This is a genomic window from Ornithobacterium rhinotracheale DSM 15997 (assembly GCF_000265465.1).
Taxonomy (GTDB): domain Bacteria; phylum Bacteroidota; class Bacteroidia; order Flavobacteriales; family Weeksellaceae; genus Ornithobacterium; species Ornithobacterium rhinotracheale.
Window position 1 is genome coordinate 547,620 of record NC_018016.1, and the last position, 230,686, is coordinate 778,305.

217 protein-coding genes and 2 tRNA genes (2 of these 219 only partly in view) are annotated in these 230,686 nt (G+C 38.0%); 120 read left to right on the forward strand and 99 right to left on the reverse strand.

The genetic code is table 11. The features are described from left to right. From ORNRH_RS02570 to ORNRH_RS02585, 4 genes are all read left to right on the forward strand, one after another. On the forward strand, window positions 1-986 hold the final stretch of the coding sequence (locus tag ORNRH_RS02570) for an aconitate hydratase (RefSeq protein ID WP_014790353.1). The gene continues 1,282 nt to the left of window position 1, outside the view; 986 of the gene's 2,268 nt are visible here — the last part of the coding sequence; its start codon lies beyond the left edge, outside the window; its stop codon occupies window positions 984-986. Between the two features lie 184 nt (window positions 987-1,170). Next, window positions 1,171-1,572: a hypothetical protein gene (locus ORNRH_RS02575; RefSeq protein ID WP_014790354.1), complete on the forward strand. Its 402-nt coding sequence runs from the start codon at window positions 1,171-1,173 to the stop codon at window positions 1,570-1,572. Window positions 1,573-1,575: 3 nt separating this feature from the next. After that, window positions 1,576-3,882: a TonB-dependent receptor gene (locus ORNRH_RS02580; RefSeq protein ID WP_014790355.1), complete on the forward strand. Its 2,307-nt coding sequence runs from the start codon at window positions 1,576-1,578 to the stop codon at window positions 3,880-3,882. Between the two features lie 37 nt (window positions 3,883-3,919). Continuing rightward, complete coding sequence (locus ORNRH_RS02585; protein WP_014790356.1) at window positions 3,920-4,831, forward strand: hypothetical protein; 912 nt, start codon at window positions 3,920-3,922, stop codon at window positions 4,829-4,831. 53 nt (window positions 4,832-4,884) lie between these two features. Here the strand turns inward: ORNRH_RS02585 and ORNRH_RS02590 are convergent, their stop codons facing one another. From ORNRH_RS02590 to ORNRH_RS02600, 3 genes are read right to left on the reverse strand one after another with little or no spacing between them, the layout of a single operon-like run. Beyond that, window positions 4,885-6,273, reverse strand: coding sequence for a pyridoxal phosphate-dependent decarboxylase family protein (locus ORNRH_RS02590; protein WP_014790357.1), 1,389 nt, complete (start codon window positions 6,271-6,273; stop codon window positions 4,885-4,887). Next, window positions 6,270-6,611: an MGMT family protein gene (locus ORNRH_RS02595; protein ID WP_014790358.1), complete on the reverse strand. Its 342-nt coding sequence runs from the start codon at window positions 6,609-6,611 to the stop codon at window positions 6,270-6,272. Before ORNRH_RS02595 ends, ORNRH_RS02590 begins: the two co-directional genes overlap by 4 nt. A 41-nt stretch (window positions 6,612-6,652) precedes the next feature. Beyond that, the gene (locus ORNRH_RS02600) at window positions 6,653-7,825 is read right to left on the reverse strand and encodes an exo-beta-N-acetylmuramidase NamZ family protein (protein ID WP_014790359.1); all 1,173 of its coding nucleotides are present in this window, start codon (window positions 7,823-7,825) and stop codon (window positions 6,653-6,655) included. A gap of 68 nt (window positions 7,826-7,893) precedes the next feature. Between ORNRH_RS02600 and ORNRH_RS02605 the strand changes: the two genes are divergently transcribed. The 4 genes from ORNRH_RS02605 to ORNRH_RS12060 all read left to right on the forward strand — a co-directional run bounded on the left by ORNRH_RS02605 (window position 7,894) and on the right by ORNRH_RS12060 (window position 13,287). After that, on the forward strand, window positions 7,894-9,132 hold the full coding sequence (locus ORNRH_RS02605; protein ID WP_014790360.1) for an ABC transporter permease: 1,239 nt from the start codon (window positions 7,894-7,896) through the stop codon (window positions 9,130-9,132). A gap of 387 nt (window positions 9,133-9,519) precedes the next feature. Then, the gene (gene mutS / locus ORNRH_RS02615) at window positions 9,520-12,111 is read left to right on the forward strand and encodes a DNA mismatch repair protein MutS (RefSeq protein ID WP_014790361.1); all 2,592 of its coding nucleotides are present in this window, start codon (window positions 9,520-9,522) and stop codon (window positions 12,109-12,111) included. Window positions 12,112-12,176: 65 nt separating this feature from the next. Then, window positions 12,177-13,112 carry a magnesium/cobalt transporter CorA gene (gene corA / locus ORNRH_RS02620; protein WP_014790362.1) on the forward strand — a complete coding sequence of 312 codons (936 nt, stop codon included), beginning with the start codon at window positions 12,177-12,179 and terminating at the stop codon, window positions 13,110-13,112. 1 nt (window position 13,113) lies between these two features. Then, window positions 13,114-13,287 carry a hypothetical protein gene (locus ORNRH_RS12060; RefSeq protein WP_014790363.1) on the forward strand — a complete coding sequence of 58 codons (174 nt, stop codon included), beginning with the start codon at window positions 13,114-13,116 and terminating at the stop codon, window positions 13,285-13,287. Here the strand turns inward: ORNRH_RS12060 and ORNRH_RS02625 are convergent. The 12 genes from ORNRH_RS02625 to ORNRH_RS02680 all read right to left on the reverse strand — a co-directional run bounded on the left by ORNRH_RS02625 (window position 13,270) and on the right by ORNRH_RS02680 (window position 25,673). Further along, window positions 13,270-13,839, reverse strand: a complete 570-nt coding sequence (locus ORNRH_RS02625) for a thermonuclease family protein (protein ID WP_014790364.1) — start codon at window positions 13,837-13,839, stop codon at window positions 13,270-13,272. The two genes, ORNRH_RS12060 and ORNRH_RS02625, sit on opposite strands and share 18 nt — an antisense overlap. A gap of 7 nt (window positions 13,840-13,846) precedes the next feature. Next, window positions 13,847-14,836, reverse strand: a complete 990-nt coding sequence (locus tag ORNRH_RS02630; protein WP_014790365.1) for a glycosyltransferase family 9 protein — start codon at window positions 14,834-14,836, stop codon at window positions 13,847-13,849. Between the two features lie 9 nt (window positions 14,837-14,845). Beyond that, on the reverse strand, window positions 14,846-15,268 hold the full coding sequence (locus tag ORNRH_RS02635; protein ID WP_014790366.1) for a SufE family protein: 423 nt from the start codon (window positions 15,266-15,268) through the stop codon (window positions 14,846-14,848). A gap of 107 nt (window positions 15,269-15,375) precedes the next feature. Beyond that, window positions 15,376-15,720, reverse strand: a complete 345-nt coding sequence (gene rplS / locus ORNRH_RS02640) for a 50S ribosomal protein L19 (protein WP_014790367.1) — start codon at window positions 15,718-15,720, stop codon at window positions 15,376-15,378. A gap of 94 nt (window positions 15,721-15,814) precedes the next feature. After that, the gene (locus ORNRH_RS02645) at window positions 15,815-16,030 is read right to left on the reverse strand and encodes a putative signal transducing protein (RefSeq protein ID WP_014790368.1); all 216 of its coding nucleotides are present in this window, start codon (window positions 16,028-16,030) and stop codon (window positions 15,815-15,817) included. 83 nt (window positions 16,031-16,113) lie between these two features. Beyond that, window positions 16,114-16,938 carry a polyphosphate kinase 2 gene (gene ppk2 / locus ORNRH_RS02650; protein ID WP_014790369.1) on the reverse strand — a complete coding sequence of 275 codons (825 nt, stop codon included), beginning with the start codon at window positions 16,936-16,938 and terminating at the stop codon, window positions 16,114-16,116. Between the two features lie 136 nt (window positions 16,939-17,074). Continuing rightward, window positions 17,075-20,470, reverse strand: coding sequence for a fibronectin type III domain-containing protein (locus ORNRH_RS02655; RefSeq protein WP_014790370.1), 3,396 nt, complete (start codon window positions 20,468-20,470; stop codon window positions 17,075-17,077). Window positions 20,471-20,744: 274 nt separating this feature from the next. Next, window positions 20,745-21,134 (reverse strand): HU family DNA-binding protein, encoded by a 390-nt coding sequence (locus tag ORNRH_RS02660; protein WP_014790371.1) that lies wholly within the window; start codon window positions 21,132-21,134, stop codon window positions 20,745-20,747. 38 nt (window positions 21,135-21,172) lie between these two features. Continuing rightward, on the reverse strand, window positions 21,173-21,493 hold the full coding sequence (locus ORNRH_RS02665) for a four helix bundle protein (protein WP_155814491.1): 321 nt from the start codon (window positions 21,491-21,493) through the stop codon (window positions 21,173-21,175). Then, a complete protein-coding gene (locus ORNRH_RS02670; protein WP_014790373.1) occupies window positions 21,483-22,694 on the reverse strand; it encodes an RNA-directed DNA polymerase in 1,212 nt (403 codons plus the stop codon). The genes ORNRH_RS02665 and ORNRH_RS02670 overlap by 11 nt, the downstream gene beginning before the upstream one ends. Before the next feature lie 18 nt (window positions 22,695-22,712). Then, window positions 22,713-23,258: a MutS N-terminal domain-containing protein gene (locus ORNRH_RS02675; RefSeq protein WP_014790374.1), complete on the reverse strand. Its 546-nt coding sequence runs from the start codon at window positions 23,256-23,258 to the stop codon at window positions 22,713-22,715. A gap of 738 nt (window positions 23,259-23,996) precedes the next feature. After that, the gene (locus ORNRH_RS02680; protein ID WP_014790375.1) at window positions 23,997-25,673 is read right to left on the reverse strand and encodes an FISUMP domain-containing protein; all 1,677 of its coding nucleotides are present in this window, start codon (window positions 25,671-25,673) and stop codon (window positions 23,997-23,999) included. A 1,438-nt stretch (window positions 25,674-27,111) separates the two neighbouring features. On the opposite strand from ORNRH_RS02680, the gene ORNRH_RS02685 reads away from it, so the two are divergent. From ORNRH_RS02685 to ORNRH_RS02715, 7 genes are all read left to right on the forward strand, one after another. Further along, window positions 27,112-29,277, forward strand: a complete 2,166-nt coding sequence (locus tag ORNRH_RS02685) for a TonB-dependent receptor (protein ID WP_014790377.1) — start codon at window positions 27,112-27,114, stop codon at window positions 29,275-29,277. 105 nt (window positions 29,278-29,382) lie between these two features. Then, on the forward strand, window positions 29,383-30,798 hold the full coding sequence (gene rlmD, locus ORNRH_RS02690; protein ID WP_014790378.1) for a 23S rRNA (uracil(1939)-C(5))-methyltransferase RlmD: 1,416 nt from the start codon (window positions 29,383-29,385) through the stop codon (window positions 30,796-30,798). Window positions 30,799-30,812: 14 nt separating this feature from the next. Beyond that, window positions 30,813-31,295, forward strand: coding sequence for a DUF6452 family protein (locus ORNRH_RS02695; RefSeq protein ID WP_014790379.1), 483 nt, complete (start codon window positions 30,813-30,815; stop codon window positions 31,293-31,295). Continuing rightward, the gene (locus tag ORNRH_RS02700; protein ID WP_014790380.1) at window positions 31,249-31,905 is read left to right on the forward strand and encodes a DUF6048 family protein; all 657 of its coding nucleotides are present in this window, start codon (window positions 31,249-31,251) and stop codon (window positions 31,903-31,905) included. Before ORNRH_RS02695 ends, ORNRH_RS02700 begins: the two co-directional genes overlap by 47 nt. A 20-nt stretch (window positions 31,906-31,925) precedes the next feature. Continuing rightward, entirely contained in the window at window positions 31,926-32,513 is a 588-nt protein-coding gene (gene coaE / locus ORNRH_RS02705; RefSeq protein ID WP_014790381.1) for a dephospho-CoA kinase, read from the forward strand. Window positions 32,514-32,550: 37 nt separating this feature from the next. Beyond that, window positions 32,551-34,101 (forward strand): sensor histidine kinase, encoded by a 1,551-nt coding sequence (locus tag ORNRH_RS02710; RefSeq protein ID WP_014790382.1) that lies wholly within the window; start codon window positions 32,551-32,553, stop codon window positions 34,099-34,101. Between the two features lie 6 nt (window positions 34,102-34,107). Next, window positions 34,108-34,812 (forward strand): response regulator transcription factor, encoded by a 705-nt coding sequence (locus ORNRH_RS02715; protein ID WP_014790383.1) that lies wholly within the window; start codon window positions 34,108-34,110, stop codon window positions 34,810-34,812. A gap of 71 nt (window positions 34,813-34,883) precedes the next feature. On the opposite strand, the gene ORNRH_RS02720 is transcribed toward ORNRH_RS02715, so the two are convergent. Further along, window positions 34,884-37,694: a hypothetical protein gene (locus ORNRH_RS02720; RefSeq protein ID WP_014790384.1), complete on the reverse strand. Its 2,811-nt coding sequence runs from the start codon at window positions 37,692-37,694 to the stop codon at window positions 34,884-34,886. 107 nt (window positions 37,695-37,801) lie between these two features. Here ORNRH_RS02720 and ORNRH_RS02725 point away from each other — a divergent pair, with 107 nt between their 5' ends. The 7 genes from ORNRH_RS02725 (at window position 37,802) to ORNRH_RS02755 (ending at window position 43,514) form a co-directional block, all read left to right on the forward strand. Further along, a complete protein-coding gene (locus tag ORNRH_RS02725) occupies window positions 37,802-38,200 on the forward strand; it encodes a copper resistance protein NlpE N-terminal domain-containing protein (protein WP_036601648.1) in 399 nt (132 codons plus the stop codon). A 130-nt stretch (window positions 38,201-38,330) separates the two neighbouring features. Continuing rightward, window positions 38,331-39,029, forward strand: coding sequence for a MotA/TolQ/ExbB proton channel family protein (locus ORNRH_RS02730; RefSeq protein WP_014790386.1), 699 nt, complete (start codon window positions 38,331-38,333; stop codon window positions 39,027-39,029). Then, window positions 39,029-39,424: an ExbD/TolR family protein gene (locus tag ORNRH_RS02735; protein WP_014790387.1), complete on the forward strand. Its 396-nt coding sequence runs from the start codon at window positions 39,029-39,031 to the stop codon at window positions 39,422-39,424. Before ORNRH_RS02730 ends, ORNRH_RS02735 begins: the two co-directional genes overlap by 1 nt. Then, complete coding sequence (locus tag ORNRH_RS02740) at window positions 39,417-40,238, forward strand: hypothetical protein (protein ID WP_014790388.1); 822 nt, start codon at window positions 39,417-39,419, stop codon at window positions 40,236-40,238. The genes ORNRH_RS02735 and ORNRH_RS02740 overlap by 8 nt, the downstream gene beginning before the upstream one ends. A 1-nt stretch (window position 40,239) precedes the next feature. Further along, complete coding sequence (locus tag ORNRH_RS02745) at window positions 40,240-41,484, forward strand: bifunctional folylpolyglutamate synthase/dihydrofolate synthase (RefSeq protein WP_014790389.1); 1,245 nt, start codon at window positions 40,240-40,242, stop codon at window positions 41,482-41,484. A 103-nt stretch (window positions 41,485-41,587) separates the two neighbouring features. Further along, window positions 41,588-42,763 carry a serine hydrolase domain-containing protein gene (locus ORNRH_RS02750; RefSeq protein WP_014790390.1) on the forward strand — a complete coding sequence of 392 codons (1,176 nt, stop codon included), beginning with the start codon at window positions 41,588-41,590 and terminating at the stop codon, window positions 42,761-42,763. 97 nt (window positions 42,764-42,860) lie between these two features. Beyond that, window positions 42,861-43,514 (forward strand): metal-dependent transcriptional regulator, encoded by a 654-nt coding sequence (locus ORNRH_RS02755; protein WP_014790391.1) that lies wholly within the window; start codon window positions 42,861-42,863, stop codon window positions 43,512-43,514. Between the two features lie 55 nt (window positions 43,515-43,569). Here ORNRH_RS02755 and ORNRH_RS02760 read toward each other — a convergent pair whose 3' ends face one another. From ORNRH_RS02760 to ORNRH_RS02785, 6 genes are all read right to left on the reverse strand, one after another. After that, on the reverse strand, window positions 43,570-44,064 hold the full coding sequence (locus ORNRH_RS02760; RefSeq protein WP_014790392.1) for a hypothetical protein: 495 nt from the start codon (window positions 44,062-44,064) through the stop codon (window positions 43,570-43,572). Between the two features lie 12 nt (window positions 44,065-44,076). Continuing rightward, window positions 44,077-44,487 carry a hypothetical protein gene (locus tag ORNRH_RS02765; RefSeq protein WP_014790393.1) on the reverse strand — a complete coding sequence of 137 codons (411 nt, stop codon included), beginning with the start codon at window positions 44,485-44,487 and terminating at the stop codon, window positions 44,077-44,079. A gap of 58 nt (window positions 44,488-44,545) precedes the next feature. Further along, a complete protein-coding gene (locus ORNRH_RS02770) occupies window positions 44,546-45,160 on the reverse strand; it encodes a thiamine diphosphokinase (RefSeq protein WP_014790394.1) in 615 nt (204 codons plus the stop codon). A gap of 151 nt (window positions 45,161-45,311) precedes the next feature. Beyond that, the gene (locus ORNRH_RS02775; protein ID WP_014790395.1) at window positions 45,312-47,480 is read right to left on the reverse strand and encodes a beta-N-acetylglucosaminidase; all 2,169 of its coding nucleotides are present in this window, start codon (window positions 47,478-47,480) and stop codon (window positions 45,312-45,314) included. Then, complete coding sequence (yihA, locus tag ORNRH_RS02780; RefSeq protein ID WP_014790396.1) at window positions 47,470-48,123, reverse strand: ribosome biogenesis GTP-binding protein YihA/YsxC; 654 nt, start codon at window positions 48,121-48,123, stop codon at window positions 47,470-47,472. Before yihA ends, ORNRH_RS02775 begins: the two co-directional genes overlap by 11 nt. Before the next feature lie 101 nt (window positions 48,124-48,224). Beyond that, on the reverse strand, window positions 48,225-48,992 hold the full coding sequence (locus ORNRH_RS02785) for an alpha/beta fold hydrolase (RefSeq protein WP_014790397.1): 768 nt from the start codon (window positions 48,990-48,992) through the stop codon (window positions 48,225-48,227). A gap of 327 nt (window positions 48,993-49,319) precedes the next feature. Between ORNRH_RS02785 and mraZ the strand changes: the two genes are divergently transcribed. The 15 genes from mraZ to ORNRH_RS02860 all read left to right on the forward strand — a co-directional run bounded on the left by mraZ (window position 49,320) and on the right by ORNRH_RS02860 (window position 65,856). Beyond that, window positions 49,320-49,784 carry a division/cell wall cluster transcriptional repressor MraZ gene (mraZ, locus tag ORNRH_RS02790; RefSeq protein WP_014790398.1) on the forward strand — a complete coding sequence of 155 codons (465 nt, stop codon included), beginning with the start codon at window positions 49,320-49,322 and terminating at the stop codon, window positions 49,782-49,784. Next, window positions 49,771-50,676 (forward strand): 16S rRNA (cytosine(1402)-N(4))-methyltransferase RsmH, encoded by a 906-nt coding sequence (gene rsmH, locus ORNRH_RS02795; protein ID WP_014790399.1) that lies wholly within the window; start codon window positions 49,771-49,773, stop codon window positions 50,674-50,676. Before mraZ ends, rsmH begins: the two co-directional genes overlap by 14 nt. Further along, window positions 50,669-50,986 (forward strand): FtsL-like putative cell division protein, encoded by a 318-nt coding sequence (locus ORNRH_RS02800; protein WP_014790400.1) that lies wholly within the window; start codon window positions 50,669-50,671, stop codon window positions 50,984-50,986. Before rsmH ends, ORNRH_RS02800 begins: the two co-directional genes overlap by 8 nt. After that, complete coding sequence (locus tag ORNRH_RS02805; protein ID WP_014790401.1) at window positions 50,987-52,963, forward strand: penicillin-binding protein; 1,977 nt, start codon at window positions 50,987-50,989, stop codon at window positions 52,961-52,963. Further along, window positions 52,960-54,420, forward strand: coding sequence for a UDP-N-acetylmuramoyl-L-alanyl-D-glutamate--2,6-diaminopimelate ligase (locus ORNRH_RS02810; protein WP_014790402.1), 1,461 nt, complete (start codon window positions 52,960-52,962; stop codon window positions 54,418-54,420). The genes ORNRH_RS02805 and ORNRH_RS02810 overlap by 4 nt, the downstream gene beginning before the upstream one ends. A gap of 9 nt (window positions 54,421-54,429) precedes the next feature. Continuing rightward, window positions 54,430-55,659, forward strand: coding sequence for a phospho-N-acetylmuramoyl-pentapeptide-transferase (mraY, locus tag ORNRH_RS02815; RefSeq protein WP_014790403.1), 1,230 nt, complete (start codon window positions 54,430-54,432; stop codon window positions 55,657-55,659). Between the two features lie 2 nt (window positions 55,660-55,661). After that, a complete protein-coding gene (gene murD, locus ORNRH_RS02820) occupies window positions 55,662-56,996 on the forward strand; it encodes a UDP-N-acetylmuramoyl-L-alanine--D-glutamate ligase (RefSeq protein ID WP_014790404.1) in 1,335 nt (444 codons plus the stop codon). After that, window positions 56,997-58,196 carry an FtsW/RodA/SpoVE family cell cycle protein gene (locus ORNRH_RS02825; RefSeq protein WP_014790405.1) on the forward strand — a complete coding sequence of 400 codons (1,200 nt, stop codon included), beginning with the start codon at window positions 56,997-56,999 and terminating at the stop codon, window positions 58,194-58,196. It abuts the gene before it with no gap. Then, complete coding sequence (gene murG, locus ORNRH_RS02830) at window positions 58,183-59,286, forward strand: undecaprenyldiphospho-muramoylpentapeptide beta-N-acetylglucosaminyltransferase (protein WP_014790406.1); 1,104 nt, start codon at window positions 58,183-58,185, stop codon at window positions 59,284-59,286. The genes ORNRH_RS02825 and murG overlap by 14 nt, the downstream gene beginning before the upstream one ends. After that, entirely contained in the window at window positions 59,287-60,624 is a 1,338-nt protein-coding gene (murC, locus tag ORNRH_RS02835) for a UDP-N-acetylmuramate--L-alanine ligase (RefSeq protein WP_014790407.1), read from the forward strand. It begins immediately after the preceding gene. Beyond that, window positions 60,614-61,336 (forward strand): cell division protein FtsQ/DivIB, encoded by a 723-nt coding sequence (locus tag ORNRH_RS02840; protein ID WP_014790408.1) that lies wholly within the window; start codon window positions 60,614-60,616, stop codon window positions 61,334-61,336. Before murC ends, ORNRH_RS02840 begins: the two co-directional genes overlap by 11 nt. A 3-nt stretch (window positions 61,337-61,339) precedes the next feature. Then, a complete protein-coding gene (gene ftsA / locus ORNRH_RS02845) occupies window positions 61,340-62,749 on the forward strand; it encodes a cell division protein FtsA (protein WP_014790409.1) in 1,410 nt (469 codons plus the stop codon). A 33-nt stretch (window positions 62,750-62,782) separates the two neighbouring features. After that, entirely contained in the window at window positions 62,783-64,477 is a 1,695-nt protein-coding gene (gene ftsZ, locus ORNRH_RS02850; RefSeq protein WP_014790410.1) for a cell division protein FtsZ, read from the forward strand. A 63-nt stretch (window positions 64,478-64,540) separates the two neighbouring features. After that, window positions 64,541-64,990 (forward strand): GatB/YqeY domain-containing protein, encoded by a 450-nt coding sequence (locus ORNRH_RS02855; RefSeq protein WP_014790411.1) that lies wholly within the window; start codon window positions 64,541-64,543, stop codon window positions 64,988-64,990. Between the two features lie 485 nt (window positions 64,991-65,475). After that, entirely contained in the window at window positions 65,476-65,856 is a 381-nt protein-coding gene (locus ORNRH_RS02860; RefSeq protein WP_014790412.1) for a septal ring lytic transglycosylase RlpA family protein, read from the forward strand. 82 nt (window positions 65,857-65,938) lie between these two features. On the opposite strand, the gene ORNRH_RS02865 is transcribed toward ORNRH_RS02860, so the two are convergent. Next, window positions 65,939-69,946, reverse strand: coding sequence for a glycoside hydrolase family 2 TIM barrel-domain containing protein (locus ORNRH_RS02865; RefSeq protein ID WP_014790413.1), 4,008 nt, complete (start codon window positions 69,944-69,946; stop codon window positions 65,939-65,941). Between the two features lie 251 nt (window positions 69,947-70,197). On the opposite strand from ORNRH_RS02865, the gene ORNRH_RS02870 reads away from it, so the two are divergent. Then, complete coding sequence (locus ORNRH_RS02870) at window positions 70,198-70,992, forward strand: hypothetical protein (protein WP_014790414.1); 795 nt, start codon at window positions 70,198-70,200, stop codon at window positions 70,990-70,992. 4 nt (window positions 70,993-70,996) lie between these two features. Further along, window positions 70,997-71,833 carry a peptidase associated/transthyretin-like domain-containing protein gene (locus ORNRH_RS02875; protein WP_014790415.1) on the forward strand — a complete coding sequence of 279 codons (837 nt, stop codon included), beginning with the start codon at window positions 70,997-70,999 and terminating at the stop codon, window positions 71,831-71,833. On the opposite strand, the gene ORNRH_RS02880 is transcribed toward ORNRH_RS02875, so the two are convergent. The 11 genes from ORNRH_RS02880 to ORNRH_RS02930 form a co-directional block, all read right to left on the reverse strand. After that, on the reverse strand, window positions 71,805-72,761 hold the full coding sequence (locus tag ORNRH_RS02880; RefSeq protein ID WP_014790416.1) for a PorP/SprF family type IX secretion system membrane protein: 957 nt from the start codon (window positions 72,759-72,761) through the stop codon (window positions 71,805-71,807). The two genes, ORNRH_RS02875 and ORNRH_RS02880, sit on opposite strands and share 29 nt — an antisense overlap. A gap of 59 nt (window positions 72,762-72,820) precedes the next feature. Next, on the reverse strand, window positions 72,821-73,522 hold the full coding sequence (locus tag ORNRH_RS02885; RefSeq protein ID WP_014790417.1) for a YjjG family noncanonical pyrimidine nucleotidase: 702 nt from the start codon (window positions 73,520-73,522) through the stop codon (window positions 72,821-72,823). Window positions 73,523-73,532: 10 nt separating this feature from the next. Beyond that, the gene (locus tag ORNRH_RS02890; RefSeq protein ID WP_014790418.1) at window positions 73,533-74,882 is read right to left on the reverse strand and encodes an HTTM domain-containing protein; all 1,350 of its coding nucleotides are present in this window, start codon (window positions 74,880-74,882) and stop codon (window positions 73,533-73,535) included. 38 nt (window positions 74,883-74,920) lie between these two features. Continuing rightward, window positions 74,921-75,715: a DUF2797 domain-containing protein gene (locus ORNRH_RS02895; protein WP_014790419.1), complete on the reverse strand. Its 795-nt coding sequence runs from the start codon at window positions 75,713-75,715 to the stop codon at window positions 74,921-74,923. A 70-nt stretch (window positions 75,716-75,785) separates the two neighbouring features. Next, a complete protein-coding gene (locus tag ORNRH_RS02900; protein WP_014790420.1) occupies window positions 75,786-75,968 on the reverse strand; it encodes a hypothetical protein in 183 nt (60 codons plus the stop codon). Window positions 75,969-76,442: 474 nt separating this feature from the next. Further along, the gene (locus ORNRH_RS02905; protein WP_014790421.1) at window positions 76,443-77,162 is read right to left on the reverse strand and encodes a DNA-binding domain-containing protein; all 720 of its coding nucleotides are present in this window, start codon (window positions 77,160-77,162) and stop codon (window positions 76,443-76,445) included. A gap of 73 nt (window positions 77,163-77,235) precedes the next feature. Further along, complete coding sequence (locus ORNRH_RS11510) at window positions 77,236-78,969, reverse strand: fibrobacter succinogenes major paralogous domain-containing protein (RefSeq protein ID WP_014790422.1); 1,734 nt, start codon at window positions 78,967-78,969, stop codon at window positions 77,236-77,238. Between the two features lie 34 nt (window positions 78,970-79,003). Further along, window positions 79,004-79,384, reverse strand: a complete 381-nt coding sequence (locus tag ORNRH_RS02915) for a hypothetical protein (protein ID WP_014790423.1) — start codon at window positions 79,382-79,384, stop codon at window positions 79,004-79,006. Window positions 79,385-79,408: 24 nt separating this feature from the next. Continuing rightward, window positions 79,409-80,071 carry a hypothetical protein gene (locus ORNRH_RS02920; RefSeq protein WP_014790424.1) on the reverse strand — a complete coding sequence of 221 codons (663 nt, stop codon included), beginning with the start codon at window positions 80,069-80,071 and terminating at the stop codon, window positions 79,409-79,411. A 706-nt stretch (window positions 80,072-80,777) separates the two neighbouring features. Then, window positions 80,778-81,803 (reverse strand): phosphotransferase enzyme family protein, encoded by a 1,026-nt coding sequence (locus tag ORNRH_RS02925; protein WP_014790425.1) that lies wholly within the window; start codon window positions 81,801-81,803, stop codon window positions 80,778-80,780. Window positions 81,804-81,809: 6 nt separating this feature from the next. Continuing rightward, a complete protein-coding gene (locus tag ORNRH_RS02930) occupies window positions 81,810-82,733 on the reverse strand; it encodes a nucleotidyltransferase family protein (RefSeq protein ID WP_014790426.1) in 924 nt (307 codons plus the stop codon). Between the two features lie 317 nt (window positions 82,734-83,050). Here ORNRH_RS02930 and nagB point away from each other — a divergent pair, with 317 nt between their 5' ends. The 4 genes from nagB to ORNRH_RS11515 all read left to right on the forward strand — a co-directional run bounded on the left by nagB (window position 83,051) and on the right by ORNRH_RS11515 (window position 90,171). Beyond that, on the forward strand, window positions 83,051-85,036 hold the full coding sequence (nagB, locus tag ORNRH_RS02935; RefSeq protein WP_014790428.1) for a glucosamine-6-phosphate deaminase: 1,986 nt from the start codon (window positions 83,051-83,053) through the stop codon (window positions 85,034-85,036). Window positions 85,037-85,353: 317 nt separating this feature from the next. Then, window positions 85,354-87,303, forward strand: a complete 1,950-nt coding sequence (gene gyrB, locus ORNRH_RS02940; protein ID WP_014790429.1) for a DNA topoisomerase (ATP-hydrolyzing) subunit B — start codon at window positions 85,354-85,356, stop codon at window positions 87,301-87,303. A 279-nt stretch (window positions 87,304-87,582) separates the two neighbouring features. Further along, a complete protein-coding gene (mnmA, locus tag ORNRH_RS02945; protein ID WP_014790430.1) occupies window positions 87,583-88,782 on the forward strand; it encodes a tRNA 2-thiouridine(34) synthase MnmA in 1,200 nt (399 codons plus the stop codon). A 15-nt stretch (window positions 88,783-88,797) separates the two neighbouring features. Next, window positions 88,798-90,171: an endonuclease gene (locus ORNRH_RS11515; protein ID WP_014790431.1), complete on the forward strand. Its 1,374-nt coding sequence runs from the start codon at window positions 88,798-88,800 to the stop codon at window positions 90,169-90,171. A 98-nt stretch (window positions 90,172-90,269) separates the two neighbouring features. Here the strand turns inward: ORNRH_RS11515 and ORNRH_RS02955 are convergent, their stop codons facing one another. After that, window positions 90,270-91,154, reverse strand: a complete 885-nt coding sequence (locus tag ORNRH_RS02955) for an IS982 family transposase (RefSeq protein ID WP_014790432.1) — start codon at window positions 91,152-91,154, stop codon at window positions 90,270-90,272. A 241-nt stretch (window positions 91,155-91,395) separates the two neighbouring features. Between ORNRH_RS02955 and ORNRH_RS02960 the strand changes: the two genes are divergently transcribed. Both ORNRH_RS02960 and sucC read left to right on the forward strand, forming a co-directional pair. Next, window positions 91,396-91,875: a hypothetical protein gene (locus tag ORNRH_RS02960; RefSeq protein ID WP_014790433.1), complete on the forward strand. Its 480-nt coding sequence runs from the start codon at window positions 91,396-91,398 to the stop codon at window positions 91,873-91,875. A gap of 136 nt (window positions 91,876-92,011) precedes the next feature. Then, on the forward strand, window positions 92,012-93,205 hold the full coding sequence (sucC, locus tag ORNRH_RS02965) for an ADP-forming succinate--CoA ligase subunit beta (protein ID WP_014790434.1): 1,194 nt from the start codon (window positions 92,012-92,014) through the stop codon (window positions 93,203-93,205). Window positions 93,206-93,332: 127 nt separating this feature from the next. Here sucC and ORNRH_RS02970 read toward each other — a convergent pair whose 3' ends face one another. From ORNRH_RS02970 to ORNRH_RS11520, 8 genes are all read right to left on the reverse strand, one after another. Beyond that, the gene (locus tag ORNRH_RS02970) at window positions 93,333-93,671 is read right to left on the reverse strand and encodes a DUF2853 family protein (protein WP_014790435.1); all 339 of its coding nucleotides are present in this window, start codon (window positions 93,669-93,671) and stop codon (window positions 93,333-93,335) included. Window positions 93,672-93,737: 66 nt separating this feature from the next. Then, the gene (gene alr, locus ORNRH_RS02975; RefSeq protein WP_014790436.1) at window positions 93,738-94,841 is read right to left on the reverse strand and encodes an alanine racemase; all 1,104 of its coding nucleotides are present in this window, start codon (window positions 94,839-94,841) and stop codon (window positions 93,738-93,740) included. A 16-nt stretch (window positions 94,842-94,857) separates the two neighbouring features. Beyond that, window positions 94,858-95,517, reverse strand: a complete 660-nt coding sequence (locus ORNRH_RS02980; RefSeq protein WP_014790437.1) for a hypothetical protein — start codon at window positions 95,515-95,517, stop codon at window positions 94,858-94,860. Between the two features lie 145 nt (window positions 95,518-95,662). Beyond that, entirely contained in the window at window positions 95,663-97,069 is a 1,407-nt protein-coding gene (gene aspA / locus ORNRH_RS02985) for an aspartate ammonia-lyase (protein WP_014790438.1), read from the reverse strand. Between the two features lie 389 nt (window positions 97,070-97,458). Further along, the gene (locus tag ORNRH_RS02990) at window positions 97,459-98,178 is read right to left on the reverse strand and encodes a DNA-binding domain-containing protein (protein WP_014790439.1); all 720 of its coding nucleotides are present in this window, start codon (window positions 98,176-98,178) and stop codon (window positions 97,459-97,461) included. Between the two features lie 171 nt (window positions 98,179-98,349). Beyond that, window positions 98,350-99,426 carry a DUF5977 domain-containing protein gene (locus ORNRH_RS02995; protein WP_014790440.1) on the reverse strand — a complete coding sequence of 359 codons (1,077 nt, stop codon included), beginning with the start codon at window positions 99,424-99,426 and terminating at the stop codon, window positions 98,350-98,352. Between the two features lie 11 nt (window positions 99,427-99,437). Then, complete coding sequence (locus ORNRH_RS03000; RefSeq protein ID WP_014790441.1) at window positions 99,438-101,078, reverse strand: hemagglutinin-like protein; 1,641 nt, start codon at window positions 101,076-101,078, stop codon at window positions 99,438-99,440. Between the two features lie 21 nt (window positions 101,079-101,099). Next, window positions 101,100-101,705, reverse strand: coding sequence for a hypothetical protein (locus ORNRH_RS11520; RefSeq protein WP_081484575.1), 606 nt, complete (start codon window positions 101,703-101,705; stop codon window positions 101,100-101,102). An 871-nt stretch (window positions 101,706-102,576) separates the two neighbouring features. On the opposite strand from ORNRH_RS11520, the gene ORNRH_RS03010 reads away from it, so the two are divergent. Next, the gene (locus tag ORNRH_RS03010) at window positions 102,577-103,806 is read left to right on the forward strand and encodes an OmpP1/FadL family transporter (RefSeq protein WP_014790444.1); all 1,230 of its coding nucleotides are present in this window, start codon (window positions 102,577-102,579) and stop codon (window positions 103,804-103,806) included. Between the two features lie 26 nt (window positions 103,807-103,832). Next, window positions 103,833-105,404, forward strand: coding sequence for an SGNH/GDSL hydrolase family protein (locus ORNRH_RS03015; protein ID WP_014790445.1), 1,572 nt, complete (start codon window positions 103,833-103,835; stop codon window positions 105,402-105,404). Window positions 105,405-105,496: 92 nt separating this feature from the next. Here ORNRH_RS03015 and deoC read toward each other — a convergent pair whose 3' ends face one another. Further along, window positions 105,497-106,240 carry a deoxyribose-phosphate aldolase gene (gene deoC, locus ORNRH_RS03020; protein WP_014790446.1) on the reverse strand — a complete coding sequence of 248 codons (744 nt, stop codon included), beginning with the start codon at window positions 106,238-106,240 and terminating at the stop codon, window positions 105,497-105,499. Window positions 106,241-106,266: 26 nt separating this feature from the next. Beyond that, window positions 106,267-107,232, reverse strand: coding sequence for an endonuclease/exonuclease/phosphatase family protein (locus tag ORNRH_RS03025; protein WP_014790447.1), 966 nt, complete (start codon window positions 107,230-107,232; stop codon window positions 106,267-106,269). Window positions 107,233-107,318: 86 nt separating this feature from the next. Here ORNRH_RS03025 and ORNRH_RS03030 point away from each other — a divergent pair, with 86 nt between their 5' ends. Together ORNRH_RS03030 and ORNRH_RS03035 are read left to right on the forward strand one after the other, a co-directional pair. Further along, entirely contained in the window at window positions 107,319-107,753 is a 435-nt protein-coding gene (locus tag ORNRH_RS03030) for an RrF2 family transcriptional regulator (protein ID WP_014790448.1), read from the forward strand. Continuing rightward, window positions 107,750-108,124, forward strand: coding sequence for a group III truncated hemoglobin (locus tag ORNRH_RS03035; RefSeq protein ID WP_014790449.1), 375 nt, complete (start codon window positions 107,750-107,752; stop codon window positions 108,122-108,124). The genes ORNRH_RS03030 and ORNRH_RS03035 overlap by 4 nt, the downstream gene beginning before the upstream one ends. A gap of 64 nt (window positions 108,125-108,188) precedes the next feature. On the opposite strand, the gene ORNRH_RS03040 is transcribed toward ORNRH_RS03035, so the two are convergent. The 7 genes from ORNRH_RS03040 to ORNRH_RS03070 form a co-directional block, all read right to left on the reverse strand. After that, a complete protein-coding gene (locus tag ORNRH_RS03040; protein ID WP_014790450.1) occupies window positions 108,189-108,671 on the reverse strand; it encodes an ExbD/TolR family protein in 483 nt (160 codons plus the stop codon). A gap of 15 nt (window positions 108,672-108,686) precedes the next feature. Further along, complete coding sequence (locus ORNRH_RS03045) at window positions 108,687-109,316, reverse strand: ExbD/TolR family protein (protein WP_014790451.1); 630 nt, start codon at window positions 109,314-109,316, stop codon at window positions 108,687-108,689. Between the two features lie 13 nt (window positions 109,317-109,329). Continuing rightward, the gene (locus ORNRH_RS03050) at window positions 109,330-109,776 is read right to left on the reverse strand and encodes a hypothetical protein (RefSeq protein WP_014790452.1); all 447 of its coding nucleotides are present in this window, start codon (window positions 109,774-109,776) and stop codon (window positions 109,330-109,332) included. Between the two features lie 25 nt (window positions 109,777-109,801). After that, on the reverse strand, window positions 109,802-110,557 hold the full coding sequence (locus ORNRH_RS03055; protein WP_014790453.1) for a MotA/TolQ/ExbB proton channel family protein: 756 nt from the start codon (window positions 110,555-110,557) through the stop codon (window positions 109,802-109,804). A gap of 45 nt (window positions 110,558-110,602) precedes the next feature. Continuing rightward, window positions 110,603-110,689: transfer RNA gene (locus ORNRH_RS03060), tRNA-Ser, on the reverse strand. Window positions 110,690-110,793: 104 nt separating this feature from the next. Beyond that, complete coding sequence (locus ORNRH_RS03065) at window positions 110,794-111,807, reverse strand: asparaginase (RefSeq protein WP_014790454.1); 1,014 nt, start codon at window positions 111,805-111,807, stop codon at window positions 110,794-110,796. A 152-nt stretch (window positions 111,808-111,959) separates the two neighbouring features. Beyond that, complete coding sequence (locus ORNRH_RS03070; RefSeq protein WP_014790455.1) at window positions 111,960-114,614, reverse strand: TonB-dependent receptor; 2,655 nt, start codon at window positions 114,612-114,614, stop codon at window positions 111,960-111,962. On the opposite strand from ORNRH_RS03070, the gene ORNRH_RS03075 reads away from it, so the two are divergent. Then, on the forward strand, window positions 114,613-114,807 hold the full coding sequence (locus ORNRH_RS03075; RefSeq protein ID WP_036601627.1) for a hypothetical protein: 195 nt from the start codon (window positions 114,613-114,615) through the stop codon (window positions 114,805-114,807). The two genes, ORNRH_RS03070 and ORNRH_RS03075, sit on opposite strands and share 2 nt — an antisense overlap. A 174-nt stretch (window positions 114,808-114,981) precedes the next feature. Continuing rightward, window positions 114,982-115,728, forward strand: a complete 747-nt coding sequence (locus ORNRH_RS03080; RefSeq protein WP_014790456.1) for a YebC/PmpR family DNA-binding transcriptional regulator — start codon at window positions 114,982-114,984, stop codon at window positions 115,726-115,728. 109 nt (window positions 115,729-115,837) lie between these two features. On the opposite strand, the gene ORNRH_RS03085 is transcribed toward ORNRH_RS03080, so the two are convergent. The 3 genes from ORNRH_RS03085 to hemH form a co-directional block, all read right to left on the reverse strand. Then, entirely contained in the window at window positions 115,838-116,770 is a 933-nt protein-coding gene (locus ORNRH_RS03085) for a DUF3078 domain-containing protein (protein WP_014790457.1), read from the reverse strand. A 93-nt stretch (window positions 116,771-116,863) separates the two neighbouring features. Then, window positions 116,864-117,808, reverse strand: a complete 945-nt coding sequence (locus ORNRH_RS03090) for a DUF3078 domain-containing protein (RefSeq protein WP_014790458.1) — start codon at window positions 117,806-117,808, stop codon at window positions 116,864-116,866. Between the two features lie 62 nt (window positions 117,809-117,870). Continuing rightward, window positions 117,871-118,881, reverse strand: coding sequence for a ferrochelatase (gene hemH / locus ORNRH_RS03095; RefSeq protein ID WP_014790459.1), 1,011 nt, complete (start codon window positions 118,879-118,881; stop codon window positions 117,871-117,873). A gap of 89 nt (window positions 118,882-118,970) precedes the next feature. On the opposite strand from hemH, the gene ruvB reads away from it, so the two are divergent. Continuing rightward, complete coding sequence (gene ruvB, locus ORNRH_RS03100; RefSeq protein ID WP_014790460.1) at window positions 118,971-119,996, forward strand: Holliday junction branch migration DNA helicase RuvB; 1,026 nt, start codon at window positions 118,971-118,973, stop codon at window positions 119,994-119,996. Window positions 119,997-120,608: 612 nt separating this feature from the next. Here ruvB and mdh read toward each other — a convergent pair. Beyond that, window positions 120,609-121,535, reverse strand: a complete 927-nt coding sequence (mdh, locus tag ORNRH_RS03110) for a malate dehydrogenase (protein WP_014790462.1) — start codon at window positions 121,533-121,535, stop codon at window positions 120,609-120,611. 14 nt (window positions 121,536-121,549) lie between these two features. Between mdh and ORNRH_RS03115 the strand changes: the two genes are divergently transcribed. The 4 genes from ORNRH_RS03115 (at window position 121,550) to polA (ending at window position 127,544) form a co-directional block, all read left to right on the forward strand. Beyond that, on the forward strand, window positions 121,550-123,016 hold the full coding sequence (locus ORNRH_RS03115; RefSeq protein ID WP_243925436.1) for an MATE family efflux transporter: 1,467 nt from the start codon (window positions 121,550-121,552) through the stop codon (window positions 123,014-123,016). 72 nt (window positions 123,017-123,088) lie between these two features. Next, a complete protein-coding gene (locus ORNRH_RS03120; protein WP_014790464.1) occupies window positions 123,089-123,841 on the forward strand; it encodes an enoyl-CoA hydratase/isomerase family protein in 753 nt (250 codons plus the stop codon). 6 nt (window positions 123,842-123,847) lie between these two features. Continuing rightward, window positions 123,848-124,618, forward strand: coding sequence for an enoyl-CoA hydratase/isomerase family protein (locus ORNRH_RS03125; RefSeq protein WP_014790465.1), 771 nt, complete (start codon window positions 123,848-123,850; stop codon window positions 124,616-124,618). 130 nt (window positions 124,619-124,748) lie between these two features. Beyond that, window positions 124,749-127,544 (forward strand): DNA polymerase I, encoded by a 2,796-nt coding sequence (gene polA / locus ORNRH_RS03130; protein ID WP_014790466.1) that lies wholly within the window; start codon window positions 124,749-124,751, stop codon window positions 127,542-127,544. A 25-nt stretch (window positions 127,545-127,569) separates the two neighbouring features. Here polA and ORNRH_RS03135 read toward each other — a convergent pair whose 3' ends face one another. Then, complete coding sequence (locus tag ORNRH_RS03135; RefSeq protein ID WP_014790467.1) at window positions 127,570-128,043, reverse strand: hypothetical protein; 474 nt, start codon at window positions 128,041-128,043, stop codon at window positions 127,570-127,572. 233 nt (window positions 128,044-128,276) lie between these two features. On the opposite strand from ORNRH_RS03135, the gene ORNRH_RS11850 reads away from it, so the two are divergent. The 3 genes from ORNRH_RS11850 to ORNRH_RS03145 all read left to right on the forward strand — a co-directional run bounded on the left by ORNRH_RS11850 (window position 128,277) and on the right by ORNRH_RS03145 (window position 129,950). Then, window positions 128,277-128,426 carry a DNA polymerase gene (locus ORNRH_RS11850; protein ID WP_081484550.1) on the forward strand — a complete coding sequence of 50 codons (150 nt, stop codon included), beginning with the start codon at window positions 128,277-128,279 and terminating at the stop codon, window positions 128,424-128,426. A gap of 93 nt (window positions 128,427-128,519) precedes the next feature. Next, window positions 128,520-129,017, forward strand: coding sequence for a hypothetical protein (locus ORNRH_RS03140; protein WP_014790468.1), 498 nt, complete (start codon window positions 128,520-128,522; stop codon window positions 129,015-129,017). A 216-nt stretch (window positions 129,018-129,233) separates the two neighbouring features. Continuing rightward, a complete protein-coding gene (locus tag ORNRH_RS03145; RefSeq protein WP_221403034.1) occupies window positions 129,234-129,950 on the forward strand; it encodes a tetratricopeptide repeat protein in 717 nt (238 codons plus the stop codon). Window positions 129,951-129,994: 44 nt separating this feature from the next. Here the strand turns inward: ORNRH_RS03145 and recJ are convergent, their stop codons facing one another. After that, window positions 129,995-131,695 (reverse strand): single-stranded-DNA-specific exonuclease RecJ, encoded by a 1,701-nt coding sequence (recJ, locus tag ORNRH_RS03150; protein ID WP_014790470.1) that lies wholly within the window; start codon window positions 131,693-131,695, stop codon window positions 129,995-129,997. A gap of 146 nt (window positions 131,696-131,841) precedes the next feature. Between recJ and ORNRH_RS03155 the strand changes: the two genes are divergently transcribed. Then, window positions 131,842-137,556: an alpha-2-macroglobulin family protein gene (locus ORNRH_RS03155; RefSeq protein WP_014790471.1), complete on the forward strand. Its 5,715-nt coding sequence runs from the start codon at window positions 131,842-131,844 to the stop codon at window positions 137,554-137,556. A gap of 168 nt (window positions 137,557-137,724) precedes the next feature. Here the strand turns inward: ORNRH_RS03155 and ORNRH_RS03160 are convergent. The 4 genes from ORNRH_RS03160 to ORNRH_RS03175 form a co-directional block, all read right to left on the reverse strand. Then, a tRNA-Ala gene (locus ORNRH_RS03160) sits at window positions 137,725-137,798 on the reverse strand. 10 nt (window positions 137,799-137,808) lie between these two features. After that, a complete protein-coding gene (gene hemL / locus ORNRH_RS03165; protein ID WP_014790472.1) occupies window positions 137,809-139,089 on the reverse strand; it encodes a glutamate-1-semialdehyde 2,1-aminomutase in 1,281 nt (426 codons plus the stop codon). A 10-nt stretch (window positions 139,090-139,099) separates the two neighbouring features. After that, window positions 139,100-140,185 carry a glucosaminidase domain-containing protein gene (locus ORNRH_RS03170; RefSeq protein ID WP_014790473.1) on the reverse strand — a complete coding sequence of 362 codons (1,086 nt, stop codon included), beginning with the start codon at window positions 140,183-140,185 and terminating at the stop codon, window positions 139,100-139,102. Window positions 140,186-140,198: 13 nt separating this feature from the next. Next, window positions 140,199-141,128 (reverse strand): 1-aminocyclopropane-1-carboxylate deaminase/D-cysteine desulfhydrase, encoded by a 930-nt coding sequence (locus ORNRH_RS03175; RefSeq protein ID WP_014790474.1) that lies wholly within the window; start codon window positions 141,126-141,128, stop codon window positions 140,199-140,201. 141 nt (window positions 141,129-141,269) lie between these two features. Here ORNRH_RS03175 and ORNRH_RS03180 point away from each other — a divergent pair, with 141 nt between their 5' ends. The 15 genes from ORNRH_RS03180 to ORNRH_RS03240 all read left to right on the forward strand — a co-directional run bounded on the left by ORNRH_RS03180 (window position 141,270) and on the right by ORNRH_RS03240 (window position 149,789). After that, entirely contained in the window at window positions 141,270-141,515 is a 246-nt protein-coding gene (locus ORNRH_RS03180; protein ID WP_014790218.1) for a hypothetical protein, read from the forward strand. Between the two features lie 58 nt (window positions 141,516-141,573). Next, window positions 141,574-142,737, forward strand: a complete 1,164-nt coding sequence (locus ORNRH_RS12065; protein WP_014790259.1) for a rolling circle replication-associated protein — start codon at window positions 141,574-141,576, stop codon at window positions 142,735-142,737. Between the two features lie 240 nt (window positions 142,738-142,977). Then, entirely contained in the window at window positions 142,978-143,628 is a 651-nt protein-coding gene (locus ORNRH_RS03190; protein ID WP_014790221.1) for a hypothetical protein, read from the forward strand. A gap of 7 nt (window positions 143,629-143,635) precedes the next feature. Further along, entirely contained in the window at window positions 143,636-144,403 is a 768-nt protein-coding gene (locus ORNRH_RS03195; protein WP_014790262.1) for a hypothetical protein, read from the forward strand. A gap of 20 nt (window positions 144,404-144,423) precedes the next feature. Beyond that, the gene (locus ORNRH_RS12270) at window positions 144,424-144,588 is read left to right on the forward strand and encodes a hypothetical protein (protein WP_014790223.1); all 165 of its coding nucleotides are present in this window, start codon (window positions 144,424-144,426) and stop codon (window positions 144,586-144,588) included. Window positions 144,589-144,611: 23 nt separating this feature from the next. Then, complete coding sequence (locus ORNRH_RS03200; RefSeq protein ID WP_014790224.1) at window positions 144,612-145,031, forward strand: hypothetical protein; 420 nt, start codon at window positions 144,612-144,614, stop codon at window positions 145,029-145,031. A gap of 3 nt (window positions 145,032-145,034) precedes the next feature. Then, window positions 145,035-145,238 carry a hypothetical protein gene (locus ORNRH_RS03205; RefSeq protein ID WP_014790225.1) on the forward strand — a complete coding sequence of 68 codons (204 nt, stop codon included), beginning with the start codon at window positions 145,035-145,037 and terminating at the stop codon, window positions 145,236-145,238. Window positions 145,239-145,353: 115 nt separating this feature from the next. Next, window positions 145,354-145,827, forward strand: a complete 474-nt coding sequence (locus ORNRH_RS03210) for a hypothetical protein (RefSeq protein WP_014790226.1) — start codon at window positions 145,354-145,356, stop codon at window positions 145,825-145,827. Beyond that, window positions 145,817-146,719: a hypothetical protein gene (locus tag ORNRH_RS11525; RefSeq protein WP_014790227.1), complete on the forward strand. Its 903-nt coding sequence runs from the start codon at window positions 145,817-145,819 to the stop codon at window positions 146,717-146,719. Before ORNRH_RS03210 ends, ORNRH_RS11525 begins: the two co-directional genes overlap by 11 nt. A gap of 3 nt (window positions 146,720-146,722) precedes the next feature. Further along, the gene (locus ORNRH_RS12395) at window positions 146,723-147,460 is read left to right on the forward strand and encodes a hypothetical protein (RefSeq protein WP_014790264.1); all 738 of its coding nucleotides are present in this window, start codon (window positions 146,723-146,725) and stop codon (window positions 147,458-147,460) included. A gap of 17 nt (window positions 147,461-147,477) precedes the next feature. Continuing rightward, the gene (locus tag ORNRH_RS12275; RefSeq protein ID WP_014790229.1) at window positions 147,478-147,651 is read left to right on the forward strand and encodes a hypothetical protein; all 174 of its coding nucleotides are present in this window, start codon (window positions 147,478-147,480) and stop codon (window positions 147,649-147,651) included. Continuing rightward, window positions 147,644-148,129, forward strand: a complete 486-nt coding sequence (locus ORNRH_RS03225; protein WP_014790475.1) for a hypothetical protein — start codon at window positions 147,644-147,646, stop codon at window positions 148,127-148,129. The genes ORNRH_RS12275 and ORNRH_RS03225 overlap by 8 nt, the downstream gene beginning before the upstream one ends. Continuing rightward, window positions 148,129-148,338 (forward strand): hypothetical protein, encoded by a 210-nt coding sequence (locus ORNRH_RS03230; protein ID WP_014790476.1) that lies wholly within the window; start codon window positions 148,129-148,131, stop codon window positions 148,336-148,338. The genes ORNRH_RS03225 and ORNRH_RS03230 overlap by 1 nt, the downstream gene beginning before the upstream one ends. A 138-nt stretch (window positions 148,339-148,476) precedes the next feature. Next, window positions 148,477-148,815 (forward strand): hypothetical protein, encoded by a 339-nt coding sequence (locus ORNRH_RS03235; protein WP_014790477.1) that lies wholly within the window; start codon window positions 148,477-148,479, stop codon window positions 148,813-148,815. Then, window positions 148,815-149,789, forward strand: coding sequence for an IS30 family transposase (locus tag ORNRH_RS03240; RefSeq protein ID WP_014790478.1), 975 nt, complete (start codon window positions 148,815-148,817; stop codon window positions 149,787-149,789). Before ORNRH_RS03235 ends, ORNRH_RS03240 begins: the two co-directional genes overlap by 1 nt. 134 nt (window positions 149,790-149,923) lie before the next feature. Here ORNRH_RS03240 and ORNRH_RS03245 read toward each other — a convergent pair whose 3' ends face one another. From ORNRH_RS03245 to ORNRH_RS03285, 9 genes are all read right to left on the reverse strand, one after another. Further along, entirely contained in the window at window positions 149,924-150,169 is a 246-nt protein-coding gene (locus ORNRH_RS03245; protein WP_014790479.1) for a hypothetical protein, read from the reverse strand. Window positions 150,170-150,391: 222 nt separating this feature from the next. Beyond that, on the reverse strand, window positions 150,392-150,928 hold the full coding sequence (locus ORNRH_RS03250) for an OmpH/Skp family outer membrane protein (protein WP_014790480.1): 537 nt from the start codon (window positions 150,926-150,928) through the stop codon (window positions 150,392-150,394). Window positions 150,929-150,946: 18 nt separating this feature from the next. Further along, on the reverse strand, window positions 150,947-151,546 hold the full coding sequence (locus ORNRH_RS03255) for an OmpH/Skp family outer membrane protein (RefSeq protein WP_014790481.1): 600 nt from the start codon (window positions 151,544-151,546) through the stop codon (window positions 150,947-150,949). 12 nt (window positions 151,547-151,558) lie between these two features. Then, window positions 151,559-154,126, reverse strand: a complete 2,568-nt coding sequence (bamA, locus tag ORNRH_RS03260) for an outer membrane protein assembly factor BamA (RefSeq protein ID WP_014790482.1) — start codon at window positions 154,124-154,126, stop codon at window positions 151,559-151,561. A 14-nt stretch (window positions 154,127-154,140) separates the two neighbouring features. Beyond that, window positions 154,141-154,887 carry an isoprenyl transferase gene (locus ORNRH_RS03265; protein ID WP_014790483.1) on the reverse strand — a complete coding sequence of 249 codons (747 nt, stop codon included), beginning with the start codon at window positions 154,885-154,887 and terminating at the stop codon, window positions 154,141-154,143. An 8-nt stretch (window positions 154,888-154,895) separates the two neighbouring features. Then, window positions 154,896-155,741, reverse strand: coding sequence for a type IX secretion system protein PorG (porG, locus tag ORNRH_RS03270; RefSeq protein WP_014790484.1), 846 nt, complete (start codon window positions 155,739-155,741; stop codon window positions 154,896-154,898). Window positions 155,742-155,878: 137 nt separating this feature from the next. Beyond that, on the reverse strand, window positions 155,879-156,775 hold the full coding sequence (locus ORNRH_RS03275; protein WP_014790485.1) for an NAD kinase: 897 nt from the start codon (window positions 156,773-156,775) through the stop codon (window positions 155,879-155,881). Further along, window positions 156,768-157,427: a CBS domain-containing protein gene (locus tag ORNRH_RS03280; RefSeq protein WP_014790486.1), complete on the reverse strand. Its 660-nt coding sequence runs from the start codon at window positions 157,425-157,427 to the stop codon at window positions 156,768-156,770. Before ORNRH_RS03280 ends, ORNRH_RS03275 begins: the two co-directional genes overlap by 8 nt. 83 nt (window positions 157,428-157,510) lie before the next feature. Next, complete coding sequence (locus ORNRH_RS03285; RefSeq protein ID WP_014790487.1) at window positions 157,511-157,858, reverse strand: MmcQ/YjbR family DNA-binding protein; 348 nt, start codon at window positions 157,856-157,858, stop codon at window positions 157,511-157,513. 149 nt (window positions 157,859-158,007) lie between these two features. Here ORNRH_RS03285 and purH point away from each other — a divergent pair, with 149 nt between their 5' ends. From purH to mtgA, 3 genes are all read left to right on the forward strand, one after another. Next, window positions 158,008-159,519 (forward strand): bifunctional phosphoribosylaminoimidazolecarboxamide formyltransferase/IMP cyclohydrolase, encoded by a 1,512-nt coding sequence (purH, locus tag ORNRH_RS03290; protein ID WP_014790488.1) that lies wholly within the window; start codon window positions 158,008-158,010, stop codon window positions 159,517-159,519. Between the two features lie 49 nt (window positions 159,520-159,568). Continuing rightward, on the forward strand, window positions 159,569-160,825 hold the full coding sequence (gene purD / locus ORNRH_RS03295; RefSeq protein ID WP_014790489.1) for a phosphoribosylamine--glycine ligase: 1,257 nt from the start codon (window positions 159,569-159,571) through the stop codon (window positions 160,823-160,825). A gap of 101 nt (window positions 160,826-160,926) precedes the next feature. Continuing rightward, window positions 160,927-161,592: a monofunctional biosynthetic peptidoglycan transglycosylase gene (mtgA, locus tag ORNRH_RS03300; protein ID WP_014790490.1), complete on the forward strand. Its 666-nt coding sequence runs from the start codon at window positions 160,927-160,929 to the stop codon at window positions 161,590-161,592. Window positions 161,593-161,768: 176 nt separating this feature from the next. Here the strand turns inward: mtgA and ORNRH_RS03305 are convergent, their stop codons facing one another. The 4 genes from ORNRH_RS03305 to pyrF form a co-directional block, all read right to left on the reverse strand. Beyond that, window positions 161,769-162,164, reverse strand: a complete 396-nt coding sequence (locus ORNRH_RS03305; RefSeq protein WP_014790491.1) for an HU family DNA-binding protein — start codon at window positions 162,162-162,164, stop codon at window positions 161,769-161,771. A gap of 13 nt (window positions 162,165-162,177) precedes the next feature. After that, window positions 162,178-163,914: a DUF5977 domain-containing protein gene (locus ORNRH_RS11530; RefSeq protein ID WP_014790492.1), complete on the reverse strand. Its 1,737-nt coding sequence runs from the start codon at window positions 163,912-163,914 to the stop codon at window positions 162,178-162,180. A 23-nt stretch (window positions 163,915-163,937) separates the two neighbouring features. Further along, window positions 163,938-164,582: a hypothetical protein gene (locus ORNRH_RS11535; RefSeq protein WP_014790493.1), complete on the reverse strand. Its 645-nt coding sequence runs from the start codon at window positions 164,580-164,582 to the stop codon at window positions 163,938-163,940. Window positions 164,583-165,320: 738 nt separating this feature from the next. After that, window positions 165,321-166,670 carry an orotidine-5'-phosphate decarboxylase gene (gene pyrF / locus ORNRH_RS03320; RefSeq protein WP_014790494.1) on the reverse strand — a complete coding sequence of 450 codons (1,350 nt, stop codon included), beginning with the start codon at window positions 166,668-166,670 and terminating at the stop codon, window positions 165,321-165,323. Between the two features lie 91 nt (window positions 166,671-166,761). On the opposite strand from pyrF, the gene ORNRH_RS03325 reads away from it, so the two are divergent. Next, window positions 166,762-167,688 carry a dihydroorotate oxidase gene (locus ORNRH_RS03325; RefSeq protein ID WP_014790495.1) on the forward strand — a complete coding sequence of 309 codons (927 nt, stop codon included), beginning with the start codon at window positions 166,762-166,764 and terminating at the stop codon, window positions 167,686-167,688. A gap of 262 nt (window positions 167,689-167,950) precedes the next feature. Here the strand turns inward: ORNRH_RS03325 and ORNRH_RS03330 are convergent, their stop codons facing one another. The 8 genes from ORNRH_RS03330 to ORNRH_RS03370 all read right to left on the reverse strand — a co-directional run bounded on the left by ORNRH_RS03330 (window position 167,951) and on the right by ORNRH_RS03370 (window position 175,723). Next, window positions 167,951-168,586 carry a hypothetical protein gene (locus ORNRH_RS03330; RefSeq protein WP_036601214.1) on the reverse strand — a complete coding sequence of 212 codons (636 nt, stop codon included), beginning with the start codon at window positions 168,584-168,586 and terminating at the stop codon, window positions 167,951-167,953. 202 nt (window positions 168,587-168,788) lie between these two features. Next, window positions 168,789-170,576 (reverse strand): 30S ribosomal protein S1, encoded by a 1,788-nt coding sequence (gene rpsA / locus ORNRH_RS03335; protein ID WP_014790497.1) that lies wholly within the window; start codon window positions 170,574-170,576, stop codon window positions 168,789-168,791. 243 nt (window positions 170,577-170,819) lie between these two features. Then, window positions 170,820-171,212: a DUF805 domain-containing protein gene (locus ORNRH_RS03340; protein WP_014790498.1), complete on the reverse strand. Its 393-nt coding sequence runs from the start codon at window positions 171,210-171,212 to the stop codon at window positions 170,820-170,822. 159 nt (window positions 171,213-171,371) lie between these two features. After that, the gene (locus tag ORNRH_RS03345) at window positions 171,372-171,755 is read right to left on the reverse strand and encodes an HU family DNA-binding protein (RefSeq protein WP_014790499.1); all 384 of its coding nucleotides are present in this window, start codon (window positions 171,753-171,755) and stop codon (window positions 171,372-171,374) included. A 276-nt stretch (window positions 171,756-172,031) separates the two neighbouring features. After that, complete coding sequence (radC, locus tag ORNRH_RS03355; protein ID WP_014790501.1) at window positions 172,032-172,745, reverse strand: RadC family protein; 714 nt, start codon at window positions 172,743-172,745, stop codon at window positions 172,032-172,034. Continuing rightward, window positions 172,714-173,352 (reverse strand): nicotinamide riboside transporter PnuC, encoded by a 639-nt coding sequence (pnuC, locus tag ORNRH_RS03360; protein ID WP_014790502.1) that lies wholly within the window; start codon window positions 173,350-173,352, stop codon window positions 172,714-172,716. The genes radC and pnuC overlap by 32 nt, the downstream gene beginning before the upstream one ends. Then, window positions 173,352-174,842, reverse strand: coding sequence for a GH3 auxin-responsive promoter family protein (locus ORNRH_RS03365; RefSeq protein ID WP_014790503.1), 1,491 nt, complete (start codon window positions 174,840-174,842; stop codon window positions 173,352-173,354). Before ORNRH_RS03365 ends, pnuC begins: the two co-directional genes overlap by 1 nt. Window positions 174,843-174,856: 14 nt before the next feature. Continuing rightward, window positions 174,857-175,723 (reverse strand): M23 family metallopeptidase, encoded by an 867-nt coding sequence (locus ORNRH_RS03370; RefSeq protein WP_014790504.1) that lies wholly within the window; start codon window positions 175,721-175,723, stop codon window positions 174,857-174,859. A gap of 436 nt (window positions 175,724-176,159) precedes the next feature. Between ORNRH_RS03370 and porW the strand changes: the two genes are divergently transcribed. Beyond that, on the forward strand, window positions 176,160-178,508 hold the full coding sequence (gene porW / locus ORNRH_RS03375) for a type IX secretion system periplasmic lipoprotein PorW/SprE (protein WP_014790505.1): 2,349 nt from the start codon (window positions 176,160-176,162) through the stop codon (window positions 178,506-178,508). 2 nt (window positions 178,509-178,510) lie between these two features. Here the strand turns inward: porW and ORNRH_RS03380 are convergent, their stop codons facing one another. From ORNRH_RS03380 to ORNRH_RS03400, 5 genes are all read right to left on the reverse strand, one after another. Further along, window positions 178,511-179,329, reverse strand: a complete 819-nt coding sequence (locus ORNRH_RS03380; protein WP_014790506.1) for a hypothetical protein — start codon at window positions 179,327-179,329, stop codon at window positions 178,511-178,513. Beyond that, entirely contained in the window at window positions 179,326-182,025 is a 2,700-nt protein-coding gene (locus ORNRH_RS03385; RefSeq protein WP_014790507.1) for a PD-(D/E)XK nuclease family protein, read from the reverse strand. Before ORNRH_RS03385 ends, ORNRH_RS03380 begins: the two co-directional genes overlap by 4 nt. Before the next feature lie 12 nt (window positions 182,026-182,037). Further along, window positions 182,038-183,105 carry a diphosphomevalonate decarboxylase gene (locus ORNRH_RS03390; protein WP_014790508.1) on the reverse strand — a complete coding sequence of 356 codons (1,068 nt, stop codon included), beginning with the start codon at window positions 183,103-183,105 and terminating at the stop codon, window positions 182,038-182,040. 142 nt (window positions 183,106-183,247) lie between these two features. Then, window positions 183,248-183,613 (reverse strand): T9SS type A sorting domain-containing protein, encoded by a 366-nt coding sequence (locus tag ORNRH_RS03395; protein ID WP_014790509.1) that lies wholly within the window; start codon window positions 183,611-183,613, stop codon window positions 183,248-183,250. Window positions 183,614-183,705: 92 nt separating this feature from the next. Further along, a complete protein-coding gene (locus tag ORNRH_RS03400) occupies window positions 183,706-184,536 on the reverse strand; it encodes a hypothetical protein (protein ID WP_014790510.1) in 831 nt (276 codons plus the stop codon). Window positions 184,537-184,663: 127 nt separating this feature from the next. Here ORNRH_RS03400 and ORNRH_RS03405 point away from each other — a divergent pair, with 127 nt between their 5' ends. The 15 genes from ORNRH_RS03405 (at window position 184,664) to ORNRH_RS03460 (ending at window position 193,105) form a co-directional block, all read left to right on the forward strand. After that, window positions 184,664-184,909 (forward strand): hypothetical protein, encoded by a 246-nt coding sequence (locus tag ORNRH_RS03405; RefSeq protein ID WP_014790218.1) that lies wholly within the window; start codon window positions 184,664-184,666, stop codon window positions 184,907-184,909. Window positions 184,910-184,967: 58 nt separating this feature from the next. Continuing rightward, on the forward strand, window positions 184,968-186,131 hold the full coding sequence (locus ORNRH_RS12280; RefSeq protein WP_014790511.1) for a rolling circle replication-associated protein: 1,164 nt from the start codon (window positions 184,968-184,970) through the stop codon (window positions 186,129-186,131). A gap of 240 nt (window positions 186,132-186,371) precedes the next feature. Further along, on the forward strand, window positions 186,372-186,992 hold the full coding sequence (locus ORNRH_RS03415; protein ID WP_014790261.1) for a hypothetical protein: 621 nt from the start codon (window positions 186,372-186,374) through the stop codon (window positions 186,990-186,992). 37 nt (window positions 186,993-187,029) lie between these two features. Then, window positions 187,030-187,797, forward strand: coding sequence for a hypothetical protein (locus ORNRH_RS03420; RefSeq protein WP_014790262.1), 768 nt, complete (start codon window positions 187,030-187,032; stop codon window positions 187,795-187,797). 20 nt (window positions 187,798-187,817) lie between these two features. Next, window positions 187,818-187,982, forward strand: a complete 165-nt coding sequence (locus ORNRH_RS12285) for a hypothetical protein (RefSeq protein WP_014790223.1) — start codon at window positions 187,818-187,820, stop codon at window positions 187,980-187,982. A gap of 23 nt (window positions 187,983-188,005) precedes the next feature. Then, window positions 188,006-188,425 carry a hypothetical protein gene (locus tag ORNRH_RS03425; RefSeq protein ID WP_014790512.1) on the forward strand — a complete coding sequence of 140 codons (420 nt, stop codon included), beginning with the start codon at window positions 188,006-188,008 and terminating at the stop codon, window positions 188,423-188,425. 2 nt (window positions 188,426-188,427) lie between these two features. Next, window positions 188,428-188,631, forward strand: coding sequence for a hypothetical protein (locus ORNRH_RS03430; RefSeq protein ID WP_014790513.1), 204 nt, complete (start codon window positions 188,428-188,430; stop codon window positions 188,629-188,631). Between the two features lie 115 nt (window positions 188,632-188,746). Further along, window positions 188,747-189,220 carry a hypothetical protein gene (locus ORNRH_RS03435; protein WP_014790226.1) on the forward strand — a complete coding sequence of 158 codons (474 nt, stop codon included), beginning with the start codon at window positions 188,747-188,749 and terminating at the stop codon, window positions 189,218-189,220. After that, entirely contained in the window at window positions 189,210-190,082 is an 873-nt protein-coding gene (locus ORNRH_RS11540; RefSeq protein WP_014790514.1) for a hypothetical protein, read from the forward strand. The genes ORNRH_RS03435 and ORNRH_RS11540 overlap by 11 nt, the downstream gene beginning before the upstream one ends. Continuing rightward, window positions 190,054-190,791, forward strand: a complete 738-nt coding sequence (locus tag ORNRH_RS12400; protein WP_014790264.1) for a hypothetical protein — start codon at window positions 190,054-190,056, stop codon at window positions 190,789-190,791. The genes ORNRH_RS11540 and ORNRH_RS12400 overlap by 29 nt, the downstream gene beginning before the upstream one ends. A 17-nt stretch (window positions 190,792-190,808) precedes the next feature. Next, window positions 190,809-190,961 (forward strand): hypothetical protein, encoded by a 153-nt coding sequence (locus ORNRH_RS12080; RefSeq protein ID WP_014790515.1) that lies wholly within the window; start codon window positions 190,809-190,811, stop codon window positions 190,959-190,961. Between the two features lie 12 nt (window positions 190,962-190,973). Beyond that, window positions 190,974-191,459: a hypothetical protein gene (locus ORNRH_RS03450; RefSeq protein ID WP_014790475.1), complete on the forward strand. Its 486-nt coding sequence runs from the start codon at window positions 190,974-190,976 to the stop codon at window positions 191,457-191,459. After that, window positions 191,459-191,668 (forward strand): hypothetical protein, encoded by a 210-nt coding sequence (locus ORNRH_RS11870; protein ID WP_014790516.1) that lies wholly within the window; start codon window positions 191,459-191,461, stop codon window positions 191,666-191,668. Before ORNRH_RS03450 ends, ORNRH_RS11870 begins: the two co-directional genes overlap by 1 nt. A 133-nt stretch (window positions 191,669-191,801) precedes the next feature. Next, window positions 191,802-192,131 (forward strand): hypothetical protein, encoded by a 330-nt coding sequence (locus ORNRH_RS03455; RefSeq protein ID WP_014790517.1) that lies wholly within the window; start codon window positions 191,802-191,804, stop codon window positions 192,129-192,131. Further along, window positions 192,131-193,105 carry an IS30 family transposase gene (locus ORNRH_RS03460; protein WP_014790518.1) on the forward strand — a complete coding sequence of 325 codons (975 nt, stop codon included), beginning with the start codon at window positions 192,131-192,133 and terminating at the stop codon, window positions 193,103-193,105. Before ORNRH_RS03455 ends, ORNRH_RS03460 begins: the two co-directional genes overlap by 1 nt. Before the next feature lie 63 nt (window positions 193,106-193,168). On the opposite strand, the gene ORNRH_RS03465 is transcribed toward ORNRH_RS03460, so the two are convergent. From ORNRH_RS03465 to ruvA, 6 genes are all read right to left on the reverse strand, one after another. Beyond that, the gene (locus ORNRH_RS03465; protein ID WP_014790519.1) at window positions 193,169-193,684 is read right to left on the reverse strand and encodes a hypothetical protein; all 516 of its coding nucleotides are present in this window, start codon (window positions 193,682-193,684) and stop codon (window positions 193,169-193,171) included. A 126-nt stretch (window positions 193,685-193,810) separates the two neighbouring features. Continuing rightward, a complete protein-coding gene (locus ORNRH_RS03470; protein ID WP_014790520.1) occupies window positions 193,811-194,635 on the reverse strand; it encodes a hypothetical protein in 825 nt (274 codons plus the stop codon). Window positions 194,636-194,865: 230 nt separating this feature from the next. Next, a complete protein-coding gene (locus ORNRH_RS03475) occupies window positions 194,866-195,267 on the reverse strand; it encodes a VanZ family protein (protein ID WP_081484551.1) in 402 nt (133 codons plus the stop codon). Beyond that, complete coding sequence (gene gcvH / locus ORNRH_RS03480; RefSeq protein WP_014790522.1) at window positions 195,236-195,610, reverse strand: glycine cleavage system protein GcvH; 375 nt, start codon at window positions 195,608-195,610, stop codon at window positions 195,236-195,238. The genes ORNRH_RS03475 and gcvH overlap by 32 nt, the downstream gene beginning before the upstream one ends. Window positions 195,611-195,627: 17 nt before the next feature. Continuing rightward, window positions 195,628-202,704 carry a T9SS outer membrane translocon Sov/SprA gene (sov, locus tag ORNRH_RS03485; protein WP_036601233.1) on the reverse strand — a complete coding sequence of 2,359 codons (7,077 nt, stop codon included), beginning with the start codon at window positions 202,702-202,704 and terminating at the stop codon, window positions 195,628-195,630. An 11-nt stretch (window positions 202,705-202,715) separates the two neighbouring features. Continuing rightward, window positions 202,716-203,300 carry a Holliday junction branch migration protein RuvA gene (gene ruvA / locus ORNRH_RS03490; protein ID WP_036601468.1) on the reverse strand — a complete coding sequence of 195 codons (585 nt, stop codon included), beginning with the start codon at window positions 203,298-203,300 and terminating at the stop codon, window positions 202,716-202,718. Between the two features lie 251 nt (window positions 203,301-203,551). Here ruvA and ORNRH_RS03495 point away from each other — a divergent pair, with 251 nt between their 5' ends. From ORNRH_RS03495 to ORNRH_RS03505, 3 genes are all read left to right on the forward strand, one after another. Continuing rightward, the gene (locus ORNRH_RS03495; protein ID WP_014790525.1) at window positions 203,552-204,190 is read left to right on the forward strand and encodes a peroxiredoxin; all 639 of its coding nucleotides are present in this window, start codon (window positions 203,552-203,554) and stop codon (window positions 204,188-204,190) included. Window positions 204,191-204,260: 70 nt separating this feature from the next. After that, window positions 204,261-204,572, forward strand: a complete 312-nt coding sequence (locus ORNRH_RS03500; RefSeq protein ID WP_014790526.1) for a thioredoxin family protein — start codon at window positions 204,261-204,263, stop codon at window positions 204,570-204,572. After that, on the forward strand, window positions 204,553-204,810 hold the full coding sequence (locus ORNRH_RS03505) for a DUF6952 family protein (protein WP_014790527.1): 258 nt from the start codon (window positions 204,553-204,555) through the stop codon (window positions 204,808-204,810). The genes ORNRH_RS03500 and ORNRH_RS03505 overlap by 20 nt, the downstream gene beginning before the upstream one ends. A gap of 99 nt (window positions 204,811-204,909) precedes the next feature. On the opposite strand, the gene ORNRH_RS03510 is transcribed toward ORNRH_RS03505, so the two are convergent. Further along, window positions 204,910-206,589 (reverse strand): glutamine--tRNA ligase/YqeY domain fusion protein, encoded by a 1,680-nt coding sequence (locus ORNRH_RS03510; protein ID WP_014790528.1) that lies wholly within the window; start codon window positions 206,587-206,589, stop codon window positions 204,910-204,912. A gap of 293 nt (window positions 206,590-206,882) precedes the next feature. On the opposite strand from ORNRH_RS03510, the gene ccoS reads away from it, so the two are divergent. From ccoS to ORNRH_RS03560, 10 genes are all read left to right on the forward strand, one after another. Further along, entirely contained in the window at window positions 206,883-207,047 is a 165-nt protein-coding gene (gene ccoS, locus ORNRH_RS03515) for a cbb3-type cytochrome oxidase assembly protein CcoS (protein WP_014790529.1), read from the forward strand. Further along, window positions 207,047-209,323, forward strand: coding sequence for a cytochrome-c oxidase, cbb3-type subunit I (ccoN, locus tag ORNRH_RS03520; protein ID WP_014790530.1), 2,277 nt, complete (start codon window positions 207,047-207,049; stop codon window positions 209,321-209,323). The genes ccoS and ccoN overlap by 1 nt, the downstream gene beginning before the upstream one ends. Next, window positions 209,323-209,514, forward strand: coding sequence for a hypothetical protein (locus ORNRH_RS03525; protein WP_014790531.1), 192 nt, complete (start codon window positions 209,323-209,325; stop codon window positions 209,512-209,514). Before ccoN ends, ORNRH_RS03525 begins: the two co-directional genes overlap by 1 nt. A gap of 4 nt (window positions 209,515-209,518) precedes the next feature. Then, window positions 209,519-210,466 (forward strand): cbb3-type cytochrome c oxidase N-terminal domain-containing protein, encoded by a 948-nt coding sequence (locus ORNRH_RS03530; protein WP_014790532.1) that lies wholly within the window; start codon window positions 209,519-209,521, stop codon window positions 210,464-210,466. 126 nt (window positions 210,467-210,592) lie between these two features. Then, window positions 210,593-212,047, forward strand: a complete 1,455-nt coding sequence (gene ccoG, locus ORNRH_RS03535; protein ID WP_014790533.1) for a cytochrome c oxidase accessory protein CcoG — start codon at window positions 210,593-210,595, stop codon at window positions 212,045-212,047. A gap of 9 nt (window positions 212,048-212,056) precedes the next feature. Then, window positions 212,057-212,503 carry a FixH family protein gene (locus ORNRH_RS03540; RefSeq protein WP_014790534.1) on the forward strand — a complete coding sequence of 149 codons (447 nt, stop codon included), beginning with the start codon at window positions 212,057-212,059 and terminating at the stop codon, window positions 212,501-212,503. Then, the gene (locus tag ORNRH_RS03545) at window positions 212,491-213,210 is read left to right on the forward strand and encodes a sulfite exporter TauE/SafE family protein (RefSeq protein ID WP_014790535.1); all 720 of its coding nucleotides are present in this window, start codon (window positions 212,491-212,493) and stop codon (window positions 213,208-213,210) included. The genes ORNRH_RS03540 and ORNRH_RS03545 overlap by 13 nt, the downstream gene beginning before the upstream one ends. Before the next feature lie 18 nt (window positions 213,211-213,228). Further along, window positions 213,229-213,930: a DNA alkylation repair protein gene (locus tag ORNRH_RS03550; protein WP_014790536.1), complete on the forward strand. Its 702-nt coding sequence runs from the start codon at window positions 213,229-213,231 to the stop codon at window positions 213,928-213,930. Between the two features lie 64 nt (window positions 213,931-213,994). Then, complete coding sequence (sucD, locus tag ORNRH_RS03555; protein WP_014790537.1) at window positions 213,995-214,864, forward strand: succinate--CoA ligase subunit alpha; 870 nt, start codon at window positions 213,995-213,997, stop codon at window positions 214,862-214,864. A 22-nt stretch (window positions 214,865-214,886) separates the two neighbouring features. Further along, window positions 214,887-215,495, forward strand: a complete 609-nt coding sequence (locus ORNRH_RS03560) for a porin family protein (protein WP_014790538.1) — start codon at window positions 214,887-214,889, stop codon at window positions 215,493-215,495. Between the two features lie 65 nt (window positions 215,496-215,560). On the opposite strand, the gene ORNRH_RS03565 is transcribed toward ORNRH_RS03560, so the two are convergent. Further along, window positions 215,561-216,151 (reverse strand): thymidine kinase, encoded by a 591-nt coding sequence (locus ORNRH_RS03565; protein WP_014790539.1) that lies wholly within the window; start codon window positions 216,149-216,151, stop codon window positions 215,561-215,563. A 155-nt stretch (window positions 216,152-216,306) separates the two neighbouring features. Between ORNRH_RS03565 and ORNRH_RS03570 the strand changes: the two genes are divergently transcribed. After that, entirely contained in the window at window positions 216,307-217,119 is an 813-nt protein-coding gene (locus tag ORNRH_RS03570) for a 3'(2'),5'-bisphosphate nucleotidase CysQ family protein (RefSeq protein WP_036601237.1), read from the forward strand. A gap of 73 nt (window positions 217,120-217,192) precedes the next feature. Here the strand turns inward: ORNRH_RS03570 and recA are convergent, their stop codons facing one another. Beyond that, window positions 217,193-218,194, reverse strand: coding sequence for a recombinase RecA (gene recA, locus ORNRH_RS03575; protein WP_014790541.1), 1,002 nt, complete (start codon window positions 218,192-218,194; stop codon window positions 217,193-217,195). Window positions 218,195-218,198: 4 nt separating this feature from the next. Further along, on the reverse strand, window positions 218,199-218,663 hold the full coding sequence (gene bcp, locus ORNRH_RS03580) for a thioredoxin-dependent thiol peroxidase (RefSeq protein ID WP_014790542.1): 465 nt from the start codon (window positions 218,661-218,663) through the stop codon (window positions 218,199-218,201). A 103-nt stretch (window positions 218,664-218,766) separates the two neighbouring features. Between bcp and ORNRH_RS12085 the strand changes: the two genes are divergently transcribed. The 9 genes from ORNRH_RS12085 to ORNRH_RS03620 all read left to right on the forward strand — a co-directional run bounded on the left by ORNRH_RS12085 (window position 218,767) and on the right by ORNRH_RS03620 (window position 228,492). Then, window positions 218,767-218,937, forward strand: a complete 171-nt coding sequence (locus tag ORNRH_RS12085) for a hypothetical protein (protein ID WP_014790543.1) — start codon at window positions 218,767-218,769, stop codon at window positions 218,935-218,937. Window positions 218,938-219,018: 81 nt separating this feature from the next. After that, window positions 219,019-221,163 (forward strand): S9 family peptidase, encoded by a 2,145-nt coding sequence (locus ORNRH_RS03585; protein ID WP_052040723.1) that lies wholly within the window; start codon window positions 219,019-219,021, stop codon window positions 221,161-221,163. A gap of 11 nt (window positions 221,164-221,174) precedes the next feature. Next, window positions 221,175-222,722, forward strand: coding sequence for a peptide MFS transporter (locus ORNRH_RS03590; protein WP_014790545.1), 1,548 nt, complete (start codon window positions 221,175-221,177; stop codon window positions 222,720-222,722). A 163-nt stretch (window positions 222,723-222,885) separates the two neighbouring features. Next, complete coding sequence (locus tag ORNRH_RS03595) at window positions 222,886-224,370, forward strand: MFS transporter (protein WP_014790546.1); 1,485 nt, start codon at window positions 222,886-222,888, stop codon at window positions 224,368-224,370. Between the two features lie 334 nt (window positions 224,371-224,704). After that, window positions 224,705-225,097 (forward strand): hypothetical protein, encoded by a 393-nt coding sequence (locus ORNRH_RS03600; RefSeq protein WP_014790547.1) that lies wholly within the window; start codon window positions 224,705-224,707, stop codon window positions 225,095-225,097. A gap of 13 nt (window positions 225,098-225,110) precedes the next feature. Beyond that, window positions 225,111-225,518: a hypothetical protein gene (locus tag ORNRH_RS03605; protein ID WP_014790548.1), complete on the forward strand. Its 408-nt coding sequence runs from the start codon at window positions 225,111-225,113 to the stop codon at window positions 225,516-225,518. 11 nt (window positions 225,519-225,529) lie between these two features. Continuing rightward, a complete protein-coding gene (locus ORNRH_RS03610; RefSeq protein ID WP_243939172.1) occupies window positions 225,530-225,907 on the forward strand; it encodes a hypothetical protein in 378 nt (125 codons plus the stop codon). Between the two features lie 149 nt (window positions 225,908-226,056). Beyond that, the gene (locus tag ORNRH_RS03615; RefSeq protein ID WP_014790550.1) at window positions 226,057-227,997 is read left to right on the forward strand and encodes a peptide MFS transporter; all 1,941 of its coding nucleotides are present in this window, start codon (window positions 226,057-226,059) and stop codon (window positions 227,995-227,997) included. 51 nt (window positions 227,998-228,048) lie between these two features. After that, window positions 228,049-228,492 carry a thioredoxin family protein gene (locus ORNRH_RS03620; protein ID WP_014790551.1) on the forward strand — a complete coding sequence of 148 codons (444 nt, stop codon included), beginning with the start codon at window positions 228,049-228,051 and terminating at the stop codon, window positions 228,490-228,492. Between the two features lie 73 nt (window positions 228,493-228,565). On the opposite strand, the gene fbp is transcribed toward ORNRH_RS03620, so the two are convergent. Beyond that, window positions 228,566-229,588: a class 1 fructose-bisphosphatase gene (fbp, locus tag ORNRH_RS03625; protein WP_014790552.1), complete on the reverse strand. Its 1,023-nt coding sequence runs from the start codon at window positions 229,586-229,588 to the stop codon at window positions 228,566-228,568. A gap of 116 nt (window positions 229,589-229,704) precedes the next feature. Between fbp and ORNRH_RS03630 the strand changes: the two genes are divergently transcribed. Together ORNRH_RS03630 and ORNRH_RS03635 are read left to right on the forward strand one after the other, a co-directional pair. After that, a complete protein-coding gene (locus tag ORNRH_RS03630; protein WP_014790553.1) occupies window positions 229,705-230,175 on the forward strand; it encodes a type II 3-dehydroquinate dehydratase in 471 nt (156 codons plus the stop codon). 17 nt (window positions 230,176-230,192) lie between these two features. After that, window positions 230,193-230,686, forward strand: the start of a protein-coding gene (locus ORNRH_RS03635; RefSeq protein WP_014790554.1) for an exonuclease SbcCD subunit D C-terminal domain-containing protein. The gene runs 727 nt beyond the window's last position; only the first 494 of its 1,221 coding nucleotides appear in the window; its start codon is at window positions 230,193-230,195; its stop codon lies beyond the right edge, outside the window.

Consider the following 230,686-nt stretch of genomic DNA (forward strand, 5'->3'; position numbering starts at 1 on the left):
GACAATGGGCACGATACAGCGATCCTAAAAACGCCCCTAAGAACTCAATTGTTCACTCGTTCAACAGAAACTTCTCTAAGCGTGCCGATGGAAACCCAAATACACACGCTTTCGTAGCTTCTCCAGAAATGGTAGCGGCTATTGCAATTTCTGGTCGTTTGGATTTTGACCCAACTACCGATACGCTTATCAACGAAAATGGCGAAGCGGTAAAATTAAATCCACCAACAGGAGACGAATTACCTACCAAAGGTTTTGCAGTAGAAGATGCAGGCTACCAAGCACCCGTAGAAGATGGTAGCGATGTAGAAGTGGTAGTGGATCCAAATTCTGAAAGATTACAACTTTTAACGCCATTTAAACCAATCGGCAAAAACATCACTGGAGCTAAACTTTTAATTAAAGCCTTCGGAAAATGTACTACCGACCACATCTCTATGGCGGGTCCATGGTTGAGATTCCGTGGACACCTTGACAATATTTCAAACAACTGCTTAATCGGTGCGGTAAACGCATTTAATAAAGAGACTAACTTTGTTAAAAACCAATTGACAGGCGAATACGGTCCCGTGCCAGATGTTCAGAGAGCGTATAAAGCAGCAGGCGTTCCGACTGTGGTAGTAGGCGACCAAAACTATGGCGAAGGTTCTTCTAGAGAGCACGCCGCCATGGAGCCAAGACACTTGGGCGTAGTTGCAGTAATCGTGAAATCTTTTGCAAGAATCCACGAAACCAACCTTAAAAAACAAGGTGCTCTTGCCTTGACATTCAACAATGAAGCAGATTATGATTTAATCTTAGAAGATGACACTTTCAACTTTATAGATTTAGACGAATTTGCACCAGACAAGCAATTGCATGTTGAGGTGGTACACAAAGATGGCTCTAAAGACATCATCACGCTGAACCATACCTACAACCAAAGCCAAATTGAATGGTTTAATGCAGGTTCTGCACTTAACTTAATCAAAGCACAAAACGCTTAATTTTATAATTAAACTTTGTTTTTAATCCAGAAAGTAGCCCGCCTATTTTCTGGATTTTTTTTATGCTTAAAAAAACATGATTAAAGAACCCTCCAACTCTTAAAAATGGTTAAACTCAGCAATTTTCTATCAAATTAAAAAGAAAAATGATTTTTTGAACATTTAATTTCATACATTTGCGAGCATGAAGAGTTTGGAAAATGTGTTTTTAGAGACGAATTTAGTGGATTTTGCCCACATGATTCAGAGCGACGAAGACTGCAAGCAATTCCTAGTAGAATACAAATGGAAAGAAGGTTTTGAGTGCCACAAATGCCACCACACGGCATTCCAAGAGCGCAAAGACCACTCCAGAACCTGCAACAAGTGCAGCTACACGGAATCGCCTACGGCTCACACGATTTTTCACAAAGTAAAATTCGGGCTAACGAAGTCTTTTTTTATTGCTTTTGAATACTTTAAATACAAAAATGTAGACACCACGAGTATCAGCAAAATTTACGACATTCGAAAGTCTACCGCCGCCCATTTCGTAAAAAAACTCGAAAAAGTACATTGCCTAAACCCAAATTGCACTTGCCATTAAATCATGAAAAATAAATTACATTTAACTACATACCTTTTGTTGATTTTTAGTTTTCTTTCAGCACAAAAACTGGAAGTGAAAATTTATGACCAAATCAATTTTCAGCAGATTTTTGATGCAAAACTCATCATCAACAATCAAATCATCACACCCGACCACGGCGTGTACAGCTACTCGCCCGCTCAAAAACTTTCGGTGAAGATCGAAAAAAACGGCTACGAAACTTACGAAGATACTTTTAGCCAAAAACTTCCCGAAAAATTATACATCATGCCTTTAGCCCAAAAACTAGAAAGCGTGATAGCACAGGGGAGAAACCAAAATTTAGAAATCACACAAGCTAGCTCTGATATTCACGAAGATAAAATCTTAAAAAACTCGGGAAAAGATTTAGGCAAAATCCTAGAAAATGTAGCGGGTGTGAGCATGCTCCAAACGGGGGGAACGATCTCTAAACCCATCATCAACGGGCTGCAAGGAACCCGCGTGGTGATTATGAACAACGGCTCTCGCCTAGAAAGCCAACAATGGGGAGCAGACCACGCACCTGAAATCGATCCTGGAATGGCGAAAAAAATCACCATTATTAAAGGAGCTGATGCTGTGAAATATGGTGCCGATGCCTTGGGCGGAATCATTCTGCTTTCGGCGGGAGACTTGCCTTATCATGGAGGTTTTTCAGGGAATTTGACTTCTGGCTACGAAAGCAATGGGAGAAAATATAGCGTTTCGGGAAAAGCAGAAGGAAGCCTAAAATCTTATCCGCATTTTGCATGGCGTGTACAAGGTGCTGCTAAAAATTCGGGAGACTTAAAAACTGCTGATTACTATTTAAACAATACAGGTTCAAGAGAATACGATTTTTCAACAACTTTAGGTTTAGATTACAACACCTACGGAGTGGAAGCGTTTTATAGTAAATTTAATACAGATTTGGGCATTTTCTACGCAGCGCACGCAGGGAATTTAGACGATTTTTATGGGGCTTATTCATTAGGCAAACCTGCTATAACTTATGATTTCAATCGCGAAATCGAGGCTCCCAAACAAGCCGTTTCGCATGATTTAGCCAAAATTAAAACTTACTTTAAATCAGAAAAATTGGGACAATTTGATTTGCAATATGCTTTTCAGTTTAATCATAGACAAGAATATAGCCGTCGCCGTGGAACACGCACCAGAATCCCTGCCGTGGATATGGAACTTAAAACGCACGCCATAGATTTCGGCTGGCATAAGGAATATGCCAATTACTGGAAATCTGCATTGGGCGCAAATTACATTTATCAAGAAAATTACAACAATCCAAGCACGCAAGCCGTGCCATTGATTCCTAATTTCGCGTCTGAAATATTTGGGATTTATGCAATTCAAAAATACGCTCAACGCAAATGGAGTGCGGAAATGGGAGCAAGATACGATTACAAAGACATGGACTCCAAAGGCTATGATTTGTATGGAAACTTCTATGGCGGACGCCGAAATTTTGGAAATTTCACTTATAGTTTTGGCTTAGCTTATCAGCCTACGCACTCATTCTACATTAAGTCTAATGTAGGCATGGCGTGGCGCGCCCCACAAGTGAATGAGCTATACAGCAACGGGCTACATCATGGTGCAGGAAACTTTGAGGTGGGGGATAAAAACTTAAACTCTGAGCGTGGACTGAAATGGGTGAATTCCGTGCATTTTCATACTAAAAAATTCAGTATTGAAACTGATTTTTATTGGCAAAATATTAAAAATTATATTTTTAATGTGCCTACGCAAGAAACCAAAACGCTTTTTTCTGGGATTTACCCTATTTATAAATACCAACAAACTGATGCGGTGTTTACGGGAATTGATGCTGACTTTTCTTACAAAATCATTCCGCAACTGAATTATCGCGCAACGGCTGCATTTATTTGGGCTAAAAATAAAACTACCGATACTTATTTGCCCAACATTCCGCCTACCAACATAAGCCAAGAGCTAGTGTGGCACAAGGATTTTGACAAAACATTAAAATCTTTATCATTTGGCATTCAGCATAGATTTACAGCAAAACAAAACCGCTATACTGCGGCAAACGAAATGCCTTTTGATGCATATTATGTGAATAAATTAGTTGAAATCACTCCGCCTGCTTATCATTTATTCCAAGCTTCGGCAAATGCAGATTTCAAAATTAGAGATAACAATTTTCAGGTTTATTTAGTCGCAGATAATTTGTTCAACAAATTGTATAAGGACTACAACAACCGCTTTAGATTTTTTGCCCACGACATGGGCAGAAATATTCAAGCAAGAATCGTTTATAAATTTTAAAAAAATAATTAATAACCAATCTAAAACAAAAAAGATTATGAAAAAAATCAAAAATGCTTTATTAGCAATTTTCGCAGCTACTGCACTATTTAGCTGTGTGAACGACGACAGTGCACCAACTCCAACTGATGTGACTAAAGACAAAGGGCATGATGAGTGGAGCAAAGTTGAAATCACCTTTAAAGAAGGGCACCTTCACGGGGCTAGTTTCCATGGCGACCCAGACTATCCCGAAACCATTAAATTCTTCAGAAGAGAGCAAAAAATATCATTTACACAAGATGATAAAGGCAATGTAGTACCAAGCACAGACAAACCAATTTTATTCTTGGCAGGAAACTCTTACGCCGTTCTTATCAATTATTACAACAAGTCGGGAGAGTTGATGAATTCAGAATTTGTTAAAGATGGTATGGATAAAATCCACCAACACTTCTTTTATGCTAAAGACATTAAACCTACTCACGGGAACAAAGAAATCAACGAAGATGAATTAATGACCTACACTTATAGAGATTCTGAATCATCTATTAACGAAGGAAGACCTGAGTTGAAAAAGAGAACATGGGACAGCAACAACCCAAATGCCAACGACCCAATTGGGCTAAAAGGATATTTTACAGTGCCTAAAGATCACCCTTATTATACTTTTGATTTAAAAATCTTATTAGCTCACTTTAAGGTTGAAAACAAACTGAATAAAAACAACAAAAACGAGCCATATGCTTACAATGACAAACCAGCTCCTGGCATCTACGATAGCGATTTATATGTTTCTATCCCTGTTGATATTTATTCAAGCATTAATTTCCAAGAAACGGAAGAATTAAAAGAAAATGTATTTTTCCCAGACGCCGCAAAAGCTTATGGCGTATCGGTAGAAGACATCAAAAAAGATTATGACTTAATTTTCGAATTAGATCCTGAAGGTGGAAACTTTTGGTTATAAAATTTAATCCAAAACATACTTATCAAAAAACCCGCATTCTGCGGGTTTTTTATTTATTCCACACTTTCCAAAATTAAATCTAAGTCCTTTTCTGTGGTATCTGGATTAATGAAACAAAAACGCGCCACGGTTTCAGAAGTTCCATCTTTTGTCCATTGCGTAGGCGTTACAAATGCAAAATCTTTCTGAATATTGGCATAAGTCCATCCCTTATAATCCTGCGTTTGCCAACCTTTTCTACGGAAAAGCACACAGCTTAAACCAGGTTCTCTCACAAGCTCCACATGAGGCAATTCATTGATTTTTTGTGCGGCAATTTGCGCTAATTCCAAGCCACGCTCAATCGACCTTTTGTACATATCGGTTCCGTGCATGGCAAGCGAGAACCACAAAGGAAGCCCCCTTGCTCTACGCGTGAGCGAAGTTTGATAATCTGTTGGGTTAAAGCCTTTAGCCCCAGGATCATCAAAAATTTCCAAATACGAACCATGCTGAGCGTGTGCGGCTTTTGCCAATTCAGGATTTTTGTAAATAATTGCCCCACAATCATACGGAGCAAAAAGCCATTTATGCGGATCGATGGTTACGCTATCGGCTCGCTCAATGCCTTTAAATAAATGCTTAGCCGAATCCGAAGCTAAGGCTCCGCCACCATACGCGGCATCCACATGCATCCAAAGTCCCTCTTTCTCGCACACCGCCGCTACTTCTTCCAAATTATCTACAATTCCTGCATTGGTAGTTCCGCCCGTGGCTACAACGGCAAAAAGCCTTTGTCGTTCTTCTGCCGACAACTCATCGATTGCTTTTTGGAGTGCAGCTCCTTCCATTCTTTCTTCGCTTTCTATGATTTTTACCTCGGCATCGGTCACTTTTGCCATGGCTTTCACCGATGAATGCGCCCCCGCCGAGGTTAAAATTAAACCTTGTAATTTCTTATTTTCAGGGTTTTTTGCACGCCAATTCTCTCTCGCCGTTACAATCGCGGAGAGGTTTGCCGCCGTTCCGCCAGAGGTAAACACGCCAAAAGCTCCTTTAGGCATACCCGTAAGCGATACCAGCCATTCCATAGCTTGATTTTCGGCAAAGATGGCTCCCGCCCCCTCAAGCCAATACGCCCCATGAATACATGATGCTGAAACGATTAAATCAAACATAATTGAAGCTCTTGATGGCGACGCCGCCACAAAGGCTAAATGCCTTGGGTGATCGACACTTGCGCAGGCGGGTGCCAAGTATTTTTTCCATTTGTCTAAAGCAACCTCTCCTCCTATTCCATCTTTAGTGATGGTCTCGCCCACTAGTTCTTTTAATTTCTCCTCGGATTTAAACTGCCCCAAATGTGGCTCCGTGTCTGTGATGCGCGCAATGGCGTATTTCATCACATCGAGTGTCATCTCAATCAAATCGATGTCGATGTCGTGAATGCTATTTTTTTTCATTTGTTTTCATTTATATTTTTAAAATCCCAACGGATTTCATTAAAGTTTACAATTTCATCGTTTTTTACTTGAATGCCTTCAGCTTCAAGTCTTTTTTGCATTAAATCTGGGTGTGCAAAATGAGCCTTGCCCGTTAATCTTCCGTTTCTATTAACTACGCGGTGGGCGGGAATTTCCTCACTCAGTCCGTGGCTAGCGTTCATAGCCCAGCCCACAACCCGAGCCGACTGTGGCGAACCGATTTGCTTGGCTATATCGCCGTATGTCGCAACACGCCCGCAAGGAATTTGCTTGACTAATTCATAAACTTTTTCAAAAAAATCTTTTTTATCTTCCATCAAGGGTACAACAAGTATTTAGCTCTAGTCTTTTTAAATTTCTATAATCCTTTTTGCCAAGTTTTCTTGATATTGGCTTCGTCCCAGCCCGCAATGATTTGTTTCCTAAGCGATGGTGTCCCCGCTAATTTATCAATCCAATAAGAACCTCCCATTGTGGTGAAAAATGGATTTTTGGTATTTTTCTTATATGCGTCTAAAAGGAATTTTAAGCTAATTTCATTCAACTTTTGATGATGGCTTAAATCCTCGCCATAGCAAGTTTTTCCATTAAATTTTGGATTTTTGGCTCCCTCATTGGGCTTGGGCACAAATTTAAAAGTCTCTCCTTTTAAATAAGGCGAGCCATATATTTGAAACTGCTTATCGGTGCCGCGCCCTGCACTCACATTGGCTCCTTCAAAAAAACAAAGACTTGGATACAAATTCACGGATTGAGCATTTGGCAAATTAGGCGAAGGTTTCACGGGCAAATCATAAGGCGTGTCGTGCGTATAGTTCTGCAACGGAACCACCATTAAATCCGCTTGGATTCCGTTTTTAAGCCATTTTTCTCCATTAATCATTTGGGCATATTCCCCAATCGTCATTCCATACACAATTGGCACCTCGTGCATGCCGACAAAGCTACGCAATGCTGGCTCTAGCATAGATCCGTCGATATAGTGCGCATTGGGGTTTGGTCTATCGAGCACGATGACTGGAATTCCTTTTTCTGCAGCGGCTTCCATCACATAATGCAAGGTGGAAATATAGGTATAAAAACGAACGCCCACATCTTGCAAATCAAATAAAATCACCTCTAAATCTTGTAACTGACTAGGTTTTGGTTTACGGTTATCGCCATACAATGAAATAATGGGCAAACCCGTTTTTTCATCTATTCCACTTTTCACTTTCTCACCGGCATCGGCTTTACCACGAAATCCGTGTTCGGGCGAAAATATCTTTTTTACATTAATTTTTTGGGCTAAAAGAAAATCTACCAAATGCTCGTCGCCATAATTGGGCAAAATCCCCGTTTGATTAGTCACCACCCCAACTTTCTTATTGACTAACAATGGCAAATACGCTTTGGTGTTTTCTGCGCCCACTCTAATTTGGGGCTTTTCAAAACATTTTGTTACTAAATGAGTATCCACCGATGGTTTTTCTTGCGCTTTGCAAAAAATTAGTAGTAAAAATAAACTGAAAAATGTATATTTGAACCGCATAATTTAAATTTTCGATTTCCCAAAGATAACAATCGCGGGATTTAATACCTAATAAAAATTACAACACATTGAAATTTAGCCAATATTTTGCTTATAAAATCGCTTGGGGTAAAACTTCGCAAGAAAGTCTCTCGCGCAATATTGTACGCATTGGGCAATTTGCGGTGGCTATCGGTATCATAGTTGCACTGATTACGCTTTCCACTGGCATTGGTGCCAAAAAGGAAATCAAACAAAAATTGGCAGATTTTGGCGGACATCTCACTATTACTCCCTACAACAGCAATCTTTCGATGGATTCGGACACCTTACATCTTAATCCTAATTATTATCCCAAATTCCCGTCAAAAAACATAGAACACATACAGAGCTACGCAGTGAAAAGCGGAATTATCCGTTCTAAAGAGAGTTTTGATGGTGTGCTCTTTAAAGGGGTAGACGCAAAATACGACACAGTAAGGTTTCAAAAATTTCTAAAAAAAGGACATTTTCCGAAATTCAATCCTAATAAAATCAGCGATGAAGTTGTTGTTTCGCAAGAAATTGCCAATAACTTTTATTTAAAAGTAGGGAGCACTTTTGTCATGGTTTTCATCAATGAAAAAAATCCTGAGGCAAAACCCATTTATCGAAAGTTTAAAGTGGCTGGCATCTACAGCACCGATATTGAGCAATTTGACAAATTGTATGTAATCGGGGATTTGAAGCAGGTGCAACGCATCAATCAATGGGCTCCCGATGTGGTGGGTGGCTATGAGCTTTTTGTGCCCGATGTAGACCAAGATTTAACTCCTATAAAAGAAGAAGTAAATAATTTAATTAATTATAATTTAATTGCACTCACCGCAACCGACCACTTCTCCGAAATTGAAGAGTGGATTAAAATCTTTGACACCAATATTTTCATCATTTTATTTATCATGCTTTTTGTCGTGGTAATCAATATGGTGATGGTGCTTTTAATCTTGATTTTAGAGCGTACACACTCGATTGGAGTTTTAAAAACTTTGGGTGCCAATAATTCACAAATCAGGCAGATTTTCATTGCCTACGCAGTCTTTATCATGCTCCCAGGGCTCATTGCAGGAAACAGCATTGCACTTTTACTTTTATGGATTCAAAGCGAATTTGGCATCGTGCAATTGCCACCCGAAAATTATTACATTTCGCAAGCCCCAGTATTCCTCTCTTGGCAGATGATACTTTTGGTAAATTTAGGCAGTATCCTCATCAGCATTTTAGCCTTGTGGCTACCAAGCCTTTTGATTAAACGCATTACGCCCACGCGTGCGCTAAAGGTGAAATAGGATTCAATTCTTTTGCTCCTAAAATCAAATGCCACCTCCTTATTTATAACACCCAAACAGGGCGGAATGTTAAAGATTAAGCCTAAAAAATTAAAAATTGAAGTCGGAATATTAAAGAATACGGTCGGAAAATTAAAAAAACAGGGCGGAATGTTAAAGATTAAGCCTAAAAAATTAAAAATCAAAGTCGGAATATTAAAGAACACGGTCGGAAAATTAAAAAACAGTTCGAAATGTCAAAGAATACAGTCAGAAAATTAATCATTAAAAGAAAAATATAGACATCACGTGCAAAAATGCAAAACGAGTCTATAAAAACTCCCTTAAGCCCCTTATAATTAAAAAATCAGCCTATGTTTTCTATAAAAAATAACTACTTTTGTATCTATGGCAAAGAAAGATACAAAAGAAACACCGCTCATGCAGCAATACAACAAAATCAAGGGGAAGTATCCCGATGCGATTTTGCTGTTTAGAATAGGCGATTTTTACGAAACTTTTGGCGAAGATGCAATAAAAACTGCAAAAACACTAGACATTGTACTCACTAAAAAGGCAAATGGACCTGATTCTCAAACAGAGCTTGCAGGATTCCCTTACCACTCCATAGATACCTATTTGCCAAAACTGGTGCGTGCGGGCTACCGTGTGGCAGTGTGCGACCAGCTGGAAGATCCATCGCAAGCCAAAAAAATTGTAAAACGCGGTGTAACCGAACTTGTAACCCCTGGTGTGGCATTGAACGACCAAGTTATAGGCTCATCTTCCAACAACTTTCTGCTTTCCATTCATCAAGAAAAAAACCTCTACGGAATGGCTTTGCTCGACATTTCCACGGGCGAATTTTTCCTGCAAGAGGGCGACGAACAAGCTGTTTTAAAACTGATTCAAAACTTTTCGCCAAGCGAAATCATTCATCAAAAAAGAAAAAAAATCGATTTTTTGCCACACACGATCAGTCGGTTTTATTTAGACGATTGGGCATTTCAACATGAATTTGCTTACGAAAAACTCACACGCCACTTTAGCACCCAATCGTTAAAAGGATTTGGCGTGGAAGATATGCCGCTTGCCATTACTGCCGCGGGGAGCGTGATGGCGTATCTTGACGAAACGCATCATTTTGATTTAAAACACATCAATAAACTTCAGCGTATTGCCAATGATAATTTCATGTGGCTAGACTCGTTTACCGTGCGAAATTTAGAAATATTCAATTCGCCTCACCCCGATTCGGTAACGCTTTTAGACATTCTAAACCATACGCTTACCCCTATGGGAACACGCATGCTACGCAGATGGCTTGCTCTCCCTTTAAGCAAGGTAGAACCTATTGTTTTAAGACAAAATACCGTAGATTATTTACTAAAGCACCCTGAAGTTTCGTTGCCTTTGGCAGAGGAACTTAAAAACATGCCCGACATTGAGCGACTTTGTGCAAAAATCGCAACGGGCAAAATCACGCCGAAACAATTAACACAGCTGACGGACGCATTGGCTTCGGTACAAAATATTGTCGAAATTCTGCAAGATTATGATCCTACGAAATTAAAGGCTACTACCTTTTCGTGGGACACTTTGCCACATCTTCATCAGCAACTTACGGAAGCTCTGACCGATGATCCGCCACATTTCATCAACAAAGGAAATGTGATTGCCGAAGGGGTGAGCCAAGAATTAGATGAATTAAGAAATATTTTGAGCCATGGAAAAGAATATCTCGAAAACATGAAAAACCGCGAGATTGAAAATACGGGTATTCCTAGCTTAAAAATCAATTTCAATAATGTCTTTGGCTACTTTATCGAGGTGAGAAACACGCACAAAGACAAAGTGCCAAGCGACTGGATTCGCAAACAAACGCTGGTAAATAGCGAGCGATACATTACCGAAGAGCTAAAACAATACGAAGAAAAAATTTTAGGTGCAGAAGAGAAGATTCTGCAAATTGAAACGCAATTGTTCCAAGAATTAATTGCTGCAATTATGCCTTTGATTCCAAAATTGCAAGAAAATGCCAATGCACTTGCAAGGCTTGATTGCTTGCTCAATTTTGCGCATTTGGCACAAAAAAATTATTATGTAAAGCCGAGCTTAAGCACAAATACCCATTTACATATCGATGAGGGACGCCACCCCGTGATTGAACAGCAATTGCCGCCCTCTTCGCCTTACATATCAAACTCGGTGTATTTGGACGACAAAGACCAACAAATCATGATGATTACAGGTCCCAATATGTCGGGTAAATCGGCTTTATTAAGGCAAGTTGCCTTGATTGTTCTGATGGCGCAAATTGGAAGCTATGTTCCTGCAAAGGCTGCAGACATCGGTATCGTAGACAGAATCTTTACTCGTGTGGGTGCTTCGGATAATCTCTCCATGGGCGAGAGTACTTTTATGGTGGAAATGAACGAAACGGCTCAAATTCTGAATAATTTAACCCCAAAAAGTTTGATTCTCCTAGACGAAATTGGGCGTGGAACGAGTACCTATGACGGGATTTCGATTGCGTGGTCTATTGCAGAGTTTTTACATCAAAGTAAATTTAAACCCAAAACACTTTTTGCTACACACTATCATGAATTAAACGAAATGGCAAAATCCTTTAAACGCATCAAAAACTATAATGTGAGCATCAAGGAAACCAAGGATACCATTTTGTTTTTAAGAAAACTGCAACCAGGCGGAAGCGAGCACAGTTTTGGAATTCATGTGGCAAAACTTGCGGGCATGCCACAAGCCGTGTTGAACCGAGCCAAAGAAGTCCTGAAACAGCTAGAAAATGCACATGCAGGGCAGGGAGAAAAAGTGAAAAACATTGCCGCTCAAGAGGGCGTTCAGTTGAGTTTTTTCCAATTAGACGATCCTATTTTGGTTTCAATCCGAGAGGAAATCGAAGGCACTGAAATCGATACTTTAACACCTGTCGAGGCTTTGATGAAATTGAATGAAATTAAAAAGAAATTGGGTAAATAATTAAAAACGATACCTATTTTTAAATTTTTGATTGTAAATTTGCCAAACCCAAAAAGCAAGAGCCTATGTTGAAGTTGTTTTCTAAAATAGATGGAAGAATTGTACAAAGTGCAGAGCTTAATGCAGAAGACAAAGAACATGTTTTTTGGGTGGACTTGATCGACCCGACAGAGGACGAAAAAAAGAAAATCGAGCAAGTATTTAATATCGAGCTCTTTACCGATCAAGAATCGGAGGAGATTGAGCTCAGTTCGCGATACATTGAAACCGAAGAAGAAATCGGTATCAATATGAACTTTACCAATAATAAACACGACGAGGAGTTTCTAGAACCCGTTTCTTTCATCTTGAAAGACAATGTTTTGTTCACAGAAAGAGATAACGAATATGTAACTTTCCGAGCCACTTCTCGCAAAGTGCGTATGCTCAAACCCCAAACAGGCGAACGAGCGTTTTTGATGATTTTGGACACCCGAATTGATTATTTGGCGGATTCCATTGAGTTGATTACTGAAAAAATTTCCAAACTCACCAAGAAATTGGTAAAAGAGGAAAAACTTGATAGCGATTTATTGAAAGAAATTACCAATCTACAAGAAAAAAGCATGGTAATTCGAGAAAACTCAATGGAGATGCAGCGTGTGCTTTCTTCCTTAAATAAATCACGAATTTTCCCGAACGATTTCTACGAAACCATCACGATTATGCTAAAAGACCTTAGCTCACTGCTTGAGCATGTGTCGTTTAACTTTCATCGTTTGGAGTTTTTGCAAGACACTTTTCAAGGTTTGGTAGATATGGAACAGAACCAAATCATGAAGGTTTTTACCATTATGACCGTGATTTTTGCGCCAGCTACTTTGATTGCTGGAATTTACGGAATGAACTTTGAATACATGCCCGAACTTGATGAAAAATATGCCTACCCTCTTGCCTTGTTAGGGATTTTAATTTCTATGGTGGCTCCTTTGGGCTATTTCAAAATGAAAAAATGGATTTAAAATGCGTATTTTAAGAGCTATCATCGTAACACTTGTAGCATTCAACTTGGTGTATATGCTATTTCATTGGGAGCCTACTTCAGACTTTCTAGGCTACAATATCCCGACTTGGGTGTATGTAATCGTGCAAGTGATTTTTATTTTTTTGGTCGTAAAATCAGCGAGAAAGCATTAATTTTTTTTTCTTTGCTGCTTCTCTTTGCATTTGTCTAAAAATCCATGGCGGGATAGGATTTGGGTCTATCCAAAGCCCTACTTTATTTTGTCTAGCTTCGATTTCTAATTGGGCATATTCTTGATTTTTAGAATATTTTTTAAAATGCCAAGCCAAACCTTTTTTCACTAAAAGTTTATTCACATTGGTACCATCTTCCATGATGATTTCAGCGATTAATCGCCCATATTTATCTTTTTCACCGCCCCAAACGAGATAAACATTTTTCCCAAAAATTAAATCAGAAATTGCTTTTTTAGCCACATTCCCAAAGGCTTGTTTCTTTTCTGGACAATCTATATGAGCTAAACGAACTTTTTGCTCTTGTCCGTCGATTAAAAGCTTTACGGTATCGCCATCCGAAATCCCAATCACCTTAAACGCAGTCCCTTGCGGAATGCTTTGTTTAATACTTACAGGCTTAGCTTTAGAAACGCTTGGAATATGGGAAGAATGCTCCTTGCAAGCTCCAAACACAAGAAAAAACGACAAGAATAAGATTTTAAACCACATAGAGATTTTAACCTGAAATTTTTTCAATTTTAACCAATAAATCTTCGGGGGTAATGGCATCAAAACACGCCCAATCGCCACGATAGCATTTTTTATCGCCAAACACAGAACACGGACGACAATTTAGCTCGTTGTCTTGTGCTACATTTTCGTTTTTTTGTCCGTAGCCCATAAATCCCGCATACGGATGCGTAGCACCCCACACCGAAACCACGGGCACGCCCACGAGTGACGCCATGTGCATATTGCTACTATCCATGCTGAGCATACAATCCAAACGACTGATGATCTCCAGCTCTTCTCTGAAAGTTAATTTCCCTGCAACAACCTCAATGTTGGGATCTTTGATCCCGTCAAGATCAGCCGCTTCCTGTTTGCTCCCGAAGATATAGACTTTTTTGCCACGCTCAGTCAGGAGTAAAACTAACTGCAAAATCTCGTTGAGCGGATAGCGTTTACCCCGATGCTTAGCAAAAGGAGCTATTCCTACCGCATTGCCCAGTTTAGGCTGTGGCGTGAATAAATGATTTCTTAATTCATGATTTAATTCTACCTTAAGCCCTAGATTTCTAAACACATCGGCGTAGCGTTCGGTCGTGTGTTTCAATGGTTTTAGGATTTTGTGGTATCGGCGGGTGAGCATTCGTTTTTGCGAACGCCCCTTATCGATTTTGCTTATTTTTACGCCTGCATTTTTTAGTAAAAAACTTAAAACAAAACTCCTCAATACGCCGTGCAAATCGGCAAAGGCATCAAATTTATCTTTTTTGATTCCTTGGTAAAATATATAAATCCCCGCAAGCCCTTTGTGTTTATTTTTTTTGTCAAAATCTACCAATCGCAATCTTGGATGCTCGGGATAAAAATCGTGCAGCATTTTAGGCGCAACCATAGTGATTTCTGCTTGTGGATTTTGTTCCAAAACTGCCAAAATCACGGGCACCGTCATGGCAACATCTCCCAAAGCTGATAAACGAAGGGCTAAAATTTTCTGCATAAATCTAAATTAAGCGTTTTTGGCATCAAAAGCGATGGCGTAAAACTTAATTTGTTTAATCATAGCCAAAAGCCCATTGGCGCGAGTAGGCGACAAAAACTCCTGCAAGCCTATTTTTGCGATAAAATCTTCGTTGCTCTTTAAGATTTCTTGTGGCGTATGCCCAGAATATACTTGCACCAAAAGTGCTGCAATTCCTTTAGGCAAAATAGCATCGCTATCGGCAGTGTACACCACATTTCCGTTTTCTAGATGAGCTCCCAACCATACACTAGACTGGCAACCTTTTACCAAATTTTCGGGCTGCTTGTCCTCTTCTGGAATCGGAGTGAGGGATTTGCCAAGGCTGATTAAATGATCGTAGCGATCTTGCCAATCCTCGAAAAAAGAAAAATCATCTATAATTTGCTGTTGAGCTTCTTGTATTGTCATAGCACAAAGTTACATTTTTTTTGAAAGGATTTAGTTTTTGGGCATAAAAAAATTCTGCAAACCATGGTTTGCAGAATTTTTTGCTTACACAAATAGATTCAAGTATCTTAAGCTTCTTTAATTCTAGCTTTTTTACCTCTAAGCCCTCTGAAATAGAAAATTCTAGCTCTTCTAACTTTACCTCTTTTGTTTACTTCGATTTTTTGAATCGCTGGCAAGTTGATTGGGTAAATTCTTTCTACACCTACTTCACCACTCATTTTTCTTACAGTGAAAGTTTCAGTAGCACCTGTACCTCTTCTTTGTAAAACTACGCCACGGAAAAACTGCACACGAGTTTTACCACCTTCGGTAATTTCTTGATAAACTGTAATGGTGTCTCCTGTAGAAAATTCAGGGAAATCTTTTTTTGCTACGTACTTGTCTTCTACGTATTTTACTAATTGATCCATTTGATAAAAATTAAATGTTTAGCATTAAACAACATACACGATTCTCGTCAGAGGTTATTTAATCGGTTGGCAAAATTACAAATTATTAGCATTCTTACAAATTTTTTTCTAAAATATGTTTTGCCTTGTCTAAATCTTTTGCGTTAATTTTCAATTGAATTTCTCCTGCTTCGTTCACTGTAAAACCTAGCGTGTACACTGAATTTTCGTTGAACAAATAGGCTTTAACTCCTTCGGACTCTAAACGCCCTTTTACAACCTCAGCCTCAAAAGCATTGGTAAAAGTTTCTAATGTAATTAATTCATCCATAATTTTATTGTTTTATTTTTCTTACCATCGCCCAAAACATATGAAATGCACACTAAGCGAAATAAGAAAATTCTATTTTTTGATTATTTTTTTACTCTTACAATATCTTTGTCGTTTTTAAGTTCAGACAAGGTTTTAAAACCTGGCACAGCGTTTAAAATATATTTAATTACTTCTAAACGAGCCGTGGACTTATCATCGGTTGTCACTACTACCCATGGTGATTTTTCGGTAGCTGTTTTCTCAATCATTTCTGAAATGTAATAGGAATAATCGTCCCATTTTTCTTGTGCTTGTTTATCTAAGTCGCCCAATTTCCAATTCTTCAACGGGTCGGTTTTGCGTTTTTCTAATCGCTTGGCTTGTTCTTTTTTTGAAATGTCTAAAAAGATTTTAATTAAATTGATTCCGTCTTCGATTAAAAGTTGCTCCAAGTTGGGCACTTGCAGCATGAAGGATTGATACTGTGCTGGCGTTGAGAATCCGAAAACGGGCTCTACCACGGCACGATTGTACCAGCTTCGATCAAAAAACACCATTTCGCCTGCCGATGGCAAATGTTGCAAATATCGCTGAAAATACCATTGCCCCGCTTCTTTAGGCGTAGGCTTGCTCAAGGCAACGATGTGGTAGTTTTTACCATTTAAAAACATGGTGGTGCGCGAAATAGCTCCGCCTTTTCCTGCAGCATCGCGCCCTTCGAATATGACTAAAAGGCGTTTCCCTTCGACTAAGATATGGCTTTGTAGGCGCACGAGCTCGTGCTGGAGAAGATTCATTTCTTGCTCATCTTTCAATTGCTTGAGGATTTTTTTTTCTTTGATGATTCCTTCTTTGATGAGCAATTCCATGACTTGCTTTTTGTCGCGGATTTCTTCTAAGTCTTTTAAATTAAATTCTGCTGCCATGCTATTTTTTTTTAGTTTCTAAGATATTAAATTTTTTGATACAAAAATTGAAAAACCCACACAATTATCATTTTTCATTTTAAAAAATGACTTTTGCATGGGTTTTTAAAATTCAATAATTTGAATTAATCTACTACTACTGAACTATGATTTTCTCGAAATAGTTTGGCGTTGTTAAAACATAAGTTCCTACTGCTAAACCTGAGAGATTGATTGAGTTGCCACGAACGAATGGATTGTTAATTTCTCGCACCAAGTTTCCTTGCATATCGTAGATTTTAATCCATTTGATTTGGGCTAAATTATCTCCTTTGGCAAACAACTGCTTATTGATTACTGGATTTGGATAAAATAATAGCTTACTTTGTGTTTTTCCTTCAAGTGTCTGCATTGTAATTGTCTCACTTTGTGCAATAAGATCTCCGTTGGCTTTTCGAGCAACGATTCTAACCTTGTAGGTGGTTAAAGGCTTTAATCCAGAAATGGTAATCTCGTTTGTCTTAGTTGCACCTTTCACTTCACCATCAATCAAAACATCGTAATAAGATACTCCTTTCATGTTGCTTGGCATATCCCAAGTAAGCGTAAAATTATCTGCGTTTACTACCACGAATTTCAATCCACTTAGCCCTTCAATCTCAGGCGGTGTTGGGTCGCTTGGTGGATTTGGAGACACTGGCGGTTCTGGATTTTGAGGAGGTTGTGGGGTATTAGGTCTTTCCTCTCCATTTTTCACGACAATCATCTCTTTGATAGTGCGCTCGTGCGAGCCATTAGGAGTAGTTATTTTTAATGTTACATCGTATTTTCCATTATATTTGAATATCACTTTTGGATTTCGCACATTTTTATTTGAAACATAAGACGGCTGAGGTTTAAAAGACCACTCCCATTTAGCATGATTTTGATCTACAATAGAGTAAGAATCAAATTGCACTTCCTGATTAGCATTGGCCAACTCTGCTCCCCCTAGGTTTAAGGCAATGGGCTGTGCTACTGGCTTAAAGTTTTGATTATACAACGGAGCCTCCCAAATTCCTTGGCTAGTGGCTGCTCTTAGCTTCCCTTCTTTAAAGAATGGTACCAAACGAGTCAAACGAGCAGCTGACGGAAATCCTGAAGAGTAATCCGTCCAATTACTCATGGTATTATCTTTATAATAAATCTTTGAAACTTTATCGGTCCCTAAGTAAACGCCTCCTTTTTCATCTCCTGTTATGATAACCCATCGAAATAGCTTATCTTTCATATTATCATCTAGCGGATTTATCCAATTTTCACCACCATCTTTGCTATAAAATACGGCTCCTTCTGTGCCTGATTGCACTGCCCATATTTTATTTTCATCATGGGGATCTACATCAATAAAAGAAGTTGGAGAACCAGTATATCCATACTGAAACCCTAAATTTTTAGGTATTGGGTTTAGCATTTCCCAATTTTCACCATTGTCTTTCGATTTGTAAATATGTCTATTTCCTGCGGCGTAAATGGTATTCGGATTAGAACGAGCAAAAACTATGTTCGAGAAATTTTCTTGCATCGCTTCTGTTCCATCTTCATTAAAATCGGTATTGAGCAATTCTTTAAAATTACCATCTTCTCCATCGTTAGTTGTTTCAACTATTTTATGTGTTGCACTCATCACTCCATAATAATTATTTCCAGGATGAAACAGTATTCTTTTTGCATAACGGGGGTCAAAGCCTAAAAAACCATTACTTTTCAAAGATTCGTATGGCACTGAGTTAAATGTCATATAATTAGGCTTTACTTTTCCACTTATTTCATCAGGCATTATAAACATACCTGCATCGGTAAAATATACTTTTTTAGGATTACTAAGCATTACATAACCTGTTGCTTGTTCTACTCCCCCAACTTTAACAGATATTTTTCCATGGCCATAACTTTTGTTGTTAATCATTACCGCATCGCCATTGTGCCATCTTCCGCCAGCCATCACATCTTCATTCCAGCCCTGCCCAAAGCCCCAAAAATCTGAGGCATATATTCCATTTACACGATTTTCTGCTTTATCTCTACTTTTAAAAAAGTCTGAAGAATATTTCACACCGCCGTCGTTGGATATCCACACTTGATTTCCTGCTATGGCAATGTCTTGCATATCTGGGTGGATTGAAAAATTACAATAACCACCAATTGCATTGGCAATATATCCTCCTTTCCCTCCTTCTGTAGAGCGATAAGCACTACATAATCCAAATATCACATGCTCTGGGTCTATATCCGACACACCTATCATCATATCAAAATAGCCTTGCCCTCCCTGTTTGGCATCAACTGATGGGCAAAATGTATTCTGTCTCTCTCTTATATTTTCTGTTCTCACTGTCTTGTCCTCCCAAGTTCTCCCTGCATCTTTACTTTGTAATATACGGGGCACCCCGTGAGACATGGAAGAATAATCAAAAACATTAACCAAAGCATATACATAATCTCCACCCTTTGGTGCATAGCTTATGGCTAAACGACCAAATTTTATTTGCTTATTGGCTACAATGGTTTCTCCCCTGTCAAAACTCAACCCACTGTCTATCGAGGTATAAAGTTTCCCTTCGTATTTTCCATTTTTCTGTGCTAATAAATAAACTTTATCTTTTTGATCGGGCTTAATCTCATGGTCGTAGCAAATCCCGTTAAATGTTTTTCTTAATTTTTTTGTAGCTTTATTGTAAACATAAAATCCCTCTTTGCTAGCAATGGTAATAATGTCTTTATTTACCTTGATACTATTTACTCTTTCTCCTATTCCATCTATTCTCTCGAATGACTCTCCTCCATTTTTAGTAACAAAAAGCCCTAAGTCTGACCCCACCCATACCTCGTTAGCATTCTCTTGATTTATGGTGATTGCAGTGATCATATATCCGAAATTGTAAACAGGATCACACGCCACCCATTTTTCACCCCCATTAGTCGTTTTAAAAACTACACCTGTTTCGGCTCCACAATATAAAATTTGTGGGTTCTTTTTATACACATCGATTCTAAAGACACTGGCATGGTAGTCATAGGATTTCATATAATCGAATCCGTTATTTCTTGCTGTTCTATCTGGACCTATATTCTTCCATACATTGGCAGATGCTACAGCAGAAGGCGTTGAGCGTCGCGATCTTCTTGAGGGAGCCTTAGGGGCATTAACTTGGTTTTGCCTATCTATTTTAGCCAAATATTCTTTTTTAGTAGACAAAACGATGTTACCTTTTGAGTCTACAAAGGGGGCATAGGCCTTTCTCCATCTACGGTAGAAGTTCACCGCTGGCTTTTTGTCTAGTGTTTTCTTCTTCGCGTCGGGGTCCGATGCAAGCCATTCTTGGTATTTCTTTTCCATTTCATAGAAATTCACCCCGCGAGGATTCTTTTGAATGTCTTGCAACCATGCAGGATCTTTCCCCGCAAAATACTCCGGCATGTACGGGTCGTACAATTCTTCGCTGCTCGGCACATTTTGCCCTAGCAGGTTTGTAGCTATCAATAACACGATAGCATATAAAAACTTATTCATGTATCTTTTATTTTACAGCAAAACTACAACTTTAATACTTTTTTTCAAACAAAAACAGTGCTTTGCATAGCGATAAAATGCTACACAAGCAGAATGAAACTAAAAGTTTTTTGCATGCTGCTCCATAAATTCTAAAAACCCCTCATAAATCCCTCCATTAGTACTTAACAAAAACATAGCTACTTTTTAGATAAAACGAGGCTACCTTTTGCCCAAAAGGTAGCCTCGTTTCTTAGTGCCGATGAACAGGCGGTTTGGCAAGGGGGGATTTTGATTATTTGGATTTTTTCTCAAAGCCTGCCGCCTTCATGCTATCTAGAATACGCTTGCCTGGGCGATAGTTTACGCCTACTTTTTTGATCAGCTCCGCATGAAAGTCTTTCTCTTTATCTGCCGAACCACTGCTCAAGGTAGGGTAAAGCGAACCTAATTTTTCAAGTCGCACAATTCTCCCATCTGCCAAGGCTTCTTGTATCACATTCTCTAGCGCGATGATAACGCCACGAATATCTGCCTCGCTGAGTGCCGAAAATTTCTCTATCTGCTTGGTTAAATCATCTATGCTCAGCTCTCCGGCGCTCTGCACCTGTGCATACCACTTCTTGGTTCCTCCGCCCTTTACCCCTGGCTGAGGCTTCTCTACTACTTTGTACTTAATGCTCATTTTTGTTTTTTTTGGTTTTTATGTTAAACTTTTATTTTCTATTCCTTTGCTATAAATTCATTACTTTTTAAAATTGCACTTATTTTTTTCAATTGCTTATTAGTCTCTACATAGTATGCGTAAGATATAAGCTCTAAGTCAAAACTTAATCTCAGCAGAACTCTATTAAGTTCTATCCATTTACACACCTCATCAGAACTTCCATGCTCTTCTTTCAATTGCCAGTCATAGATAGAATATAATAATTCCATTGCCTTTTCCTTTTGCTCTTTCCCCAAACTATGTTTGTAGGAAGATGGGTATTTTTCTGTTTTTTGATAACATTTCAATAAAAAATCATATACTTCTTTATAAATCAACAAGCGCATATTTATACTTAGGATTATACTCTTTGTTAAGAGATAACTTGCAACTACTCCCCTTATCCTCTAGGTTATAGTAATAATAGAGTGATTGGGGCAATTTCTCTACAAACTCTTGTTTAAGGCGATAGGTGTTATGCTCTGAAAGAACTCCTAAGTAAGAATTTATAGGATTTATAACCTGCCACACATAAACTTGCGCATTCTCCCAATCTTGACAAAATTTAGCTTGAAAATTCTTCACCTGTTTTTTGCATCTATTGGACAAATAAATCCTACCAGGCAGCAAATACCTACCTAAAAATTCCACGCCATATTTGTAATGTTTCAGTTTTATTTTTTGAGGATGCAAGCTTAGCCCTATCTTATGCAACTCACAAGCTACGCTATCTATTACTTGTTGCAAATAATCCTTACTCCTATGCATAAAGAGCATATCATCTACATAGCGCCCATAATATTTTATTTTCAGTTCAGACTTCACAAAATGATCTAGCTCATTCAAGTAAACATTAGAAAACAGCTGACTAGTGAGGGAGCCTATAGGCAAGCCACAATTAGGTGGCGCATGAAATAAACTTTTAGCACAAGGCACTTTTTTCCATTCTTGGGGCGAAGCACACAACCTTGGTCGTCTTGCCGCATCATGCATCACTACTTTCCGTATCAAATACTGCAGATACACACGCTCTGTATTCGTGATTTTCAAAGCCTCATAATCCAGCATTTGATTGATTTTCTCATGCAATATATTTCGGTTCATTTGCATAAAGTAGCCTCGTATATCCAATTTCAGCACATAGGCATCTTTTGTATAATTTTCGCTCACTCTTCTCATAAATTGAGCCGCCCTCTTGACACCAAAGGAGGTTCCTTTTTGTAGCCTACAGCTATAGCTATCATAAATAAATTTCTTATCTAAATATTGATAAATGTAGTTGTAGATTAAATGGTGTACTACTCTGTCCCTAAATTGTGGAGCAAATATTTCGCGCACCACAGGATGCGTGGTTACAAAAACATTCGGAGCACTAGGCTCATATGCATAATGCACTATCTCGTTATACAACTTATCTATTTCCTGCTCATACTGCCATTCAAAACACAGCTGGGAGCGTTTATTCCGCTTGTTTTTCCTTGCCGAAAAATAAGCCTTATAAAGCTTTTGATACAACGCATAAGTTTTAGGATAAATCATACTTTCTCCCCATTTTTCTCATCCTTCGCCTATTCTTTTCAATTTATTTTGCAAATCTATCACTAAATTAAAAGCCTGTACAGGTGTTGCATTATTCACATCAAACTGGCTTATTTGGGCAAGTAAGGATTCGCTTGCCTCGTTCGCACGCGGCTCCTCTATAAGCTGCATTAGCTGCTCTCTTCTTTGAGACATCTCTGCTTGCCTTTGCTTCTTCTCCCATGCTTTTACAATTTCTTCGCTCCATGTGGGGTATGGCATACTCTGTTGCCATAACAAATCCTGCAAACGCACTATGCGAGCCTCCATCACTTCCCTTGCTGGTGCACACCCTAGCCGTAGCTGTTTCACATACTTTACCAGCGCCCCATCCGGAAAACCTATACTATGCACATATTGGTTCATATTTTTATACCATCGAGTACTTACTTTCATTGGTTTTACATTAAGTATAAAATACATAGCATGCGCGTTGTAGCATTTCCAAAACATACCTTCTTTAAAAAACACCACAGCATTATCTCTATCTTCCTCTACAATCTTTAACTTTTGCGCTATATTCACTTGCTTTCCATTTTAGTAATTTAAAACTCTTACACTCCTCTTTCATAAGAAAACATAAGCCCTTTGTTTCAGTCTTCTGCAGGCTATCAAACCTTGAGGCAACGAACCGGCTGCCCGTAGGAACGGTTGATATTGTTCATGTTGCTATTGCTTGAGTTGAAGTTCAACTCCCATGCGTTATTGCTACCATTCTGCGTAGACGACCAATAGTTGCCGTTGCTACCTGTGTTGTTGAACTGCGAACCATTGGTGTTGTTGCGGTAGCCTGCAGCGGGAAGCCACAAGGCAAGCCGCTACAGGCGCGCAATCTACGCTTTATTAAAACTCATTTTTCACTAATACTTACGCTCGCAAGCATAGCGCCCACCCACTCTATGAGCCTGTACCTCTTTTGTGTTTATACAAAAGTAGGTAACGAGTTAGGATTGATTTTTATTTTAATACGAATAGGCTTTAAAACACCCACTCGTTATAGCGCTTGCACATTTCTCTGATTTTAATTCTCCAAATTCATTTAAAGAAACAAAACTTAAGCCTAGAGCCGATAGTGTACAAGTATCGGTATAACTTAAAACGCCCTCAACTAAATACAAAGAACTTATGCCACCTAAAGCCTAGCTATAACTAAAAGACCGAGAAAAACTTCTCCCTCTTAAGTGGGATTAGCCACAGCTAAACCTTAGATTTTTGTCTGCCGCCGTTTTGCCTACCGGCTTAACGGCGAGGACACCCCAAAATCTAATCCTTGAGGCAACGAACCGGCTGCCCGTAGGAACGGCTGATATTGATCATGTAGCTATCGCTTGAGTTGAAGTACAACTCCCATGCGCCATTGCTACCATTCTGCGAAGACGACCAATAGTAGCCGCCGCTACCTGTGCTGTTGAACTGCGAACCATTGGAGCTGTAGCGGTAGCCTGCAGCGGGAAGATTTAACTGACGCTCTTTCCACATATTTGAATTGCCTGAACCCACTTTGCTGAACAATTGTTCCCACTCGGACTTAGATGGAGTATGATACCCATTTGGACATGGATCATGATAAGTGGTTAAACTTGACGACATATCTCTACTCCAAGACAGATTTGAATGAACTACACGTCCTGAACCAGAACTAGTCCAATCTACTAACTCATGTCCATTTGCCTCTCTACCCCACTGGAACAACGAACCATATGCCTTATAATCAGTCTTACTTGTAGCCTGCTGGGTTGGATTAAAGTGTGGAGAATTAACATTAGCATAATCCGCTCCTAAATTGTTATTTAACCATGTTCTGCCATCTGGGCCTGTAATAGGAATATACACAAACTGGTGCTCTAATTTACCATTGGTTTTTACCCCAAACTTCTTATCTGGGATACCGCCTATTCCTTTTAATACTACAGTTGCTCTACTTCCGTTTATATCTACATTAAATGTGGCTATATCATACGAATCCCCAGGGGCTAACTGCCTTACCAAATACTCTTGGTCGCTACCGCTCACCGTAATCGTTGCCTCTAACTCACCAGTTACGCCAAAATTACCCGCAGGGATAGAAAGACTTAAATCGTTTACATCGCCACCTTGCCCTGGTGCGGTTCTTATGTTGTTAATGTTTACAGCATTATATGAGCCTTTCCCATTGGTATATGGGATTTTTATCGTTACTTTTTCTGCTCCGTTGTTTATTTTCCCTGGGACAACGGTATTGGTAGGCTGGTAATACAAAGATACCGTGTAATTGTCTTTGTTCGCAACACTTGCAGAACCTAAACCTACTTGCGTTTGCAGGTCGGCAGTTAAGCCTAAATGATTAAAATTTGCTACCAAAGCTCCCTCTTGGGGCGTACCTGTAAGCGTATAACTCAACGTGGTTTTACCACCCGCCTGCAAACTCACATTAGAGTTCTGCCCAGAAGAAACACTCACCCCTCCTTTATTGGAAATGCTCACGGCGCTAGAAAAATCTACATTACTAATGGGAGAAAATCCATTATTTTGCAACTCAAACTTCACCTTGTTGGCATCGGTAAAAGGTACTCCTGCCACATAAACGCCCTCAAAGCCTGCTGGCACTATCGCCACATTTTGGGACTGTGCACTCGTCGCATTCGGAATACAATCCCAATGGGCTCGACCACCTTTCAACCCAAAATACATCTCTAAACACTGCTTATCCGTGTTAAAAATCATCGTACCCACGGCAACATTCTCAAACTTAGAACGCTCCTCCGTACTAAAATTCGGGAACGAAACCCCTTGCGCTTGCTTTTGGGTCTCTGCATCTTTCAATAATGCCTCGTTCCGAGAAATGTCTAAACTCGCTACAGGATTTGAGGTATTAATACCCACACGCCCCTCTGCATCTTGCTGCGCAAGGGCTACACCGCCCGACAGCAACATTCCTAAAAGATAAAAACTTCGTTTCATACTCTTTTACTTTTTTAAAATTAAACTTTATGATTTATTACTTTTTATTTTTCTTTATATCACACGGGATTTTGTATAGTGTTTCCTTTTGCAGGGCTAATTCACCTCTCTCTTAGAGGGGATTTAACCCTGCCCATGCACTTGCTCATTAACGCTCCACTTGAACGAGTGAGAGTTGGAGTACGCTGTATGAGTGAAGGCAGGTTTAGGGAGAGCCTCCATAGCGAACTTGAAAGCCAAAGCTTTCAAATAGCGGAGGCGAACCCCGTGCCACAGGCAAACCGCTGCCTTCGCTCTTGACTCACATACTCCGCTTTTGCAGACTTCTTCTTTCAACCAACTTTTTTCCTTGATGAAAAAAGTTAAAAAAAATCAAGAGCAAGAGAAATGAGCTACTGCGTACCGTAGGACTCCGCGGGCTTGCCTCCCTTTCTCCCAAGGCTTGTCCCTCGGATGCGCTCCGCTCCGCCTACTGCCCATGCACTTGCTCGGTAACGCTCCGCTTTGTTTGAGCTGGAATGCTCGAAGCTTACGCGTGGTGGTGAGCGAAGGCAGGTTTAGGGAGAGCCTCCATAGCGAACTTGAAAGCCAAAGCTTTCAAATAGCGGAGGCGAACCCCGTGCCGCAGGCAAACCGCTGCCTTCGCTCTTGATCTTTTGCTTCTTTTCTATCAAGAGAAAAGAAGAAGAAAGAAAACACTAACACTATACAAAATCCCAAAGAACTTCTCATTTATATCGATTACAGCTGCAAAGCTGTATTTTCTTTTAATCAAAAAAGCCTTACTGCAGTATTAGGGAATACTACAGCAAGGCCAAAACTTAAAAACGATGTCGGCTATTCTCATAGCGAACTCTACATAACAACTTTCCTATCTGTTTAGCTAGAAAAATTAAGTATGAAAAAAAACTTTCTACTAGGAAGCTCGTTCCATGAGAATAAGTGAAAAAAAGTATTTTACAGTGTGGGGCACTGCAAAAACATCTCTTTATAAGAAAACAAAAAGATGTATATAAACATAAAGCCAATGCTCCTAAACGGAACTTTGGCTTTAGTCTCTTTATACAATATAGTATAGCTAGCAACAAGCTAGCAACAATATTTTTGGTTTTTAAATAAAGGAAAGAAGCATTTGCACAAGCAAATAGACAAACTATATTATAAGGTATATAATTGTGTGTGTGTGTGTGTGTGTGTGTGTGTGTGTGTGTGTTTACACTTTTTCTCGAACTAAGCAAGAAAAAGTTGTTAAACTTATCACAATTAATTATATATTGCACACACTGTTTCATAAGAGTGGGGCAAAGCTATAAAAAGTTTTAGGAACTGCAAGCTCTTAGGGTGTTAAAGTTTTTATTAAAAATTTCTATGAAATAATTTCGCTTATTATCTATTTGATTATACCTTTGCTCTGTTTTTCACAATTTCAAAAAAAAACATGAATAAGGCATTTATTTCGTTTACATTATTAGCGATGACTTATAGTGTAACAGCACAAGAACAACCTAGCAAGACTTATGCGCTAGATTCCGTGCTCATTCAAGGAAAAGAAAAAAGAAATCACCAAAGAAACGCTGTGATTTCTAATGCTCAAACCACAGAGGTATTGGGAGCTTATGAATTAGGCAGAAATATCCCGCAAGCCATTGAGCAAAGTTTGGGAATAATCCCTGGAGTACAGGTAGATAAAAGGACGCAATTTGGCGGACAGCGCGTGGTAGTTCGTGGCTATGGAAACGACCAAAAGTTCAACAACTGGGGTGTTAAATTCTACTTAAACGGAGTGCCTATGACTAATGCTGATGGTACTACGATTTTAGAAGATTTAGATTTCTCTACCGTTAATCAAGTAGATGTAATCAAAGGACCTGCTGGCACATTGTATGGTGGCGGTGTAGGAGGTGTTGTAAAATTCAATATGCTACCAGATGAGCAACATGGCGTAAAAATATCGCAAAACACCATGGGCGGTTCATTCAACACTTTCGGGAGCACTACTAGCGTAAATGCCGCTAATGACAATTATGCTATACGATTCAGCTATGGACACTTACAGAGTGATGGCTATCGCCCTAGAGGAAACACCAATAAAAACAACTACAGTTTCTTAGGCAACTTTAAGCTAAGCAATACTCAAAAAATGATGGTGTACGCATCGCACAACGATTCTTACCAAGGAGTAGATGGGCAAATTTCTTACGAAGACTATTACGCAGGAAAAGATCCAGGAAACGCAGCTTATACCAGAAGAAATGGGCACAACCATTTCATCAGCACACGAGCTATCGTTAATCACCAATGGCAAGTTACACCAAACATCAGCAGCAACACCTCTATTTTCTACCACACACTAGATACAGATCGTGCAGCAGCAGGTGCTTTTGAGGTTTCGGAACAACCATCATATGGTGCTAGAACTGAATGGACAGGTAAATTCTCATGGATTCCAGATTTCAAAACTGAATTTAATGTAGGTGCAGAATACTTAATTTCTCGCCCATTGGTATCAAACTACCGTTTTGATGGCAGTTCTCTAAGCACTCCACCTTTACAGACTAAACCACTTAGCAAAGGCTCTTACTTTAAGTACAATAATTACAACGCATCTTTCTTTATCTCAAACAGATGGAAATATGAGCCTTACGGCCTATCCCTTGTCGCTGGATTAAGTGGAAACAGCCTAGGATATGACAGAAAAGATTTGCTCTACTTCCCTGGCTTGCTTGCCAAACCTACCAAAGATGCTTCTATCGACAAAGATTTCTCTCTTGTAGTAACACCTCATGTTGCCCTACAAAAAGAATTCGGGAACAACCATGTATTGACTTTAAGTTATAGCGAGGGCTACAATGCTCCTACCGCTGCAACGGCTTACATCAAAGGCATTTCAAAAACAAACGACAACTTGAAACCTGAGTTTGCCAACATGTGGGATTTCTCGGCTCAAGGTACTTTTGCAAATCAATGGGATTACCAGATATCTTTATTTAACATAGACATCAAAGACAAATTGTCTAAACTTTCTGCCAAAGATGCGCAAAGCAACCCATATAGCTACTTTGCCAATACTGGCTTGCAAAACAACAAAGGGCTAGAGCTAAGCTTAGGCTACAATTACAGAGCTCCTTACAGCTTTATCCAAGCAATACGCCCTTATGCAAACCTTTCTGCATACAACTTTAAATACAAGGATTTCAAAACTTCAAAAGAAGATTTCAGCGGAAACAAAGTGGTGGGCGTTCCATCTACCAAATACTCTTTGGGTCTAGACTTTGATATCAAAGCTGGCTTCTATATGAGAAATAGCTTTAATTACATCAGCGATGTTTACACCGATTTCTCTAACACAGTAAATGTAAAAGGCTTTACTCAATACAATGCAAAACTAGGGTACAAGAAAAACATCAAAAACTGGGATTTAGATTTATTCCTTATCGGGAATAACTTAACCAATCAAATCAACTACACTTTCCTATTTGTAGGAAATGCCGTAGGAGACAACGATTTAGGCAATGGCTACCCTGTGGGCACTGTAACAGATGTAAACCCAGGACCATCTAAAGCTTATTTCATTGGAGGATTAAATATTGCTTATCATTTTTAATTTTCAAAGCATCAAAAATCATGAACAAGCCGAGTTTTTACTCGGCTTTTTTTATTTTGGAAAACAATAATTTAGTACAACAAAATTTTGGTATATCTTTGTATTATGGCAAAGAAAGAAAGAAAACCTTTAATCTTAGAAAATATTTATCTTGAAACAGCTGGTGCCAAGGGCGCAAGCATAGGAAAAGCACCCGATGGCAAAACAATTTTCGTGCGAAACGCCGTGCCTGGCGACACCGTAGATGTGCGCATTTTAAAGAAAAAACGCCGCTATATGGAAGGCACCGCTGTATTTGTTCAAGAATACTCCGAGTTTAGGACAGAGCCCGAGTGTGAGCACTTTGGCGTGTGCGGTGGGTGCAAATGGCAAAACATGAAATATGTGGCTCAGCTACATTATAAGGAAAAAGAAGTTTACGATCACCTTACCCGCATTGGTGGCATCGAAATAGACGGAGGGGCTCAGAAAATTTTAGGCTCAAAGGAAAAGTATTTTTATAGAAATAAATTAGAATTTTCTTTCTCCAATCAACGATGGATCACCGAAGACGAAATCGCTCAAAACAAAGAAATCACCGATAGAAATGCACTAGGATTTCACATCCCTGGTATGTGGAGCAAGATCCTTGATGTTAAAAAATGCTGGCTACAAAGAGACCCGTCCAATGCGATTCGCTTGGCGATTAAAGATTATGCCGAAAAACATAATTTAGCCTTTTTTGATCCCGTGAAACAAGAAGGCTTTTTACGCACGCTTATGATTCGCACCACCACAACGGGCGAAGTTATGGTATTAATTCAGTTTTTTGAAGAAAATAAATCCGAACGAGAAAATCTATTAAATCATATTTTAGAGCAATTCCCATCAATCACGAGTTTGCTCTACGCCATCAATCCAAAAGGCAATGATTCGGTATATGATTTAGACATTAAAACTTTTGCAGGACAAGATTTCATTACTGAAAAAATGGAAGATTTGCATTTTAAAATCGGTCCAAAAAGTTTTTACCAAACCAATCCTGAACAAGCCTACGAATTGTATAAAGTAGCACGCGACTTTGCTGGACTCACGGGCGAAGAGCTTGTTTATGACTTATATACAGGCACAGGAACCATTGCACAATTTGTATCTAAAAAAGCTAAAAAAGTAGTGGGCATAGAATCGGTGCCCGAAGCCATTGCTGCTGCCAAAGAAAATGCCGCTGCCAATGGAATTGAAAACTGCACCTTCTATTGTGGCGATATGAAAGATGTTTTTACCGATGAATTTGTAACACAAAACGGAACGCCAGACATCATCATCACCGACCCTCCACGAGATGGCATGCACCCTAAAGTAGTAGAAAACATTTTGCGCATTGCCCCTAAACGCGTGGTGTATGTGAGCTGTAACTCTGCCACCCAAGCGAGAGATTTAGCCTTGATGAAAGAGCAATATAAAGTCGTAAAAATTCAGCCAGTGGACATGTTCCCACAGACTTATCATGTGGAGAATGTTGTACTTTTAGAAAAAATTTAAATCTACCTTTAATCATGAAAAAATACATTTTAGGCATATTTTTAACGATGATTTCGGGGCTTATTTTCTGGGCGTGCGAAGAAGATGACATCTGCACCGAAAACAAAACGCCTGAATTAATCATTAAGCTAAAAAACACCACTCACCCTGGCGAAACCATGGATTCGCTTTATGTTTTAAGACAAGATTCCAAAGATGAGTTCACGCTGATTGCTAGCGGGAAAGGTAGGGATTCCATAAGTGTGCCTTTACCTCTAAAGCCTAGCACAGAAACCAATTTGATTTTCTCTAGAAGAAAAACAACCGATCAATTTCTTGATGTGCTGAAAATTAAATACAAATACAGCACAGAATATGTATCTAAAGCCTGCGGCTTTAAGGCGGTGTATTCTGATTTATCTGCTACCTCAAGCTCTCATAAATTTATCAAAAGTATAGAAATTCTACAACATGAAGTTACTGACCAAAACGCTGCTCACATTTTGCTTACTTATTAATATTTCGTCGGTTTTGGGACAGGAAAATAAGCCCCAAGAAAAGAAGGAACGAAAAAAAGTTTTTGTAGGAATAGACTTGGCACAACCTGCAATGCAATTTTTTACCGATAAAATGGGCTACGAAGCCACCGTGGTGGTGCCCGTTCACAAAAAATGGTATGCCGCGGCAGAAGCAGGTTACGAAAAATCGGACTTCGACGAAGTGGGCTGGAAAGGCAAAGCTAGCGGATTTTTTGCCAATGCAGGGGCCAACTGGATTGTGAGCCAAGACAATGAAAACCCAAACATGAATTTCTACATGGGCGGGCGCGTTGGTTTTTCGTTATTCAATCAAGAATTTAGCGAAGCTCCCGTGCAAGGCTATCGCGAAGCCCCCATCAGTATTTCAATCCCAAGCCATTCAGCAACAGCCGTTTGGTTTGAGCCACTTGTGGGTGCCAGCGTGCCAATCGGCAACTCCAATTTTTACATCAATGCCAATACGGGGATCAACATTTTGCTTTTCAAGAAAACCGACCAAAACATAGACCCTATCGCCATTCCTGGCTTTGGCAAAAACAACAACGGACTGAATTTGCGTGTAGTGTGGGCAATTGGCTATGCTTTCTAGCTTATAAAAAATATTAAAAAATGAAAATTATCGGTATCACGGGGGGAATTGGCTCTGGAAAATCTACCGCTGCAAAATTCATTGCAGAAGCGGGATTTCCCGTGTATAATTCAGACCAAAGAGCTAAAGATTTATACGAAGAATCTCCCGAAATCAAACAACAATTGATTGAATGGTACGGCGAAAATATTTATACTAAAAATTCGCTCAACCGAAAAAAATTAGCCGAAATCATATTTTCTAACGAAACAGAACTAAAACGCATAAACGCCCTGATGCACCCCGCGGTGGCAAAAGATTTTAAACAATGGAGAAATGCCCAAAAATCGGATTTTGTGTTTAAAGAAGCGGCAATTTTGTTTGAGTCTGGAGCTTATAAAGATTGTGATTTTGTTTTAACGATTTCGGCTCCGATTGAAAATCGCATTGAGCGAGCTACACAACGAGATCAAGCCGCAGCAGAAGCCATTCAGCAACGCATCGAAAAACAAATGACCGACGAGGATAGGGAAAAACTAGCCAATTACACCATTCACAACGATGGGAGTTTGGCAGATTTTAAACATAAAACGCTTGAATTTTTAAACAAATTGCCTAATATTGTGTAAAATATCACACCTTTCACCTTTTAATTAAAATATTGAAATGAAAAAAAAATTTTTTAAAATATTGATTGTTTTAATGACGATTTCCCTCGTGGGGCTCATCATTGTGCAATTATATTGGCTCAAAAAAGCTTTTGACGCCAAAGAAAGCGAGTTCGATAGCCGTGTGTATCGTGCCCTAGACGAAACAGCAATAGCTGTGCGCCAGCACGAGGTAGATCGCTACTACAAATACTTCAACACCACGCGCAAAACCATGCGCGACAGTGCTGGAAAACCAGAAGTGATTACCTCACAAATCGAGAGCGACTCTGCCAATGTGAAGTATGTCTACATCACTCGCTATATGATGGATAAGATTAAACTTCCTATTTCGGGCATACACAATGATTCTTTAAAAGTAACTCAGCTTTATTCATCTGAAAAAGCAATCAAAGTGAAGAAGGATTCGAGTTTAAAAGGATTTCAGCCTCTACCTATCGATCTTGAAAATGAGTTTAAAGACGCAACTTACACCATCGAACGCTTTGCCAAGCTATATTCTGGCAACACACCGATAAGCAAAAGAGTTGATTTTAAATTAATTGATTCTATTTTTTCTTTTTACCAAAAAAAATGGAATGTAAGCACCGAGTTTAAATTGGCAGTCCTAAATGCCGATTCCACCACCATTGCACTAAAAGAAAATGGATATATTCAAGAAAATGATAATTTCTTAACGCCACTTTTCTCCAACTCCAAAAACAAAGTGAGCTACTACCTATCGGTCTATTTACCACAAAAAAGAGGCACCATACTCTCGGCATATTCAGGCTTGGCAACACTCACCATTTTCTTTACCCTCACAATTCTGTGCGTGTATGTAGCATCTATCTATATTATGATAAAGCAAAGGCAAATTTCGCAAATGAAAACGGATTTTATGAACAATATGACACACGAGTTCAAAACGCCTATTGCCACAATTTCTGTTGCTGCCGATGCGCTGAAAAGCCCCGTAGTATCTAGCAATCCAGAGAAAATCAAGCATTATGCTAATTTAATAAAACAGGAGAATAAAAGAATGAACCAACAGGTGGAGAATGTACTGAGAATCTCTAAGTTAGAGCGTAGAGAGATATTACTAGACAAATCCCTTGTTGATATGAATGTACTGGTAAAAGATAGTGTGGATTCTATAAGACTTATCGTAGAAAACAGAAATGGCACAATTTTTGAAAAATATAATGTTAAATCTTGTGAACTTTCAGTTGATGCGTTCCACATGAGAAACATTATTTTGAATGTCTTAGACAATGCGAATAAATATTCTCCAGAGGCGCCCGAGATTTCTGTAACTACTTATATAGAAGACAATAAGTGGTATGTTATAAAAATAGAAGACAAGGGAATGGGCATGAATAAAAATGTAATTCACCGAATCTTTGAGAAGTTTTATAGAGCAGAAACGGGAAATGTTCATAATGTTAAAGGGCATGGTTTAGGATTGGCTTATGTTAAACACATTATGGATTTGCACAAAGGAATTATAGAAGTTGAAAGTCATAAAGGAAAAGGAACAACATTTTATTTAAAATTATCAATAAATTAATTCATTATGGCCGATAACAACATAAAACTATTGCTAGTTGAGGATGATCCTAGTTTTGGAACCGTACTCAAAGACTATCTCCAGATCAACGATTTTGATGTAAAACACGCAATCGACGGAGAGGAAGGTCTAAGACTTTTCAAAGAAGAAAAGTTCAATCTTGTGATTACTGATGTAATGATGCCTAGAAAAGATGGTTTCACTATGGCTAAAGAAATCAAAGATCTTAATCATGATATGCCTATCATTTTCCTAACTGCTAAAAACATGCGAGAAGATGTTTTGAAAGGTTACAAATTAGGGGCAGACGACTATGTTACAAAACCATTTGACTCTGAAGTGCTTTTGTATAAAATCAAAGCTATCGTTCAAAGAAATGGTATAAACGAAGAAAAATTTGAACAAGATGAGTTCAAGATTGGAAACTTTGAGTTCAATGCTAAATTAAGATACCTTAATGTTAATGGCATTGAATACAAGCTTTCTCCTAAGGAAAACGAGCTTTTGAGAGTGCTTTGTGTATTTGAAAATGATTTAATGCCTAGAGAAGTGGCACTAAACAGAATTTGGAACGAAGATAATTACTTCACTTCTAGAAGTATGGATGTTTATATCGCTAAACTTAGAAAGTACTTGAAAGATGATCCAGATGTGGAGATTGTAAACATTCACGGAGAAGGATTCCGCTTGGTTTCAGATAAAGAAGCGTAGAATTTCATTTTATTTAGATTTTAATTTTATTATAGAAAAAGACCTTTCCATACGGAAAGGTCTTTATTCATTTATAACTGAAGATTTCGCTCTCTCCAGTAGCTACGGATTCTGCCAAGATTGATGTTTAGTAAAAAGCGTATATGTTGATAATATCTAGGCATTGTAGGCTCAAAACCTAAGGACGACTGAATAGGGAAATAAAACTCCACAAAATCAGGGATAAGCCCTAAGCGAATGCCTGTATCATACACCAAATGTCCTCTTTTGTTTTTATTCTGATAGGTTCCTATATCGGCATATAAATCTATCATCTTCACTACGGGGTATTCCACATTTAGTGTAAACATAAATTTATTGGATTTTACGCCTAGTAGAGATTTAAATCCACCTTCTGCCAAGACAAATTGCTGGCTCAGGATGCCTTTGTTCTCCGAATGCCCTAAAAGGTTATAGGAATAGGTGTAATCCGTTATCCTATCTAGTCCGTAATCATAAAATGTAGTTGCCAAAAAATCATGATTAAAGAAAACACCAGAAAAGACTCTAACGCCCATTCTTCTATTTTTGTCGAGCTTCCAACGATGGTAAAACTCTGCATAGAATTTTGAAAACTTATTGGAATACTGAAAATTAACACGACCTCTAGATTCTGTAATTGTGTGATAGTTTCTATAAATCAGCTCTGTGTTTAACAACTGATAACGCTGCAAATCTTGCTCTACAAGTGTAGGATTGGCTGGTAATTGTCTTTGAATATCCTCGAATGTTATCTTAAAATTATAATCTCTGGTGCTGAGGACATCTTTTTTGAATTTAAAATTAACGCCTCCTCGGTATTTATAATATTCTAGTCCTTGCTTGAAATGCCCTAAGCCAGTTCCTGCAAAAAAATCGATTTCTCTGAAAACATTACTTCTGTACAACAAATACTTGTAGAGAAAATTTGTGCTCCCTACGATTTTCCCTGAGCCAAAGCTATACATCGGGGAAACCTTCATTTCAAAATCTTGCGGGAACACCGTCTCATTTGTAAACCTTGCTCCCAATTGTAGCTTATCATAATTATTCCAGCTGATGTTTGGCCACACAAAAATTTGCTGAAACTCGGGCACTTGAATATCTCCTATGGGGCTTAGCTTTAATTTAGTTTTCTTCCATTTTTCTTTTCTGTACACATTATTAGAAACCTCTGTTTCTGGGAAATAGTCCCCATGTTTCAGTGTGATTTTGTTATAGTCCCATTTGGGCAGATTTATATCAAATTTCTTTTTGTTTGATTTTACCCAAATTTCATACAAATCTATACTGTCTTTTGACATTACTACCTGCGTAGGTCCACCAAATCTATTTTTGTTTTTTATAACTACTTGCACACTATCTTTTCCATCTTTCACACTAGAAATTGCCATATCAAATCCGCCCGATTCTTTAATCATTTCATCAAAGAACCAACTCACATCTTTAGAGGCATGTGCTTTTAAATATTCTTCAAAATATTCCTTGGTCAGTAATTCTGACTTTTTATTTCGAATCATTTCTTTCACCAAGACATCAAACTCTCCTGCGGGCAAATATTCTGCGAGATAATCATAGGCAAGTCCTGTCTTGATGGAGCTCACTTGTTTTTGATTCACCGCTCGCAGTTGATCATAAGGCGTATCAATCGGCTGATCTATGTTTTGTTTCATAAAATACCTATGATACAAAGGATATCGATCTATGAACTTAAATTTAGAAGACTCAAACCAGTACAAGGGGTGCAATTTTAATAATGAGAGATCATCTGGGATTTTCCCTGTAATCGGTGTGTCTTTATGGTATTTCTTCAAATATTGAAGTGATAAATAGGTCTTTAAACCATTGGACACCCAATGATCTCCTCTCCTATCCACAGAAATACTGCGATCGCAATAAGCCGAAACAATGGGAGATAAACTTTTTAAATCTAAACGAATTGTATCTTCATAAATTTTATATTTCCCAAACAGAGGAATCTTCACATCATCTATAAAATTCTGATTTGTTTTTCTCAATAATTTACTAGAAATAAATAAAGGCTCATTTAATGGCGGGAAATAATTAGATAAGAATTTTATTTGCTTTGCCAAGACACCCTTCAACAGTGCAGAATCTTCTGCTGGAATTTTCTCTTGAAAAATCACTTTTTGGTCTCCAACCTCTATCTCCGTAATCTGATTGGGGTTAAGCAATGTTAATTCAAAAAAAGATCGATCATCGCCTTTGTACACACCATCAGACACTGCTTTTAAATCCGTATAAACATCTGATTTTGTATGATTTTCAATCTGAACGCCGTAATAAGTATTATTTGAACTTAATGATTCTAAATCTTTAAAATTCTGCCTCCTAAACTCCCCTCCTTCATAAAAACCTGGGTGCAACAAAAAATATTTAAAAATATAGCTATTATTCTTTTTATTGTAGCCATATCCTGTAAACCCATCTGCAGGCAGCTTGATTACATAATTTGCCTTGAATTTATATCGTTTTTCCTTATTTGGAGATAGCTTAAAATCTAATATTTCTGAACGAAATCTCCGAAAACTATCGATCTCTTTCCCTTGGTCATTAAAAATTTCTAGATCTCGTATTTCGCCCAAATTTTTATTATTAGCAAAGTACAATTTCTCATCACCCCCATCTAGTTTCACTCGGCTCATCACCGATTTTCTGCGATAGGCATTCACCCAAGCATAGAGATACACTTTCCCCACCTCATTGCCACGAACAGGCAAATCAAACGATTGCTCAACTTTCACTAAGTCTGAATTAGCCTGAAAAGTAAGTTTAACAAAAACACTATCTGTCTGCGCCATCAACTGCTGCTCTCCCACGCATAGGAAAACAACAAAAGACATAAAAAAGTTAATTAAACATTTCTTGTATGGCATTGGCATATAGTTTGATACTTCGTGAGTCCGTAATAATTTACGAATCTATGAAAAATTTTATGATAATCTGCTTAATGGGCTTTTTTTTATTAGCCACGGCTTGTAAAACCACTCATAAAGAAGTTATTGTAACAAAATCTGGCGAAATCATAGTAAGCCCCGAGGGGAGCATATTCGACATTAATCCAAATAGTTTTTTTGGAACCTACATTGGTTTAAGACCTTGTTCTTGCTGCGCTGAAGGCGTAAAATCTGTATTAACGCTAAAGGGAGACAGCTCTTACTTATTAAAGGAAGATCGAAAACATAAATCTAAAGTAACTAGCGGCTACTACTCCATCGAAAATAACATTATTACACTAGACGACAATTTAGCATTTCGCATCAACGGCAATCAGCTTTATTACCTTTCCCCTGAGAACTCAAATAAATCCAAAGACGCTCCCACTTTTATCTTAAACAAGATTAAATAATCATTCCGTAGCGTTTTGCTTCTTGATTTAAAGCATAAAATTCCTATACTTTGTGAAGATTATAACATTTTTTTTGTTCAAGGTATTCGGACATTCATTAATTTTGTGATTTATAAATAAAACAATAAGAATGGAACAGCAAGATTCGTTATCATTGGCACAAATCGTAGCAGATAGTGCATCGCAAACTACCAAAATTTCGCTATTAGAAATGATTCAGCAAGGAGGCTGGTTTGGTGGAATCATTATTTTGATCTTATTTCTTTTGCTACTTTTTACCGTTTACCTATTCTTTGAACGCTACTTAAGCATCAACAAACAATCAAAACAGGATTATTACTTTATCAATAATATCAGAGATTTTGTTTACGAAAGCAAAATCAACGCCGCCATCGAGCTTTGCAAGCGTACCAATACGCCAGAATCTCGCATGATTGAAAAAGGCTTATTACGCATTGGGCGACCTTTGAAAGAAATCAGCGAAGCGATTGAAAACACTGGAAAACTCGAAGTGTATAAACTAGAAAAAAATGTAAATTATCTCGCAACCATCGCAGGAGCAGCACCAATGCTCGGATTCTTGGGAACCGTTGTGGGAATGATTATGTCCTTTGCCGAAATCGCAAATACTGCAGGACAAGTAGATGCCAAATTGCTTTCTAGCGGAATTTATGCTGCCATGCTCACCACCGCAGCTGGACTTGTTGTGGGGATTTCTGCTTACATCGCTTATAACTTCTTGGTTATGAAGGTAGACAAAAGCGTTCACCAAATGGAATCTACTGTTACAGAATTTTTAGAAGTAATCAATAAACCCGTGGTTAAGTAATGGACATCAGAGGAAGAAATAAAATAAGCCCAGATTTCAGTATGTCGTCTATGACGGATATTGTTTTCCTATTGCTTATTTTCTTTATGCTTACATCTACCATGGTTTCCACCAATGTGCTAAACCTCCAATTGCCCAAAGCAGACGGAGCCCCAGCCAATGAGAAACAATTGATTGTGAGTATAAACAACGAGGGACAGTATTTTATAGATAAAACGCCGATTGCTAAAGAACAATTAGAGCCACAACTTAAAGTAATATTTAAGGATAATCAAGAGCCAGCTTTCATTCTTCAAGCCGAAGAAAAAGCCTATACCAAGGACATTGTTTATGTAATGGATGTCGCCAACCGCAACCATTATAAAATGGTACTAGCCACCGAGCCAAATGAGTAGAAAAGAAATCAACGCTAAAAAAGAGAGTATCATCATCACAGCAGTGGTGGGCATTTTGTGTGCATTGCTTTTATTTTTAAGTTTTGAATTTAAAAAAGAAAGCGACCAAAAAACGCTCATGATCGAAATAGCCATGGTAGAAGACACCAACTATGGCAACACCGATCTGGGGCAAGGCACAGAAGAACCTGCTCCCGCAGCAGAATCACAAGTTCCTACGCCAGAACCCGAGCCTGCCCAAAGCGAGCCAACACCGCCTGCCCCCACGCCTACGCCAACTAAGAATGTAACGGCTCCACAAAAAACAGCTCCCGTAAAGTCTAAAACACAAACTACTCAAGAAAAACTACCCGTTGCGAGCAATAAAACAAGTAAAACGGAAAATAAATCTTCTTCTGCTCAAGGAAAAACAAATAATCAAAATTCATCGGCTCAACCACAAGGCGACAGCCAAGGAAAATCTGCCTTGGAAAATATTTTGGGCGGAAAGGGAAAAAATAAATCAAACGGACAAGGCAATAGTGGCTCAGCAGGCAATTATGGCGATCCCAAAGGAACAACCGACCACGGAAAAAACATTGGCGAAAACTGGAAAACTCGCGTTCCCGAGAATCAATCGCATAATTGCGACTCGTCTGGAAGCGTGATTGTAGACATTGTAGTAAATGCCAATGGGAGCATAAAACGAGCTACTCCACGCCCCGCTAAAAGCCAATGTCTAGCCGACACGGCTAAAAAATTGGTTCTGAAATATGTAACCGCATTCCCTGGCGAAGACGGAAGACGAGGAACTTATCTTGTAAACCTTAAATAAAATGACTTACGAGCAAGCCTCTCATTGGCTACTAAACGATTTGGTTTTCTTTCAGCAACAAGGTAGCAAGGCATACAAACCTGGACTTGAAAGAATTACAGAACTTTGTGCACATCTAGGCAATCCACAAAATCAGTTTAAAAGTATCCATATCGCAGGCACCAATGGCAAAGGTAGCACGGCACATATGCTCAGCTCGGTTTTGCAGGCACACGGCTTAAAAGTAGGTCTGCACACTTCACCTCATTTATTAAACTTTGGCGAACGGAATAAAATCAATGGAGAAAATACCAAAAAAACATTTATCACCGATTTTGTTTCCGAAAACAAAGACTTTATAAAAGAACTAGGTTGTTCGTTTTTTGAAGTAGCGGTAGCCATGGGCTTTAGTTATTTTGCCAAAGAACAAGTAGATGTAGCGATAATCGAAACGGGACTGGGCGGAAGATTAGATGCCACCAATATCATTCAGCCAGAATTTTCAATCATCACCAATATCGCACTTGAGCACACTGCGATTTTAGGAGACACTTTGGCTAAAATTGCGTTTGAAAAAGCAGGCATCATCAAGCCTAAAACACCTATCATCATCGGGGAATATTTACCCGAAACCAAACCTGTTTTTGAGCAAAAAGCACAAGAATTAAATGCTCCTATTATTTGGGCTCAGAATTTACCAAAAAATGATTTTTCTACGGATTTATTAGGAAAATATCAGGCTAAAAACTTACAAACACTAAGTGCTACACTGCCACTCATTCATGAAAAGATTGTTGCCTTAAATCATGAAAAAACGAAATTTGCCTTAAATCATGTGGCAGAAATCAGTCATTTTATGGGGCGTTGGCAGCAATTACTCGACAAGCCTCTTTGCATTACAGACACGGCTCACAACCCTGCGGGATTTGAAGAAATTGCAAATCAAATCGAAAAAATTAAAGCCCAAAAAAAATACATAATTTTAGGTTTTGTGGCAGATAAAGATGTTTCGCAAATTTTAAAATTATTACCTAAAAATTCGAATTTTGAATATTTTTTCACGCAGGCAAATGTGGAGAGAAAAATGCCTATTGAAATACTGAAAAATCTGATTTCCGATGATTTTAAAGCATCTTTTTTTGAAAGCACTGAATTGGCTTTAAAACATGCTTTAAAAATAGCTCAAAATGATGATTTTATTTTCATTGGAGGGAGCAATTTTATCGTGAGCGAGGCTTTGGCTTTTTTTCAAAAATGGGCTAAATAATTTTCTTTGATATAAATCACAGTAAGATTTATTTAACTTTTCTTTACCGCTACTTAACAAAACAAATCTGTTACTTTGGAAAGTTAAGAACTTGACACGCACTATGAACAGATTAAAACATGCCTTTTCAGCATTAAGCTTGCTTCTATTTTTGGGCGGACAAACTTTTGTTTCTGCCAAATTGAAGTTTCCTTTCAAGGTAAAAATTAATTACACTGCCCCAATCGAAAAATTGGAATTTCACGATACGATTGCGGGCGTTTACTCTCAACTTCACAACGAAATCAAAAATATAAATATCGGTGCCACTAATCCAGCTTTTAATGGAACGGTGCTCGTTGCGCACAAAGGAAAATTAATTTTTGAGGAGTCTTATGGCGTTTCGAACCGAGCCATCGGGCTGAAAAATACGCCTAAAACCCCCACCCAAATCGCATCTATCACCAAAACATTTACAGGAACTTCTGTTTTGTGGCTGGAGCAAAGAGGTTTTTTAGACATCAAAGACCCTGTGCAAAAATACATTTGGGAATTTCCTTATGCAGACATCACCATTGAGCATTTGCTTTCGCACCGCTCTGGCTTGCCAGAATATTTGAAATTCTCGCCCCGCTACTGGAACTCTAGCGAACCGATGTACAACGAGTCTTTGCTATCTATGTTTAGCACCCGAAAGTTTGGACTAAAATTCGCACCAGGCACAAGTTTCGACTACTGCAATTCAAACTTTGCCATGCTGGCTCTTTTGATTGAACGCATTACCAAAATGCCTTACAAAGAATTTGTGAATCAATATATTTTTGAACCCTTGAATATGCAAAATTCCTTTGTGTACGACCCAATGGACACTTATAATTTCTCTTTTGCAAAAAGCTACAAAGCTAATTTTTCTGATTTCAACAATACATTCCAAGATGGCGTGTATGGCGACAAAGGAATTTTCACTACGGTAGAAGATTTATATCGCTGGGATCGTGCTTTGTACAAAAACGATTTCATCAACGAAAAGTTTAAGCAAGATGCCTTCACTCCCACCAGAGACTGGTCTGTGGCGAAAAACTATGGTTTGGGCTGGAGAATTAAATGCTACCCAAATGGCGAAAAATATGTGTACCACACAGGCTGGTGGCATGGATACCAAGGAATTTTTGCACGCTACATCAAAGATGATTTCACCATTATTATCCTTTCAAACCGATATATTTCGGGAATTTCTAAAAATTCTGAAGAGATTTACAAAGTGGCTCAACAATATTTAGGGCTCACAGAATTAAGCTAAAACTTTGCGAGATTACTAAATAAATAGTATTTTCGTGGCATACCTGAAAAACTACCATATCCATTTTTGGGTATGGTAGTCTTATTTTTAATGTTATATGAATTCGCGTACCGAGGAAAATTATTTAAAAACTTTACTTTATCTTTCAAACAAAGATTCGGCGATATCTACCAACGATATCAGCAAGCTTTTGCAAATCAAAATGCCTACCGTAACGGGCATGATGAAAAAGTTTGCCGAAAAAGGCTGGGTAAATTACCAAAGTTATAAGCCGATTTACCTCACCGAAGAAGGAAGAAAACAAGCCGCACTTGTGGTGCGCAAACACCGATTGACCGAGATGTTCCTAGTTAAAGTCATGGGATTTGCATGGGACGAGGTACACGAAATTGCAGAACAAGTAGAGCACATTAAATCCAAAGCTTTTTTTGACAAAATGGATGAAATTCTAGAACATCCAAGCATCGACCCACATGGGGCACCGATTCCTAACAAAAATGGGGAAATTCCCAAAATTGATGCTAAAGCTCTAGCTACTTGCAACGAAGGCGAATCGGTGCAAGTGCAATCGGTGTGGGATTCATCGGAAGAATTTTTGAGATATTTGGACGAAATCGGGGTTCATTTAGGTAAAAAACTTCAAATAGAAAAGAAACATAATTTCGACCAAAGCATGGTGGTTTTAATTGATAAAAAACCGCATAGCTTTAGCAAAGCCGTTACCGAAATGATTTTTGTTACCGAGAAATAAAAAAAGAGAAACTTTTAAAAAAGTTTCTCTTTTAGTTTTTAGTTAATTTCTAAAATTAAGCCGCTGGCTTTTCACCACCTTCTTTTTCTTTCTTTTCTGGATTAGAAACCGTTACTTTCACTTCAATAAACTTAGGCTTGGCATCTGCCCCTTCGCCTTTCACTCCAGAATAAAATTTAAACTGATAAACTCCTGGAACTTTTGGAATCACTTTAAACTCTTTGGTCGCACTCGCTCCTTCTGCATTAGAGCATTTCGGATCTTCAGACTCCACAATAGGTGCAACTTCCATAATCCCTGCATATTCACTCTCTTTTGCTGGATCTTGAAGCACGATTGGTGCATTGAATTTTAAGAAATGAGCACAGTTTGAATTTAATTGAAATGTTACATTAAACACTATTTCTTGCCCCACTTCGCCAGTTTTAGGTGCCTTTACATTGGTAACAAAAGCAAGCCCTTGGTATTTTTGCGGTTCGTCATCGTTGTTTAAACATGATGTCAGCCCTAAACTTAAGACTGAAAGCATCGCTAATAATAATTTTTTCATAATCTTTATTTTTTATTCAGTTAGTTCAATTTCTTTAGTTAAATATTGTATTTCCCCTGCTTTATTTACGCCTTTGGGAATTTTAATAAGATAATTCCCAACACGATTTTGGCTCCAGCCTATATTTTGTGTTATGGTTGAGGTATTTCCATCACACTTTTTGCCGTTATTCTTTACCACGGGCAAGATATAAAACACCCCGTCTTTCATTTCCGTATTTGTGTGGTAATACTCTTCGCACCCTGGGTGATACGAAACTTTAAAACTTATATTGATATTTCGATTAATCTTCCCAATGGGCGAAACGCTAAGCTCTGTTGCATAAGCATTTCTGAAGCTTTCAACCACCTTGCTATCATCGTCGTTGCTTAAGCATGCGGTGAAAGCAAAAATCGCCATTAATACTAAAATAACTTTTCTCATACTTCTGAATTTAAATTAATTACGCCTATACAATATTAATGATTTTAATTCATAAAATTTATTTTTTTAGATATTTTGACACAAAAATTATCATTTCGCCTTTTTTAAAACTAATTTCCACCTCATCATCTTGAGCATGATTTCGTGTTCCTACTCTGCCCAAAATATCCAAATCCATTCCGCCTAGCGGGTAAAACAAGCCTTTGGATTCCACCGACTCGGCATGCGGAAAGGGATATAATGAGATCATTCTATTTTTCACAGCATTCAACTTTAAAACTTTAGGCGAAAAAAAGAATACGGAATAATCATCATGAAAACTGATTCGCATTTTATCTTTGAAATGGCTCGCTGTGGTCAAATTTCCCAAAAAATGGTCGTGCTCCAGCCCCGTAGCTCCAAAGACATCGATGCTTGTAAAGCCTCTAATTTCCAATTCTTGCAGACATTTATCAAAATCGGTAAAATCTTGATCGGGGCGGTGCAAAACCTCAACTTCTGGAAGTTCGACATTTGAAATAGAATCAAAATCCCCGACCACAACATCTGGCTTTAGTCCGATTTTTAGGGCTTTTTCATAGGCTCCGTCGGTGCAATATATGGCATCGTATTTCCCTACATTGATTGGTTCTTTAGGCGGCGCTCCATTGATGAGCAAAAGGGCTTTCTTCATTTAATTAAATTTTTAATCAAAATCATATTTCTCTGTAAATATAGCATTTAATCAAACAAATTATGCAAATCGCTTAAAATAAAAACTTAAAAATCCGTATTTCTTATTTCATGAAATACGGATTTTTGATGACTTTTTTGGTGAGCAAATATTATTTTACCACGAGTTCAAATCGCTTAAAATACATTTCTTGTTCTTGGTTCGAGGTATTGATGAATCGTATAAATTTAGCTTTTTTGTTCGGTCTAGAAATCCAAGTAGTGTCTTTAAAATTCCCGTTGATTGGAGTCCATTCAAGTCCGTTTTCTGAATATTGAACTTGACCCCAATCAAAGTTTTTAACACCAAAATTAAGCACAATTTGCTCCACTTTTAGTGGCTCGTGTAATTTCACACCGATGTAGCCTTGTGGCTTGATTTTCACCACTTCGAGCGATGGCGAATAATTCAGCGTTCGATTGTTTAATACCAATGGTTGATTTTTCAGCTGCTCAATATTGGTGTCTGGCTGGTGCGGATTGTAATTCACTTGCACGGCTAAATTAGCATTGTATTTTTGATTATACTTTTTAGCCAAACTCACCATTGCATTGTCCAACATTGGCTGAATGACCAAACTTCCTGTTTTCACGCCTGGCTGATATGGGTTTTGGTTTTCGGCATGATCAATGTAGAACATCGCAGTTTTATCGGTCTGTGCACTGTAATAATTTCTCAAAAATGCCTGAGCATCATCAGCTTGCAAAGCTTGTTGCATGGCTAAAATGTTTAATCCCATTTGCCCCTGCAAACTGAATTGAGATAGCCATGGCTTGATTTCATCTATCAAATACGGATTATCTTGACTTGCCATAAGCGTGCCTGCAGAAAGAATCATTTTATCAAAAAAGGCTTTTGCCTCTTGGTAAGTTTCTGTGCTTAAATTATTTTGATCAATTTCTTTAATGATTTTTTGAGCCAATTTTTTGTAATTCCAAGATTCATCTCGGCGGTAGCCGTGTCCGTTTCTTCCCAAATCTGCGTTGTTTTCTGCAAAGAATTTGTAGGCTTCAAAATCGGTCGGAAATACATTTTTTATCCCTCGCTCCCACGCTTTTATGGAATCATATTTTGGTACATTCCAAGCGTAATCTGCTACGCTATAAATCGCCACTTTTGATGCCTCGGCACGCTCCATAGGATTGGTTACCATGCCAGAAAGCATGCTTTCCACTCGGGTATCTAGCCCATAAGCTGGACCGAGCAATAAGTGATCGCGTACATAATCTGAAACGGGAAAATTCCACCAGAAAAATGCTTTTCTTTCGATATTTTTGTTAATCCACTCAAGCGAACTTTGTGTTACATCGCCAATCACACGATCGCCCGTCCACATAATATGGATATCTTTGTTCAGGTTTTTACCCAAAGTGGGTAAATATCCACCTTTTATATTAGACCAACTTTTGTTGTACTCGGTAGGGCACATAATCAGCGGACGCACATCTTTTTTGGTTTTAATGAAATGATCATCTATATAATTCAATAGCTCCGCTTGCTTGTCGGCTTTAGTTCCTTCGCCCGAAATATCATCGAAGAAAACAGCAAATGCTCGCACACCGAGTGCATACATGGCTTCAAATTTCTTGATTAAATTATCCCTATCTTCCGCATTCCATCTGATGTCTTTCCCTGGGTGAATAGCCCAATAAAAATCCACTTCGTTTTGATGTGCCTGTTCTACTAAATCTTTGATTTTCTGCGCTTCTTCGGGTGGATATGGCTTTCTCCAATTCGGCGAACTATGGTAGGCATCATCTTTGGGACCATATATATAGGTGTTCATTTTGTTTTCGCCATAAAAAGTAAGCTGTCGCATTCTGTCTTCAAAGCTCCAAGGGTTTCCGTAAAATCCTTCTACCACGCCACGAAACTCAACATTGGGATAATCTATAATTTCCCCCAATGGTAGTGTGGGATTTTGTGCCAATTGTCTAAAAGTCTGCAAACCGTAATAAACACCACGCCAGTCTCTTGCCTCGATAGTGACTTTATTTTTATCAATTTTTAAATAATACGCCTCTGCTTTGTTAGGCAGATTTTTAATTTTTGATTTTTTATTCAGTTCAATTTTAAATCCATTTTTATCATACGGAATGGGCTCACTTTCTATAAAATAAATTATACTCTGTGGAGCACTTTTCACCACTTTGTAAGAAAAACTTTGTGGCGTAGCAATTGTTTTTCCGCTGAAATCTTCTTTTTGTGGTGTGGGCTGAATCTGCTGCGCAATGCTTAAACTAAAAACTAAAATTAATAAATTAAAGAGCTTAAATTTCATTTTCTGATGGTTTTTCGTTGTTTACAATTTGGGCAAAATCTATTTTATTTAATTGCTGATTAAACAAATCTATATTATTCAACAATTCTTCTTTTCCCACTTTTGAGGTAGCAGATGTTTTATAAAAAGGTGGCAAAGTCTGCCAAGTATTCAGCATTTTTTTTTGGTATTTCATTAAATTTTTAGCCAATGCTGAACTGCTTAATTTATCGATTTTAGTAAGCACAATGCTGAACGGAATTCCTTTTTTGCTTAAAAATTCCATGAATTCCAAATCGATTTTCATCGGGTCGTGTCTTGCGTCTACCAGCACATATAAATTGATGAGATTTTTTCGGTTTAGAATATATCCCGTGATCAATTCGCTGAATTTTTTACGCGTTTTTTTGGACACTTGCGCATAGCCATATCCTGGCAAATCCACCAAATACCATTCTCCATTGATTAAAAAATGATTAACTAACTGTGTTTTCCCTGGCGTGCCCGAAGTTTTTGCCAATTTCTTATTGTCTGCCAGCATGTTGATGAGCGAGGATTTCCCCACATTGGAACGACCGATAAAGGCATATTCTGGTCTGTCGGGTGCAGGGCATTTTCGCCAGTCCGAATTACTTTCTACAAATTTAGCCGATGTGATTTTCATTTTTTAATGGATTTAATTTTGTTATATAAAAAATCCCCTAAGGCTACTTTCTAAAAAAAAGGAGTGCTTAAGGAATTTTTATTTATTATTTTAATTATTGATTAATCTTTTACCGTTTCGCTAAGCCATTTATACAAAATCTCGTTGAATTCCTCTGGGCGTTCCATCATCGGAGCATGCCCACATTTATCAATCCAAAAAAGCTTTGCATTCGGCAATCCTTCCTCGAATTGCACAGCCACATCTGGCGGTGTTACATTATCCTGTTTTCCCCAAATAAGGCAAACGGGCATTTGTATCTTGTGCAAAACATCTTTCATATTATGTTTAATCGCACTACGCGCGATGTAAAGAGTCTTGATTACTTTAGAATTATCATTCACCACTTTGTACACACTATCTACCACTTCTTTGGTCGCAATGCTTGGATCATAAAAAACCTCTTCTGCTTTCTTCTGAACATATTCATAACTTCCTCTTTTAGGGAAAGTTTCGCCAAAAGATTTCTCATACAGTCCGCTACTTCCCGTAAGCACAAGGGAGTGAACTAGCTCTGGATGCTCCAGCGAAACCACAAGCCCCACATGCCCTCCGAGCGAATTTCCAATAAGTGTAACGGGTTTTTGAATTACATCTTGCACAAAGCGTGTTACATATTTAGCGATGCTAGATACATTGGTACTAAGAACAGGAAGCGAGTAAATAGGCAATTCTGGCATATAAACCTTGTAGCCTTTTTCTACAAAAAACTTAGTAAGTGCCTCAAAATTAGAAAGCCCCCCCATCAATCCATGCAACAACACAAGCGGGTGCCCTTCTCCTTCCTCTATGTAATTATATTTCTTTTTCTTTTTAATATTGAATAGCATAAGCTTTAAAATTCATCTATCGTAACAAATATAAGGCTTTATATGCAATTAATCGCACATAATCTAAATTATGTCGCTATTTTTTTTCTTTTTAACCAAAATTTTAAGGACATATCATCAAACAAAAAGAGCTTTCTTCAAGTATATTCGAGGATTACTTTTTAGGTACAATTATTTTTAATTTAAATTTCACTAAATATTAACAATCAAAAATATAGCTCCCAAAACAAGCCAAAACAAAAGTTTTCAACAAAAGTGGGATTTTGTGGTAAAAAGTGGTAGACTTTGGAAGAAAGTTCTTATTTTTGGAAAAAATTTATTTAGGTAATGACAAGTCTAATCGGTTCATATGAATGTAAGGTAGATGCCAAGGGGCGTCTAGCCCTTCCTATGGACCTGCGCAAACAGCTAGAAGATGTCCTAGAAAAGGGATTTATCTTAAAGCGTTCTGTGTTCAAACCTTGTCTTGAGCTTCACCCCATAGATGAATGGAACCGCGTGATGGAAAAAATGGGTAAACTTAATCCTTTTGTGAAAAAAAACAGTGATTTCATTCGCCGATTCACCGCTGGAGCCAAACCCGTGGAGCTCGACAGCAATGGCAGATTGCAGATTGCCAAAGACTTAGTGAATTACGCAAAGATTGAAAAGAATGTAGTACTCTCCTCTTACATCTACATTATCGAGATTTGGAACAAAGATTTGTATGAAGCTGAAATCAACAATGAGGAAGTAGATTTTGGCGCATTAGCAGAAGAAGTAATGGGCAGCCTAGGAGATGAATTACCATAAACCTGTACTTTTTGATGAGTGCATAGACGCACTAGTTCAAACGCCTGGAGGTGTGTATGTAGACTGCACCTTTGGGGGCGGAGGACACTCGCGCGGAATTTTGAAAAAATTAAACGAAAACGGAAAGCTTTTCGCCTTCGACCAAGATTTAGATGCGGCTAAAAACCAAATACAAGATTCTCGTTTTCAATTGATTTTATCTAATTTTAGATTTATTAAAAATCAATTAAAGTTTTACGGAATCACACAAGTAGATGGCGTTTTGGCAGATTTAGGCGTTTCATCGCACCAGTTTGACACCGCAACGCGTGGTTTCTCTACCCGATTCGAAGGTAGACTGGATATGCGCATGAACCAAAACCAATCTAAATCGGCTTGGGAAGTAGTAAACCAATATCCAGAAAAGGATTTAGGCATTATTTTAAAGAATTATGGCGAAATCAAGCAAGGATTCAAATGGGCAAATATTATCGCCACCGCGAGAAAAAACGCACCTATCAATACCACGCAAGAGTTAAAAGAAGTGCTTTCAGCCGTAATCCCAAAACACAAGGAAAATAAGCTTTTAGCTCAATTATTCCAAGCTTTAAGAATTGAGGTGAACGACGAACTGAAGGCACTAGAGGATATGCTTATGCAAATGGCAGACATCATTAAGCCAGATGGCAGATTAGTCGTGATTTCTTATCACTCTCTTGAGGATAGATTGGTAAAAAATTACATCAAAAAAGGAATGTTCCAAGGAGAACCAGAGAGGGATCTCTACGGAAACTGGTACGCTCCATTCAGACCACTGCAATCTAAAGTGATCTTGGCTAGCGAAGAAGAAGTTGAAGAAAACCCACGCGCAAGAAGTGCTAAATTAAGAATAGGAATCAGAAATCATGGCTAAGAAGAAAAAGAAGGTTCAGGACTATGTAAAAGGTAAGTTCCTAGTAGATGAGGGCTCCATTAACAATTGGAAATTCATGGGTTTTTTGGCATTGCTAGCAATGATAAGCATTATTAGCTCCCAATACGCCGACAAGCAGGTGGTGAAGATTAAAAAATTAGAGACCAAGGTTTCTAACTTGAAATCAGAATATGCATTTGTACACAAGCAACTTATGCAACACCAAATGAGAAGCCATGTAGCAGACATGGTTGCAAAAGATAGCATAAAGAATTCTACAGTTCAACCCTATAGAATGATTGAAAAATAAATGACTAACAACAAGGACAAATATTTAAAACTAAGAGGCTATGCAGTAGCTGTGGTGTTTATTCTTGTAGTGATTGGGATTTACATTAAACTCTTCAATCTACAAGTAGACCCTAATGAGCGCAAGAAATTCGAGGAATTTGCAGAAAAAACAAATTTCCGCGAAGCTGTGATTCCTGCACAAAGAGGGAACCTATACGCTGCAGACGGAAGCCTTTTAGCTACCTCTGTAAAAATATACGATATTGCCATCGACGGAAAAGCCATGCGCCAAGACTTAATCGACAAACACTTAAACGGATTAAGCGACTCCTTGCATGCGCTTTTTGGCAAGCCAGCTAACTATTACGCTCAATTAATTCTAAAAGCAAAAGCACAGAACAAACAATATGTGAAAATTGCAAGAGGAATTAATTTTCAACAACTTAAAAGATTAAAAACCTTTCCTATCTTTGAAAAAGGACAAATCAAAGGTGGGCTTATTGTTGATGAGCGACTTGTGAGAGAGCGATCTGTAAAAGACATAGGCTCAAGAACACTTGGCTATGTGAAAGACAGTGTCAAAGTGGGACTTGAAGGAGCCTACAACGAGCTGCTTGCAGGAAAAGATGGAAGAAGACTAGAACAAAGAATGGGGGGCGGAAACTGGAAGCCAATTGATGTAAGCACCGAAGTGAATGCAGAAGAAGGCTATGATGTGGTGACCACCATTGATATTCCTTTGCAAAATGTGGCTTACAATGCACTCTACGACCAACTTTCTCAATACGAGGCAGAATACGGCTGCATTGTAATCATGGAGGTGAAAACGGGAGAAATCAAAGCCATTGCGAATTTAACTCGCTTACAAGACGGAAACTATGCCGATATTCAAAATTTTGCCGTAGGAGAAGCCAGCGAACCAGGCTCCACCATCAAGACCATTTCGCTACTCGCTGCACTTAAAGAAGGCGTTGTAGACACTGCCACAACTGTAGAAACTGGTGGCGGAAGAGCTAAATTATACGGTCGTGTAATCAGCGATTCGCACGGATATGGCACCATCAATGTTCGCCAAGTTTTAGAAAAATCTTCTAACATTGGTACCGCCAAAATCATCACAGGTGCCTACCAAGACAAGCCCGAAAAGTTCATGAACATCATTACTAGAGAATGGAAAATGGGCGAACCGCTTGGCGTAGATATTCCTGGAGAAGCTAAACCTTTCTTCCCAGATCCGAACAAAAAATCTTGGAGCAAGCAATCGCTATCCTCTGTATCATTTGGCTACGAAAGCAAAATCACGCCATTGCAAATCCTTACTTTCTATAATGGAATTGCCAACAACGGGGTGATGCTAAAACCTTTATTTGTAAAAGAAATTCGCAAAAAAGGAGCTTTAATCAAAAAATTTGAGCCCACTGTGCGCGTGCCAAAAATGGCGCAAGATTCCACAATCAGAAAAATGCAAAACATGCTCGCCTCGGTAATGAAACGCGGAACAGGACGCTCTTTCAATAACCAAGAATATCCTACAGCAGGCAAAACAGGAACCGCTCGTGTGGAATATTGGATTAAGAATCAACCAATTCAATATCGTGCCTCTTTCTGTGGCTATTTCCCTGCCGATAATCCAAGATATTCCTGCTATGTGATGGCTCACAAGCCCTCTCGCAACAAGGGATTCTATGGAGGAACTGTTGCAGGACCTATTTTTAAAGCCATTGCAGACTATGTTTATGTAAATACGCCAAAAACTTATTTTGCCGAAAACAGAAAAGCTCAACCCGATAAACAAAATGCACACGGCTTTGAATTAAAAAACAATAAAATTCCAAATTTAAAAGGGAAATTAGCCTACGAGGTAATCCCAGCACTTGAAAATGCGGGATTAAAGGTAAGCTACACTGGAATGGGAAAGATTGTAAATCAATCCTTACCAGAAGGAACAACAATCAAAAAAGGAACACACATACAATTAGCACTTAGCCACTTATGAGATTAGAACAACTCACATATCAGCTACCGATTTTAGCCAGCTTTGGAGAGATGGCTAAAGAAGTTCGTGGCATTCAGTTTGACTCTAGAAAAGTAGAGCAAGACGATGTTTTTGTCGCTATCGTGGGGAGCTTATCAGACGGACACAAATTCATCGACAGCGCGATCGAAAAAGGGGCAAAAACCATAATTTGCCAAAATTTACCCGAAGACTTAAAACCAGAAATCACTTATATTCAAGTTAAAAACACTTCGATTAGTTTAGGGAAATTGGCAGCTAATTTCTATGACAATCCTTCCGAAAAAATTAAATTAGTAGGCATTACAGGTACTAATGGAAAAACCACCACATCAAGCCTACTTTACTCTTTGGGAGAATTGCTTGGCTACCCGTGTGCTTTGATTTCTACCATAGAAATCAAAATCCACAAAAATAGCATTCCGAGCGAACGCACAACGCCAGATATTTTAAAAATCAATGAGATTTTGGCACAAGCGGTAGAAGAAGGTTGCGAATACGCCTTTATGGAAGTGAGCTCTCACGGCATTGATCAACACAGGATTGAGGGGCTAAAGTTCAGCGGAGCGGGCTTTACCAACATTACACACGATCATTTAGACTATCATAAAACTTTTAAAAATTATCTAGAGGTAAAAAAACGCTTTTTTGATGATTTGCCAAAATCTGCTTTTGCCATCACCAATCTCGATGACAAAAACGGAGAAATCATGCTCCAAAACACCAAGTCTAAAAAGCTTGGCTACGCACTCAAAACAGAAGCTCCATACAAAGCTAAAGTAATTGAAAACCAACTTACGGGAATGCTCCTCACTTTTAACAACAGAGAAGTCTGGACATCGCTCGTTGGAAACTTCAATGCATATAATCTGTTGCTAGTTTATGCAATTGCCGTAGAGCTTGGCTGGAATAAAGATGAAGTTTTAGTAGGCATAAGCCAACTTAAAAATGTAAACGGAAGATTCCAAACATTTCAATCAAAAGGCAATATTACCATTATCGTAGATTACGCCCACACGCCAGACGCTCTGGAAAATGTAATCAGCACGATTCAGAAAATTCGTACCAAAAACGAAAATTTGATTTGCGTGGCTGGCTGCGGTGGAGATCGCGACAAAAGCAAACGACCTGAAATGGGCGATGCCGTGTCTGAATTGGCAGATTTAGCCATTTTAACCTCGGACAACCCACGAAGCGAAGACCCTGAGGTGATTTTAGCCGAAATGGAAGCGGGCGTTCAGCCACAGAACTTTAGAAAATATTTAAAAATCACGGACAGAAAAGAGGCTATAAAAACGGCGATTAACATGGCTGAAAGTGGAGACATTGTTCTAATCGCAGGCAAAGGGCACGAAACCTATCAAGAAATTAAAGGGGTAAAACATCCTTTTGACGATGTTTTAATTGCAAAAGAATTCACTGAAATTTTAAATAAATAGAAGAAAATAATGCTTTATTACTTTTTTGAATATATAAACCAATATTTCGATGTGCCAGGCATCAATATGATACGCTCTACGACATTCCGTATGGCGATGTCTGTGCTCACTTCGTTGTTTATCGCACTATTTTTTGGTAAAAAAATCATTAATTATTTGCGCATAAAGCAACTGGGCGAAACGGTGAGAGATTTAGGACTAGTAGGACAAAAAGAAAAAGAAGGTACACCAACGATGGGAGGCGTTATCATCATTCTAGCCACACTAATTCCAGCTCTGCTCTTCACTAAGCTGAACAACATCTACATCATTATTCTCATCACATCTCTTTTATGGATGGGAACGATTGGTTTTTTAGACGACTACATCAAAGTTTTCAGAAAGAACAAAGCAGGCTTAGCGGGAAAATTTAAAGTACTTGGGCAAGTAGGGCTTGGGCTCATCGTAGGCTCCATGCTATACTTTAGCCCAAATGTTACTGTGCGCCAGCAAATCCACACCCCTCAAACCAATACCAGACAACTCTCTGCAGATGAACTTTTTGGAGAGCCACAAAGATCAAACCTAACCAATATACCTTTCTTTAAGGACAATGAATTAAATTACGATTCTCTCCTATTTTGGATGGATAAAGAAGATGCCACCAAATATGGCTGGCTCATCTTTATCCCTGTCGTAATTTTCATCATTACAGCCGTATCCAACGGCTCCAACCTTACAGACGGAATCGACGGGCTCGCCGCAGGAAGCTCAGTCATCATAGTCGGTGCATTGGCACTTTTTGCATGGGTATCGGGAAACTTTATCTTTGCCGACTACCTAAACATTTTGTACATACCACGAGTGGAGGAAGTCATGGTATTCTGCGGGGGCTTCATCGGGGCATTGATAGGATTTTTGTGGTACAACACCTACCCTGCTCAGGTGTTTATGGGAGACACAGGGAGTTTAACCATCGGGGGGCTTATCGCCGTGATCGCAGTCATTGTGCGCAAAGAGCTTTTACTACCTGTCTTATGCGGAATCTTCCTAGCAGAAAGCCTTTCTGTATTGTTGCAAGTAAGCTATTTTAAATACACCAAAAAGCGATTTGGCGAAGGAAAAAGAATTTTCCTTATGTCGCCATTGCACCACCATTTTCAAAAGCTGGCTTACCATGAAAGTAAAATTGTAAACCGATTTTTAATCATCGGTTTTATTCTCGCTGTGATTTCAATTATAACCCTAAAAATTAGATAGCGATGAAAGAAAAATTAATTATACTCGGAGGGGGCGAAAGCGGTGTAGGCGCAGCCCTTTTAGGCAAAGCCAAAGGCTATGATGTTTTCTTGTCTGATGCGGGAAACATTAAACCTAAATTCCAAGAGAAATTAAAAAACGCTGAAATAGAATTTGAAAGCGGAGCTCACAGCGAAGACAAAATTCTTCAAGCTGATTTAATCATCAAAAGCCCTGGTATTCCGCAAAAAGCAGCTTTAATTCAAAAACTGAGAAAGCAAAATGTGAAAATTATCTCAGAAATTGAATTTGCCTCATGGTTCACTCAAAAACCAATCATCGCAATCACGGGAAGCAATGGAAAAACCACCACCACCTCACTGATTGCACACATGCTACGCAAAGCGGGCAAAAAAGTGGGCCTGGGCGGAAACATAGGCTACAGCTTTGCCGAATTGGTTTTAAACGATGAAGAGCATGAGCTTTATGTTTTAGAATTAAGTAGCTTTCAATTAGATGATATAGATAATTTTAAACCACATGTTGCGATTTTATTAAACATCACGCCAGACCATTTAGACCAATATGATTACGACATCGATAAATATGGGGAGGCTAAGTTAAGAATCGCTAAAAATCAAACAGAAGAGGATTTCTTCATCTATAATGTAGACGATCCTAAAACTGTAGAATTACTAAAAAAACATACCATAAAAGCAAAAATGCTGGGATATTCGCTCAAAGATGAGCACCAACCAGCTTATGCAAACGAAGAAAATTTAATACTAACATATCCGGAAACATTTAGAATGAAATTAGAAGAATTAGCATTATTAGGAGAACACAATGTATCCAATTCCTTGGCAAGTGCATTAAACGGAAACATCTTGAAACTTAGAAAAAAAATCATTCAAGAGAGTTTAACTGATTTTGATGCAGTGGAGCACCGCCTAGAGCCTGTATTGAGCGTGCGTGGCATTGAATTCATAAACGATTCAAAGGCGACGAACATCAACGCGACTTTCTACGCATTGCAGAGCATGAAGAAACCAACCGTTTGGATTGTAGGTGGCAAAGACAAAGGAAACGACTATTCTGAGCTGATTCCGTTAGTAAAAAAGAAAGTAAAAGCCATTGTATGTTTAGGGGTAGACAATAGCAAAATCGTGGAATGCTACCGCGACATTGTCCCAAACATTACTGAAACTAAATCTATGGAAGATGCCGTGAAGGCTGCCTACGAATATGGCGAAAACGGAGATACTGTTTTATTATCTCCTGCGTGCGCTAGTTTCGATCTATTTGAAAATTACGAACAAAGAGGTAAATTATTTAAAGCTGAGGTAAAAAAACTGTAAATGAAATTTCTAAAAAACATATTTTTAGGAGATAAATACCTGATTGCCTTTATCATGGTACTGGTTTTAGGCTCGCTCCTCACTGGACTTTCGGCAAGTTCAAACATTGAGTATGCCGCAAAGACAGGTACTATTTGGGGGCAATTTGGGCGACAATTTTCATTTATGATCATTGGGCTAGTCATGATGTTTGGCATGCAATTAGTCAATTACAAAATTCTATTTGGCATTTCCCGCATTGCTATCGTGCTGATTATCCCTTTGTTGTTTTTAACGATATCTCAAGGCACCGTGATTGATGGTGCTGGAGCTTCCCGATGGCTAAAAGTACCTGGAATTGGTGTTTCCATCCAGACCTCAACTTTTGCAAGTTTGATATTGATGGTGTACATTTCTGGATATTTAAATAATGTAAGAAATCAAAAAATCACTTTAAAAAACTCTGGGATTCCTCTATTTTTAGCGATTTTAATCATTGGCTTAATTTTCCCTGCCAATGGTTCTACCGCAATCATGCTATTTGCCATGGTTGTTACAATTCTATTTATTGGAGGTTTCCCGATCAAGTATTTAGCTATTTTAGGTAGCACAGTCGTATTATTGGGTTTCTTATTTGTTTTTGTTGCATTAAATTACGGAGACGCCATTCCCAATAGCCGTGTTCATACTTGGAAAAATCGTATCGAACGATTTACAAACCCTTCGGAAAACAGCCTTGAATCTTGGCAAGAAACCAATGCCAAAACCGCTATCGTAGAAGGTGGCATCACAGGAAAAGGCCCAGGCAAAAGTGCCATAAAACACACGCTACCACAAGCTTCGTCCGACTTTATTTTTGCTATCATTGTAGAAGAATACGGATTGCTTGGAGGTTCCGCTGCAATCTTTTTCTATCTCTTAATTCTTTGGCGAATTGTCGTCATCGCCACCAAGGTTCAAAACTTTTTTGGCACATTGCTAGTATTTGCCCTAGGATTACCCATCATATTCCAAGCTATTATAAATATTGGAGTTGCGGTGGGACTTTTCCCAACAACGGGACAGCCCTTACCTATGATTAGCTTTGGAGGAACCTCCCTTTGGGCTACTTGTATCTCCTTTGGAATCATCTTGAGCGTGAGCCGACATATTCCAAAAACGGGAGACAATCCACTTGATATACCAGAAAACTTAAAAGAGATGCCTTATGAAACGCTATAAATTCATACTAAGTGGTGGTGGAACAGGTGGACATATTTATCCCGCCATAGCTATTGCCGACGAAATCAAGCGACGACTTCCCGAGGCAGAGATTCTCTTTGTAGGAGCTAAAGGCAAAATGGAAATGGAAAAAGTGCCTAAAGCAGGCTATCCCATTGAAGGCTTATGGATTTCCGGATTCCAAAGAAGCAATTTATTGGCTAATTTATCTTTTCCATTTAAATTAATGAGCAGCTGGTTTAATGCCCGAAAAATCATCAAAAACTTTAAACCAGACGCTACAATCGGCACAGGTGGTTTTGCCTCTGGTCCTATTATGTGGGTAGCAGAACAAAACAAGATTCCCGTGCTAGTGCAGGAGCAAAACTCCTACCCTGGCATCACCAACAAAATTTTAAAAGACAAAGCCTTTGCCTTTTGCACAGCCTATACTGGAATGGAAAATTATTTCCCAAAAGAGCGTGTGCACTTTACGGGAAATCCAATTCGTGGAAATTTATTTGAAAATTTACCCGAAAAAACAGAAGCTAAAAAAGCTTTTGGGCTAAATCCTGAAAAACCCGTGATTTTATCAGTAGGCGGTTCTTTGGGAGCTCAGACGCTAAACAATGCTTGGAAAGAAAGTTTAAACACCTTATCAGAAAACAGAATTCAGCTGATTTGGCAAACAGGCAAACCTTCTTTTGATGAGTTAAAAAAATTAGCCCCAAACAATGAAAACGGAATCCACATTACCGATTTCATTTACAATATGCAACAAGCCTATGCTGCGGCAGATATCATTGTTTCGCGTGCGGGAGCCATGGCAATTTCTGAGCTTTGCTTAATCGGGAAGCCTACTATTTTAGTACCCTACCCGTTTGCAGCAGAAGATCACCAAACCAAAAATGCACAAAACTTGGTCGATCACCAAGCTGCCATAATGATTGAAGACAAAACCGCCACCGAATCTTTAGTAAAAACCACTATTGATTTGGCTAAAGACACCGAAAAACAACAAACTCTAGGCGAAAACATTGCTAAACTCGCCAAACCAAAGGCAACACAAGAGATTGTAGATATTTTGTTTAACCATCTAAAAATCGATTAATTGAATATTAAAGATTTTACATATTATTACTTTGTAGGCATCGGAGGAATCGGAATGAGTGCCCTTGCGAGATATTTCAATCTGGCAGGCAAAAAGGTATTGGGTTACGACAAAACGCCTACCCCACTCACTCATGCGCTTGAAAAAGAAGGCATCAAAGTGAGCTACGAAGACGCTTTAAATGAAGATTTCAAGCATCTCACCGCAGAAAATTGTTTGGTGATTTTTACACCTGCCATCAAAAATCTGCAAATTCTAGATTTTTTCAAAGAAAATAATTTCAATATCCTAAAACGCTCCAAGGTTTTGGGACTGCTAACTCGGCAAACCAATTGCCTTGCTATTGCGGGCACACACGGAAAAACTACCACTTCGTGCCTCTTAGGGCATTTAATGCATGTGGCAGGAAAACCTTGCACCGCATTTCTGGGCGGAATTGCTGAAAATTATCAATCCAATATAATTTTAGGTGGCACCGAAATCACCGTGGTAGAAGCCGACGAATTCGATCGCTCATTTCTTCAATTATCACCAAACTATGCCGCCATCACTTCGATGGATGCCGATCATTTAGACATTTATGGCGAAAAAGAAGAACTAGAAAAAAGCTTTTTAGAATTTGCCGCCTTGGTAGAAAATAAAGTTTTTGCGAAAAAAGGATTAAATGTACCCAACAGTCAATCCTACGGTGTAGAAACCGAAGCAGACTACTCGGCTCAAAACATCAGAATCGAAGAAAATCATTATTTATTTGATTTATATACACCAAGCCAAACCATCAAAGACATCGTGATGCCGTTGCCTGGCAGACACAACATCGAAAATGCTGTCGCAGCCATTGCCATTGCTCTTGAAAATGGCGTCTCAGAAAACGACATCAAAAAGGGCTTAGCGAGTTTCAAAGGTGTAAAGAGAAGATTCACCAGACACACTTGCCCGAACGGAAAAGTGATAATTGATGATTATGCTCACCACCCAACGGAATTGAAAGCGATTATTTCTGCTACGCAAAATTTTTATCCCGATAAAAAGATTTTAGGCGTGTTCCAACCACACTTATTTAGTAGAACTAAGGACTTCGGCAATGAGTTTGCACAATCGCTTAACGCATTGGACGAATTGATTTTACTAGACATTTACCCAGCCAGAGAAGAGCCAATTGAAGGCATCACCTCTGAATGGTTGGCTGAAAAAATGGACAAAAAACCAGAAATTTCATCATTGTCTAATGCAATTAAAACCATCAAAAATCGTAATTTTGATGTACTTTTGCTCATGGGCGCAGGAGATATTGCCAATTTATACGAACCGTTAAAAGAATTGTACAATGAAGCGTAAATGGATTTTACTTAAAATACTTTTAGGATTAGTTGTGCTAGTCTCGCTATTGTCTTTTTCCGACCACTTGTACAAAACAAGAGAGTTGCAGAAAATAGATGATAAAATCGACTATTCTGATGGTATTTATTTCATCAATGGTAAAGTCGTAGAAAATACGCTCAAGAGCACCCATCCCGATTACCCCAAAATGCAAGCTCAGCGCATTTCGGTCAAAGCGATGGAGGATCGGCTAAATGCCAATCCATATGTAAAAAGTGCACAAGTATATTTGGAAAACAACGGAGTTTTGCACACAGAAATTGAGCAAGAAATCCCCGTTGCAAGGGTAAAAACTGGCAACAAGGAGTATTACATTACCAAGGATGCAACACAAATCCCTTTATGTAAAGACTTCTCTGCCAAAGTTCTAATGATAAATGGAAAAATTTTGCCCGAAGAATATAAAAAAATTGTAAATTTAACGCATCTAATCAATGATGATAAGTTGTTGAAAAACCATATCATAGGAATGGAAAAGCAATCGGAAAATTCCTTTATTTTGTTAGTTGATGATGGGAGCTATGTTTTAGACCTTGGGCAGCTAGAAAACTTAGACCGAAAACTAAGAAATTTTAAGGTTTTTCATCAAGAATTCATTGAAAACAATGCAGAAATGCCTTACAAAAAATTGAGTTTAAAATATAGTAATCAAGTGGTAGCAAGTAAATAAAAAATGGAGAACAACAATCAAATAGCAGTAGGTTTAGACATAGGTACAACCAAGATTGTAGCTATGGTGGGTCGTAAAAACGAGTTCGGTAAATTAGAAATCTTAGGAATCGGACGCGCAAAGAGCCTTGGAGTACACCGCGGCGTTGTTACCAACATCACTAATACTGTAAACTCCATCACAGAGGCAGTAAAAAAAGCGGAAGAAGATTCTGGATACAAGATCACAGAAGTTACCGTGGGTATTGCTGGGCAGCACATTAGAAGTTTGCAACACAGTGATTACATCACAAGAGATAACTTTGAGGAAGTAATTGATGACGACGACATCAATCGTTTAATCAATCAAGTGCACAAACTTGTTATGCTCCCTGGCGAAGAAATTATTCATGTTCTCCCGCAAGAATTTAAGGTAGATAGCGAAGGAGGCATTACAGAACCTACAGGCATGTACGGTAGTCGTCTTGAGGCTACTTTCCATGTAGTAGTGGGGCAAGTTGCCTCTATCAAAAATATTGCACGATGTGTGAAAAGTGCTGGACTTATCTTAAAAGGGATAACTCTAGAGCCTTTAGCATCGTCTTTAGCTTCTTTAAGCGAAGAGGAAAAAGAAGCAGGTGTAGCATTGGTAGACATCGGTGGGGGAACCACAGATATTGCTGTTTTTAAAAACAATATCATTCGCCATACAGCCGTGATTCCATTTGGTGGAAATGTGATTACAGAAGACATCAAAACGGGCTGTTCTATTATTGAAAAACATGCAGAGAAATTAAAAGTTTTATTTGGCTCTGCTATGCCAGAGGAAAACAAAGCGACTGAAGTGGTGGCTATTCCTGGACTTAGAGGTGGACCGGCTAAGGAAATTTCATTGAAAAACTTAAGCCAAATCATTCACGCTAGAGTTCTTGAAATTCTAGACCATGTACATTCTGAATTAAGACATTACGGATGCGAAGAACAGAGAAAAAAACTCATCGCAGGAATTGTTCTCACAGGTGGTGGTGCGGAGCTAAAGCACATAAGACAACTGGCTGAATATGTTACGGCAATGGATTGTCGCATAGGATATAGCAATGAGCATATAGCAAGTGGACAAGCTCAAATCATTTCTAAACCTGAATACGCAACTGCGGTAGGTCTAGTTATTGAGGGCTTAAATAAATTAGAAAAATCTAAAATTTTCGAAGAAGAAATCTTTGCACCAGAAGAGGAAATTGAGATAGAAGAAGAACCTAAGCAAAGTGAAAAAGTAATCTCAAACACAGCTCCAATAGAGGAGAAAAAAGTTAATGAAAAAGAGGAGAAGAATGAAAAGCCTAAAAAACAAAATAAAAAAAGAATTTTAGGCATCAACAATCTACTTGAGAATTGGGGCGACAAATTCATTAAAATGATTAATGATACAGAATAATTTTTAACACAGAAAAATAGAAAATAAGTAAACATGGACTTTAACGATATATCTTTTGAAATGCCAAAAAACAGGTCAGCAGCCATCAAAGTGATAGGTGTAGGTGGAGGCGGAAGCAATGCCGTGAACTACATGGCAGAACAAGGAATTACTGGAGTAGATTTCATCATCGCCAATACCGATGCTCAAGCTTTGAATAAAAGTGGAATTCCTGTAAAAGTTCAATTAGGACAAAACATTACTGAAGGTTTAGGTGCTGGTGCTAACCCTGAAGTAGGAGAAAAAGCTGCCCTTGAAAGTTTAGAGGACATCAAAAACATCCTAGACACCAATACCAAAATGGTCTTTATCACCGCAGGAATGGGTGGAGGAACAGGAACAGGTGCTGCCCCAATCATCGCTAAACAAGCCAAGGACATGGGAATCCTTACCGTGGGAATTTGCACTGCTCCGTTTTCATTCGAGGGAAGAAAAAGACTAGAGCAAGCAAAAGCGGGTATTGAACGCTTTAGAAACAGTGTAGATTCTCTTATAATCATCAACAACGATAAACTAAGAGAACTCTATGGCAATTTAGGCTTTAAAACAGGTTTTGCCAAAGCAGACGAAGTTTTAGCTACCGCAGCAAAAGGTATTGCAGAAGTTATCACGCACGAGTACACCATCAACATCGACTTGCGTGATGCCAAAACTGTACTAGAAAATAGCGGAACTGCCATCATGGGTTCTGGAAAAGCTAGCGGATCTGAAAAAGCCAAAAAAGCGATTGAAATGGCACTAGATTCTCCGTTGCTAAACGATAATAAAATTACAGGGGCTAAAAATGTACTATTATTAATCGTTTCTGGAGATGATGAAGTAACCATGGATGAAATCGGAATCATCAACGATTACATTCAGGAAGAAGCAGGTTACGACGCCAACATCATCATGGGTATGGGAGAAGACCCAGAACTAGGCGAAAACATAAGTGTTACCATTGTAGCCACTGGTTTCCCAAAAGACCAACAAGCTATCAATGAGAAAAAGAAAGAGCCTATCGTTCATCATTTAGAAGATAAAGAAACGGAGGAAAAAACCATTAATATCACCGCTTCTAAAAAAGAGTTTTCTTCACCAAAAACAGAAGAAAGCCCTAGACAATTTACCCTTCTTGAAAACGAAGAAGAGCAAGAAACAAATTTGAACGACGAAGCTTCTGAAGATTATTTTTTCACCTCTTCAACTGAAAACGAAAAACCGAAAGATCTACCACAAAACAATGGTCCTAAAGTTATCATAGACGAAGAAAATGGAGAAACTCGCACAATCTTTAATCTAAACGAGCAATGGGATAATGAGGAAGATCCAAGCATCAATTCGCACGGAGCTCCGCAAAATAGCGTAAGCACTCAGCCCAAAAGACAGGAAACCCAAGTTGAAGTAAAAGAAAGACCTACTTTTACCCAAAAAGTGGACAATTCTTCTAACAACACAATAAACATAAACGATGAAAAAGCTTCTCAACAAATTCTAGAGAGAAGAGAAAGATTAAAGAAATTCAACTATCGTTTCCAAAATAGCTTGCAAGAAACTGAGGAGTTTGAAAGAATCCCTGCCTACAAAAGACAAGGCATCGAACTTTCTGAATACAGACACTCAAAACCAAGCAACTATATTATAGATGAAGATGTGGATCAACAAATTAAATTAAGACCAAATAACTTCTTACACGATAATGTAGACTAATCTGTTTAGCCCAAAATTGTTTGGGCTAAACAATTAATTTTTAATTATAAAACTTTAAACAAAATGGCATTAGAAAAACAAATCATGGAGGAAATGAAAGCCGCCATGAAAAGCAAAGATAAAACCGCACTCGAAGCATTAAGAGCAATTAAATCTGCTATTTTATTAGCCAAAACAGATGGTTCTGGCTCAGAATTAAGCGAAGGAGACGAAATCGCTATTCTACAAAAGCAAATCAAAATGCGCAAAGACGCTGCCACTCAATTCGCGGAGCAAGGTAGAAACGAAATGGCGGAAAATGAATTAGCTCAAGCTAGTGTAATTGAAAAATTCTTACCAGAACAGCTTTCTGCCGAAGAGCTAGAGGCAGAAATCGCCAAAATCGTAGAAGAAACAGGTGCTACCGAAATGAAAGATATGGGCAAAGTAATGAAACTTGCCAATGAAAGATTAGCTGGAAAAGCTGATAGCAAAGCTATTGCTGATGCGGTGAAAAATAAATTAGGAAAATAAATTTCTTAATCATAGTTTTTTTAGACCTTGCATATTATGCAAGGTTTTTTTTATGCTAAAAATTTGATTTTAAGCATATTTTCAGATATGAATGAAAGAATAAATACTGCGAAAACTAGCTTTCTAAGCTTAAATTAAAAAACACCACTCAATCTTTATTTAATATTGAAAAACCATCAAAAAACAATTTTTCATCGCTTGATTTTGCCAAAACGGATTCCAGCAACAACAATCAAGCAACTAAATATCAAACACTTAAACAAACCAAAAGGAAATAAATACGCTAACGAAATTCTTAATATTTTGATAATTTAAATATTTTCTATTTTTTTAACAAAGACTTAGTCTTTAGCGGGATTTTCGCTGATAATCACTGTTTCGAGCCACAAAATCAATCTAAAAGCTAATTATTTAGAATCAATCTAAGGTTTTAAAAAAAGTTCACCATACATTTGCGCCAGAAATAATAGAAAAAATAGAAAATCATGAAACGAAGATTTATTTTTACACTATTAGTTTTTATGAGTTTGCAGTTCTCTTTTGCTAAAAGCACTCACAATGGCGATGGCAACGGAGATGACAAAAAGGAAGTGAAAGTTTCTTGGTACGGAAAAGAATTTCATGGTAAGAAAACTGCAAGCGGTGAAAAGTATAACATGAATGCCCTAACAGCGGCTCATAAAACTTTACCTTTTGGAACTAAAGTGAAGATTACAAATGTAAGAACAAACAAATCTGTAATTGTAAGAATTAACGACAGAGGTCCTTTTGTAAAAGGAAGAAAATTTGATTTAAGCAAAGCTGCCTTCCACCAAATCGCAGCTAAAGACAGAGGCGTTATTACTGTAAATTACGAAATTTTATAATCTTGTAATCATTAAAAAAATCAGCGGCGATTCTCAAAGAGAATCGCCGCTGTTGCATTTACTACTATTTTATTTTTGCTATTTAGTTTCCAAGTACGCTAAACTCTGCTCCACTGGCAAAATCTTGTCCGTTCTGCTCATTGAGTGCTGTAAATCTCAAATAGCGTGCTTTGACTGGTTTTTCAAACAAAACTTTCTTCTCTTTGCTTGACTTGTCAAAGCTTCCTTTAGAAACTTCTTTCCAGTTTTGCGCATCATCGCTCACAGAGACACTAAAATCTTTGATATTACCATTTGTGCCGTTTTGGCGTGGCAAATAAGTAAATCCTTTGATTTCTTGTGGTGCTCCCAAATCAAAATCAATCCAGTGTGGGTACTGTGCCACAGTCACGGAATACATAGTATGCCAAATGGTATTGGTGTCGCCATCTAACATATTTTCGGCTTCGCCCCCACCCGATTCTTGGCTACTTACATTCAACACTTTTACATTAAGCTTTTCAATTTTAGGGAATTTCGCACTCACTTTTGAATTTTTATTGCCTTGGTACCAAGCCGCTACCGCACCACCGTCTCTAAACTCAAATGGCTCTTGATAGTTTTGTGCCTTTTTACCATCTATGCTATAAAGAATCTTTTGCTCCTTAGCCGCAGAAACAATACTTAATTTTCCTTGCGCATCACGAGTAATGGAAATCGGCATTTCGCCCGCTGGTGCTACATCTGCTATTTGAGATAAATCTTTGCCCGCAGGACGAATGATGAATCCCATGCTATAAGGTTTAGCATACACTCGGTCTTTTGCCAAAGGAGCTCCTTGCCCGCAACTGTTTCCTCCAAGTCCCGTTACCATGGCATCGATTCTTAGATAAATTCTTTTGCTCTCTGGCAATTCATGCGGATGCGGCGCCATAATTAAATCCATTGCCGAATACTCAAGTGCAGAGCAAGACATAGGCTTATTTGGAATAAATACCGCTCCTTGTCCTTGATTATCTGTCAATGCCAGCCATCTCACATCTTCATGATTGCCCATATCTTGTGGCTTAGGGAAATTCACAAATTCATCTTTTACTTTGTTTTTGTAAATTTCAACAAAGGCTCCAGCCATACGGTCGTTGTAGTTGTCTTGCGGACCTCTACCATAATAAGTGAAATCATCGAATTTTTTAGGCAACTCCATTACATAGCCCAATCGTGGCAAAATCACATTTGGATTGTTTGAGCTAATGTTTGATTGTAGCTCAATAGAACCATCTTTATAAACCGTATAAATCTGATTGGTTACAAATTTAAAATCTGAATCATCGAATTTTCTATCCGTTAATTCCTCTACTTTATTATGTCCAGAACTTGTTCCGCCTAAAATTTTTGCAGCATTAGGTGCTTGCGATTCTATGGTGAAATATAATGTATAAGTGCCATCGGCATTTTTCACTACATTGACAGCTGTGGCTTTGTGCTTTAAATTATGCAATCCTAGCTCAAACCATTTTTGGTAGCCCCAGTTATCATTGTTTACAAAAGCACGTAGCGCATCTAGTTTTGGACCTTCGCCTGGCTCAATGATGGTTTGGTTATTATATTTTAAGCTATATAAAGCTCCTGTTTTTAAATTAAATTCTGCGGTAAAGTCATCGCCTTTTATAATTTGCAAGTCGCCTTTTCTGCTTGCCTCTAGAGCTTTTCCTTGAGCCACTTGCGCTATACTTGGTTTTTCCGCAGGTTTCTGCAATAAAATTTGCTCATCTGCTTGCACATAGCCTTTTTTAGCCCAAGGCTTATCTTTATTTAATTTAAATTCTATTTTTAAGAAATATTCCGCATTTTTATTCAGTGAACTTAAATCTACTGGAATGCCCACAGTTTTTCGTGCTCTGGCTGGTACATTTCCAAGGTTAAGCGTTCCGTTTTTCACCTCTACTCCGTTTTGGTATAATGACCAAACTACATCGTAGTCCGACAAATCTCTGAAATAATTTTTATTAAAGATTTCTAATTGATTGCCTTTTTGGGTTACCGCAATGTTTTGATATACTTTTTTCACTTCAAAATATTGTGGTTTCGGTGTTAAATCTGCGAAAACGATTCCGTTCATTACAAACTGACCGTCGTTTGGCTTGTCGCCAAAATCACCGCCATAAGCCATATAGGCTTTACCTGTTTTAGGGTCGTAGTTACGCATTGCTTGGTCTACCCAATCCCAAATTGCACCTCCACAAATGAAGTTTGAGGATTCTATTGCATTCCAATAATCTACCAAGTTTCCACATGCGTTCCCCATTGAGTGTGCATATTCCGAAATGTGGAACGGATATTTGATATTGTATTTTCCGCTCGCAGCACCATACGTCCAAGCAATAGATGGATACTGATTGGAACCTATGTCCACGACATCGTTGTTTCGCTCATACTGAACAGGGCGAGATTGATCAAATGCTTTTAGTGCTTTGTAGGCATATTCAAAGTTTTTACCAGGTCCTGCCTCGTTTCCTAACGACCAAATTACAATCGAAGGATTGTTTACATTGGCATGCGCCATTTCCATCACGCGCCCCACATGCGCCTTTTTCCACTCAATTGGGTGAGACAGCGATGGTTTTCCGTAATAATACTCATGAGATTCTATATTGGCTTCATCTTCGAGATAAATTCCGTATTTGTTGCACAGATAATACCAATAAGGATCGTCTGGATAGTGAGAATTACGCACATGATTGATGTTTGCACGCTTCATCATTTTCACTTCGTTTTCCATTTGCTCGTGCGTGATGGCGTGCCCCAACTCCGGATTGGTCTCGTGGCGGTTTACGCCTTTGAATTTTACAGTTTTGCCATTTACATAAAAATAGCGACCTGCCAAACCAAATTCATCGTCTGCAGCCGCAGTTTCTTTGATTTCCACTTTTCTAAATCCTACATAAGTAGAAACCATGTCTACCACTTTTCCTTTTCGGTCTTTTAGCTCAGCCAAAAGTGTGTAGCGATACGGAAACTCTGCCGACCATTTATTGGGATTATCTAATTTTAAAGTCGCCGTGCTTATTTCAGTTTGATTTGATTTTAATTTTTGAAGCTTAGATTCCACTAAAATATTAGGCAATGGCTCATTCTCGTCTGAATACAATTTATTTTCAAAAATCTTATATTCTATGGAATAGCCTTTGGCTGTTTTTCTATCTAAATTTCGGATTTCTGTTGTAATACTTAAAGTTCCATTTTGATAATTAGCATCTAAATCTGGTATTATATTCAAATCACGAATTTGCACTTTGGGGGTAGAACGCAAAGCCACAGTTCTGAAAATTCCTGGCAAACGGAACATGTCTTGCGCCTCCAAGAAAGAACCATCTGAATTACGATACACTTCTACCGCCACGACATTGTTCCCTTTTTTCACATAAGGCGTGATGTCAAACGACGCGGTGTTTCTTGAGTTTTTAGAAAAACCTATGTATTTTCCGTTAATCCAAAGGTAGAAGAAAGAATCTACCCCATCGAAATCTATATAAATCTCTCGCCCGTCCCAATCTTTTGGAATCGTGAAATCACGGCGATACGAGCCCACTTCGTTTCTATACACATAAGTCGTCCAATCCTTTGGCGGCGTGCGCATCACTCCACCACGCCAATCGTCTACTTCCACTTTGTGTTGGAAAATCACTGGCTGATTCACATAAATCGGTACGCCATACTTGAGCGAACCGTCTTTTTGCACGCCCACCATGTTCCAGTTAGACGGCACTTTGATATTGTCCCAATTCGCCACATTGTAATCTGGCTTATAGAAATCTACTGGACGCTCGCTTGGCGTTTTTACCCAATGGAATTTCCAATCTCCATTCAGGGATTCCCAGTATTTTGAATTTTGCGGTAAAACTTTTCGTGCATTTTCCTCATTTGCAAACGAGAAAAAATACGCTCGCGGTTGCTCCTTATTCAAAGCGAGTTCCTCAACCGACTCCCACTCCTTGCCCGTAGGCGCAGCCTTGTCGCCATACGCAAAGCCTGCCAAGTCTACTCGCTGCCCAAAGACAAAACTTTGCGCAAGTACCCCCAGCATTAGTCCCATTTTTTTGTTCCAGTCCATATAATTATTGTTTTAATTTAAAATTGAGGTATAAAGGTAAAAAATTAATGTTAAATCATAAATATGATTTTTAGGGCTTTTTGGGTAAATCAGCCTTTTACACTTCGTTTTTAGACAAAAATTCAAGCAAAATCTTAATAAATTATTGTTAAACAAGTTAGATTTCTTAAAGGATTATCGTTTCTTTACATCATTAAATGCATGCGAAATCAAGCATTTTAAAAAATCATTTAAAATCCGATTTTTCATCTATGAGAATCAAACTTTTACTCATTTTTATTTTAAGTTTTTGCTTTTATGCCACAAAGCTGGAAGCGCAAAACTTGTCGGGAAGAGCGGTAATCGATGGCTCCCATACCGAGGCTAGCGAAATTTTAATTGAAAATAAAACACAAAACATTCGAGTAAAAACAAATGATTCTGGAGATTTCAGCATTCCTGCCAAGGCAGAAGATTTGATTGTTTTTAGTGGCTCATTTGTAGAAACTAGGCAATTTTTTGTAACGCAAACGGCTTTAGACAATCCAAATTTCACCATTCATTTAAATATAGAAAACATTAAATTAGATGATTTAAATGTGAATAAAAAACTCTCGGGTGATATGCAAAAAGATTTGGCGACCGTGCGAAAAGATGAACGGAAAAAGGAATTGTACAAAAATCTGGGGTTTGATGTGTCTATCTTTGATTTGCACCCCGAAGAGAAAAAAGAACAAATTTCTACGGGGCTTAATTTAAATCTAGGGGCTCTCTACAAAAACTTGTCGGGCTATTACCGAAAAATGAAAAATCGGCAAGATTATGATTCTTACATCGAACGCATCAACTATGTGCGGGATTTTATGGGAGAATCGTTTTTTACCAAAATTTTAAAACTCCCCGCAGAAGAAATTGAACGATTTTTGATTTTTGTAAAAAACCGAAAGCCAAAGGAATTCAATGAGTTTTATCAATCCAAAAGCATGCTTGGCTTTTCTAATCTTTTGGAAAATGAAGTAACTTTGTATCTCGACCGCATCAAAAACCGTGATGCGCAAAATAAATAATTGAATGCAGAAAAACATTAAAAATATATTTTTCAAATCATTTCTGGCATGGGCTTTCTCTCTTGCGGGAGTAGCTGTTTCTGCCCAAAATTTATCGGGCAATGTGGTGATTGACTTCTCGAACACAACTGCCGATGGGATTAAGATTTTAAACCAAACCAAAAAGCTATACACCACTACCGATATGACGGGGCATTTCACAATCTCGGCATCGGTAAAAGACACGATAATCTTCAGCGGTTCGTTTCTCGAGACACGCAAATTTATCGTTACACAAACGGCACTTAGCAATCCCAATTTCACGATTCACCTCAATACAGAAAATATCAAATTGGCAGATTTGGTGGTGCGTCCAAAGCTTACGGGCTTTATCGAAAAAGATATAGCTACGGTGCCCAACGATAAGCGTAAAGAAAATTTATACAAAAGTCTCGGAATCGACATCAGAGTGCTAGACATAAAATATGTGGAAAAGAAAACTCCTATTTTACAAAGCATAACATCGGTAGATGTTATTTCCATTTTAAAACACCTCAACGGCTACTACCGAAAACTTGAAAGCCTACAAACTTACGAGAAATACATCAAAAAAATCAACGAGGTGCGGGAGTTCATAGGCGATGATTTTTTCATTAATTATTTAAAACTACCCAAAGACGAAATTCAGCAATTTGTAATCTTCACGCAGTACCGAAATCAGGCAGCCTACGAGCAAGCCTATCGCACCAAAAGTTATTTGGCACTCTCTTCTTTATTCCAGAAAGAATTGCCCGACTACCTTAAAAGAGTGAAAGAACGAGACGAACAAAATCCTAATAACGCGGGGAATCAAAAGGATTAGCAAAATCAAATCCTAAGCTAAATAAGTGCCCTGCTCCTACTTCTTTGTAAATTTCGGAAAGCCCCCATTTGTAGGAGTAGCCAATGCGCAGGCGTCCAAGCTCCAGTTGCAATTGTGGCGATAAAGACAAAGCTTGCGAGCCAGATCTATCACTCGACATGCGATAGCTCACGCCTACACCCAAAGCATTTTCGCCCATGTAGAATTTAGATTTTAATATTAAATCTATTTGTCTTTCCGATTGACCGTTTAGGGCTAGATTAAACGAAGGATCAAGAGCTATGCCCTCTGCCACAAGAAAACGATATCCCCCGCCTAAATAGTACCAAGCTGGAAGTGGTTCAATATTATTTACCACAAATTGATTATTACCTAAAGGGATATCAAGTACAGAAACCGCCCCATGAAAACCTTTATAATAAAACGAAGTACCGATATTTAAATAACTTAGAAAATGTGAGGTATCTTGCAAAAGTGGATCGTTCCAAGTTTCTGGGTTTAATTTATCTTTATCAAAACTTTGAGAAAAACCCGTATAAGAAATCCCAAAGCTGAAGACTTCTGGCAAATCATACTCGCCTAAATAGTCATCTCCAATCGGAATATGATATGCCGCAGCAAGATTCACGCCCGTCATTTTACTAGCCCCATTGCTGTCGTGAAAACCATAAATCCCCGCAGATAACCTATCAAAAACACCTGCATGTGCACTCAATGTCTGGGTAGACGGTACATTATCCATTCCGCTCCATTGCGAATAGTGCGTAGCACGTACTTTAATGATTTCAGGATTTGCCCCCGCAAAAGAGGGATTGATCAAGAAATCATCGCTCAAGATATAGTGCTCATAAAAAGGCAAACTCTCTTGTGCTTTGATACTTAATAATGGAAAACAAAGGAATAATATATGGAAATAAATCTTTTTCATACATACGAAAATTAAAGCCCTCGCAAGATAAGCATTTTATTTTTGACCTCAAGACCTTTTTACAATATCTCTTTTAGGGCTAAAAGTGAATAAATCGTAGGCACCTCAGGCAACGAATTATTTTCCCGAAGTGGATTGAAATACACACATTTTATCCCATAATTGAGACTGCCTAAAATGTCCGCTTCCCAATCATCTCCCACCAAGAGTGAATTTTCTTTCAGTGCTCCCGCTTTTTCTAGGGCTAAATCAAACAAAATGGGCGATGGTTTTCTCACGCCAATCTCATCGGCACAAGTCAAACTTTCAAAATGTCCATTGAGTGCAGAACGCTCTACTTTGCCTTGCGAAACTTCGATAAAGCCATTGGTAATCACATGCAATTTGTATTTAGGTTTTAAATATTTTAAAATCTCTTCTGCACCTGGCACTACGCCATTTTTCTCAAGCATGAGCGATAAGTATTGCTCATCAAACACCGATGAAAGCTCCTCGTCCTTAATCCCAAAATGTGCAAAAGGCTCTGTAAATCTGCGTGCTCGTAATTCATCTTTGGTGATTTCGGCACGGCTGAGCTGCAGCCACAAGGCTTCGTTTTGGATATAAAACGCTTGGTGCCAAGTCTCGAAATCTACGCCATATTTTTCCTGCACTTTGTAGTGGCTAAACATTTCTTTCAGCGTGATTTCTGAGTTTCCGCGATGATCCCAAAGCGTGTTGTCTAAATCAAAAAATAGATGTTGTATTGTATCAAATTTCATAATTGTTTTCTTAGTGATAATATTCTTTTGGAGAAGGCAAAATAAAGGATTGATGCCCAAAATAGCTCCATTTGGTGTGCGCTAAATCCACATTTGGATTGATGAACGGATGGCAAGGTCCGCCGTTTACGCTCACGCAAGAATTTTTAGCATAAATCTTGACACCTTCTATTCCCTTGGCTTGATACCTCCTCTTAAGCTCTTGGGCATATTGCCAAATAAAATCGGGCTTGGTTTGCACACCATTAATCTGGTGCGGACGCAAAAATTCATACAAATCTTCTTGCACGATTTCGCCATTAGGCAAATGAGTTTCAAAGTTAATTTCGCCCGTTTTGGTACGCAGCATCATACGCCACGCCATACGGTGCCCCTCCTCTGTCCAAAGCACATCATCGGGAATAAGCCAGTGGCGCAAAGGTAAATAAATCTGCAACAAGGTGAGCCCCACAAAAGCATATACCACAATCGGCTTTGGTGGATTTTTCTCAAGTAAATCATCTGAAATCATAGCTCTAGATTTAAATGGAAAAATCTCTTTTTTCAAGGTTTCGGTATCAAAGAAGAAAAGCGACATGGCTAAGGCTAAATATGGGAAAATGCCCACATGCAGCGTAATTGAATTAAAAATGTGAAAAAACAACGCAATTAAAAAGGCTAATTTTCTGGTAGGCTTAAACATTAAAAGTGGCACAAATAGGAAATCAAACGCAATACCGCCATAGGCTAAAAGTGGGGGTAAATCGGGATTTCGTAGAAATTTAGCCATAAATTTAAAATGCTCTGTGTGCAAAAACCACTGTGCCGACTGCTCCAAACGCAATGGCAAATAATGATTGTCTAGCCAGCCAGGATAGAGCTTTGCTACCGCAGCAAAAAAGTATAAAATCACTAATTGTATCTGGAAAATTAGAATAGTCCAACGGGGCGTAGAGTTCGACGAGATTTTAGCATTTACATTAGCGTCTACCGAATAGTAGTGATGTGCTGGCACGATCGCCATGAAAAAACTAATCCAGACCAAAAAATAATAATGATTGTTGTAATTGGATTTTTGCATAAAATAAGTGAGTGTCCAGAGCAAAAAAAGCAACATAGACGACACACGATAAAAGGCTCCAATCATTACCATAAAGCCCAAAAAGCCCATGAATCCATAGATAAAGTACATCGGCTCCCCGAGCAAAAAATGTGTCCATTCAAATCCTATAAAATTGAATGTATAATCCACATTTACAAAGGTTTTCCCAACCCAGCCCGTGGCAATAGCTCCCCAGCATTCAATCATCATCAAAAAACCAAAAAGGATTCTGAAGAAAACGAGCTTGGTGTTATCCACCCTTTCAAACAAATAATTCATAACCTGCTTTGATTATTTGGGCTGTAATTTAAGATTATTTATTGAATATTAAGCGATATCACATAACCTTCTTGTGCTCGAATGTTTAAAACTTGCTGATCTTCAAAAATCAAATATTGCCCTTTGATGCCTGCCAACACGCCAGAGATTTCTGGCGATTTCTGAAAATTGGTCGATTTTATTTTACTTAATTGAAAATCCAATGGATACTGAAATTCGTAAATTTCGTCTTGGGGATAATAAAATGGGGCTAAATCTTCGGGCAAATAAGTTTGCACGCGATGTTTTTCGGCGATTAAATCAATTTCGGGATTTTCGTTTTTGAGCATGCGTTGCCAGTGTGTCTTATCAGACATGTAGTTTTTGAGCAACACCTCAATTTGTCCCGCCTCGTAACGATTGTTGGTTTCGGCAAAAATCACGGTTTGGCTCGCCCCTTGGTCTATCCAGCGGGTAGGAATTTGCACTTTGCGCGTTACACCCACTTTCAGTCCGCCCGAAAGTGCCAAATACACCACATGTGGCTGAAGTTCAAACTTTTTCTCCCACTCCAAATCGCGCTGCTCCACGCCCAAATGCGCCGTGGACAATTCTGGTTTTAAAATATTGGGGTTGGCTTCGGGCACAGTGAAAAAACAATTTTTACAGAATCCCATGCGGAAGATGGGCTTATCCATTCCGCAGCCTCTGCATTCGTTTGAGATATGGGTGAAATCCAATTTCTTCCCAATCATTTGATTCATATCAATGAAATCTTGCCCCAGATTGAGATAATAGCGAATGGGCTGGGCGTTTTCTACCAGCATTTTTTTGAGCGCTCCCGTAAAATTCATTTTTTTAATGTTTTTTTGTCGAAAGAGCAAAAATACAGGCTTTGTGCTGGAATCTGAAATTTAAATAGATTTATTTTTGATTAAGCTTAACTTTTGCCCAATCAAATATAAAAATAGCGATAACAAATACTACAGAATATTTTAAAGCGTAAATAAGAACATCTACCAAGTCTTTTCTAAACATAGCAATAGCATAATTAATAATCGCCAAAACGATGAAATATTGTAGGAATATTTTTAAATACTTATTCATGTGATATTATAAATTTTTAATCAGCTTGCCAAATGTAGTTAAAAACACATCAAATAACAAATGTTTTCCATCGCCCTCTTTATCGCACGACAAAGAACGCATTTGCTTAGGCTCAAAGCCACCATTCACTGTACGACAAAGGCTGGCGTATGCTAGTCTAAATTTTTTAGCCCTCTAACAGACGACTTCTCGTCGTCTTATCAGACGCCACACACGCACTCGGTAAGACAACGCTATGGCGTCTTATAAGACGCACCATTGTTAGTAATTCGGCGGCGCTCCACTGGTTCAAAATCATGAGCTAAAGCATGCTTAATCCAACAGACACCCCGTCCTTAGGCTAACAGAGTATCCGTTCTTACGCTGACAGAGCGCTTGTCTCTATGCTAACAGAATGTCTTGCCTTATAAAGCAAAAGGGTTCTGCTCGTGCGAGCAGAACCCTCCATATTGTAAAATAAGCCTTTTTTAACCTTTAGGCAATAACAATAGGTATGTTCAAAGCCTCTGTACGTGGCTCTTTGAGCATGGTATTTCCTTTGCTAAACTGTGTGGTTACGCGCAACTCATAATTGCCATTGGCTAAATCTGCTGGGACTAATATCAATAACCTTGATGGCTCATTAAGCACCACATTCTCGGCAGGGAGCTTGGTCTCTTTTTGATTGTCTAGGTTTTTAAAGGTTACTCCATTCTTAGGGTCTTCGCCTGCAATCTTGAGGTATGTGCCTTTGATTTCGGCGTTTTTCCCTTTGGTGAGTGTCCCGTCGGTTTTGCCAGTTACCTTGTCGGTAATGCTGAATAAGCTCATCGGGCTGGCTTGCTCGCCCAAGATTTCTACCTTGGTATCTTCGCTGGCTTTTCTAAGCTCTAAGCCTTGGTTTACATTCACATACACCGAATGCTTTTCTTTATCAAAAGATTTATCATAGAACACACCCTTTATGGCAGGGCGCATATACACTAGTCCTGTGTTTACGCTGTATCCATTCAATACCAATTCCGAGGCTTTGCGGTTAAAGCGTGTAATGATGTCTACAGCGGTCTCGGTTTGGATTTCCATACCCTCTTTTTGTAGGGCTTCTATCACTTCTTTGAGCCCAAGGCTCCCGTTCATCAGTGGCACCGCAATAAAATCTGCTTTATCGTCTTTGGTTAAAAGATTAGGACGAAGCCATGCTTTTAAGTTATTCATAATTTTTATTCTTTTTGATTTATTGGTTAAAAAAGAGCCGCTTAACACGGCTCTTGTAAGAAAAATAAATTTACTAGTCTTTTATACAGCGTACAGGTAACCCCCAACTCTTATTAAAAGATGTATCAGGACTCCAGCCATCCGTATCCACAACTTTAGCTGTGGTTGCATTACTAGAAGTAGATGTCCAAAATTCATCATCAGAACCCGAGTTAAGCGAAAATGTTTCAGAAAAACCAGACAAAACAACATGACCATATGCTAATGGATAAAGAGGCGCATTTCTATATTCTAAAGGACCTTCCGCAACCCACTCACTTATAGTTGGCACATGATATCCTGCAGGACACGGATTGTTTGCTGTTTGTTTTTGCCATAAATTCAATGCACTATAACTATGCGTATCCGTTCTCCAAGGACCTCCACTATAAACCATTCTTGGAGAAGAACCAGACCAGTCTACCAACTCTGCTCCATCAGGCTCTCTTTGCCACTGGAACAGCGATCCTGCAGCATTTTTATCAGTCCTTCCAGCCATATGCTTTTCTGGAGCAAATACTTTGGATCCTACCTTCGCATATTCTGCTCCTAAATTATTATTCAGCCATATTCTACCTGTCTTCGGAGAAATAATTGGAACATATACAAATTGGTGCTCTAATTTATTATGTGTTTTAACATTATACATTTTATCTGTAACTCCTCCAGTGGCAATTACATTTAATTTCTGAGTCTGAGTTCCTAGCTTAAAAGTAAAGCTCGCTATCGTTTTAAAGACATTAGGGTCGAGTTTTGTTACATTAAATGCATTATCTGCTCCTCTTACCTCTATTTCACCCGTAACTGTTCCTGAAGAAGAAAATGTTCCTCCTATGATCTTTAATCTAATATCATTTACATCTCCACCTTCACCTCTTACATTGCTCGCCACGAGATCTACCACATCATAAGTACCTCTACCTCCTGTATAAGGTATACTAACGGTTATTTTTCTTATAACCCCCTGATAATTGCTTATCTTCAAAGATGGCACATAGATATCTTGTGTCGCACTAATAGTAGCTGTACCAGAGCCTCCTCCATTAATGCCTCCTGCTATAACTCCAGGACCAGGATTTGATTGGGTTCCTCCGCCTGTACTAGGATCTGTGCCAGCACTTGGCGGCTGTACCCCTCCACCTGGAGGCGTTACACCTGTGCCTGGAGATACTGGGGTACCTCCGCCTGGGTTGGTGGTAGCTACTCCAGATACGGTATCCCAACCTGTACCATTATACACCTCTACTTGTTTAGTAGTCGTGTTATAAATAAGGCTTCCTTCTTCTACTCCTTTTAGCTTGTCTCTTTCTGTTGTGGTGTATTTTGGCAAAGTGCCTAAAGTAGTATTACCTGCCACAGCTTCAGCCCCTAAACGCACCCACTGCCCATTAGCCACACTACCTACGGGGAAACTCTGTCCTGGATTTTTAAAATAGTAGAAACCAGGCGTTACATCTACTTGTTTTCCTCCTTTGCTAGTATCTCCCAAGGTTTTACCTGCACCTGAGTTATACACTACCATTCCATCAAAATAGCTAGAGAAAGTGGATGGATTTACTACCCCCACATTAAACTCCCATTTAGTCAAATCCGCACTAGGAAAATATAAACCTTTTGCTATGCTATTTCCCACAGCATTGTAGCCCGAAGCATCTAAAAAAGGATTTTGACCATTTATTGATGGGACTATATTCCCCTGTGTATTGATTTGGGCAAAGGCTCCTGTACCCGATAGGAGCATACCTAAAAATAATAATTGTTTTTTCATTTTACTTTCTATTTTAAATCTTTATAATTAATAATTACCAACTACCACTGATGATATACCATTTCCCTCTATATGCCATCAAAATATGTCCTTTCCCAGCATATAATTCACTGGTACCTTCTGGCTTATTAGCTTCGGCATAGGGGCGTTTTACAGTTAAAGGATCGCTCTTAATATATGGGAAACTATTATTCACTGCTATAATTCTACCATCTGCATAATTTGAAGCTGGTGGTAGCTCTATCGGTTCGCCTCCTGTTTGCACCAAAGCAAAGGTATTGGGCTTAGTCCATTCTGCTACCGTGATATGCTCTACCACACGGATGTTCCCCGTTAAATTGTCTAACGTTTTATTTTGCTGTGCATATGTAAATACTCCTATAAACAGCATACTCAATAATAATAACTTTTTCATCTTTTATCTTATGTTTTTTAGAGATTAGTAACTTCCTCCTATCACATACCAGTTAGTACCATCAGACATCAAGATATGTCCTTTACCTGCAAATAAAGTTGATACTGTTTTTGGACTATTTTTTCCTCCATAATTTAACTGCGTTCCAGCCTGATTATTTACAGAAATAATTCTATTCGTATAACCAGAAGGATCTGGCAAATCTATAGTTTCTGTTGTAGTTTGTATTAAGGCAAATGTATTTGACTTTGCCCACTCTGTTGGAGTAATATGTCTTACCTCTCTAATATTTCCTGTAATATTATCTAAGGTTACCTCTGGTGCTGCAGAAGAGCTTCCTCCTCCTGAAGAAGCATCTCCATCTTGAGTTCCACCACTAGCAGCACCACCTGCCTCTAGCTGTTTCAGCGTAGTAGTTTTAATAGGCAAACCTAGAATATTCCCATCTTTGTCTATTACTAATAATTGAGTGCCTTGCACTTTAGGCAATACTGCTTCTCTGGTTTTGCGTAGCCTTGCATTACCTGCTACATCTAGATTTGCGGTAGGCTCATCGGTATTAATCCCCACCGCGTTTTCTTTTAGAGACTCGCTTGGCGTTGCGGTCTCCACCACTGCTTGTCCGAATACTTGGGTACTCAAGCCTAACAAGGCGAATACTCCTAAGCTTAACATTGTCTTTTTCATAAAATTTAATTTTAAAAAGTTTCTATTCTGTTTATATTTGTCTCCGTTATTAATTTTTTATTCCCCTTGTTTTCATAAAAAAAGCCTTACCGTGGAGTTAGGGGATTTCCACAGCAAGGCCAAAACTTAAAAACGATTGTCGGCTATTCTCATAGCGAACATTACTAAATAACTCCTCTAGCCTCTCGGCTAAAAAAATTAAGTATGAAAAAAAACTTTCTACTAGGAAGCCCGTTCCATGAGAGTGTATGAAAAGAAGTATTTTACAGTGTGGGGCACTGCAAAAACATCTCTCTATTAGGGAATAAAAAGATGTACATAACAAAAATGCCAAAGCTCCTAAACGGAACTTTGGCTTTATTTTATGGATACAATATAGTGTAGCTAGCCATAAGCTAGCAACACTGTTTTTTATCTTTAAAATGAATGGGAAACTACTTGCAAATGCAAATCGTAGAAAGTAAACTATACACGCACAATTATACTGTGTGTGTTTACACTTTTTCTCGAGATAAACAAGAAAAAGATGTTAAACTTATCACAATTCATTATATGTAGCACACACTGTTTCATAGAATTGCCGCAAAGCTATAAAATGTTTTAAAAACTACAAGCCTTTGGCATGTTAAAGTTTTTCATTTCAACTAAAAAAGAGAGCAGCACATGGCTACTCTCTCTTAGTTATAAAAATCTTCAGCTTAAAAATTTAAACGACATGTGCTGCGTCTAAAATTCCTTTTAATAGATTTATTTGACTCATAGCTCTATCTAAATTGTGGTTCCTCCTCTTTACAGCAAAATAAACATCACCGTTTAAGAAATCGGTCAAGAATCTCACCGCTTGGATGTAAACCACTGTTGCTCCCGCCAAGTCAAAGTTTTCTAATTCCTGTGGTGTCAACTTATCTTTTAAGTTTTCCAAGAATCCTTTTTTAATGGCTTCGTAGTTCTCTTTTGAGAAGTTGTTTGGCGTTGGGTCGTCTTCGTCGCGCGTGTTGGTGTACGAGCGAACCATGTCTCCAAAGTCGTACAAAATAGTACCTGGCATAAGCGTATCTAGATCGATTACCGCCACAGGTTTGTTTTTGTCGTCTGCACTCAAAAGAATGTTACTAATTTTTGGATCGGCATGAATCAAGCGTTTAGGGAACCCGTCTTGCGAAGTGATTTCCAACCATTTTTTAGGAATTTCTTTCAACTCTTCTACAATGGTAATTGCCTCAAGTGCTAGCTCTTTTCTGTTTGGCGTTGCATTGTTAAGCGATTGCTCATAATCTTGCATTCTTTTGGCAAAATTGATGAATCCTGGAATTGGCTCTTTTAAACCTTCCACATCCAAATCGCAAACATAAGAATGAAACTCTCCAATAAATTTTGCTACCTCATAAGCCTGCTCTGGGCTCTCCACCGTTTCGATACACTGCGTATTTTCGATAAAAGGAATCACACGCCACACACCGTTTTCGCCCTCTACTAAATAGTCTCCACGCACCGTTTTCTTAGGTCTCAAGATAGCATGCGGGTAGTTTTTAGCTTCTAGGTGATCGGCTAGTTTTAGCATATTTTCCACGATTACCTCGGGCTGCTCAAATATATTGGTATTAAATTTTTGAAGTACATAGGCACCGTTTTCATCTCGCAAAACATAAGTGGTATTGATGTGCCCCATCTCATTTTTTTGCAATCCGAAATCTGCGTCTTTACCAAAAAACTTTTTTACTATTTCCTCCATGATTTTTTATTTTTTCCAGAGTGGACTATTATATTTTCCGTCTTGGGTCTTTTGTTTCAAATCATCTACTACCAGCTGTTTGTCTTCTGGATAAGTCATCCCAAACCAGTCTTCTTTACTTTGCTCTACCCAAACATTTAGTTCTCCTTTCTGGATTTGGTTATCTATATATAAAGGTATAAAGTATTCTTGTTTTTCTTTATTTTCAATTTTGCTTAAGAAATCTTCGAAGCCTTCTTGCAAGCTTGGGAAAATAGTATGATCAAGGATCCAGAAGTTCATAGACACTTTAGATTTTGGTTGTAAATCTACTTTTTCTGGCTGATCTGCTTCGTTCACGATTTCACCATTGTCTTTTTTGATGATTTTTAGGATTTCGGTTACTTTTTTAAGTTTACCATCTTCCACTTCACACACTCCACGAGATACAGTACCGTTGTCGCTCAAAGTTTTCTCAAGCTCAAATGCTACCATTCCGTAGTTTTTAGCATCGATTTTTCCAGCTTTTACTAATTCGTGCGCCAATTCAAAAGTATTCGCTCCGTAATAGTCGTCTGCGTTCATCACAACAAATGGCTGTTTCACCACATCTTTAGCCATAAGCACTGCGTGTGCAGTTCCCCAAGGTTTTTGGCGCAAAGGCACTAAATCAGCATATTTTTCTGGCACCGCCTTAGGCATTGCTTGAAGCACAAAATCTACTTTGATTCCACGCTCGTCTAGCGGTTTTCTTAAATGTTCTTTGATTTCCTCTGGCATTTGATCATTTACGATGAACACCACATGATTCACTCCATTATTAATTGCATCGTATAAGCCAAACTCCATAAGGCATTCACCGTTGTCGCCTACGGGATCTACTTGCTTTTGTCCTTTATAGCGGCTTCCTAGTCCACCGGCTAACACCATTAAAGTCATTGTATCACTCATAATTCTTAAATTTATTTTTTCTATTTATATATTTTCCTTTCTTATTTCACCCATAAAAGCATACTAGCTACTTTTTAGCTAACTCTTCAAAGTTAATGATTTTCTACTTTATCTGAAGAGATTTTTTCATTTTCTTCCCACTTTTATTTCTTAAGTCATCATTTCCCTCAGAAACATTAACTAAATATCGGTTTTTTCTAAGGATTAAACAAATGATAATTTTCATAATTGTTTTTTCCACATTTCGCATCAAAAATTATGTATAAAAAGATTTTTCGCCGTACTTTTATGCTTTCTATTTAAACACATCCATTGTTATGAAAAACATATTAGAAGAAAATCCATCACTTAAGAAAAACAAAGTACTTTTAAAACAAGCAAAAGACGCTTTAGAACTTTCTCAATTCACAAGAGAAGAAAGAATTCCAGTAGAAATTTTCAACACCGCTCTCGAAGGCTCAAAAGTGGCAGCTAGAGAAATCGCCGATTTAATTAAAGAAAAACAAGCCGCTGGCCAAAAATGCGTACTTGGTTTAGCAACTGGCAGTAGCCCTATTGCAACTTATGACGAGCTCATCAGAATGCACAAAGAAGAAGGACTTAGCTTCAAAAATGTGATTACTTTCAACCTTGATGAGTATTACCCAATGCAGGCTGATGCGCCTCAATCTTATCATCGTTTCATGCATGAGCATTTGTTTGACCATGTAGACATCGACCCAGCTAACATTCATATTCCAGACGGAAGCGTTCCTGTGGAAAAATTAGCAGAAAGCTGCCAAGCATACGAAAGAGCTATCGACGAAGCTGGCGGAATCGATTTACAACTTTTAGGCATTGGTAGAACTGGGCACATCGGATTCAACGAGCCAGGTTCTCACATGAATACATTCACTCGTTTAGTTTCACTTGATGAGCTAACTATCAGAGATGCAGCCAAAGATTTTGGAGGAATCAACAATGTTCCTAAAGGAGCTATCACTATGGGAGTTGGTTCTATCTTTAAAGCTAGAAAAATCATTCTTTTAGCTTGGGGAGATAAAAAAGCAAGCATCGTGAAAAAAGCTGTGGAAGGTAAAGTGGTAGACGAAGTTCCTGCTAGCTACCTGCAAAGACACGAAAATACTAAATATATCGTAGATTTTGATGCAGCAGGAGACCTTACAAGAGTAAAAACTCCTTGGAAAGTGGGTACTTGCAACTGGACTCCAAGCTTGGTAAAACGCGCCGTAGTTCAATTATGCATCGCTACTGAAAAACCAATTTTAAAGCTTACTAATAAAGATTATACAGACCATAACTTAAACGAACTTATCGTAACTTATGGTTCTGCATACAATGTAAACCTTCAAGTATTTAACGACTTACAAAACACCATCACTGGTTGGCCAGGTGGAAAGCCAAACGCTGACGAGACTAAACGCCCTGAGCGTAAAGACCCTGCGCAAAAACGCGTGATCGTATTTAGCCCACACCCAGATGATGACGTGATTTCTATGGGAGGAACTTTGAGAAGATTGGTAGAGCAAGGGCACGATGTGCATGTAGCTTACCAAGTTTCTGGAAACATTGCCGTGGCTGATTATGAATTGCTCCGTCCAATGCTGTTGATGAAAAACTACCTAGAAGAAAACGGAGACACTTCATCTCAAACTTACAAAAACTTAACTCAATATTTGAGCGAGCTAGATGACGCTGAAAACTTCAAAGCCATCACACCTCAAATCTTAAATTTAAAAGGATTATTAAGAGAAGAAGAAGCTAAATCTGCTTGCCGCCATGTCGGTGTGAAAGAAGAGAATGCTCATTTCTTACGCCTACCTTTCTACGAAACTGGAAAAGTGAAAAAGAACGACCTTAGCCAAAAAGATGTGGACATCGTAAAAGAATTTTTACGCTCAATCAAGCCACACCAAATCTTTGCTGCGGGCGACTTAATGGATCCTCACGGAACACACAAAGTATGTCTAGAAGCTATTTTCTTAGCCCTTGATGAAATCAAAGAAGACGGCGACGAATGGCTAAAAGACTGCTGGGTATGGATGTACCGTGGCGCATGGCAAGAATGGCCAATCAACGAGATTGAAATGGCTGTACCAATGTCTCCAAGCGAATTAAGACAAAAACGAAATGCCATTTTGAGACACCAATCTCAAATGGAAGCAGCTCCATTTATGGGGACAGACTCTCGTCTATTCTGGCAACGTGCCGAAGATAGAAACCGTGAAACTGCAGATCTTTACAATAAATTGGGCTTAGCAGAATACGAAGCAATGGAAGGTTTTGTAAGATACATTCCATAAGCAAACATGGTTTTTTATGTTAATATTAATGAAGGGAAGGTTTTTCGGAGCCTTCCTTTTTTTTTATTTTTAATGGATTAAAAAATCGATTTTAAGGCATTTTTTAATCAAAAGTCTTTTAGCTTTAATCATAAAAATTTGGTGAAAAGAAAATTTAGCCAAAAATCATTTTCTCCACAGATTTAATTATATTTTTAATGGAAATAAATCCTGCCTTTAATAAAACTTTATCAAAGCAAGTCCTTGAATTTTATAGGCTAAAACGATATTTTTTCGTATCTTTGTTAATTCAGAATAGAAATACAGAAAATTAAACAATGAACGAAAATCAAAAACAATATACCGCCGATAGTATTCAGTCGCTAGAAGGTATGGAGCATGTGCGTTTACGCCCCTCTATGTACATTGGAGATGTGGGAAAACGCGGATTGCACCACTTGGTGTATGAGGTGGTAGACAACTCTATAGATGAAGCACTGGCTGGCTATTGTAGTATGATTGATGTGATTATTCACGAAGGCGAATCCATCACCGTAAAAGATAACGGGCGTGGTATCCCAGTAGATTTTCACAAAAAAGAAGGTAAATCTGCCCTAGAGGTTGTAATGACCAAAATCGGTGCAGGTGGAAAATTCGATAAAGATTCATATAAAGTTTCTGGTGGATTGCACGGTGTGGGTGTTTCGTGTGTAAACGCGCTTTCTAATAAACTTACAGCCACCGTATACAGAAACGGAAAAATATACCAACAAGAATATGCACGAGGCAAAGCCTTGGGCGATGTGCAAGAAATCGGAGAAACCGACAGAACAGGAACTACCGTTACTTTCTCTCCAGATGACTCCATCTTCAACCACACAGAATATAGTTTTGAAACGCTTGCTGCCCGTCTAAGAGAGCTTTCTTTCTTAAACAAGGGAATCAGCATTACGCTTACCGATGAGCGTGTAAAAGATGAAAATGGAAATTATCTTTCAGAAGTATTCCATTCAGAAGGTGGGCTAAAGGAATTTGTGGAGTTCATTGATGAAAACCGCGAACCTTTGATGCAGAAAGTAATCTTCATGGAAGGCGAAATCGATGATATCCCTGTAGAAGTGGCGATGCGCTACAACACTTCGTTCAACGAAAATTTACATTCTTATGTAAACAACATCAACACCCACGAAGGAGGTACACACCTTACAGGATTCCGTCGTGCATTGACTCGTACGCTTAAAAAATATGCCGACGAGAAAATGTCTGCCAAAGAAAAAGATAAAATCTCGATTACAGGAGACGACTTTAGAGAAGGGCTCACTGCCGTGGTTTCTGTAAAAGTAATGGAGCCTCAATTTGAGGGGCAAACTAAGACTAAATTAGGAAACTCTGAAGTAAGCGGTGCGGTGGATAAAATCGTGAGCGAAATGCTTACCAATTATCTAGAAGAAAACCCATCTGAGGCACAAATCATCGTGGACAAAGTCGTATTAGCAGCCAAAGCGCGCCAAGCGGCTAAAAAAGCAAGAGAAATGGTGCAACGCAAGAGCCCAATGGGCGGTAGCGGCTTGCCAGGAAAACTTGCCGATTGTTCTTCTAAAGATCCTTACGAATCAGAAATATTCCTTGTGGAGGGGGACTCTGCGGGCGGAACGGCTAAACAAGGGCGTGATCGCCATTTCCAAGCGATTTTGCCATTGAGAGGTAAAATCCTGAATGTGGAAAAAGCCATGCAACACAAAGTGTTTGAGAACGAAGAAATCAAAAATATTTTTACTGCTCTAGGCGTTACCATAGGCACCGAAGAAGATGCCAAGGCACTAAATACCGAGAAATTGCGTTATCACAAAATTGTGATTATGACCGATGCCGATGTCGATGGTAGCCACATTGCCACTTTGATTCTTACTTTCTTCTTCCGCTATATGAAGGAGCTTATCGAGAACGGAAACATCTATATCGCTACGCCACCACTTTATTTATTAAAGAAAGGAAAACAAGAAATTTACGCTTGGGGCGACAAGGAACGCGAAGAAATTCAACGCCAAATGTCTCCAGATGGAACAGGTCGAGGTATCAGCGTTCAGCGATACAAAGGTTTGGGTGAGATGAATGCCGAACAACTTTGGGACACTACCATGAATCCAGAGAACAGAAAGCTTCGTCAAGTAAACATCGAAAACGCGTCTGAAGCAGACAGAATCTTCTCTATGCTTATGGGCGACGATGTACCACCACGCCGTGAATTTATCGAGAAAAATGCAGTTTACGCAAATATTGATGCGTAATCATTTTAATTTATTTAATTACACCAAAGGCAGAAAAATTGATTTTCTGCCTTTTTTATTGTTTAAAACTATATGATTTAAGCTAAAACATGCCAAAATCCATATTTTTAGCTTTTACAAAATTGAAGGTTAGCGATGCTTAGGCACATGTTAAAAATCTGCTCCAAGATACCTCAATTCATCACTAAATATTACGCACAATAATCTTCTTCGTTAAATAAATGTTTTCTTATTCCAAACGCACTTTTTTCTCAAAAAAAGAATTGTAACTTTGTAGCAATGCAAAATTCAGAAATAAAAGTAGTAATTGGGCTTTCGGGCGGAGTAGACAGCAGCGTGGCGGCGTATTTACTAAAAGAACAAGGCTACCAAGTGATTGGGCTTTTTATGCGCAATTGGAACGACGCATCGGTTACGCTCGAAGACGAATGCCCTTGGGTGGAAGATAGCGCAGATGCGCTGTTGATTGCGGAAAAATTGGGCATTCCGTTTCAAACCATAGATTTAAGCGAAACTTACAAAGAACGCATTGTAGATTATATGTTCCGCGAGTATGAGCAAGGGCGCACGCCCAATCCCGACGTGCTCTGCAACCGCGAAATCAAATTTGATATTTTCCTTGAAACTGCCTTAAAACTTGGTGCTGATTATGTGGCAACGGGACATTATTGTCAAAAATCTTCCGAAATCATAGACGGCAAAGAAGTTTATAAACTTTTGGCAGGTGCCGACAAAAACAAAGACCAGTCATATTTTCTGTGCCAGCTCAATCAATATCAATTATCAAAGGCGATGTTCCCTATCGGGCATTTAGAAAAACCCGACGTGCGCAGAATCGCACGCGAACAAGAACTTGTGACAGCGGATAAAAAGGATTCGCAAGGTTTGTGCTTTATCGGAAAAGTGCGATTGCCTGAGTTTTTGCAACAACAATTAAAACCCAAAAAAGGGCAAATTGTGGAAATCCCAGCCGATTACCCAGGCTATCACGAAGAAAAACCTAATTTCGAATCTAAAGAAGAGGAATTAAAGTGGCTTTCGCGAAAGTTTAAATACACGATGTTCGACGGGATTTTGGTTGGCGAGCACGACGGAGCACACTATTTCACCATTGGGCAGCGCAGAGGAATTGGCGTGGGTGGCAAAAAAGAACCACTTTTTGTCATAGATACCGATGTGGAACAAAACACATTGTTTGTGGGCGAAGGGAATAATCATCCTGGGCTTTACAAGCAAGCCTTGTTTGTACCAAAAGAAGATGTACACTGGATTCGTGAAGATTTAGCCTTAAAACCAAACGAAACCATGCAAGTTGAAGCAAGGATTCGTTATCGCCAAAAATTAATCAAAGCCGAATTATTCTGTTTTGAAAGTGGCATTTATGTATTATTTGAAAAAGCGCCATCTGCCATCACACCAGGGCAATTTGTGGCATGGTATCGTGAGGATGAACTTTTGGGCTCAGGTGTAATTCAATAAAAATATTTAAACAAAATGAAGACAATGAAATATAGAAACTTTTTACTTTTATTCTTAGTAAGCATCTGCACTTGGGCGCAAGTGCCAGATTATTATAAAAGTTTAGATTTAACCAAAACAGGCGAAGCTTTTAAAAAAGAGCTAAGCCAACTAATTACCCAAACACATAAACGAACATTAAATTATAGCGAAGTAAACGGGGTGCTAAAAGTGAGCGATCGCGATCCTCAAAATCCGAATAATGTTTTGCTAATTTATGGAAGCGAAAACAACAACGGAAAACATGCTAGAAACAGAAATAAAAACAATACTGGTGGAGGAAAAGATCAGTGGAACAAAGAGCATGTTTATGCAAGAGCCTTGGGTAATCCTAATTTAGGGAGTGAAGGACCAGGCGCAGATGCTCATCATTTACGACCTGCCGACCCGCCACTCAATAGCGACCGTGGCAGTTTACCATTTGACGACGGTCGTGGAGCCAAAGCCTACAAAACCAATCGTGGCGGCTGGTTCCCTGGCGACGAATGGAAAGGCGATGTGGCGCGTATGATGATGTATATGGCAGTGCGTTACGGCGAGCGATGCAATCCAAAACGCGTGGGAATGGCTCCTTATACCTTTTCAAAAGATTTCCCAGACATTTTCCTAAAATGGAATATTGAAGATCCCGTTTCTGATTTTGAAAAACAACGAAACGAAGCTATCGCAAAGGTGCAAGGGAATAGAAATCCATTTATCGATAATCCAAATTTGGCTACACGCATTTGGGGAGGTCCTGCGGCTCAAGACAATTGGGGGAATGGCATACAAACGCCTGTTTCTCCCGCTCCAAACCAGCCAGAAGACACAAATGACAGAGGTATTCAAAATTTGCGTGCAAGTAATGTAAACCCTACCAATCTTACATTGACTTGGGATTTACCAGAAAACTACCGAAGTGTGGCTTATTATGATGTATTTGCAAACGATACTTTTAAACAAAAGGCTTTTACCAACACAGCTTTAATTACCAAACTTCAGCCAGAAACTTCATACACTTTCAAAGTTGTAGCCAAAAAATCTAATGGCGAAACTACGGGAGAAAGCCAAACATTTGATTTCACCACACCCGCGGGATTCCCAGACATTACAAACTCGACAAAAACCAACAAAGATCTCGTGTTCTACCCGAACCCTGTAACCGATAGCAAATTGAATGTTGATGGTAAAAACTTGCAAAATATAAAATGGATAAAAATCTATGATTTGCAAGGAAGATTACAGAAAAATATCGTCAATCCATTTATACACGAAAGAGGAGGAGGATATACGATAGATATTTCAAACTTGACAAAAGGTATTTATATACTTAAAACACCTTCTCATCAAGAAAAAATATTAGTCCTTTAAAAATGTGAAAGCTGCGTTCAATGAACGCAGCTTTTTTCATATTAGAAAATTCATCCCCTTCATTGTTTCAATTAAATATTCAAATAACCCGTAGTGCATTATCGAATGAGGTTAATTTTTAAATTGTTAATGTTACTATGAAAGACAAATTTATTGAGATATTGAATAGTAGTCAAGGAGGTAATTTTTGCCAATATTCTTGTTTTGAATCCTTCAAAAGATTTGGCATAATTACGCCGTATCATAAATTGGTCACACAACTGCGAGAATAAAGTTTCTATACGTTTTCTACACTTTCTGAATGGATAGAACTGAGTTTTGTAATCTTTTTGATTTTTTCTTTTAGGGGTTTCTAACTGGATTTTCACCTCATTGAACAAGTCAAGCTGAACCGTTTGAGAAAGATAGCCCCTGTCTCCAAGTAACACGCAATCAGAAATTTGAAGTTTTATGTCTTTCAAATAATGAATGTCGTGAACGGAGGCGGGAGATAAGTCAAAACTTTGGAACACACCAGCAATAGAACAGATCGCATGTAGCTTGTAACCATAAAAGTGTAGATTTTGAGAAGCACAAAAACCTTTATTTGGCATTGAAAAGCTATTTTCTTTACAGATTTTGCTTCTGGAAGAGCGGGATAATTTACACACTTCTAAAGGCATGCTGTCCACCAAGAAATAGTTTTCAAAATCATTGAACTTTTTCACCATTTTGCACCTAATTTCTTCAAGAAAAGGGAAGAGTTTTCGTTTTCTTCTGTTGTAAACACTCCTTTCAATTTTAGATTCAATAGCCCAACCTTTTATCTCTCTAAAAAGCTGGTACTCAGAATCGATAGATTTAAATTCTGCTAAAATAATTAAGCTTATCAGCTCTATATCAGATAATTTTGGTTTCACTGGTTTAAAATAAAAATTTTCAGTTCCTGAAATTTCTATTAGTTTATTCAAAATAAAATTGTAACTTGCCTCTAGGTTGCTCATAATTGTATTTGATGGGTAACCAATGCAATTTACTTTTCTTTAGGCTCATGGGCAACCTTTTTTATAATGCACTACGGGTTCAAATAAAAATTTTTTAAACCTATTTGTATCTCCGTCTATTATTTATTATTATTTTTGTCAATATTTCACAACTTAAACAACTCAATATTAACGAAAAAGAACAAGCATTTTCACATATCAATCAATCTGATTTTAATAAAACAACATAAAATCACAACACATGAAAAAGTTTATTTTTGGGCTACTGCTCCTAGTAGCTGGAACCGCAATCAACCAAGCACATGCAGCCAGAATTAAGGTAGGAAATGTAGAAAAAATCAAAAAAGTTGCAGACCTCCCCAACACCGATGAATACCAAGGCGATTATGGAGACCATATTGATGTCGGGGCTAAATATACAGTATTCACTGTGATGGAGCTACCTGTTTGGCCTACGGAATCGCCTCAGCTTGTTGGGTTAAGCACTTCCAAGGATTTATATTACGACATTCCCCAAGAAACCATGAAGGAGGTTTTGAAAGAGAACAACTTACCGAGCCATGACGAACTCCTTTCCAAAGTGAGCTTCTGGGACAAGTATTTAGGAATGGTAGTCATTGTAGGGATTGTCGTGGCTTATTTTGTCTACCAAACTCTCACCTCAAAGGAAAGTGACAAAGACGAAGTACTAGATGATGGAACCGAGGAAAACAAAAACTAAAATAGCGCGAGCGATAAAATTGTATTTCTTTTTTCAGAATTAAAAAAATCAATCGCTCTTTTTGAATTTTCAAAAATACTTAATAGAAAATAATCTATATTTTTTATATTTGTAGAAATCAAAAAAATAAAACATAATGAATCTTCACGAATATCAAGGCAAAGAACTTTTAGGTAGATACGGAGTGAAAACCCAAAGAGGGATTGTAGCGTCTACTCCAGAAGAAGCAGTGAAAATGGCAGAACGCCTTACTGATTCTACAGGAACTCAGTGGTATGTAATCAAAGCACAAGTACACGCTGGAGGACGCGGAAAGGCAGGCGGTGTAAAATTGGCTAAATCCCTAGAAGATGTAAAAGAAATTTCTTCTAAAATTTTGGGAATGCGCATCGTAACGCCCCAAACATCTGCCGAAGGTAAATTGGTAAACCAAGTATTAATTGCCGAAGATGTTTATTACCCAGGCGAAAACCCTACTGCAGAATACTACATGTCTGTATTGCTTAACCGCGCAACAGGAAAAAATATGATTATGTACTCTCCAGAAGGAGGTATGGACATCGAAGAAGTTGCCGAAAAAATGCCTGATAAAATCTTTAAAGAAATCATCGACCCAGCAGTGGGATTGCGCCCATTCCAAGCCAATCGTATTGCCTTTAATTTAGGACTAGAGGGAGATGCTTTCAAAGATATGGTGAAATTTGTTTACGCGCTGTACGAGGCTTACATTCAATCTGATGCCTCCATGTTTGAGATTAATCCAGTTTTAAAAACTTCAGACAATCAAATTTTGGCAGTAGATTGCAAAGTTTCTATCGACAACAATGCACTTTTCAGACACAAAGACATCGCAGAAATGCGCGACATTCGTGAGGAAGATCCTACCGAAGTAGAAGCTGGAGAAGCTGGCTTAAACTTCGTGAAACTCGACGGAAATGTGGGCTGTATGGTAAACGGAGCTGGACTTGCCATGGCAACGATGGATATTATTAAACTTTCTGGCGGAAACCCTGCCAACTTCCTTGATGTGGGTGGTACTGCCGATGCCGAGCGTGTAGAAAAAGCATTCCGCATTATTTTAAAAGATGAGAATGTTCGTGCAATTTTGGTAAATATTTTCGGTGGAATCGTGAGATGTGATCGCGTAGCGCAAGGTATCATCGAAGCTTATAAAAATCTAGGAGACACCATCACTGTGCCAATCATCGTAAGATTGCAAGGAACCAATGCCGAGGAAGCTAAGAAAATGATTGATGAAAGCGGATTAAAAGTTTATTCTGCCATCACATTGCAAGAGGTAGCCGACAAGGTGAGAGAAGTTATTGATTAATAATTCAATCAAGCAAAATATAAAATCCGTATGATTTTCCTTTCATACGGATTTTTTTATGCAAAAAAAGCAACTACCCGATGATTGGTAGCTGCTCCTCTCTTAAATATTATAAAAATTGAAAAAACTATTCGTACACGCTCAATTTACCAAAGTGTTCGGCTAAAAGATAATAGAAAATCGCACGGTACTTTCTCGGATTAGATTTCCCCATTTTCTCTGCCACTTCTTTGATTGCCCCATCTAAATCATCTGCCTCAGAGAGTCCTAATTTTTTAATTAAGAAATTCTGTTTCACTCGCTCCACTTCGCTTTTATCTGAAGTGGAAACAAAGGCAGAATCTGCATTGTAAATAGATGGACCTAGCCCCTTCACCACCTTGGTGAATAATGCTTGATTGCACGCAATGTTTTTCTCTTTCATCACGCCCAACATTTCAGTTACTTTTTCATCAAATTTGCTCATAATTCTAATTTTTTGACAGGCTAAATTTAGCAATTAATAACTGAAAATCAAAATTTTAACTATTTTTTACTTCAAATATACGCGTTCCACGCGTGGCGCAACCGAGGTGATGATTTCGTAAGGAATCGTTCCTGCCGCCTCTGCCACTTCATAAATGCTAGGATTTTCGCCAAAAACCACGACTTCATCGCCTTCTTTGCAATCAATATGGGTAACATCTACCATAAACATGTCCATACAAATCGTTCCCGTGATCGGTGCCTTTTGCCCATGAATACACACAAAACCTTTCTGGCTAAAGCTACGATGTACACCATCGGCATATCCGAGCGAAACTACGGCAATTTTCATATCGTTTACTGCTTTAAACCTTCTGCCATAGCTTATGGTTTCGCCTGCTTTAATTTCGCGAATTTGAGAGATAAACGATTTTAAACTCACTGCGATTTCGAGGTTCTCGCGCTCTGCTTCTGTGGCAGCCACCCCATACATTCCGATCCCCAGACGCTCCATATCCAGCTGAAATTTGGGAAAGCGAAAAATCGCCGCAGAATTGGCAATATGGCGCAATGGGCGATAGCCTAAGTTAAAGGCAATTCGCTCATAATATTCGTCAAAGCGATTGTACTGCTCGGTAGTAAATTCTTCGCCGTCGGGCTCATCGCTCACCGCAAAATGTGAAAAAACAGAAGCTACCTTAACATACGGATTGTCGGCAAGTTGCGCGATCAATTCATGCAAATCGCTTTCGCCAAAGCCCAAACGATTCATTCCTGTATTAAGCTTTAAATGTATAGGATAGGCTTGCTGAATTTCTTTATCAATTAATTTCTGGGTAAAAAGATTTAAGATTCTAAAGTTAAAAATCGACGGCTCTGCGTTTAAATCAATCACTTGTTCGCAAGCGATTTCATCGGTATTGAGCACCATAATGGGCTTATCGATCCCCGCTTTGCGCAAGTCGGCAACTTCTTTGGCAAAGGCTACTGCCAAGTAATCTGCTTGGTCGTTTAGTGCTTTAGAAATCTCCACCGCCCCGAGCCCATAAGCATTGGCTTTCACCATGGCAATTAGCTTTGTTTCGGGGTTCATTTTCTGCTTGGCATAGTCCACATTGCTTTTAATCGCTGCAAGGTCTATCTCCAAAATGGCATGTCTGCTATAAAGCATTTATAGTAAATTTTGATTAAAGGTCTTTGTTATAAATACTTAAAATTCGTTTTTTTAGATATTCTGAGGGCTTTTTAAGTGGCTCAGAATACAAATAATAATCGGTAGTATTATTGTTTAAATTGATTTCTTGGTACGCTGGAATATTCTCTTCTGAGTTTTCAAGCAACACCACGGTAGAATCATTTTTAAAATAAGCCGCCTCTACCCAATAGGCTGGGCCATAGAACACGATTCTTTGCACTTTTTTCTCTGGAATGTTTACCAAAACCACCTCTTGATCTGCATTGATTTGCAATTTCTTATCTTTATCCATTCCCCACTTGTAGCTATCGATGTCGATGTATTGTGTAGAATCTGAATTGTAAATTAGATAATCTTTGTACAAGGGATCAAAATTCTTGTCCCACACGGGAACAACGCTGCTATTGCCTCTAATGATTTCAAAAGTGCCATCTTTTTTAAAATTCTCGGTAGAGAAATCACTCTGCAATCTCTTGTAGTAGTCTACCCAAGCATTAAATTCATTGGGCTTATTGGTTACTATTTCCTCGGTTGGTTTTTCTACTTTTGTTTCTGGAGTATCTGGCAAGTCGCTCGGTTTCGAATCTTTCTTCAAATCACAGCTCCAGAAAAATAAAATTGCTAAAAATGCGTATATTCTTGTATATTTCATATCTAATTTTGCTACGAATTTATAAAGAATTTTACTAAAAAATGGTTTTCTTTTATATTTTTAAAACCATTGCCAATTTATTTAACAAAAAAAGCCCTTTTTCGTAATAAAAAAGAGCTTTTAAATGATGTTTAAAGTCCTGTTTTTACTTCACAAAATCGTGAGAGGCAAGCATTTTTTCTGGGTCTAAAATGGCATCTAATTTCTCTTTGGACAACAAACCGTGCTCAAGCACTAAATCATATACAGACTTGCCTGTTTCTAGAGCTTCTTTAGCGATTTTGGTGCTGTTTTTATACCCAATATAAGGGTTCAATGCGGTTACGATTCCGATGCTGTTCATCACCATGTTTTTACAAACTTCGCGATTGGCTGTGATGCCTTCCACACATTTGGTGCGCAAGGTGGTAATTGCTCTTTGCAAAAATTCAATGGATTCGATGATAGATTCGCACAATACAGGCTCCATTACATTCAATTGCAATTGCCCTGCCTCGGCAGCGAAAGTTACCGTTAAATCATTTCCAAATACTTTAAAACATACTTGGTTTACGACCTCTGGAATCACAGGATTTACTTTCCCTGGCATGATGGAAGAACCTGGCTGCATTTTAGGCAAATTGATTTCGTTCAATCCCGCTCTAGGCCCAGAGGATAACAAACGCAAATCGTTACAGATTTTTGAGAGTTTTACGGCTAATCTCTTCAAGGCTGAAGAATAGATTACATAAGAACCTGTGTCTGGTGTTGCCTCTACCAAGTTGGGCGCAGAAACAAACGGATCCCCTGTGAGTTTAGCCAAATTAGCCGCACATAGCTTAGCATATCTCGGCGGAGCGTTCAATCCTGTACCGATGGCTGTTCCTCCCATATTGATTTCTAAAAATAAACTAGCGTTATTATCCAATCTCGCAATTTCTTCCTCCAAGTTGGCAGCAAAGGCTTCGAACTCTTGCCCCAAAGTCATAGGCACGGCATCTTGCAATTGCGTACGCCCCATTTTAATGACATCTTCGAATTCTTTTCCTTTGTTTCTAAAAGCTTGTACCAGCTCTTGGATATGGGTTACCAGAATTTTATTCATATTAATCACCGCCAATTTCACCGTGGTAGGGTACACATCGTTGGTAGATTGCGAAAGGTTCAAATGATCGTTTGGATAACAGTGCTGATAATCCCCTTTTTCGTAGCCCATGATTTCGAGCGCACGGTTGGCTATCACCTCATTAGCATTCATATTCACAGAAGTTCCCGCTCCCCCTTGAATCATATCTACAGGGAACTGGTCATGAAATTGCCCATCGATGATCTCCTCGCAGGCTTGTGTAATGGCTTTTAATAATTTCTCATCTAGAAGCCCAAGCTCGTAATTGGTTTGTGCTGCGGCTAACTTAACATAAGCAATCGCCTTCACAAATTCGGAATAATCCCCCATTTTCTTACCAGTGATAAAGAAATTATCAACCGCACGCTGGGTTTGCACACCATAATAAGCATCTTTGGGAACCTGCTTGTCTCCTAGCAAATCAGATTCTATTCTAAATTCTTGCATAGATTGTTTGTATTTTTAATATTGAGGTAAAGGTACAAATTTCTTTATCTGATTTAAAAATATTTTCACGCATAAATTCTCATGGAACTATAAATATTCTTTTCGCCCTATTTTACCAAAATGATTATTCCTCTATTTCCTCCTCCTTTTGTTTTATCCCTGAATTTAAAGTAAAGAATTAAGACTTAAACTAAATGCTTGTCCTTAGGCTAACAGAGTGTCTGTTCTTAGGCTAACAGGGTGCTTGTCCTTAGGCTGACAGAGTGCCTGTCCTTAGGCTAACAGGGTGCCTGTCCTTAGGCTAACGAACACCCCTGCCTTATAAAGCAAAAGGGTTCTGCTCGTGCGAGCAGAACCCTCCATATTGTAAAATAAGCCTTTTTTGACCTTTAGGCAATAACGATAGGTATGTTCAAAGATTCTGTACGAGGCTCTTTGAGCAATGCCGAACCCGTAGAGCTTTGCGTGGTTACACGTAACTCATAATTGCCATTGGCTAAATCCGCAGGCACCAAAATCAGCAAACGAGAAGGCTCGTTAAGTACCACATTCTCGGCAGGGAGCTTGGTTTCCTTTTGATTGTCTAGGTTTTTAAAGGTTACTCCATTCTTAGGGTCTTCGCCGGCAATTTTGAGGTATGTGCCTTTGATTTCGGCGTTTTTCCCTTTAGTGAGGGTACCGTCGCTCTTGCCTGTTGCCTTGTCGGTAATGCTAAATAGGCTCATCGGGCTGGCTTGCTCGCCGAGTATTTCCACCTTGGTATCTTCGCTGGCTTTTCTTAATTCTAAGCCTTGGTTTACATTCACATACACCGAATGCTTTTCTTTATCAAAAGATTTATCATAGAACACACCCTTTATGGCAGGGCGCATATACACTAGTCCTGTGTTTACGCTGTATCCATTCAATACCAATTCCGAGGCTTTACGGTTAAAGCGTGTAATGATGTCTATGGCAGTTTCGGTTTGGATTTCCATACCCTCTTTTTGTAGAGCTTCTACCACCTCTTTGAGCCCTAGGCTCCCGTTCATCAACGGAACGGCAACAAAATCGGCTTTATCCTCCTTGGTTAAAAGATTAGGACGAAGCCATGCTTTTAAATTGTTCATATTTGTGTTATTTTTTATGGGTTAAACTTTATTGATATATTCTTCTTAAATAAATTCCCCTCTCTCTGAAAGGGGAATTTTCATTACTTCATAAAAATATGATATGATCCATCGTCTACCTCATCTATCTTAATATATTTAAAGAAGATTTTATATAAAATATCCTTTCCATTAATATTTCCTTCTATGTGTACAACTTTCAACCCTAAAGGTATGACCTTCTTTATCTCTACATAGAAATCCCCAGTCTCTTCGTATACCAGTACATCTATTATCAACCTCACTTTGACTTAAATACCAATACACTTCTCCAGTAAATGTATATGTTTTATCTTCCCATGATGGTTTAATAAAATCTGAACATTTATAAACGACAGTTTCTATCCAAGGATTTTCTATACATGCACCAAAGAGATTTGCTTCAGCTTGTGCTTCTTTTCCCCAAACAAAATCAAGCGCAGCTATTTCTGCCGCTTCTATTGCCTTTAAATCGGCGTCATCCTGACTAATCCTGCTAGTAGCTGTTTTTGTAGCTGTATATGTAACTAAATAATCTCCTCCATATTTCCCTACCCCACAATTATTTCTTTTATAACTCTTGCGTGCGGTATGACTTTTTGTAGAAGTATAGATACGACCACCTCCACCGCCTCCGCCACTACTTGGTGGATTTGGGTTGTAGTAATTACAAGAACCGTTGCTATTGGCATAGGCTTGTCCGTAATCATTTACAAGTCTTTGAGCCTCGGCATAAGCTGCGTTTCCTGCTTTTTGGTCGGCGTCATACTGGCTTATGGTACTAGTAGCGGTTTCTGTTGCCTCCCTACGATAAGTTACACTTGTCCCATAATAATTGCTACCACAATTGTTTCTGGTAAAACTACGGCTATAGCTTCTCGTCTGCGTAGAGGTGTAGGTATTAGCGTTACATTTTCCATTCGTATTGGCATACGCCTGTCCTCCTTCATTTACTAATTTTTTTGCTTCCTCCAGTGCCTTAGCTTTCGCTTTTTGGTCAGCATCTGCTTGGCTCACTGTACTTGTAGCCGTTGCGGTAGCTTCTCTTTGGTAAATTACAGCGGTACCTGTGTAGCCACTAGCACAGTTGTTTCTGGTAAAGTTCTTGCTAAAAGATTGCCTTTGAGAGGATGTATAGGTTTTTGGAGCTTCTAACGCCTGCAATACCACCTGTGCGTTTATAGCTATGCCACTAAAAAATAAAATTAAAAATACTAAAACTCGCTTCATTGTTTTATTTTTTAATTAACTGCATCTCCAGTAATCGTAGCAGTGCTTGCAGTATCTTTAATGACACCTATGGCAGAATATTTAGCTCTTGTTTTCTTACCTCTTGCAGTTTCCAATTCCACGCCACTACCAGCTATGGTAACTTGCCCTGTGCCTTTTTGCACCACCACACAACTAAAGCCTGCAGGCAAAGAAGATGGTACCGTAACGGTAGCAGCATTAGTACTATTTACATAGACATAGCCACCATTATCCGTAGCTCCAAGTGTAATATCTCCTGTAACCGTTCTGATTGGGGATTTTGTAGAGATAACATTCGAATTGCTAATTTCTATACCTGTACCAGCTGTATAAGTTTTCCCTACACCGTTATCAGAGCCTATTTTCAATACCCCATTTGCATCTGCTACTACCACGCGCTCGCCACTTCCTTTTAGGCTAGAAGAAAGAATGCTACCATTTACTTGTAGTTTCGCATCGTTGTCATTAGTCTCAAAGTTACTAATATTAACTCCTACTTGCCCATTTCTAAGCACTGTAAAAGCATCGGATTTTGTATCTCTGATTCCGTTTCCTAAAACCATTAAACGATTCTTATCACTTTTAGCAAAAGAATTTGGTTTTGGATTTGTTTCATCTGTATTAAGATACCCCATCGCAACAGTCGCCCAAGAAGAGGCAGTCGTTTTATTCCCCATCGCAGTGGAAGAATACCCACTAGCAGTCGTTTGATTTCCCATCGCTGTAGAATAATTCTCGCTAGCGGTCGTTTGATACCCCATCGCTGTAGAGGTTCCCCCACTAGCGGTCGTTTGATACCCCATCGCTGTAGAAGCAGTACTACTAGCGGTAGCTTCAACCCCCATCGCAGTGGAAGAATCTCCACTAGCTGTAGTTTTTACCCCCATCGCAGTAGAAGAATTTCCAGAGGCTTTGGTCTTATACCCTATTGCAGCAGAATTTGCGCCAGAGGCTATCGACTCAGATCCAAATACCACAGAAGAATTTCCAGAGGCTTTGGTACGCCAACCCGCAGCTAAAGAATAATCACCAGTAGCTCCATAGTTGTTTGGGGACTGATGCTCTCTTGCAGAGGTAAATGTAACGGCATCCAAACCTGTATCTCCAAAGGCTTGGTCTTGCCCTCTTCTCACCAAAGCCCAACCCGTTTTCCCATTTTCTGTAATTTGTTCTAAGCCTGAGCTAGAGAAAGTATTACCTGAAAGCTTTAACCCCGCTCCAGCTTGATAAATACCTCCAACAGCTCCAGCTCCCATAGCTTTCCATGTCCCTCCATTGAGATTGGTACTTTTGTTTTCGTAGTAATAAAAGCCTGGTTTTACTTGTACATTCCCTATCCCAGAAGTACCCGTTGCGGTGTTATACACCAACATCCCATCTAAACGGTTGGGGTAGGCAGAAATAATACCATTGGGCACCGCTACCATCGTTTTAAGCTGGGTTAAGTCTGTTCTCGGAAACACCAAACCTTTTCCTATATTCGTTGATTTATTCCACGCAACTGAGGAGGATGCATCTAGAAAAGGGGTTTGACTTGAAATTGTATTTTGAGAAATATCTTTATTTGTTCTTATTTGAGCATAGGTGCTTAGGCTAAGCCCTACCGCTCCTAATAGTATATATTTTTTCATTTTGTTGTTATTTTTATATGATTAAAACCCTGATGAGTTAAGCCATTTTTTACCGGTAGAGATATAACACGATGTAATTCCCTCTTGTAATGTTTGGTACTGACCTATAAAATGAGCATGGTCTGCAAGATCTGGGCTTGTATCTGGAGAGTACAAACAAACGGTTTGTCCTTTATTCGCCTCATTTGGTGTTGGGAAATTTACCTTGGTAGCTCTCTCTATATAAATAAAATAATCTGTAGGAAGTACAGTTACTGTCAATTCAGAAGCTGTTCTAACATTTCTAGTAAAAGTACTTGTACCCTCTATCTTTCTCCATACTTTATCTTTAAAGAAATAAAACCCTTTTTCATTTACTAGAAAAGTAGTGCCTGTAAGACTTCCGTTGGATATATCGTCTACATAAATAAGTGTAGATTCTGTAACATCAGAACCCATATCTGCGGCTCTTTGGCGGCTCACTCTTGGTATTAAAATCCCCTCTTTGGTTTTCGTGCTTTCATTTTCCTTCGAAACACTAATTTCCAATGTTGCTTTGGGATCCCCCTCATTGATCCCTACTCTTCCTTTCTCTTGAGCAAATACAGCTAATGGTAATAAGCTCATTAATAATAAAGTCTTTTTCATAAAATTTAATTTTAAAAAGTTTCTATTCTGTTTATATATTTGCATCTGTTATTATTTTTTTATTCCCCTTATTTTCATAAAAAAAAGCCTTACCGTGGAGTTAGGGGATTTCCACAGCAAGGCCAAAACTTAAAAACGATTGTCGGCTATTCTCATAGCGAACTCTACATAACAACTTTCCTATCTGTTTAGATAGAAAAATTAAGTATGAAAAAAAACATTCTACTAGGAAGCTCGTTCCATGAGAGTGTATGAAAAGAAGTATTTTACAGTGTGGGGCACTGCAAAAACATTTATTTTTAGATAAACATAAAGCCAATGCTCCCAAACGGAACTTTGGCTTTAGTCTCTTTATACAATATAGTATAGCTAGCAACAAGCTAGCAACAATATTTTTGGTTTTTAAATAAAGGAAAGAAGCATTTGCACAAGCAAACAGACAAACTATATTATAAGGTATATAATTGTGTGTGTGTGTGTGTGTGTGTGTGTGTGTGTTTACACTTTTTCTCGAGCTAAACAAGAAAAAGATGTTAAACTTATCACAATTAATTATATATTGTACACACTGTTTCATAAGAGTGGGGCAAAGCTATAAAAAGTTTTAGAAACTGCAAGCATGCTTTGTGTTAAAATATTCAACTAGGGAGCTACCGCCCTTTGGGCTCAACCCAAAACTAATCTTAAGCCTTCTAGAAAAAACAATACTTGCCGCCCACGGAGTTACACTCAAGGCACGCATCCCCCTCGCTTAAACATAAAAAATGCTAGCCCCTATAATAAACACAATTAACTTTTTTCAAAAATAATCAAATTAAGACAAGATAAGATATATAATTGTCATATATTTGTTGCCCTAAACAACATATAGATGATTAAAAAAGTATTTTTATCGTTTGTGCTCATGGCAAGCACAGGCATTTTATGGGCAGGCGGATACCGAGTTTCGCTGCAAGGTGTAAGACAAGCCGCCATGGGGGCACAAGGTGTAGCACTTTCTCACGATGCGAGTGTGGCATTTTTCAACCCCGCAGCATTGGCTTTTGTAGATGATAAATTAAGTATTGCTGTGGGAGGTTTCGGAATTGGGATTACCGCAAAATACCAAAATCGCGAAACGCTCTATAAAGCCGAAACCGACAATCCGCTGGGGACACCACTTTATCTTGCTGCAAGCTATAAGCCTACGGAAAAACTAGCCTTAGGCGTGAGCGTAACCACTCCGTTTGGGAGCACCGTAGACTGGGGAGACAAATGGGCTGGACGCTACATCATTGATAGAATTGCCCTCAAATCGTTTTTTATTCAGCCCACGGCAGCGTATAAAGTAACCGATTGGCTCTCTGTGGGGGCTGGTGCCATCATCGCTCGAGGCAATGTAAACATTAAGCGTGCAATATCTCTAGGCAACCAAGATGCGGGGCTAGAAATCGACAAAAAAGGAGCTCACGGAACAGGGTTTAATGTAGGGGTTTATGCTAGACCAAATGATAAATTAAATATAGGAATTGCTTACCGATCAGAAGTGAAGATGAAAGCGGACAAAGGTGATGCTGTTTTCAAAAATTTACCAAGTATCGTAAAGGGCAAAATGCCTTTTTCGGCTAAATATTTTGATGCTCAATTACCTCTACCAGCAGAACTTTTAATTGGGGCGAACTATAAAGTAACACCAAAATTGCTCGTAGGGGCAGAAATTGGGGCTGTAAAATGGAACGCCTACGAAACATTAAATATTAAACTTTATAACAACGAAGAGGAATACAACAATACTTCTAACAAAAATTACAAAAACACATTAAATTATAGTATCGGGGCTGAATATTTAATCAATCCAAAAGCTGCCTTACGCTTAGGGTATAAATTCGACAAATCGCCTTCGCCAGCTGATTCGTTTAACCCAGAGACCCCAACCATTAATTATCACGCATTTACAACTGGATTTGGATATGAATTCGAGAGATTTCGTGTAGATGCCATGGCGGAATATTTACTAGGAAACGAAAGAAGCTTCCACAATACACAATATAACTTTGGGGGCGACATCAACACTGGTGGCTATGTGTTTGGTCTAGGTTTATCATACAGACTTGATAAATAATTGATTTAATTTTTAAATAATATCTAATGAAAATAAATTACAAAAATATACTTTTAAGTGCTAGCGTTCTCTTTTTTGCAGCATGTAGCGATTTTGATTACAATGTAGAAAACCCAAACCTCACGAAGGGAGAGGCTGATTTCTCTAAATATGTAGCTTTAGGAAATTCTCTCACTTCTGGTTATTCAGACGGAGCCTTATATCGCTCGGCACAAGAGAATTCATACCCCGCAATCATTGCCAAACAAATGAAATATGTAGGCGGTGGCGAGTTCTCTCAACCTTTGATGAAAGACAACATTGGTGGTTTTTCGGATTTGTTTGAAGCAAGTAAACACACCGCATTTTACGGAAAATTAGAATTAAAAATCGTAGACGGTGCACCTACGCCAGTGCCTTCTGTGCCTAAGTTTAGTTTAGCTCAAACCTTCGTAAAAGGGAATTTTAATAATTTGGGCGTGCCAGGGGCTAAATCTTATCATTTATTAGCTCAAGGTTACGGAAATATTGCTAATCTGAAGGAGAGTAAAGCCAATCCATATTTTGTGCGATTTGCTAGCCAACCAAATGCCAGCGTGCTGAGCGATGCTTTGGCACAAAAACCTACATTCTTTACCTTATGGATCGGGAACAACGATGTTTTAGGCTATGCCATGAATGGCGCAGCAAGCACAGATCGAAAAGGGAACCCTGATGTAACAACATATAATTCAAATGATTTGTCTGATGCTAACTTGGTGGCAGGCTCTATTCAAAAATTAGTAAAAGCACTTACAGATTCAGGCGCAAAAGGTGCTGTAGCGAATTTGCCTTATGTCGAAGACATTCCGTATTTTACAACCGTGCCGGCTGAGCCTTTAAGCCCTTTAAACAAAAGTTACGCTACACAAATTGAAAATTTGAATAAATTTTATGCTAGCCTAAATAAAGTTTTTGATGCCCTAGGAGCAAGCGATAGAAAAATCACATTTAATGCCGATAAAGCAAGCGGTGCTGTGATTGTAGATAAAAGTTTGCCAGATTTAAGTCAAAAAATCTTAGCAACCTTACTAAAATTAGAATTCCCAAACGAAAAAGCTAAACTTTTAGCACAAACCTTTGGTCAAGTGCGCCAATCTAAAGCAGGAGATTTATTGCCACTTACAGCGAGTAGAACACTTGGGAAATTAAATAGTGAAAGACTTGCTACTTTGACAAAATTAGGATTACCAAAGGAAAACGCCGCTCAACTTTCTATGAACGGACTTACTTATCCATTGCAAGATGCCGATGTTTTAACCAAAAATGAAGTTTCAACAATTCACGAAAGAGTAAACGAAATCAATCAAGGCATACAAGCAGTGGCAAAACAATTCAACATTGCATATGTGGACATGAATGCCGAAATGCAAAAACTCACTAAAGGCTTTAAATTCAACGGGGTAGACTACAACGCAAGTTTTGTGACTGGTGGAGCTTTTTCGCTTGATGGAGTGCATTTAAACAGCCGAGGATATGCCCATACAGCTAATACATTTATTCGTGCCATCAATCAGCAATATAAGGCAAGCATTCCGTTGGTAGATATCAACGCTTTCCCTGGCACACAATTACCTTAATAAATACCATCATTTTACTGATTTTCATTTTTATAAAGACCACGGGGGCAACATAGTTGCCCCCGTGGTTGTTTTATTAATTTAATACTTGATTAATACCCCGCATCGGCTGATTCTCCGTCGCAAATTTTCTTGGCAGATGATGTGCCAATACGCGTAACGCCCATGGCAATCATTTCGCGGGCTTCTTGCGCACTACGCACTCCTCCCGCTGCTTTCACAGGCAATTTGCCCGCGTGCTCGGTCATGATTTTTATATTTTCTGGCGTGGCTCCGTTTGGTTTTCCGCCTTCGGTTGGATAGAATCCTGTGGAAGATTTCACAAATACGAATTGCTCTTTTCCGCTAAAGTTTCCCTCTACCACTTCACGAATTAAATCCGTAATTTGAGCGATTTGCTCATCGGTAAGCGCGGCAGCTTCGATTATCCATTTGGCAGTGCGATTATTTTTTAGCACAACTTCTGTGCATTCTTTGATTTCGTTTTTCACTAAATCTAAATCTCCTTTTTTAAAGGCTTCGTAATTAACTACAAAGTCTAAATCATCGGCACCATCTTCGATGGCTTGTTCCGCTTCCTTTAATTTATATTCGGTAGAGTAAGTCCCTTCATGAAAACCAATCACCGTCCCTACTTTAGTGTCTGCATTGCGCTCTGCTAAAAACTTTTTGGCAAAGCTTACATATTCTGGGCGAATCATTACTGCATAAAAACCTTCTTTAATGGCTTCTTCGCATAATTCAATTACCTTTTGCTTAGTCTGCTCTTCACTCAACCCCGATTGTTCTGGAGTTTTCAAATAAGTGGAGTCCATGTAATGTTTTAGTGCTTTCATATCTTTATTTTTTTTAATTAACTGATTTAATTTCGTTTTAATATAGCATAAATGGGGAAATGGTCGCTGTAGCCTCCTAGGTATTTTCGCCCAACATAAGTCCTAAATGGTATTCCGCGGTATTTTCGCTTCCACTCCTGCAAGAAATAGGGATTAAAGACATCGGCGTCTACTAAATTTAGCCCATCATATTCGTTCATAAAAGCTTTGGAAAACAGCATTTGGTCATAGAAAATCCAATCTCCGCGATGTGTAGTTGTGTATTTTTTCTCAGCCATGAGCAATTCCATTGGATTGAAAAATTGCAAATTGCCCTGATTCATATAATTTGGCGTAGCCTTAAAGAATTTATGCAAAGTGTCGGCGTCTGGATTGGTATTAAAATCGCCTAAAATCACAATATGTGGATTTTCCTCATTTTCTATAATATAATCAATTCGGCTTTTAATCAATTCGGCGATGGCATGCCTTTTAGACTCGTTGATCTTCTTATGACGCTGAGAGGGCAAATGCACAACGAATATATGCATAAAGGTCTCGTGCAATTTCCCATTGACATACAAGACATCTCTGGTATAGTCTACCCGCCCCCATTTATCTACAAACTTGGGCGGACGAATGGGCTCTGCATGATTTAATAAAAATTCTTCTGTATTATAAATCAATGCAACATCTACTCCTCGCTCATCCAGCGAATCAAAATGCACATAACGATACGGCGTTTTCTTGAGATGAGAAACATTTAGTAAATCGCGCAAAACGGTTTTGTTCTCCACCTCGGCAAGCCCTACGATAGAGGGCGGATAGCCTATTCTTCTTTTTCCTATTTCTGAAATGGCTTTGGCTATTTTCCCAATTTTATTTCGGTATCGTTCCATCGTCCAATGTTTTTTTCCTTCTGGCGTAAAATCATCGTCAAAAGTTTTAGGATCATCAAAAGTATCGAAAAGGTTTTCGACATTGTAAAATGCGATGGAATGAAATGCTTGCATACCTCAAAGATAACAATAATTAAATTTATTCTTAGAATTTATTTTTAACATAGTATCTTTTACTATATTTGGTAAAAATTTAATGTATGTTTTCCAAGACCTGCGAGTATGGCATAAGGGCGACCATTTTTATAGCGACTCAATCGCTGGACAACAAAAGGGTACGCCTAAAGGAGATTGCTAAGGAAATAAACACACCAGAGGCTTTTACGGCTAAAATCCTTCAAGATTTAGCCAAGCATGATTTAATTAGTTCTATAAAAGGGCCCTATGGCGGATTTGAAATTTCAATAGAACAATTAAAGGAAATTAAATTAAGCCAAATTGTAGATGCAATAGATGGCGATAAAATCTATAATGGTTGCGGTTTAGGCTTTAAAGAATGTAATAAAAATAATCCTTGCCCTATTCATGACAAGTTTAAAAAAGTGCGCCAAAAACTAAAAAAAATGCTAGAAACTACAACTTTGTATGAATTGGCAATAAAAGTGGAAAACGGAAACGCTATTTTAAAATTATGAACAAACCAGATCTAGATACAATTGAGCTTGTGAGGCTAATGGTAGATAAATTCTACACAAAAGTGAGAAAAGATGAGTTGCTGGCTCCTATATTTGAAGAAAGAATAGGCGACCACTGGAAAGAACATTTGGAGAAAATGTACAAATTCTGGCAAACTATTTTGCACGATGAGCATACTTATTACGGAAGTCCATTCCCGCCACATGCCAATATGCCTGTGGAACAAAAACACTTTGATCGTTGGCTCGAATTGTTTAACCAAAACTTAAATGAACTGTTTGAAGGTCCTCTAAAAGAAGAAGCCTCTTGGCGAGCCCAAAAGATGGCTCAAATGTTTATGTATAAAATTGAGTATTTAAGAAATCAATAAATTCAAAAAGGCATCATTTAAAAATGATGCCTTTTTATTATCAATAAATTAATTAAAAAACTATTTAATTCACAGTAGGGTCTCCTTTCACCCCAGCATAACTCACATTAAATGCCTGAGAATAAGAGAGCTGTTCTTTTATTGCTTGCACAAAACCTACTTTTGCATTTTTATCAATAGTAAGTTGTGTCATCAATCCATAATCCAAAAGATCTTGCCCGTTCTTTTTGCTAGACTCATCACCTACCCATCCTCTAATATCTGTAAGCTGAGCTGGTTTATCATTCAATAGCAAAAGGAACTCTTGCGGATACTTGCTTTTGTTTTTAGGCTGTCCTAAATAAAGATAAGCAACCATATCTTTCTTCAAAATCTTGTTTAGAGCAGTAGCCTTAGGCATCTCTATCTTGATGTACTCGTCATAATTAGATTGTCTAATGGAGGTAGCAATCATAAAGAAGAAAAGCAACATAAAGATAATATCTGGCAAGGCCGCTGTCGATGGCTGAGGGATTTCTTTATTACTATTATCCTTGAATTTACTCATATCTATGTTTTATTTTTATTGAGAAGCGTCAGATGGTTTTGGTTCAGCAATAATCTTTGGATACTTGCTGTTTGCATCTTTGATAATAGCATTATCTCCTTCGTCATCTCCCTTGGTAGGATTAGGAATCAATGTTTCCCAATCTCTGTTATAAGCACGCTTAACATAAGCAGCTTTTAGATCCTCATACGCAGCTTCTATTTCACCTTGCAGTGCCATATAGTCTTTCCAAGAGGTACCTTTATCAAATTTCACAGAGACGATGGCTAAAGATGGGTGAGCAGATAGATCTGGTCTTCTCTCTCCTTGACAGTAATTACAAGGCTGACCGTCTTTATCTACACCGCCACCATTATCAACATGTCTTCTAACCAATTCTTTAACTTCCTTAAGATTAATTTGTCTTACCTCTGTAGGGTTTTCTTTGTAAAGAATCTGTCCGTATGCGTTTGCTACGAATTCTATTGCGTTTCTTTGCTCTACCTTGATTGTCTGGTCTTTTGTATCCTTAGACATATCAGGAAGCTGTCTCTGAATCCCTTCTGATTTCTCCATAGATGAAGCAATCAAGAAGAATGTCAAGAGCAAGAAAGCAATGTCCGCCATAGAGCTCGCATTAATTTCTGGTAATTTTTTCTTTGCCATAAGTTTTAAATTCTTATGATTTTAATAATCCTTTCACTGTATCATAAACCATATATGCCACAGCTGCAAAAAGCAATACCATGATAGATACGATTCCAGTTCCGATCAGTTTTGATCCTGCTCCGCCAGGATAAACTTCTCCATTTCCATAAATCACCTCATCGCTACTAGAGAAGATGAAACCGATGATCAAGGAAATCAACACCGCTCCTGCTACATACAAGAACTCCTTGGTATGAGAAGGGTGTTTAATGATATCTACTACTTTGTAGAAGAAGAATAACACTACTGACAGAACAAAGATTATAACCGTTACCCAAATGATAAAATTCACTGGGGCTTTGTCTGGGTTCCAATCATTTTCTGATGCCATAGCTCCTGGTGAGAAGATCACATATGCGCCACTAATCACCGCCAAAGCTGAAAAGACATACAGTAATATATTTGATAATGATTTCATAATTGATTAAGATTTGGGGGTTAAATTATTTTCTGTAACGAACTAACATATCCATGATAGAAATTGAGGCATCTTCCATTTTGTTTACGATGCTATCTATCTTAGCTGTTAAGTAGTTATAGAAAATCTGTAACACGATAGCTACCACCAAACCTGCTAAGGTTGTTAATAACGCTACCTGGATGTTACCCGCCATGTCTTGTGCTTGTACTGAACCACTTTTTGCGATATCTTGGAACGCCATTACCATCCCTACTACCGTACCCATGAATCCAAGCATCGGAGCAATCGCGATAAATAATCCAATCCAAGAAAGGTTTCTTTCTAATTTTCCTACCTCTACTCCTCCGTATCCTACAACAGAGCGTTCTACATCATCGAAAGGCTGCCCATCACCTACTCTTAATAAAGCTTGGTATGCGATAGAAGCAACTGGACCTTTTCTGTCTCTTGCTACATCTTTAGCACTTTCAATTCCTCCTGAGTTCAATGCATCTTCAATTTCAGATAATAATTTTGTAGTATTTACATCAGCTGCGTTTAAGTATAACATTCTTTCGATAGAGAAAGCTAAACCTAAGATCAAACAGATTAATGGTAAAGTCATCCAGAAAGGACCTCCCATTACGAAGAATTCCTTCAATACATAAATTGGACTTTGGCTTTCCTCAGCAGGCGCTGCATCTGCTGCTTGAGCTGCCTGTGCAAATACTGCCGCGTTTGCTTGCATTGATGTTAAAGCAATTCCGGCCATAGCTAAAAGTGAAAATCGTTTTTTCATATGCTAAAATTTAATTAAATATTTATTCTTTTTTATTTTTCACTGCGGAGAAGAAGGGATTCGAACCCTCGATTCACTTTCGCGAAAACACGCTTTCCAGGCGTGCGCCTTAAACCACTCGGCCACCTCTCCATTCATATTTTTAAGGCGTTTTTGATCGATTCTCGTCTCTCAACGCTTATTTTCATTCAGCCAAATTAAAAATTTTTTTTCAGTATTAAAAATTTTTTAGGCATCTATTTTATTTCTCCACAAATATTTTTTTCAAATTCAAACTTAAACAACTGTCTATCAATACCATCACTCAACAATGACATTGATTTGGTTATTGCAGCCTCTGTTGTGATATCTTTGCCACTCACGGCTCCAAGCTCTAGTAATGCGTTACTTGCTGTATATTTTCCTAAATGAACTTCGCCCGAAAAACATTGGCTCAACACGATTAAATTTAGCCCTTCGTCTATTCTTTTAGCCAAAATATGGTTAAATTTTTTATCGTTAAAAACATTGCCACTCCCAAACGCTTCTAGCACCAAGGCCTTCAAATTGAGATTTCCTATGCAATCGTACAAATATTGATGATTCATTCCTGGAAATATCTTCAATAAGCCAACTTCGGGAGAGAATCCATCATTCACGCTGTATTTTTCGGTAGGAGAAAGTAGCAATTGCTCATTTAGCTCCATTTCTACGCCAGATTCTCCTAAATTGGGAAAGTTAGGCGATGCAAAGGCGTCGAAATGATTAGCACTTTTTTTAGTCGTGCGATTGGCTCTGTATAATTTGTATTCAAAATAGATGCAGACTTCTTTAATGATAGGTTTATCCTCTTTTTGCAAGGCTGCGTAGTGAATTGAGCTGATTAAATTCTCTTTGGCATCGGTTCTTAAATCTCCTATCGGCAATTGTGAGCCCGTAAAAATAATGGGTTTTTCTAGTCCTCGAAATGCAAAACTCAATGCCGAGGCTGTGTAAGCCATCGTGTCTGTGCCATGCAAAACAACAAAACCGTCGTATTTTTTATAATTTTCATCAATAAGATGAATTAAGCTTTGCCAATGAGAGATAGACATATCGGAGGAGTCTATGGGTTCTCCTAGGCTTATGGTGTCTAACTCTGCTTCGATCAATTTAATTTCAGGGATACGCTCTAAGAGGTTAGAAAAATTGAACGGACGGAGACTTTTGGTTTGATAATCTCGCACCATTCCTATGGTTCCTCCCGTGTATATTAAAAGTATTTTTGCCAAATTCTATGTTTTTATAAGTTCAAATATACATATAAAATGTATAGAATTATAAATTTTTATTGATTTGGCAAGTGATTCCGTTGCTTACAAAATAGAAAAATCCCATCTACTTAAACAGTAGACGGGATTTCAAATTTGCTTTTTTCTATTGATTAAAATTTGTAAGCTACGCTAAAGTTCCATGTGCGACCGTACCCGAAGTAGCCTCTATTGGCTGTATTGATTCCTTTGTAAACTTCTTCTGGCTTAGTCTTATCTGTTACAGGAATTGCATCTCTCAACTCAGAAATATAAGTAGTATCAAACAAGTTGTTTACATTTAATCTGAATTGAAGTTTTTGCTTAGTTGTAATTGGTTGCTCGTAAGAAACACCTAAGTCAAACAAATTGTAAGATGGCAATTTGATGTTATCTTTTGTTACTACATCAGCATACAAGTCGCTGTTGTATTTCCAATCTAGATCAAATCTCAAACGCTTTGTAGCCTTTAGCACAGCCCCCAATCCTGCTTGGAATTGTGGAGAGTCTCCGACTTTACCTCCATCAATTTTGATTTCTTGTTCGCTTTTAAGTTTTAAATCTTGGTCATATGTTTTTCTAAGTGTGTTTCCTTTGTACACCCAGTTACCATATGATACAAATCCTTTAAAGCTCAATGGTCTTGAAACTTTTGCCAAGAAATCCAACTCCACCCCTTGGTGCAATTGCCCCGCTACTAAATCATTTACGAAGTCTGATTGTTGTGTTTTTCTATCAGTAAGGATTCTTGTAGTTACTTTATCTTTCCAGTGCGTTCTATATAAGTTTAAGTTTAAGCTAAATGGTGCACTGCTGTATGAGTATCCAGCTTCTAACCCAAAGATTTTCTCATTATTAGTAAGCGGATTCACTTCGTTTCCAAAGTTTAGATAAATGTTGTCGTGATATGGCTGGCGAGAGTAGTATCCCACATTTGCATACAAGTTGTTTTTTGGGTTAAGTTTAAAGTTGAAACCTGTTTTAACATTATACCCGTTATTGACTACTTTTTCAGATTTTTGCTTGTCTTTTGCATACTGGTAGCGATCTTCTCTCTTATGGCTTTGTTTTGAAATAGCTCCTTGGAAGTAAGCCGATAAAAAGTTTGAGCTATATTCTAACTGACCGAATAATCCTCCGTATCTTATAGTTTCATTGTAATCCCATGCCAATCTTTGATCTTCTGGGGCAAAGTCTGTAAGTGCTTTCCATGGCGTATGCGGGTATTCTTTTGTAATTAAGTTTGCTCCTGCCACTCTTTTTGGATCTGAATCTTTATAACCTTTTAATCCGAAGAAATCTGTAATTTGTCTAAAGTGTGTTCCTGTGTAAGATCTTAAATCAAATCCTAAATTCAAAGTCCAATGGTCGCTAAGTTTATTTTCGAAATTAGAAACCATTCCATACCATTGGTGATTGTTTACGCTAGCTCTTATTAAGTAACCTTTTTTATAACCACCAATTCCATTAGGCACATTAAAGTTTGCTCTATACGCTTTATTTAAATCTAATTGTCCGTCTGGCGTTAAGTCAGCCCCATTGATGGATCCAGTTGAGCCCCCACGCCCCCAAGATGCGTATAATACGGTAGATAAAGAGGCGTTTTCTGTCATTTTCCAATCCCAGTTTAAGTTAGCAATTGGCTTATGGTAGTAGTTTGTTCTAGTAGAATATGGGGTTCCTTTGTTTTCTGCTAAGTTTGCATTCAAATCTCTATTTAAGTACCCCCAGTTGCTGTTGTATCTTTTTCCATACTTTAAGAAAGTAGCAATGGTATTTGATGCCGCTTGATCGTGCCATTGAGGGGCTCCTGTAATCAAGAAGTTTAAGTTATGCTTCTCGTTAGGCTGCCAACCAAATGACAAGAAGTAAGTTTGCCCGCGTCCTGCAGTTTGGTCGTTGTAGCCATTTCCTTGCCAGTAGGTGAACAATGCACTCACCCCAAAGTTTTTCACCATACCAGTGCTGTATCCCACGGTAGATTTAGCAAATCCGTTGTTACCAGCAGTAAATCTAAGCAAACCACCTGGACGCATATCGGTAGCTCTGGTTACAATGTTTACAGTTCCCCCTACCGATGAAATTGCTAATTTAGAAGAACCTAGACCACGCTGAATTTGAATTGCATTGGCAATATCGCTCATACCAGCCCAGTTGCTCCAATAGACTTTACCATCTTCCATTCCGTTGATTGGTTGCCCGTTCAATAAGTAAGCGGTATTGTCTTGTTTAAATCCACGAACATTAATTCTAGAATCACCATATCCGCTTGCTTGTCCAGCAATTTGCACAGATGGTGTATTTTTCATCAATTCTGGGAAATCACCATTTCCAGCTTTTTGCTCAATATCTGCCTTGGTAATATTAGATACGGCAACTGGCGTTTGTCTATCTTTTACCAAATCGATGATACCAGAACCCACGATTACCACTTCGTCTAGCCCTACGCTCTCGCCTCCTAGCTGAACATTCAAATGCTTAACTTTTCCGCTAGCAAAACGAACGCCTTTGATTACCTTTTCTGGAAACATTGCATCGTCTACAATCACGGTGTAAGTTCCTGTAGAGAGCATATTTGGAGCCGAAAACTGACCTTGCTCATTGGTTTCTGTAACATACACGGTACCATTGGCATCGTATACGACTTTCACCACGGCACCCGCTACTGGGTAATTGTTTGAGTCGGTAACTTCTCCTTTTAATTGTGCATTTCCTTGCTGAGCAAAAGCCTCTGCCGAGCACATGATCGTAAAAGCAACAATCGCTTTTGTACTAAAATTAAATTTCATGTCTTGTCATTTAGTTTTTGCAAATTTGAACGGAATATTAATTTCTAATGTAAAATTAAAGTTATCATTTGGTGACAATTCTCACTTTTATCAAAAGAAACAAGCCTACCGAAAACCTCCACTTTTGGTTTACAACATTTTAGGAGGGCAAAAATTAAAAATTCCATTTTTTAATGATTTTTCGCTGGACTAAATTTAGAATTATTAAAAATAACAAAACACGCCTTTAAACCTCATACCACAAGATTCAAATCAAACTAAATTTCAGCGTTTTAAAAATATTTTATAGCATAAAAATGTAAAGTTGCTTTATGAATCGTAGAGAATATTTATTTTTGTAAAAAAATTATAGTAATTAAGATTTTATATGGGACGCGCATTTGAATATAGAAAAGCAGCCAAATTCGCTCGTTGGGACCGAATGGCAAAACAGTTTTCAAGAATAGGAAAAGAAATCGCAATGGCGGTGAAAGATGGAGGTCCAGATCCAGACACAAACCACGCACTACGCCGTGCGATCCAGAACGCCAAGGGGGTGAACATGCCTAAGGAAAATGTGGAAAGAGCCATCAAAAAAGCGAGCGGTGCAGATGCCGAGGTGTATGATGAAATCACATTTGAAGGATATGCCCCTCACGGAATTGGGATTTTTGTGGAGTGCACTACCAACAACAATAATAGAACGGTAGCCAATGTGCGTGCAATATTTAATAAAGTAGGCGGAAACTTAGGCAAAAACGGCGAATTGGCTTTTATGTTTGATAGAAAAGGGGTTTTCACTATCGAGAAAAGCGAAATTAAAATAGACCTAGAGGAACTTGAGCTTGAATTAATCGATGCGGGTGCAGATGAGTTTGAGCAAGATGGCGATGTACTTTTCATCTACTCTGAGTTTGAAAACTTCGGGAAACTTTCTCATAAATTAGACGAAATGGGCATTGAGGTGAAAAACGCAGAAGTGAAACGAATTGCGAATACTACCAAATCGCTCGGCTTGGAAGAAACCAAAGAGATTCTTGACATTATCGATCGTTTTGAGCAAGATGATGATGTGCAGAATGTTTACTCTACTTTAAAAATTTCGCCAGAAATGCAAGAAAGCCTAGAGGAATAAAATAGTTGAAAAATATATTTTTCGCACTTTTTAATCCGTTCAGTCGAGGTTTTTAGAAACCTCGACTGAACGGATTTCTCTTTATGTACATTTTTTCTTCAGCCTTTAATTATAAATCAAATTTAAAACCTACCCCAAAATGCTCTCTCAACTGGAACCCGCTGTGCACATCGTCATCATAAACGGCTTGCACCATCAAGTTGGTAGTAAGCAATTTATTGATTTTAAAATTTACATTCATTCGGTAATCCATGTCGATGTTGGTGGGATTGTCTAAATAATCGGAATATAGCGAAAGCCTATTTTCCATTTCTACATTTTTTAGCACTTTGTATTTAGAGTAGATGGAGGCGTATAATCCTAATCTGAGATTGAGATTCTCTCCCGCTTCTACCCCAAAGATTTCATGCTCTTGATTGTTTACAAATCCTTTGTTTCTGCTTTTATATTCATACACTTCTCCGCTCACATAAGTTGCCTTCAAAGAAGCGGGTGCTAGGTTGAGCACTAAATTGTCGTTTTTTCGCCACATGACACCAGGTCCTGTGTTGATGTAAAGCGGAGCCAAGAAACCTGATAGACGATAATTATTGTCTGGGTCTCTTGCATAATCGTACGAATTGGTGAGCTGGGTTTGCAGATTCAAAAAATAGGAATACGAGAAATTATTACTTACTTTTTTCCCCAAGATGGAGTTAAAAAGAATTTGATCCGAGGATTTTCTAAAATCTTGCTCATAGTTTTTATTTAGCCCATAGAGGACATCGAAACTTGATTCCCAGACCATTTGCTGATTCTGAAACTTGAGTCGCTGAGAAATTTTCCCGAAGATTTCTAGTTTTCCTAAGTTTCCGCCCACCCAATTTTCATAATGGTGTTGCCCAAAATTTACCTGAAGGTTCCCAGAGCGAGTCCATCTACGCTCTTCGATTTTTTTTAGATTAAATTCTATTTTTTTTATTTCACGAGCCACATCTTTCACCTGTGCCATAATGAGGACGGGAACCACCAAAAGTATGAATGATATTCTGACTCTGAACATTTCTAAATAAAAACAAGCTTTCTCTCACAAAAGTAATGAATAAAAAAAAGGCTAAACTCAAGGTTTAGCCTTTTAACAATTTTTTAATTGGTTCTAGAAATTAAGATTAAATCCTAATCCAAACACTTCTCTCACTTGGAATCCTTTGAATGCGTTGTCATCATAAATCGTTTGCAAAGTAAGGTTTGTGCTCAAATACTTATTAATCTTCATCACAAGATTCATTGTGTAATCTAAATCTATGTTTTGAGGATTGTCTAGGTAGTTTGCATAAAATGCTAGAATGTTTTCCATGCTCACATTTTCCATCAGCTTCACTTTATAGTAGCCAGAAGCATACAAACCGAGCTCGTATCTTGTGCTCTCTCCTGCCTCGACACCAAAGGTTTTCACATCTTTAGACGAATTGTATTTTTTGCCGTCCCAAGTGTAAACCTCTCCAGACAACACGGTGAGTTTAGAAGTAAGTGGTGCAAAGTTTAATTTAAAGTTATCACTTCTTTTATACATCAACCCCGGACCAAAGGTTAAATATGCTGGTTTCATAAAGCCAGAAGTAGGATAATCCTCATAAGTTTTACCCCCTGTGAGTTGAGAATTTTTCACGCTGTAATCATACCCATCTGTAAACTGAGTTTTGAAGTTGGCAAAGAATGAATAACTCCAATACCCAAAAGCTCTTCTACCTACCAGTGAATTGATTTCTAACCTATCATCGGTTTTTCTAAATTCTTGCCCTTGATTTTTGGACAAACCATAAGCCAAAATAAATTTATTATCCCATGTCCATGGACCGTTTTTGTAATTAACGTCGTAGTTAATGCTAGCATTACCAGCTACGTTATTGGTTCCTCCAGCAACCCAATTAGAAAACGCCGACTGATTGAATAAAAAAGAGAATGTACCTCCTTTTTTCCAGCCATCGATCGTATCATTGTGCTGAATAGCGGTTTTGTTTAACTCGCTGTTTACTTTGTCTAGCTGAGCCATCGCCATGCTAGAAAGTAAAATCCCTGATAATAATAGTAACTTTCTCATACGAAGATTTTTATATGATATAACAAAGTTATTCCTTTCACAGAATACTACAACAATTTATTTTAAAATTTAACAAATTTATCGCACCATTTAAGCAACAAATCTACAAACACCTGACTATCGTTCAGGCACGGAATGTAGTGAAACTCCTCGCCCCCAGCTTCCAAAAATTCTTCTTTTCCCTCCATGGCAATTTCCTCTAGAGTTTCTAAACAATCGGAAACAAAGGCTGGCGCCACAACAGCAATTTTCTTCACGCCTTTGGCAGGAAATCCTTCCAAAGTGGCATCGGTGTAAGGCTGCAACCACGGATCGTTGCCCAATCTTGATTGAAACGACTGCATTACTTGTTTTTTGTCTAAACCTAACGCCTCGCGTGTAAGTTCAGTTGTTTTATAACATTGGTGGCGGTAGCAAGTTGCATGCGAGGGATTATCTTCTTTAAAGCAACATTTCCCGATTTGGCAAGTATTTGTTTTATCGGTTTTATGGATATGCCTTTCTGGGATTCCGTGGTATGAAAACAATAATTTATCAAACTCCGCAGGCAATTCTCCTTTGATACTTTCAGCCAATGCCGAAATATAATCTGCATCGTTATAAAATGGCTCTTGAAAAGTGAGCTTCATTTCTGGAAAATATTTCCTTTGCACTTCCTCTGTTTTTTCCACCACCGTTTCTGTGGTGCTCATGGCATATTGCGGATACAACGGTATCACAAACACCTCATCGCAGCCCTGTGCCTTTAATTCCTCCAAGCCTTTTTTGATAGATGGATTCCCGTAACGCATTCCAATGGCTATGGGATAATCTGCTTTTTCCTGCATTTTTTGCTGCAAACGCTCGGTGAGCACAATGAGCGGAGAACCTTCTTTCCACCAGATTTTGCGATAGGCTTCTGCCGATTTTTTAGGTCTAAATGGCAAAATAAATAGATGCAGAATGATGTTTCTTACAAACCAAACATCTATCACCTTTGGGTCTGATAAAAATTCGCGTAAATATCTCCTAACATCCGAAGTTTTTGTAGAGTCTGGCGACCCTAAATTTATAAGTAATACTCCTTTCTTCATCGGTGCAAAAATAATGGCAATTACGCTTTAAACCTAATTTTATAATTAAACTTTTAGTTTCTCGGCTTAAAAATAAGTACATTTGCCCTATGTCTTATTTAAATCCAGAAGAGGAGTATTTCCCAAAAGAAGAGCTACAACAAGAGGAGTTTGTGCGTCCGCAAAGTTTCGGTGATTTTGCAGGGCAAGCACATATTTTAGACAATTTAGAAATCTTTGTCAAAGCGGCTAAAATGCGTCGCGAATCGCTCGACCATGTGCTTCTTCATGGACCTCCAGGTTTGGGAAAAACTACACTTGCACATATCATTGCCAATGAGCTTGGCGTAAACATCAAAGTCACCTCAGGACCTGTATTGGACAAGCCTGGGGATTTGGCAGGATTGCTCACCAATCTCGAGGAAAACGATGTTTTGTTTATCGATGAAATCCATCGTATGTCGCCCATCATCGAAGAATATTTATATTCCGCCATGGAAGACTACAAAATCGATATTTTGATAGAATCTGGACCTAATGCTCGCTCTGTGGAAATTGGGCTAAACCCTTTTACTTTGATTGGCGCCACCACACGCTCGGGATTGCTCACGGCTCCACTTCGTGCGCGTTTTGGGATCAATTGCCGATTTGAATACTATAATGTAGAACTCTTGAGCTCCATCGTGGAAAGAAGTGCTCGCATTCTCGACACACCGATTGACGAAGATGCCGCCATTGAAATCGCGGGCAGAAGCCGCGGCACGCCTCGTATCGCGAATGCCTTGCTTAGAAGAACAAGGGATTTTGCCCAAATTAAAGGCAATGGTAGAATTGATAAAAAAATGGCGCAATTCAGTTTATCGGCTTTGAAAGTGGATCAAAACGGCTTAGACGAAATGGACAACCGAATTTTGACGACTATTATCGAGAAATTCAAAGGAGGCCCTGTGGGGCTCACCACCATCGCGACTGCCGTGGCAGAAAACGCAGGCACGATAGAAGAAGTGTATGAGCCTTTTTTAATCCAAGAAGGATACTTGATGCGCACTCCTCGCGGTCGAGAAGTTACGCAGAAGGCTTACGACCATTTGGGGCTCACCCGCCATGGCAAAGGCACTCAAACTGAGCTTTTTTAGCCCCGTTAAATTAATAAAACAACATTTAATTTATTAAGCTATGCTTGTAAAAAATCCATTTCACTTTATAAAGCACTGGTATTATACTGTTTGGGTAGATGCGATTGTGTTCTGCAAAAAGAAACATAACGACATTTATATTTTTCCTTTTTTAGGGCTATTTTTATGCGTATTTATGAACTGCTTATCGTTAAGCTTTATTCTATTAATTATACTCAATATCAATATAGCTCCTTATACGATAGGGATAGGAGATTTACACCTAACCCAAATTAAACAGATTAATAAATTAATCCTGTTTGCTATTCCATTTTCTATTTTCTATTCAATTAATTATCTTATTATTTTCAGAATCAACAACTTAAATAAGTTGATTAAAAAATACCCCCATTACAATGGTAAAGCATTTTTCATATACACCATTTTTTCTTCTATATCAATTTTGCTAATTATTGGGCTCATATATTTTGAAGTGATTTAGATGAATAGTAAATGGAGAATCAACAACAATTCACCAATTTAGGTAAAAACTAAAACCTCAAAAAAAAAGAAAATCCGCTTTTCAATGAAAAGCGGATTTTTAATTATGTAAAAACTAATTGATTAAATAAATTAAGCGTCTAATGCTTTATTAACTTCTCTTACTTGCGCAACAGCAGCATCAAATTTAGCTCTTTCTTCTTCGTTTAGTTCAACCTCAACGATTTTTTCAACTCCGTTTTTACCAATGATTGCAGGCACACCAAAGCTGATGTCGTTTAAGCCATACTCTCCTTCTAATAACAATGAACAAGGGAACATTTTCTTAGAATCTTGAGCGATAGCTCTCACCAATTCAGAAACTGCAGCACCTGGCGCATACCAAGCAGAAGTTCCTAAAAGTTTAGTAAGTGTAGCTCCTCCCACTCTTGTTTCTTGCTCTACGCTGCCTAATTGCTCTTTGCTCAAGAAAGTAGAAACTGGCACTCCGTTTCTTGTAGCCAAACGAGTAAGTGGCAACATACCAGTATCACTGTGAGCACCGATCACCATACCATCTACATCAGAGATTGGGCAATCTAAAGCCTCTGCCAATCTGTATTTGAAACGAGCACTATCTAGTGCACCACCCATACCGATTACGCGGTTTTTAGGCAATCCAGTTGCTTTGTGCACAAGGTAAGCCATAGTATCCATTGGGTTTGAAACCACGATTACAATCACATTTGGAGAGTATTTTACTAATTGTTCTACTACTGATTTTACAATATTAGCATTTGTTCCGATTAATTCTTCGCGAGTCATTCCAGGTTTACGAGGAATACCAGAAGTAATCACGGCAACATCACTGCCTGCTGTCTTAGAATAATCGTTGGTAGAACCCACGATTTTAGTATCAAACAAATTCAAAGAAGCTGTTTGCATTAAATCCATGGCTTTCCCTTCGGCATAGCCTTCTTTAATGTCAACCAACACTACTTCTGATGCGAAATTTTTAATAGCAATGTACTCAGCACAACTTGCACCTACAGCACCTGCTCCTACTACGGTAACTTTCATATTATTCTTTATTTATGATTAATAAATTTGAGTGTAAAGGTACGGCATTTCATTTTAAATTAAAATTAAAAACAGCGATAATCTTCATTGATTTTTCTCATCTTCAAATTCTTGTAGGATTGAAATATTTTTATTTAAAGCCTTACCTTTGCCCAATGCCAGCGCAAAAAGTAAGTTTCAAAGAAATCAACCGATTAGCCTTTCCCGCCATCTTTGCAGGAATCATAGAACCACTTATTTCGCTCACCGATACCGCCGTGGCAGGTCGGCTTCCTATGCACACCGCCGAAGCCTTGGGAGCCATTGGGCTTGTGGGGTCTTTCCTCTCGGCACTCACATGGATTTTTGTGCAAACTTCGAGTGCACTTTCGGCATTGGTATCACACGCCGTAGGGCAAAATCGCTTGAAACATTTAATTTCGCTCAATTCGCAAGTTTTTTGGATTAATCTAGGCATCACATTGCTACTTTCGGCGGGGAGTTTCCTTTTAGCCCCTTGGATTTTAAAACTTTATGGCGCCAAAGATTTATTACTCGAAATGGCAATTCCCTATCTTAAAATCAGAGTTTGGGGTTTTCCGTTTACGCTTTTAACGCTTACTATTTTTGGCATATTCCGCGGGTTGCAAAACACCACTTGGGCAATGCGCATAAGCCTAGTGGGCGGTCTCACCAACATTGGGCTGGATTTATTTTTTGTCTATGGGCTAAATGCCGGCGTGCGCGGGATCGCCTTTGCCAGTGTAATTGCGCAAGGCTTAATGTTTATTTTAGCCTTCATTCAATTATGGCGAAAAACACCGTTTAAGACTTTGCAAGTGCGCAAAAGGCATCCGCTACTATTTCGCACACTTCGCATGAGTGTGGATTTGTTTTTACGCACATTTTCGCTAAATGTAGCTTTATTTTTAGCGTTCAGAATGGCGAGTTTGCTCGGGCATGGCGAGAACAACCAATATGTGGCAGCACATACATTACTGATTCAGGTTTGGCTTTTTTCTTCGTATTTTCTCGACGGCTATGCCAATGCAGGGCGTGCCATTGCAGGAAAATTATTTGGTGCCAAGGATTTAAAAAAACTGAATTTGCTCGTTTTTGATGTACTAAAAATTATGCTTTTCATAGGAATTTTGCTCGGCATCGCCTACTATGTTTTGCAACGCCCCATTGCCGAAATGCTCACGCACGATGAGCTGGTGCAGCGAACTTTTTACACCGCATTCTTTTTGGTAGCACTTATGCAACCGATCAACTCCGTGGCTTTTATGATGGACGGCATTTACAAAGGCTTGGGCGAAACCCGTATTTTGCGCAATGTCTTTATGCTCGCAGTTTTAGTCGGATTTATTCCGCCTTTAATTCTATTTTATTACTTAGGTTTTGGCTTAGTAGGAATTTGGCTTGCATTCTTAATTTGGATGATTTTCAGAGCAGGTGGTTTGAGCCTTCATTACTATAAGCATTATTGGAAACAGGCTTAATTAATCCTAAATTTTTGATTTTTCAATTTTTAATCCGTAACTTTAAAGTCTAAATAACTTAATTTAGATTTTATGGAAGCATATGTAAAAACCGAGATAAAAAACAAAATCGCTTATATTGAGTTTTTTCACCCAAAGAGCAATTCTTTTCCCACTTCACAACTTAACGAATTAGAAAAACATATTGAAGACGCAGGCAAAAACAACGATGCAAAACTCATCGTTTTGCAGAGTCGTGGCACAAGTGTATTCTGTGCAGGTGCTTCGTTTGAAGAATTGCTTAAAATCGATAATTTTGAACAAGGAAAAAAGTTTTTTTCGGGATTTGCGCGTGTAATTCTCGCCATGAAACAATGTCCTAAATTCATCATCGGAGCCATTCAGGGCAAAGTCGTGGGCGGAGGCGTAGGGCTTGCAGCGGCTTGCGATTACAACATTGCAACAGCCCAATCACAAGTGCGATTGAGCGAACTTTCCATCGGGATTGGTCCCTTTGTAGTGGAGCCTGCCGTGCGCAGAAAAATAGGACTGAATGCACTTTCGGAACTTACACTAAACCCAAAAGAATGGAAAAGTGCACTCTGGTGCAAGGAAAAAGGCTTGTATCATAAAGTTTATAATTCAAACGAAGAATTCGTAAACGGGTTGAACGAATTTACCGAACAACTGAGCCAATACAGCCCTGAAGCTATGGCAGAAATCAAAAAAGTATTCTGGCAAAATACCGAAAACTGGGATACCGAACTTTTTGCCAAAGCAGCCATTAGCGGGCAATTGGTGCTCTCGGATTTCACGAAATCAACCCTTAGCAAATACAAAAAATAATCGATCATGGAACTTAAAAATTTAATCCTAGAAAGAGAAGGCAAAATCGCAATTGTTTATATCAATCGTCCGCATTTGCTCAATGCGCTAGACGCTGCTACTATTGAAGAATTTGGGCATTTGATCTACGATTTAGAAAACGACGACAGTGTGCGTGCCATCATCATCACGGGCGAGGGCGACGAATCTTTTGCTTCTGGGGCAGATATTAAGGAGTTTAAAAGCTTTAACAAACCTAAAGGCGAAAACCTTTCTCGTCGCGGACAAGAAGTGCTTTTCAATCGATTGGCGCGTTTGAGCAAGCCCACCATTGCCGCCATTAATGGGCACGCCTTAGGTGGCAGATTTGATTTAGCACTAGCTTGCCATATCCGTATCGCATCGGAAAAAGCAAATATGGGCTTTCCAGAAGTGTCTTTGGGCTTAATTCCCGCCTACGGCGGAACGCAACGCCTACCGATTTTAATCGGAAAAGCAAGAGCTTTGGAATTTATCCTCACGGGCAAACAATTTCCTGTGCAAAAAGCCAAAGAATGGGGATTGATTTATGATGTTGTTCCGCACGAAAAATTAATGGAAAGTGCCATTGAATTAGCTCAAACTTTCTGCAACAATTCGGCTACAGCTACGGCAGCAGCGATTAAGGCAATCAACGCAGCATTTACGCCTTATGGGCAAGAAGCCGAAATTAAATTATTTGGAAGCCTTTTTGAAACCAAAGATTTTGAAGAAGGCACTTCCGCCTTTTTAGAAAAGAGAAAACCTAATTTTGAATAAATTTTCGATTAGTTTTATTTGGGGAAAAGTCGTGTAAAATATTTACACGACTTTTTTATTACGCCTCCAGACCAAAGCTAAAACTTAAAAAATACTTATCTTTACCTTTTTTAAAACCAAAACACAGATTATGTCTACACTTCAAGATAAAAGATTATTTTTACTCGACGCTTATGCTTTAATTTTCAGAGGATACTATGCCTTTATTAAAAATCCAAGAATCAATTCCAAAGGGCTAAATACTTCTGCCATTATGGGATTTATGAATTCGCTTTTGGAAGTGGTGAAAAAAGAAAAACCTACGCACCTTGCCGTAGTGTTTGATGTCGGGAAACAAAATACTTTAAGACATGAATATTTCCCTGACTATAAAGCTACGCGCGACGAAACACCCGAGGGAATTAAGGTTGCCGTGCCATACATTCAGGAGATTTTGCGTGCAATGAAAATCCCCGTGCTCTACGCAGAGGGCTATGAGGCAGACGATGTAATTGGGACTTTGGCTAAAAAAGCGGAAAAAGATGGATTTACCACTTTTATGATGACGCCCGATAAGGATTTTGCCCAATTGGTGAGCGAGCATATCAAGATGTATAAACCTGCTTCGCGAGGCGGGGGCATTCAGATTTGGGGCGTGAAAGAAGTGCAAGAAAATTTTGGGGTAAAAGATCCCAAACAAATCATTGATTATCTAGGCATGATGGGCGACAGCGCCGACAACATTCCTGGAATCCCTGGCATTGGTCCCAAAACGGCACAAAAATTCATTGAGAAATATGGATCAATGGAAGGACTTTATGAGCACATCAACGATCTGAAAGGGAAACAAAAAATAAATGTTGAAGAAAACAAGGAACAAGCCTTTTTGTCTAAAAAATTAGCCACCATCTTGACCGACGCCCCTGTGGAGTTTGATGAAGAATCTTTGATTGTGGAACAACCTGATTTTGAAAAAATTAAAGAAATCTTTACGGATTTAGAATTTAAACGACTTACCGAAAATTTATTCCGTGCGTATGGCTTAGATTCTCCTGCCGAGGCAGAAGCTACCGTCACTGCGCCTACTCTTTTCGACCAATTGGAAGAAGAACCAAGCGAAGAAAATTCAGCGTTTAAAACCATCGAAAACCAAGAACATTTTTACCAATTGGTGGATACCACCATGGGATTAAAGATTTTGGTGAGCAAACTTTTACAACAAAAACAAATCTGCCTAGATTGCGAAACCACAGGACTTAAAGCTCTTGAAGCAAATCTAGTGGGAATGGCGTTTAGCTACGAGGCTGGCAAAGGCTATTATGTAAGCTTTAATCAAGACGAAAAAGAAACACAAGAGAAGATTGAGCTTTTGCGCCCCGTACTGGAAAATCCTGAGATTTTAAAAATCGGTCAGAATTTAAAATATGACATCAAAGTCTTGTTTAAATACAACATTCAGCTGGCGGCTCCGCTCTACGATACCATGGTGGCGCATTACCTCATCAATCCCGACATGCGACACAACATGGATATTCTCGCAGAAACTTATTTGAATTATAAGCCCGTGAGCATTGAATCGCTCATCGGAAAAAAAGGGAAAAATCAAAAAAGTTTTGACCAAGTCCCATTGAACGAGCAAACGGAATATGCCGTAGAAGACACCGATGTAACTTTGCAACTCAAAGAAGTTTTTAAGCCTAAAATCGAAAAAATAAAGGCTGAAAAGTTATTTAACGAAGTAGAGATGCCACTGGTGAAAGTGCTTGCCGACATGGAAAAAGAGGGCATTGCACTAGATGTGCCTGCTTTGGCAGAAATTTCAAAGGAGCTAGATAGCGACATGACCGAGCTAGAGAAACAGATTTTTGAATACGCAGGCGAGGAATTTAACCTAAATTCTCCGAAACAATTGGGCGAAATTCTTTTTGAAAAAATGGAATTGGTCAAAAAACCAAAAAAAACCAAAACAGGGCAATATTCTACCTCAGAAGATGTTTTGTCTAAACTTTCTGACAAGCACCCTATCATTGAGCAAATTTTGGAATACCGCCAATTGCAAAAATTAAAATCCACTTATGTAGACAGTTTGCCACAAGAAGTGAGCCCTATCACAGGGCGTGTGCATACCAGTTTTGCACAAACGGTGGCAGCTACGGGGCGTTTGGCGTCCAATAATCCAAATTTGCAGAATATCCCGATCCGCACGCCACGCGGGCAGGAAGTGCGCAAGGCTTTTATTGCTAAAGATGAGCAGCATGTGCTGATTGCAGCCGATTATTCTCAAATTGAATTAAGACTGATTGCAGGACTGAGCCAAGACCCAACGATGATGGCGTCGTTTAACAATGGCGAAGATATTCACGCAGCAACGGCGTCTAAGGTGTTTGGCGTTCCGCTAAATGAAGTAACACGCGAACAACGAAGCCACGCCAAAACGGTGAATTTTGGGATTATTTATGGCGTTTCTGCCTTTGGGCTGAGCGAACAAACGAGTCTTTCTCGTGGCGAATCCAAAGATTTGATTGATGCGTATTTTGAAACTTATCCGCAATTGCAAAAATACATTCAAGACCAAATTGCACTGGCAAGGAAACAAGGTTATGTAGAAACGATTTTGGGCAGACGCCGCTACTTGCGCGACATTAATTCTAATAATTATGTAGTGAAAAGCCACGCCGAGCGAAACGCCGTGAACGCGCCCGTGCAAGGTAGTGCGGCAGACATCATTAAACTAGGGATGGTGAAAATTCATCAACGATTAAAAGAGGAGAATTTCCAAACCAAAATGCTCCTGCAAGTGCACGACGAATTGGTATTTGAAGCACCAAAATCAGAAGTGGAACAAGTTTCTGCCCTCATCAAAGACACCATGGAACACGCCATAGCATTCAATGTGCCACTCGTGGTAGAATGTGGCGTAGGCAAAAACTGGCTGGAGGCGCATTAAAATTTAACAATAATAAAAGAGGCATTTAAGCCTCTTTTTTATTCTTAATCATTTTATTTATAAAATAAGATGTTATAATAACAAATGTGATAAGCAAATTAATATAAATCTGACTAAATCCATTCAGTCGCTCACCAAAAACTAAATAGCTAAAGAAAATGTAACTGCAAAAAGCAACTCCAAAGATTAGAAAAAATGCTAACACATATTGTATACCGAGCGGTATATTTACAACCTTCACCTTTGATTCGTAATTTTTTGTTTTTTTTCTTTGAATCATTTTATTTACGAAATAAGGTGTTACAATAACAAATGCAATGAGCAAGTTTGCATAAACTTGATTAAAACCGCTTAATTCTTCTTTAAATATCAAGTAGCTAAAAAAAACTGAACCACAAAAAGCCAACCCAAAAACCAGAAAGAACGCAGATATATACTGCAAACCAAAAGGTAAGTTGGCAAAATCTGTATAACCTTTTACATCAATGTTATTTTTCATATTCTTTTTTTTAATGTTTCACCCTCTGAATATAAGATAAAACACAAAAATAAAAACAAAATTAACAAAACAAAACCATTAATTAATATTTTATAACTAAAATAGTAAAACTAAAAATAAATTTTAACGAATTAAATTCAATAAAAAGTAAAGAAATAAATTATCGTTTCTATAATCATTTGATTGATGCATATTTTGAGATTTATCCGCAATTGCAAAAATAGAACAGGCAAGTGCACGACGAATTGGTATTTGAAGCACCAAAATCAGAGGTAGAACAAGTTTCTGCCCTCATCAAAGACACCATGGAACACGCCATAGCATTCAATGTGCCACTCGTGGTGGAATGTGGCGTAGGCAAAAACTGGCTGGAGGCGCATTAGTTTTAAAGCCCTCATTCACAGCTTGTATTTATATAAAAACTTTAGTACATTTGTTAATACCAAAAAAATAATATAAATCCTAAAGAAACATTTATGAGTAAAAATGATTTAATCAGTGTAGAATTTTCCACCGAAGATTTAAAGAAAATTGACGATGCACTCAAAACCATTGGCGAGGTTTTGAAAGGCAAAACCCGAAACCTTACGCCCGAAGAACGCAAACAATTTGGGCGCATTGCCGAGCAAAATAAACTTTTTGTAGAGAAATCTAAAAGCCTTATGGAGCAGTTTCCGCAGTATATACCCGTGTTTATGGACAAGGCGGAGTTTGACAAAGATTTTGCCGCACGCAAAGCCATAGAAAACCGCCTGCAACTGCTTGATAGCTTGACCGAGCAACTCTCAGACACTAAAATCTTGCTCGATAACGACAACTACACCGCAGCACTCACATTCTACCGAAACATTCGCTACCTAAGCAAAGAAGATGTGCCAGGCACCACGAGCATTGCCAAAGATTTAGGGCAATTTTTCCCTCGTTCACGCAAAAAAAACACTACTGAAACAGAAAATACAGCTAGCGAAAGCTAATTTTTGCCCGTTGAACTCAAGTTTTTAAGTAAGGAAGAGAAGTTTTTAATTAAATCAGAGAAAATTTTAGGCTCAAAAGCCAAATTTTTCGATTGAACGCCTAAAAATTTCGATAGTTCAGCCAAATTTTTCGATATTAAGGCTAAAAATTTCGATACCATGAGCAAAAACTTCTCTTCTTTAATGAAATTTATTAATAACTCAATTAAAAATAATATGAAAAGATTTATTTTTTTACTTATTTTATTTATTTCTTGCACCAATAATAAGCAAGGAACAGAAACTCGTACAGAACAATTGGAGGGCGAGAAATACGAAGAAGTTCTAGATGCCGAGCAAGGAGATGCCGACGCTCAACATAATTTAAGCGAGATGAACGACAACGAAGAAGGCACAGAACAAGATAGACAAAAAGCCTTCGAGTGGGTTCAAAAAATTGCCGAACAAGGAGATGCCAGCGCTCAATTTAATTTAGGCGTAATGTACATAAAAGGAGATGGCACACAACAAGATTACCAAAAAGCTAAAGAGTGGCTTCAAAAAGCCGCTGAACAAGGAGATGCCGATGCACAATATAACTTAGGATTAATGTACAACAAAGGGACAGGCACACAACAAGATTACGAAAAAGCTATTGAGTGGTATCAAAAAGCGGCCGAGCAAGGACATGCCAAAGCGCAATTTAATTTAGGCTATATGTACGACAACGGAGAGGGCGTAAAACAAGATTACCACAAAGCCTTTGAGTGGTATCAAAAAGCTGCCGAGCAAGGATTTGCCAAAGCGCAATATAATTTAGGCTCAATGTACTACAACGGAAAGGGCGTAAGACAAGATTACCAAAAAGCCAAAGAGTATTTTGGTAAGGCTTGCGACAATGGGCTTCAGCTAGGCTGCGATAAATTCAAAGAATTAAAAGAGAAGGGGTATTAAAACAGAAAAATCCTGAGTTTAGAACACTCAGGATTTTTTAATTTTTAGCCAAACCTTACATCTTTAATTCGGATTTGCAGGTGTGCTTTGCCTTGCCATACATTTTCTTCGATGACATAGACCATGTCAAAACTTTCAGTTTTCATTCGTTTTAAATGATGCCCCATACCAAAGCCAATCGCGGTGAAATGTTTGCGCACTTCGGGATGATATACCGTGAGCTTAATATGCTCATTACCACGCCCCATATAGCGTTCATCGCCCGCTGAGCGCACGCCCCTTGTCAGGAAATGTGGCATTAAATTTTCTGGGCCAAAGGGTTCCATTTGCTTTAAGATGCGCGCAAACTTAGGAGTGATTTCTTTAAAACTAAGTTCCGTATCAATTTCTATGGTCGGGATTTGTTGGGTTTTGTGAATATTTCTACTCACAATTTGCTCAAATCTTCGTTTAAAATTCGGCAAATTCACTTCCTTCATCGTAAGCCCTGCGGCGTACATGTGGCCGCCAAAACGCTCGAGCAAATCGCCACATTCCACCAAGGCTTCGTATACATCAAACCCCTTTACCGAGCGCACAGAAGCCACCAGCATTCCGTTGTCTCCTTGTGTAAAAACCACCGTCGGGCGATAATACACTTCGGTAAGGCGCGAAGCCACAATCCCGATGACACCTTTGTGCCAATTTGGGTCGTAGACCACAGTGGTAAATTTAGTTTCGTCTTCTTCTGCCAATTGATTGAGCGCTTCATCGGTAATCAGCGAGTCGAGCTCCTTGCGCTCTTTATTTAAATCATTGATTTCGCTCACATAGCGGCGTGCGGTGATTTCGTTTTCGGTAATGAGTAGTTTTACCGCATCGGTCGCTTGCTTGATTCTTCCCGCCGCATTGATTTTCGGCGCAATGGCAAACACGATTTTGCTCACATTGACCAGGCCCACTGATTCTTTAGGAATCAACATTTTTAAGCCTAAACGTGGCGAAGTGTTTAAAACCTTAAGCCCAAAATGTGCCAAAATCCGATTTTCTCCCGTTATCGGCACTATATCGGCTGCTATGCTCACCGCTACCAAATCCAAATAACTGAACAACTCTTTGTCTGAAACTTTCAAAGGTTTAGCCAAAGCTTGAATAAGTTTAAAGCCTACGCCACAACCACTTAACCCATCGTAAGGATACTGGCAATCTTCGCGTTTGGGATCGAGCACCGCCACGGCATCGGGCAATTTATCGCCAGGAAAGTGGTGATCGCAAATGATGAAATCGATGCCTTTTTCTTTGGCATACGCCACCATTTCGTTAGCTTTAATCCCACAATCGAGCGAGATAATCAGCTGAATATCGTTATCGGCTGCATAGTCCATGCCTTCTTTGGACACGCCGTAACCTTCTTTATAGCGATCTGGAATGTAATAAGTTACATTATCAGTTTGATTTTTTAAAAAAGTGTACATCAACGCCACCGAAGTCGTCCCGTCGACATCGTAGTCGCCATACACCATGATTTTTTCTTGATTATTGAGCGCAGAAAGGATGCGTTCTACGGCTCTGTCCATGTCTTTCATGAGGAAAGGATCGTGCAAATGAGAGAGTTGCGGACGAAAGAAATCCTTAGCCTCATCGTAAGTGGTGATGCCCCGCTGAACCAAAATACGGGATAGGGACTCCGAAATTTTTAGGGAATCCTGCAAAGCTTTTACATTCTCTGCGAGTGGTTTGGGCTTGAGTAACCAGCGTGAAGACATATTTCACAAAGTTAACATTTTTCTTTTTAATTTCATAGAGCTAAATTTCTTATTTGTAAACAATTTTAAATGCAGCTTATTTTTTAACAAAAAAAGAATTTGTATATCTCTAAAAATGAGTATCTTTAAACTCAAAATACTGTAATATGAAAAAGTGGCTTTTCTTAACATTACTCATCTTTATTTCATGGAACCTTAATGCCCAAAATAAAAACTTGATGCAAGATTGGAATCAGATTGAAAAAAAAGTGGAAAATGGTGATTACAAATCGCTCGTTCCAGCCCTAGAGGCAATTTACCAAAAAGCAGAAAAAAACAACGACCTCCCGAGCAAAATCAAGGCTTTGCTAATCAAAGCTAATGTCGAAACTTCGGTGAGCGACAAGGTAGATAACAAGCTGGATATTGTAAATCTTTTTAAATCTGAAATTCAAAAAAGCAAAGGCACCGAACGCGCTATTTGGCAGGCGTATTTAGCCAAGCTTTACAATACTTACTATATCCCTTCTATGAGTAAAAACTTCTCTACCTCACAACGCAGCGAGGATTTCAGAGAATGGACGCAGCAGCAAAAAATCGAAGCCATCAAAGAATTATTGAACGAAGCCACTGCTAATCCTGCCCTTCTAGACCAGCCACTTAAAGATTATAAACTCCTCGTGGAAGGCGACTTGCAAAAAAATATTTTAATCAAAACATTGTATGATTTGGTGCTTTATGAAGCTTATGAAATCATGGATAATTTTTCGCAAGAATCCGAAGCTGCCAATCAATATTTAATTAAATTGAGGGACTACCAAAAACAACAAAAAAGTCCAAATTGGCTGTATTATGAAATTGCAATCCTAAAGGAGCAATGGAACGATGAACAGGTTAGCAAAGAAAAATATTTAGCAGAATTAAAAGAGCTCTACACTCAAAATAGCAATAACCCATGGAGCGGCATGGCACTGCTACAATGGGTGGAACAAAACGAAGAAGCAAGCCCTGCGATTTATGAGCTAGTAATTGCCAAAATCGAGCAATTTAAGGATTTTGCCTACACGCCTTATCTAGAAATTTTAGCCCAAAAATTGGTAGCACCCGAAATTCAAATAAAAAGCCTTACTAGCTGGTCGCCAAACACTAATTCACCCATTGAAATCAGCCACAAAAATACCGGAAATAAGATTTATTACCGATTGTATGAGCGCACTTTGAACAAAAGATTACGCTACAGACTTGGAGAATATTCCTCTGTGGAAATTGAGGGTTTTAAAAATTTTAAAATCGCAGCAAAAGGGGAAATAACACTTAAAAAATTTGATGATTTAAAAACGCACAAAACCGTATTTCCGTTAGCTTTCCCAAAAGGAAATTATTACTTGCTCTTCTCCTCTCGCCCCGATTTTAATGAAAAATCTGCTTTGTCTGGTTCCGAGATCACTGTAAGAGATTGGAACAACGACAAGCTTCTTCTTACGGATAAAAACACCAATGCACCGCTTAAAAAAGCTAAAGCAACTATTCTGGTTTATGACCAAGAATTGGGAAAAATAATCAAAAAAACACCCGTGGTGACAGATGAAAACGGAGTGATTCCTTTTTCTCTCACCTCTCGCAGATATTACCTTGAATATTATTTAGAAAAAGATGGTGTTTTTGTAAATTTTTATCCTGAAGCAAAAAAAACAAAAGAAGATAACTTTGAGCATACCAGTGCTAAAATCTTAACCGATAGAAATTTGTATCGCCCTGGACAAGAAGTTTTTGTAAAAGCCATTGTTTACGACGATGTAAATATGCGTCCAAAAACAAATCTTAACTACACTATATTGCTCAAAAATGCTAAATACGAGACTATTGCAAGCAAAGAAATAAAAACTAATAGCTTTGGTTCTTCAACCACATCTTTTATTCTCCCTACCAATGACATGCCTGGCAACTACCAATTGATGATTAAAGATTTAGGACAAACAGGAATCAGAGTAGAAGAGTACAAACGCCCAAATTTTGAAGTAAAACTCAATCCATACGAAGGGCAAGCTACATTGAACCAAACAGTGAATATTACAGGAAATGTAATGTCTTATGCAGGAGCCAATATCCCGAACGCTACGGTAGAATACAATGTGCGCCGCATAGAACTTGAGCCTTATCGTTTCTTTTTTTCAAATAGAAAAGAGGTGCAAATCAAAAGTGGAAAAACCGCAACCAATGCGCAAGGAAATTTTGAAATTAGCTTTGACGCCACAAGCAATGCTCCTGCTAGCCAAGCTAAATATTTCTCATACGATGTACGCGTAAAAGTAACCGACCCTTCGGGCGAAACGCATAGTGCCAACAAACGATATTCTTTCTCAAATGTGCCTTTCTACATCACAACAGAAACCCAAGGAAGCAAATTAAGTTCTAACTTTAAAGAAATTGACATTAAAACATTTAATGTAAATAATCAGCCTGTTTCTGAAAAAGTAAAAGTCGAGTTATTTGCCTACGAACCAAATGATAGAATTTTAATTCCGTTTAAAAACAATAGCGATTACGAAATTTTATCAAAATCCGAATTTATAAAAGAATTGCCGCATGTTGCATACATGGGCGACTCGCTTAAAGTGAAAAATTTAGTTTTTGCGGAAGAATACACAACACAAGAAAATACTAAATTTCAATTGCCACAACAATTGGCAGCGGGGCACTACAAACTTATCATTTCTCAAAATGCAAATGGTGCCGAAATAAAAACGGAACGCAATATAGTAGTCCTTGACGACCAAAGTTTAAAAATCAATGAAAATGCGTTTTTTGTAATGCAATTTGATCAAAGCAAACAGTTCAATCCTGGCGAAAAAGCCATTGTATATTTCGGCGGAGCTGCCAAAGGAGGACATGTGAAAATTGAGATTTATGGCAAGAACAATACGCTAATCAAAAGAGAATTTGTACCAGTGTATGGCAAACTTATTCGCTACGAAATTCCAATCAAAGAGGAATATCGTGGCAATATTTCCTTGAGCCTTTCGTATGAAAAATTCAACTATACCCAAAGCGAAAATTTCACCATTTTAGTTCCTTTTAATAATAAAAAATTAGAAATCACAACCGAAACCTTCCGCTCGCTACTAGAGCCAGGAAAAGGCGAAAAATGGAAGTTTAAAGTGCTTAGAAAAAATGGAAAAACGGCAGAATCCGAAGTTTTGGCAACTATGTACGACGCTTCGCTCAATGCTATTTATAGAAAAAACAACATCAACTTTTTCCCATATCGTTCAAACTATAATTATCACACGGCATACAATAATATTTTAAAATTCTTTAGTACAATTCCAGAGACTGAAGACATTAAATTTAAAGAATACAATTTCCCATTATCGTTAAATCTTTTTGGTTTAAATTTAAGCTCCACAAATTATGACATAGTGGTAGGCTTTGGCAGACAAAAACGAGCAGCTTTTACGGGATCGCTTGAAGGTGTTGCAAAGGCTGTAGATTTATCTGCCCTAAAATCAGCCTTAAAAGAAGAAAGAGTAGTTATAGGGAATAACCCAAGAAATTTTAAAGACAACGAGCCAAAAGAAAATCTATCTATCCGAAAAAATTTAAACGAAACCGCCTTTTTCTACCCTGATTTAAAAACCGATGCCAATGGGGATTTCTGGGTAGAATTTACAGCTCCAGAGAGCTTAACGACTTGGAATTTCCAAGCTTTGGCGCAAACCAAGGATTTCAGCTTTGGCTATTTAAACGAATCGGTAAAAACACAAAAGGAATTAATGGTAACCCCAAACATGCCAAGATTCTTGCGTGTGGGCGACGAAATTTATCTAAAAACCAGAGTAGATAATCTGAGCGATCAAGCCATCGAGGCTCAGGTGAGTTTAAATTTAATCAACCCGAATAACAACCAATCGCTAGACAAAAACTTTAAGCTTAAAAACAAATCTCAATCGGTAAATATCCCAGCCCATGGCACCCAAGTCGTAACTTGGAAAATCGAAATTCCGAGCAATTTGGATGTTGTGCTATTCCGCGTGTTTGCCAAAGGCAAAAAACACCAAGACGGCGTAGAAAATATGTTGCCGATTTTGAGCAACCAAGTTTTGGTGACCGAGACTATGCCCGTTTATGTAAACAAAGGACAAAGCAAGCGTTTTGTGATGCCAAACATCGAAGAAAATTCAAAAACGAGAAATAATATTTCTATGAAATTTGAATTTACTAAAAATCCAAGCTGGTTTGCGGTGCTCGCCTTGCCTTATCTGGACAATCCTGATTTTAAAACCACAGATAATATCTTAAACGGCTTTATCTCCAATGCCATGAGCTACCAAATCATGAAAGACAATCCTAAGTTTGAAAACTACTGGAAATCCTATCGTGAGCAAAACAAATTTGAATCACCATTGAATCAAAACAGCGAGTACAAAAATTTAGCCTTGCAAGCCACCCCATGGACAGTGGAGGCAAAAGATGAGAAAGAAAGAATGTATCAATTATCTAATTATTTCAATAAAAATCAAGCTGAATTAAACATCAATCGTTATCTTTCTCAATTAGGCGAAATGCAACTGAGAAATGGTGCTTTCCCTTGGTTTAAAGATGGGCTACCTAATCTTTACGAATCGGTGTATGTTTTGCAGAATTTAGGCGAATTTCTAAACGACCACCCAGAGTATAAAAATTCTACCAAAAGAATTATTGGCAATTTAATTTCCTATCTAGACAGCAAAATCATCGCCGACTGGCAAGAGGTTAAAAATCCATTTGAAAAACAATTTTTAATCGATCGTGTTACGAGATTCTTATACGGCAGATCTTTCTTTGTAAAAGATTATCCGCTGAATGCCAAATTAAGAAAAATCAATGATTTTGTACTGAAGGAATCATTTAATCATTTAAACAATTACACCATTCGAGGCAAAGGTGTTTTGGCTTTAACCCTAAACAATTACAACCGCAAAGCCGAAGCACAAAAAGTGATGCACTTCATCAAAGAACGCGCTACCATTTCCGAAGAAATGGGCATGTATTGGAACGAGAAATTTAGCTCATGGTTCTATTCAGACATCGAACGTCAAGCCCTTTTAATCAGAGCTTTTGAAAAAGTGAGCAACGACCAAGAAAGTGTAGATTTAATGAAAATTTGGCTCCTTAAAAACAAAGAAACCAACCAATGGGACAATAACAAAAACACCGCTGCTGCCGTGAATGCCTTGCTTAATGTAGGTGGAAACTTAATGAACGAAAGCACGGAAGTAACAATCAAAATTGGTGGCAAAAATTGGCAACCCACCAAAGGAGACGAAATCGGTGGCGTGTACAACGAGACTTGGCAACCTAATCAAATAAAACCAAGTTTAGGCGAAATCGAATTGAAAAAAGAAACGCCAGGCACCGCTTGGGGAGCACTCTACTATCAATATTTAGAAAATATGGATAAAGTGAAAAGCACCGAAACGGGCTTAAGCGTGAAAAAAGAAATGTACAAACGCTCTAACATGAACGATCATGAAAAACTAATCCCAATCAACGAAAAAACACCGCTTAATATTGGCGATATCGTTTTGGTAAGATTAAAAATACAAGCCGATCGCGACATGGAGTTTGTTCACTTAAAAGATATGCGTGCCGCAGGCTTAGAGCCTGTTCAGCAAATCTCTGGCTACCGTTGGGTTTCTGGCTTGGCTTATTACCAAAGCACCAAAGACATCGCAACACATTTCTTTATTGATCGTTTAGGCAAAGGTTTCCACATTATTGAGTATGAATTGCTCGTGAATAACGCAGGCGATTTCTCCAACGGATATTCGGAAATTCAAAGTTTCTATGCGCCAGGTTTCCTTTCAAGAACTGCGGGCGAGAGAATCCAAGTTGAAGATTAAAGAATAAAAAAGCGCAAAAATCAAAAATCCCTCAAAAATACATTTGAGGGATTTTCTTTATAAACCTAACCTATATAAAAAATTTCTAATTTAAATAAAGCTCTCTCCTAGCGAGATTAACTAAAATAAAAAAGCCACTTCGCTACTTACCGTGAAGTGGCTTTTGAGTGGAGAATATCGGAGTCGAACCGATGACCTCTTGCATGCCATGCAAGCGCTCTAGCCAGCTGAGCTAATCCCCCAACTTTTGCCTTATAGTTCAAATGACTGAACGGCTGAAAGAATCCTATCGATTTCTTTATCGCCAATCGCCATTCCTATGAACCATGTCTCAAAAGAGCTAGGAGGCAAATATACACCTTTTTTCAACATATAATGGAAAAATTTATTGAAATTCTCATTATGTGCAGTTTTAGCTGTTTCAAAATTTACAATTTCCTCTTCAGAGAAGAAAAGTGTCATCATCGATCCCACTAAATTAATGCTGTGTGCTATGCCTTTTTCGATTAAAATCTTATTGATTCCTTCGGCAATTTTAAGGCTTGTTTCTTCTAATTCGTCGTATTTTTCTGGCGATTTAATCAAAAGTTCAAGCGTTGTCAATCCGCCTCGCATAGCGAGTGGATTCCCCGAGAGAGTTCCCGCCTGATACACAGGACCTAGCGGTGCTAAATAATCCATAATTTCTTTGCGCCCCGCAAAGGCACCTACTGGCAAGCCCCCTCCGATTACTTTACCATAAGTTACGATATCTGCATCGATGTTAAACAATTTTTGCGCACCACCAAAATCCAAGCGGAACCCTGTCATCACCTCATCAAAAATCAAAAGTGCACCGTTTTGAGTACACACTTTTCTCAATTCTTCAAGGAAAAAGTCGCGTGGTGGCACACAACCCATATTTCCTGCTACGGGTTCTATGATCACGGCAGCGATTTGCCCTTCATTTTCACTGAAAATATTTTTTACGCTCTCGATATCGTTGTACGTGGCAAGCAGAGTATCTCTAGCCGTACCTTGTGTAACGCCTGGGCTATTAGGTTTACCAAAAGTAGCTAGACCACTTCCTGCCTCGATCAAGAAACTATCTGAATGCCCGTGGTAGCAGCCTTCAAACTTGATGATTTTCTCGCGATTGGTATAACCTCTTGCCAAGCGTATCGCACTCATACAAGCCTCGGTTCCTGAGTTTACAAAACGGATTTTATCTAAATTTGGCACATTATTCACCACCAAATCAGCGATTTCTGTTTCTAATTCTGTCGGTGTGCCAAAAGAAGTTCCTTTTTCGGTTTGCTCAATGATGGCTTGCGTTACAGCTGGATGGGCATGCCCCAAAATCATCGGTCCCCAAGAGTTGATTAAATCTACATAGTCGTTACCATCTACATCATACAAATACGCTCCTTTGGCTCTTTCCACAAATACGGGAGTTCCGCCCACGGATTTAAAAGCTCTCGCAGGCGAATTTACTCCACCTGGCAATACTTCTTGTGCTTCTTTGAACAATGCACTACTTCGTTGATATCTCATTTCTTTTTTTTTAATTTCTTGGTTTCTTGCTTCTAAGATATAAAATTTCTCCCACTTGTGGCTCTTCGCCTGGTTTCATTCTGTTTTTGCGATAAAGGCTATTTAATTTAATGCCCATTTTTTGAGAGATTAAATACATATTATCGCCTCGTTGTACACGGTAAGTCTTTTGCATACCTCGATTTCTTTTGTTGCAAAGGAATAGATTTTGCCCTGCCTTTAATTTATTAGGAGCCGAGAGATCGTTGTATTTAAGCAATTTTCTTTCGCTAATGTTGTAGGCTCTCGCCACTTGGAAGATGGTTTCACCTGGATTCACCACGATGTATTCTCTGCGATTGGCGTGGCGTTTAATTCTATTTTTGGTTAATTTAGCCTTCGGTGCAGGTGTCGCCTTTCTTTCAGATAATTGTTGCACTTTTTGTTTCTCACGCTGAACATTTTGGCTTGGCGGCACGGCGACTACTTGTGGAGTCTTTTCTGGTGCAGGCGTTGCAGCCACATAAGTTTCGCTCACATTGTAGCCTAAAATGTCTTTTTTATTCACATTTCCGTATAACGAAACAAGTTTTGTGTAAACTTCATCGGCATTGGGATTTAATTTATCAAATGCATCTAAATTTAATTTTTCGATTTTTGAAATTAGCATTTGTGCATAGCGAGGATTGGTCGCGTAGCCTGCCTTTCTAAGTCCATATGCCCAAGCACGGTAATCGGTGAGTGGCAATTCAAATAGTTTTTTGTAATAAGGACGCTCTGCTAAAAATTTGGAGTGATCGCGATAGCTATCCTCTACTTTGTTATATTTTCTAAAGCATTCGCCACGCGCATCGTCGTCGTGGTAAATTCTTCCGCCTGTCCAATTCTCTTTACACTTAATCCCAAAGTGGTTGAACGCTTGCTCTGCCAATCTAGATTGCCCACCCGCGGTTTCAATAATTCCTTGTGCCAAGGTGATACTTGCAGGGATTTGATATCTATTCATTTCTTGCACTGCAAGAAGTGCATATTTTTTCACATACTCCACATCGCGGTCTTGTGCAAAGCTTGTAGTCGCAAACGCCACTAATGCAAAGGCTAAAAAAAGTTTTTTCATATATTATTTAGGTTTAAAAGTCTATATTGTATTTGTTTTTAAATCTTTCATTAAAACCTTTTATCCCCTGAAGCCCACCTGTATGCACGGCTAAAATTTTAGACTCGGGCTGGAAATAACCTTTTTCTACAAGATCCAAAATCCCGAACAACATTTTGCCCGTATAGAGTGGCTCTAGCTGGACTTTCTGGTTTTCTTTGAAATCGTTGACAAAACTAATTAAATCTCGATTAAATTTACCAAATCCACCGAAGTGAAATGCGTTAATAATTTCATAATTTGTTTTATCTGTATATTTTTTCACGGTTTCGAGCAAAAATTCGCAATCCATAAGTGCAGGAAAACCAAGCACTTTCTGGTGCGGATTGCTTGATTTTAAAATCCCCGTAAATGTTCCTGCCGTTCCCATGGCACAAGCGATATAATCAAAATCTTGTGTACCCGCATGCAAAATCTCCTCGCAGCCCTTGATGGCAAAATCATTGGTTCCGCCCTCGGGCACCAAATAAAAATCCCCAAATAAATCGTGCAAATCATCGATGAAATAATCTTGGCTTTTTCTGCGATAATCTTTGCGCGTTACAAAATGCAATTTCATGCCCATTTGCTCAGCTTCTTTGAGCGTGGCGTTTCTCGGCTTGTTTTTCAGCTCATCTCCACGGATAACGCCAATGGTCTTAAACCCAAACGCCTTGCCTGCCGCTGCCGTAGCATGGATATGATTAGAGTAAGCCCCACCAAAAGTCAATAAAGTTTGATGCCCCTGCGCATGTGCCTCGATTAAGTTATATTTTAATTTTCTGAACTTATTGCCTTGAATGAGCGGATGATTTAAATCCTCTCTCAACAAATGCAAGGACACTTGGCGGTTCTGCAAAATTTCGTGCTGAATCTCCACAATGGGCGCCGCGGGAATTTGAATTACTAAAGGATTTTTGCTCATAAGGACACTCGATTTAAAAGAAATTGTAATCCCACAAAGGTAATTAATTTAATTAAGCATTTAAAAAACATCGAGTTAAGATTTCTTAAGGCACATTCAAAACACAAATGCAACGCTTAAATAATTTAAAACTAAAAGCGTATGCAAAGAGAAGAAATCAGACCTTTTTTGGTAGTACAGAAGTTTGTACCCATTCCCGTAAATCATTTAGAACCTAAGCAGTACATATATGAATATGGTATTGTAGTACAGGTGTTGAAACAAGAAAATAATATTGAGGTATTATTTTCTGGTCGTTCGTGGATAACTTTTAAACCTAAGGATATTTTATATCATCGTGTGGCTGTGAAAAAAGAAGAAACCGATTTTTTTATAGAAAGCCGATAGGCTTTTGAGTGGGCTCGTCTCAAGTATCGGTAAAATCTAACGGCAAAAATCCCTGTAAATGCGACAATATCAAGAGGTTAATAATTATTATTTGTGTGAAAAGGTTCAGCTTAGACCTACTAGCCTATTGCATTATAGTTATGTGATGGACTTACGAAATTACGAAGTAGGCTATGCTCCTACTTTACGCCAAAATCTAAACAAGGAAAAAACAGAATTAGATGAGTTAAACGCACTAGATGATATTTCAGAGTTTGGTTCAATTGTTAAATATGCTGAAAAGTGTGTTGAGTTGTATAAGGAGAAACAACAAGAAGTGTATAATGAGAAAGGGCATGTTTTAAAGGATTTAGGAACGCTCTCGGATACTCAAGTAAGGAATATAAAGAAGTATGCTATTTTATTTGCTGACGCAACGAAATCAAACAAGGACAAATATTTATCTTTTGTAACCTTGACCTTGCCCAGTGCCCAAAAGCACCATGATAGAGTGTTGCGTAAAATACTTGCTAAGTATCTTGACCATTTAAAAAAGGTCTATGGTTTAAAAAATTATCTCTGGAAAGCGGAGACGCAGAAGAATGGAAATATTCATTTTCATGTTTTGATTGATACGCAAATCCCTCGTGAGGATATTCAGCGCATATGGAACCAGTATATAAATAAATATGGTTATGTTGATAGATATTCTGAAAAGATGAACCGCTTAACGGCTAAAGAATATATGGCTAAGTATTCAAAAAATTATAAATCAGAAAAAGACTGCATACTAGCTTACCAGCGTAATAAAAAAATGGGTTGGAGCAATCCCCCAAGTACTAAAATTGAAACGCCAAAGAGTAAACGAAATATAGTTGCGTATGTGGTGAAATATCTATTAAAGCAAGAAGAAAATAAACGCCCAGTAATTGGTGCGGTGTGGGGCGCATCAAATAAGGTAAAAAAACTCAATTATTTAAATTTTGAAGTTAGCAGTTATTTAGAGGAGTTAAACCACTTGCGGGGAAAATTGGAGTATGTGCCTACTGCTATTCAATTTGTAGAGTTGTATAAAGGTAAAGTATATCAGATGATCCGCAAGGGATATAAAAAATTAAACGAGCATTTAAAAATTTATAATAAAGCCATAAGACAGTTATTAGATACCGATTTGAGTATAAATTTAGACCAGTTAATCCAATTAATTTATGAAAAACAATACACAGAACTTGCAAATAATTAGTGCTAAGGAGCTAGCTAATTATTTAGGCGTAAGCTATTCCACTGCACGCATGATAAAAAAAGATATTTTAAGCCACTATAAAAAGAAATATCTAACGCTAAAGCTCGTAAAAAAATATTTTGATGATTAGTGTCAAAAATTGGTATAAATCGCTTAAAAGTGGTAAAAATCGCTAGATTTTAAAAAGTGCTTTTGCATGCTTAATATCTTTGTTTCAGAAATTTAAAATAAGATATAAAAATGAGAGTAACATTAGCAAAAGCAACCGAGGTGCTGGAAGTTAAGGAAAGTGCAGCGGGTTTGATTTTAAAAGGTAATTCAAGTACCGATTTCGGACAGGTGCAAATTGAGTCTTACCTAGTAGATGAAACCTTTACTAAAAAGGTTTTGGTGCCAAAGATGAGCGTTAAGCTATTTACAGAATTGTTGGGCGTTCATTTTGTTAAATTGCAAACAACAATTGGTAGCGACAAAGTAGCGGTAATTCCTTTTTCTAAATCTGGAAGTTTGCCATTAGGTGACAAAACTTACATTGAGTTCCATGTATCGGGTGGACAAGCACAGAATGTAACTGCAGAAACATTTGAGGCTATTGGAAGTGCAGAGCCTATTTATGTGCAACAAGTGAAGCTTGACCAAAATATATCTGTAAAGGATGTTGATGTATTAGCATTTGATTATTTGGTAGCTGAAAAGACACCAAATGAATTGCAAGTTATCAATGCACAGGGCAAAACAAGGATTTCGCAACTACAACTTGATTATGCAAAAAATGCAAGGATTGATGAGTTATCGAAATTACCTGCATTGGATTTAACAGGCTTATACACCTTAGCAGTGTATAAAAATGTAGGAGAAGAATTTACATTCTATTTGTTAGACGCAAAATAATATTGAAATGATTGGAGCAGTAACAGCGGTAAGTAGTTTAATTGGAAGTGTGGGGGGCGGTAACGCCTCCGGCTCCTCTCTTGGTCAATTTGGAGGAAAGATAGTAGGCGGTGTATTAAGTAAGATAACTGGGGGGTTAGATAGCGTTTTGGCAAACGGCTTTGATTTGCATTGTTGGGGCTCGAGCTGGTCGCCTAGTAGAGCGATGAAAGAAGGAACCACAATCGTTGAATGGATTATTGAACAATCTGGGTTTACTAAGGTAGCCAGTGCTGACAATTTTAATAAGGCGTTACTTTATTTAAAAGTTTGTGCAAGTGGTTTTCCATGGGGAAAAGATTGTACGCGTAAAGGTACCGAGGCACTAGCTGCAATGATAACAGAGGCATATGGTAGAATGCTGAAAGAGTATCAGACAAGATTTACTTATGTTGGTGATAAGGAATATCCAAAAGGAACTGATGTAAACTTAAATTTCCCATTCCGTGACACTTCAAGAGGGGATGCCGTGAGTAAGGAAGTTTTGCGCGTGCCATTCTTTAGAGAAAAAACAGATGCTGAAAGACAAGCAGATAGCCAAGCAGGTTCATCGGATTACAGACCTAGTAAGGATCAAACACTTAAAACAGGAATGCCTACAGAAGGTGCGTATCCTGCGGTAACAGACGGGGAGGTATATGGAAAAGCTACTGGACATGTTGGGCGAAATGACAATAACATTTTGTATTTATTACTAGGAGGGGCATTGATTTATTTATTAACAAAGAAAAAATAACATTTAAAAACAAAATAAAGATGAAAGAATTAATAACAAAAGTTGATAGTTTTTTACTAAAGCCATTAAGTGGTAATGGTGCAGGGACAAGTATTGCGACCTTTTTGGTTTTAGGATTGGGAGCAGTGATTTTATCCGTGTACATGGGCTGGATTAAAATCAAAGGAAAAAGAAGAGGCTGGTAATTATTAACTAAAAAAGTATAGAAATGGCGTATAATAATGGATATAGTAATGGTTGGGGTGGAAATCCCAACCCTAATTTTAACCGAGGTTATGACCGAGGTTATAATAATCAGAGACAACCTAAAAAACATTCTGGGGCTAAAGCTGGACAATCCAAGAATGGAAGGTTTTATGTTACGGCTTGGAATTATTCAAAGCAAAGAGGTATGATAACTGTTAAAGCATTTGAAAACTCTAAGAGTGTGCGTTCAGAGTCTCCAAACACTGGAAATAGATTTATAACTATGATGTTTGAGGCTTTCTATAAAAAGACTGGCGCAAAGGTTTTAGAAATAGCAAGTTTCAATGTGAATACTGGAAAAGTGTATTTGCAAAAGCTGGGAATGGTAATTTCAACTAAAGCACCTAATGGTGGATATTTCGGACAAATTAAAACTAGATAAGTTATGTTTAAACAATTGAAAGGATTATTTAAATCATTGCCGTTGTTATTGAAGTATGTACAATGTGCAAAAATATGTTTGCATCATGCGCACGAGGCAAAAAAAGAGATAGATACACTCTTTGATGATGTGGAGGGTAACGAGCCAGAGTACTTGAATGAAGAAGAACTTGCGGGTGTTCCTACGGATAAGGAACATATGTGGTAAAATATTGAGAGATGACAAGTAAATTAATTACAAGTGTTTTAATTGCAGTGGTTTACATTGGAATGATTATGTTATCAGATGTGTTGAAGGACCACATTAAAGATAGTTTTAAAGGATGAAGTTTTTAAGTGATTTGATGAAGAATAGTAAGCTATTGGCGTTATCGCTGATAGCTTTTATAATATTTTTGTTAGTTCGTAGATTTAATAGAGTTGTAACTGTTGTTAAACAAAAAATGGAGGATGCAAAGCCTTTGGTTTTAAAGGAAAAAACTACAGAACAGTTTGTGAAGACAAATTTTAGATTTTGGTCTGAAATGTTTAAAATGTTTTTTTCGGTTGGATCCTTTGACCCTTATTATGTTACACATGGTGTAAGAACGTTTAAAACTCCATTGGAATATGGGATAGAGTTGGGGAAAAGTATTGTTCCAATTAAGACAAAACCAAAGTTAAACAATCAACCTAAGAGCTCCGCACCAAGTCCAAAGTTAAATAATCAACCTAAGATACCCGCACCAAAACCAAAGCTTCACCCAGAGTGGCAAAAGGTTTTGGATAAATTTAATAAATCGTTATATGGGCAATAAGAGAAGAAATAAAAGAAGAGATAAAAAAATGACATATTTAAAAGCAATTGCCCTGCTAGCTGGAAGTTGGTGGGCTTATAAAATATCAAAACCAAAGTCTAAAGTTGAGTTTGGAGAATTGGAACTAGTGGGCGTTGATATTCCAAATACAGAGAGTGAGACTAAAAGTGTTTTATCTATGCTTTTAGTACCTAATGGATTGAGATTTGCCAAAGGATATAATTCATATGCTGATTGGGGTTATACTTTGTTTGATATATTAATAAATCAAATTAAAAGTGGTGATTTGTTGATAAATCAAGCATCTTATATAATGGCTACAGCATATCATGAAATGGGTCAATTTAGTTTATTGCGTGAGCGTTATAATGATAAAATTTCTGTTTTGAAGAAAACGCTTAAAGGGGATAAATTAAGGGAGTTTAACGAGTTTTTGAAGATTGCAGATACATTTGGTGTTAGTGCTGAAAAGGCTGTGTACATGGAGTGGAAGTATGGCGTACAATCTTGGTGTTATAATCCAGCTAGTAGAAGAAAGAATTTAAGTAATAAATATAAAGGTGATGGAGCTCGTTTTTTTGGTCGTGGATATTGCCAGTGGACTGGTAGGCATTTATATACTAAGTTTAAAGAGTTTTCTGGTGTAGATGTTTTGTCAAATCCAGATTTAATAGTAAATGATAAGCGTTTAAATGCTTTAATGACCATAAAAATGATGATGGCTGATAAACCTAATAATTTAACGGGTGTTTCTTTAAAGCTTTATTGTAATGAAAATAAAACAGATTATTACAATGCAAGAAGGGTTGTTAATTCTACAGATAGAGCAAAAGATATAGCCTCTTATGCTCAAAAGTTTGAAAATGTTTTTAATTCTTATTTAAAAAAATAGGTTATGACACAGCGAGAAAAAAGAAAAATTAAGTTTTGGTTATTCATCTTTTTAATAATCTATCTATTATTTAGATTGACCAAAAAGACGAGTATAAAGGAGAAAGTAAGCACAGGAGATAATTCCTTGTTGCCACTGGATACAAATAAATTCAAGGAACCTGTGAGTTTGCCCAAAGTAGAAAAACCAAAGTTTGATAAGGTTTTTGCAAAAGGCGGTTCTGCAGTGAGAAATGAAAAAGCATTTAGTCAAAAAGTTGATGATATGATGCAATCAGAAAAACAGAAGGGAAAAATACCAGTAAAAAGTGATGTGGTTAAAAAACTGCAGGAGGAGCAGGCAAATGATTTTTGTTCTGAATGTGAGGAAGAAAAGAGAAGGGAGCAGGAAGAAAGAAAGCGTAAAGAACAAGAAGAAATTAGAAAGAAGTTGCTTGAGAAGAAAAATAATTGCAACCAAATAAGTGAAGTTCCTGTAAAATTTCATTATGATTGTGAGGAGCCCGAGAAAGTTAAAATAACTGGCATGGGTGGACTTGCTCTATTTAGAATGCCATCAACTGGGCATTGCAGGGTATTAAATTTATATGGTGAAACTACACGTGTAATTCAGAGTTATAATGATGGGGAAAAAGAATATCTTGTTGAGCATGGGCATTATATAGATTTGTTGGGATATGTAAAGGCGCAGGTTTCAAATATTCAGCTTGATAGTAATGGGGGTTTTGAACAATTGAGTTAAACAAAAAATAAAGAGATATGACAAATTTTGTAGATAGGACAAAGATTTATAGTATATTAGGATTTACGGGGGCGGTTTCGTTTGATGAGCTAAAACCGCTTCTAGCAAGTTTATTGGCTATTGTGCTTGATTTTGCGTATAGCTTTGCAAAAAAGAAAATTAAAGATTTAAAAGATAAAAAAGATGAGTGATTGTGTGATAGTTATTGATAATAGAAAGTTTAGGAGTGAGCTTTTGTGTCGAGAGGTTTCTACAATTGATTTATCGGATAATTGTTATTATCAAGTAGGTCCATATTTTTATACCGCTAATGCATTTAAGCGTTATTTGATTGACAAGTCTCATTATGTTATTTATAAAAGGTTGATACCATTGGACGGAGAACCTGTGAAAGATTTACCAAATTTTATAGATGGATATGATTCAAATTCAGCGATTTTGTTAAGTTATAATGTTGGAACTTTTTATGATGGTTTTGTTGTAACGAAGAATAAAAACGGATATCACTTTAGAAATAGTACTAGTAAATTTGTTGGAGTTTATTTAGATGTACCAGATCCGTACAGTAATGAAGTATGCCAATTAGAATCTGGACAGGAATTTGATTATAAAGGATCAGGACCATTTGTTTTATATAATGGAGATGAAGAAATAAGGGGCATTGAATAATGAGCCATAAGAACGATTATAGCTGTATAGTTTTCGGAGCCTTTGGAGTGTTCAAAATGCAATATGTGCATGACCTTTATAAATTCTCTAAATGGCTTGATAACTCCAAATTTTCAGATTGGAGATACTTTAATGTGTATGATAGAAGAACTGGAGAATATCTAAGGAGATTTTATCACGAAAACTATATACCAAGGTTTTTAGATTAATTTGTTTGTTTTGATAATAATGAGAGAGACTGCACCTTTGTTGGTGTGGTTTCTTTTTTTTTATCTTTTTGCTTTGCAATATTTGGCATTTCTTTTGATATTTGCAAAGTGTTGTTAAATCACTAAAAAAATCAAGTCATGAAAAAAATATTACTATCATTTGGACTATGTTTAGCCGTAACCGCTGGATATGCACAAAGCAAGGAGGCAAAAAAAGAAATTAGAAAATATTATACTGAAAAACAGATTAAGTACATTGAAAAAGAGTTGAAAAATCTTTTAGGAAATGATGATTATACTGGTAACAGGTTTCAGCTTTTTGATGATTTTTATTATAAATATGAGTTTCCAAAAGGAGAAAAGCAAAAAAGAGCTTATTTTGAGTATTTTTTGATGCCATATTCTGAAGAAACATTAGCATATAAAGGTTATGCACATTATTTATTTAGTTTGTTGGACCCTCAAAATATAGACTAATGGCACGGAGATTTAAGCATTTGGACTTGCACGATAGGGCGATGATAGAGGCTTATTTAAAAGCTGGCTGGTCTATCTCGAAAATAGCTCGTGAACTGAAAAGGGATAAATCTACTATAAGCAGGGAGGTAAAGAGGAACCGAACGAAAAAAGGAAAATATAAAGCAAAGACAGCACAGACGCTCTATTCTGAAAAGAAAGAGCGTTTTTTGCGTTATAGAAGGTTCACAAAAGAAATTGAGAAAAGAGTAAGACAATTTTTGTATAAAAGATATTCACCGCTCCAAATAGTCGGTTATTGTAAAAGCCTGGGACTGGAAATGGTATCAGTTGAGAGGATTTACCAATATATAAGAGAGGATAAGCGAAAGGGAGGTTATTTGTATAAGTATTGCCGTCACGCTTTGAAAAAGAGAAAGGCGCAAGTGTCAAAATCTGTTGGGAAGATAAAAAACCGTACAAGTATAGATGAGAGACCTCAAGTTGTGAATGATAGAAAAGAGTTCGGACACTGGGAGGGTGATTTGATAGAGGGCAAAAATCATAAGGGTTATTTGCTGACACTTACGGAAAGAGTATCAAGGTTTTTATTTGTGAGGTATATACCAAATAAAACGGCTGATGTGGTCGCTAGTGCTATTATTGATGTGTTACTTCCATACAAGAAAGTTGTAAAATCAATAACCGTGGATAATGGGCTAGAGTTTGCAAGTCATGAGATAGTGGCAAAGAAACTGCAAGCAAAGATTTATTTTACAAATCCATATTCTAGTTGGCAAAAGGGACAAATTGAGCATATGAATAAATTAATAAGACAATATGTAAAAAAAGGTTCAGCAGTCACAAAAAGTACCGCTAATAATCTGAAATCGGTGCAAAAAGAGATAAACGATAGACCGTTTAAAGTGTTAAAGTTTTGCAAGCCTCGTGATGTTTTTTATACATTTGTGGAAAATGTTGCATTTAGTGCTTGAATCTAGCCATCATTCCGTTTATCAAGAATAGAATTTTCTAAATTCTAAAAATAAAAAGCCACGAGCTTTGGGGAAAACTCATGGCTTACACTACAAAAAATTTAAAGTTATGAAAACTGACTTTGTATTAAAAATTAAGCATTAGCTTCTGGTGCCCACTCGTTGCAAAGCATACCTTTGGCAGCATGCAATTGATTAGGACAAGAAGGCTTATTAAATTTAATACATGTAGCACAATCAATTTCATCTTTTAAACTCACTCGCATATCAAAGCTATCGCAAGTGTGTATTTCTTTCACCTTTGTTTCGTGGATTTTGCAAGTTGAATCTTGGCTTAAGTTCTTACAATTAACACATCCGTTGACTAATCTTATTGACATAATGGTATATTTTTTAAATTGATACAGCAAAAGTATTTAAAAACTTAAATTGAAACAATATAAATAATTATATTTCAACAAGTTAGATTTAGAATGATTAAATATAAATTTAATTTTTGCTTTATTTAAACTGATTAAAATTATAATTTATTCATTTTCAAATGAATTAAAAAAGCCTTGAGAAAAATCTCAAGGCTTCATTTATTTTGCTTTATTACTTAATTAAAGTCCTAATTGCTTTTTAACTTGCGGTGTTAAATCTTTTCCTCCACCGAAGTAAACAATGGTTCCTGATTGTCCTGCAGTAGCCAAATCGATGATGTATCCTACATTATCTTTCTTTCCTACTTCTTCGATCGCGATTTGAACCTTTTTGTATACTGGGGCTAATAAGTCTGATTCCATTTTGGCTACACCTTTAGCAGCGTTTTGTTGGTATTCTTGCAAAGCTTTAGATTTGGTTTGCAATTCTTGCTCTAGTGGAGCCAATGCTTTCATTTTTTCAGCATCGCTTTTACCTTTCAATGCTTCCATTTCCTTTTGCCCTTTCTCTACCAATGCTTGGATCTCTTTTTGCTGTCTTTGGATTTCAGCTTGGTGTCTATCTGCTTCTTTTTTAATCTTTGCTTGCGCATCTTGGAATGCTGGCAATGCTTCTAAAATTTCTTGTGAATTAACATGTGCTACGCTTTGTGCGTTTGCAAATCCGAATCCTAAGCATAGGAAAGATAGTAGTGCAATAAATGTAAACTTTTTCATACTAACTGTTTTTTTGTTCTATTTCTTTAAATTAATTTTTTCGTTTATACTATTATTATTTTTCTCTTTGTTATAGTTATTTTGTCGTTGTCCTTTGCTAGATTTCAAATCTGGTGCCAAAGTTTTCAAGACCTCTTCACTTATATCAAATTTGGGATCTGAATAAATCATAATCAAATCTCCATTTGCCTTGTCAAATACAAAGCTATAATTACGCCTCTTGGCAACTTTATTCACAGCGTTGTAAACTTGATCTTGAATGGGCTTTACCAATTTTTTTCGTGTATTTATCATATCCCCATCAGGACCATATCGCTTAATTTGCAACTTTTTGATTTCTTCTTTTTTTTCCTGAATTTTATCTTCCTTTTCTTTTATCTTCTCCTTTGTCAATAAAATGCGTTCCGTTTCTAGCTCTTGTTGCATTTGCTCTAGGACAGATTGTAGATTCCCTATCTCCTTTGCCCAATTATTCGCTTGTGTTTCTAATTGTTTTTGAGCATTACCATACGCGGGCAAATTGCTCAAAACATAATCAGTATCTACATAGCCGAAACGCTGAGCAAATGTAAAAACACTGAAAAAAATTAGCAAGAAAAAAAACTTAATTTTTAACATATTTTTGATTTTTTATAGTTGCTGACCAAAAATGAAGTGTGTCTGCCACCCTGATGGTGCTCCAAATTTTCCTGCATTATTATATTTATCAAATCCATAACCGAAATCAAATCCAAGCATTCCAAAGGCTGACATAAATACACGAATACCTACTCCTGCTGAACGCTTTAACTCAAATGGTCTGAAATCTTTGTGATCTGCCCAAGTGTTTCCTGCTTCTAAGAATCCAAGACCAAAGATTTTAGCTTGTTGATTCATCGTGATTGGATAACGCATCTCTAGCAAGAATTTATCGTAAATGACTCCTCCTCCAAGTGGTGTGATATCATCTACCCCACCACCACTAGGTGAAAAATCTTTATATCCTCTTAAAGTTACTATTTCACGACCATCAAAGCGGTTAGACTGCAACCCTGTTCCTCCCATGTAGAATCTTTCGAAAGGAGAAACTCCTAGCTCACGATTATAAGCTCCTAAATAGCCAAACTCTGCACCCGTTCTCAATACAAGTTTACCGATTAATTGTTTGTAAACATTTCCACTGAATTGAACTTTGTAGTATTCTAACCATTTATACAAACCATCGAAATCGTCTTCTTTTTTCAACTTTTCGTAGTCTTTATTTTTATTGAATAAAGAATACGGCGGAGTTAATTTTAAACTGATACTGAAATCTGAGCCTTCTTGCGGGAAAATTGGATCTGGACCTGCAGAAAGTCTGCTCAATCCAATGTTATAAGCAATTGTGTTTGATATTCCATTGCTATAATTTTTAGTTCCTAGATTAAATCCAAAATTTTTATAATCATAACGCTGATATGAAACAGATTGGCTTAATCTAAAATAATCGTCTGGCCAAGTGAGCAATTTATTCAATCCCACAGAAGCTCCCCACATTGTTAAACGAGAATCTCCTTCGCTACCACTTCTACCATACAATTGACTATAATTAGAATTATAAATTGACATAGAAAGTGCTGTTGGGCGACTTCCGCCAATCCACGGCTCTGTGAACGATAAACTAAAGTTTGAATAATAGCTACCTGCTTGTGCTCTCAATGATAGCTGCTGCCCATCTCCCAGAGGAACTGGATGCCATGCTTTTTTGTTAAATAAATTTTTGATTGAGAAGTTTCCAAAAGTAAGCCCCACGGTACCAATAAATCTTCCGCCACCATATCCACCTTGCAATTCTATTTGGCTACTTGATTTTGGTGCCAATTCCCAATTTATATCTACGGTGTTTGTTTCTTGATGATCCTTGATATCTGGCTTGATTTGTTGTGGATCAAAAAAGCCTAAAGCTCCCAGCTTCATCATTGTTCTACGGATATCTGTTTTGCTAAACAACTCTCCAGGAACTGTGGCTAATTCTCGCACGATGACATGGTCATGCGTTTGTGTATTTCCTGTAAAGGTTACTCGATCCCATGTCGCTTGCTCTCCCTCTACAATTCTGATTTCTAGGTTAATCGTGTCATTTACCACCGATTTCTCAATAGGCACCACACGAGCAAATAAATATCCATTGTCTTGATAAAGAGTCAAAATATTATCATCTTTTTGTGGATCATTCAATCTTTTTTCAATTCCTACGGCATCGTATGGATCTCCTTTTTTATAAGAGAAAATTCTTTTCAAAGTTTCTGTAGGATATACAGAGTTCCCCACAAAAGTTACATTACCTAAGTAGTAACGAGGTCCTTCCTCTACTCCTATCTTAATTAAATAATTTTTAGGATTAATTCTATTTACAGAATCGTAAGTAACTTTAATGTCTCTAAATCCTTCACTTTTATACAAATCCTTCAAGGTCTTTAAATCCTCTTGGAATTTTTCTGGTATATATTTAGATCCTTTAAAGAATCTTAGGATATTTCTACGGAAAAAGTATTTTCGCACCGTATTTTTAAGCCCTTTTCTTCTAAGCTTTGGTGCTTTGATTTCTTTATTCCCTTCAAATAAAATGTTTTGTACTTTTACACGCTCTCCTCTTGAAACTTTTACCAATAAGTTTTTAGAAAATCTAGCATTTGGCACATCGGTTTCTATAAACTCCACTTGCGCATCTGGATATCCCTTTTCGGTATAAAAATTTCGGATATTTAAACGCGCTTGATTCAATAAATCTTGTGTGATTTTTTTCCCTTTGGTAAGTTTATTATTCTTTACAAAATCTTTTTGTTTTCCTTTTTTCACGCCCTCAAAAGAAACATCGTTGATGGTAGGTAGGGCTGTTAAATTAAATCTTAAAAAGATAGAATCGCCCTTTACTTTATCGGCAAAAAGCTCAACATCAGAAAACAGATTTTGGTTCCATAATCTCTTGAGCGAGTTATTGATAATTGGACCAGGGATTTCGATTTCGTCGCCTATATTTAATCCAATAAATCTCAAAATTTGTTTACTGGTATAGGGCACTCCGCCTGTAATTTCCAAACCGCCTAATTTATATGTTTTTAGGCTGTTTAGATTTAGCTCATCGCTACTTTTCGGCTGCTTCACAATACCCGTAGAATCTACTTGTGCGTGCGCAGTCATTAATATAAATCCAAGGCTTATTAAAAATATTTTCTTCATATAAAATTCAATCGTTACTTAATTTGTTCTCCCGTTTTCCCGAATCGTCTTTGTCTATTTTGATAGTTGATGATCGCTTCGTAGAAATCTTCTTTTCTAAAATCTGGCCACAAAACTTCGGTAAAATACAATTCTGCATAGGCTATTTGCCAAAGCAAGAAATTGCTAATTCTGCATTCGCCACTGGTTCTGATGACCAAATCCACATCGGGAATATCTGGCGAATATAAGTAATTTTTAAAAGTTTCGTGATTTATTTGGTCTATGCTTAACTTATTTTCTTGCACCGCCTTTGCTATTTTTTGCGTAGCTTCTACAATTTCATCGCGTCCGCCATAGCTCAATGCTAGTGTAAGGGTAGCTTTTGTATTGTTCTTGGTTTCTTCTTCTACCAGCAACAGCTCTTTTCTTGCTTTTTCTGGAACGCGCGATAAATCGCCTATCGTGCGCAAGCGTATATTGTTCTCTTGAAAGCTTTTGAGCTCCTTGGTTAGTGTTTTAAACAATAAATTCATTAAGAAACTCACCTCTTCTTTGGGTCTGTTCCAATTTTCGCTTGAGAAAGCGTACAAAGTAAGATACGGAACGCCCAAATCCTCGCAGGCTTTGATGGTTTGGCGCACGGCTTTCACCGCGCTTTGATGCCCAAAGGTGCGCATCATTCCTTTTTTCTGTGCCCAGCGACCATTGCCATCCATGATTACGGCAACATGCTGCGGAACATTATCGAGATTTATATTTTGAAGCAAACTTTTACTCATTTTCATTTTTAATCACAGAAACATGCAGGGCGTCCAAAGGTATATGTCAAAGTAAACCCTGTAAATACATACCAATCGTTTTTGGCATCGCCTAATTGTCTTTTTTCTATAATTTCTTTGGTTTTTCTTTCTAAATCGGCGTTTAATTGCTCTTGCGTGAGCACGCCATTTGCATAGGTTAAGCCCTCTTCTCTAAAAGTTTCCACATCAGACTCTTCTACCCAAGCCAAATCTAAATTATCTACAAATGTAGGACGGAACCCTACCTCAAATCCTAAAATCCAATTCCAGTCGAATTTCACTTTATACCCCACGCCAAATGGAACGCTCATACTCAATTGCTGTCCATTCTTTTTCTTTACAATCGTCTCATAGCCCTTTCTATTTGCTGGATTCTCAAAGTTTTGAAAGTAAATATCATATTTAGGTCTTGGGTGCAAAAAACCTGCTACTCCCGCAAAGATATAAGGCGATTGTGCTGAACGCTGCTCATAATTGATGGGAAAGAAATTGTATTCAAACACCGCTGATAGCTCAAGCAAGCTATTGGTGTAGCTGGCTCCTCGATAGCGACGATAATTTTCTACCGCCAAGAGATCCGAATCCATAAAAGACGCATAAGTAAGCCCTAATCTTATGGATTGTTGTGGATTTAAATTCCTACGATAAAGCACACCAAAAGTAGCTGGAATTTTAAAACTCCCATTTACTTTTTTGGGCAATGGATTAATGTAATCTGTGCGACCAATATCTGAAATGGCATTGGTTCCTCCTAGAAAAACTCCCACTTCATGTCTCTGCCCAAAGGCAATACTGGTTGAAATTAATAGGAATGCTATAACTATTTTTTTCATAGAGTACAGATTCATTTATACTTATCTCATTCACTCTTAGACAAGCTTTCGAGATTACATTTATATTCTTTAACGCACAAATATAATGATTTATGCTTGCAAGTCACCCCTATTAACAAATTTTATTAAACAAATGTTTAGGCATTGCGATTATCTACGCCCCAAAATAATTTTTGGCGTAAAGTTTCTAAGTAGCTATTATGTTTTAATTCTACTATTTTCACGACAAAACTCGCACGCTTCACCATGATTTCTGTCGTAGTTTTAAGCGAAACCAATCGGGAATCTAAGGATAAAGAATAATGCGAAACACGACTTTTCACTTTTAGCTTTAAATGTTCTTTATCAGGAATCACAATTGGGCGTACATTCAAGTTGTGAGGTGCAATCGGCGTAATGACAAAATTGCTATTTTCGGGCGAAATTATGGGACCATTGCAACTTAAAGAATAGCCTGTAGACCCCGTGGGCGTAGCAATGATTAAGCCATCTGCCCAAAAAGAATTTAGCAACTCGCCGTTAATATAAGCGTCCACCGAAATCATACTCGTGGTTTCTTTTCGCATCACACTCAGCTCGTTAAGTGCAAAAGGGCACTCCAGCGTGCCATCGTCTGAGCGATGCACTTCCAAAAGCGAACGCTCGCTGATGTTGTAATCTTGGGCAAAAATCGCCTCCAAATTCGGAATTAAATCGTTCTTATGAATACTTGCCAAATAGCCCAATCTACCCGTATTCACGCCCACGATGGGCACCTGCGAATCGCGCACAAAGGTTACGGCAGAAAGTATAGTCCCATCACCCCCGAAGGTGAAAAAATAATCTAAATCCTGCCACAATTCATCGTGAGCAGAAAAGACCTCCACTCCATCTAAATTGACATTTTCGATATTTTTTAAAACCTCGTAAAACTCTTTTTCTATTTGAAATAAAATCCCTTTTTGGCGTATTTTTTCTAAAAACACAGGAATCAAATCTCCCAAATAGGTAGTTGTGGTACGCTTGCCGTAAAGGGCTATTTTAAAATTAGACATTCAAAAATCGGATTAATTGATTATATCGCTCCATCATCTCATCGGTTCGTTCGCTTCGCTCTGATTCATAGCTCACCACATAGCCATATCGCTCATAAGCTGCCACGACATCAGACAATCGTTCCGATTTGATTTTCAAACAAATTTCTACACTTTCCTCGTCCATATACACCACAAAAGCACCATATAATTTAGCATTATTCACTTCTGTGATTTGCGTGATTTCGCTTAGGCTAAAGTCTTGCGTAGGCATTCTTAAATTCACCCAAGCACCTTCCTCGCTAAAGAATGTCATTTCGCACACAGCATTGAAGATGTCTTCTCGCAAGATATACCCCACAAACCGACCATTTTCGGGCGAAATCACTGGGATATAATTCACACCAAAACTCTGAAATGCCTTTGCGGCGTCCATCAAATTAGTATTGGGCACCACAAAAAAGTTTTGAAAATCTAAACGCAATTCTTGCACCTGTGCAGACGGGGAAAGTTCCTCCACATCTTCCATGCACACATTGCCCTGCCACACACCATGCGACACAACGGCACGGTGGCTCGGCACCATGTCCATAGGCACATCGAGTGCTTGCGCTAGCGTATCCTCTAAGGCTAGGGGTGGCAAGTCATTTAAAATATAAGGTGCAATGGTCATGTAATTTCTTTCCTTTTTTTTAAGTTGGGGCCAAATTACTACTTTTTGCCTCACCAAACAAAAATAGGAAGTATAAGAAATTTCTAAATCAAGTTTTTTCTAATTTTTAAAGGGAGCTTAGCCTTAACTAAATCATAAGATTGCTGCACCCAATCAGCTAAATCTCGGGGCGATATTTCTTCAAAATTCACCGAAATCCAATGTTTTTTGTTCATGTGATAGGCGGGCATCACGGTAGCAAATTCTTCTTTTAACTTTAAAACATCGCTGGGTTCGGCTTTTAGGTTAATCCACCTTCTGCCTGGGGTTAAAAAGAGAAGTGCAAACATTTTTCCACCAATTTTAAACACCAAAAAATTCTCGCCAAAGGGCATAGACTCCTCGGCAAAAGGCAATTTTAAGCATAAATCCCTCACTTGATCGATGTGCATGATTGGCTAATTTTCAAACAAATATAGTTTTAAAATTTATTAAAATATATTTTTGTGAGTAATTTGTTTAAAATACTTAAAGTCTAATGCCTTTAGCCTTTTACATTTAACTATAAATGATATATATTTGCTGAAAGTAAATAAACAAAATGCAAAAAACAGCACTCCTCAGCGTATCAAACAAAGCAGGCATCACTGCCTTTGCGCAATTTTTAGAATCCCAAAACTACCAACTTCTTTCTACGGGTGGCACCTACAAGCACCTTAAAGAAGCGGGCATTAATGTAAAAGAAGTTTCACAAATTACGGAATTTCCTGAAATTTTAAACGGACGCGTAAAAACCTTGCACCCGCACATTCATGGCGGAATTTTGGCGCGTAGAAACGACCCACAACATATGCAAACGCTTGCCGATATGGGCATCAGCACGATTGATATGGTTGTCGTGAATTTGTATTCCTTCTTTGAAAATGCCGATAAGGACTTATCTATGGAAGAATTGGTGGAATTTATCGATATAGGCGGACCAACAATGCTTCGTGCCGCAGCTAAATCTTTCTTTGATGTAACGGTGATCACCGATAACAACGATTATGCTTTAGTCCAAAAAGAAATCGAAAATCAAGGAGAGACTAGCTTAGAAACTCGCAAAAATTTAGCAGGAAAAGTATTTAATCTCACCTCGGCATATGATGCAGCTATTGCTCAAAAATTGCTGAACGACCCATTTCCACCCTATTATAGTATTTCTTTCCAAAAAGAGTTTGACTTGCGCTATGGCGAAAACCCGCACCAAGCGGCAGCTTACTACACTTCGACTTTTGCCAATGGTGCATTGAAAAACTTTACGCAACACCAAGGCAAAGAGCTTTCGTTTAACAACATCCGCGATTTGGATTTGGCGTGGAAAGTAGTTTGCGAGTTCGACCAAACGGCTTGTTGTGCGGTGAAACATAGCACTCCTTGTGGCGTGGCTTTAGATGATGATATTTTGCAAGCGTACCAAAAAGCACACGACTGCGACCCGATTTCGATTTTTGGTGGCATTGTAACTTTTAATAAAAAAGTAACAAAAGCAGTGGCAGAAAAATGTAACGAGATTTTCCTTGAAATCGTTGCTGCACCGAGCTTTGAGCCAGAGGCTTTGGAAGTTTTTGCTAAAAAGAAAAATTTGCGCGTGATTGAAATTAAAAATCCATTAAGCGATAAAATGCAACTCGTGCAAGTAGATGGCGGATTGCTCGTGCAAGAAATCGACAAATCGTTTAGCAATGATTTTAAAGTAGTAACCGAAAAACAACCTACCGAAAAGCAACTTTCTGATTTGGAATTTGCCATGAAAGTAGTGAAACATGTAAAGAGCAATGCCATCGTGGTTGCCACAAACGGACAAGCTCTAGGCGTGGGCACAGGCGAGACTAATCGTATTTGGGCAGCACAGCAGGCGATTCAGCGTGCAAAGGAAAAAACACAAGAAAATCTAGTTTTGGCTTCCGATGCCTTTTTCCCATTCAGAGATGTGGTAGATTATGCAGCACAAGAAGGCATTACAGCCTTGATTCACCCAGGAGGAAGCATGCGCGACCAAGAGAGCATAGACGCGGCTAATGAACACGGAATCCCGATGATCATCAGCGGTATGAGACATTTCTTACATTAAATCAAAAAATCTAAACAATAATTATCAATAATTCTAAAACACAATAAGTATGAATGCAAATGATTACAAAAAAATACTCATCGTAGGAAACGGCGCAAGAGAACACGCCATCGGGTGGAAAATTAAACAAGACCACCCTTCTTGCGAGCTTTTCTTTGCGCCAGGAAACGCTGGAACCGAACAAATTGGAAAAAACATCGTAGCTGAATCTAATTATGGCTTAATGCTTTTTGCTCAACAAAATGATATAGACTTAACGATTGTAGGTCCAGAAGCAGAATTGGTAGAAGGTATTGTAGACTTGTTTGAATCCAATCAATTAAGAATTTTTGGTCCAGATAAGCGTGCGGCTAAATTGGAAGGCAGCAAGGCTTTTGCCAAAGATTTTATGGAGAAATACGGCGTGCGCACGGCTTTTGCCAAAAGTTTCAACAATTTTGTAGACGCTAGAGATTATGTAAAAGAGCTCACACAATTCCCTATCGTGATCAAAGCCAGTGGCTTGGCAGCAGGAAAAGGTGTGATCATCGTGCACGACAACTTTGAAGCCGAAACTACTTTGCGCAAAATCATGGAAGACAAAACCTTTGGCGAAGCAGGCAACGAGGTCGTAATCGAGGAATACTTAAAAGGTGTGGAAGTTTCTGTGCTTTCTATCTTTAACCATAAAGAAATTAAAACTTTCTTGCCTGTAAAAGACCACAAGAAAATCGGAAAAGGCGAAACAGGACTCAACACGGGCGGAATGGGCGTAGTGGCTCCTAACCCGCATTTTACCGATGAGCACATGAAGGAGTTTGAGAAAAACATTTTGCTCCCAACACAAAAAGGGCTCTTGGCAGAAAAAATGCATTTTGCAGGCATTATTTTCTTTGGGCTTATGATTACCGAGCATGGTATTTATCTATTGGAATACAACATGCGATTTGGCGACCCAGAAACCGAAGCACTTTTGCCTTTGATGGAGAATGATTTAGTAGCCCTCATCGATTCCGCAATACACCAGCAAGACATTGAACTTAAATGGAAAAACGAACATGCTTGCTGTGTAGTAATGGCGAGCGGTGGCTACCCAGGCACTTACGAAACTGGTTTTGAAATCCGAGGATTGAACAAAGTTGATGTTCCCGTATTTATTGCAGGAGCCAGAGAAGAAAGTGGAAAAATCTACACCACAGGCGGGCGCGTGCTCAATGTGGTGGGAACTGGCGCTACGCTAGAAGAAGCCAGAAAAGTGGCTTACGAAAATATCCATAAAATCAATTTTGATTATGAATATTATCGCGAAGACATCGGGAAGATATAATCTCGCTGATTTTTAACCAAAACATATTTAAAAACGCTTTTGTTACTTTTATAAACAAAGGCGTTTTTCTATTTTTGTGCCACTATAACATGATTTAACCCATGAAAAAAATACTAAAAATACTCATTTTTCTACTGCTCATTCCTTGGGTTTATGCCCTGATTTTAATCTTTATAAATCCACCTATCACCATTACACAGCTGAGCAATTTATCTTATGGTTTCTCCAGAACACAGCTCGCTTATGATGAAATTCCGGCTAGTGCTAAATGGGCTGTAATTGCAGCAGAAGACCAGAATTTTGCCATTCATAATGGCTTTGATTTTAAAGAAATTAAAACCGCCTACGAGAAAAACAAAGCGGGCAAGAAATTGCGTGGCGGGAGCACCCTTTCGCAACAAACTGCCAAAAATGTATTTTTGTGGCAAGGGCGCACTTGGATTAGAAAAGGATTGGAAACCTACTGCACCTTTATCATCGAAACGCTGTGGAGCAAGGAGCGTATTTTGCAAGTTTACCTCAACAATGCCGAAATGGGCAAAGGCGTTTATGGCATAGAGGCAGCGGCGCAATATTATTTTAAGAAAAACGCCTCACAGCTCACGCCTACCGAGACGGCACGCATCATTGCCTGCCTGCCCAATCCCAAAAAATACAATGTAAACCCGCCAAGTGCCTACATCTCAAAACGCGGACAATGGATTCTGCGCCAAGTGCGAAACTTGAAAGGCGATAGGGCTCTGAGCGAGATTGTGAACACGCCCTAACGCCTGCCTCAACTCTTTGCACACAGTTTACCAACTCTCTGCGAAGAGTTCACAAACTCTTCGCACACACTTCCCCAAGTCTTTGCAAAGAGTTGGGAGATACTTAGGCACAAAAAAAAGGAACCTCATGAATAGAGGTTCCCTCTTCCTTAAAAAGGAATAAATAATAATGTTTTTTAAGCTTTAGGCTTGGCTACTTTTTCAAAGCCTGCTGCCTTCATGCTATCTAGGATACGCTTGCCTGGGCGGTAGTTTACGCCTACCTTTTTGATTAAGCCCGAATGAAAATCTTTCTCTGTATCTGCCGCTCCACTGCTTAAAGTGGCATAGAGCGAGCCAAGCTTATCTAAACGAACGATTTTGCCCGCTGCCAAGGCGTCTTGAATTACATTCTCTAGCGCAATGATAACGCCACGAATATCTGCCTCGCTGAGTGCCGAAAACTTCTCGATTTGCTTAACGAGCTGGTCTATATCCATTTCTCCATCGCTTGCCACCACGGCATAGTATTTTTGTGGCTCCCCTGGCTTGCTTGGGTTTCTACGCTGAATTACATTGTATTTTATGCTCATAATTACTCTATTTTTAATAGCCTCCCGATGGATATAAAGTTACGCTACAATTAGGGTCTCCATAAGCAAATCTATACCCCTCTCTTTCATATTCCCTTCTCATTCTTCTTGCTCCATCTCTCAAGGCATCCGCTCTATTACTGCTATACCCCTCCTGAAGAAATGTGTCTGCACTTGAAGAAGAATATGAAGAGCTATAAGAATCGTGCAACATAGTCCAAGCTCCATCTTGAGCTACAACATTTGCATGACATGTAACACCTATAGTATAATAAAATCTCCTAGGAGGTTGTGTTCCACCACCACCTCCAGAGCTACTACTTTTTTTACATTGTCCATTTTGGTTAGCATGATTTTGTCCGCCATCACTTACTAACTTCTTAGCTTCTGCTAAGGCTTTTTCTCTTGCTTTCTTTTCAGCATCTGCTTGGCTAATTCCACTCACTGCTGTAGCTGTCGCTTCTTTTTTATAGTTTACCGAGGTTCCATAATAGCCACTACTACAATTGTTTCTTGTAAAGTTTTTATTAAAAGATTGAGTTTGTGTTGAGGTGTACCCTCCGAAACCTTTTACTTCTACAGTAAAGGTAGAACTCCCCATGCTTACGGGGAAGGTGGCGATAGTATACGATTGCCCTGCCGGCATTTGTTTTACTTGATACACTCCATCTCCTCCCACTTCTATGCTTGCCGTTAAATTACCACTACCGCTAAAAGAGCCTTCTGCTATTTTTAGTGTTAAATCATTTATATCCCCTCCTTGTCCTTTTGCAGAAGCTTTTGTTACACTTACAGCATCATAAGCTCCTTTTCCATTGGTATAAGGTATTTCTATGGCCAAACGATGGCTGTTATTATCTATTACTCCTTGAACACTTGCCCCTGCAGAATTAATAGAAACTACATTCGCTGTAATGCTTGGATTGGTAAAAGTAGCCGTTCCTTTTACAACGGTCATACTTTGTTCCGCATGCAAACCTGCAATATCAAATACAGCTTTCAATTCACCTGCTTTCGGAGTCCCCACAAATGTCCATGACAAAGTTCTTTCCTCTCCACCATTCAAAGACACCGATGTGTTTTGTCCTTTAGCTATTCCTAGAGTACTTCCTCCGCTATTTTTCGCATTACTCACAGTTACTGCCTTTGATAAATCTACTTGATTTATTCTAAACAGACTTTTATTCACCAATTTAAACTTAACTTTATTTGAAGAGGTCGTGGCTTCTCCACCCACATAAACCCCATCAAACCCTGCTGACTCAACAGTTAGTCTAGCATCAGGATTACTTGGAGCCCCCCCACCCCCTGGATTGCCTCCTGTACCTGGAGCAGCATTGGCAACTGTTGATATGGGAAGCCAACTCCCTTCTGCTACACTTTGGTTTTGTACACCTTTCGGATTATAAAAATAATAAAAACCTGGCACTACATTCACTTGCTTTCCTCCCTTTTGAGGGTCTGAAATCGTCTGCCCTGTTCCTTTATTAAAAACCAACAGCCCATTAAAATAAGTAGAAAAATTACCAGGATTCACATTATCCAGTTTAAACTCCCAAGTCGTTAAATCTGTTTCTGGAAAATAAATCCCTTTACCTACATTATTTTCAAAATCAGTATATCCTGAGGCATCTAAAAAAGGATTTTCACCCCAAATGGACTCTTCTGGCTTTTGAATCACTTTTATCTGTGCTTGAAGGCTCAATATCCCAAGCACTATAAGACTAAAAAAGTATACTTTTAATTTCATCTCTATTCTATTTTTTGAAATTATTAATAGCCTCCACCTATCATATACCAAGCTTCTCCATTGGACATGATCATCATTCCATGTCCTGGCATTAGGGTTGTCGCATTTTCGGGAACATTACTTCCTTTAAATCCTATTTTAGTTCCTGATTGATTATTAATTGATATTACTCTTCCCTCAAATGGCTTGGGCTCTGGAAGCTCCGCAAATTGTTTACCTGTCTGAACTAAACAAAAAGTATTTGGCTCATCCCATTCCGCTTTTGTAATGTGCTCTACAATTCTTATGTTTCCTGTAAGCGCTGTAAATGGCGTTTTGCCAGTTGCTCCCCCTGGTGTGCTTGGTCCAGTGCCACCTCCTGCTGCAGGAGTATCTTTCACTAAATCTGCTAAGGTAGTCGCACTAATTGGTAAGCGCAACAAGTTTCCATCTTTGTCTACTACCAAAATCTCGGTGGCTTTCACTTTAGATTCTGGCAATACGGCTGCTCTCGCTTTCCTTACACGCGCCCCCCCGTTAACATCCAGAGTTGCGGTAGGCTCATCTGTATTTATCCCTACTGCATCTTTACTCAAAGGACCTTCCGTAGCTGTTTCTACTTGCCCAAATACTTGAGTACTCAAGCCCATCAAGGCGAATACTCCTAAGCTTAACATTGTCTTTTTCATAAAATTTAATTTTAAAAAGTTTCTATTCTGTTTATATTTGTCTCTGTTATTATTTTTTTATTCCCCTTGCTTTCATAAAAAAAGCCTTACCGTGGAGTTAGGGGATTTCCACAGCAAGGCCAAAACTTAAAAACGATTGTCGGCTATTCTCATAGCGAACATCACATAACAACTTTCCTAGCTGTTTAGCTAGAAAAATTAAGTATGAAAAAAAACATTCTACTAGGAAGCTCGTTCCATGAGAGTGTATGAAAAGAAGTATTTTACAGTGTAGGGCACTGCAAAAACATCTCTTTATAGGGAGATAAAAAGATGTACATAACAAAAAAGCCAAAGCTCCTAAACGGAACTTTGGCTTTAGTCTTTTTATACAATATAGTATAGCCAGCAACAAGCTAGCACCACTGTTTTTTATCTTTAAAATGAATGGTAAACTACTTGCAAATACAAATAGTTGAAAGTAAACTATACACGCACAATTATACTGTGTGTGTGTGTGTGTGTGTGTGTGTGTGTGTGTGTGTGTGTGTTTACACTTTTTCTCGAGCTAGGCAAAAAAAAGTTGTTAAACTTATCATAATTCATTATATATTGTACACACTGTTTCATAGAATTGAGGCAAAGCTATAAAAAGTTTTAGGAACTGCAAGCATGTTTTGTGTTAAAATACACCATTCCCCTCTAAAGCTTATACAAAAGAACACCGCCCTAAAGGCGGTGTTCTTTTCATTTTAAAACTTATTTCAAACTTGCTTCGTAAGCCGCCCAGCCTTGCTGTCTGTATTCTTCGGCTACTTTTTCTGGTTCTGTGGCTTTGTAGATTCCGCGTCCCACAATCATAAAATCGGTATGGTAATCACGGAACACTTTTTCTGGCGTGTTATATTGCTGCCCTTTGTTATCGCCTTTTACGCTTAAATTCACTCCAGGTGTGAGCAATAATAAATCGTTTGGCACTTGGCGTTGTGCCACTACGGCAAAGACTTGTGCAGATTTTTGCGAAACATTCAAGGCTTTAGAGATATAATAATTATCTGTCAAGGTACCAGCAGACGACATTTCTACAATAGAAGCCACGCCCGTAGTACCGAAAACTTCCAAACTTTTTTCGCCCGCAATCACATGCGCCGTTACCATATCTGCCCAATCTGCAATGCGATAAATCCCTTGTCTAAACTGCAAATCTTGAGTATTCCCGATGTCGGCAAATTTTCTATCTTCAAAAATTACAAAATCTTTTTCTCGGGCTAATTTTTTAATTTCCTCTACAAACTCTCTTGTGAAATTCGTGATAATATCGGTGTGGAGTTTTAAAGCCACGATTTTATCCCCGATTTTTTCAGCTAGGTTTAAAAGCTCCTCGGTGGTAGTAACATCGGCAGAAGCAATCAAATTTGATTTTTTTCTAAGTGCAATATCAATCAACTTTTTCCCCACTGGGTGGCTGATTTCTTTATCCTCATAGCGCACACGCTTCTTGACTGGAGCCTCTGGCGGATTGTTCAAAAATTCTTTGATACTTGCCACTTGCTCATCGCTCAAGCGGTGATATTTGTGCAAAATATCTATTACTTCGTTGATGGTGAAAAGTGTTTGTACACGGTAGCCTTTTTCAGCTAAAAGTTTTTTACCGCCTTGTTCACGATCTAGCACCACGACAATATCAGTAACCTTTAGCCCTTCTTTTTCTACCTCCTCTATGGTTTCAATCAAACTTTTACCACTAGTGATCACATCTTCTACCAAAAGACAATTTTGCCCTTGATTAAACACCCCTTCGAGCATGCGTTTAGTCCCGTAGCCCTTGTTTTCTTTTCGTTTAATAATAAGCGGAATCCCACTTTCCAAACTCATGGTAGTCGCCATAGGAAGTGCCGCATAAGGCACCCCGCAGATGAGCTCCAGCGAGCGATCGTCTACCAATTGCAAAAGATTGTTTGATAATGTTTTTAACAACTGTGGGCTCGATGCAAGCGGGCGCAGATCTACATAAAAAGGCGATTCGATACCGCTTTTCAGTGTAAAACTCCCAAATTTAATGATGCCTAATTCGTAGGCTCTAAGTAAAAAATCCTCTTTTGTGTTCATAGTAAAATTTGCCTTGATTTTTTTGTACTATTGATTTGAGCAAAGTTAAAGGATTTTGTAATTTTACACCCGATTTTTAAAGTAATTTTTAATGGATTTATCGACACACTTTGCACAACATCAATTTTCTAATTGTTTAATGAATGCCTCGGGTGCCAAATGTATGGAACTCGACGAGCTGGAAAATTTACTACAATCCGCTTCGGGCGCGATGGTAACCAAAAGCACCACGCCTGCCGCACGCGAAGGGAACCCAAGCCCACGCTATGTGGATTTGGAATTAGGCAGTATCAATTCAATGGGATTGCCCAATAATGGACTGGATTTTTATTTAGATTTTTGTCTGAAGAACGAAAAGACAAAGCCCATCTTTTTATCGCTAGCGGGAATTTGCCTTGAAGATAATCTTGCCATGCTCCAACGCTTGCAAGAAACCGACGGCGATTTTATCGTAGAGCTAAATCTTTCTTGCCCTAACATTCCTGGCAAGCCACAAACGGGCTACGATTTTGAACGCACCCAAGAAGTGCTTGAAAAGGTTTTTGCTTTCTATACTAAACCACTTGGTGTGAAACTTCCTCCGTATTTCGACATGGTGCATTTCGAGCAAATGGCTGCGATTTTAAATCAATTTCCGTTAGATTTCGTAACTTGTATCAACAGCATTGGGAATGGATTATTCATCGATACCGATAGCGAAAGTGTTGTGATAAAACCAAAAGAAGGTTTTGGTGGCTTGGGTGGAGCTTATGTAAAACCTACGGCACTTGCCAATGTGCGCAAGTTTTATCAATTATTAAAACCTGAAATTGCCGTAATTGGTTGCGGTGGCGTGGAATCGGGAAAAGATGTTTTTGAGCATATTTTGTGCGGCGCTGCCATGGTACAAGTGGGAACCCAACTGATGAAAGAAGGCACACCTGTCTTTGATCGACTGTTAAGGGAGCTACAAGATATTATGCAAGCCAAGGGCTATAATAGCATTTCGGAATTTAAAGGAAATTTAAAAAGTTTATAACAAAAAAAAACGGGAGTCTAGCAAAAGCTGCTCCCATTTTTTATTAACCACTATAAAAACAATTATTTATCAACTATGAAAAGATGTTTGCTTTTCGTTTGGCAAATTTAGATATTTCAGCCTATCTCCCATCAACAAGCTAGGTGACTTTTATCAATAATGACAAAAGTCGTGTTTTGAAAATTTTTAGATTGATAAAAGTGCTTGCGTTTCCTCACAAAACATAAGGCACTTCGTTCAAAATATTAATCCAAATTTAATATCATAAATCCCCAACACTCATATACCACTTATCGTTATATTCCACAAATGTATAAATAGTAGAATAACGAGCATTTACATTATCCCCAATAAGGACTACTCCATCTTGAATCTGAGCAGCCTGAAGGTTAAAATTATCCTCATTCCCTACAGGTTGTATTTGTAATCCCCCCGATGTACCTCCATTCACAGGAATAATCATCAGTCTAATTATTCTCGTTTCATTAGGCGTGTTCCTATTTTTAGGCAAGACAACTGTCGTCATATTACCTCCTTGATCGTTTGTTGAAACATCATTGATCACAAAAACCCTAGCATTAGATTTAGACAAATCTACAGTTACGTTTTCGTTATCTGTATTCACACTACTACTATAAAGGCTTAAACTATTTAATCCCGTAGATTCACTTAGCTCTGCCGTTCCGAGAACGCCATGCGAATCCGCCACAACCATTTTGGTAGCTCTGAAAGTTTGCTTCTCCGTAGACAGTTCCCCGTTTTGAGAAGTACCTATTATCTTTCCAACCCCACTTTCTGGTAAGTTACGCACACGCAGCGTGCCTACTATGTCTAAATTTTCGGTAGGAGAATCTGTATTAATTCCTACCCTTCCTTCTTCTTGGGCGAAAGAAAACATACTACACCCACAAAAGATAACTGAAAATAGAAGTGTTTTTCTCATAATTTTATTTTTTGTTAATTATAAACAAAGTTAGTAAAAAAATTAATTCAAAAACAAAATAGATCAGTTATTTTCTTTAGTTTCCAGATAGTTACAAAACATAAAAAAAAGGCTTCTTGAAAAAGAAGCCTTAAATAATATGAACAATTTCCGAAAATTACTTTCCGTTTTCCATTCTTTCTTTCAATGCTGCAAGCTCATCTAGATCACCAAGTGTAGCTCTTTCTTGCGTATTTTGGCTTTCTAGTTGTTTTTTCACTTGTTTCATTTCTTCGTCTCTGTAAGTAGCTGTGTGAGAAACAACGATTCTTCTGAATTCTTTGTTGAATTCAATTACTTTAAAGTTGATTGATTCTCCTTGTGCTACGCGAGTTCCGTCTTCTTTGTCAAGTGTTCTTGCTGGTGCAAACGCCTCGATATCTTTATCTTCGAATTCTACTTTTGCTCCTTTGTCAAATACATTGAATGCAACTCCTGTGTGCTCAGTACCTACTGCATATTTAGTTTCGTACTCATCCCAAGGGTTGTTTTCTAATTGCTTGTGTCCTAAGCTCAATCTACGAGCTTCTACATCTAGTTCTAGAACTACAACATCTAACTTATCTCCTACGCTGCAGAATTCAGATGGATGTTTGATTTTTTCTGTCCAAGAAAGATCAGAAATGTAGATTAATCCGTCTACTCCTTCTTCTAATTCTACAAATACACCGAAGTTTGTGAAGTTGCGAACAGTACCTACATGTTTAGAACCTACTGGGTATTTAGCAGTAATGTCTGTCCATGGATCTGGAGTAAGTTGTTTCATACCAAGAGACATTTTTCTGTCTTCGCGGTCGATGCTCAATACTACAGCCTCTACATCATCACCTACTTGTACAAAATCTTGTGCTGAACGCAAGTGAGTGCTCCAAGACATTTCTGACACGTGGATAAGCCCCTCGATACCAGGAGCTACTTCTACAAACGCACCGTAGTCTGCTAATACAACTACTTTACCTTTGATTTTGTCTCCTACCTGTACATTTTGATCTAAAGCTTCCCATGGGTGTGGCTCTAATTGCTTAACACCTAATTGGATTCTTGTTTTATCTTCGTCGAAATCTAAGATTACAACATTGATTTGGTCGTCTACCTCTACCACTTCGTTCGGGTGGTTGATACGGCTCCAAGAAAGATCTGTAATGTGGATTAATCCATCAACACCTCCTAAGTCTACGAATACACCATAAGAAGTGATGTTTTTAACCACACCTTCTAATACTTGACCTTTTTCTAACTGACCAATGATTTCTTTTTTCTGTTCTTCGATATCTGCCTCGATCAAGGCTTTGTGAGAAACTACCACATTTTTAAATTCTGGGTTAATTTTCACTACTTTAAATTCCATTGATTTTCCTACAAATTGCTCGTAGTCACGGATTGGCTTCACATCGATTTGAGATCCTGGCAAGAATGCTTCTAAACCGAAAACATCTACAATCATACCACCTTTGGTTCTTGCTTTGATGTTACCCGTTACGATTTCGCCAGTTTCGTTGGCTTCGTTCACACGAGCCCAAGCGTTAAGGGTTCTTGCTTTTCTGTGAGAAAGTTGCAATTGCCCGTTTTTGTCTTCTCTTTGGTCTACCATTACCTCTACCTCATCGCCTACTTTAAGATCTGGGTTGTAACGGAATTCGTTCAAAGAAATAACACCTTCAGATTTGAAATCGATGTCTACGATTGCTTCTTTGTCGGTAATGCGCACTACTTTCCCTTTGAACACAACATTTTCGTCTAGTTCTTCAAGGGTGTTTTCATACATTTCCTCCAATTCAGCTTTTTCTTTGCGATCTTCTTCGTTCAAACCGCTTTCAAAGGCTTCCCAATCGAAATCTTCTGGTGAAATGTTGGCGTTTAACAAGTTTTGTTCCGCCTGTAATTTGTTTTTAGTCTCTTCAGACATAGTAAAAAAATTTGTATTATCATTAAATGTATCGGGAGCTTAGAGCGAAATACCTTAATGATAAGTGTTTAACTTTTTAGTTTATAAATGTTTACTCCCCTTCGCTTAAACGAGTGCAAAGATACATTTAATTCTTGATTATTAAAGTATTTTTGGATAAATGTTTCTTTTTGAGCGGGGTAAAGGGGGATAAAGATTTTTTAGCCTTTTTTATTTACTGAGAACAGGCTCAATCTTTCACATCTAATATTTCCCCCATTTATTATCCTTTCTTTCACTTGGTTTAACCAATAAAACTAGGAGAAAGATAGGTGGAACTATCAACAATAATGATAAAACTATTAAAAGTCCCCCTGCTACATCAACATTAAAAATATAACAAAAGAACAAAATAGCTATGAATAAAACCTCGGGGATTAAAGAAAGATAAACCCACCACAATCCACTATACCCAGCGTCATGTAATCTAAGAATAACACTTATTGATTTAACTATATACAACAACAATAAAATAATCAATAGTGTTATTAAACTTGAAGAAGTATCATCAATCATTTTCAAACCTAAACTTATCAAAATAACAGAAATGTATATTGGAAAAAAAACATGTCTGCGCATTCTACCATCTAAATCCATAATTTATATTTAAAAAAATTGCCTACTCTATAAGGTTTTCGGCTTCCCCTTTTTTATATTTTAATTTTATAACTATCGCTTTCCGAAAAACACGCGTGTTTTTTAAAAAAACACACTACATTTTTCCAAAAAACACGCGTGTTTTTTTTCAGGCGATGCTTAGAGCTTTTCGTAGGTTAGATTATTCAACATTTTTTTCAAATCCTTACCTGGCGTAAAAATCACTTTTGCACCCTTGATACTCGCCGCCGTTACTTCTTCCTCTTTCGCCTTCCCCTCACTACTGATGTTCACGCGCATACTACCTAACTCACCGAGGCGTACCGCATTACCTTCCTCCAGCGCGGCTTGCATTACATCTACCAATGCATATAGCACCGCACGAATATCGGCACCGCTTACGGTAGAAATTTTCTCAATGTCTTTGGTCAATCCTGCGAGCGTCTTTTCGCCCACTAAATTCGCAGAGGCATAATATTTCTTTTCTCCTCCACCGGCAACTCCGGGTTGCCCTTTCTGAATTACTTTGTACTTAATTGGCATTTTATTTATTTTTTAACTTTTTTAGACACAAAAAAATCCCCTGCACAAAATTTCATGAAATTTTGTGCAGGGGACATATTATATTCTCTCGCAAAAATTACTTTTGCGATGCTTATATTTTTAAGGTTTAATTGTGTGTGTGTGTGTGTGTGTGTGTGTGTGTGTGTGTGTGTGTGTTTAAACATTTTTTTGAATATTACAATTTTTTTCTAGTTAATTTTCGCCAAATATATAAACTTTTCTCTTTTACTTCCAAATTTATTTTAAAGACAACCATCACACCTGCCCATCATCTGCAAAGCTATAATATCCTGATTGAGCTATAATTAAATGATCAAGCATCGGAATATTTAGCACATTTCCTGCTTCTTTAATTTTAGCAGTTATTTGCAAATCTTCTGTACTTGGATGGAGTGCTCCGCTTGGGTGATTATGTGCCACTATAACGGCGGTAGCATACATTTCGATGGCTTTTTTGAACAGCACACGCACATCTACCAAAGCTCCCACAATGCCCCCTTCGCTGATTTTTTGTGCGGCAATCACTCGATTGGATTGGTTTAAAAATAATACCCAAAATTCTTCTACATGCAAATCCTCTAGCTCGTGCCTCAAATATTCATAAGCAGATTGGCTGGATTTGATTTGTGGGCGACGCACGGGGGTTTGCTTGGCTCGTCGCCTACCGATTTCAAGTGCCGAAACGATCCCAATTGCCTTGGCTTCTCCCACTCCTTTGTATTTTTTAAGCTCAGAAACCGAACGCTTGGCGAGCTCGTTCCAATTGTGATGATGATCTTGTAGTATTCGCTTGGCTAAATCCACTGCGGTTTCTTCTCGATTGCCACTGCCCATAATGATTGCCAAAAGCTCGGCATCAGACAAAGCGTCTTTGCCTTTTAGCATTAATTTTTCTCTCGGGCGATCATCTTCTGCCCATTCGTTCAGTGGTTTTGTCTCAAATAGTCTTTCTCGTTTCTCTTCCTTCATTGGCTTCTTTCTTCCAGATTTGATATCCTTGCCAAGCTAAGATAAGAAAAATTGTGAATTGAATGCCCGTAAATCCTAAACCTTTAGCAAAATACAGCGGCACAGAGATTAAATCCGTCAATAACCAGCCTAGCCAATTTTCGACTTTCTTTTTAGCCATCAGCCACATAGAGCCAAAGGCTAAGCCCGTGGTAAGCACATCGACATAATTTAACCAAGATTCAAATTTGTCGAAATAAATATACACGCCCACCACAAACACCATCGAAAGTATCGTGATTGCAAGTGCAATTGCCCAATCTTTGGCTTTACACCAAGTGATTTTTAACGAGGAATCTTCGCTTATATTTGCCCAGAGAATCCAGCCATACACGCTCATCATGGTATAGTAAATATTGATAATTAAATCTCCGTAATACCTTACCGTGTAGCAGATATATACATAAATCATGGTGCTAATAATCCCCGTAGGATACACCCAAATGTTACCCTTTCGTGCAAAAAGCACACTTAAAAGCCCAAAAATTACTGCCGTAACTTCTAATAAAATATCTTGCCAAGTGGCTTCGGCATAAGGCGAAAGAAAAAAATCGTACAAAGTGTCCATTATTCAGCCCATTGTTTTAGAGGTTCGGCAAGTTTTCGGTCATTGGCAAGGCGTGGTACTTTGTTTTGTCCGCCCAGTTTTCCTTGGGTTTTCATATATTCGTTAAATCCCGATTTTTGAATAGTTGTTAAAACCAAAGGTCGCAAGATTTTGCCTTGAATTAAATCATCATAATACACATTTTGTGCACACATTTCTTGGTTTAATTTTTCGGCAAATTGTTCCATATTTTCAGGTTTTTGCTCAAATTCTATGAGCCATTCGTGGTATGGCAAGCCCTGCTCTGGCGCCACTTCGGGTGCCACATGAAACTCCGTTACCAAGGCTGGAAATTCTTTCAATGTATTTTCTAGAGCTTTTTCTACCTCTTGCCCTATCACATGCTCTCCAAATGCCGAAGTGTAATGTTTAATTCTGCCAGAAACCACAATTTTGTAAGGATTTTTAGACACAAATTTCACGGTATCACCTATGCTATAAGCCCAGAGCCCCGCCATGGTACTCATAATCACGGCGTAATTTTTATTGAGCTCTACTTCGCCAATCGTCAAACGAGTCGGATTTTCGTTTCCAATCTCATCCACAGGTACAAATTCGTAGAAAATATCTTTATCCAAAAGCAACAACAATTCTTCTGAATTTAATTGATTTTGGTAGGCAATAAAACCTTCCGATGCGGGGTAAGTTTGAATCACATCCACCGCTCCGCCCAAAAGCTCGTTCATCTTTTGTCGGTAGGGTTCATAATTCACACCGCCCGTTACGATCAATTGCAGATTAGGGAATATTTGTTTGATTTTTTTGCCCGTTTTTTCTTGCAATCGTTCAAAATACATAATCAGCCATGGCGGAATCCCGCCGATGAGTGTCATATTCTCGTGCTTAGTTTCTTCCACGATTTTATCTACTTTGGTTTCCCAATCTTCGATGCAATTGGTTTCCCAAGAGGGCATTCTATTTTTTTGTAAATAATTGGGGACAAAATGCGCCGAAATCCCAGAAAGCCTACCGACTTTTATGCCGTTTTTTTCTTCCAGCTCGGGGCTTCCTTGCAAGAAAATCATTTTTCCATTTACGAAATTCGCATTTTGGCTATTTTTGATGTAATATAGCAAGGCATTTCTTGCCGCCTCTATGTGATATGGCATCGATTCTTTGGAAATCGGAATGTATTTGGTACCCGAAGTGGTGCCCGAAGTTTTGGCAAAATAAAGCGGCTTGCCTGGCCAGAGTACATTTTCTTTACCTTCAACGATTTGGTCGATGTAGCTTTTAAGCGTTTCGTAATCTTGCAATGGCACACGCTCCTGAAAATCTTTTATGGTTTTTATTTCTCTGAAGTGATGAATTTTACCAAATTCGGTATTTTGAGCTTTTTTTACCATGGCTAAAAAAAGCTTTTGCTGGGCTTGCTCGGCATTAGCCTGCCATTTATCTTCTTTTTTAGTAATGAATTTAGCTAAATATTTTGCAATAAAAGATTTCAACATTGGAGTGTCGATTTTTAATTAAAATTTATGTATTCTTCGGGGTCTACGGCTTTGCCTCTCACCCAAAGCTCAAAATGCAGGTGTGGCCCTGTGGTTTGCTCGCCCGAGTTTCCGACCTCTGCGATTACTTCGCCTTTTTCTACCACATCGCCTGTTTTCTTAAACACTTTGGAGGCATGTTTATAAATCGAAATCACATCGTTTGGGTGACGAATAATCACGGTGTATCCTGTTTCTGGAATCCATTCAGATAGCACAACATCTCCTGCTTCTATGGCTTTAATGCTTTCGCCCATTTTGGCGGCAATGTCTACGGCTAGATGTTTCTCGGTTAAATCATACTTGCTAGTTAAAACACCTTTCACTGGCACAAAGTACAGCGGCACATTGCTTTGTTTTTTAGCCTTGCTCAAAGCGTCCATTTCCTCTTGCGCTATTTGCAAACGGAACAGCGAATCTTGCTCCGTGGGCTTTAAATAATCCGAATTTAAGGCAATTTTTTCTTGTTTTGCCATTAAGCTATCCACATGCTCGGCTTTGATTTTCCCGCCAACGACCGCCTGCACAGATTCGATGTAACGCTGGTGATGTTGCAGGGAATCCTCTATGGCTATAAGCTTTTCGTTCAGCTCTAGCAATTGTTTTTTATAAACCGTTTCGGGGGTATTTTGCTCGGGAACGATGTAGCTTTTGAGCGGTGTGTAGCGCATGACCACAAAGGTTGCAGCAATGATAAATAGCGTGAAAAACGCCAATAGGAGCAAGACATTCAGTACATTTAATTTGTACGAAAGCATGGTCTCTTTAGTATCTAAATCTTTAATCTGAAAACTGTAATGATCGGTAAGTTTTGGTCTAAATTTTTTTCTTGGTTTTTCCACGGACTATTTTTGTGTTGCAAATATCTAAAAATAAGGCTTTTTTTCCGATTTTTTTTGATTATTTTTTCATCACCTTTTATCAAGCTTGGGATAAAGCCAATCTCCTCTCTGCTGAGAAGTAATTTTAGGCTATCGGCATAAAACTTTTCTCTTCGGAAGAGAAATTTTTAATCAAAACAGAGAAATTTTTCGATACAAAGGGCAAAAATTTAGCCCAATCACGCAAAATTTTGGATACTAAGCCTAAAAATTTGGCTTAATCATTGAAAATTTTAGGCACGATGGATAAAAATTTCGCTTAACGATTCAAAATTTTGGGCATTAAGCCTAAAAGTTTGCGCAATGTGGGTAAAAACTTCTCTCCATTTTCCAAGATTATTTTATATAATCTCATAAAAAACATCATCTTATCTTTTTTTTATGTAGCTTTGTCCTCATGTTGAAGCGTATAATTCCTTTATTCTGTATTATATTAATTTTAAGCTGTTCTACTCGCAAAGATTCTTTTAAAAATAGAACTTATCATAAAACAACAGCTTGGTTCAATACTCTGTTCAACGGGCAACAGGCGATAGATAATCGTTTAAATGAAGCCAAACAGAGCCATCAAGACAACTATTTTGAAATCTTAAAAGTTTCTCCGTACGGGGAGTTCAACCTAAACGACGAAGCCGAAGATGTGACTTATGAAAAAAACCAAGGCATTGGAATCTTTGGAAGACTTAGGGCTGGCGAAATCTTAAATAATGAAAACAGCACCAGAGAAGGCTATGCTAAGGCAGAAGAAAAGGCTCTGAAGGCTATTGCTAATCATTCCATGAATATCAACGGAAAAGAGCGAAATAAACTCATCGCTAGGGCATATCTCATGCTGGGAGAAGCTCGCTATTTTCAAGGGAAAACTTTCCAAGCGCTAGAGGCTCTGGAGCAAGTGAAACAAATGGGCTTTCAAAAATTTATTCCTTGGGCTGAATATTATTCTGCTTTGGCTCAAATCCAAGGGGGGAATGACTATGTGGCTGCTAAGATTTTAAACAAATTGTATGAAAATAATGATTTAAAAAAGCCGATAAAAGCACTCGTGGCTCAGCAATCTGCCGAGCTTTTTTATAAAAATGATAATTACAAAAATGCTATCGAAGCACTAGATAAAGCGATAAAATATACCAAAAACAAAAAGCAAAAAGCAAGGTTATACTTTATCCAAGGACAAATCTTGACAAAGGATAAAAACTATGCACTTGCCAACGAGAAATTTTCTCAGGTTTATAAATTAAAACCAGGATTTGAAATGGAAGCCAGAGCCATCGTTGCCAAAGCTCTTAACTTTCAAGCCAAAGACCATAACGCTCAGGAATATTTATCATCGCTTAAAAAATACGCCAGAATAGGGAATTACGAAAAATACTTTAATGAATTCTGGTATGCAATGGGAAACATAGAGCAAAAAATCGACTCGCTAAACCTTGCAAAAAAAGATTACCTCCAGGCTTTAAAACTACCGATGTCCTCTCCAGAGTATAGAGCAGAAACTTATGCCGCACTTGCGGGGCTTTATTTGCAAAAATCAGACTACGTTTATGCCAATGCCTATTACGATAGTGCCGTTTCCGTTATTCCTCAATCCAAAAGAAAAGAAGAACTCAGCGAGCTGAGCAAAAACTTAAATGAGGTAATGAACCTCCATTATTTGGTAATGCGAAACGATAGTATCCTAAATGTGGCATCGCTCCCTAAAAAAGACCAAGAGGAGTTCTTTGCTCACTACATCGAAACTTTAAAAAAGAAAGATGCCGAGCGAAACAAAGAGGACGAAATACACGCTGCTGAGTTCAAAACTCAACGAAAAATTAAAGCATTTGATGCTAGCTTTACAGAAAAAGCAGGAAATAAATTTTACTTCTATAGCGAATCTGCAAAATCGAACGGAGAAAATGAATTTAAACGACTATGGGGGAACATTTCTCTCCGAGACAATTGGCGAAATTCTACCACCAGCGGAGATGCTCTCGCAGAGAAAAAAGCTGCTCTCACAGGACAAACCGAGACTAAAAACCCTCGCCGTTACGAGGTTGCATTTTATCTAGAACAGATTCCTAACAAAGATAGTTTAAGCACTTTAAAATTATCGAGAGATACCGCTCAATTAAAATTAGGAGTGGCATACGCAGATTTACTAAACAATCCAAAACTGGGAACCGAAACGCTGGAAATGTTGCTTTCTACTCCGCCTAAAAAAGATTCTGTAAAAACGGAGGCTTACTTTCAGTTATATAGAATTAATGTAAAGGAAAACCCTACCATTAGTCAAAAATACAAGGATATTATACTTAATCAGTATCCCAATACGCTTTATGCTCAATACATCAAAAATCCTGCAATCAGCCTAGACCAAGACAATAGCGAAGCGGCAAAATCGGCTTATCTTGAGGCGTATAATCTATTTGAGCAAAAAGAATATGCAAAAGTCGTTTCATTAAGCGACCAAGCCATACAAGATTTTGCAAGAGAGCCTTTAGCTCCAAAATTCTCTCTCTTGAAAGCACTCGCACAATATCATTTAGGCGAAAAGGATTTATATCTCGCGGAGCTTAACAACATCATTAGCAAATACAAGGATACAGAAGAAGCCAAAAGAGCGCAAAGCCTCCTCAACATAGGCAAACCTAAAAAAGATAAAGAAGAACCAACCGAAGATAACTTAGACGAAACCGAAGAGGAGCCAGAACCTGAAACCTCTCCAGAAAAACAAATGCCAGGGCAGGGTATCAGTATTTTTGGATAACTTTAAAAATAAATTCCTGCCCCAAAGCCCACACCATTGAATTTAACACCTCCAATGTTGTGATTAAAGTATTTGGCTCCTAGTTCGTATTGTTTAAAGTGATAAGTAGGATTAATTTCAAATTGATCGGCATTACCACTTAAATCATTCCCTAAAAGGGCGGTTTTATAATTAATTTTCACGCTGATGGGCTTAACATAAAACCCCGCACCAAAATTAAATGCCAAACCTCCTTTTCTCACTTCGTTGCCCAAATACGCTGCGCCCACTCCCCAGTTTAAGGTAAAAATCTGCGTACGAATACGGTAGTAATCTATTGTGGCATAGAATAAATCCAAGCTTTCTGTCTTGCCATTTTCTTTGCCCCAGTAATGCGTGTACGATGGCGAAAAACCAAAGCGATCGCCAATTCGCAAATCAACCTGCAATTGATTGGCTTTTACATAATTCGACTTCAAAAAGTAGTCTGAAACATGCGTGCGCAAAATAAAATCACGATCTTGCGTGTAGCTGTAATCGCCTTTGCTTTTTTGAAAATAAGGGTATGGCTGCAATTCCGCATTTCTCATCTCCTTATCTATGGTAAGCGGACTTTCCACAAGCGGAAACCACGCCAAACCAATAACAAGCATGGTACCGATTCCCATTTCATCGTTATCGTATCTTCGCACGCTCGACTGAGATGAGCTCACCTCCAATGGCATATACTCAAGCGATTCGTATTCTCTATCCTTCAAATTTTCTTTGGCTCTTTTAATTTTCTCTTGCCCAAAGCTCACACTTGCACACAACGCAAGTGCAACAAAAACTACCTTTCTCATTCGTCCTCCGTATTTTCTTCGATTATTTCTCCAAAGACTTTCGTCTCATCAAAAATTTCTTCAATTAAATTTTCAATCGCCAAAAGACCTTCTTTTATATTTTCTAAATTAAATTCCATTACTTCGTCTAATTGCAACAATTCTATTTGCCTATTTAAAAATCTAAGCGGATAAATTCCTGCTGCCACTTTCTGGCTTGGGTGTGCATTTAGGTACATGAAGCAATAGATCAAAAGCTGAATCGCCTTGGCACTTTCTTTATCCTTCGCAAATTTTTCCCAGCGGGCTTTGTTAAAACTCAGTTCACGGCTATCGAGCCCGCCCGTTTTGTAATCAATCACGCGAATCATGCCGTTAAGCGACTCCACACGATCGATTTTTCCACCAAAATTAATTTCACGCCCACTGCTCAACTTTAGCGGTGCAGAAAATTCGCTTTCCAGCTCCATGATGATTAATCGATGATTTTTAGCCGTAACCTCATCTTTTCGCAAAACACTCTCCACCATTTCTTTCGCCACATTATAAATAATGATGTTTTTGCCTTGCAACTGCTGGTCTTTGAGCAAAATTTCATTGAACTTCTGCTTGAGCGTATCCTCTAATTTCGCGTTCATTTCCTTGAAATTCTCTTGCGTGAGTGCCTTGCCTAGATATGGCGTGTACAGCGATTCAAGCGTATCGTGCACAGCGGTACCCAAAGTTTGAAAATTTGCAGTCTCCTCTACTTCGCGTTCTTCTTTTATTTTTAAAACATAACGCTCATAGAAGCCCAAATTATCGTACAAATAAGCCCCTAACGACGACGGACTGATTTTGTTTTTCCACTGATTGAGTGCTTGCATCACCGCAGGTGTTTTCTCCACCACCAAAGGCTCTGCTTTTTCTGGCGTATTTTCTACGCGTGCTAGCTTTTGCTGAATTTCATGCGGAGATTCCAATTCTAATTGAAGCAGAAAACGGCTCGGCTCGCCCTTGCCCATTCCATCTGAATCGGTGTTGTATAAAAAGGTTGCCGACTCGCATCGCTGAATCAGACGGTAAAAGTGATATGCATAAATGGCATCGTTTTCCAAAAATGTATTAAGCCCAAATCGCTGCCTATGCTCAAACGGAATGGCTGTATTTTCTTGTCGCCCCAAAGGAAAAATACCTTCGTTCGCCGAAGTGAAAATGATATGTTTAAAATCAAGCAAACGCGTTTCTAGCACACCGAGCAACTGCAAGCCCACCAACGGCTCCCCCAAAAACGAAAGCGTCTCGGTGCGTAAAATCTGCTGATACAATTGCTTGAAAATCTTAAAATTCGTGATAATTCCATATTTTTCAAACAATTGGACTAATTGCTGAAAAATAGTTTTAAATCTGAAAAAATATTCTTGTTCAATATCGCTTGGCTTAACACTTGCGCAGAAAAATTCAATCCAATCGACCATGCCTTGCGCAAAATCCAATGGCTGAACAAAGCCTTCAAATAACGGCGAAAAAAGCTTTTCGGTTTGGGCTAAAAGTTCCTCTCGGGAAATGAAAATTTTGTTATTTTCTAAAATGTCTTTTTTAATGTTTTTCGCACTGTCTAAAAAATAAGCTTGAAAATTCGGATTTTCGATGATTTTCAAAACATCTTTGTAGTAAAATTTCCCGAACGAATTAAATTTTTCTTGATTGGCATATGCCTCCAATAAGGCTTGGAAAAATGAACTCAACGGCACAGATTGCAGTGGCAATCCCATAGTAATGTTGATTTTCTTCACTTCCTCGGGCAAGGAATTCAGCACTGCTGGCAACAACTGTTCATCGGCAAGAACAATTGCCGTTTCCTGCCGTTCTTCTGGAGTTAAGTTTTTAAGTTTTTCTCCTACAAATTTAGCAATACCGATTTGCTTAGCCCCCCCAATAATTTCAATTTTTTTATCTTTTTTGAAATAATCATTTTCCCAATTAAAAGGATTAAAACTACCCGAAGCTTTATAATCACGCAAAAAGTTCCCTGCTTCTTGCTTCGGGTCTTGCATATAATATGCATCGGTATCCCAATAGCAATAAGCCCGTTTTTGTTCCACGAGTGTTTCCACAATGTGGCGTTCTGCTTTGGTAAAGGCATTAAAGCCTATGAAATAGAAATTTCGACGATCTTTAGCTATAAAATCTTTAATTTTTTCGGCAGCGACTGAAGCCAAAAAGCCACGATATGCCACTCCGTTTTGCAATAATTCCTCTTTTAAGTCATGATACAAAACTTTCGCCATGACCCAAAAGCCTAAATTTTGGTCGATTACCTCTCGGCTACCAATTTCCAATTCTTCTCCCCAAGCTTTGATACGCTCATCGGATACCATAAAATCAAATACCTCTTTGGGATCTGCCAACGAGGCATCAATGTCATCAAAATCTTTTAAAAGCGTGGGTGCCCATTTTAAAAATTCTTCAATGGATTTAGCCTCTGGCTGACGCTGATAGGCTGAAAATGTGGTAAAAAGCAATTCTAACCCCGAAACCAACTGCAAGCCCGAAATCTGCTTGAGCAACTCCTCCACGGAAAGGATTTCTGGCAAAATCCCTGAAAATCCACTTTCTACAAAAGTTTTTCGCAAAAAAGCCTTGGGACGATTCCCTGGAACAACCAAAACCGTTCTAGAAAATTTAAGATTTTGCCCCATTAAATCTTCAACAACTTGTTGCAAAAAGGTTTTCATACTCAGCAGGTTTTAAAAAACTAAACTATCAAAAATGGCATTTCCGCTCGCAGTGTGTGGCAATAATTCTTTGCGAATGAAAGCCTCGATTTCTTCTGCCTCCTTTTCGGGATAGAGCAAGTGTACATTGGCTCCCGCATCAAGTGTGAAAAATAGATTTTTGCCCGTTTCTTTTCGGTAGTTCCAGATTTTTTGAAGACAAGCCAGCGTGCCCGTTTGCATCAAAATATACGCAGGGCTAGACATCATCATTAGTGCATGCAGGCTCATGGCTTCATGTTCCACCAAATTTCCAAATTGATCAACATCACCTGATTGTAAAATTGCTTTAAGCTTCCCAATGTTTTTCTTGGCTTCGCTAAATCTTGTTTCACCATACGGGTGATTATTCATCAAGCCATGTCCCACGGTGCTCGAAACACTTTTTTGACCTTCGTGAATGAGCAAAATACAATCTTTGAAAGTTCTGAAAATCGGGTGAATTTCATTTTCGTTCAACGGCACTGCATACAAATCCGAACTTTCTGAATAAAACTCAGATTCGCCCCAAAGCACCAAACCTGGATACACTGAGCGACAAGCACTCCCCGAACCCAAACGGGCTAAAAAAGAAATTTTTTCTTGGGGAATTTCTAAACTTGGATTTAATTTTTGCTCAATTTGAATAAAACATTTAGCCAAAGCACTCATTCCCGAAGCCGAAGATGCGATACCACTACTGTGCGGAAAAGTATTATGAGTTTTCACCACAAAATCAAAAGCCGTGATCCAAGGACAATAATCCGCAATACGCTGAATAAATTTTTCGATTTTGGGAGCAAAATTAGGCTGTTCCACTTCATCTAAAAAAACCTGAATTTGAGCACTTTCTGATTTTTTAGGGCTAAAACTTAATTCTGTTTGGGTTTTGCAGGCTTGCAAAGTATAACTAATCGATGGATTTTTCGGGATTTGATCGCCCATTTTCCCCCAATATTTCACAAGGGCAATGTTAGATGGGCTCTCGGCGCAGACTACGCCACTTTGTTGTAAGTCAAAATTGGTATTGGCTGGGATAAAATTGCGTTCTGTTTTAGTCATCATTAAATTTTATACAGGCGTAAAAATACTAAGTTTTTTTCTCCTTGCCTTACTTTCAATTCAATTTTTTTCGGGATTATAAAACATAAAAAAATCACGCTTGTTCCAAGCGTGATTTTGATATAATTTAGATAACTATAATTTACTGTTTTATGAGAGGCTTAACCTCCGAGCTATTGTCTGCAAAAAAGACCTTCACCAAATATTTACCTTTTTTCAAATTGCTGATATTTATTTCAATACTTTTTTTAGACTTAGATGAAACCTCTTTATTAAATACTACACTTCCAAGAATACTATAAATCGTAATCCCCTTAATCTCTTCGCCATCTTCTACATAAACTTTAAATGAATCAACGGCAGGATTTGGTGATAATTTAACCCTATCTTGATCTATTTTATTCTCAAAAGACTGACACCCCACAGCCTCAGATCTTTGGAAATCCCCAAAAGACTCTGCATGCATGTAGGCTATCGCTAATAATAAAACTAATAAATATTTCTTCATTCAGAACGAATTTAGCAATTTTATTTTTATCTAGCAAAAAAAGAGCCCAACTTTTTAAAAGTTAGGCTCTTTACAATTACTTTATACTAAATTTAATAATTCGGGTTTTTCAACTTAACATCTTGAGTAAAGATCAATTTTACTTTATCCCCATTAGACATTCTAGCTGGCTCAATTGTTTGACCTTTTCTTCTTAAGTAATCAGCTGTTTTTTCGAGAGCTCTCTTAGCCTCTGGCTTGAAGATATCATCTCCAAACTTAGGATTGATATTGGTGATATACCCGTTCTCATCTACATGGAACTCTAAACGAACCCCTACAGTTTCTTTGTTCACATCTGGGAATTCGGTGTTAAGGTATTTCAAAATATCATCCCCTAACTTTTCACCAAAACATTTAATTAGCTCACGCTTTTTACCTTTGTATTTCTCACAACCAGGGTACACAGCCATTTGGTCTACACGGTTCACCGTTACGGCCTCTGCCACACGTTCTTCTTTTGGAGCTTCTTGGGTTTTTTGTTTCAAAGCAGATAAGTCTACTTTTTTAACTTCCCCAGTTGAGTGAGACGGAGCCAAATTGATTTTTGGCGGTGTTGGTGTATTTTGATCCTGAATTGGCGGTGGTGGCACCGGCTTAGGACTTTGTTCGATTTCTTGAGGCACTACTGGCGGTGGTGGCGGTGGTGGCTCATCCGCTTTTGGTGGCGGTGGTGGCGGAGTTTTAGGTTCTGGAATTTCTACCAAAACTGCCTCCGTTGGCGCTTCTACCTCGGCAAATTCTTCCTCTTTCACTAGGGCCTCATCATACTGCTTATAGTTGAACATCAACAAGATAGCTAACAAAACAACATTTAACCCGATAAGGAAGTACAACATGCTCGATTTCTGAACATTTGCGTTTTGTGACTTTTTTACTTCCATTTTTTTAACTTTTTGTGATGACTAAGTTATAAATATTTTTTTAAAACACAAAAAATAATCTTTTTTTTGACATTTTCTACATTCAAAACACAAATGCAACGCTTAAATAATTTAAAACTAAAAGCGTATGCAAAGAGAAGAAATCAGACCTTTTTTGGTAGTACAGAAGTTTGTACCCATTCCCGTAAATCATTTAGAACCTAAGCAGTACATATATGAATATGGTATTGTAGTACAGGTGTTGAAACAAGAAAATAATATTGAGGTATTATTTTCTGGTCGTTCGTGGATAACTTTTAAACCTAAGGATATTTTATATCATCGTGTGGCTGTGAAAAAAGAAGAAACCGATTTTTTTATAGAAAGCCGATAGGCTTTTGAGTGGGCTCGTCTCAAGTATCGGTAAAATCTAACGGCAAAAATCCCTGTAAATGCGACAATATCAAGAGGTTAATAATTATTATTTGTGTGAAAAGGTTCAGCTTAGACCTACTAGCCTATTGCATTATAGTTATGTGATGGACTTACGAAATTACGAAGTAGGCTATGCTCCTACTTTACGCCAAAATCTAAACAAGGAAAAAACAGAATTAGATGAGTTAAACGCACTAGATGATATTTCAGAGTTTGGTTCAATTGTTAAATATGCTGAAAAGTGTGTTGAGTTGTATAAGGAGAAACAACAAGAAGTGTATAATGAGAAAGGGCATGTTTTAAAGGATTTAGGAACGCTCTCGGATACTCAAGTAAGGAATATAAAAAAGTATGCTATTTTATTTGCTGACGCAACTAAATCAAATAAAGACAAATATTTATCTTTTGTAACCTTGACCTTGCCCAGTGCGCAAATACACCATGATAGAGTGTTGCGTAAAATACTGGCTAAATACCTTGACCATTTAAAAAAGGTCTATGGCTTGAAAAATTATTTATGGAAAGCTGAAACTCAAAAGAATGGAAATTTGCATTTTCATGTGTTGATTGACACGAAAATCCCTCGTGAGGATATTCAGCGCATATGGAACCAGTATATAAATAAATATGGTTATGTTGATAGATATTCTGAAAAGATGAACCGCTTAACGGCTAAAGAATATATGGCTAAGTATTCAAAAAATTATAAATCAGAAAAAGACTGCATACTAGCTTACCAGCGTAATAAAAAAATGGGTTGGAGCAATCCCCCAAGTACTAAAATTGAAACGCCAAAGAGTAAACGAAATATAGTTGCGTATGTGGTGAAATATCTATTAAAGCAAGAAGAAAATAAACGCCCAGTAATTGGTGCGGTGTGGGGCGCATCAAATAAGGTAAAAAAACTCAATTATTTAAATTTTGAAGTTAGCAGTTATTTAGAGGAGTTAAACCACTTGCGGGGAAAATTGGAGTATGTGCCTACTGCTATTCAATTTGTAGAGTTGTATAAAGGTAAAGTATATCAGATGATCCGCAAGGGATATAAAAAATTAAACGAGCATTTAAAAATTTATAATAAAGCCATAAGACAGTTATTAGATACCGATTTGAGTATAAATTTAGACCAGTTAATCCAATTAATTTATGAAAAACAATACACAGAACTTGCAAATAATTAGTGCTAAGGAGCTAGCTAATTATTTAGGCGTAAGCTATTCCACTGCACGCATGATAAAAAAAGATATTTTAAGCCACTATAAAAAGAAATATCTAACGCTAAAGCTCGTAAAAAAATATTTTGATGATTAGTGTCAAAAATTGGTATAAATCGCTTAAAAGTGGTAAAAATCGCTAGATTTTAAAAAGTGCTTTTGCATGCTTAATATCTTTGTTTCAGAAATTTAAAATAAGATATAAAAATGAGAGTAACATTAGCAAAAGCAACCGAGGTGCTGGAAGTTAAGGAAAGTGCAGCGGGTTTGATTTTAAAAGGTAATTCAAGTACCGATTTCGGACAGGTGCAAATTGAGTCTTACCTAGTAGATGAAACCTTTACTAAAAAGGTTTTGGTGCCAAAGATGAGCGTTAAGCTATTTACAGAATTGTTGGGCGTTCATTTTGTTAAATTGCAAACAACAATTGGTAGCGACAAAGTAGCGGTAATTCCTTTTTCTAAATCTGGAAGTTTGCCATTAGGTGACAAAACTTACATTGAGTTCCATGTATCGGGTGGACAAGCACAGAATGTAACTGCAGAAACATTTGAGGCTATTGGAAGTGCAGAGCCTATTTATGTGCAACAAGTGAAGCTTGACCAAAATATATCTGTAAAGGATGTTGATGTATTAGCATTTGATTATTTGGTAGCTGAAAAGACACCAAATGAATTGCAAGTTATCAATGCACAGGGCAAAACAAGGATTTCGCAACTACAACTTGATTATGCAAAAAATGCAAGGATTGATGAGTTATCGAAATTACCTGCATTGGATTTAACAGGCTTATACACCTTAGCAGTGTATAAAAATGTAGGAGAATAATTTACATTCTATTTGTTAGACGCAAAATAATATTGAAATGATTGGAGCAGTAACAGCGGTAAGTAGTTTAATTGGAAGTGTGGGGGGCGGTAACGCCTCCGGCTCCTCTCTTGGTCAATTTGGAGGAAAGATAGTAGGCGGTGTATTAAGTAAGATAACTGGGGGGTTAGATAGCGTTTTGGCAAACGGCTTTGATTTGCATTGTTGGGGCTCGAGCTGGTCGCCTAGTAGAGCGATGAAAGAAGGAACCACAATCGTTGAATGGATTATTGAACAATCTGGGTTTACTAAGGTAGCCAGTGCTGACAATTTTAATAAGGCGTTACTTTATTTAAAAGTTTGTGCAAGTGGTTTTCCATGGGGAAAAGATTGTACGCGTAAAGGTACCGAGGCACTAGCTGCAATGATAACAGAGGCATATGGTAGAATGCTGAAAGAGTATCAGACAAGATTTACTTATGTTGGTGATAAGGAATATCCAAAAGGAACTGATGTAAACTTAAATTTCCCATTCCGTGACACTTCAAGAGGGGATGCCGTGAGTAAGGAAGTTTTGCGCGTGCCATTCTTTAGAGAAAAAACAGATGCTGAAAGACAAGCAGATAGCCAAGCAGGTTCATCGGATTACAGACCTAGTAAGGATCAAACACTTAAAACAGGAATGCCTACAGAAGGTGCGTATCCTGCGGTAACAGACGGGGAGGTATATGGAAAAGCTACTGGACATGTTGGGCGAAATGACAATAACATTTTGTATTTATTACTAGGAGGGGCATTGATTTATTTATTAACAAAGAAAAAATAACATTTAAAAACAAAATAAAGATGAAAGAATTAATAACAAAAGTTGATAGTTTTTTACTAAAGCCATTAAGTGGTAATGGTGCAGGGACAAGTATTGCGACCTTTTTGGTTTTAGGATTGGGAGCAGTGATTTTATCCGTGTACATGGGCTGGATTAAAATCAAAGGAAAAAGAAGAGGCTGGTAATTATTAACTAAAAAAGTATAGAAATGGCGTATAATAATGGATATAGTAATGGTTGGGGTGGAAATCCCAACCCTAATTTTAACCGAGGTTATGACCGAGGTTATAATAATCAGAGACAACCTAAAAAACATTCTGGGGCTAAAGCTGGACAATCCAAGAATGGAAGGTTTTATGTTACGGCTTGGAATTATTCAAAGCAAAGAGGACTAATCACAGTTAGAGCATTTGAAAACTCTAAGAGTGTGCGCTCGGAGTCTCCAAACACTGGAAATAGATTTATAACCACGATGTTTGAGGTATTTTACAAAAAGACAGGCGCAAAGGTTCTAGAAATAGCAAGTTTCAATGTGAATACTGGAAAAGTGTATTTACAAAAGCTAGGAATGGTAATTTCAACTAAAGCACCTAATGGTGGATATTTCGGACAAATTAAAACTAGATAGTTATGTTTAAAAATATTAGAAGTTTGATGAAAAGTATTCCAACATTGTTGAAATATGTGCAATGTGCAAAAATTTGCTTGCACCATGCGTATGAGGCAAAAAAAGAGATAGATACGCTTTTTGATGATGTGGAGGGCAACGAGCCAGAGTACTTGAATGAAGAAGAACTTGCGGGTGTTCCTACGGATAAGGAACATATGTGGTAAAATATTGAGAGATGACAAGTAAATTAATTACAAGTGTTTTAATTGCAGTGGTTTACATTGGAATGATTATGTTATCAGATGTGTTGAAGGACCACATTAAAGATAGTTTTAAAGGATGAAGTTTTTAAGTGATTTGATGAAGAATAGTAAGCTATTGGCGTTATCGCTGATAGCTTTTATAATATTTTTGTTAGTTCGTAGATTTAATAGAGTTGTAACTGTTGTTAAACAAAAAATGGAGGATGCAAAGCCTTTGGTTTTAAAGGAAAAAACTACAGAACAGTTTGTGAAGACAAATTTTAGATTTTGGTCTGAAATGTTTAAAATGTTTTTTTCGGTTGGATCCTTTGACCCTTATTATGTTACACATGGTGTAAGAACGTTTAAAACTCCATTGGAATATGGGATAGAGTTGGGGAAAAGTATTGTTCCAATTAAGACAAAACCAAAGTTAAACAATCAACCTAAGAGCTCCGCACCAAGTCCAAAGTTAAATAATCAACCTAAGATACCCGCACCAAAACCAAAGCTTCACCCAGAGTGGCAAAAGGTTTTGGATAAATTTAATAAATCGTTATATGGGCAATAAGAGAAGAAATAAAAGAAGAGATAAAAAAATGACATATTTAAAAGCAATTGCCCTGCTAGCTGGAAGTTGGTGGGCTTATAAAATATCAAAACCAAAGTCTAAAGTGGAATTTGGAGAATTGGAACTTGTGGGCGTTGATATTGTGGAAAATTTAGATTTTGAAAAATATAAAGATGAGCGTCTACAAATAAATGGTTTTGATGCTGGTTCAAATTTATTTATTGAGAAAAAAGTATTTGAAAAGGCTTTGTCATTAGTGAAAAGTGGTAAAATGAAAACCAATCACATGGCGGCTATTCTTGCTAATATAATGATAGAATGTCATTATAATGAAGTTTTAGACGAGGAGCCAAGTCGTAAATGGTGGAATGAAAATTATTTTGGTGATTTGAAATATACACCTAGAAATTATTTTGGATATAGATATGGTAATTCTTCTAAATCTAGAAATGGAGGAAAAAAAGGTAAAGAGATTGGTAATAAATCTTTTGAAGATGGATATACTTTTAGAGGACGAGGATTGTGTCAGCTTACTGGACGATTTTTGTATGAAAAGTTTTCGAAGGTTAATGGGGTTGACGCTGTATCAAATCCAGATTTAGCGAGGGATTTTGATATGAATTTTAATTATATGGTTTGTGCATTTATGCATTGGAAAGGTGCTTTATTTAATGGTTATAATTTAAATAGAGTTATGCCAGAAAATAGTTTGGAATTTTCTAAGTCTAGAATGATTTTAAATTATGGTGAGTATGTTTCTAAGAAAAATAAGAACCACTTAATAAATTCAAATGGAATGGCGTTTTATAAATTGTTAAATAAATTTTTAGAAGATGACACAGCGAGAAAAAAGAAAAATTAAGTTTTGGTTATTCATCTTTTTAATAATCTATCTATTATTTAGATTGACCAAAAAGACGAGTATAAAGGAGAAAGTAAGCACAGGAGATAATTCCTTGTTGCCACTGGATACAAATAAATTCAAGGAACCTGTGAGTTTGCCCAAAGTAGAAAAACCAAAGTTTGATAAGGTTTTTGCAAAAGGCGGTTCTGCAGTGAGAAATGAAAAAGCATTTAGTCAAAAAGTTGATGATATGATGCAATCAGAAAAACAGAAGGGAAAAATACCAGTAAAAAGTGATGTGGTTAAAAAACTGCAGGAGGAGCAGGCAAATGATTTTTGTTCTGAATGTGAGGAAGAAAAGAGAAGGGAGCAGGAAGAAAGAAAGCGTAAAGAACAAGAAGAAATTAGAAAGAAGTTGCTTGAGAAGAAAAATAATTGCAACCAAATAAGTGAAGTTCCTGTAAAATTTCATTATGATTGTGAGGAGCCCGAGAAAGTTAAAATAACTGGCATGGGTGGACTTGCTCTATTTAGAATGCCATCAACTGGGCATTGCAGGGTATTAAATTTATATGGTGAAACTACACGTGTAATTCAGAGTTATAATGATGGGGAAAAAGAATATCTTGTTGAGCATGGGCATTATATAGATTTGTTGGGATATGTAAAGGCGCAGGTTTCAAATATTCAGCTTGATAGTAATGGGGGTTTTGAACAATTGAGTTAAACAAAAAATAAAGAGATATGACAAATTTTGTAGATAGGACAAAGATTTATAGTATATTAGGATTTACGGGGGCGGTTTCGTTTGATGAGCTAAAACCGCTTCTAGCAAGTTTATTGGCTATTGTGCTTGATTTTGCGTATAGCTTTGCAAAAAAGAAATTAAAGATTTAAAAGATAAAAAAGATGAGTGATTGTGTGATAGTTATTGATAATAGAAAGTTTAGGAGTGAGCTTTTGTGTCGAGAGGTTTCTACAATTGATTTATCGGATAATTGTTATTATCAAGTAGGTCCATATTTTTATACCGCTAATGCATTTAAGCGTTATTTGATTGACAAGTCTCATTATGTTATTTATAAAAGGTTGATACCATTGGACGGAGAACCTGTGAAAGATTTACCAAATTTTATAGATGGATATGATTCAAATTCAGCGATTTTGTTAAGTTATAATGTTGGAACTTTTTATGATGGTTTTGTTGTAACGAAGAATAAAAACGGATATCACTTTAGAAATAGTACTAGTAAATTTGTTGGAGTTTATTTAGATGTACCAGATCCGTACAGTAATGAAGTATGCCAATTAGAATCTGGACAGGAATTTGATTATAAAGGATCAGGACCATTTGTTTTATATAATGGAGATGAAGAAATAAGGGGCATTGAATAATGAGCCATAAGAACGATTATAGCTGTATAGTTTTCGGATCATTCGGGGTATTCAAAATGCAATATGTGCATGATTTGTATAAGTTTAGCCAGTGGCTTGATAGTTCCAAGTTTAGAGATTGGAAATATTTTAATGTGTATGACCGTAGGACTGGGGAGTATTTAAGACGCTTCTATAACGGAAACTATATACCGAGGTTTTTAAATTAGTTTGTTATAATAATGAGAGAGACTGCACCTTTGTTGGTGTGGTTTCTTTTTTTTTATCTTTTTGCTTTGCAATATTTGGCATTTATTTTGATAATGGTATTAACATATTTAAAAATCACTTAAAATTATTATCATGAAAAAAATCTTACTATCATTTGGACTATGTTTAGCCGTAACCGCTGGGTTTGGACAAAGCAAAGAGGCTTATAAAGAAATTAGAAAGTATTACACTGAAAAACAGATAAAATACATTGAAAAAGAGTTAAAAAGCTTTTTTGGTGATGATGGATATACTCGAGATAGGGTTATTTATTTTTGGCAAAATTATGAGGATTACTCATATCCAAAAGGTGAAAAGCAAAAAAAGGCTTATTATAATTATTTCATCTATCCATATATAGGTGAGTTTCCAAATCGTTTATTTTATCAAGTTAGTCTTGTTGAACCTAAATATATAGACTAATGGCACGGAGATTTAAGCATTTGGACTTGCACGATAGGGCGATGATAGAGGCTTATTTAAAAGCTGGCTGGTCTATCTCGAAAATAGCTCGTGAACTGAAAAGGGATAAATCTACTATAAGCAGGGAGGTAAAGAGGAACCGAACGAAAAAAGGAAAATATAAAGCAAAGACAGCACAGACGCTCTATTCTGAAAAGAAAGAGCGTTTTTTGCGTTATAGAAGGTTCACAAAAGAAATTGAGAAAAGAGTAAGACAATTTTTGTATAAAAGATATTCACCGCTCCAAATAGTCGGTTATTGTAAAAGCCTGGGACTGGAAATGGTATCAGTTGAGAGGATTTACCAATATATAAGAGAGGATAAGCGAAAGGGAGGTTATTTGTATAAGTATTGCCGTCACGCTTTGAAAAAGAGAAAGGCGCAAGTTTCTAAAATAGTTGAAAAAATAAAGAACCGCGTAAGTATAGAAGAACGCCCGCAGGTTGTGAATGAGCGTAAGGAGTTCGGACACTGGGAGGGTGATTTGATAGAGGGCAAAAATCATAAGGGTTATTTGCTGACACTTACGGAAAGAGTATCAAGGTTTTTATTTATTAGATATTTACCTAGTAAAAGTGCAGATGTTGTGGCAAATGCGATGAATGATGTGCTGCTTCCATATAAAAAAGTGGTCAAATCAATAACATTGGATAATGGGCTGGAGTTTGCAAGTCATGAGATAGTGGCAAAGAAATTGCAATCAAAGATTTATTTTACAAATCCATACTCTAGTTGGCAAAAGGGACAAATTGAGCATATGAACAAACTTGTTAGACAATATGTAAAAAAAGGTTCGGCAATTACAAAAAGTACCGCTAATAATCTGAAATCGGTGCAAAAAGAGATAAACGATAGACCGTTTAAAGTGTTAAAGTTTTGCAAGCCTCGTGATGTTTTTTTTAATTTTGTGGATAATGTTGCATTTAGGGGTTGAATCTAGCTTTACACTTTCGCCCATTCAATCTTAAATGTTTGATTTTCTAACATTTAATTATTTTTATTTTTTTTGCTTAAACGGATTTCTGATTTTTACTTGTTGCACAAATTTAGCTTCCATAACATCTCCCAACTCGTTCACTGCGGGGCGTATGTACTTATTGTTCTCTTGCAAATAGTGAGAAAGACGCTCAACACTTTTCAAGACTTGGTCATAAATTTCCTTGTCTCCACCTAATATGGTAGCCCCACCAATGGTTCCGTCGCTTTTGACTACAAAGCCAAATTTAACTACTAAAAAATCTTTGTTTTTATCGGCATTCTCTGGATATCGGGTGTCTAGATTTTTACTAAAATCATCGTCAAACTTAATTAAAAAACATTTTAAAAGCATTTCGTTATCATTTTCATGATTTTTGCAACCAGGATACACGGGAAATTCTTTTATTGTCTTTTCTGGTGATTTTTCTTTTTTCTCCTTTTTAATTTCTTCTTTCTTAGCACTAGATTCTTGCGCTTGCAGGCTTGCGAACATTCCTGCTAGAAAAATACTTAAAAATATAATTTTTGACTTCATATGTTAATTTTATAAGTAAAGATAAAAATTTCATTTTAAATAAAAAAGCCACCAGAATTAGATTGTCTCTGATGGCTTTTGACTTATTTTCAAAGCCTTTTATTTTTTTAATGAAAATATATCAAATTATCCTTTTTGTAGTCTCACATCTTGTGTGATGATCAATTCTACTTTTTCGCCGTTATTCATTTTGGCTGGTTCGATTAATTTATTCTTGCGGCGAAGATACTCTGCCACTCGTTCCAAGGCTCTTTTGGCTTCTGGCTTAAAGACCTCATCGCCATACTTAGGATCGATATGGGTGATGTAGCCATTTTGATCGACATGGAATTGCAAACGCACTTGCACCACATCTTTGTTGGTATCTGGAAATTCGTTATTTAAATATTTTAGAATTTCTCCGCCCAATTTATCGCTAAAGCATGCGATCAATTTTCGCTTGTCGCCTTGATAGCTCTCGCAACCTGGGAACACTGCCATTTCGCTTACACGCGTTACGCTCATGGGTTTCAAAACACGCTCTTCCTCTTTGTTAGATTTATTAATTTTTTCTTTTATTCCAGTTAAATCCACATGTTTTGGTGCTGGAGCATTACTTCTCACCAAATCAATTTTTGGAGGAGTAGGCTCGTCCACGGGTTTTAAATCTGGCGGGGTTTCTAGTTTCTCCACCATTTCGAGCTCATCTGGCATTGATACTTCTGGCTCGGGTAATTCCTCTTGCACCGCAGGCTCTGGCAAGTCTTGCTCTGGCTCTACTTCTACCACAAAATCGTTTAAATTTGGATTAAAAACATCTGCTATCTCATCGGCTTGACTCAATTCTACTGGCGAATTTGCCTTTACATTGAAAGAGAACCACACGGCGAGTAACACTACATTCAGCCCAATTAAAAAGAACAATTGGCTAAGTCTTGACGGGTTTGCGTCCTTGTTTTTCTTGGGTTCCATAATTAATAAGGTTTTTAAATTAAACAAAAATTTCTATCGTTTAAAAAACCGCAATAATTAACCCAAAAAAATGCCTAAAAATCGGGTTTATAGCCCATTTTTAATCATTTAGCAATAAAAATATAGAATATTTAAATTTCCCCAATTTTAAGCAAAAACTTTAACACGCATTTTAAATAATTATGAATGTTAAAGTCTAAAACCAACAAACTATAATTCAGCAAATTACATCAAATTCTATTTTTGGCACGGAGTGTTTGGTAGATTTTAATTAAAATTATTCCCACTACGCCTCCTAAAATATCAAACCACCAATCGTTCCACTCAAAGCTGCGCCCCGTGGGCAAAAGGTGTTGCAAAATCTCGATGAGTATGCCTACCGCAGCGACTAGCCCAAGATTGATCCACTCATCTTTATCAAAAGCTAAATAAAATAATATGGAAAATGTGGTGAAAAGCCCTGCATGCACGACTTTATCTACCCCTGTAAAGAGATAAGTCTCTAAGAAAGAAGGTCGTATCTCGTCTACCGGAGAAAGTGTGAGGTAGAATACCCCCACAAGATAGAGCACAAATACGACCTTGTTAATTACAGATGATTTACTCTGTGATTTCTTTGTAAGCTTCGGCATCGAGCAATTCGCTTGTATCTGCGTCTGTTACTTTTACTTTGATTATCCAGCCTTTTCCGTAAGGATCTTGGTTTACTAATTCTGGCTCATCGTCTAGGGCTTCGTTTAGTTCAATTACCTCTCCTGCTACTGGCATGAATAGGTCTGAAACTGTTTTTACCGCTTCGATAGATCCGAATATATCTCCAGCTGAGAGCTCATCTCCTTCTGAATCTACATCTACAAACACGATGTCTCCTAATTCGCTTTGTGCGTAATCGGTGATTCCGATGGTAGCTACATCGCCCTCGATTTTCACCCACTCGTGGTCTTTTGAGTACTTTAATTCGCTTGGTACATTCATAATAAATTTATTTTTAGTTAATTTCCAAAAGTAAAGGTTGCGTTGATACCTGCACGCAATGTGCTTAGTGGATACGCAGTTGATATTTTGTATTTAGTAATCATTTGATCGTAGAACAAACTTACATTAAAATTTTTACTAAACATATATTGTGCGTTAAATTTTAACGAAAATAATTTCTGCCCGCCACTAACTTGCAAATCGTCTGTCAATATTCTTCGGATTGAAACTTCGTTATCCCTCATGGCTAAATCTGCTCGCAAATTTAAATCTCCTTTAATGGTTTTGCGCTTGCCCATGTAGTACATTTTAAGCGATACATCTTTGATGATGTAGCCAAATCCTACAACTATTTCGCTTCCATAATCCTCGGTCAAGGTATAGTTGCTCAAGCTTAAAGATACCAATCGATCGCGATTATACTGCATTCTAAGCTGCATATTGTTTCTGAGCCTAGCCTCTACCCCAAGGAGTGGAGAGAAGGATTCTACCACGCTCACGGCACCATACACATTGCTTGAATATAGGTTTCCATTTCCGTCTACTCCCTGTGTTGGATTCCCGTGTGCATCGACCGAAACGCCTCCGCCTGAAGTGAATTGTGCGGGCTCGGTAAATTTATTTAAATTAGACTGAACGCCTGAAACGGTTTTGGTCGAAACATAATTATGAGATAATTCAAATTGCTCAAAATATTTAGCTATAATCGGCACATTGGTAAGCCCTGTGTAGGTAATGCTCCAGTTTGGAAGTGGGATACCTCGGCGCAAATCAAAGCTTTTGCGAGATAATGATTTCCCTTGATAAGCACTCAAGAATGCTGGTACTAGCACATCGGCACTCGACAATCCAAAGCCTTGAGCATAGCCATCTCCATCGGTATCTGTTAAGCCTAATTTGGCTCCTTCACGCATAGAGACTTCCTGGGCAAAACCTTTTAATTTCTGGTATAAATCATTTTTAGATTTAAAACTTGCACCTAGACTTATGGTTGAATTGGTAATGTTTTCTTGAATATTCTCATAGGCTCTTTCATAGCCAAACACCTCTTTTCCATTTTCTTTAATGATGGTATTAAACCCACTTTGGAACATGTTTTTGTTGTAATTTCTTCGGCTATTGAAATCTATCTTGAGTGATGGCGATGGCTCCACTTGCAAGTTGGCTGTAAACACTTCTGCTTTGACTGAGGCATATGGCTCTGTTAAAAACTCACTGCGGGTAATCCAACCGTTTTCTACCGCTAGTTGCCTTACATCTGATTGCGAACCAAACAGGAATGAGGCATTTGGACCTGCGCTATTTTTACCTAAACCAAAGAAATTTGGCTCAGCTAATATACCTGGCAAAATAATTCCGCTATTGGTACTATAATTAAATCTTCCTCGTTTTATGCTTTGCAATCCTAAGACTAAATAATCTCTAAATCCTAAATGGTTTTTAATCTTAATTTTTTGTTTTCTTAATCGTTTAAAACCATTTTTCTCCTCCACCAATCGTTGATAGTTCTGTCTTAGAGAATCCAGCTCGGCTTGGCGCAATGTGCTTTTGTTATTTACTTTTTCTATAAAATCGAACTGAGAGTATAGTTTAGAAAAGTCTAAATCTCCTACCCAATTGATGTTTTGAGAATTTTGCGATAAGTTTCCTACATCTTGAAGCTGATTATCTACCTCGGCATAGTTTGAAAGACGAGCTTGCCAATCATAAGTTGCTGTATAGCCCACCTCTACATCTGCCCACTCTAGGTATGGGAGCAGGCGTATTGGTGTTTTCCAGTTGGCTTGCAGTTGCTGATTGTAATTAATCGGTCTGCCTGCCTGCACTATGTCTTTGAATATTAAGTTCTGATCTGGTGCATCAATCACTTTATCGGCTAGCGTGCGAGTAGATGCGTTGTAATCCACACGGAAAGAACGCGTTAAATCAAAACCTACATTATATTGCCAACTGAACAAGAAATTGTTTCCATAAGTTGGTTTAAAGCTCAATGCACTAGAACCTGGCACCAAATAGCTATTGATGTCACGGTATTGTTGCTCATTGTAGGTACGCATAACATCGGTGCGGAACGCTAAACGAGCTGGCAATGGATTTACATTAAATTCCTTCACCCATTGCAAATATCTAGCTGATTGTGCCGTGTCGCTCACCATATACCAATTCTTGAATGGCTCATAGCTTTTTCCTCTAAAGGCATAATTATAATTAGCACCTAAACGCAAATTTTGCTGAACATTATACACCGTGTATATATCTCGATAGTAGTTTGAACTATAAACACCAGAAAGCGAAAAGTTTTCTATATCGTAAAAATGTTGTTTAGCTTTAGAGTTGGTTCTTTCTTTTCTGATGTTTGAAAAGCCATATGAAACATTTTTAGAATAGGTGCGAACGATTTTTTGCAATTCGTTTTTGCGTGGATCTTCGTTAAACTTCACATCATTATCCAATGGATTATATTCTGGATCGATGAATTCCTCTTGAATCGAATAATTGAATGGCAATCTCACGCCCCATTTCTTAGGCAAGAATTTATCTAAATTCACCGAGGTATTGATGGCGTAAGATTTAACATCTTCTTGCTGTCTTTCCACTGGACCGCGATCAATAGGACCAAAGCCTGCTGTGGACATGCTTCCCGTAGCACTCACTTGTGCTAAATCTCCTAAATTAAAGTTTAAATTAGCCGCTGCGGCATATCCTCCTTCGTTTTTAATGCCAGAAAGCCTAAGCTCATTTACCCACACTACAGCATCTTCTACATTGGCATTTCCCGTGTTGCGAACTCCAATCATGATGGTGCTGATGTTTCCTAAAGATGGTTTACCTTTAACATAAATGTATTTCCCCGCTTTAGCATCTACAGGATAGGCAAAACGCTCTGCAATATTGGCTTCGTAGGATTTCTTTTTAGCTTCTACAAAGAGGGAGGTTTCTACCTCTATTCTGTTCTGAGATGGCCAAATTTCTTCTGGAGAAATAGCGTTTATATTAGTATATTTCAACGGCAATTCATATTCATAATAATTTTCGACCAAATCACTACCCAAACGCAAGAACAATTTTAATTCTCCCGTAGGATTATTGGTAGGCGTGTGCAAATGCGTAAACATTTTTAATTCCTTAAATCTTCGCAAATCTAGATTGGTATTTTTAAACACAGCTCTTGCGTCATTTGCCTTCAATTTAGAAATATTCAACACCATAGAACTTTCATTGATGCTTTGCATTCCGCTGGTAGTTTGGATTTGTTCGCGTGCAATCCCTGGAGGAATTACATATGGAGGTCTTGCGGTTCCGTTTTCTTCAATATTTACGGTTCCTACGCTTAGATTATCCACATTTAGACTTTGTCCGCCCTCTACCGAAACATTGTTTGGATAAAGGTTTCTTTGGTAGCGAATCCAACTGCTTCTCACCATATCAAAACTTCCGAAACGGAAACTTATTTGCTCATTAAAGCCTTTAAAAATCATACGCATGAATCTCGCCGCGGTGAGCACATTGTCTGAGGCGGCTCCTGCATTGAGGTCGTAATCGTCTATCGGGATTCTGAAGAGATACCATTTAGAACTAACGGTTTGCCCGTTTTCTAAAGATGCATGCGTTTCTTTAACATCAACAATAAATTTGTTATTTATATTTAATTGGCTCTTACTGATCGGGATTGTATATTGATTATAATTTTCGATTCTATCTAAATTATAGTCCATATTCACATCCTCTGCATCTGGAATTGCCGTAGCAATTTCCATGGTTCCTGTTTTTGAGTTCCCTTGAGGATTTCTAAAATATTTATATCTATTTGGTAGATAGTTTCCGCCTGCATAGTTTTTCCAAGCATTGTCCATGTAATACACAAAGTCATCTGCCGCTGGGTCGATCTTCTGTGTTAGAGGATTCACATCTGTGGCAAAGGCATCGTAACCAGGGGTTACAGCTTCTTGCTCATTGGTCAATCCATTGTATCCCACATCTTGCAACTCCCGAGCCGCTCCTTCTGTAAAGAATGTGTACAATATTGGTTTTTCCTTAGGTTGTTTTCCCCATTCGCTGTGCTGCTCTGGATTATCTTTTTGGTTTAATCCATTTTCATAAAGCATTTTCCCGTCTCGCAACAAATCTTCTGACACGCTTCCTAGTTGTAGTAAAATTTTGGAATCCTTTGTGTCGCTCGCTCCGTCTAGGTACGGATCCATCATCCAGAATTCCACATACTCTACATTGGCTTGCTTTAAATTAGTAACATTAAGTGCGCGTGTAATACCTCCCCACAAATTGGCTTGTTGCTCATTCTTCCAATTTGGATTTAAGTTATACGCCCCACGGGTTTGAGGATAATAAGTTACATCAAAAGTATTTAAATACGATGGCATGCCTGCAATCAAATCTCGCTCTGTGAATAGCTCTCTGGTTTGCACTCGGCGCGAAGCTTGATTAGACATTTCGGTCTTGGACAATGGCGATTTCCCGCCCGAACCGTAAAAACGCGGATCTATATTGTACCAAGAAATCATTCTTCTATTATAGTTTAAGCTAAAATCATTTGGATTAAATATGCTAGACGGAAAGTCTGGATTTGGCACCGTAGAACTTTCAATCGGCGTGGATGCTAGTCGCCAAGCGTTTACATCATCTAAATTAATTCGAGACAATGCATTTTCAAAATCATCGATATATGATTGATTATTTGTTGATTGATTAACTCCTGGTTGCAAGTATGCTCCTTCGGCTGTGAAACTAATGTTTGACGGAGCGTCTGTGTTTACAAAAGGAATTTTATCCGTAAGGCGAGTTAAGATATTAGCCTCGTTGTTATACATCACATTTGCCCCAAAAATAGAGTTGCTTACAGGCTCTGCATTATATTGTGCTTTTTGCGTATTACCTGGCATACGCTCTTGGTAATTCATGTAAGTTGCCCCAATGGTTAATTTATCCGAGAATTTATGCTCTACATTAACGCCCATCAATCGTCTAATTTGAGTATTAAATGTAGAACGATTCTCTAGGCTCACATTGATTGGCGCCCCCGAATCTTTCAATAATTGATTTATGATTTTCACCCTACCTAATTGGTAATCTACGGTATAATCCACACCTTCGATTAATTCCTTGCCATTTGAGGTGACTTTTACAGAACCTTGTGGCACATTAAATGCTCCCAACGGAATCCCATCTCCGCCATCACTTTTATATTGTCCCTCAATGAAATATCGGTTTACGGCTGGATTTTGCTCAAATTCTATTGGTAATTTTTGGTATAAATCATTTAATACAAATTTACTATCACTTCCACCTATTTGTTTTTCAATCGTTTTACCAAAAGGCTCTATGGTTGTAAATTTAATTTTTGCATTTTGGACATCAACAGTGATTCCATTTACAAAATCAAACAATCCATCTCCGTACAGATTTCCCATTTTCTGCACTTGCCCGTTCATGTTCAATCTATCCATGTTCAGCACTTGCAGGAGCGTCTTTTCCTCTACTCGGGTTCCTTGCAAATAGTTAATGGCACCACTTCCTATTTCTGGATCTCGGTAAAATATATTTAGTCTAAAATCTTCTTGCGAAAGCTGGTATGCATTAAGGGAATAAATGTTTTTCATCATTAAATCCCACAAAGGCGATTTTGTATTTACCGAAGAGTTAGATTTAATCAATTTAGCGATTAAAATATCTTTTTGCTGATCCGAAAACTCCCCTACCATAAACGATTTACCTGGCTGAGAGGTCAATGTATATTGATACGAAACGGCTAATAGCTCATTGTCATTAAGCGGCTGATTTAAAGAAATGTACCCCAAATCAGGAAATAATTGAAATTCACTAGGTTCTAGCTTTCTCACATTTTCATGCACTAGATATTGCTCTCCCACCTCATACGGATTTCCTTGACTATCTTTAAGCGACAAAGCTTTTACCAATTCTTCCACATTCACTCCGCTTCTCACGCCTGCTGCGGTGGCAATTCTATTATAGATTTTCCCATTATTTGGATAGCTTGCATTATTCCCCAAATCACGCACTGCTACGATAGATCTTCTAGAATCCTGATTTGCGTTCCCTCTATCCACTACCCAAACTTCGATTCTAGAAATATTGATTTGAGACGAAATGAAAGGATAATTTGCTAAAGCAGCATCGTATTTATTTCTAAAAAAATGAGAAAGGAAATAGTGCTGATTGATATCGTAATCTTTGGCATAAATTTTGAAGGTATTGACAACACCTCCTCCCTGAACCGTGATTGTTCTAGCTTCTGATTCCTGTTGAGAAAATACAGATGTAATGTAGGTATTCCCAAACTTCAACTGCGTTTTTGCCCCAAACAAGGACTGAACGCCCGTGATTATAGAAGTGCTTAGAGGCATACTTACATTTCCAAATTCTATATTTTGAATAATATTATCCTCGCCACCTTCTCCATTCGGTCTCCAAGCGAGATTCATTCTATTTTCAAAACCAAATCCTGCTTGGGTATCATAATTCGCCCCCAGTTGAAGATTTTCTCCAACTTTACCTAAGACACTTAGCTGAATACGCTGTTGCAAATCTATTGCAAAAGACTTTCTATTTTGTGGCAAAAGTTGCGGATTTTCTAAGTTTTGATAATAAACTCCCAATCCCAGAGATGCGTATCCCTTCGGCACTAGTTCTATTTTACTTCCCCCAAAAATAGTTTCAAATATCTTATTTCTCACCTGCAAACTTGGCAAGACTAGTCCTTTATCTTTTTCGGAAATCTCTGTACCAAACTGTTGATTTCGCCTTTCCTTATCCACTGCCTGAGACTTTTGCTTGTAATATTCCCCCATACTCTGGCTAAGGAGCATATTCAGATACTGTTCTTGATTTAAGATGATTGGATCCCCATAAACCAAACTACCTATTTTCTGCCTTAATATATAATTTCCCGTAGCAGAATCATATTGCGAATAATACCCCATAGGAGACTCTAAATACAATCCCCCAGACTGGTACTTAAAAGGATATCGCAAAGTGTCGCTCTCTTGAGCCTTGGCTTGTGGCGTTAGTAAAACAAAAGCTACTATAAAAAGTAGCACCTTATAACATATTGTATTCACTTTTTTCAAAACTATTTCTTTTTCAAGGTTTGTTTGATTAAGTTTTCTAAGCTTAAAGTTGGATTTTCTTTCAAAAGCTGAACAATGATAGGCTCTGCCACTTTTTTAGGAATCCCCAAGACTTCAAGGGCAGAAAGAGCCTCGATTTTAATTTTGCTTGTGCCTTTACCTTCTATCTTTTTAGTTTCCAGCACTTGTTTTTTAATCTTATTTTTAAGATCTAAAATGATACGCTGTGCTGTTTTAGCTCCAATTCCCTTTACCGACTGCAAAACCTCTGGCTGATCGTTAGCAATTGCAGCGTAAATATCTCCCACCGAAAGTGTAGACAACATCACAACGGCAGAGGCGGGTCCCACTCCACTCACCGAAATTAAAAATTCAAATACTGAACGCTCTGATTTCGTACTAAATCCATATAAATTCTGTGCATCTTCTCGCACCAAAAGGTGGGTGTACAATAATACATTCTCATCTGCTGGCAAATCATTGTAAGTTGCTTGACTAATGCTTACATAGTATCCCACACCATGGCAATCTATCACCACATAATTGGGTTCTTTCTCTACTAATCTGCCTTTGAGTTGCGTAATCATGTGTAGTGTATGTCTAAAATTTTCGGCTAAGGTATGAAATTCTTGGCAAACTGCATTAAAATTCACAGAATTAGGTAATTTGAGTTAAAACTTTATGATTTATTAATCTTTACTCAAAAACCCACTATTATAAATTTTCCTTATAATCAAAAAGGGAATTAATATAGATTTTTTATAACCAAAGTGACTTTTGCACTATATTTGCAGCGTAAAAGTTTTAGAAATAATAACCAATAAAAAAACAAAAAATTATGTCTTACGTAGGTAAAAAATTCCCAAATATCGCAGTAAACGCCATGAACGAAATGGGCGATACTTTTAAATTAAATGTTCTTGAAAAAGCAGTGAGCGAAAAGAAAAAAGTTTTGCTTTTCTGGTATCCAAAGGACTTCACTTTTGTTTGTCCGACTGAGCTTCACGCTTTCCAAGAAGCTATGGCTGAATTTAAAAAAAGAAACACCATCATCATCGGTGCTTCTTGCGACACACCAGAAGTACACTTCGCTTGGCTAAACACACCAAAAGACAACGGAGGTATCGAAGGGGTAACTTATGACATTCTTGCAGATAGCAACAGAAACCTTTCAAACGCTTTAGAAATTTTAGACTCTAGCGAGGCTGAATATTGCGACGAAACTGGATGCTACTTAGTGGAAGGTGACAGCGTAACTTACCGTGCGACTTACTTGATCGACGAAGATGGTAAAGTATTCCACGAATCTATCAACGATATGCCTCTTGGTAGAAATGTTGCCGAGTACCTAAGAATGATTGATGCTTACACTCATGTTCAAAAATATGGTGAAGTATGCCCTGCAAACTGGGAAGAAGGTAAAGAAGCTATGAACGCAAACCGCGATGGTGTAGCTAATTACTTAAAATCTCACTAATTAAAAAAACAAACCTAAATACAGAGAGGGGGAAACCTCCTCTCTATCACATTTCAAAAATTAAATAAAAATGAAAGAATTAGAACAAGATAATTTACAGGAAGTTTTAGCTAATAACGAGTTAGTACTCGTTCAATATGGTGCTGGATGGTGCGGAAACTGCAAAATCATGAAACCTAAGTTCAAAAAATTTGCTAGCAAGCACACAGAAATCCCGTTCTACTATGTAGATGCTGAGAAATTCCCAGAATCAAGAAAATTAGCCAAAGTAGATAACTTACCTACTTTCGTGGCTTTCAAAAACGGAGAAGCTGTTCAACAAATCCAAACCAACAAAGGGGAGGTTTTAAAACAAATGATCGATGAGGTTACCGCTAATTAAACATATTGATAGTTTTATTGAAGAGAACGATCAAGATTTCGTTCTTGAAACTATCGAAACTTTAGAAAACTTAATCGAGTGCGATAATTTGAAAGACGAGGAGCTAGATGTCATCGGCGAATTACTTTCAAACTTCTACGGAGCTATCGAGGTAAACAAAATGATCAAAGAAGGAAAATCGCAACGCGATGCCTTGAACGCTTTTATGAAACGCGTAACGGGTTCGATTGATAAATAAGATATTTAATAATTTTTCTTTTCATAATAAATTAGTTAATCAAAAAAAGAGCGATACAATGTGTATCGCTCTTTTTATCTATAAATAAACTATGAAATATTATTTACTTTTTGCCCAAGTATCTCTCAATGGCACTGTGCGATTGAACACATAGTTTCCATTACCAAAATCCTTCATATCCGCCACAAAATAGCCCAAACGCTGGAACTGGAAACGATCTTCTGGATTTGCATCTTTTAATGAAGGCTCAGCATAAGCTTGAATCACTTTCAAAGAATCTGGATTTAAATGCTCTAAGAAATCTACTTCCTTATCAGCATCTGGAGCTTCTACACTGAACAATCTATCATATAATCTTACTTCGATAGGTAAATTTTGCTCGGCAGACACCCAGTGCAAAGTCCCTTTTACTCGGCGCATACTAGCTTCGGTACCGCTTCCACTTTTGCTATCCTCGTCATAAGTAGCATAAATTGTAGTGATGTTTCCATCGGCATCTTTTTCCACACGAGTACCTTTAATAATGTAAGCCCCCTTCAACCTAACTTCTTTACCAATAGAAAGACGGAAGAATTTTTTAGGCGCATCTTCCATAAAATCCTCACGCTCGATGTATAGTTCACGCGTAAAAGGCACCTCACGGAATCCGGCAGATTCATCTTCTGGATTGTTTTCAACTTTTAAGTTTTCAACTTTTCCCTCTGGATAGTTTTCTATAACTAATTTAACAGGGTCTAAGACAGCAAATACACGCGGAGCAGTAGCATTTAGCTCATCTCGCAAAACATGCTCCAAAAGCGAAACATCAATTACATTGTCGCGTTTTGCAATCCCTGCTTTTTCCCAAAAAGTTTTAAGCGAATTTGGCGTAAAACCGCGGCGTCTCAACCCAGAAATGGTAGGCATACGCGGATCGTCCCAACCAGAGACATGATTTTCTTCTACTAATTTTTTAAGCTTACGCTTGCTGGTAATCATATAGCTCACATTACCACGCGCAAATTCTCTTTGTTTTGGTTTTAAAGTTCCATCTTCGTGCACTTGATCCACATACCAATCATATAACGGACGGTGGTTTTCAAACTCAAGCGAACACAATGAGTGCGAAATTCTCTCGATATAATCGCTCTCGCCATGTGCCCAATCGTACATAGGATAAATTTTCCACTTATCTCCCGTGCGATGGTGAGGGCGGTTTAGCATACGATACATCACAGGGTCTCGCATATTCATATTAGGTGCCGCCATATCAATTTTAGCACGCAATACACGAGAGCCATCTGGCACTTCACCATTTTTCATTTCCTCAAACAAACGGAGGTTTTCTTCCACACTTCTGTTGCGGTATGGGCTTTCCTCTCCCGCTTCAAATGGCGTTTTACGCTGAGCTACTATCTCCTCAGAGCTTTGATCATCAACATAAGCCTTACCCTCCTTAATCATTTCGATTGCCCAATCATACAATTGTTCAAAATAATCAGAAGTAAAACAGATTTTATCCCATTTAAACCCAAGCCATTCTACATCTTTCTGGATTGAATCCACAAACTCTTGTTCTTCTGCCTCGGGATTGGTATCGTCGAATCTTAAGTTTACAGGCGCATTATATTTCTCTCCTAATCCGAAGTTTAGGCAAATAGCCTTGGCATGACCAATATGTAAATAACCATTTGGCTCTGGCGGAAAACGGAATCTCAATTCGCTTTCAGGTAAACCTTTAGACAAATCTCCATTGATGATTTGCTCTATAAAATTCGCTGCATTGTATTCTTTGCTCATTTTATTGAAGTGATTTAAAGCCACAAATATACATTTTTCATATTTAAAATTTACGATTTTTTTTAAAGCTTACTAATTTTTCAGCAAAGCATGCATTTAAAATTCAAATCATTAGCAGATTAATCCTTACAAAATTCATTAAAAGTTAAATTTTCATAAATCGCTGATTTTAGGCTTCTTTTATTTAGAATTGCTCTAAATTGCAAAAATCAAACAATATATACCTTTACAAAGGTTTGTAAAGTATGTAAGATTTGTATTTTTGCTTTTAGGTACATTTATCGTACAAGTATATGGGAATAGTTTTTCTAATGGTTTTAGTGAGTGTTTCGCTTGCATTTGTCTTTCTAATTGTGTTTATAATTGGAGTAAAGAAAGGACAATTTGATGAGGGAGAAGCTCCAGCGATTAGAATTTTAAAAGAAGATAAAAAAGAAACAAAAAAAGAGGATTTATAATGCAAATGCAAACTTTTTATTACGACAACAAGATTGTGAAGTACTTCTTGTACGCCACAATATTTTGGGGAGTTCTCGCCTTCATTTTGGGACTTACAGTTGCAACACTGTTGTTTTTCCCTACCTTACCGGAATATCTCTTCGGGACAGATGACCCAGATATCGGTTTCACGCTTTTTGGCAATACCATATTCGACCTCTCTAATACAGAAGGGGTTTTGGGCTATGGTAGATTGAGAATGCTCCATACTTCTGCCGCAATTTTTGCTTTTGTGGGAAATGGTTTTTTCGCCGGAGCATACTATTCAATGCAGCGATTACTTAAAACCCGTATGGCTAGTGATGTCATGAGCTGGATCAACTTCTGGGGCTGGCAATTAGTAATTGTAATTTGTGTAATCACTTTCTTTTTAGGATTTAACACCTCTAAAGAGTATGCAGAACATGAATGGCCTCTTGATATTCTAATTGCAGTTGTCTGGGTATTGTTTGGAGTTCACATGTTCATGACAATCGCAAAAAGACGCGTAAAACACATGTATGTAGCTATTTGGTTCTATATCGCAACTTGGATTGGGGTTGCAATGCTACATATCTTCAACAACTTAGAAGTTCCTGTAAACTGGAATGTTATTCAACCTAAGAGTTACTCTTTATATGCTGGAGTTCAAGATGCCTTGGTGCAATGGTGGTATGGGCACAATGCCGTGGCATTCTTCCTTACAACTCCTGTACTTGGTTTAATGTATTATTTCTTGCCAAAAGCGGCAAACCGTCCTGTATTCTCATATAAATTATCAATCATTCACTTCTGGTCTTTGATTTTTGTTTACTTGTGGGCAGGGCCTCACCACTTGATCTACACTGCTTTGCCAGGTTGGGCACAAGCATTAGGTACTGGTTTCTCTGTGATGCTTATCGCTCCATCTTGGGGAGGTATGTTGAACGGCCTCCTTACTTTAAGAGGTGCTTGGGATAAAGTGAGAGAAGAACCTATTTTGAAATTCTTTGTAGTAGCTGTAACCTGTTACGGTATGGCGACTTTTGAAGGTCCTATGCTTGCTACAAAAACTTTAAATAGTATTGGTCACTTTACCGATTGGGTAATCGCCCACGTACACGTAGGAACGCTAGGATGGAATGGATTTATGATGTTTGGTATTATATACTACATCATCCCTAGAATATTTAACACAAAACTTGCGTCTAAAGGATTAGCTAATGCTCATTTCTGGTTAGGTACATTAGGAATCATTCTCTATGCAATTCCTATGTACATGGCGGGATGGACTCAAGCATTGATGTGGAAAGAATTTAATCCTTCTGGAACTTTAGTTTATTCAAACTTCTTACAAACTGTAACCGAAATTTTCCCATACTATGTGCTTAGAGCAATAGGTGGTGCATTATACTTAACTGGTTCTATTTTACTAGTAATCAACATTGTTAAAACTGTTCGCGCTGGTAGATTTACAGCTAATGAGGAAGCTCAAGCTCCTGCACTTGCAAGACTTTCAGGAGATAGACAAAAAGGTGAGGCTATCCACCCTTGGTTAGAAAGAAAACCTTTGCTATTCTCTATCCTATCTTTTGTAGCAGTAGCAATCGGTGGTGCTGTGGAAATTATCCCAACAATGGTGGTGAAATCAAATATTCCTACCATCAGTAGCGTGAAACCTTATACTCCGTTAGAAGTTGAAGGACGCGATATTTATATACGCGAAGGTTGTAATGCGTGCCACTCTCAAATGATTAGACCATTTAGAGATGAAGTAAAACGCTACGGAGAATACTCTAAACCAGGAGAATTCGTTTACGATCACCCGTTCTTGTGGGGATCTAAAAGAACTGGTCCAGATTTACAAAGAGAAGGTGGTAAAAGAACTGATTCTTGGCACTTTAAACATATGTGGAACCCTAGACAGACATCAGATGGATCTATCATGCCTAGATACCCATGGATTGTAAACAATAGACTAGACCGAAGCTTAACCATGGATAAATTAAATGCTCTTTCTATACTTGGAGTACCTTACGAAGAGGAACTTAAAGATCCAGAGAAAGTATTTGCTCACATGGATGAACAGGCTACAGGCATTCAAGAGAAAATCTTCGAAGAGGCTCCAGACTTGAAAGATGCGTTAAAAGAGCAACAAGAGCGTGAAGGAGAAAACTTCATTCCGCTTAAAGATCGTGAAATCACTGCTTTGATCGCTTATTTGCAGAGACTGGGAACCGACATTAAAAAGGAAGAAACTGAAACTGCAAGCAACTAATGTTAAAGTATTTTAAAGAATATTTCGGGTACACCAACGATAATATACTACAAGTAATTATCTTGATTTGTTCAATTCTATTTTTTATTGGACTGGTGTACTCTGTATTAAAGAAACCAAAAAACTATTATAAAGAAGAAGCTGAAATGCCTTTAGAAGAGGATTCAGACGAGGACAAAATAAAATTTTAGCACTATGAAACATCGTATTCCAGGTCGTATTACAATACCAGTTGTGTTATTGGCGATTTTAGCTACATTTATGATGATTATTCCGATGGATTTTATTCCAGAGAATGGATTAGCAGGAATCCTCTACAATGCCGTATATCAACTAAAGAATGTTTTTAGTTATTGGATTGTTTGGGTAATCCTAGGAATTTCGTTCTTAATGCTACTCATCATCAATGAAATTAATCGTGTAATTGAACGCAAAAAACTATCTAAACTTTCTCCAGAAGAAAGAGCTATTTTCCTTGCTGAAGAGAAAGAAGGATATTTAAAACGATTATTTAGAAGTAGTAAAGAGAAACAATCAGAAGAAGAAGAACAAGCAATCCTTCTAGATCATGGTTTTGATGGAATTAAGGAGCTAGACAACTCTCTTCCTCAATGGTGGCTAGCAATGTTTTATCTTGGTACTGCCTACATGATTATCTATGTAATCGCATACTTTACAACGGATTTTGCACACCCAATCGAGGAATATAATGCTCAAAACGCATTGATGGAAGAGCAAGCTCAATTATGGATTAAACAAAACGATATCACAATTGACAAAGCTGAAAACTTGTATAAAGACGAGGGAGCACTCCAAAGAGGTGAAGCTATCTTTACAAGTATTTGTGCGACTTGCCACATGGCAAACGGAGGAGGTGCTGCGGGTCCAAACTTGACAGATGACTATTGGATTAATCACCAAGAAAGTGAGTTGTTCAAAAATATATACCATGTTGTGTATGATGGTTCTCCTAACAACCCTGCGATGCAAGCCTTTGGGCAAACCAAGCAGCTTACTGGTCTAGATATTCAGGATGTGGCATCTTATGTTTATTATCTAAACCAAGTAAAACCACAAGTTACCGTAGAAGAAGGCGGTCTAGCTCCTCAAGGAGAGGAAATGCCTCAATGGAAAAGAAAATAGAATTTAATTATAATGATTAAATATTACCTCCTCAAATTCATAAAAGAGGAGGTTTTTTATTTTTAGGCATAGTATTTTCTACTATTTTAATAAGCGTGTAATTTAAAACTTTTGTAATTTTGAGTCATGGCAGAAAATAATCAAAATCAGACTCCCGAAGAAGAATTCCAATCATTCAGAAATAGCATAGGCACAGCTGAAAAATCTGGGAAAAGAAAATGGGTTTATGCTAAAAAACCCGAGGGGAAATACTATAAATGGCGAAGCATTGTAAGCTATTTCTTGCTTGCATTCTTAATCATTACTCCTTTTATCAAAATCAATGGCAATCCATTGTTTAAATTTGATATCATAAGTAGAGAATTTTATATTTTCAGTTATCCATTCTTCACCTCCGATTTCAAGATTTTTGCAATTGGTATGATTACAAGCATTGTATTTATCATTCTTTTCACGGTGGTGTATGGTCGTATTTTCTGTGGATGGATTTGTCCGCAAACCATTTTCTTGGAAATGGTATTTAGAAAAATTGAATACGCCATTGATGGGGACAGAAACAAACAAATGAAACTTGCCAAGCAAGAATGGAATGAAGAAAAAATCAGAAAAAGATTATTGAAATGGAGTATTTATGCAGTGCTCTCATTCATTATCGCCAATATCATGTTTGCTTGGATTATCGGGATAGATGAGCTTAAAAAACTTATCACCGAAGGACCTATTCAAAATTTAAGCACATTCATAGGACTACTTATCTTTACAGGAGCGTTCTACTTCGTGTTTACTTGGTTTAGAGAACAAGCCTGTGTACTTGTCTGTCCTTATGGTAGATTGCAAGGTGTTTTGATTGATAGAAAAACCATCATCGTAGCCTACGATTACAAAAGAGGTGAGCGTACCAAAGGTAGAGCCAGATTCAAACGAGGAGTAGACCGTGCTGCCGAGGGAATTGGTGATTGTATCGATTGTGGCAACTGTGTAGTTGTGTGCCCTACCGGGATCGACATCAGAAACGGGACTCAGCTTGAGTGCGTAAACTGTACTGCGTGTATTGATGCCTGCGACGAGGTGATGACCAAAATTAATTTACCAACGGGATTGATTCGCTATGCCTCCGAAGAAAACATTGCAGAGAAAAAACCATTTAAATTCACTGCGAGAATGGCGGCTTATACATTTGTGCTGGTATTATTACTTTCTGTCTTAACGGCTTTAATCTTTACCCGATCAGATGTAAACTCTAAATTCTTAAAAGAAGCTGGAACCGATTTTAAAATTGTGAACAACAATATTGTAACCAATAATTTTGAATACAATTTGCAAAACAAGACTAAAGAAACTAAACAATTACATTTAGAACTTGCTAATTATAAAGATGGAAAAATTGAACTCGTAAATCACGCACCTATATTAATCCTAGAACCAGGAAAACAAGTTCAAGGAAAAATGATTATCTCGATTCCTAAACACGAATTGAAATCTTATAAGGCAAAAATTACGATCAATGTACTAGACGAAAACAATAAATTAATCGATTCTTATCGTACAAGTTTCTCGGCTCCGTACAAATTCCAATACTAAAAGAAAAATATGGCAAAATTTAATTTTACTTGGGGGCATGGCGTCATTTTAGCACTCGTGGGATTTATGGCATTTATTTTAAGTCTAATTTTTCTAGCCGATACACCAGGCGATTTAGTTTCAGAGAATTATTATGAGCATTCTTTAAATTATCAAAAAGAAACCATAGAAGCCGAAAAAAACACCAATGCTCTTGCACACAAACCAGAGGTAAAGCTACAAGCAAATGGAATAAATATCGTATTTCCAGAAGAAATACAGCCAAGCGAAGGCTCTGTTTTGCTCATGCGTGGAGCCTATGCAAAAGATGATGTAAAGGACACTTTGCGTTTAAGAAATCAACAGCAATTGATTCCCGCAGCAAAATTGCAGAAAGGAGAATACGATATGGAACTTCGCTGGAAAAGCAACGGAGATTTCTATTTAATAAAAAAAAGAATTGAATGGGGGTATTAATCATCTCTGCACTTGTTTTAGGCCTAGCCAATAGTTTGCATTGCGTGGGCATGTGTGGTCCTATTGCTTTTTCCTTGGGGCTTTCTCAAGAAAAAAATGTAGCCTTTTACACCAAAAACCTTTTATACCAGCTGGGGAGAGTTACCACCTATACATCTCTGGGAGTGCTCGTTGGCTTGGTAGGGAAAGGAATTTCATTGGCTGGATTTCATGGAAAAATCAGCATAGCCATGGGGATTTTAATGATCATTTATGCCCTTTTGCCCAAGAAAACCATTGCAAAAGTTGAAAGCTTTGGGAATACTTCAAGATTTTTAATGCAAGTAAAATCTAAACTAGGCGAATTCATCAAAAAAAGAAGTTATTTCTCATTATACATTACAGGAATCCTAAACGGCTTACTGCCTTGTGGAGCCGTTTATGTTGCATTGATTGCCGCCATCGCTGCAGGAAGTGTAGCCAAAAGTGCAATGTTTATGGCACTTTTTGGATTAGGGACTATTCCGTTGATGTTTTTGGCTGTGTTTCTAGGCGCAAGCCTGAATTTACCACTCAGAAATAAATTAAATAAAATATTGCCTTATTTAATTATTTTAGTAGGAATACTATTCATCATCAGAGGACTAGAACTCGGCATTCCGTTTTTATCCCCACCCGCCTCGGCATTGGATGTAAGCGGAAATCCACATTCTTGTCATTGTCATTAATCAATTATTTTTTAAGCTATGGAAGTGCAAAAAACATACATACAAAAACGCTTATTCCTCCTACAAGATAAAAGCTACAAGGATTTTCAAGAACGATTGATCCCAACCGTGGAACCTGATAGGATTATTGGGATCCGAACACCAAGGCTTAGAAAATTTGCCAAAGATTTTTTTAAAGAAAAGCCTGAGCTCTTGAACGAATTTTTGGCAGATTTACCACATACTTATTATGAGGAAAATAATCTGCATTTATTCCTAGTTTCAGAGTTTAAGGATTTAGCGCACGCAATCAGCGAGACTGAACGCATACTGCCCTATATAGACAACTGGGCTACTTGCGACATCACTCGACCAAAAGTTTTTGAAGAAAATCCTGAGCTTATTTATTCCAAGATAAAAGAATGGATTACGAGCGAACATGAATTTACGATTCGCTACGCCATTGGGATTTTGCTTGAACTGTATTTAGACGAGAATTTCTCGACCGAACATTTAGACTTAGTCGCTTCGGTAACAGATGAACGCTACTATGTGCAAATGATGATGGCTTGGTACTTTAGCTATGCTTTGATTAAGCAATACGAGCACGCAATTCCTTATCTTGAGCAACATAAATTACCACCTTTTGTTCATACTAAAACCATTCAAAAAGCGATTGAGAGTAGACGCGTTTCAGATAAGAAAAAATCATATCTAAAAACTTTAAGACAAAAAAGTTAAACTCAAGGTTTTATTCTTAAAAAGAAAAAAATTATATTTGTAGCATATCCAAAAAAATAAAAAAATGTCAGTACTAGTAAATAAAGATTCAAAAATCATCGTTCAAGGTTTTACAGGAAGCGAAGGAACTTTCCATGCAGAACAAATGATTGCTTACGGAACCAATGTTGTAGGAGGTGTTACACCTAAAAAAGGAGGACAAACTCATTTAGGAAAACCTGTCTTCAACACTGTGCAAGATGCTGTAGATGCAACAGGTGCCGATGTAAGTATCATTTTCGTTCCGCCAGCTTTTGCCGCTGACGCCATCATGGAAGCTGCAGATTCTGGAATCAAAGTGATCGTTTGTATCACCGAGGGGATTCCTACCGCAGATATGGTTCGCGTAAAAGCCTATGTAGACCAAAGAGATTGTACACTTGTCGGTCCTAACTGTCCAGGTGTTATCACTTCTGAAGAGGCTAAAGTGGGCATCATGCCAGGTTTTGTCTTCAAAAAAGGAAAAGTGGGTATAGTGTCTAAATCAGGAACGCTTACTTACGAAGCGGCAGATCAAGTGGTAAAAGCGGGATACGGAATTTCTACCGCTATCGGAATTGGAGGGGATCCTATTATTGGCACAACTACCAAAGAGGCTGTTGAACTTTTCATGAACGATCCTGAAACCGAATGTATTGTCATGATCGGAGAAATTGGCGGACAATTAGAAGCTGAAGCTGCCAAATGGATCAAAGAAAATGGCACAAAACCAGTAGTAGGATTCATCGCGGGACAAACTGCACCAAAGGGTAGAACCATGGGACACGCAGGGGCTATCGTAGGAGGTAAAGATGATACCGCACAAGCAAAAATGAAAATTATGCAAGAATGTGGAATTCATGTCGTATCTTCGCCAGCGAAAATCGGAGCTAAAGTAGCTGAGGTTTTAAAATAAAAATTTGAAAAATTAATTACTTATGAAAAATAAATTTATTTTATCAGGAATACTATGTTTGGTATTCAGTATGAGTTTTGCGCAAGTTATTAGCTTCCTACAAGACTCTAAATTTGGTGTAAAAGCAGGATTAGACTACTCCAGAATTAAGAACATTCATGCTGAATCTGGCTCTAGACTAGGTTTGAATGCGGGAGTTTTTGCCATGATTCCTGTTAGCTATGGAGACGAGTTCTACATTCAACCAGAAATCAATTACGCTCAAAAAGGTGAGAAAAATGATGTACCTGGCTCAAAGAAAGAAGTATATAGTTTAAACTATATCGATGTGCCTGTTTTGTTTAAAGCTTACTTTTCTGAACGAGATACAGATTTCTTTGGTTTATTCGGTCCACAATTTTCTTTCTTAGTTAGCGATAAGGTTAAAAACCCATTAAATACCGAATCTCTAGACGAGAAATATAACAAATTTGATTTTGGTTTAGTCGGAGGTTTAGGTTTTTCTTACCTAAGAAAATGGGAAGTTGATGCTAGACTTTCTTACGGATTTATTGATGCTGTAACTGTAAAAAATCAAAAAGAAACAAACAATAATGTCGTAGCTAGTTTATCATTTTCTTATGTTTTCTAAACATTAAAAATAAAACACAAAAAAAGGCTTTTCAAAAATCAATGAAAAGCCTTTTTTATTATCTATTATTTTTCTTCTTCCTTTCTTAATTCTTCCCAGAAGACTGCTCGGCTCAAAGGTTCGTATTCTGCTCTTTCGCCAAGCTCCACCAATTTATCACTCTTAATTTTTCGATGAGAATAATTGGCTAGATTCCCTGTTTTCACACAGATTGCATGCACTTTGGTCACATATTCCGCTACCGCCATTAAATTTGGCATAGGACCAAATGGACGACCTTTAAAATCCATGTCTAATCCCGCAATAATTATTCTTTTCCCCGAATTAGCTAAAAGATTTGCCACCTCAACAATTCCTTCGTCAAAGAATTGAGCCTCATCTATCCCCACCACATCACAATCGCTTGCTAAAATGGGCAAGTTAGAACTCGCCTCAATCGGGGTTGCTTGTTTTTTGTTTTCATCATGCGATACCACATCTTGCTCATCGTAGCGTTTATCAATTGCGGGTTTAAAGATTTCTACCTTTTGCCCAGCCAATTCGGCTCGTTTCACTCTACGAATCAACTCTTCGGTTTTGCCCGAAAACATAGAGCCACAGATTACTTCGATCCAGCCCGTATTTTTTCTATGATTTATGGTATTCTCTAAAAACATAAGGCAAATTTACAATCTAATTTTTTTTATTTCACTAAATATTTGATTTGGTTTTTTGCAGAGATATTTTATATATAAATTTTAATTTTTATCGCCAAAATTATTTTTTAATACAGAGAATTATTTGTACTTTGTACGAGAATAAAAGAATGATTATGAATTTATTAGAAATCGCAACACGGGCTGTAGCACTTGCTGGCGAAGAGGTTTTAAAACAATACCAAAACGGATTCTCCACCGAGACCAAAGCCGACGGATCGCCTGTTACAAGTGCAGATTTAGCCGCCAACAAAATCTTGCAAAAACATGTTTCCTTTACAGACATTCCATACTTTAGTGAGGAAGGAGATAAGGATTCTTTACAAGAAATTAGAAATACGCCCACCTATTGGATTGCAGACCCTATTGATGGCACCATGGATTTTGTCAACAAAACAGATGAATATTGCGTGTGTCTAGGCTTAGTTGAGAATAATACGGCTAAGCTAGGAGTTTTGTACGCCCCATCGCTTGGATTGTTCTATTTCGGTAGCGATAAATGCCCTTCTCGTAAATTCATCGGGACTCAACAACAATTGCACAAAATGGCTCTGAAATCGGATTTTTTTGAACAATTGATGAAACACAGCAAGCCAATTCCTACCATGGATTTGCCCGAAGATTACACTTTTCTTTGTAGCAAATTCCACATGGATCCTGGCACCGAGGAATACATCAAAAAAATTAAATCCGAACATGAAATTTTCCGCACAAAGCCTATGGGAAGCGTTATCAAACTTGGGCTAATTGCCGATCGGTGGGCTACGGAGTACACCCGCTTTAGACCTGTAAACTTTTGGGACATTGCCGCAGGACATGCCATTGCCAAATACGCAGGACTTAAAGTTTGCTATCCCAACACCGACAAAGAAATCACTTATGATAGCGAAGATTTAAAAGTGCATGGCTATTCAATCCATTGGAAATAAATTCATTCAAGCATAAAAAAATCCGTTCAACAAAGTGAACGGATTTTTCGTTTAATTAAAAAAACTAAAAAATCTATTTTTTCTCTAATTCTTCTTTAATTTTCTCTTCTAATTCTTCGGCTAATTCTGGATTATCTTTCAATACCGCACGCACGGCATCTCGCCCTTGTCCTAGTTTAGTATCTGCATAAGAATACCAAGAGCCACTTTTTTTCACGATTTCTAAATCGGTAGCAATGTCTAAAATCTCGCCTGCTTTAGAGATTCCTTCGCCATACATAATGTCGAATTCTGCACTACGGAATGGCGGAGCTACTTTGTTTTTCACTACTTTTACGCGAGTCAAGTTTCCGATGACATCGTTCCCATCTTTAATCTGAGTAGAACGACGAATGTCTAGACGCACCGATGCATAGAATTTAAGTGCATTACCACCCGTTGTGGTTTCTGGACTACCGAACATCACACCGATTTTCTCTCTCAATTGGTTGATGAAAATAGCAGTACATTTGGTTTTATTGATAGTTCCCGTGAGCTTTCTCAAGGCTTGAGACATCAAACGCGCTTGCAATCCCATTTTGGAATCGCCCATATCTCCGTCGATTTCCGACTTTGGCGTTAAAGCCGCTACCGAATCGATTACAATAATATCAATTGCACCTGAACGGATTAAGTTATCGGCAATTTCTAAAGCTTGCTCCCCATTATCTGGCTGAGAGATAATTAAATGCTCAACATCTACGCCTAATTTTTCTGCGTAATATCTATCAAATGCGTGCTCTGCATCGATGAAAGCTGCAATTCCGCCAGACTTTTGAGCTTCGGCAATGGCATGAATTGCCAAAGTGGTTTTACCAGAAGATTCTGGACCGTAAATCTCCACGATTCTACCGCGCGGATACCCTCCCACGCCCAAGGCTAAATCTAAACCTAGAGACCCCGTAGGGATTACTGGAATATTTTCGTCTATGGCTTTGTCGCCCATCATCATCACGGCACCTTTACCATAGCTTTTGTCCATTTTATCAAGCACTAGCTGGAGTGCTTTCCTTTTCGCTTCGTCTATTTCGCTCATATTTTTATTTTTCTGAATTTAAAATTTGATTGGTATGATCTTTTGTTTTCACTTTTTCTATCACGCGCTCCACCACTCCGTTTTCATCAATAATGAATGTCGTACGATGAATTCCGTCATAGGTTTTACCCATGAATTTCTTTTCGCCCCACACGCCAAATGCTTCAATAATTTTCTTATCCACATCGGCAATCACAGGGAATTTAAAATCGTATTTATCACTGAATTTTCGTTGTTTTTCTACCGAATCTGCACTCACGCCTATCACTTGGTAGCCTTGTGCTTTTAGCGCATCAAGATTATCGTTGATGTTGCAAGCCTCTGCCGTGCAACCTGGCGTACTGGCTTTTGGGTAGAAAAAAACGACTAATTTCTGATTTTTGAAATCGGCAGATGAATGCTCCTTCCCAAATTGGTCTACACCTTTGAAATCGGGCATTTTATCGCCTACTTGTAACATTTTATTCATTCCGTAAAAATACGATTTTTTTCTGGTTTCTCTATTATTTAAATAGATTTTAAGATTTGTGAAATTATGGTTTAAAATATTTACCTTTGAGAAAAATAAAATCATGAATAATCGTCAAAAAATCCTTTTTACCACTCTAGTACTCGTTGAGCTAGCAAGTGTTGTGCTATGGTTTATGGGAAAAATTGATTTAATTGTATTTGTATTAATCATGGCTATCGTGGGACTAGGCATCGGATGGGGCGTAAATAAACTTTCGGATTCGGAAAAATAATCTACTTTTTTCATTAAAAGCAAGCACATAGTGTTAATAAATTGCAACTTTTCACAGAATATTTCTATATTTGGGGGAATTATGAGTTTTTTAAACAAGAAAAATAGCTTTTTATTCAGCTTTTTATGCGGGGCTTTTTGCATGATTTCTGCGCAAAATGTGTCGCTAGAAGATGCCATTTATTTCAAGTATTCGCCCAAATCAATTGAGGGTGGGCAATCGCTCAACGATGGCGAGCACTACACGCTCCTTACTCGAGATGGTGTTTCTAAATTTAGCTATAAAAATACTGAAAAAATGGCAGATTTATCCAAAGGGCGTTATAGCGATTACAGCTTTAGCCCAGATGAAAATCTACTTTTGCTTGAAAAAAGTCCAGAGGAAATTTATCGCCGCTCTAAAAGAGCAAAGTATGCTGTGAAAAATTTAAAAACGGGACAAATCGAACCGATTTTTAAAGGAAATAAAATCCAAGAGCCTACTTTTTCACCCGATGGGACAAAGGTTGCTTTTGTATTTGAGAATAATTTATATTACCAAGATTTAGCTACTCAGAAAGTTACACAAGTTTCTACAGATGGCAAGAAAAACGAAATCATCAACGGGGTGGCAGATTGGGTGTATGAGGAGGAATTTTCGTTTGTGCGAGCATTTGACTGGAGTGCAGACAGCCAATATTTAGCTTATTTAAAATTTGATGAAAGCCAAGTGCCTGTGATGAATATTGATGTGTATCGCAGAGGGATTTATCCAGATGAATTAAGCTTTAAATATCCTAAAGCGGGCGAAAAAAATTCTGTGGTGAGTGCAGAGGTGTACAACCTCAACGACCAAAAAACTACAACGGTGAATCTGGCTGAATACAAAGATTTCTATATTCCAAGAATTCAGTTTAATCCATATAATGATGATTTGTATCTTTTGGTTTCAAACAGGCACCAGAACCAAGTAGATGTTTTGCAATACAATCCAGCAAATCATCAAGTAAAAAAGCTTTTTTCTGAAAAAGACAAAGCGTGGATAGATACCGATCATTTTATTTTTAAATTCCTAGACAAAGATAGTTTCTTGTGGGGAAGCGAGCGCGACGGGTTCCGCCATTTATATCGCTACAACACGCAAGGCAAACTGCTCGGACAAGTGACTAAAGGCAACTGGGAGGTAACTAAGTTTTATGGCTACGACCCTAAGTCTAAAAAAATATTTTTCCAATCTACTGAGCCTGGCAGCATCAACCGCGGTGTCTACTCCGTCAATCTAAACGGTAAGGATAAAAAAGCTTTGGCTACACAGCATGGAATTAATTCAGCTTTGTTTAGCAAGAACTTTCGTTATTTCATTCTCACGCACAGCCAAGCCAACAAAGTGCCTGTGTATACACTCAACGACGGAAACTCGGGCAAAGTGATTCGTGTGCTAGAGGATAATAAGGAAACGGAACAGAGAATTGCTCAAACCAATTTCTCGCCAAAGGAATTTAGTGTAATTCATGTAAATGGACAAGAGCTAAACGCTTACATGATTAAGCCTAAAGACTTTGATCCAAAGAAAAAATATCCACTTTTAATGTATTTATACAACGGCCCTGGTAGCCAAGAAGTAAAAAATGCAAGTTTTGATTATTATTTTTGGTGGTTCCAATATTTGGCAAGCCATGGCTACATTGTCGCCGTGGTAGACGGGCGTGGAACGGGATATAAAGGAGCTGCTTTCAAAAAAGTGACTTACAAAAATCTTGGAAAATTAGAATTAGAAGACCAAATCGCTGCCGCGAAATATTTCGGGTCATTACCTTATATTGATAAAACTAGAATCGGTATGTTTGGCTGGAGTTTTGGGGGCTACATGACGCTACTTGCGATGACCAAAGGGGCAGACACCTTCAAAACAGGGATTGCCGTGGCTCCAGTAACCAATTGGAGATTGTATGACACCGTGTATACCGAGCGTTTCTTGCAGACTCCGCAAGAAAACGAAGCGGGCTATGAGGACAATTCCCCTCTTAATTATGCTAATTTACTTAAAGGGAATTTGCTCTTGATTCACGGCTCGGCAGACGACAATGTGCATGTGCAAAATTCTATGTTGATGAACGAGGCTCTTGTACAAAATAATAAAGATTTTGATTTCATGATATATCCAGATAAAAACCATGGAATCTATGGCGGAAACACTTGCTTACATTTATTTAGAAAAATCAGTGATTATATATTTAAAAACTTATAAACTTTAAACCTATGAGTATTTCATTAAACCAAAACAATTTACCGAACGGGATACCTCAGAAAGAGATTTTAGGTCATCCAGCGGGATTATTCGTACTATTCTTTTCAGAAATGTGGGAGCGTTTCTGCTACTATGGCATGCGTACTTTGCTTACACTTTATGTGGTAAAAGCTTTATTGCAATCAGATGCTACGGCATTTTCCATCTACGGAGCCTACACAGGTCTTGTATATGCAGCGCCAGTATTGGGAGGCTGGGTTGCCGACCATGTTCTTGGATATAAATACTCCGTACTCTTCGGGGGAATCATGATGATGATTGGGGAAATGCTGATCCTCGGCCCTCACTTTCTGGGCACAAGCGTGCAAGAAACGGGGCTCACTTGGCTCTACATAGGTATGGCAATCATCATTGTAGGGAATGGCTACTTCAAAGCAAATATTTCCTCTATTGTAGGAAAACTCTACAAGGATAACGATGTGAGACGAGATTCTGGTTTCACCATTTTCTATATCGGAATTAATCTTGGAGCATTGCTTGCTACGCTTATCGCAGGATGGGTGGGAGAAGTTTATGGCTACGAATATGGTTTCGGATTGGCTGGTATCGGAATGCTTTGCGGTATCTTTATCTTCTATGCAGGTAGAAAATTATACGGTCATGTTGCTGAACCTCCTGCAAACTTAAACAACAAAGTAGTAGGTCCACTTACAAGATTCCATGTTACTATTTTAGCTTCAATTGCAATTATTCCATTATTATATCTTTTAATTCAATACAACACTCTGGTAGGATACCTAATGGTTGTCGTTGCACTTTATGTGCTTTACACGCTACTTTCTGCGGGAATTAAAGGAGGCAAAATCCTGAGAGATAGAATGATTATTTTTGTAATTCTATGTTTATTAAATATCATTTTCTGGGCATTTTTTGAACAAGCGGGGACATCGCTCACACTCTTTGCAGAGAGAAATGTAGATAGACAAAACTTCTTAGGCTTCTGGAACATCACAGCTGCTCAAACACAAGTATTTAACGCATTTTACATCATCGCAATGGGATCAGTTTTCTCAATGCTTTGGATTAAATTAGATAAATTAAAACTTAACCCAAATATTCCTGCTAAATTCGGAATTGGTATTGTACTAGTAGGTATCGGTTTCTTGGTTCCTAAATTATTCCCGATTAGCCCACTATATACTGTATCTATTTGGGCATTAGTTCTATTATACTTCTGCCACACAGTGGGAGAATTATTCTTATCACCAATTGGACTTTCCATGGTAACTAAATTAGCACCTAAAAATATGACAGGTACCTTGATGGGAGCTTGGTTCTTATCTCTTGCGGGAGCAAATTATGTTGCGGGTAGTATTCTTGCGCCACTCACAGGAACTGGCGGAGAGGAAAATGCAGCAGATGTTGTGATGACGCCAGCACAGAGCTTGGCTCAGTATCTAGAAGTATTTGGCAAGTTTGGCTACATCGCCGTGGGCTGTGGTCTTGTGGTACTTTTAGCTTCTCCATTTTTAAATAAATTAATGCACGGAATTAAATAATTTTGATTCTAGTAGATATAAAAAAGCTACTTCTTTGGGAGTAGCTTTTTTCAAATATAATTAATGGAAAAAACGACTTGAAAGAAAAAAATACCAAACTTTTAATTCTTTTCGAAAAAAAACACTACTTTTACCGCGTTTTAAAAATAAAACATTTTCAACAATGGAAGAAAACAAAAAAACTTTGATGGAAAACATTATGACCATAAAACCAGCTTTTTGGTTAGCGAGTTTTATGGAGCTTATGGAACGATGGGCTTGGTACGGGCTCTTTGGAGTATTCTCATTGTACTTGGTAGCAAGTACCGACGAAGGGGGGCTTGGCTTTAATCATATAGAAAAAGCCTCTATTATGTCGCAAATCACAGCACTACTCTATTTTTTACCACTATTTCTTGGGGTAATCGCTGATAGAATTGGCTACAAATTATCATTAATCATAGCCTATGTAATCATGATTATTGGTTACTATTTCTTGGGACATGCCAGCACCTACTGGAGCGTATATTTCCTATTCTTGCTAGTGGCATTGGGAGCTGCCATGTTTAAACCTGTGGCTTCTGGGATTGTTTCTAAATCAACGAATAAAGACAACGGAACCATAGGGTTCGGAATTTTCTACATGATGGTAAACATCGGCGGATTCGTAGGTCCTGCTTCGTCTTCCTACCTCAGAACTACTTTTGGGTGGAGGTTGATTTTCGTTCAAGCTGCAGTGGTAATTGCCATCAACCTGTTCTTGGTTGTTTTCTTCTTTAAAGAACCAGAAAGACAAGTTTATAAAAAAGAAAGCATCGGCGTAGAGATTAAAAACTCGCTGAACAATATCTGGGAGGCACTTAAAGATACAAAACTTACCGTGCTTTTAATCCTCATGATTGGATTCTGGACTATGTTTAATCAGTTGTTCTATACTTTGCCAAACTTTATCACCGATTGGGTAGATTCGGCACCATTGAGCAATTGGATCAATCAAAACTTGCCAGCACTCTCTAATACTTTAACCGAAAACGGACAAGTAAAAGCAGAATGGTTTACCAATATCGATGCTCTGATGATTGTATTCCTACAAATCTTCGTTTCGTATTTTGCGACTAAAATGCGACATGTAAGTGCCATGATTCGAGGTTTCATCATTGCCTCTATCGGGATTGGGCTTACTTTCTACACGCACAATTTTATGTACACCATCATCGGTACCATGATTTTTGCCATTGGAGAAATGACGACCAACCCTACTTTCTCTTCATTTATCGCATTGATTTCGCCTAAAGGTAAAGAAGCTTTGTACCAAGGTACTTATTTCTTACCAGTAGCTGCGGGTAATTACTTAACAGGCTTTATTTCAGGAAACTTATACGAAGCTTGGTCAGACAAATTAGGTCTTTGCCAAAGATACATGGCAGAAAAAGGAATCCCAATGCCAGAAGTAGGCGATGGCTTTACCAAAAGGGATTATTTTGCCCTAGCTGAACAAAAGTTAGGCTTAACGCACTGGCAACTCACCGATTTGCTTTGGGATACTTATTCGCCAAATAAAATCTGGTATGTAATTGTGGGCGTGGGAGCGATCACCATCGTTGCTCTTTCCATCTACGACCGAGTAGTGATAAGACCAAGAGAGAAAAAGCATTTGCTCGACGAGTAAAAAATCATTTTTTAATAATTAAAATAAAGGTTTCATTTAGAAAAGTGAAGCCTTTATTTTTTTGTAGCAAGATTCAAAATGTTAATTTATTTTCATTTTTAAATTATTTTATTTTCTTTGTGAAATACAAATAAATTCTTATAAAGAATAATAATTTTAAACAGATTATGAATAGTTTTATTGTATACTAAATACATGGAATATTGTAAAATTCTCTGAAACTATCTTATAATTCTTTTTATTGTTATTCTTTTAGAGAAGATCCTTTAATTAGAAAGCACACAAATCTTTTTTAAAAACAATCCTATTCTCCAAATCATAGATGAAAAATATAATGAATATTGCAGGTGAAAATTACAATTGTGTTTTGCTACTCGCATTACTTCTTTCCCTTTCAAGCTGCAAAGAAAAAGAAAAACCTTTATTACTCTATTTCGACGATAAAGACACAGTCACTTACTATGTACCTCAAACATTTTTTAACGAGAAAGCATATAGAGAAAAAGTTTATGAAAAGTATAAATACTTAGATGAAGAACGTTATACAATAGGAGAAGCTTACTTCATCCACAAAAAAGGAATGGCTAAAAAACTTGTCTCCCCTAAAGAGTTAGAAAAATACCGAATTGTAAAAGGACTAAAAGATTGGCATGTATATATAGCCGATTTATCCAATCCAGACTCACTTTTTATCGTGGAGACAGAACAGCATGTAGTAGAATATTAAAAATAAATATATAATGATTTATAAACTACCACTCCTAATCCTTCTTCTTTTCAACATTCCTGTCGCTATGCAAGCACAGCAAAAAGAATGTGTGTATGTAATTTTCGAAAAAGATCAAAATAATATAAAAAGAGAATACGAACACAGTGTTTTTTTTATAATATCTCCTCAATTAGACAATATAGAAGATAGATTGTGTCATTCCATAAAAAAAAACAAAAAAGAAAAAATACCATATGATAAAGTTAAACACAAATTAATAACCAAAAAGGAGTTAAACCAAAAACTGAAGAATAAATTAAAATCCTTTTTCCCTCCTCTCATCAAACCCGATTTCAATGATTTTTTCCAAAAAATTTATGTTTACGATATGGAAGAGCAAACATTATATGAAGTGCATTGGCTAAACGATTTTTCATGAAATTATTAAAAATGAAACACGCAATTTTGGTAGTTTTTCTGCTATTTCTTTCCCTTTCAAGCTGCAAAGAAAAAGAAAAACCTTTATTACTCTATTTCGACGATAAAGACACAGCCACTTACTATGTACCTCAAACATTTTTTAACGAGAAAGCATATAGAGAAAAAGTTTATGAAAAGTATAAATACTTAGATGAAGAACGTTATACAATAGGAGAAGCTTACTTCATCCACAAAAAAGGAATGGCTAAAAAACTTGTCTCCCCTAAAGAGTTAGAAAAATACCGAATTGTAAAAGGACTAAAAGATTGGCATGTATATATAGCCGATTTATCTAATCCAGACTCACTTTTTATCATGGAGACAGAACAGCGTGTAGTAGAATATTAAAATTTCCCCAAGTGAAGCCTTTATTTTTTAGCTTAAACCCTTAATTCATTGTTCTTTTTGGGCTAAATCATTATTTTTTTAGCTATCGTAAAAAATTTTATTATTTTTACGGAATTAAAATTTTAAACAGAAAATAAAAAATCAAATTAATGAATAATTCTACAGCTGATTTTTTCGATAAGAAAAACCAGGTTCTAGGACACCCTGCGGGGCTTTTCGTCCTATTTTTCACGGAAATGTGGGAGCGTTTTTCGTTCTACGGAATGCGTGCCTTGCTCGTTTTATTTTTAGTAAGTTCAGTAGGAATTGGTGGCTGGGATTGGCCGCGTGAAAATGCGTTATCGCTTTATGGAACTTACTTAGCTCTACTTTATCTTACGCCCATTATCGGCGGGCAGCTTGCCGATCGCTATCTTGGCTATCGCAAGGCAATTATCATAGGAGCTGTAATCATCACGCTAGGGCATGCCTCTATGGCGATCGAGCACATCAAAGCCTTTATGTACATTGGGCTTTTGCTTTTGGTTATAGGCACAGGATTCTTCAAACCCAACATGACCTCCTTTATTTCGGTTTTATACCAAAATCACCCTGAAAAAAAAGACGGAGCCTACACCATTTTCTACATGGGCGTAAACTCTGGCTCGTTTCTAGGCATCATGCTTTGTGGGTACTTGGGCGAAACTTTTGGCTGGAGCTGGGGCTTTGGTTTGGCAGGAATTTTCATGCTTTTAGGTTTATTGCAATTCACTCTTTCTCATAAAATCTTTGGCGATGTGGGCATGAAACCTACGGCTAACGATGACACCGTGGAAAGCGACACACACGAAAAAATCCAAGATAAACCTAATCCGTTTACATTGGTAGACAAAATCATCATGTTTGTGGTTGCTACACTTGGTTTAATCTGGGTGATTAACGATCCAATCGCTAAGATTTCTCACTACAATATTTTAGAAATCGGCGGGAAAGACATGTCCAACAATGTCATAATTGTTGCCTTGATTATGTTTCTTTATTTACTTGTGAGCCGTACGCTTCGTTACAGCAAAATCACTCGCGACAGAATGTTTGCCGTGATGATTATCGCATCGCTCATCATTTTCTTTTGGGCAAGTTTTGAGCAAGCGGGAGGGTCTATGAGTATTTTTGCTAAAGATTACACCAATCGTGTACTTGCGGGAAATTATGCCTTAGCATTTAATATTGTAGACATCATCATTACTGTGGTGCCCGTAGCGATTATCTCTTATGTTTTATTCTTATTAATTAAAAAAACATACAAGAAATTCTTATTAGCCAACACCATTTTGGGCGTGAGTTTCTTGATCATTTGGTCTTTGATATTCTGGAAAATCTATTACGGATTCAACACTTATTCTTATCAAGTGTCTATTCCAGAAACCGAGGACACCGTGATTCTTACAGCAGATCAGCTTAAACCTGGAGACAATATCTATGTAGTAGATGTTGATAAAAAAGGCAAAAACTTTAAACAAATCACTGCCGAAAAAGCTAAAGAAGTGAGCAACTCTCAAGTAGCGACTATCGTAGAGAAAAAAGAAAACCAAATCGAGATTCCAGCCACTTGGTTCGGGATTTTGAACTCGCTATTCATCATCATTTTTGCACCATTAATGTCTAAATGGTGGGAGAGCCGTTTCAACCCATCACTGGCAGGAAAATACGCCATTGGTCTGTTTTTCTTGGCGGCAGGATTTGGGTTCTTGGCTTTCGGGGCGCGTGATATTCCAAACGGAGCTACGGCAGCCTCTGTGAGTTTTATTTGGCTCGTCTTGGCTTATTTCCTCCACACGCTGGGAGAACTCTGCGTACAACCAGTAGGGCTTTCATCGGTGAGTAAATTGGTGCCACCTCGCATGGTTGCCTTTATGTTTGGGGTGTGGTACTTGGCACTTGCCATTGGAAACAAAACTTCGGGTAAAATGGGAGAAATGATAGACCAGATTTCTAAAGAACACGGAATTTCTAGTTTCTTCTTAATTTTCACCATAGTTCCAGCTATAATTGGTGTAATTGCATTACTTTTGCACCCACTATTGAAGCGATTAATGCATGGCATTAAATAATTTTAAAAAAAAGGTGGAACAAAAATTGATTAAGCATTAAAAAATCAAACTATGAAACAATTATTTTCGTTATTTATCATTCTTGTAGCAAGTTTAAGTTTTGCTCAAGAAATCCAATGGAAAACCATTGAACAAGCTGAGAAGGAAATGCAGGCACATCCAGAAAAGCCTTTGTATATCGATGTATATACCGACTGGTGTGGCTATTGCCGAAAAATGGATGTATCAACCTACAAAAATGCTGCAGTAGTTGAAAAAATCAACAAAGATTATATCCCAGTGAAATTTAATGCAGAAGAAAAAAAGGACATTAAATTCATGGGGCATGAGTTTAAATTTGTGAGTGCAGGACCTAGCGGTGTAAACACTTTAGCTTACAACTTATTGCAAGGACAAATGAGCTATCCTTCTGTCGTAATCCTTACTAAAGAAGGCAAAATCACCAATATCTTGCGTGGATATTTAACGCCAGACGAAGTGCTCTCAGAGATTTAATCATACTTAAAAAACTAAAACCAAAAAAGTCGTTTCAGAAATGAAACGACTTTTTTTATATACTAAAAAATGTTTAAAAATCACATTTTCCATATTTTTTCATGAACTCTTCTGCCGTGCGCACCATATTTCTAGAGCCACAGAAAAACGGTACTCTTTCGTGTAAACTCTCGGGCTGAATTTCCAAAATCCTTTGATAACCATCACTTGCAAATCCGCCCGCTTGCTCAGTGAGCATCGCCATGGGATTACACTCATACAACAATCTTAATTTGCCTTTTGGGTGATTGGTGCCTGAGGGATAAATATAAATTCCACCTTTCATCATATTTCTGTGAAAATCTGCCACAAGCGAACCGATGTAGCGCGAAGTATAAGGTCTATCTCCTTCAGATTCTTGGCAATATTTAATATAATCCTTCACCCCTTGCGGAAAATGCACATAATTTCCTTCGTTGATGGAATAAATATTCCCCGTTGGTGGAAATTTCATATTCGGGTGCGACAGATAAAATGTCCCAATGGCAGGATCCAGCGTAAACCCGTTCACGCCATTTCCCGTTGTATAAACCAAAATCGTAGAAAGCCCATACAGCACATAGCCTGCCGCCACTTGGTGGATTCCTTTTTGTAAAAAATCCTCCATCTGCACAGGTGTTCCCTCGGGAGTTACGCGACGATATACCGAGAATATCGTCCCCACCGTGACATTCACATCGGCATTGGAAGACCCATCGAGCGGATCTATGAGCACAACATATTTACTCAAGTGCGAATTTCCTCCGCCCTCGATTTGAATAAAATCCTCGTTCTCTTCCGAGGCTATTCCGCAAACCACCTCACGCTGTGTGAGTGCTTTGATAAATGTCTCATTGGCAAAAACATCTAGCTTTTTCTGCTGTTCGCCCTGCACATTTTCGCTGCCCACATCGCCCAAAATCTTCTCCACAAGCCCCGCCTTGTTCACTTCTTGATTCACCACTTTGGTTGCCAATTTTATACAGCTCAAAAGCCGCGAAAGCTCACCTGTGGAATACTTAAAATCGTTTTGATTCTGAATAATAAATTCGCCGAGAGTTTGGTAATTTTTAGCCATGATAGAAATTTTATTGTTAAGGTTCTCTCAAAGTTAGTAATTAATTTTCACAAATTCAATTATTTAAAAATAAAATTCTGAGCGGTTTTATACATTTTTTTTATTTAAAAATCTAAATGATTAAATTTGTAGAAAAGCCTTTATTTAGCATTATGAAACCAAAATTTATCATCATTAATGGTCCTAACTTAAACCTACTCGGCACACGCGAACCAGAAATCTACGGCAACAAAACTTTTGAAGATTTTTTGCCAGAAATCCGTGAAAAATTTTCGCATTGCGACATTGAATATTACCAAACCAATCACGAGGGCAGCATTATCGACAAATTGCACGAAGTGGGATTTTCCTACCAAGGCATCGTCCTAAACGCTGGTGCCTACACGCATTATTCTTACGCCATTGCCGATGCGCTTAAAGCCATCAAAACGCCGTGTATCGAAATCCATATTTCGGACATTTATGCGAGAGAAGATTTTAGAAGCCAATCCGTTACGGGTGTAAACTGCATCAGCATTGTGAGCGGAAAAGGCTTGGAGGGCTATAAAATTGCCTTGCAGGAATTGCTCGATTATTTAAAAATCTAAATTTCGCTTATTTTTCGATGAGAATTCTACACACCGCCGATTGGCACATTGGCAAAAAACTGCACAATTACGATTTACACCAAGATTTTGATTTATTCATCGATTGGCTTTGCCAATTGGTGGAAAATCGTGAGATTGATTTAATTTTGGTCTCGGGCGATATTTTTGACACAGGCAATCCTTCTGCCGAAAGCCGAAAGCAGTTTTACCAAAGCTTAATTCGTTTGCAAAAATTAAATTGCCAAATCATTCTCACAGGAGGCAATCACGATTCGGCTTCTATGCTTAATGCGCCAAAAGATATTTTAAACGAAATTTCGGTGAAAATGATTGGCGGCATGCCCGAAAACATAGAGGATTGTGTGATCCCTTTCAAGAAAAATGACGAAGAAATCGTAATTTGCGCCATTCCGTTTTTGCGCGATGCAGATTTGCGCCGCGCCAACGATGGCTTGTCTTACGAAGACCGCATTCAAGCCGTGCAAAAAGGGATTGAAAACACTTATGCTCA

Excerpts from the sequence above, each read along its gene's own strand:
- ORNRH_RS02575 (WP_014790354.1), top strand. The coding sequence starts at position 1,171 with ATGAAGAGTTTGGAAAATGTGTTTTTAGAGACGAATTTAGTGGATTTT.
- ORNRH_RS02580 (WP_014790355.1), top strand. The coding sequence starts at position 1,576 with ATGAAAAATAAATTACATTTAACTACATACCTTTTGTTGATTTTTAGT.
- ORNRH_RS02585 (WP_014790356.1), top strand. The coding sequence starts at position 3,920 with ATGAAAAAAATCAAAAATGCTTTATTAGCAATTTTCGCAGCTACTGCA.
- ORNRH_RS02590 (WP_014790357.1), bottom strand. The coding sequence starts at position 6,273 with ATGAAAAAAAATAGCATTCACGACATCGACATCGATTTGATTGAGATG.
- ORNRH_RS02595 (WP_014790358.1), bottom strand. The coding sequence starts at position 6,611 with ATGGAAGATAAAAAAGATTTTTTTGAAAAAGTTTATGAATTAGTCAAG.
- ORNRH_RS02600 (WP_014790359.1), bottom strand. The coding sequence starts at position 7,825 with ATGCGGTTCAAATATACATTTTTCAGTTTATTTTTACTACTAATTTTT.
- mutS (WP_014790361.1), top strand. The coding sequence starts at position 9,520 with ATGGCAAAGAAAGATACAAAAGAAACACCGCTCATGCAGCAATACAAC.
- corA (WP_014790362.1), top strand. The coding sequence starts at position 12,177 with ATGTTGAAGTTGTTTTCTAAAATAGATGGAAGAATTGTACAAAGTGCA.
- ORNRH_RS12060 (WP_014790363.1), top strand. The coding sequence starts at position 13,114 with ATGCGTATTTTAAGAGCTATCATCGTAACACTTGTAGCATTCAACTTG.
- ORNRH_RS02625 (WP_014790364.1), bottom strand. The coding sequence starts at position 13,839 with ATGTGGTTTAAAATCTTATTCTTGTCGTTTTTTCTTGTGTTTGGAGCT.
- ORNRH_RS02630 (WP_014790365.1), bottom strand. The coding sequence starts at position 14,836 with ATGCAGAAAATTTTAGCCCTTCGTTTATCAGCTTTGGGAGATGTTGCC.
- ORNRH_RS02635 (WP_014790366.1), bottom strand. The coding sequence starts at position 15,268 with ATGACAATACAAGAAGCTCAACAGCAAATTATAGATGATTTTTCTTTT.
- rplS (WP_014790367.1), bottom strand. The coding sequence starts at position 15,720 with ATGGATCAATTAGTAAAATACGTAGAAGACAAGTACGTAGCAAAAAAA.
- ORNRH_RS02645 (WP_014790368.1), bottom strand. The coding sequence starts at position 16,030 with ATGGATGAATTAATTACATTAGAAACTTTTACCAATGCTTTTGAGGCT.
- ppk2 (WP_014790369.1), bottom strand. The coding sequence starts at position 16,938 with ATGGCAGCAGAATTTAATTTAAAAGACTTAGAAGAAATCCGCGACAAA.
- ORNRH_RS02655 (WP_014790370.1), bottom strand. The coding sequence starts at position 20,470 with ATGAATAAGTTTTTATATGCTATCGTGTTATTGATAGCTACAAACCTG.
- ORNRH_RS02660 (WP_014790371.1), bottom strand. The coding sequence starts at position 21,134 with ATGAGCATTAAGTACAAAGTAGTAGAGAAGCCTCAGCCAGGGGTAAAG.
- ORNRH_RS02670 (WP_014790373.1), bottom strand. The coding sequence starts at position 22,694 with ATGATTTATCCTAAAACTTATGCGTTGTATCAAAAGCTTTATAAGGCT.
- ORNRH_RS02680 (WP_014790375.1), bottom strand. The coding sequence starts at position 25,673 with ATGAAACGAAGTTTTTATCTTTTAGGAATGTTGCTGTCGGGCGGTGTA.
- ORNRH_RS02685 (WP_014790377.1), top strand. The coding sequence starts at position 27,112 with ATGAATAAGGCATTTATTTCGTTTACATTATTAGCGATGACTTATAGT.
- rlmD (WP_014790378.1), top strand. The coding sequence starts at position 29,383 with ATGGCAAAGAAAGAAAGAAAACCTTTAATCTTAGAAAATATTTATCTT.
- ORNRH_RS02695 (WP_014790379.1), top strand. The coding sequence starts at position 30,813 with ATGAAAAAATACATTTTAGGCATATTTTTAACGATGATTTCGGGGCTT.
- ORNRH_RS02700 (WP_014790380.1), top strand. The coding sequence starts at position 31,249 with ATGAAGTTACTGACCAAAACGCTGCTCACATTTTGCTTACTTATTAAT.
- coaE (WP_014790381.1), top strand. The coding sequence starts at position 31,926 with ATGAAAATTATCGGTATCACGGGGGGAATTGGCTCTGGAAAATCTACC.
- ORNRH_RS02710 (WP_014790382.1), top strand. The coding sequence starts at position 32,551 with ATGAAAAAAAAATTTTTTAAAATATTGATTGTTTTAATGACGATTTCC.
- ORNRH_RS02715 (WP_014790383.1), top strand. The coding sequence starts at position 34,108 with ATGGCCGATAACAACATAAAACTATTGCTAGTTGAGGATGATCCTAGT.
- ORNRH_RS02720 (WP_014790384.1), bottom strand. The coding sequence starts at position 37,694 with ATGTCTTTTGTTGTTTTCCTATGCGTGGGAGAGCAGCAGTTGATGGCG.
- ORNRH_RS02725 (WP_036601648.1), top strand. The coding sequence starts at position 37,802 with ATGGGCTTTTTTTTATTAGCCACGGCTTGTAAAACCACTCATAAAGAA.
- ORNRH_RS02730 (WP_014790386.1), top strand. The coding sequence starts at position 38,331 with ATGGAACAGCAAGATTCGTTATCATTGGCACAAATCGTAGCAGATAGT.
- ORNRH_RS02735 (WP_014790387.1), top strand. The coding sequence starts at position 39,029 with ATGGACATCAGAGGAAGAAATAAAATAAGCCCAGATTTCAGTATGTCG.
- ORNRH_RS02740 (WP_014790388.1), top strand. The coding sequence starts at position 39,417 with ATGAGTAGAAAAGAAATCAACGCTAAAAAAGAGAGTATCATCATCACA.
- ORNRH_RS02745 (WP_014790389.1), top strand. The coding sequence starts at position 40,240 with ATGACTTACGAGCAAGCCTCTCATTGGCTACTAAACGATTTGGTTTTC.
- ORNRH_RS02750 (WP_014790390.1), top strand. The coding sequence starts at position 41,588 with ATGAACAGATTAAAACATGCCTTTTCAGCATTAAGCTTGCTTCTATTT.
- ORNRH_RS02755 (WP_014790391.1), top strand. The coding sequence starts at position 42,861 with ATGAATTCGCGTACCGAGGAAAATTATTTAAAAACTTTACTTTATCTT.
- ORNRH_RS02760 (WP_014790392.1), bottom strand. The coding sequence starts at position 44,064 with ATGAAAAAATTATTATTAGCGATGCTTTCAGTCTTAAGTTTAGGGCTG.
- ORNRH_RS02765 (WP_014790393.1), bottom strand. The coding sequence starts at position 44,487 with ATGAGAAAAGTTATTTTAGTATTAATGGCGATTTTTGCTTTCACCGCA.
- ORNRH_RS02770 (WP_014790394.1), bottom strand. The coding sequence starts at position 45,160 with ATGAAGAAAGCCCTTTTGCTCATCAATGGAGCGCCGCCTAAAGAACCA.
- ORNRH_RS02775 (WP_014790395.1), bottom strand. The coding sequence starts at position 47,480 with ATGAAATTTAAGCTCTTTAATTTATTAATTTTAGTTTTTAGTTTAAGC.
- yihA (WP_014790396.1), bottom strand. The coding sequence starts at position 48,123 with ATGAAAATCACATCGGCTAAATTTGTAGAAAGTAATTCGGACTGGCGA.
- ORNRH_RS02785 (WP_014790397.1), bottom strand. The coding sequence starts at position 48,992 with ATGCTATTCAATATTAAAAAGAAAAAGAAATATAATTACATAGAGGAA.
- mraZ (WP_014790398.1), top strand. The coding sequence starts at position 49,320 with ATGACAAGTCTAATCGGTTCATATGAATGTAAGGTAGATGCCAAGGGG.
- rsmH (WP_014790399.1), top strand. The coding sequence starts at position 49,771 with ATGAATTACCATAAACCTGTACTTTTTGATGAGTGCATAGACGCACTA.
- ORNRH_RS02800 (WP_014790400.1), top strand. The coding sequence starts at position 50,669 with ATGGCTAAGAAGAAAAAGAAGGTTCAGGACTATGTAAAAGGTAAGTTC.
- ORNRH_RS02805 (WP_014790401.1), top strand. The coding sequence starts at position 50,987 with ATGACTAACAACAAGGACAAATATTTAAAACTAAGAGGCTATGCAGTA.
- ORNRH_RS02810 (WP_014790402.1), top strand. The coding sequence starts at position 52,960 with ATGAGATTAGAACAACTCACATATCAGCTACCGATTTTAGCCAGCTTT.
- mraY (WP_014790403.1), top strand. The coding sequence starts at position 54,430 with ATGCTTTATTACTTTTTTGAATATATAAACCAATATTTCGATGTGCCA.
- murD (WP_014790404.1), top strand. The coding sequence starts at position 55,662 with ATGAAAGAAAAATTAATTATACTCGGAGGGGGCGAAAGCGGTGTAGGC.
- ORNRH_RS02825 (WP_014790405.1), top strand. The coding sequence starts at position 56,997 with ATGAAATTTCTAAAAAACATATTTTTAGGAGATAAATACCTGATTGCC.
- murG (WP_014790406.1), top strand. The coding sequence starts at position 58,183 with ATGAAACGCTATAAATTCATACTAAGTGGTGGTGGAACAGGTGGACAT.
- ORNRH_RS02840 (WP_014790408.1), top strand. The coding sequence starts at position 60,614 with ATGAAGCGTAAATGGATTTTACTTAAAATACTTTTAGGATTAGTTGTG.
- ftsA (WP_014790409.1), top strand. The coding sequence starts at position 61,340 with ATGGAGAACAACAATCAAATAGCAGTAGGTTTAGACATAGGTACAACC.
- ftsZ (WP_014790410.1), top strand. The coding sequence starts at position 62,783 with ATGGACTTTAACGATATATCTTTTGAAATGCCAAAAAACAGGTCAGCA.
- ORNRH_RS02855 (WP_014790411.1), top strand. The coding sequence starts at position 64,541 with ATGGCATTAGAAAAACAAATCATGGAGGAAATGAAAGCCGCCATGAAA.
- ORNRH_RS02860 (WP_014790412.1), top strand. The coding sequence starts at position 65,476 with ATGAAACGAAGATTTATTTTTACACTATTAGTTTTTATGAGTTTGCAG.
- ORNRH_RS02865 (WP_014790413.1), bottom strand. The coding sequence starts at position 69,946 with ATGGACTGGAACAAAAAAATGGGACTAATGCTGGGGGTACTTGCGCAA.
- ORNRH_RS02870 (WP_014790414.1), top strand. The coding sequence starts at position 70,198 with ATGAGAATCAAACTTTTACTCATTTTTATTTTAAGTTTTTGCTTTTAT.
- ORNRH_RS02875 (WP_014790415.1), top strand. The coding sequence starts at position 70,997 with ATGCAGAAAAACATTAAAAATATATTTTTCAAATCATTTCTGGCATGG.
- ORNRH_RS02880 (WP_014790416.1), bottom strand. The coding sequence starts at position 72,761 with ATGAAAAAGATTTATTTCCATATATTATTCCTTTGTTTTCCATTATTA.
- ORNRH_RS02885 (WP_014790417.1), bottom strand. The coding sequence starts at position 73,522 with ATGAAATTTGATACAATACAACATCTATTTTTTGATTTAGACAACACG.
- ORNRH_RS02890 (WP_014790418.1), bottom strand. The coding sequence starts at position 74,882 with ATGAATTATTTGTTTGAAAGGGTGGATAACACCAAGCTCGTTTTCTTC.
- ORNRH_RS02895 (WP_014790419.1), bottom strand. The coding sequence starts at position 75,715 with ATGAATTTTACGGGAGCGCTCAAAAAAATGCTGGTAGAAAACGCCCAG.
- ORNRH_RS02900 (WP_014790420.1), bottom strand. The coding sequence starts at position 75,968 with ATGAATAAGTATTTAAAAATATTCCTACAATATTTCATCGTTTTGGCG.
- ORNRH_RS02905 (WP_014790421.1), bottom strand. The coding sequence starts at position 77,162 with ATGAATAACTTAAAAGCATGGCTTCGTCCTAATCTTTTAACCAAAGAC.
- ORNRH_RS11510 (WP_014790422.1), bottom strand. The coding sequence starts at position 78,969 with ATGAAAAAACAATTATTATTTTTAGGTATGCTCCTATCGGGTACAGGA.
- ORNRH_RS02915 (WP_014790423.1), bottom strand. The coding sequence starts at position 79,384 with ATGAAAAAGTTATTATTATTGAGTATGCTGTTTATAGGAGTATTTACA.
- ORNRH_RS02920 (WP_014790424.1), bottom strand. The coding sequence starts at position 80,071 with ATGAAAAAGACAATGTTAAGCTTAGGAGTATTCGCCTTGTTAGGCTTG.
- ORNRH_RS02925 (WP_014790425.1), bottom strand. The coding sequence starts at position 81,803 with ATGGAGGAAATAGTAAAAAAGTTTTTTGGTAAAGACGCAGATTTCGGA.
- ORNRH_RS02930 (WP_014790426.1), bottom strand. The coding sequence starts at position 82,733 with ATGAGTGATACAATGACTTTAATGGTGTTAGCCGGTGGACTAGGAAGC.
- nagB (WP_014790428.1), top strand. The coding sequence starts at position 83,051 with ATGAAAAACATATTAGAAGAAAATCCATCACTTAAGAAAAACAAAGTA.
- gyrB (WP_014790429.1), top strand. The coding sequence starts at position 85,354 with ATGAACGAAAATCAAAAACAATATACCGCCGATAGTATTCAGTCGCTA.
- mnmA (WP_014790430.1), top strand. The coding sequence starts at position 87,583 with ATGCAAAATTCAGAAATAAAAGTAGTAATTGGGCTTTCGGGCGGAGTA.
- ORNRH_RS11515 (WP_014790431.1), top strand. The coding sequence starts at position 88,798 with ATGAAGACAATGAAATATAGAAACTTTTTACTTTTATTCTTAGTAAGC.
- ORNRH_RS02955 (WP_014790432.1), bottom strand. The coding sequence starts at position 91,154 with ATGAGCAACCTAGAGGCAAGTTACAATTTTATTTTGAATAAACTAATA.
- ORNRH_RS02960 (WP_014790433.1), top strand. The coding sequence starts at position 91,396 with ATGAAAAAGTTTATTTTTGGGCTACTGCTCCTAGTAGCTGGAACCGCA.
- sucC (WP_014790434.1), top strand. The coding sequence starts at position 92,012 with ATGAATCTTCACGAATATCAAGGCAAAGAACTTTTAGGTAGATACGGA.
- ORNRH_RS02970 (WP_014790435.1), bottom strand. The coding sequence starts at position 93,671 with ATGAGCAAATTTGATGAAAAAGTAACTGAAATGTTGGGCGTGATGAAA.
- alr (WP_014790436.1), bottom strand. The coding sequence starts at position 94,841 with ATGCTTTATAGCAGACATGCCATTTTGGAGATAGACCTTGCAGCGATT.
- ORNRH_RS02980 (WP_014790437.1), bottom strand. The coding sequence starts at position 95,517 with ATGAAATATACAAGAATATACGCATTTTTAGCAATTTTATTTTTCTGG.
- aspA (WP_014790438.1), bottom strand. The coding sequence starts at position 97,069 with ATGCAAGAATTTAGAATAGAATCTGATTTGCTAGGAGACAAGCAGGTT.
- ORNRH_RS02990 (WP_014790439.1), bottom strand. The coding sequence starts at position 98,178 with ATGAACAATTTAAAAGCATGGCTTCGTCCTAATCTTTTAACCAAGGAG.
- ORNRH_RS02995 (WP_014790440.1), bottom strand. The coding sequence starts at position 99,426 with ATGAAGCGAGTTTTAGTATTTTTAATTTTATTTTTTAGTGGCATAGCT.
- ORNRH_RS03000 (WP_014790441.1), bottom strand. The coding sequence starts at position 101,078 with ATGAAAAAATATATACTATTAGGAGCGGTAGGGCTTAGCCTAAGCACC.
- ORNRH_RS11520 (WP_081484575.1), bottom strand. The coding sequence starts at position 101,705 with ATGAAAAAGACTTTATTATTAATGAGCTTATTACCATTAGCTGTATTT.
- ORNRH_RS03010 (WP_014790444.1), top strand. The coding sequence starts at position 102,577 with ATGATTAAAAAAGTATTTTTATCGTTTGTGCTCATGGCAAGCACAGGC.
- ORNRH_RS03015 (WP_014790445.1), top strand. The coding sequence starts at position 103,833 with ATGAAAATAAATTACAAAAATATACTTTTAAGTGCTAGCGTTCTCTTT.
- deoC (WP_014790446.1), bottom strand. The coding sequence starts at position 106,240 with ATGAAAGCACTAAAACATTACATGGACTCCACTTATTTGAAAACTCCA.
- ORNRH_RS03025 (WP_014790447.1), bottom strand. The coding sequence starts at position 107,232 with ATGCAAGCATTTCATTCCATCGCATTTTACAATGTCGAAAACCTTTTC.
- ORNRH_RS03030 (WP_014790448.1), top strand. The coding sequence starts at position 107,319 with ATGTTTTCCAAGACCTGCGAGTATGGCATAAGGGCGACCATTTTTATA.
- ORNRH_RS03035 (WP_014790449.1), top strand. The coding sequence starts at position 107,750 with ATGAACAAACCAGATCTAGATACAATTGAGCTTGTGAGGCTAATGGTA.
- ORNRH_RS03040 (WP_014790450.1), bottom strand. The coding sequence starts at position 108,671 with ATGAGTAAATTCAAGGATAATAGTAATAAAGAAATCCCTCAGCCATCG.
- ORNRH_RS03045 (WP_014790451.1), bottom strand. The coding sequence starts at position 109,316 with ATGGCAAAGAAAAAATTACCAGAAATTAATGCGAGCTCTATGGCGGAC.
- ORNRH_RS03050 (WP_014790452.1), bottom strand. The coding sequence starts at position 109,776 with ATGAAATCATTATCAAATATATTACTGTATGTCTTTTCAGCTTTGGCG.
- ORNRH_RS03055 (WP_014790453.1), bottom strand. The coding sequence starts at position 110,557 with ATGAAAAAACGATTTTCACTTTTAGCTATGGCCGGAATTGCTTTAACA.
- ORNRH_RS03075 (WP_036601627.1), top strand. The coding sequence starts at position 114,613 with ATGTCTTGTCATTTAGTTTTTGCAAATTTGAACGGAATATTAATTTCT.
- ORNRH_RS03070 (WP_014790455.1), bottom strand. The coding sequence starts at position 114,614 with ATGAAATTTAATTTTAGTACAAAAGCGATTGTTGCTTTTACGATCATG.
- ORNRH_RS03080 (WP_014790456.1), top strand. The coding sequence starts at position 114,982 with ATGGGACGCGCATTTGAATATAGAAAAGCAGCCAAATTCGCTCGTTGG.
- ORNRH_RS03085 (WP_014790457.1), bottom strand. The coding sequence starts at position 116,770 with ATGTTCAGAGTCAGAATATCATTCATACTTTTGGTGGTTCCCGTCCTC.
- ORNRH_RS03090 (WP_014790458.1), bottom strand. The coding sequence starts at position 117,808 with ATGAGAAAGTTACTATTATTATCAGGGATTTTACTTTCTAGCATGGCG.
- hemH (WP_014790459.1), bottom strand. The coding sequence starts at position 118,881 with ATGAAGAAAGGAGTATTACTTATAAATTTAGGGTCGCCAGACTCTACA.
- ruvB (WP_014790460.1), top strand. The coding sequence starts at position 118,971 with ATGTCTTATTTAAATCCAGAAGAGGAGTATTTCCCAAAAGAAGAGCTA.
- mdh (WP_014790462.1), bottom strand. The coding sequence starts at position 121,535 with ATGAAAGTTACCGTAGTAGGAGCAGGTGCTGTAGGTGCAAGTTGTGCT.
- ORNRH_RS03115 (WP_243925436.1), top strand. The coding sequence starts at position 121,550 with ATGATTAATAAATTTGAGTGTAAAGGTACGGCATTTCATTTTAAATTA.
- ORNRH_RS03120 (WP_014790464.1), top strand. The coding sequence starts at position 123,089 with ATGGAAGCATATGTAAAAACCGAGATAAAAAACAAAATCGCTTATATT.
- ORNRH_RS03125 (WP_014790465.1), top strand. The coding sequence starts at position 123,848 with ATGGAACTTAAAAATTTAATCCTAGAAAGAGAAGGCAAAATCGCAATT.
- polA (WP_014790466.1), top strand. The coding sequence starts at position 124,749 with ATGTCTACACTTCAAGATAAAAGATTATTTTTACTCGACGCTTATGCT.
- ORNRH_RS03135 (WP_014790467.1), bottom strand. The coding sequence starts at position 128,043 with ATGAAAAATAACATTGATGTAAAAGGTTATACAGATTTTGCCAACTTA.
- ORNRH_RS03140 (WP_014790468.1), top strand. The coding sequence starts at position 128,520 with ATGAGTAAAAATGATTTAATCAGTGTAGAATTTTCCACCGAAGATTTA.
- ORNRH_RS03145 (WP_221403034.1), top strand. The coding sequence starts at position 129,234 with ATGAAAAGATTTATTTTTTTACTTATTTTATTTATTTCTTGCACCAAT.
- recJ (WP_014790470.1), bottom strand. The coding sequence starts at position 131,695 with ATGTCTTCACGCTGGTTACTCAAGCCCAAACCACTCGCAGAGAATGTA.
- ORNRH_RS03155 (WP_014790471.1), top strand. The coding sequence starts at position 131,842 with ATGAAAAAGTGGCTTTTCTTAACATTACTCATCTTTATTTCATGGAAC.
- hemL (WP_014790472.1), bottom strand. The coding sequence starts at position 139,089 with ATGAGATATCAACGAAGTAGTGCATTGTTCAAAGAAGCACAAGAAGTA.
- ORNRH_RS03170 (WP_014790473.1), bottom strand. The coding sequence starts at position 140,185 with ATGAAAAAACTTTTTTTAGCCTTTGCATTAGTGGCGTTTGCGACTACA.
- ORNRH_RS03175 (WP_014790474.1), bottom strand. The coding sequence starts at position 141,128 with ATGAGCAAAAATCCTTTAGTAATTCAAATTCCCGCGGCGCCCATTGTG.
- ORNRH_RS03180 (WP_014790218.1), top strand. The coding sequence starts at position 141,270 with ATGCAAAGAGAAGAAATCAGACCTTTTTTGGTAGTACAGAAGTTTGTA.
- ORNRH_RS12065 (WP_014790259.1), top strand. The coding sequence starts at position 141,574 with ATGCGACAATATCAAGAGGTTAATAATTATTATTTGTGTGAAAAGGTT.
- ORNRH_RS03190 (WP_014790221.1), top strand. The coding sequence starts at position 142,978 with ATGAGAGTAACATTAGCAAAAGCAACCGAGGTGCTGGAAGTTAAGGAA.
- ORNRH_RS03195 (WP_014790262.1), top strand. The coding sequence starts at position 143,636 with ATGATTGGAGCAGTAACAGCGGTAAGTAGTTTAATTGGAAGTGTGGGG.
- ORNRH_RS12270 (WP_014790223.1), top strand. The coding sequence starts at position 144,424 with ATGAAAGAATTAATAACAAAAGTTGATAGTTTTTTACTAAAGCCATTA.
- ORNRH_RS03200 (WP_014790224.1), top strand. The coding sequence starts at position 144,612 with ATGGCGTATAATAATGGATATAGTAATGGTTGGGGTGGAAATCCCAAC.
- ORNRH_RS03205 (WP_014790225.1), top strand. The coding sequence starts at position 145,035 with ATGTTTAAACAATTGAAAGGATTATTTAAATCATTGCCGTTGTTATTG.
- ORNRH_RS03210 (WP_014790226.1), top strand. The coding sequence starts at position 145,354 with ATGAAGTTTTTAAGTGATTTGATGAAGAATAGTAAGCTATTGGCGTTA.
- ORNRH_RS11525 (WP_014790227.1), top strand. The coding sequence starts at position 145,817 with ATGGGCAATAAGAGAAGAAATAAAAGAAGAGATAAAAAAATGACATAT.
- ORNRH_RS12395 (WP_014790264.1), top strand. The coding sequence starts at position 146,723 with ATGACACAGCGAGAAAAAAGAAAAATTAAGTTTTGGTTATTCATCTTT.
- ORNRH_RS12275 (WP_014790229.1), top strand. The coding sequence starts at position 147,478 with ATGACAAATTTTGTAGATAGGACAAAGATTTATAGTATATTAGGATTT.
- ORNRH_RS03225 (WP_014790475.1), top strand. The coding sequence starts at position 147,644 with ATGAGTGATTGTGTGATAGTTATTGATAATAGAAAGTTTAGGAGTGAG.
- ORNRH_RS03230 (WP_014790476.1), top strand. The coding sequence starts at position 148,129 with ATGAGCCATAAGAACGATTATAGCTGTATAGTTTTCGGAGCCTTTGGA.
- ORNRH_RS03235 (WP_014790477.1), top strand. The coding sequence starts at position 148,477 with ATGAAAAAAATATTACTATCATTTGGACTATGTTTAGCCGTAACCGCT.
- ORNRH_RS03240 (WP_014790478.1), top strand. The coding sequence starts at position 148,815 with ATGGCACGGAGATTTAAGCATTTGGACTTGCACGATAGGGCGATGATA.
- ORNRH_RS03245 (WP_014790479.1), bottom strand. The coding sequence starts at position 150,169 with ATGTCAATAAGATTAGTCAACGGATGTGTTAATTGTAAGAACTTAAGC.
- ORNRH_RS03250 (WP_014790480.1), bottom strand. The coding sequence starts at position 150,928 with ATGAAAAAGTTTACATTTATTGCACTACTATCTTTCCTATGCTTAGGA.
- ORNRH_RS03255 (WP_014790481.1), bottom strand. The coding sequence starts at position 151,546 with ATGTTAAAAATTAAGTTTTTTTTCTTGCTAATTTTTTTCAGTGTTTTT.
- bamA (WP_014790482.1), bottom strand. The coding sequence starts at position 154,126 with ATGAAGAAAATATTTTTAATAAGCCTTGGATTTATATTAATGACTGCG.
- ORNRH_RS03265 (WP_014790483.1), bottom strand. The coding sequence starts at position 154,887 with ATGAGTAAAAGTTTGCTTCAAAATATAAATCTCGATAATGTTCCGCAG.
- porG (WP_014790484.1), bottom strand. The coding sequence starts at position 155,741 with ATGAAAAAAATAGTTATAGCATTCCTATTAATTTCAACCAGTATTGCC.
- ORNRH_RS03275 (WP_014790485.1), bottom strand. The coding sequence starts at position 156,775 with ATGTCTAATTTTAAAATAGCCCTTTACGGCAAGCGTACCACAACTACC.
- ORNRH_RS03280 (WP_014790486.1), bottom strand. The coding sequence starts at position 157,427 with ATGACCATTGCACCTTATATTTTAAATGACTTGCCACCCCTAGCCTTA.
- ORNRH_RS03285 (WP_014790487.1), bottom strand. The coding sequence starts at position 157,858 with ATGCACATCGATCAAGTGAGGGATTTATGCTTAAAATTGCCTTTTGCC.
- purH (WP_014790488.1), top strand. The coding sequence starts at position 158,008 with ATGCAAAAAACAGCACTCCTCAGCGTATCAAACAAAGCAGGCATCACT.
- purD (WP_014790489.1), top strand. The coding sequence starts at position 159,569 with ATGAATGCAAATGATTACAAAAAAATACTCATCGTAGGAAACGGCGCA.
- mtgA (WP_014790490.1), top strand. The coding sequence starts at position 160,927 with ATGAAAAAAATACTAAAAATACTCATTTTTCTACTGCTCATTCCTTGG.
- ORNRH_RS03305 (WP_014790491.1), bottom strand. The coding sequence starts at position 162,164 with ATGAGCATAAAATACAATGTAATTCAGCGTAGAAACCCAAGCAAGCCA.
- ORNRH_RS11530 (WP_014790492.1), bottom strand. The coding sequence starts at position 163,914 with ATGAAATTAAAAGTATACTTTTTTAGTCTTATAGTGCTTGGGATATTG.
- ORNRH_RS11535 (WP_014790493.1), bottom strand. The coding sequence starts at position 164,582 with ATGAAAAAGACAATGTTAAGCTTAGGAGTATTCGCCTTGATGGGCTTG.
- pyrF (WP_014790494.1), bottom strand. The coding sequence starts at position 166,670 with ATGAACACAAAAGAGGATTTTTTACTTAGAGCCTACGAATTAGGCATC.
- ORNRH_RS03325 (WP_014790495.1), top strand. The coding sequence starts at position 166,762 with ATGGATTTATCGACACACTTTGCACAACATCAATTTTCTAATTGTTTA.
- ORNRH_RS03330 (WP_036601214.1), bottom strand. The coding sequence starts at position 168,586 with ATGTTTTCTTTCGCCCAAGAAGAAGGAAGGGTAGGAATTAATACAGAT.
- rpsA (WP_014790497.1), bottom strand. The coding sequence starts at position 170,576 with ATGTCTGAAGAGACTAAAAACAAATTACAGGCGGAACAAAACTTGTTA.
- ORNRH_RS03340 (WP_014790498.1), bottom strand. The coding sequence starts at position 171,212 with ATGGATTTAGATGGTAGAATGCGCAGACATGTTTTTTTTCCAATATAC.
- ORNRH_RS03345 (WP_014790499.1), bottom strand. The coding sequence starts at position 171,755 with ATGCCAATTAAGTACAAAGTAATTCAGAAAGGGCAACCCGGAGTTGCC.
- radC (WP_014790501.1), bottom strand. The coding sequence starts at position 172,745 with ATGAAGGAAGAGAAACGAGAAAGACTATTTGAGACAAAACCACTGAAC.
- pnuC (WP_014790502.1), bottom strand. The coding sequence starts at position 173,352 with ATGGACACTTTGTACGATTTTTTTCTTTCGCCTTATGCCGAAGCCACT.
- ORNRH_RS03365 (WP_014790503.1), bottom strand. The coding sequence starts at position 174,842 with ATGTTGAAATCTTTTATTGCAAAATATTTAGCTAAATTCATTACTAAA.
- porW (WP_014790505.1), top strand. The coding sequence starts at position 176,160 with ATGTTGAAGCGTATAATTCCTTTATTCTGTATTATATTAATTTTAAGC.
- ORNRH_RS03380 (WP_014790506.1), bottom strand. The coding sequence starts at position 179,329 with ATGAGAAAGGTAGTTTTTGTTGCACTTGCGTTGTGTGCAAGTGTGAGC.
- ORNRH_RS03385 (WP_014790507.1), bottom strand. The coding sequence starts at position 182,025 with ATGAAAACCTTTTTGCAACAAGTTGTTGAAGATTTAATGGGGCAAAAT.
- ORNRH_RS03390 (WP_014790508.1), bottom strand. The coding sequence starts at position 183,105 with ATGACTAAAACAGAACGCAATTTTATCCCAGCCAATACCAATTTTGAC.
- ORNRH_RS03395 (WP_014790509.1), bottom strand. The coding sequence starts at position 183,613 with ATGAAGAAATATTTATTAGTTTTATTATTAGCGATAGCCTACATGCAT.
- ORNRH_RS03400 (WP_014790510.1), bottom strand. The coding sequence starts at position 184,536 with ATGGAAGTAAAAAAGTCACAAAACGCAAATGTTCAGAAATCGAGCATG.
- ORNRH_RS03405 (WP_014790218.1), top strand. The coding sequence starts at position 184,664 with ATGCAAAGAGAAGAAATCAGACCTTTTTTGGTAGTACAGAAGTTTGTA.
- ORNRH_RS12280 (WP_014790511.1), top strand. The coding sequence starts at position 184,968 with ATGCGACAATATCAAGAGGTTAATAATTATTATTTGTGTGAAAAGGTT.
- ORNRH_RS03415 (WP_014790261.1), top strand. The coding sequence starts at position 186,372 with ATGAGAGTAACATTAGCAAAAGCAACCGAGGTGCTGGAAGTTAAGGAA.
- ORNRH_RS03420 (WP_014790262.1), top strand. The coding sequence starts at position 187,030 with ATGATTGGAGCAGTAACAGCGGTAAGTAGTTTAATTGGAAGTGTGGGG.
- ORNRH_RS12285 (WP_014790223.1), top strand. The coding sequence starts at position 187,818 with ATGAAAGAATTAATAACAAAAGTTGATAGTTTTTTACTAAAGCCATTA.
- ORNRH_RS03425 (WP_014790512.1), top strand. The coding sequence starts at position 188,006 with ATGGCGTATAATAATGGATATAGTAATGGTTGGGGTGGAAATCCCAAC.
- ORNRH_RS03430 (WP_014790513.1), top strand. The coding sequence starts at position 188,428 with ATGTTTAAAAATATTAGAAGTTTGATGAAAAGTATTCCAACATTGTTG.
- ORNRH_RS03435 (WP_014790226.1), top strand. The coding sequence starts at position 188,747 with ATGAAGTTTTTAAGTGATTTGATGAAGAATAGTAAGCTATTGGCGTTA.
- ORNRH_RS11540 (WP_014790514.1), top strand. The coding sequence starts at position 189,210 with ATGGGCAATAAGAGAAGAAATAAAAGAAGAGATAAAAAAATGACATAT.
- ORNRH_RS12400 (WP_014790264.1), top strand. The coding sequence starts at position 190,054 with ATGACACAGCGAGAAAAAAGAAAAATTAAGTTTTGGTTATTCATCTTT.
- ORNRH_RS12080 (WP_014790515.1), top strand. The coding sequence starts at position 190,809 with ATGACAAATTTTGTAGATAGGACAAAGATTTATAGTATATTAGGATTT.
- ORNRH_RS03450 (WP_014790475.1), top strand. The coding sequence starts at position 190,974 with ATGAGTGATTGTGTGATAGTTATTGATAATAGAAAGTTTAGGAGTGAG.
- ORNRH_RS11870 (WP_014790516.1), top strand. The coding sequence starts at position 191,459 with ATGAGCCATAAGAACGATTATAGCTGTATAGTTTTCGGATCATTCGGG.
- ORNRH_RS03455 (WP_014790517.1), top strand. The coding sequence starts at position 191,802 with ATGAAAAAAATCTTACTATCATTTGGACTATGTTTAGCCGTAACCGCT.
- ORNRH_RS03460 (WP_014790518.1), top strand. The coding sequence starts at position 192,131 with ATGGCACGGAGATTTAAGCATTTGGACTTGCACGATAGGGCGATGATA.
- ORNRH_RS03465 (WP_014790519.1), bottom strand. The coding sequence starts at position 193,684 with ATGAAGTCAAAAATTATATTTTTAAGTATTTTTCTAGCAGGAATGTTC.
- ORNRH_RS03470 (WP_014790520.1), bottom strand. The coding sequence starts at position 194,635 with ATGGAACCCAAGAAAAACAAGGACGCAAACCCGTCAAGACTTAGCCAA.
- ORNRH_RS03475 (WP_081484551.1), bottom strand. The coding sequence starts at position 195,267 with ATGCCGAAGCTTACAAAGAAATCACAGAGTAAATCATCTGTAATTAAC.
- gcvH (WP_014790522.1), bottom strand. The coding sequence starts at position 195,610 with ATGAATGTACCAAGCGAATTAAAGTACTCAAAAGACCACGAGTGGGTG.
- ruvA (WP_036601468.1), bottom strand. The coding sequence starts at position 203,300 with ATGATTACGCAACTCAAAGGCAGATTAGTAGAGAAAGAACCCAATTAT.
- ORNRH_RS03495 (WP_014790525.1), top strand. The coding sequence starts at position 203,552 with ATGTCTTACGTAGGTAAAAAATTCCCAAATATCGCAGTAAACGCCATG.
- ORNRH_RS03500 (WP_014790526.1), top strand. The coding sequence starts at position 204,261 with ATGAAAGAATTAGAACAAGATAATTTACAGGAAGTTTTAGCTAATAAC.
- ORNRH_RS03505 (WP_014790527.1), top strand. The coding sequence starts at position 204,553 with ATGAGGTTACCGCTAATTAAACATATTGATAGTTTTATTGAAGAGAAC.
- ORNRH_RS03510 (WP_014790528.1), bottom strand. The coding sequence starts at position 206,589 with ATGAGCAAAGAATACAATGCAGCGAATTTTATAGAGCAAATCATCAAT.
- ccoS (WP_014790529.1), top strand. The coding sequence starts at position 206,883 with ATGGGAATAGTTTTTCTAATGGTTTTAGTGAGTGTTTCGCTTGCATTT.
- ccoN (WP_014790530.1), top strand. The coding sequence starts at position 207,047 with ATGCAAATGCAAACTTTTTATTACGACAACAAGATTGTGAAGTACTTC.
- ORNRH_RS03525 (WP_014790531.1), top strand. The coding sequence starts at position 209,323 with ATGTTAAAGTATTTTAAAGAATATTTCGGGTACACCAACGATAATATA.
- ORNRH_RS03530 (WP_014790532.1), top strand. The coding sequence starts at position 209,519 with ATGAAACATCGTATTCCAGGTCGTATTACAATACCAGTTGTGTTATTG.
- ccoG (WP_014790533.1), top strand. The coding sequence starts at position 210,593 with ATGGCAGAAAATAATCAAAATCAGACTCCCGAAGAAGAATTCCAATCA.
- ORNRH_RS03540 (WP_014790534.1), top strand. The coding sequence starts at position 212,057 with ATGGCAAAATTTAATTTTACTTGGGGGCATGGCGTCATTTTAGCACTC.
- ORNRH_RS03545 (WP_014790535.1), top strand. The coding sequence starts at position 212,491 with ATGGGGGTATTAATCATCTCTGCACTTGTTTTAGGCCTAGCCAATAGT.
- ORNRH_RS03550 (WP_014790536.1), top strand. The coding sequence starts at position 213,229 with ATGGAAGTGCAAAAAACATACATACAAAAACGCTTATTCCTCCTACAA.
- sucD (WP_014790537.1), top strand. The coding sequence starts at position 213,995 with ATGTCAGTACTAGTAAATAAAGATTCAAAAATCATCGTTCAAGGTTTT.
- ORNRH_RS03560 (WP_014790538.1), top strand. The coding sequence starts at position 214,887 with ATGAAAAATAAATTTATTTTATCAGGAATACTATGTTTGGTATTCAGT.
- ORNRH_RS03565 (WP_014790539.1), bottom strand. The coding sequence starts at position 216,151 with ATGTTTTTAGAGAATACCATAAATCATAGAAAAAATACGGGCTGGATC.
- ORNRH_RS03570 (WP_036601237.1), top strand. The coding sequence starts at position 216,307 with ATGAATTTATTAGAAATCGCAACACGGGCTGTAGCACTTGCTGGCGAA.
- recA (WP_014790541.1), bottom strand. The coding sequence starts at position 218,194 with ATGAGCGAAATAGACGAAGCGAAAAGGAAAGCACTCCAGCTAGTGCTT.
- bcp (WP_014790542.1), bottom strand. The coding sequence starts at position 218,663 with ATGAATAAAATGTTACAAGTAGGCGATAAAATGCCCGATTTCAAAGGT.
- ORNRH_RS12085 (WP_014790543.1), top strand. The coding sequence starts at position 218,767 with ATGAATAATCGTCAAAAAATCCTTTTTACCACTCTAGTACTCGTTGAG.
- ORNRH_RS03585 (WP_052040723.1), top strand. The coding sequence starts at position 219,019 with ATGAGTTTTTTAAACAAGAAAAATAGCTTTTTATTCAGCTTTTTATGC.
- ORNRH_RS03590 (WP_014790545.1), top strand. The coding sequence starts at position 221,175 with ATGAGTATTTCATTAAACCAAAACAATTTACCGAACGGGATACCTCAG.
- ORNRH_RS03595 (WP_014790546.1), top strand. The coding sequence starts at position 222,886 with ATGGAAGAAAACAAAAAAACTTTGATGGAAAACATTATGACCATAAAA.
- ORNRH_RS03600 (WP_014790547.1), top strand. The coding sequence starts at position 224,705 with ATGAATATTGCAGGTGAAAATTACAATTGTGTTTTGCTACTCGCATTA.
- ORNRH_RS03605 (WP_014790548.1), top strand. The coding sequence starts at position 225,111 with ATGATTTATAAACTACCACTCCTAATCCTTCTTCTTTTCAACATTCCT.
- ORNRH_RS03610 (WP_243939172.1), top strand. The coding sequence starts at position 225,530 with ATGAAACACGCAATTTTGGTAGTTTTTCTGCTATTTCTTTCCCTTTCA.
- ORNRH_RS03615 (WP_014790550.1), top strand. The coding sequence starts at position 226,057 with ATGAATAATTCTACAGCTGATTTTTTCGATAAGAAAAACCAGGTTCTA.
- ORNRH_RS03620 (WP_014790551.1), top strand. The coding sequence starts at position 228,049 with ATGAAACAATTATTTTCGTTATTTATCATTCTTGTAGCAAGTTTAAGT.
- fbp (WP_014790552.1), bottom strand. The coding sequence starts at position 229,588 with ATGGCTAAAAATTACCAAACTCTCGGCGAATTTATTATTCAGAATCAA.
- ORNRH_RS03630 (WP_014790553.1), top strand. The coding sequence starts at position 229,705 with ATGATTAAATTTGTAGAAAAGCCTTTATTTAGCATTATGAAACCAAAA.